The following is a 230,686-nucleotide window of genomic DNA, read 5'->3' on the forward strand; positions in this document are numbered from 1 at the left end:
AATAATTTAATGATTGAAAAAAACAAGTAATAGAAATAACACCAAAAAAAGCTCTTAAGAATAACAATTTTTTATTATTTCCTAAAAATGATGTTTTCTGTTTTAAAATTAAAGGTATTGTAAAACACAATGTACCTATTGATCTAAAAAAACTACCTGATATACATTAAATATTGTAAGATATTTTATAATAGCATTCATTATTGCAAATGCAATAACACTAAATATCATATAAGAAATTGCTGAGTTATTTTTCATAAAAAAAGAACCCTTCAATTTTAAATATTGAAGGGTTTATATTTAAAAGATTAAAAATACTATTATTTTCTTAGTTCTTTAATAATATCTAAGGCTCCTTTTGTTTTACTTTCTATTTTTTCATAATCAAAATTCCCATCTGCATCTTTTGCCATTAATTTAGAACCCATACCAACACAAGTTACACCTGCATTAAACCATCCTTCTAAATTTTCTTTTGTTGGAGACACTCCACCTGTTGGCATAACGCTCGTCCAAGGTTGTGGCCCTTTAATACCTTTAACAAATTGAGGTCCGTAGATATCACCTGGAAACAATTTTACTATTTCGCAACCTAATTCTTCTGCTTTAGCAATTTCTGATAATGTACCACAACCAGGAGACCATAATACTTTCTTTCTATTACAAGCAATTGCAATGTCTTCTCTTAAAACCGGTGTTACAATAAAGTTTGCACCCAAAGACATGTATAAAGAAGCTGCTGCACCATCGGTAACAGAACCTACTCCCATAATCATTCCTGGTAATTCTTTTATTGCATATTTTGTAAGTTCACCAAAAACTTCATGTGCAAAATCTCCTCTAGCAGTAAACTCCATTAATCGAGCACCACCATTATAACAAGCTTTTAAAACTTTTTTACTTACTTCTATGTCATTATGAAAAAATAAAGGAACCATACCTGTATCTTTCATTACTTGTGCCACTTCCAATCTTGTATATTGTGCCATTTTATTTCTTTTTTTAATTAAAATTGAGTTCCTAAAACTACTATCTCAAGAACTCAATTAAATTCAAATAATAATACTAATTTTTATCTAGCTACTCTACCAGATGCATCACCACCCATTAATTTTTCTACTTCGGCAACTGTTGCTAAGTTAGCATCTCCTTTAATTGTATGCTTTAAACAAGAAGCTGCAACGGCAAAATCTAATGCATTTTGATCATCTTCTGGATATTTTAATAATCCGTAGATTAACCCCCCATAAATGAATCTCCACCACCAACTCTATCTACTATATCTGTAATTTGGTATTGACGTGTTTGGTATAATGTTTTACCATCATATAAAACTCCTGCCCATGTATTATGAGATGCAGAAATTGAACCTCTTAAAGTTGTAATTACTTTTTTAGCTCTTGGAAACTTTTCCATCATTTGCTCACATACAGATAAAAAAGCTTCTGCTTTTACGTTATGTCCTTCTGTTTGTACAGAGATTCCTTCGGCTTAATACCAAAATGCATTTCTGCATCTTCTTCATTTCCTAAAACTATATCACAGTAAGAAGTTAACTCTGTCATAATTTTTTCTCTATGTGCATCATCACAAAATTTCCAAAGTTTTGCTCTGTAATTTAAATCTGTAGAAATCGTAATTCCTTTAGCGCTTGCAGCTTTTACAGCTTCTAAACAAACATCTGCAGAACCTTGCGAAATTGCTGGTGTAATACCTGTCCAATGAAACCACTCTACACCATCAAAAACAGCATCCCAATCGATCATACCAGATTCTATTTCTGCAATAGCAGAATGTGCTCTATCATAAACTACTTTAGATCCTCTTGATACTGCACCTGTTTCTAAAAAGTAAATTCCTAAACGGTCTCCACCCCAAACTATTTTATCAACATTTACACCACGTTTTCTCATCTCCATCATTGCACACTCACCAATATCATTTTTTGGTAAACGAGTTACAAAATCTACATCTACACCATAGTTTGCTAAAGAAACTGCTACGTTAGACTCACCACCTCCATAAACAACATCAAAATTATTTGCTTGTGAAAATCTTAAAAACCCTTGTGGAGCCAATCTTAACATAATTTCTCCGAAAGTTACTACCTTGCCCATTTTTACTGTAATTTTTTATTTAATTGTTAATTGCTTAAACGTTTAACCAATCTTTTAAAATAAAATCAAAATAGAGACTGCTAATAGTCTATTTTGATTATTAATATTATCGCTCTATATTTGCTTAAACGTTTAAGCAAATATAGATAAAATTTGAATAAAAAAAGAAAACTACTATAAAAGATATTGCTAACGTGCTTAATATCTCTGCAGCAGCAGTTTCTAAAGCACTACATAACGATTCTAGAATTAGCGAAAAAACTAAAAAGGCAGTAAGACAAGTTGCCGAAAATTTAAATTATCAACCAAATCATTTGGCAAGTGCATTAAGAAGCGGTAAATCAAATTTGGTTGGCGTTATTGTACCTAGAACAAATAGTAATTTTTTCTCTTCTGTTATTCAAAATATAGAACATGTTTTAAACAGTAAAGGCTATAATATAATAATAACCCAATCTAACGAATCTTATAAAAAAGAATGTGATAGTATAGATACACTTCTTTTTACACAAGTAGATGGTATTATTGCTTCTATGGCCAATGAAACTGTAGACTTACAGTATTATGAAAAGATTAAATCTAAAGGAATACCATTAATATTGTTTGATAGAGGTGAGAACGATTTAAATGTAGATTATATTGGTATTGATGATTATAATAGTAGCCATGTAATAGTAGAACACTTGTTAGCACAAGGATGCAAAAGAATTGCGCATATAGGTGGTTACAAAAGAACAAGAATTTATAACAACAGAATTAGAGGTTATATTGATGCATTAAAAAAACACAATTTACCTTTGGATGATGAGTTGTTGATTGAAACGAATCTCTCTATTGAAAATGGAAGAGAGAAAATGCAAGAACTCTTAAAATTAAAAAATAGACCAGATGCAGTTTATGTTGCTGGTGATTATGCCGCTTTGGGTGCATTACAAGTATTAAATGAACAAGGTATTAAAATGCCAGAAGAAATTGCATTGGTTGGTTTTGGAAATGAACCTTTTACAGACATGGTTACACCTAGCATAACAAGTGTTAACCAACACAGTGAACAAATAGGTAAATTAGCTGCAGAAACTTTTCTAAACTACACTCATAAAAAAACGATTAAACAAGAATTAAGAAAGCAAATTCTTGATGCAGAATTAATTATAAGAAAATCTTCTAATAAAGTATAAACCTCCCTAAAATAAATTTTAGAGAGGTTTAAACTCAAATTCAAAAAAATAATTTCTTAAATTCCTAAAGCTTGTCCACCACCAACTTGAATAGTTTCTGCTGTTAAGAAAGCTGAATCTTTACCTGCTAAGAAAGATACAACACCGGCAACATCTTCTGGTTGCCCTAATCTACCTAACATAATATTGTTTGCCCAAGAAGCAAAAACTTCGGTTTTGTTGATTTAATTTGTGCGTGAAAAGGAGTATCTATAGTTCCTGGAGAAACTGCATTTACTCTAATACCATATTCTGCTAAATCTTTTGCTAAAGCTCTTGTTATTGCGTGTACACCTGCTTTAGAAGTACCGTAAATACCTGCTCCTGGTCCACCGGCATTCCAACCTGCATTAGACGTATAGTTAATAATAGATGCATAATCACTTTTCTTTAAGAAAGGTATAGCTGCTCTAGAAGCATAAAAAGTAGAATCTAAGTTTAAAGCCATTACAAACTTATAAAACTCTGTAGTCATTTCTTCGAAACGAGATCTACCACCAAGACCACCTGCATTATTTACAAGTACATCAATTTTACCATACTTTTCTCCTATTGCAACAATATTAGAAGTTACTGCATTTTCATCAGTTACATCAAAACCATAATATTCTGCATTGATTCCTGCATCAGATAATTCTTTTAATCTTTGTGCACCAGCTTCATCATCAATTCCGTTTAAAATAACAGTAAAGCCATCTTGCCCTAATCTTTTTGCTACTTCGAAACCAATTCCTCCTGTAGCACCTGTGATTACCGCTACTTTTCCTTCTATTTTACTCATTTTATAATTGTTTAATTTTTGTTATTGTTTATTTAAATTTTAGAAACATTCCTCTCTACAGGTTCTATCTTTTTTATAAAGAAGAAAATTGATAATACACCTAGAACTACAGAAACACAAATTGCTATAAATGCTGGCGTGTATGAATTCGTTGTAATTTGACCAACAAACCAGTTCATGATCATTGGAGATACTGCTGCAACTGTACCTGCTAAACCAGCTAATGTACCTACAGATGACCCTCTTAATAAGTCACTAGAAATTGTTTGAATATTTCCTATTGCAAATTGAAACCCAAATAATGCTAAACCTGCAAAATATATGAACATCATAAAATCACCTTCTTTAACCAAAGTAATAATGCTTACAAATGCTATTAGAATTAATAATCCTCCTAAAGAGATTGTTATTTTTCTAGCTGTATCAACTGTATATTTTTTTATTAATTCTCCTGTAAAAAGTCCGCCAATAATACTACCTGCTGCTGCCATTAAGTAAGAAATCCACATAGTATTAGCGATTTGTTCTATACTTAAATCAAATTTATCATTTAGATAAATTGGCATCCAACCTGCAAAAAACCACCAAATTGGCTCTATAAAGAATCTACAAAGTAAAACACCCCAAGATTGTTTAAAACTTAAAATTTTACCTACGGATAAGCTTTTTTCTGTTTTTGTATTTGCGATTTCTACGTCATCAATTCTATCAGAAACAATTAAATCTCTTTCTTCTTGTGTAACCCAAGGATGCTTTTCTCGAGTCGATTTATTTAAAAATAACCACGGAATTACCCACAACATACCTACTGCTCCTAAAATTATATATGTTGTTTTCCAGCCGAATCTTGTATAAAGAAAAACAATTACAAAAGGTGCAATAACATTTCCTATAGACGCACCAGCATTAAAAATCCCTTGTGCTGTTGCTCTTTCTTTAATAGGAAACCATTCTCCGTTACTTTTAACGGCACCTGGCCAATTACCAGCCTCACCTAAACCTAAAAGACCTCTAAATATAGATAATGTAATTATACCTCTAGCAAAGGCATGAAAAGCAGAAGCCACAGACCAAACTATAATAGAAACTGTAAAACCAAGGCGAGTACCTATTTTATCGTATAATTTACCGAAGCAAATTTACCTACAGCATAACAGGCCATAAAAATATTTAACATTATGGCATAATCCTCTTTATCCATGCCAAGGTCTTCACCCATTTCTCGGCCATAAAAGAGCAAACGCAGTTCTATCTATATAATTAATAACAGTTGCTATAAAAATAAGTGTAATAATCCACCATCGTAAGCCTTTTATTTTCATTGTAATATTATTTAGTTATTCTATATTGTAACAATACACATAGAGTTCTTTAAAATGATCCTTCATTTTTTGTTTTGCTAATTGCGGATCTTCACTTTTAATAGCATCAAATATTGCTTGGTGATCTGCTATACCTCTTTGAGATAAATCTGAATCACAAACATGGTATTTTTCAAATTTTGTAATAATTTCTGGTGTAATAATTAACATAAAAGTATTCATGGTACTGTTACCACTTGCTTTTGCAATTGCTAAATGAAATAACAAATCTTCTTGTACAGCATCTTCACCATTTAAAACTTTTTCTTTGTATGCTTGTAAAGCTTGCTCCATTTTTTGAAGATCTTCTTCAGTTCTTCTTAATGCTGCTAACTTTACAGTTTTTAATTCTAACAAAATTCTAGTTTCTACTAAAGATTTGAAGTCTGGCTCATCTAAACGAGTTATGTCTTCTATCATACCGTTCATCGCTGTAACGCCAATGTTTGCTACAAACGTACCGCTTTGAGGTCTAGATTTTAATAACCCATAGAATTCTAATTTTTGAATTGCTTCTCTTACGTTACTTCTACTTACTTCAAACTTTTCTGAAAGCATTCTTTCTGAAGGCAACTTATCTCCAGGTTCTAAATTCTTATAATTTATAAGGTCTCTAATACCTTTTATTATAAAATTTTCGACCTTTTTGTTTTCGTTTTTAGTAAGTACTTCTAATTTCATATTCTATGATTTAAATTAAAAAACTGGTTAACCAATTAAGTGGTATAAATATATAAAAACTTACTACACTACCAAACATATTAAGTTACATCTATATGAAAGAATCAACTTCAATACTTTCAATACTATTACATCTTTTAAATTACTATTTATTGTTAACGAATTCACCTTAAAAAAGGTGAATTCGTTTTACTTTTTTAATCTTTAATTTTTCTTAATTTCTACTAAATCAAATCTAGTTTCTACATCACCTGCTGCCATAAAAAATCTAAGATTTTCTGTAGTTGCACCTGTTGTAAAAGTATAAGAAATTGGCTCGTAAGTAGAAGAGTTAGCACTTAAAGGAACATTCTCGTTTATAAATGCTGTATTATCATCTTTGTCTTCAATTAATAATTTACCAGCGTGTGTACCGGAAGATTTACTAACGTACCAAAATGAAACTACGTAACTAGTATTTGCAGAAACTAAAATTGTTTGATCTAAAAACTTAGATGTAGAATTTGCACTAATTTTAGCACCAGTTGTACCATCCGCAGGAGTTGGAGAACCAGAACCTGAATATGGACTAGATGCATTACCACCTCCCCAAACAGATCTATCATCACACTCGAAACTTGGACACTCAAAAACAGGAACTAAAACATCAACTACATCTACATCTAATATAATTTCGTCTGTTAAATCGTTTCCATCTTTAGAAATTAACTTAACTGAATAAGTTCCTTCTCCGGCAGCATAAGTATATTCTGGGTTTGCTTCTGTTGATGTTCCTCCATCACCAAAACTCCATGTAAAATCTGAAGAACTTTCAGATAAATTTGTAAATAAAATTGTTTTAAAATCTCCTGTAGAAGCTACATAAGAAAAGTTAGCAGAAGGAGGTGTTAAATCTGGAATAGAACCTGTTTCTGGTAATTCATTTTCTTCACAAGATATAAAAGCTATTGATGATACTAACATAATGAGTAAACTCATTACGTTAGTAAATTTGTATTTTTTATTGTTTAATCTAATCATGATTATTTCTTTTTAAATTTTAAAATTAATATCCAGGATTCTGAGATAAAAGACCGTTGCTTAAACCAATTTCTACTTGAGGAATTGGTAATAATAAATCTGTACCTGTAAAACCTAATCCATAAGCATTAGAGAAAGAACTTAACACATTTTGTGCTTCTCCCATTCTTACTAAATCAAAAAATCTGTGATTTTCAAAAGCTAACTCTACTCTTCTTTCGTCTAATAAATCTTGTTTAGTAATCGGAGTAGATGCATCAATTGTTGGCATATTAGCTCTTGCTCTAACTGCATTAAAAGAATCTTTTGCTTCTTGAGAAGATGTTTCTGAAGATCCAGCCATTATAGCTTCAACATGCATTAATAAAACATCTGCATATCTTAACACAATCCAATCGTTTCCTGCTGATGTAGGATCTTCTGAAGTTACAGGAATTCCTAAACTATCATCTCCGTTTGGTAAATATTTTACTACTTGGTATTGTCCTGCCTGACCAGAATCTTCTCTATAAGATAACGCTGTTCTATCACCACCCAATGCGTCTAAAGCTGCCTTTGCATCTAAAGTAACATAGTTTACACCACTTGTTCTACCTACGGCATTTAACCATTCTGCAGAAAAATTCTGACTGTCATCATTAGAACCTGGTAAGAAACCTATAGAAAAAATAGTTTCTTTATTTCCTTCGTTATAAAATACATCTTTAAAGTCTGATTCTAAACCAAATCCTCTAGATGGATTCATGATAGATTCTAATAAGCTTTGTGCTTCACCATATCTACCTAAAGTTAAGTATACTTTAGCTAACAAACCTTCTGCACCTGCTTTAGATGCTCTATCTTTAAAAGTATCATCTAAATTTGCTACTGCAGATTCTAAATCACTTACAATTAAATCGTAGATATTGCTTTGTGCTACTCTTGTAAAAGAAGTTTCTAAATCTAAAGGTGCAATTACTTTATCGATTAATGGAATGTCTCCAAATAAACGTACTAAGTTAAAGTAAGCATAACCTCTTACAAATTTAGCTTCTGCTTCGAACTGTGCGCTAGAGGCACCAGCAGCTTCTAAGTTTTCTAATACTAAGTTAGCTCTATAAATTACGTTATAGTAACTTCTATAATAATCTGCTACAATACCGTTTGTAGATTCTATTGTATAGAATTCAAATTGAGCCGCATCTCCTTCTTGACTCTTAGTTCTTGTATTATCACTTCTCATTTCTGTTACATAGAACTCTACTTGAACTCCATGGTTTAAACCGAACCTGTGTCTTTTAAGGCGTTAAAACCTTGTATACCATCGTACATATTTATTACAGCTGCTTCTACTTCTGCTTCTGTAGTAAAGTATGCTTCTGCACTAATACCTGTTTTTAAGTCTGGTGTTAAAAATGTGTCTTCACATGAAGAAACAAATACAGCTACTACAAGTACAATTAAAAATTTAATTTGTTTCATAATATTATCTTTTTTAAAATTCATTGTTTCTTAAAACTCTACATTTAAACCTAAAGTAACAGTACTAAACACTGGCGAACCTGCTCTTTGGTAACCATAAGTTGTTGCACTTGTAGTGTTTATAGACTCTGGATTGAAACCTGTATAATCGCTTGCAGTTAAGTACATAAGGTTTTGACCAGATAGGTAAACTCTCATCTTAGACATTTTAATTTTATCTAAAATACTTCTGTTAAAAGTATAACCAATGTTTACATTTCTTAAAGCGATATAAGAAGCATCTTGAATAATATCATTTGTAAATATTTTTTGCTTAATAAACCCTTGGTTTGGTGTAGTAGAGATAAAGTCTTGACCACTGTTAAAGTGATTTAAGATATATTGATCTCCCATGTTTCTAATTTCTGCACCATGACTTCCTTGAAACATAAAGCTAAAATCTACAGCTCCTACTTTAAACTCGTTAGATAAACTCCATACAAAATCTGGATAAGGATTACCTAAGATTGTCTTATCATCATCATCAATTAAACCATCTCCGTTTAAATCTTTTACGTAAACATCTTGCGCTTCTGCACCAATTGGATGAAAAGGATTGCTTAAGAATTCTCTAGGAATATCTCTTTCTACTACCCATCCATAAAAAGATGAAATTGGGTTTCCTTCTAAATTAATCCATTCTGCAGCTCTTTTACCATCTACATTTTGAATTTGCCCATTAGAATCTGCAAAATCATTTAAAGTATTTTTGTTTTTAGAACCTAAAAATGTAGAAGACCATTTAAAGTTTTCTTTAGAAATATTTCTAGTTCTTAACTCAACTTCGATACCACTATTTTCTACTTCACCTAAGTTAACTAATGCATTAGTAAAACCTGTAGTTGAAGATATTGGGTTGTATAATAATAACTGATCTGATGTTCTTGAATAATAATCTACAGAACCTGTAAGAAAATTATTAAATAAACTAAAATCTACACCTGGGTTAAATTCGATTTGTCTTTCCCACTTTAAATCCGGGTTTGCAATGTTTAAAGGATTTACAACTAAAGATGCATTTCCTTGAGAAACACCAGTTGTAGTATCATCTAAAATAGCTAAATAAGGATAGTTATCTACTAAACGGTTACCTGTTCTAAAATCGTTATTACCAGTTACACCGTAACTAACTCTTAATTTTAATCTATTTACAATTTTACTATCTTGTAAAAACTCTTCATTATGTACATTCCAACCACCAGATAATGCTACGAAGTTACCGTACTTATTGTTTGGTCCAAAAACAGAACTACCATCTCTTCTAAAACTTGCAGAAGCTAAATATCTATCATCAAAAACATAATTTACTCTTGTAAAGAAAGATAATAATGTGTTTTCATATTCATATTGATTTCTATCAGTTATACTTGCAGCAGCATTAATATAAGGTCTAGTATCATCTTCAAAAACAGAACCTTGTACACTTTCGAAATCTAACTTTGTTTTTTCTGCAGTAATACCAGCAACCGCACCTACTGTGTGTTTACCAATATCTTTATTGTAAGATAAAATATTATCTACAACAATATGATAAGACTTAATCATTGTGCTATCTAATCTAGATGCACTTGCACCGTTTCTATTAGATTCTACACCTTGATATCTAGATTGTCTTGTTCTTGAATAATCTCCAGAAACTGCTGTTCTAAAGTTTAAATCATCATTAATTTTATATTTAGCATATAAACTTCCGAATAATTTTAATTTAAAATCTCTTCTGTCTCTTTCTAAAATTTTTGCTGCTGGGTTTGTATTAGAAGTATTACTAATATCTGTACCACTACCAGTACTTGGAGCACCTGCAACTAAATCGTAATCATCAAACATACGTTGTATTGCATAATCACCAACTTGAGCATCTGCGTATTTACCATTATCTCTAAATCTGTTAACAAACTGAATGTTATCTTCATCTAAATATACTGGTAACCAAGATGGTTGTCTTAAAATATCGTGTGTAGAACCATCGAATCTTCTTCTTTCATTATAAGAAGGATTAAAACGAGCACCTACAGTTAATTTTTTAGTTACATCATATTCAATTTTACCATTAAAGTTATATTTCTTGTAATCATCTGTTAAAAGAACACCTTCATCATGCAAGTAATTTAAAGCAACACTAAATTTTAATCTGTCGTTTCCACCACGAACACTAAACGCATGGTTTGTAATAGAACCACCATCAAAAATAACATCTTGCCAATTAGTTTGGTTACCTAATAATAACTTGTATTTAGTTTTATCTGTTAAACCATAAGTATAGTTTAATTCTTCTTGAGCATTACCTGTTACAGAACTGTAGTAAGCATCACTTTGTCTAGCTGTTTTATAACCAGTAAAAGTACTGTAAGAGTATTTTGTTTTACCAGATTTACCACTTTTTGTAGTAATCATTATAACACCGTTACCACCTCTAGAACCATAAATTGCACCGAAGCTGCATCTTTTAACACCTCAAAAGATTCTACATCATTCATATCCATAGATCCTAAGAAATCTGAATCTACTACAATACCATCTACTACTACTAAAGGACCTGAATTACCAGTAATAGAACCCGTACCTCTAATTCTAATTGTTGGCGCAGAACCTGCTTCTCCTTCTGTAGCCTGAATATTTACACCGAAACTTGCCCAACTAAAGCATCATCTACCCTAGAAACTGCAATCTGATCTAATTTTTCATTTTTCACTTTAGAAATAGCACCTGTTAAATGACTTTTTCTTTGCGTACCATAACCTACAACTACAATTTCATCTAATGTACTTGCATCTTCTACTAATTGTACATTAATTGTTTTTTGATCTGTGAAAGTTACTTTCTTTGTAACAAACCCTAAATAAGAGAATTGAATTACATCTCCGCTTTTCACTTTAACTTGATAGTTTCCATCAAAATCGGTACTTGTTCCTGTTGTAGTCCCGAGAACAATAATGTTGGCACCAAGAATTGGCTCGCCATCTGTTTTGGACGTAACATTTCCTTTTACTGTAACACTCTGTTGCGCATAGTTAACCGCACTTAGTAAAAGCATTGCAATAAATACTAACTTAATTTTTAAGTTCATAGTTAATTGTATTTGAATTAATTTGTTTAATTAAATATTTCTTTTAGAGGTTTTGGTAATACATTTTAAGAATAAATACTGCTATATCTAATCATTAAAACTTGAAAATTATTACAGAATTTCCAAAAGAAATATTCTTGGTTTACCAAATTGGTTTACCAAATTGGTTTACCAAATATACCCTATTTTTTGAATTAAACAAAATTTTGTTAAAAATTTCACAAAAACCTCAATATTTAGGGCTGTTTTTTATCTATTTAGGATTCTTTATCACTAAAGTATGAAGGACCATCACCTGTTAAGAAGTCTTCTCTAACAGGACTAAACGTATCAATTAACTGTCCTTCTTCTAAACAAACTGCACTATGTAATAAATTTGGCTCAATGTAAACACCATCTCCAGCTTCAACTATTTGCTTTACACCATCAATTTCAAATTCGAACTTTCCCGACACACAATATGTAGCTTGTGTATGAAAATGTTGGTGTGGCGCACCTAAAGCTCCTTTTTCAAACTTCACACTTACCATCATAATTTGATTATCGTAACCTAAAAATTTTCTAGAAACTCCACCACCAAGTTTTTCCCACTCCATGTCTTTTGCTACGATGTACTTTTCGCTAAATCTTTTCATTTTTATTTGTATTTATTTTATTTAAAATAATAAGAACCTGTCCATTCATAGTTCTTACCGTTAATTGTTATACTATGTTTTGTGTTTTCTGAAGCATTTATATTTACCGTAACAAATACCTTTACATTACCTTTTGTATTAGTAATTTCGATAGCTGTATAATCTTCCGAATCTAAAAGTGTTTTTATTGATTTTATGCTACTTTTAGAATTTACTGCAGATTCTGACACCGCACTGTAGCTTCCGTGAGATTCTATTACAGAAACAAATGTTCTATTTTTAGCATTTTTAGTTCTTAACATTAAAGCCGGATCACTACGTAAATTAAATTCGGATCGTTAGCACCTATTCTAGTCAATAGTAATTCGTCTTTTGTATTCGTAATTGTAGTTAACGAATAAAATTTATTATTGTTAAACCATGAAAACCTAGTGTTTTCTTCTGATGCTTTTCCTGAGCCTTCTAAATATAAATGCTGATATCCATTTTTAGCACCTAATGGCTTCAATGTTTCAGGTGAATTATATTCAAAATTTGTTTGTAATACTTGCCCAAAATAATAAAAAGGAAAATCGTATTGATTCGCTGTAGCGGAAGTAACTTTCATGATATCAAGCACGTATGGCTTTTCAAAATCTTCGTCTTTAATAATAGCCATCGTGCGCAACATTGCAGTTCCTGGATACGCATTTTTTTCAATTGCACTTACTACTTGTACCGTTTCATTTTCTGAAGAAAAATAATTTAAATCGGAATGATGTAAACTTCCTATATCGTATTTGCCTTTAAAATGAGACGTTTCATTTTGAGTAACTGTATTATGTGCAATGGTTTGTTTTGCCCAAGTTTTATTTTCTTTTAGGTAATTACCACCTCCTTTTTGTTCGATATTTACAAAACGAGATAATCCATAATCTTGGATAACTTCTTCCCCATTTTCATATAATGAATACGATAATTTATCATAATGTCCGTGACTAGAACCTTGTGCTGCATATTTAAAAACCAATTCTAAATTTTCATTTCTCAAAATACCAACACCGCCTTGTTTTCCTTCAGGACCATCAGATAAATTAATAGATTTTTTAGAGAACGGTTTTTCTTTTCCATTTTTAATTCCAAGCGCAACTGCCAAACCAGAATCGTCTAACAAGACTTTATCTTGTTCTTTTGCAATTGATAACAAACCAGGATTTTGATTGCCAAAATGATAAGACACATCTACAGCTGTTACCAAAGCATTTGTGTAATAAGACATTCCTTTTTGACCATCGTTTAATGGAAAAAACTCACCATCTGCATCAGATAAATTTAAAAGTGCATTTATAGATTTTAGAAGTACACCTTCTTTATACTCAAAAATTTTAAGTTCTGGCTTTACATTATGTAATGCTTCTGCAAAAACCAAAAACGGATACATTGCATAACGTTGATAATAAGGCCCTTCGTTATAATAACCATCCGGCGAAAAAGGCTCTTCTATATTTGCTAAAAAACCTGCTTTTCCGTCTTTGTTTAAAAAACCACCATCGTCATCTTTTTTATTAGCATCTAATTTTAAATCTTTAATTCCGTATAAAGCTCGATTGATTAATTCTTCGTCATCCATAACCAAACCTATCATTCCAACAGCAGCATTTCCCCAAGTACTATGGTTGTGTACGCGTTGGTAAAACTGCGGACTATCCACAGAAATGTGATCTGCAAATGGTCTAAATAAATTTGTTTCTAATTTGTTTCGTTCTTCTTCCGTTAGGTAATTATAGATACAATCGTAAGCCTGACTTACATACACTAACCAATTAGAATCATTTAAACATTGCCAAAATAATTTTCCTCTTGCATAAGACCTAGTTTTTGGATGTAATGGCAAAGTTTTATACAACGCTTCATATTCCATTAGCATGTCTTTTACATACTTGGCATATTTTTCGTCATCTAAAATTTGATATAATAAACCTGCTTTTTGAAGTATAAACCAGTTTTTTTATGTCTTACATGCGTGTAACCTCCAGAATAATCTTTAGGAATTGGTACATCAATTCCTGCTTTAATTTGGGCATCAACTTCTATTTTTACCGCTTCTAAAGATTTATCGAAAATAGGAATAGTTCCTAACTGAGCTCTTATATCTTTAACACCTTGAGCAGTTAAAATAAGTTTAGGATGTTCTTGAGAGGATTCAGTTTTTGAAGAATTTTCGCCAACTGCATTCTTTTTATTGTTACAAGAAGTAAATCCGAAGATTAAAAGCGCTATAATTAAATGAAAATTAAAATATTTTTTCATGACAATATACTGGTTTACCAAATTGGTTTACCAATATATGAATAATATTTTAGTTACAAAAATAGCGCTCTCTAATTCTAATTTTACACCTTGTTGCTTTACATGTTATAAACACCACCGTTTATATCTAAAGTTGCGCCTGTAATAAAACCATCGTACTCAGAAGCCAAAAATAAAACGGCTCTTGCAACATCATCTGCATTACCAGCTCTTTCAATAGGAATACCAGCTATTGTAGCTGCTGCAGATTCTTTTGTAGTATGTGTATTATGAAATGAAGTTCCTAAAATTAAACCCGGAGCAACAGCATTTACTTTTGTTCCTTGAGCTCCAAACTCTGTTGCCAAAGCTCTTGTAAATGTTAATATTGCACCTTTACTTGTAGCGTATGCCAAAGACCCTGGATGACCACCTTTACGACCTGCAAGCGATGCTAAATTAACTATACTACTATTTGTGTTTTTAGCTAAATAGGGACCTGCTGCTCTTGTAACTAACATCATAGATGTCATGTTAATATCCATTACTTTATACCAAAAATCAGTTTTTAAATCTTCTAATAAATTACGTGCAACTAAAGACCCAGCATTGTTAATTAAAATATCCAAACCACCTAGAGCTTCTACAGTTTTACCAACTACCTTGTTAGCTTCTTGTTCTTTTGTTAAATCACCACTAACGGCTACAGCTTTTACGTTATTTTTTACAGCATAAGCTACCAATTTATTTGCAGTTTCTGAACTTGAAAAATAATGAATAGCAACGTTTGCACCGCTATCTATAAAATGTTTTGTAATCGCTTCTCCAATACCTTGTGCACCAGCAGTAACTAATACATTTTTTCCTTTTAATTTATTATTCATATTACTTTTTTTAATCGTTTTTAGTAAAATAACCTTCGTTAGAAACAGCAGTCTCACTTACTGAAATACTTGCTGATTTAAACCAAACCTCTGCATAATTTCCGTCTGCATATTGTTTTGCGACATCTCCGTTATGAGTTTCTGCACCGAACACCAATTTTTATTAACCTCTGGAGATTTACCGTTTGTTTGATTATATGCTCCTAATTTAAAAAAACAACCTTCACCTGTATAAGCATCTTTACGCTCAACACCATCTTGACCAATTGGTACAAAAAGTTTTTGAGTTTGTTCTGGAATATCTTTTTTTGTGGTGTACTCAGATTCAATCAAATTTTTTGTGAACGTTTTTGTTTCATGGCCTTTGCTTGTAAATGTCAATTTCATTATTCCGTCTTTTACCTCAACTTCATAACTAAACTCTTCACCCAATGCGATACCTTCTTTTGGTTCTTCCGGGTATGTATTTGCAGTTTCGCCAACTACAGAAAAATCATTTCCCCAAACTGCTGTAGAAAAATCCCATCTCCCAGCATTGTCTTCTCCGGCTGTATTAATTTCATAATGCCAAAAAACAGAACCTTTTGTATGACCAGGAAATTTTTTGTAAAAAATCTTAAGTGGTTCATTTTCGTGCTTGTCAGCACTATGAATTTGACCAACAACAACTGCATGCGAAGCCGCAACTCTAGCATCGCCAGTAGCAGAAACATTCATCACTTTTAAAGTTGCTGTTAATTTATCGTTTGCAGTTTTTGGATACCACTTTTTTGCTTGTGCCAACTCTGTTCTTGTGTTGTTTGATGTACCGTGAGTATCACCAGCATTTGGAGCTTTAAAAACTACCCAATCTGTACCATTTTCCTTTGTCGTATAAAAGAAGTCATTATTTTCAAAGTTATTTGCAAAACCAACATTAGAACCATCTCCTAAAATTAATTTCCAATGATCAAAAAACGGAATAACCTCACTTGCATATACCTTTTTTTGCACATCATTTACACTTTGTTTTTTAGTTTCTTTTTTACAACTATTTAATGTAAGTAGAAGTATACATGCAATTAAAGATCTTGTTATATTTTTTCTATTAAACATATTTTAAATTTTTTAAATTAAAAGTTACTTAGTTCCTATTAAAAATATTCTGTTAACGCTATAATTCCGTTATAAGAAATGATGCATGCGAAAAGTAGCGATGCAAACAAACCAATGTTAACAAACAAACTGGTTTTATAGTTTTTCATTATTTTTTTGTTATTCACCATAATGATGATTCCTAGAATTACAAGTGGTAATACGAAGACATTAAATACTTGCGATAAAATTTGAATTTCTATTGGATTTGCACCAAAAGCAGGACCAATTAAAGCAACCAAACAAGCAATAAAAGTTATAATTCTAAATTGTTTAGAATTGGTATCTAACTCACCTGATTGATAATCTGCAATTAATAATGGAGCAATTAATAAACAAGGAAATATTGAAGATAATCCAGCACTTAAGGCTCCAAAAAAGAAAATTGTAACAGCCCATTTACCTGCTACTGGTTCTAAAGTATTTGCCATATCTAAGACATGTGTTACTTCTTTACCTTCGTAAAATAAAGCACCTGCAGAAACAGCCATAATAACACCACTTATTATAAATATTAAAATAGCTGCTGTAATAGAATCCTTTTTTTGTTGATCTAAGTTATTAATCGTCCAACCTTTTCCTTTTACAAATAAGGGTCTTGATAAAAAAGTTGCCGAAGCCATAGTTGTACCAACAAAAGCTGCTACTAACATTTTTCCTCCTGGAACATCTGGTATTTTAGGGATTAAACCTTTAACAACATCTAATGGCAATGGTTGTACAAAACATAATGATAACACAAATGATAAACCCATTAAGGTTACAAAAATGACTAGTATTTTTTCGAAAAAAGTATACTTACCAACCAACATTAATAAGTAAAAAGTAATAATTATTACAATTGCTGTTATTAAAACGGTTTCATATTTATAACCACTTAATCCATCAAAATTGACTGCTAAAATCTCGTAGATAATATTAGATGAGATTCCTAAAATTCCCATTAAAGAATTCCATTGACCAAAGGTGATACCAACAATAATTAATATCGCTAATGCTTTACCAAATTTTAAATGTTTTTTGAATCCGTAAAGTGCAGTTTCACATGTTATTAATCCATAATTTCCGTAGGCAAACATCAAAATTCCGAGAAAACAAACAACTTAAAAATAATACCCAAAGTAAATCCATATTAAACTTACTTCCAGCAACAATCATAGACGTTACGCTACCTGTACCAATAGTATAACCAATAGCAAAAATACCAGGTCCAAAACCTAAAATAATAGCAATAATCTTTTTAAGAAATGATTTTTTTTGTGTGCTTTCGTCCATAATAGTAATGCGTTGGTTAGTTAATTTTGTTAGTTCCAGTTGGTATGATGTGGTGTTCCCGAATCATCATCCAATCTCAAATAAGTATGCGCACCAAAATAATCGCGTTGTGCCTGTATTACATTTGCCGAAGCGTAAGCTTTAGTAATTCCGTTAAAAAACTGAATAGCTTCACTTAAAGCTGGTGTTGTTAAATCATTTAATAAACATTCTGAAACTACTTTTTTAGCCGAAGGTTTCAATTGTTTCAATGAATTGATTAATTCTTCATTGGTTAAAATATTGTTTGTTTCTTTAAAAACAGTAACCAATTCTTCCATTAAAGTTGATCTAATAATGCAACCATTTGTCCAAATTCTTGCAATTTCACTTAAATTAAGATTCCATTGAAATTTGTTTGAAGCTTCTGCAATCAATTTAAAACCTTGATAATGGTTTATAATTCTTGCAAATTGATAGGCTTCTAAAAGCTGGTTAGTTGAAATATTTAATTCTGAAGTCCTTTCTGTTTTAAAAAATGAATTCAACTGAAGTCTTTCTTCTTTATAAAACGAAATATATCTTGAAAACAAGGCTGAACTAATTAATGTACTTGGCACACCAAGTTCTGCGGAAGCGATAGTAGTCCAATTACCTGTACCTTTATTTCCTGCTTTATCTAAAATCTTTTTCACCAACCAATCGTCACCTTCTTTCTTTTTGAAAATAGTAGTTGTAATTTCTAATAAGTAACTATTCGCATCGTTTTTAAAGGATTCTAAAGTATTAGAAATTTCATCAGGATTTTGACCTAAATTTCCTAAAATAGTGGTTACTTCTGCCAATAATTGCATCTCAACATACTCAACGCCATTATGCACCATTTTTATAAATTGTCCACTTCCTTCGGACCAACATAAGTGCAACATGGCAATCCGTTTTTATCTTTTGCAGCAATAGTTTCTAAAAAAGGAGCGACTTTATTGTAAGCTTCTTTGTCTCCACTTGGCATAATTGAAGGTCCTTTTAAAGCGCCTTCTTCTCCACCAGAAACACCAGTTCCTATAAAATGAATGCCTTTAGATTTTAAATAATCGTAACGTTCTTTCGTTTTTTTATAGTTAGAATTTCCGCCATCAATAATAATATCATTTTTAGATAAATGAGGCAGTAAATCTCCAATCACATAATCAATAGTTTTACCAGCGTTTACCATTAACATAATGCGTCTTGGTTGCTGTAAAGAATTTACAAATGCAGAAATATCATCAAAAGCTTGCGCTTGCGATAATTCCGAATATTGTGCTTTAAAATTTTTCGCGACACCAACCTCAACATTATCAACATGTCTGTTAAACATCGAGATTTTAAATCCGTTATTGGCTAAATTTCTGCACAGGCTTTTTCCCATAACACCTAAACCAAACAATCCAAATTCTGATGTTTTCATTATATGCTGTTTTATCTTTTTAATAATTTGTTCGGTGTGAAACTAATATCAATAGAAATTGCATTTTCAGGATTTTCTAAAGTTTCAAATTGTGTTTTTAATAATACTGAAGGCATAAAATGATTTACCCTATTTTGCATTCTTTTATAAATCTGATCAAAGGTTCCTGTTAAATGAATCCATTTTGTTTGATTTTGAATCCCAAAACCTAATGTATCGCGATACTTTTGTTTTAACGCAGAACAGACAATTACACAACTATTGTTTTCGATTTGTTTTTTCGCCAAATCGTTTAAAGTCTCTAACCAACCTTGTCTATCCTCATCATTTAAAGCTTCTCCATTAGACATTTTTCTAATATTACTTTCCGGATGAAAATCGTCTCCATCAAAAAAAGGAATCTCTAATTCTTTAGCCAATAAGTTTCCAATAGTGCTTTTACCGCAACCAGAAACTCCCATTATAAATACAACTGTATTCAAAATGCTATTTATTTGGTGCTGTTGCTTCTCCTACAGTTGCAGTTTTAAACCAAACTTCGGCATAACTTCCGTTTTCGTATTGTTTAGCAATATCACCTCCATAAATTTCTGATTTTGTAGATTTATAGTTTGCTTGGTTATAAGCACCTTGTTTAAAGTAATTAATCTCGCCAGCATAAGCGATAGCTCTTTCAACACCTCCACCTTTTTCTCTATTTGCATAAACGCGTTTTACTTGTTCCGGCACAGCTTCTCTTGTTGCAAATTCCGATTTTATCAAACTTTTAGTAAATGTTACCGTTTCATGACCTTCACTTTTAAAAGTTAAATACATGATACCTTTATAGACGTTTACCTCGTAACTAAACTCTTCATTTAAAGCGATACCATTTTCTGGTTCTTCAGGATAACTAGTTGCATCTTTACCAACTACGGAGAAATCGTGTCCCCAAACTGCTGTAGAATAATCGAATCTTCCAATATTATCTCCTTCTGTATTGATTTCATAATTCCAAAACACAGAACCTTTTGTATGACCTGGAAATTTCTTGTAATAGATTTTTAAAGGTTCGTTTTCATGACCTTCGTCACTATGAATTTGCCCAACAACAACCGAATATGACGAAGCTGCTGTAGCATCTCCTGTAGTTGATACGTGTTTTACTTTTAAAGTTCCTGTTAGCTTTCCGCCTTCTTCTGGAATCCAATGTTTTTTTCACCTAACTCTGTTCTTGTATTGCTAGAAGTTCTAGAAGTTATACCGAATTTGGCGTTTTATAAACTACCCAATCCGTTTCATTTTCAGTTTCTACATAGAAAAAATCATCTTTTTGAAAACCTACTAAATCTTCAGATTTTGTTCCGTCACCTAAAAGGATTTTCCATTTATCCATAAACGGAATGACATCGCTTGGTGCTTTTTTAATAGTATTTGTAGTTGAAACAGCACTAGATTCTTGTTTCTTTTTTGATTCGTTTTTACATGCAACAATTGTTAAAATTGCTACAATTATAAGAGGTAGTTTTTTCATGAAAAATTATATAAAGTTGTGGTTAACGTATTTCTTAGCTTTCGCTACAATATCTTAATACATTAAGGTTTGTTTTAAGTTTTCTTCGGTTTTAATTTTCCCGAATTAATTAAAGTGTTGTTTGATTGTACATTGTTTTTTGCTCCCCAAAGAATTGAAACAAATTGTACTTTATTGTTTTTAAACGTGTTGTTATTGATGTTTACATTTACAATTCCTCTGTGATTTAACAGCATTCCGTTTTTTTCTTTAGCACCGGAATTAGTAAACGTACTGTTGGTAACTAACAGGTTTCCGCCAATTGTAGACTCATCATAACCACCACGATAATAATCGATAACGTTTTGTTTTACGTTTGCGAATTTGCAATTATCAACAGTTAAATATTCTGTGTTATAATCACCTCTGTCATTTGTTTCTTCGGATAATTCTAAACCGTTTTCACAGTCTGAAATTGAAGTATTTTTAAAGATGATTTCCTCAGAAAAAGATTGTTTGTATACTTTTAAAGCATAATTAAAATTACTGATTTCCGAATCTAATATTTCCAATCCAAAATGATTAGACATGTTCTTTTTTAAACTCGCGAATGCTTGCTGAGAACCTGTGCCTTTTAACTTGATGTTTTTTACAGTTAATTTCCCATAAGGATGTAATTCGACAGCTGGCGTATTTGCTGCACCTGCATAAACAATTTCAGCATTTCCTTTAGATTGAATTGTGATTGATTTATTTATAATTAAAGATTCTGAAATATTATAAATACCATCATTTAAACTTAAAATATCTCCACTTTCTGCTGCTTCAAGTTTGCTAACCAATTCCGAAGCATTTGCAACAGTATGTGTTGTTGCTTCTTTTGCTTCTACTTCGTTTGAAAACCAATCTGCACCATATTTAGATTTATCTAACAAATCTAAATTTATGTCTTCAGCTTTTGAAATTGCTCCGATTGTATTCGTTTTTCCTCTAGAATTTCCTAATAAATCATTCGTAATCGTTTCAAAATCGTAGCCTTTATAAACTTCTACATCATCGAATCCTGAAGTTGGTACAGATAAGTTTGAACCAATATCTGTTAAGGTTAAATCTTTAGTAATTAAACCATGATTGTTTTTAACTTCTACTTCGTTATTATCGATAATATTACTTGCAAATGTTACGCCATCGGCTTTATCGTGTTCAATAATTGGATTTGCATCACCTTCAGAATTATAAATAATATTATTTACAACTTCGGTTCTTAAAGGTCTTGCAGATCTAATTTCCGACTTTGGTAAAACATCTGCTTGCGCAATATTTGTTCCTACACCAAATTGCCATGGTGAGCTAGAATCTACAAATGTATTGTAGGCAACTACAACATCTGTAACTTGATTATAACGGTTTAATGGTGACTTCGGAATTCCGTTCATTATAGCAATCGGACTTCTAAAATTCTTACCTTTTATTTTGTAAAATAAGTTGTTGATTACCCAATGACCGGTATTTATTATTCTAATTCCGCCATATTGATCGTTTATGCCATCTCCAATAAAATAATTTCCGTCTATCGTAACGTAGTTTCCGTGACGTGTAACAACAGAACCTTCACTTTTATAAAACACGTTATTTTTAATAATATTGAAATTGGTTTTACTTGAAATGATTTCTACTTCACCATTACACTCTTCAAATAAATTATTTGCAATTAACGTGTTACTAGGACTCATTGATGTAAAACTACTTCCTAACTGAATCGTTTCACCTCTTGCACCACCTTTTCTTGGTCTTGGACCAAAGTGATTATTTATAATTTTATGATAATTTCTAATGCTTTGATTTCCTTTTAAATCTACTCTTAAAGTTGGACCACCATTTGTTTTACCGGCAAGATAAGAGTTGCTAAATTCGTTATGTTTACCATATAACTGCACCCAAAGATTATCTTGATCGCGCTCTAAATTATTAAAATCTAAAATTACACAGTTGGTAACTTTAGAGTGATTGGCAACTTCTTTAGGACTAGTTCTAAAAGCGATAACATTTATTTTTGGCGAATATCCGTTTCTAAAAACAAACCGCTTACTTCTATATAATTTCCACTAATTTCTAAGCTAGAAGCACCTTCTATAAAAACTTCTCCTGGCGTTTCTGCTTTTAGTTTAATTGGCTTATTTTCGGTTCCTTCTCCAATCAGCTTAATTTCTACATCTTTGTAAGTTCCTTTTTTTAATACTATTTCATCACCTGCTTTTAATTCTTTTACAGCATCTAATAATTCTGATGAATTGTTTACTAAAATACTATTGACTGATGTTTCATTGCAAGAAATGAATAAAAATAAAGTAGTGATTACTAAAATTAAATTCTTCATAAAATTTTTAAAATGTAGTTAATGTTTTGTTGCTAAAATGTACAATTTAGTAAGTAATTTCTGCTAAAATCACAATTGGTTTACCAAATTGGTAAACCAAATATAGGTTTTATATTTCAATTTTTGAAATATTTTGTGTTAATAAGAAATTAAGGTTAAAAAAGCATTGCTGAATTTACGATAATTTTTAACCGTTTTTAAAATGTATTTCACCTAAAAATTGTTAAAAAATTACAAGTATCTAATTCTTTTTAAATTAAATGTTTTTTCAATATTGATATTAACATTACTACACCCTTAAACCTGTAATAAGTTTTGAATACAATTTGTTAAAAACACTTTCTTCAAATCGTTTACTTTAATATGCGCATCAATATTTTAAAAATCGTGAGTAATAACAGCTATAATCCGAAGAAAAAAACAAATAGATACTTTTTTTCATTTTAGAAACTAGCTCTTATTTTAGTAAGCCAATGCGTTCTCTTTTATTATTTTTCTTTAATAATTCTGATTTCTCACTAGGAACAAATAATGCTTGATCTTCCCATTTAGGGTTCTTATAAATTAAATTTATCTTCTTCGCGTTTTTGCTAACTTTTACAAATCCGCTAGAAAAAATCAAACAATTAGACACAATATTATTACTCCCTTTTAAATCCAAAGGAACTTTAATGTTATAACTTTTCTCAAAAACAGAATTAGATATTGTTACTTTATGTATTCCGTTGGTCTTTAAAAATTGACCTTTCTCTTTATTGTTCACCTTGCTAAAAACACAGTTTTTAACAACCAAATTTCCACCAGGAATTTCCGGTGATGGTATTTTTCTGATATAATTTAACGCTTCACCTTCAATATTTTTAAAAACAGAATTTTGTAAAATGATATTATTCGCATTAATTTTCCCGAAGATATCTTTATCGTAAGATAAATTTAAACCTCTATAGTTATCTTCGAATTTAGAATTCTTAAAACTTAAAGTATCTGCTAACGTACCGTTGTAAGCTTTAAAAACACTACCGCCGTTTTTGTTTTTAAAATTTTTAAAAATCACATTGTTTACAAATACTTTGTACAAACCGCCTTCTTGTTTGTTGGGTGATACAATGGCGTATTTAGGTGATTTTGTTTCTCCGTTTAAAGTAACATTAGACAATTTAAACGTTGCACCTTCATTAACTCTAAAGATATAATCTAATTGATTTTCTACATCCTCGCTTACAGAGATTATAGAAGCTGCATTTTTAGCACCAATAATTGTTACATTTTTTGTAATCTTAATTTTTTCTTCAATAAAAATGCTCCTGCTTCTAATTTTAAAACAGTTCCTTTAACAGCATTTTTTACAGCTTTTTCTAAAGTTGCAACACCAGGTTTTACTAATATTTCTTGCGGTTTTACCTTTGATGCAACTATTTTTGGTTTCCAACCTGGACCAGCTCTTAAGCTTAAAGCAATCGGCAATCTGTTTGAACCTAAATTAAAAGCACCTGCATTTAATACTGATCTTAATTTTCTTGTAATATCTTTTACAGGACTAAAATTATTCTTAGTTACTTTAAGTAAATCTTGATTTTCTTTCGTCGGAATTGGATAATTTTTTAATTCTTTCCAATTGATTTTAGTTTTTAAAAATCCAACAACATCACCATCCATTGCATCGATATAATTTGTATTGAAACTAATACCGAAACTGCATCTACAAACTGTATATTATTAGCAGCTTTATTGTTAAAAATTAGGTTGTTAGAAAAATTAACGTTTTCTGGAGCTAAGGTTTTCTCATCATCTTTACCTGCACCAAAAACTAACGGACCGGAATTTATAATTGTATTATTTTGAATGTCTACATTTTTAACTTGATGATATCGATTTAAGGGCGAGTTTAAAACCCCATTCATTAACACAATAGAACCTCTGTAACCTTCTCCTTGTAATCCGATTAGTAAATTATTTTTGATTATATGACCACAATTAATTACTCTAATTCCGCCAGTTTTACTAACCCCGTTTCCTAAAAAAACATTTCTCTCTACTAAAGCATTGTTACCGTGTCTTAATGTTAAAGTTCCTTTGCTTCCAACAAACAAATTATCTCTAAAAATATTATCGCCTGATTTATTAGAAATAATTTCTATTTCTCCGTTACAACTTGCAAAAACATTTCTTTCTACGAGGGTTTTAGAAGATTTCATCGAATTTGTGCTGGTTCCTATTCTAATTGTTTCCCCGCCATTTTCACCAAGTTCTTCTCTAAAACCAAATAAATTATTATCAATTCTATGATTATTTTCTATATGCTCGTTTCCTTTTAACCAAACAACTAATGTTGTACCAGCACTTGTTTTTCCAGTAAAATTATTATGATCTACTCTATTATTTTTACCCCAAATATCTACCCAATGATCTTTTATACCTGGCGTAACTTTAAAATAAGAAATTGTAGAATTTGTTAAACGGCAATTATTGGCAAACAACTTGGTATTCTTTTTAAACTGAACAACAGATTTGTAAGTAGAATTTCCGTTTTTAAACCATAAACCACTAACAATAATAAATTCTCCATAGATATTTAAGGTAGAATTTCCTGTAATTATAACTTTACCGGCAGTTTCAGCTTTTATTACAATTGGCAACTCTTTAGTACCTTTACCATAAGCATTAATTTCGACATCTTTCCAAACACCATTTTTAAGAATAAGTACATCACCAGCTTTTGCTTTTTTAATTGCCTCGTTATATTCAGAAATACTAGCTACAAATTTTTCTTGAGCTTCAAAATCATGAGTATTAAAGAAAAGAATTACAATATAAATTAGAAGATATTTTTTCATCAAAGATTATTTTAAAAATAAAAAAAGTAATGCTAGCTTAAAAACAATGTTTTTATAGATTAGTTATATGATCTACAAACAACTAACCAATTAAAAACAAGCCAACAACACAAATATAACCATATTATTATTGGTAAACCAAACTGGTTTACCAATAATAATAGTTTCTAAAATAATTTAGAGTTGTTTTAAGTTTTTAATATCTTTGATTTTCCTCTAAATTCAACAAAAATGGACGATTTTATTTTATATTTTAAAATGGGTCTTAACCACGTGTTAGACTTTAATGCTTACGATCATATTTTATTTTTAATTGTTTTAGCTGTAGTATTCAGTTTTAACCAACTAAAAAAGTTTTATGGTTGGTTACACTTTTTACCATTGGTCATTCTATAACCTTAGCTTTATCTGCTTACGGCATTTTAAATATAGATATGAAACTGATAGAGTTTTTAATACCAGTTACTATTTTTATTACGGGTGTAATTAATGTTTTTACAGCTAAAAAATCATCTTATGGTAAAGAAAACACCAACTTAGTATTTGCTTTATTCTTTGGTTTAATTCACGGTTTAGGTTTTTCTAATTATTTTAAAATGATGATTGGTAAAGAAGATGATAAATTAATGCCATTATTAGAATTTGCTGTTGGTATAGAAGCTGCACAAATAATAATTGTTTTAGGAATTTTAATAATTGGTACTCTTTTACAAAACTTTTTTAAGGTAACAAGAAGAGATTGGATTTTAGTTTGTTCTTCTATCGTAATCGGTTTTTCTATACAAATGATGTTAGACAGAGTTTTTTGGTAACTATAAATTTTGACTAATAATTAACGTCTTAATTCTATTAATCTTTATACTTTCGTAAACTATGACAGAAAAGAAGCAATTAAAATACGACAAAGCTTACTTAAGAATGGCTTTAGAATGGGGCAAACTTTCTCATTGTAAACGCAAACAAGTAGGTGCTTTAATTGTAAAAGATAGAATGATTATTTCAGACGGATTTAACGGAACCCCAACGGGTTTTGACAACTGTTGTGAAGATGACAACGGAGACACAAAGTGGGAAGTTTTACACGCAGAAGCAAACGCAATTTTAAAAGTTGCAAGTTCTACTCAATCTGCAAAAGGCGCAACACTTTACATTACTTTATCTCCTTGCACGCAATGCAGTAAATTAATTCATCAAGCAGGTATTAAAAGAGTTGTTTATGCTAATGCATACAAAGATCTTTCTCGGTTTAAAATTTTTAGAAAAGGCTGGCGTAGAATTAATGAATTTACCTTATGAATAAAAAAACCTTCCATTATTTCTTGCAGTTGCTGTTGTTTTTGGAATTTTAATAGGATTATCTTTTGGCGGAAACTCTAGCAGTTTAATGTCTTTTTCGAAAAGCTCTTCTCAAGAACAAAAAATAAAAAAACTTATAAATTTTATAGAAAACGATTATGTAGACAAAGTCTCTACAGATAGTTTATTAGATGGTGCAATTACACAAATGTTGGGTAAACTAGACCCACATTCTGTTTATATTCCTAAAGAAAACTTACAAGCTGTTAAAGAAAACATGCAAGGTAATTTTGTTGGTATTGGTGTTCAATTTAGAATGATTTCAGACTCAATTACAGTAATTCAGCCTATAAAAGGAGGTCCAAGTATTAAAGCAGGTATTAAAGCCGGCGACAGAATCTTAATGGCAAACCAAGACACTTTATTTGGGCAAAATATGTTTAACAAGTTTGGTGTAAATGTTTTTGCTAACAAAGTGCGAGAATACTTAAAAGGAGAACCTGGTACCAAAGTAGAGCTTCAAATTTATAGAAAAAGTACAGATTCTATTTTTACAGTAGATGTTACTCGCGGTAAAGTAAACATCAAAAGTGTAGATTTATCTTACATGATTAACGACTCTATTGGCTATATAAAGCTAGATCGTTTTGCAAGAAACACGTATTCAGAATTTAAATCATCATTAAATAGTTTAATAGACGATGGTATGACAGATTTAGTTTTAGATCTTCGTGGCAATGGCGGTGGTTTTATAGACATTGCGAACAGTATTGTTGATGAGTTTTTAGAAGACGATAAATTAATTGTTTTTACAAAAGACAATAAAGGCGATATCGACGAATCTTTTGCAACATCTAAAGGAGATTTTGAAAAAGGTGGTTTATATGTTTTAATCGACGAAAACTCAGCATCAGCATCAGAAATTGTTGCCGGTGCTTTGCAAGACAACGACAAAGGAACCATAATTGGTAGACGTTCTTTTGGTAAAGGTTTGGTGCAAATAGAAATGGATTTAGGCGATGGTTCTGCAGTAAGATTAACTACTGCTCGTTATTACACACCAACCGGTAGATCTATTCAAAAACCATATTACGGTAACGGAAATAGCAACTATTATAAAGACTATCAAGAAAGAATAAATAGAGGAGAATTACTAAATAAAGACAGTATAAAAGTAGTAGATTCTTTAAGTTTTAAAACACCTAAAGGAAAAATAGTATATGGCGGTGGTGGTATTATTCCTGATGTTTTTGTTGCTGTAGACACAACTTCTTACATGAATAGATATTATTTTAACACAATTAACGATTTTGCTTTTGATTATGTAGATAATAATAGAAAAGAATTATCTACTTGGAATATCGAATCTTTTATAAATGATTTTGATACAGACGACAAAATATACAATACTTATTTATCAGAAATTAAAGACAAAATAAAACCTTCTTTTAGAACAAAACAAAGCATTAAGAGATACTTAAAAGCATCTATTGCAAACGTACTTTTTGGCGATGTTGGTTTTTATAGAATTATTCATAAAGACGACAAAATGCTTCAAAAAGTTTTAGAGTTGGAAACTAACAACGAATAGCTTTACTTTGTAGCAATGATTTCTATTACTACAGCCAATAACAAAAAAGTATATTTTGCTTCTGATCAACATCTAGGAGCACCAACTACAGAAGCTAGTTTTCCTAGAGAACAACGGTTTGTAAATTGGTTAAATACTATTAAAAAAGATGCTGAAGCTATTTTTTTATTAGGCGATTTATTCGACTTTTGGTTCGAATACAAAACAGTTGTACCTAAAGGATTTGTTAGAGTCTTAGGCAAACTTGCAGAAATTAAAGATGCTGGAACTCCTATTTATTTTTTCGTTGGAAACCATGATTTATGGATGAACGATTATTTTGAAAAGGAATTAAATATTCCGGTATTTCACAGTCCGCAAGAGTTTAAAATAAATAATAAAGTTTTTTTAATAGGACATGGTGATGGTTTAGGCCCAGGTGATAAAGGCTATAAACGCATGAAAAAAGTATTTACTTTTCCTTTATTTAAATGGATGTTTAGATGGCTTCATCCAGATTTAGGTATTAAATTAGGACAACATATGTCTGTAAAAAACAAAATGATTTATCGTGATGAAGACGCTAAGTTTTTAGGAGAAGATAACGAATGGCTAGTACAATATTGTAAAAGAAGCTAACACAAAAACACTACGATTATTTTGTTTTTGGGCACAGACACCTTCCTTTAGAAATAAAACTAAAAGAAAATTCTACTTACATAAACTTAGGAGATTGGATTCAGTATTTTACATTTGGTGAATTCGAAAACGAAACACTTTCTCTTAAAAAGGACTAATATTTCTTCAATATAAATATAAAAAAACGCTACTTTTTCAAGTAGCGTTTTTCAATTAATCAAATATAATTATTCTTTAGAACTGGTAGTTTAAAGATAAATTAAACATTGTACCTAACTGGCTAAAGTGGTAACCATCATACGTCATTTGAGAATAACGTTGGTTAAAAGTTATCAAGTTAGATTGATTTTTAATTGCTGCCGGATCATTAATAATTGCTGTTCCTGCTGCGTTTTCTGCTTTAAAGCTCCATTCTGGTAAAACATTAAATAAATTATTAACGTTTAAAGCTAAAGTTAACTTTTCTGTAGCGTTAAAGTTGATTCCTAAATCTGTAACAACTTTTGGTGTAAACTCTGTTCTTAAATTAGCATCTAAACCTTGTTGTTTAAATGTTGTTTTACCAAAATACGTGTTGTTTAAAGAGAATCCCCACTTATTAATATCATAAGTAGAACCTAAAATCCATTTTGTTTGTGGCCTTGAAGTAAAAAACAATGCTTCTTGAGTTGCATTAACAACAGACTGACCTGTAGCAGCTACAGAAGCAGGGTTTTTAACTTCGCCATCTCTCTCATTTTTGATCGTATAGTTACCCGATAAATTAAATCCTAATTTACCATCTCCTAATTCTATTTTATTATAACCAATTACAACATCTAAACCGAAGTTTTAGTGTCTAAAGCATTTACGAAAAAGCTTAAATCTGATAAACCATCAAATGCTGGTAAAGCTGGTGGTGTGATTTCTGTACTTAAAACAATTCTATCTTCTACATTAATACTATAATAATCTACTGTAAAACTTAGGTTTCTGTTTACTTTTCCTCCTAAACCTAAAGTAAAGTTTGTAGAAGTTTCTTCTTTTAATTTAGGTATTCCTAACAATCCTGCCTGAGAAGATACATTGTTAACCAAACCACCTACTTGAATACCTTGACCTGGCACAAAACTATATTGAGCTTTTTGTGTATAAATTTGATGTAATGTTGGCGCTCTAAATCCTGTAGATAAAGAACCTCTTAATGTATACTTATCATTTATTGTGTAAGCACCACTAGCTTTCCAAACAAAAGCATTTCCAAAATCTGAATAATTTTCACTTCTAATTGTACCATCTAAAGTTAAATTCTCTGTAGGATTCCAGTTTAAAGAAGCATAACCACCAAAGTTATAACGTGTAAATTGACCTGAATTTTCGGGCTATTTCCTGCGAAAGAATCTGCTCCTCCACCATCATAAGAACCTAATTCACCTTCTATAATTTCAAAAGTTTCATATCTAAATTCTGTACCAAAAGCAACACTTAAATTATCAGAAAGAATCTTAGAAACATCAATATTACCTACATTATGAGAAAAAGAAGTTCCTCCTGGATCAAAAGATTTTTTACTGTTTTCTCTATATAATTGAGAACCTTCTGTAACTTCACCATCATCAATTGTTCCGTTGTTATTAGCATCTACCCAAGTAGAAGGAGAATACACAAAGTTTCTATTATGAGAGTTGTTTACTTTATAAGTTTGCGAGTTTCCACCGGTTGTAAAACTTGCATCAACATTCCAATCGTTAATTACAGATTTAAAACCAACTGTAGCATTGTAATCATTTAAATCTCCTTCAAAAGTTGGTACATAACCATCATAACCTCCTGCTGTATTTGGGTTGTCTCCTGGAAAGAAATCTGCTAAATAAGGGAAATCTGTAACGGTTCTCCAATACGGAGTTCTATAGTTTGCAAAAGAATTTACTTTCTTGTTTACAAATGCAGCATTAAAATATAAGTTAGACTGCTCACTTAATTTATAAGAACCATTAATTAAAAATTTAGCAGCAGCAGTTTCTGGCGCTCCGTTAATGTTTCCTGCATCCGGTCTTCTAGATAAAAACTCTTGAACATCTGCAATATTTGCTCCAAAATCTGCAGCTTCTCCAGCAGCATCTACTGTTCCTGGTCTATTTGATAAACTTGTTTTAGAAAAATCTACTGTATAATTAATAAAACCTTTGTCATCACCAATTGTAGATCCATTATTTACACTTACACCAAACATTTCTCCATCTCCTTCAGAAGTAATTCCTGTTCTTAAAGTTGCAGAACCTGCATTTGGACTATCTTTTAATATAATATTTATTACACCTGCAATTGCATCAGAACCATATTGCGCAGAAGCACCATCTCTTAAAACCTCTACAGATTTAATTGCATCTGTTGGTATACCGGAAATATCTGAACCTGTTTCTCCTCTACCTGGAGAAGTTTGTGTATACAATAATGCACTTAAATTTTTACGTTTACCGTTTATAAGAATTAACGTTCTACTTGGTCCCATATTTCTAATTTCATAAGGATCTAATAAAGATGTTGCATCGTTAACAGGAGTTTGTACCGTATTAAAAGAAGGTATTTTGTACTGTAATGCTTTATCAAAAGTTGTTTGTCCTGTAGAAACTAAATCTTTAGACGAAACGATATCTATTGGTAACGGACTTTTTGTATTACTACGAGCAGGTGCTCTAGAACCCGTAATTACAATTTCATTTAAAGACTCATCTCCTTCTTCTATTGTAATGTTTAGAAAAGAAGTATCTGTAACATTAATTTGTTTTGTTTTGTAGCCTATAGAAGACACTACTAATGTAGCTGGTAAACTTTTAACGTTAAGGCTAAACTCTCCAGAATCACTTGTAGTTGTTCCTATAGAAGTTCCTTTAACCAAAACATTCATAAAAGGTAATGCACTACCAGATTTGTCTGTAATTTTCCCTTTTATAGTTTGTGCCATAAACCCAAGCGGCAGCATAAACATAAAAGCAACTGTAAATAGTTTTAATAAATACTTTTGTCTCATAAATAAATTATTAGTTAGTAAATGTGTTTAAATTGAACTATCCATTTTAACAAAATGAAATGCTCGATTTATTACATAAGACAAAAAAATAAAAGTATACTCTTTTTAAATTGACTTTTTTCAATAAAAATCAAAAAACTTAAATGAATCGTCAGTATTTATAATTTTATATTCAATTTTGTGTAGTAAAAAGAACCATTTGTTCCCATTTGCGTAGCATCCCACAAACCTCCGCTATCAGTAAAGCTTTCTTGTTTTGTAGGGTAAATATTAAAAAGATTATTTGCACCAATTTGCAAATTTATTAGTTTATTAAATTGATAACTAAAATGTAAATCTGTTGTTAATTTTGGCTGATAAATATCTATAGAAGCATCTAACCTTTCTGCTTCTGAATTATTAAAATTAGCTAAATCTTGACTAATTTGCCAATCGATTAGTTTAACGCTACTAAATCTTGTAAAATTTAAAGCCGTTTTAAGTTTCTTATACTGATAATTTACACCCAAACTAAATTTGTTATTTGGTGCAGAAGCTAGTAAATATTGTTGTTCTCTTTTGCCAAAAAAAGTTTCTTCATCTAACTCTTTATTATTAATATCTGTAATTATCATGTGATTGATATTTCCAGAAAAGTCTAATGAAAGCTTGCTGTTTTCAAAATTCTTATACCAATTTAAAACAACATCTATACCAGTTGTTTTTGTACTAACTCCGTTTGCAAAAAACTGTACATTTTCGATGCCTAAACCCAAATCTGACGCATCAAAATTACCGCTTAAAATTATTCTGTCTTTAACTGCAACGTAATAAGCATCAAAGGTTGCATTAAAAGACTTATTAAATTTTGTAGCAAAACCTAAACTAAAGTTTTTGGCTTTTTCTTCTTTTAATTTTTCGATATTAAACCTTCTAGCTATAGGACTATTATTGGGCACTAAAAAAGACTCCGACGGCTTGCTGCCAATAAAATTAGTAAACGTTAAGTTGAAATATATTTGTGCTAAAGAAGGCGCTCTAAAACCGGTGCTATAAGAACCTCTTAAATTAAATTTATCTGAAATTTTGTATCGAGAAGCAAACTTAAAATTTAATGTGCTACCAAAATCACTGTAATACTCGTATCTAACAGCAGAACCAATCATAAATTTTTTAGAAAAATCTACTTCTGTATCTAAATAAAAACTAAAATTAGAGCGACTTTTATCTAACTCATTTTCTGGAGAATACCCAGGAAAACCTTGTGATCCTCCAGGTCTTATTTTACCATTAAACGTTTTATAATCTTCTAAAGAAGTATCAGAATTTACTAAATTATCATTTACATCGTAAGCAGCATAAGAGGCTTCTTCACCGAAAAAATTTTATATTTATCTAAACGATGCTCTAAACCAAGTGCCACATTAAATCCGTAAGTTTTTTCATTAAAATATTTTGAAAAATCGACACTTGTTGTATTCTGAATCAATTGATGCCCGCCTGCATCAAACTCTGTTGGCGAATTTTCTACCAAAGTTGCATTTAAGGTGTTTTTAATAAAGTAATGAAAGTTATTTCTTCCGAAAGTATTATTTAAATCAACACTCCAATCTTTATAAGTTGTTAGCAAACCAACCGAAAAAGAATTGTCAATTATTTTTGAGGTGATTAAAGGATTGAATCCTGTTGGATAAATTTCTAGAACATTTCGTTCGCTTTGCGGTTTTCTTGTAAACGCAAAAGCTTCTGTATTTTTATAATTTACGCCTCCGTTAAAGTAAAGTTTTGTCGATTTATAAATAGGAATTTCTGAATTTAAAAAAAACTTACTCCCTTTATCTCTGCTTGCCCGTATTTTTCTCTCGCTTCTGTTGCTGGTCTTGTGGTGTTTTCTAAAGAAATTGCTTCTGCAGAAAAATTAAAAAATCCATTTTTACTTATTTTTGTTCCGTAGTTTAAACCCAATTTAGTAGTAAAACCATCTGTTCTTTTCGGAAAAAAACGATTAGGGTCTGCATTGTAAAAACCAAAAGTAGACTTAACATCTAGTGAATTATCATTGTCTTTTAGAACAATGTTTAACACACCCGCAATTGCATCTGAACCATATTGAGCAGAAGCGCCATCTCTTAAAAGTTCTATTCTTTTAATGGCTGAAATAGGAATTGCATTTAAATCTGTACCGAATTACCTCTACCGCGGGTACCATAAAGGTTAATTAAAGAAGCTTGATGCCTTCTTTTACCGTTAATTAAAACTAGAGTTTGATCTCGCCCCAAGCCTCTAATAGTTGCGGGATCTATATGATCTGCGCCATCTGCACCAGATTGTTTGGTAGCATTAAATGAAGGAATTGCATATTGCAAAAACTGATTTACTTCTACTTGACTACTTTTTGTAGCTGTTTTTTCGATATCTATAAAATCTATTGCAACAGGCGTATCGCTTGCAACTCTGTTTTTATTTCTAGAACCAACCACTTGTACTTCATCTAAATCTTGTCCTGATGCTAATATTATGGTATGAAATTTATTTGGATACAATTGTAATATTCTAGAATTATGACCAATAAAACTAACAATAATACTGTTGTTAGATAAAACCTCGAATTCAAATGTACCATCTGCATTTGTGGTTGTGCCTACTAAAGTTTTTTCTTCTTGCAATGTTGCACCGCTTAAAGGAATATTTTCTGAACTTAAAACAATACCTTTAACTGTAATTTTTTTATTCAAAAATGCGCTATCAACAACAATATCCTTCTTAAAAACGGTATTTCCTCTAGCGTGAATTTTTCGTTTATTAGACTCTTTCTTTTGTAAATAACGTAATAACTATTTCCTAAATCGTCAAATAAAAAGGGTGTAATTTTTTCTAATAAAGAAATAGATTCTTTTAAAGATAAGTTTACAAAACTTTCTTCTTGCACAAACTTATTCGCTAGTAAATTAGCGTTATATGTAAAGAAAATCTTGTGTTCGTTACTAATTTTATCTAGTAAAACAGCTAAAGGAACTTTTTCTTTTTTATAATTTTGAGAAAGTGTAGGTAAGGTGATAAATGCAACAAAAACAAGTAATAAAAATTTTAAAAATACTATTTTCGAAAACATCTATAAATTTAAAATTACACTTATTTTTTGCTAATTACTAAAGAGTTGTCTTCTTTAACAATTGCTACATTTACAGATTTTTCTATAGCTTGTAAACAAATATCTATGTTGGTAATTGGTACAGCACCTGTAATTGATAATTTTTTGCTCTCTTCATCTTTAAAAATTATAGAAAACCCGTAAGATTCTTTTATTTTTTCCATTGCATCTTCTAAAGATAAGTTATCGAACAATAAAGAACCGTTTTTCCATGAAGTTTTTATTCTAGCATTAAAAATGTTTTTATCTTCTAATACTTTATTTTTTTCTGATGAATACGAAATATAGTTCCCCGGAATCATCTTTTTATCTTGACCGTTTTTAAGTTTTAGCCAAATATTTCCTTCTTCTAAAAACACATCTGTTTTCTTTCTTTTTGTACTTACATTAAAAGATGTTCCGTAGACTTCTACAGACAAATCATCTGTTAACACCCAAAACTTAGCATTGGTTGCTATTTTTTTATCAACCTGAAAAAAGGCTTCACCTTTTAACCAAACTTTTCTACTTTCATTTTTATAATACGATAAACTAGAATTAGAGTTTAGTGTAACATCACTACCATCTTTAAGTTTAATCGTTAAAATTTCTCCGTAATTTGTTTTGTGCGTAATTCTAGTATTTCTATTGATAAAATACACACTTAAAACCACCAATAGAAGAATTGATGCAACTGCACCATATTTATGTAAATGTCTTAATTTTCTTTTTGGTTGTTTTTGTTTTGCTTTAATTTTAGCTTCTAATTTTTGCCATTCGAAAGCAACTTTTTCTTTACCAACTTGTTTTTTATTAAAAGAAACACCAATAACAAGATCTTTAGCTTCATTAACTAAATCTTGTTTATCAGGATTATTAGCTATCCAAAAATCCCAAAAACCCACATCGGTTCCGTTGTTTTGAAAAACCCAATTTTTAAATGAATTATCATCTAAAAAATCGTTTATGCTATCGTAATTTTTCTTACTCATTATCTATTAAATGTATAGAATCTATTTGTATAAGGTATTTATTGCTTTTTTATACCCTTATTTTTTACTAAAACTTAAATAATTTAATAATCGAAATTTCTTCCTTTAAGTTTTTAATTGCTTTATGTAAAGTATTTACGACACTTTGGTAGTTAATACCCATTATTTCAGAAATTTCTTTCGCTTTTAAACCGCTGTAATATTTTAAGTAAACTGCCTCTTTTTGTCTTTTTGGTAATTTATTTAAAAGCTGTGTTAAGTTTTTATTTTTAAAGCTTTCAACTTCTTGGTTTGTTATCAACTCCTCTGCCGTAAATTGAATGTCTACAAAATTTTCATTTGAAAAATCTGTTGGTTTTACTTTTTCATTTTTCTTAATTACTTTTAATAAAAATCGTTTGTAAGATGTAAAAAGGTAAGGTGCAATTGTATCTAAATCGCTTAAATTTTCTCTATGTTCATAAACGTACATAAAAAAGTCTTGCAAAGTATCTTCTGTTAGCGCTTCATCTTTACATATTTTTAAACCGTAACTATGTAAATTAGAATAATAAGTTTCAAAAAGAACAGAAAACGCTTTTAAATCACCTTCTTTTAAAGATTTCCATAAATATTTGTCTGTTAATTTTTCCATTTATATTTTTAAGGGCTAATAATTTTTAAAAATAACAAAAATATATCAATCATCTTTAACCTACTTTTAACAAAAACAAATATGTTAAAATTGTAGTTTTGTTACTATAAGATTATTACGAGATATATAACGCCTAATATAAAATACAATGGATATAGATGTAAGAGCTATTAATGAAAAAATTGAGAGAGAAAGTGCTTTTATAGACATTCTTACTTTAGAGATGAACAAAGTTATTGTAGGTCAAAAGCAAATGATAGAAAGTTTGCTAATTGGTTTACTTGGTAATGGTCATATTTTACTAGAAGGTGTGCCTGGTTTGGCAAAAACCCTAGCAATTAACACGCTATCTAAAGCGGTACAAGGTAGTTTTAGTAGAGTACAATTTACACCAGATTTACTACCTGCAGATGTTGTTGGAACCATGATTTACAACATGAAAGAAAACGACTTTGCAATTAAAAAAGGACCAATTTTTGCAAACTTTGTTTTAGCAGATGAGATTAACAGAGCACCAGCAAAAGTACAATCTGCGCTACTAGAAGCAATGCAAGAACGTCAAATCACCATTGGCGACACAACTTTTAAATTAGACGAACCTTTCTTAGTAATGGCAACTCAAAACCCTGTAGAACAAGAAGGTACTTACCCATTACCAGAAGCACAGGTAGATAGATTTATGCTAAAAGTTGTAATAGATTATCCTAAGTTACAAGACGAGCAAGTAATTATGCGTCAAAATTTAACTGGCGGATTCGCAAAAGTAAATCCGGTAATTTCTGTAGACCAAATTATTAAAGCAAGAGAAGTTGCTAATGAAGTTTATATGGATGAAAAAATAGAAAAATACATTCTAGACATCATTTTTGCGACACGTTATCCAGAAAAATACAACTTACCACAATTAAAAGATTTAATAAATTTTGGTGCATCACCTCGTGGAAGCATCAATTTAGCCAAAGCAGCTAAATGTTATGCTTTTATAAAACGAAGAGGTTATGTAATACCAGAAGACGTTAGAGCTGTTGTAAAAGATGTTTTACGTCACAGAATTGGTATTACTTATGAAGCAGAAGCAGAAAATGTAACATCTGTAAACATTATCAATTCTATTATTAACGAAGTAGAAGTGCCATAGAAGCTATTAGCAATTTGCCTTTAGCCTTTCGCTAAAAGCTAACTCACTAAAAGCCAAAAGCAAAAAATGGATACAAAAGAAATACTTAAAAAAGTTCGTAAAATAGAAATTAAGACAAAGCGTTTGTCTAATGATATTTTTGGCGGAGAATACCATTCTTCTTTCAAAGGGCGTGGTATGACTTTTTCTGAAGTTCGCCAATATCAATTTGGTGATGATGTTAGAGCAATTGATTGGAATGTAACTGCAAGATACAACGAACCGTATATTAAAGTTTTTGAAGAAGAAAGAGAACTAACCATGATGCTTTTAGTAGACGTATCCGGGTCAGAACTTTTTGGTACTTCAACACAATTTAAAAAAGACACAGTTACAGAAATTGCAGCAACACTTGCATTTTCTGCAACTCAAAACAACGATAAAGTTGGTTTAATTTTATTTTCTGATGATATAGAACTCTTCATTCCACCTAAAAAAGGAAAAAGTCATGTTTTACGAATTATTAGAGAATTAATCGAGTATCAACCTAAAAGTAAAAAAACTAATATTGCAGCGGCATTAAAGTTTTTATCTAGTGTGCTTAAAAAAAGAGCTATTGTTTTTATGTTATCAGATTTTATGGATGATGATTATGAAAAAACACTAAAAATAGCTGCAAAAAAGCACGATTTAACTGGTATTCGAGTTTTTGACAAACACGATGAAGAAATTCCTAATCTAGGAATGGTGCCAATGTTAGATGCAGAAACAGGTAACGTTTTAACTATAAATACCGCATCAAAATCTGTAAGAACCAATTATAAAGCAAATGCTTTAAGACTAACAGATTATTACTTAAACATGTTTAAAAGAAGTGGTGCAGGTGCCGTAAATACTAGAGTAGACGAAAATTATGTAAAAAAATTATTAGGATATTTTAAGCATAAAGGAAAGTAAATTAACAAAATATCAGTTCGGGTGAATTTTGAGAAGAATGAACAAATTAGTATCGAGAGCTAAAATGATGAAAAAACAGATATTCTATATATTATTTCTTATTTCGACCATAAGTTTTGCACAAAACCCAATGGTAAAAGCAGAAATTGATACAACCAACATTAGAATTGGAGAACAGTTTCAATTAAAAATTTCTGTAGATGAAACAAAGAATGTAATTATTCCGAAGATAAAATTAAAAGGTTTAGAAATTGTAGATTCTACAAAAGTAGATACTCTTAAAAATAGTTTGATTAGAAAGTACATTTTAACAGGTTTTGATAGCGGTGCATTTTACATTCCGCAACAACAAATCTTTGTAAAAAACCAAGCTTATTTAACAGATTCTTTATTGGTAAATGTTGCTACAATTACTGTAGATACTACAAAAGTCAAGAAATTTCCAATTAAAGCTATAAAAGCAGAACCATATACTTTCGACGATTTTAAAATCTACATTTATATTGCTTTGGCTATTTTGGCAATTATTGGTTTTTGGATTTATTGGTTCGTAATCAGAAAAAGAAAAGAGGAAGAAGAAGTGCCAACTTACAGAACTTTGCCTCCTTACGAAGAAGCTATTTTTAAATTAAATGAATTAGACGAAAAACTATTGTGGCAAAACAATAAAGTAAAAGAATATTATTCTGAACTAACAGAAATTGTTAGAGGTTACATCGAAAGAGAATTAAATGTACCTGCTTTAGAAAACACCACAGATGAAGTTTTAGAAATGATTAACGATTTTAAAAAGTCTGATACAATAGAAACTTCTAAAGAAACAATTGCCAAGTTAAAAGATTTACTACGTGAGGCAGATTTAGTAAAATTTGCGAAATCGAAACCATTAGCAATAGAGATAGAAGACGATAGAAAAGACGCAGAATTTATTATAGGAAATTTAAAACCTAAACAAATAACAGCACAAGAAGATGAACTGGAGTAATTTCGAATTTTTAAATATTGAGTTTCTCTCGGCTATTAATATTAATTCCGTTATTAGCTGTTTGGCATTTTTTTATGCGAAAAAAGATACAGCAGTTTTAACAATGCCAAGTATAAAAGGTTTTAAAGCAGAAACATCTATTCTAGCAAAGTTAAAACCTATACTTTACGTTTTAAGATTACTAGCTTTAGCCGCAATTATTGTAGCATTGGCAAGACCAAGAAATGTTTCTGTTAGCAAAAAAACAAAAACAAATAAAGGAATCGATATTGTAATGGCAATCGATATTTCTGCCAGTATGCTTGCAAGAGATTTAAAACCAAACAGACTAGAAGCACTTAAAAAAGTTGCTGTAAATTTTATAGATAGAAGGCCAAACGATAGAATTGGTATTGTTGTTTACGCAGGTGAAAGTTTTACGAAAACACCTATAACTAGTGATAAAGGCATTGTAAAAAGGTCCATTTCTGAATTAAAATGGGGGCAATTAGAAAACGGAACTGCTATAGGAATGGGTTTAGGTTCGGAGTTAACAGGCTTAAAGAAAGTAAAGCTAAAAGTAAAGTAATTATTTTACTAACAGATGGTGTAAATAACTCTGGTAATATCGACCCGAGAACAGCAACAGAGTTAGCAAAAGAATTAAAGATTAAAGTGTATACTATTGGTATAGGTACAAATGGTATGGCAGATTTTCCTTGGAGTAGAGACCCTAGAACAGGTAAATTAAATTTTAGAAAACAACAAGTAACAATAGACGAAAAACTTTTAGAAGAAATTGCTGCAGAAACAGAAGGGAAATATTTTAGAGCTACAGATAATGAATCTTTAAAAGAGATTTATGATGAAATTGACAAGCTAGAAAAAACTAAAATAGAAGAGTTTAAGTATTACAATTATCAAGAAAAATTTAGAATTTTTGTCTTTTTAGGTCTAGGCCTATTAGTTTTAGAATTTATTTTAAGAAACACATTATTTAAGAGTTTTATATAAATGTACAGAATAGAAGAACCAATTTATTTTTATTTACTTACAATCATTCCGGTAATGGTTGTTATTTTCTTGTTGGTTTTTTGGTGGAAAAAAAGAACACAACGCAAGTTTTCTAATGTTCTTTTGTTAAAAAAATTAGCACCAAATTCATCAGCTTTTAAAACTACTTTAAAATTAGTTTTTCTACTGTTAGGAATTAGCTTTTTAATTATTTCTCTAACAAACCCTAAAATGGGTACAAAGCTAAAAACTGTAAAAAGAGAAGGTGTAGATATTGTTTTTGCTTTAGATGTTTCTAAAAGTATGCTTGCAGAAGATATTGCACCAAATAGACTAGAAAAAGCAAAACAAATTATCTCTAAAACAATAGATAAATTAGGTTCTGATAGAGTTGGTATTATTGTTTATGCAGGTAATTCTTATCCGTTATTACCCATAACTACAGATCATGGTGCCGCAAATATGTTTTTACAAAACGCCAATCCAGATATGGTTTCTAGCCAAGGTACAGATATTAATGGCGCTTTAGAACTAGCAAAAACGTATTATAATAACGACGATCAAACAAATCGTTTTTTAATTATTCTTTCTGATGGTGAAGATCATCAAGAAGAAACAAAACAAGTTGCACAAAACTTAGCCAACGAAGGTGTAAAAATTTATACTGTTGGTGTTGGAACAGAAAAAGGAGGACCAATACCAATGCGTTTAAATGGCTCTATGATTGGTTATAAAAAAGACAATAAAGGCGAAACTGTAATTACAAAACGTAAACCAGAAGTTTTAAAAGGAATTGCAGATGTAGCTGATGGCGCTTATATTGATGGTAATATCACAGAGAAGCCTGTAAATGCTATGGCAGAGATAATTGCCAATGCAGAAAAAAACGAATTCGAAACCAAGCAATTTTCTGATTATAAAGATCAGTTTCAATGGTTTTTGGCATTAGGTTTGCTATTTCTAGTGATAGATGTATTCTTATTTGATAAGAAAACAAAATGGCTAAGAAAAGTAGATTTATTTAATGAAGAAAAGAATCTAAAAAAATAGTAGAACACAGCTTCTATTAATACTTATTATAACCAAGTATTTTGAAGTAAAAAACAAAACAGATAATGAAATTTACATACATAGTAGTTGTCTTTTTAATGCTATTTTCAACAAAAGAAATAGTAGCGCAAAAAGATACTGTAGCACAACAAAGAGTTGCACGTAAAATGTTACGTCAAGGTAACGAGCTTTATAACAAACAACAATTTACAGATGCTTCTGTGGCTTATCAAAAAGCATTAGGCAACAATTCTAATTACGATAAAGCTACTTATAATTTAGGCAATGCTTTTTATCAGAATAAAAATTTTAAAGAAGCAATTCCTCAATACGAATTAACAGCAAAAACTGCAACAAACAAGTTTACAAGAGCAGAAGCTTACCATAATATTGGTAATGCCATGATGGAGTCTAAAAACTACCAAGGTGCTGTAGATGCTTTTAAAAATTCTTTAAGAAATAATCCAAAAGATGATGAAACTCGTTACAATTTAGCCGTTGCTCAAAAGCTTTTAGAAAAAGAAAAGCAAGACAATAAAGACGACAAAAACAAAGACAAGGATAAAGATAAAAAAGACCAAAAGGACAAAGATAAAGACGACAAGAATAAAGATAAGAACGAGGACAATAAAGACCAAAAAGACAAAGATAAAAAAGACGAGAATAAAGACGGTGATGGTGACAAGGATAAAGACAAAAAGCAAGATCCTAAAAAAGACAATAAAAAAGATCAGCAAAAACCAAAACCACAACAGGGTAAAATGACTCCGCAGCAAGTTAAACAATTGCTAGAAAGTTTAAATAACGAAGAGAAAAAACCCAAAAGAAAATGAATGCCAAAAAAGCAAAGGGTAAAAAAGTAAAACAAGAAAAAGATTGGTAAATTAGCCGTTTACAGAAAAAGAAGATGAAGTCGAAAGTTTACATATCCATAATTATTTGCTTATTAAGTTTTTCTTTTGTTGCACAAGAGGCAACATTAAAAACGAAAGTCAGCAAAAACAAACTAGGTGTTAATCAGCGTTTAAGAGTTGTTTTTTCTATTGACAAACAAGGCGGAGATAATTTTACTCCTCCTAATTTTACTAATTTTAAAATTGTTGGTGGGCCAAGTCAATCTGTTAGCCAAAGTATCAGTTCTACACCAAGTGGTAGAAAAGTTACATTTTCGCAATCTTATACATACATCATTCAGCCAAAAAGAAAAGGAGAACTTTCTATAGGAAGCGCATCTGTTACTTTTAATGGAAAAACAATAAAATCAGATCCTGTAAAAATTATTGTTTTAGATGCTGTAGAAATTCCAAAAGACCCTAACGACCCAAATTATATTGCACAACAAAACATACACCTAGTTGCAGAAATTTCTAAATCTAGACCTTATGTTGGCGAAGGTGTTTATGTAGAATACAGATTATATGTAAGTGAAAATGTAAGCGTTTACGATACAAACGTTACCGAAGCACCAAAATATAATGGTTTACGGAATCAGAACATTAAAATTAACGGTTTTCCTGTAAAAATGGGAAAATACAATGGTGAAAATTATAGATATATTGTACTTCAGAAAGCCTTATTAATTCCTACAAAAACAGGTAAACTTTCGATAGATCCCATGAAAATGGATATCGTAATTGGTGTACCTTACGGCAGAACAGATTTCTTTGGAAACGCAATTACAAAAAATGTTAGAAGAGAATTTGCTTCTGCTAAAAAAATCATCAACCCAAGAGCATTACCTTTAGAAGGAAAACCTGCTAACTTTAACGGCGCCGTTGGTCAGTTTAAATTTGATGTTGCGCTTAGTAAAGAGGTATTAAAAGCAAACGAAAGTAGCCAAGTAAAAGTAAAAGTTTCGGTAATGGTAATTTAAACTTATTTGAGTTGCCCGAAGTAGAAACTCCGGCAGAATTAGAAATGTATCAGCCAGAACGCAAAGAAAGCAAACGTGTTGGCGCTAACGGAATTTCTCGGTTACATTGCAGATAATTACACTTTAGTTCCTCAATACAAAGGAAAATATAAAATACCAAGTATTTCGTTTTCTTTCTTTAATCCGAAAGAGAAAAAATACAAAACTATTGCTACAGAAGATTTATTTGTAGATGTTTTAGAAGGCAAAGAATTGGTAACTGTAGACACAACTCTTGTAAGAAAACAAAATGTTGTTACAACAGGTAATAATTTTAGATACATTGCAATAAAAACAGATTTTATTACAACTCTACAAAAAGACTTTTTTAAGTCTACCTTGTTCTATATTCTTTTAATTTTACCATTTATAGCAATACCAATTATTTTATTTTTAGCTAGAAAAGCAGAAGAAAGAAATAACGACGTTATTGGTAATAAAACTAGAAAAGCAAACAAACTAGTTAAAAAATATTTATCTGAAGCTAAAAAACAGTTAGGTAAAAAAGAAGCTTTTACGAAGCCTTAGAAAGGGCTTTGCACAATTACTTAAAAGCTAAATTAGGAATAGAAACTTCTGATATTAGTAAAGAAAAGATAACAGAAATATTAGAAAACAAAGGTGTAGATAAAGATGCTATTTTAAAATTTATTGATGTTTTAAAAAGTTCTGATTTTGCTAGATACACTCCATTTACAGCTACTGAAATGAAAGAAGAGTTTGAAAGAGCAAAAGAAGTTATTGTTCAATTAGATAAACAGTTATAAGATGAAGAAATTTTTATTTTTATTGTTGCTAATTGCAAACAGTTTAGCAGCACAGAATATTGATAGCTTATTTAATTCTGCAAACGAATTATATAGAAACGGCAACTACGATAAAGCAATAGAAAGTTATAAACAAATATTAGAACAAGATGCTATTTCTGATGAGTTATTTTATAATTTAGGAAATTCTTATTATAAACTTAATAAAGTTGGGCCTTCAATATTTTACTATGAAAAGGCCTTACAATTAAACCCTTTAAACCAAGATGTAAAAAACAATCTGGTTTTTGCAAAACGTTTAGCTTTAGATAATATCGAAGAAGTACCAAAAACTTTTTACAAAAATTTAATGCAAATTACCTTCAAAAGTTGTCTTATAATGAATGGGCTGTTGTAACAATTGTATTTGTGTTGTTAAGCGCAGTCTTGTTTTTATTGTTCTATTTTGCTTATACTCCAACTAAAAAAAGATTCTTTTTTACATTAGCTATTATTAGTTTTATATTATTTGTTGCAGCAATTAGCATTACCTATAATCAATATAATTTTTCTAAAAACACAAAAAAAGCCATTGTATTTGCAGCCAAAACAGAAGTTAGAAATGCACCTACTTTAAACTCAGAAGAAGTTTTTACTTTACACGAGGGTACAAAAGTAATTGTTTTAGATGCGGTAGATAATTGGAAAAAGATTAAATTAGCAGACGGGAAGATAGGTTGGATAATTTCTGATGAAATAAAAATGTTAGATAATAACTAAACCAACTTATACCTTTACAACAAAATTTAAGATAATTTGAAAATTAAGATTGCCATTTTTTTACCTTTCTATTTGTGGGGCTAATATCTGCACCAACAATAATTACACTGGTAGACAAAAATCAAGATATTTCAATTTACTTAAACTTGAGTGAAGAAGAGGAAGAAAATAGCTGGAAAAATCCGGTAAAAGAATTAAAAGTGAATGTAAATTCAAACTCAAGTATTTCTTTTACTAAAATTCAGAAAAAAGAATCGTACAATTTACTTCTAAAAGTTACGTTTCTCCTTATCCAAAAATTATTACCCAACCACCGAATTTGTACTTTAATTTCTCGAAGTACAAGTAAAAATCTATTATTAAATTTAATTAAAAACTTTATTCTAAAAAGAGTAAAGAATAAAATATTTATATATGTTTAAATATATTAAAAACGATATTCCTGCTAGTATAGTTGTGTTTTTCGTAGCATTACCATTATGTTTAGGTATTGCATTGGCAAGTGGTGCTCCTTTATTTTCTGGTTTAATTGCTGGTATTATTGGTGGTATTATTGTAGGTGGTTTAAGTGGTTCTAAAATCGGGGTAAGTGGTCCGGCTGCAGGTTTAGCTGCAATTGTTTTAACTGCCATAGGAACTTTAGGAGGTTATGAAAACTTTTTAGTTGCTGTAGTTTTAGGTGGTGTAATTCAGTTAATTTTTGGTTTTTTAAAGGCAGGAATTATTGGTTATTATTTTCCTTCATCAGTAATTAAAGGTATGTTAACTGGTATTGGTATTATCATTATACTAAAACAAATACCACACTTTTTTGGCTATGATGCAGATCCAGAAGGTGACTTTGCATTCTTTCAAGTAGATGGTCAAAATACATTTTCAGAAATTATAAATTCTATAAATAACATTAGTTTAGGTTCTACAATTATTGGTATTATTGGATTGGCTATTTTAATACTTTGGAGCAATGTTTTATCTAAAAAAGGTAAGTTTTTTCAAATTATTCAAGGCCCATTAGTAGCAGTAGTTGCTGGTATTGTTTATTATTTTGTAACTAGTGAAAACTCTAAATACGGAATCAATTCAGAACATTTAGTAAGTGTACCTGTACCGGATAGTATCGATTCTTTCTTAGGACAGTTTAGTTTTCCTAATTTTAGTGCACTTTCTAATCCGCAGGTTTGGGTTACAGGTTTTACTATTGCTTTAGTGGCAAGTTTAGAAACCTTATTATGTGTAGAAGCTACAGATAAATTAGATCCTCATAAAAATGTAACACCAACAAACAGAGAGTTATTAGCGCAAGGTACTGGTAATATTGTATCTGGTCTAATTGGTGGTTTACCAATTACACAAGTAATTGTTAGAAGTTCTGCAAACATACAATCTGGTGGTAGAACAAAGTTATCTGCAATTATTCATGGTTTTTTATTATTAATCTCGGTACTTTTAATTCCTACTTTATTAAATAAAATTCCGTTATCTGTATTAGCTGCTGTATTATTAATTGTTGGTTACAAGCTAGCAAAACCATCGGTTTTTAAAGAAATGGTTAAGTTAGGATGGAAACAATGGTTACCATTTACAGTAACTGTAGTAGGTATTGTATTTACAGATTTACTTGTAGGTATTGCTTTAGGTTTAGCTGTAGGTATTGTTGTAATTTTAATCAAAAGTTTTCAAAATTCTCACTTTTTACACATTGAAGATAAAAGCAATGGTAAAAACAGAATTAAAATGACACTAGCAGAAGAAGTTACGTTTTTTAACAAAGGAGCAATTTTAAAAGAGTTAGATAGCTTACCAGAAAATACGTACTTAGAAATTGATGTTCGTAAAACAAGGTATTTAGATAATGATATTATCGAAATTTTAGAAGATTTTGCTTTTAAAGCTAAAGAAAGAAATATCGATATACAATTAATTTCTGAAAGAGGAATTGTAGAAAACCCACCAAGTTATATTGAGTTTTTTAATTTAAGACCTAAAAAAACAGCCTAAAACATTAGATCCATGTCAGAAAAACATAAAATTCTTGTACTATCAGATTTAAATTCTGCTACAGAAGCAATTGTTACCAATGCAACTAATTTAGCAAGAATTATAAATGCTGATGTATCTCTTTTTGTGTAAAAAAAGCAACAGAAGTTGTTTCAAAAGAGAGTCAGTTATCTGCAATGCGATCTATAAATCAAACATTTATAGCTACAGACAATAGCCTAAAAACTATTATTAATAAAGTAGCTATAGATGATGATGATGTTCATATTAAACATAACGTTGCATTTGGTAATTTAAAAGAAAATGTTAGCAAACAAATAGCTGCAGTTAAGCCAAGTGTAATTGTACTTGGTAAAAGTAAATCCAAAACAATGTCTTTTCTTGGAGATAAATTAACAGCGTTTATCTTAAAAGAATTTGATGGCACTATTATGATTTCTTCGGAAGACAAAACCCTTGCAGCAAATGACAAACTAGATATTGGTTTTATTGATACTATTGATTTAGAAAACAATCGTATTAAAGAACAATTGGTTGCATTTTCTAAAAAACCGATAAAACTTTTGCAAACAAGCGCTACTTCAGATTCTTTAAACAGTAAAATTAGCAACATCGAAAAAGTTGTGTTAACCCAAAAATCAAATATAATTGCAAGTGTAAATAACTACGTAAGTAATTCATCTTTGCAATTGTTGTTTTTAAATAGAAACAAAAATAAAACGCTAGAAATTAATTCTAAAATAAGTTCAATTGCTAAAAACTTAAACTGTTCTCTGCTAATTACTAATAAAATATAACCGCGAGAAAGTAAAGTTTAAACGAATTGATAAATATAGAATTTAAAAGAATAAACCAATGAAAAACATATTTTCTAACATAAAAGGAGATCTTTTTGGCGGAATTACAGCTGGTATTGTTGCACTACCTTTAGCTTTAGCTTTTGGAGTTTCATCTGGTTTAGGACCAAGTGCAGGATTGTATGGTGCAATTTTTATTAGTTTTTTTGCTGCTTTATTTGGTGGTACAAATACACAAATATCTCGGTCCAACAGCTCCAATGACAGCCGTAAGTATGGTAGTTATTGCTGGTATTATTGCGGCAAACGATGGTGATATTACAAAGGCAATGCCCGCTATTTTAACGGTGTTTATTTTAGCTGGTTTGTTTCAAATTATTTTAGGTGTTGTAGGTTTGGGTAAATACATTAGGTACATACCCTATCCTGTTGTATCTCGGTTTTATGACAGCAATTGGGGTTATTATTTTACTTACTCAAATACTTCCTTCTGTTGGTTATTATCCAAAGGAAGATGTAGAGTTTGTAAATACCTTTAAACCCGAAGCTCAAGAAATAATTTTAGAAAACATTTTAAAAGAACAAGTTGGTGAAGGCACATTAGTTTTAGATAATTTTAAAGAAACTATTAATAATGCGCAAAATATCAGTTTAGAAGATGTTACTAGAGAGTCTAAAACATTGGCAGCAAAAGAAGCTTCGGTGCATTAGGTGCTTTAAAAGTTTTACCAAGAGCACTAAAAAACATCAATTTGTTAGAGTTGTTGTTGGCTTTAGGAACCATTGTAATTATATATGGTTTTAAGAGAATTACATTAAAAATACCAAGTACACTTGTTGCTTTAATTGTAATGTCTGGTATAGCGGTTGGTTTTAATTTAGATTATAGAACTATTCAAGAAATACCAAGCGGAATTCCAATTCCGAAATGGGAAATCTTTACAGATTTTAGTTTAACCAACGTAACACCTTACATATTTACAGCGCTTACCTTATCATTATTAGGTGCTATAGATTCTTTGTTAACAAGTGTTGTAGCAGATAACATGACAAAAACCAAACACAAACCCAATAAAGAACTTGTTGGGCAAGGTATTGGTAACACTATTGCTGCTATTTTTGGTGGAATTCCGGGTGCTGGTGCAACAATTAGAACTGTAGTAAATATTAATGCCGGTGGAAAAACGAAAATTTACGGTATGATTGCAGGTATTATGTTACTTGTAATTATGCTAGGTTTAGGACCTATAGCTTCTAAAATACCTGCAGGAGTATTAGCCGGAATTTTAATTACTGTAGGAATTGGTGTGATGGACTATAAAGGTTTAAAGGCAATACCACACTTACCAAAGGACATAAAAATAGGTCCGATAAAATTGAGTTCTGAAGTATTAATTATGATGGTGGTTTTACTACTATCTACTTTCCGGAACTTGGTTTATGCCGTAGGAATTGGTTTGGTAATCGCCTCTTTAATGTTCATGAAAAAAATTGGAGATTTAACTGCAAAAAGATCCGACGTAAAATCTTTAAAAGAAGAAGTTTGGTCTGATGAGATTAATTTTCCGAGAAAATTTAAAAGAAGAAGTATTTATCAAACACCTAAAAGGACCTTTGTTTTTTGGTTCTACTAGCGAGTTTCAAGCATTGTCGCAACAAATACCAGAAACTGCCAAAACCGTTATTATGCGTTTAGGCAAAATGCAATATTTAGACCAATCTGGTTTATATGCGATGGAAGATATGCTGTTAGATTTAAAGAAAAGAAATATAGAAGTCTTGTTTGTAGATTTATTAGAGCAACCAAGATATATGATGGAAAGAATAGACATCATACCCGATTTTATTCCTTTAGAACACATTTTTAAAAACTTTGATACTTGTGTTTTATGGGTTAAAGAAAATATTAAAGACGAATTTTAAAAAATTAAAAAAATGAGAAAATTAGCAATAAATAAAGTAGCACAAGATGCATTAACACCAGATGATGTTTTAAACAATCTTTTAGACGGAAACAAAAGGTTTATGAACAACTCTTTAGAAGCTGTAGATTACAAATCTTTGGTAAAAGAAACTGTGGGTGGTCAATATCCAAAAGCTGTTGTATTATCTTGTATAGATTCTAGAGTACCTGTAGAACAAGTTTTTGATCAAACAATTGGAGACATTTTTGTTTCAAGAGTGGCAGGAAACTTCGAAAATACAGACATTTTAGGAAGTTTAGAATATTCTTGTGCAGTCGCTGGAAGTAAAGTTGTATTAGTTTTAGGACACCAAAGTTGTGGTGCTGTAAAAGCAGCTTGTGATGGTGTAGAGCTTGGTAACATAACTGCAATGTTAAACAATATTATGCCAGCTGTAAAAAAATCATCAGAAGAAGTTGAAGGTGAAGCAAACTCAAGCAACCCGGAGTTTGTAGCTAAAACGGTAGAGAACAATGTACTTTTAACGGTAGAAAGAATTAGAGAAAAAAGTCCTATTTTAAAAGATATGGAAGAAAATGGTGAAATTAAAATATTAGGAGGTATTTACTCTTTAGAAACAGGTAAAGTTACTATGTTATAAATTACATTAGATTTCAAAAAAAATCCAGCTTTTAAAAAAGCTGGATTTTTTTTATTTTTTATTTACTTTAGTCATTCGCCACTCCCAACTTCTACCACCTAGTTTTGCCGTATAATATACTTTCTTTCCTTTTACTCTATCTATTTTAATACGCATCGTGGTACCTGTTTTAAAAGGGAAATTAGGTAAAGTAGATTCTTGAATAATTAATTTATATTCACATTCTGTTAACCATTCGATATCAGATTTTATAAAATATTTTTTGTTTTCGTGATATTCGATATATTCATCTTCACCAAACTGAACTAAAACATCTTTACTACCAACTTTATACTTGAATGCGTTATTTTTTAAAATATTGCAATCAGCTAATTTTGAAGAACTTAAAACTACAGCTCCTGCAAACGCGATTAAAAAGTATAATTTTTTCATGGCTAATTATTATAAATATAAAACTACAAAAAAATAGTTTAATTAAATGTTTATAACAGGGGTTTTTTCCTCTTTTTCATCTTTAATGATGGAAGGAAATATTGTAGGGGCAATTTTCTTTACAGGAGTGTATAAAATTGAATTTTCTAAAGTTTCTTTTTCAATAAATGGAATAGTATCATTCATTTTTCCGAAGAAAATAAAAACTACACTTAAGATTAAACCTATTTTTAATGCGCCAAAAACGCCTCCTAAAATTTTATTTATAATACCTAAAGATGCAAAATCTGCCAATTTAGTTAGCAATTTACCAATTAAGGCTATAGTTACTATAATTATAATAAAAGTTGCAGCAAAAGCTGCTAAAGAAATGTATTCTTTGCTCCAAGATACGGATTTTTTTAAGAAATCACCTACAAAAAACGAAAAATGTATTGCGCCATAAACACCACCAATTAAAGCAACTAAAGACGCTATTTCTACAAAAAGCCCTTTCATTACACCTCTTACAAAACCAAACAGTAGCAATGCTGCAATAACTATATCAAAAACATTCATTAAATTAATTTCTTCAAACCTACACCTTTTTTTAAAAATTAAAAATGGGCATTGTATCTTTGTAGTCTTAAATTTTAAGCATGGAAAAAGTAGTAAACCTTAAAGAAAAATGGAATTTGTTAGTAGATAAACTTACTAAACAATTTGCTGATGGTGATGAGTTAAATATGGATGGAATTATCTATTTAATTGGCGTACAAGAATTGGGTACTGGGCAAACTAGCTTTAAAAAAGGTGAAAAAGTAAACTTAATGCATATTGCTATTTGTAAACTTTTAGAACCTTATGGTTATTATGAATTTGATTATTTTGATGATGATAGCTGGCCTCATTATAAAATAATTACAGAATTACCAAACTTAAAACCAGGTGAACAAACAGTTTTAATGAAAGAGGCAATTGTAAATTATTTTGATAATTTAAAATATTTAGAAGATTAAGTTACACTCATTTTTCTAACTAAAACAGAAAATAATCTTGGTATAAATCTTTTTACATAAACGCCTAATTTTTCTTTAAAACCAGCAATATAAACTTCTTCTTTATTTTTATTTATAGCCTTTAGCATTCGTTTTGCACAAAGTTCTGCAGACATGCCGTTACCAGTAGCTGCATCCATAATTCCCTGTGGTTTACCGCTACCGGTTAAAGCGTTTTTAGAAACATTTGTATTTATAAATCCAGGACAAATTAGAGTTACTTTTAAATTTTTCTGATGAACTTCTGCTCGAAAACTATCAAAAAAACCATGTAAAGCATGTTTACTTGCAGCGTAACTAGATCTTAATGGTGTTCCTATTTTACCAACAATACTTGTAGTTACCGCAAAATGACCATTCTTATTTTCTAAAAAATGAGGTAAAATAGCTTTTGTTAAGGCAACTGTGCCCAAGTAATTGATATCCATAATTCTTTTATCAACAGTAATTTCTGTTTCTTCTACTAAAGAGCGTTGACTAATTCCGCCATTATTTATTAGTACATCTACACGTCCAAAAGCAGCTATAGCTTCAGTAGCTTTTTCTTCTAAACTTATATAATCTTCTAAATCTAATGCTAAGATTTTAATATTATTAGCATTTTCACATACTTGCTTAACCAAATTTAATGCCTCTAAATTTCTAGAAGATATAATAAGTTTTGCATTTTGCTTAGAGAGTTCTATTGCTAAAGCTTTACCAATACCAGAAGATGCACCAGTTACCCAAACTACTTTATTAGAAAAAGACATATTGTTAAATTTTGGTTTACAATATACCTAATTTGTTAGAGAAATAGTATTTTTGGTACACTTCTTGAAAATAGTATTTCGAGAAATAAAATCCGAAGAAAAAAATGAAAAAAGTACTTGTTTTAATATTTTTAATATCATCATTTGCACAAGCACAATTTAGTATTAATGGTACTTTAACTAATGATATAAAAACAGATTGGGCAATTTTATATAGAATAGAAGGCGCAAAACAAAAATTTGTTACCAATACAACAATAAAAAAAGACACTATTGCTATTGAAGGTAAGAAGCAAACTATCGGTACTTTTCAGTTTGATTTACCAGCAGATGCCAAAATTGGATCTTATAGAATTACCTATAGAACAGAAGCACCAGGTTTTGTAGATTTTATCTTCAACAAAGAAACTGTAAGCTTTACTTTTCACCCAGATTATCCTGAGCAAACTACTTTATTTTCTAATTCTGATGAAAATATTATTTACAAAAACTACTTAAGCGAAGTTTCTGTTGCACAACAAAAACTAGATTCTTTACAAATTACAGCTTTAAGAAACCCGGAAGTAGATTTAAAAACGAATTACAAAACTACTTTAGCAACAATTAATGCGATACAACAAAAATATTTAGAGAGTTCAAACGGAATGTACGTTCAGCCTTTTATTAAGGCAACTTCTAGATCAAATCCATCAGAAATAAAAACCAATGCAAAAGAGTATATGCAAAATATAAATGCTACTTTTTTTGATAATATGGATTTTTCTAGCAAAACATTAATAAATTCTTCTTTTTTAATTGACAGAATATCCGACTACATCTTTTACATTAATTACTCAGAAGATTTAGAACAACAACAAATACTTTACAAAAATGCTGTAAGTAAGGTTTTTACAAAGGTAAAAGAAGTGGTGTTTAGAAAAAACGTTATAGAGCTTTTGATCAATCAATTTGAGCAAAGTAAAAATTTAGAAATGGTAGATTATCTTTTTGACAATTACTACAACAAATTGCCTAAATCTTTACAAAATGAAAAATATAAAAACGAAAAACTATCTTTATTAGCGTCTGAAGTTGGTAGAATTGCACCCGATTTTTCTTGGAAAGAAAACGGCAAAAACTATAAATTATCTACTTTAAATGATGCTAAAAATTATGTTTTAATATTCGGAGTACTAGTTGTTCTCATTGTTTAAGAGAAATACCACAATTGCATAAATTTTTGGCAAATAAAAACGAATTAAAAGCAGTCGCTTTTTCTCTAGAAAATGATGAATTTGGTTGGAATAACATGAAAACCACACTACCAAATTGGCATCATGTTTTAGGTCTAAACAAATGGGAAAACAAGATTGCTAGAACATACAACATTAATTCTACACCAACTTATTTTGTGTTAGATAGTAATAAGAAAATTATAGCAAAACCCCAAGATTTAGAAAAATTAAAAGCTTATTTAAACAATTTAGAAATGTAGAAAAGCATCTTCTAAGTGCTTAATTTTTGTTGATTTATGTTGCTGTACAATTGCAATAATATCAAATCTTACATCTACATCTAAGTCGTTTTCTGTAACGTAATAATCTATTGCAGAAAGAAGTAATTTAATCTTTTTAGGGTTTACAAACTCTTCTGGATTACCAAAATAATCTGTAGAGCGCGTTTTAACTTCTATTACAGCCAATGTGTTTTCTATTTTGGCTATGATGTCTACTTCTGCTTTTAAATAGCGGTAATTTTTCTCTAAAATAGTATACCCTTTTTCTAATAAAAAATCTATTGCTATTTTTTCTCCTTTTTCGCCAAGTTCATTGTGTGCAGCCATTTTTAATTTTTAGAAAAATCTAACAAACAATTCTCCATATCTACTTCTAAAGTTACATTTCTACCAAAAATTAATGCTCGATTGTCGGCTTCGTGACCCGCAGGAAAATCAAATACAACAGGTATATCTTGTGGTATCACATCTAAAATTAGCTGTTCTATAGAACTTCCCCATTTTGTAGAATTCTTTTTTATTAAAGACATATCTCCTACTATTACAGCTTTTACTTTTCTAAAATAACCTGCTCTTTTTAAGCTTTGCAACATTCTATCAATAGAATATTTATACTCGCCAATTTCTTCAATAAAAAGTATTATTCCTTCTGTATTTAATTGACTTTTAGAACCTAACATAGATGCTAATATTGCTAAGTTTCCACCAATTAATTGTCCTTTTAATTCAGAAATATTTAATCTATTTTTTCTATTCAACTCATTATCAGCAAACACATACTTTACATCTTCACCAAAAAGTGCTTTTTTAAAACTAGCAATTGTTTCTATAATTTCTTCCGGCTTTTCTTCTAGACTTGTTGCCATCATTCCGTGTATCGTTTCTACGCCTAAATTATGAATATGATTATGAAACGCAGTAATATCAGAATAACCAATTATCCACTTCGGATTTTTTTGAATTTATTAAAATCTAATTTATCTAAAATTCTAACAGAACCATAACCACCTCTAGCAGCCCAAATTGCTTTAATATTTGGATTATCTAATGCATCTTGAAAATCTTGACAACGCTCATTATCAGTTCCTGCAAAATGGTTGTTTTGGTTGAACATATTTTTACCCAAAACCACTTTTAAACCCCAACTTTCTGCTAATTTTTTAGCTTTATCTACTGTTGCTTTTCTTCCTCTTAAAATTCCTGCAGGCGCAACAATTGCAATCGTATCTCCTTGTTTTAAATATGGTGGTGTAACTAAATTATTGCTTTTTTCTTGTGCATTTATAGTTGAAAAAACAACTAATAAAATTGTAATAAGTACTTGTGTTTTCTTCAAAATGAATCTTTTTTTAGCATTTAATAGCATAAATAACTAGCGAATGTAAATGTATCTATTTTCGTTGACTTTTAAAACCGTGTTTTTTGTACTTTTGCACTTCTAAAATTAACACAAAGAACACATGAGTGCTCCAAAAAGATATACAATTACAGCAGCTTTACCTTATACTAATGGTCCTATTCATATTGGGCATTTAGCAGGTGTTTACGTGCCAGCAGATATTTACGCACGTTATTTACGTTTAACTGGTAAAGATGTTGCATACATCTGTGGTTCTGATGAACATGGTGTTGCAATACCAATGAGAGCAAAAAAAGAAGGTGTTTCTCCGCAAGATATTATCGATAAATACCACGGTATTATTAAAAAATCTTTTGCAGATTTTGGTATTTCTTTTGATAATTATTCTAGAACTTCATCAGAAACTCATCATAAAACTGCATCAGAATTTTTTACAAAATTGTATGAAAACGGAGATTTTGTAGAAGAAGTTTCTGAACAATTATATGACGCAGAAGCAAACCAATTTTTAGCAGATAGGTTTGTAATTGGTACTTGCCCAAAATGTGGTTTCGAAGAAAGTTATGGTGATCAATGTGAAAATTGTGGTACATCTCATAACGCAACAGATTTAATCAATCCTAAATCTGCAATAACTGGTAATATGCCTTCTTTAAAAGAAACAAAACACTGGTTTTTACCTTTAGATAAGCACGAAGAATTTTTACGTGAATGGATCTTAAAAGGACATAAAAAAGATTGGAAACCTAATGTTTATGGTCAAGTAAAAAGTTGGGTAGACGATGGTTTAAGACCAAGAGCAGTAACTAGAGATTTAGATTGGGGAATTCCGGTACCTGTAGAAGGTGCAGATGGTAAAGTCTTATACGTTTGGTTCGACGCACCCATTGGTTATATTTCTTCTACCAAAGAATGGGCCGCAAGAGAAGGCAAAAACTGGGAAGATTATTGGAAAAAAGACGACACCAAGTTGGTGCACTTTATTGGTAAAGATAATATTGTTTTTCACTGTATTATTTTTCCGAGTATGTTAAAAGCACACGGAGATTTCATTTTACCGGACAACGTACCAGCAAATGAATTTTTAAATTTAGAAGGAAATAAATTATCGACGTCTAAAAATTGGGCAGTTTGGTTACACGAATATTTAGAAGAATTTCCAGATCAACAAGATGTTTTACGTTATACATTAACGGCAAACGCGCCAGAAAGTAAAGACAATGATTTTACTTGGAAAGATTTTCAGGCTAAAAATAATAGCGAATTAGTTGCCATATTTGGTAACTTTATAAACAGAGTTGTTGTTTTAACTAATAAATATTACCAAGGGCAAGTGCCACTTGCAGGGAATTATACAGAAGTTGACGAAGATGTTTTAGCTGCTGTAAAAGAGTTTCCTAATATTATTGGCAAATCTATAGAAAGATATAGGTTTAGAGAAGCTAGTCAAGAATTAATGAACTTAGCAAGACTTGGAAACAAGTATTTAGCCGATGAAGAGCCATGGAAAGTTATAAAGGTTGATGCAGAACGCGTGCAAACAATTATGTATGTGGCATTGCAAATTTCTGCAGCTTTAGCAGTTGTTTCAGAACCATTTTTACCTTTTACATCAACAAAATTAAAAGGTATTTTAAATCTTGATTTAAACCTTTCTTGGGAAGATATTACAGCAAAAGATGTTTTATTACCTGCCGAACATCAAATAAACAAAGCAGAGTTATTGTTTTCTAAAATTGAAGACAAAACAATTGAAGCTCAAGTAGCAAAGCTAGAAGCAACAAAAATTGCCAACGAACAAGAAAATAAAGTTGTAGAACCGCAAAAGGAAACCATAGAGTTTGATGATTTTACAAAATTAGATATTCGAATTGGTACCATTTTAGAAGCAGAAAAAGTTGCAAAAACTAAAAAACTTTTAAAACTTAAAGTTGATGTTGGTATAGACACAAGAACTATCGTTTCGGTATTGCAGAAAGTTTTTCTCCGGAAGATATTATTGGTCAACAAGTTTCTGTATTAGTAAACTTAGCTCCTAGAAAAATTAGAGGAGTAGAAAGCCAAGGAATGATTTTAATGACAGACACACCAGAAGGAAAACTAGCTTTTGTTGAACCTGAAAAGGCCGTGAAAAACGGACAACAAGTGAGTTAAATAAATACAATAAATTAACTAAAAAGTCGCTTTTTAGCGGCTTTTTTTATTTAAAGCATTAGAAACATTCTAAATATTCGGCATAATTTTTGATATATTTATAAAAAAATATGCTATGAAAAAACACTACCTTATTAAAATTTGCTGCCTATTGTTTACAGTAGCAAGCATCAACCTTAACCTGCAAGCCCAAAAAAACAATCGATAGACTCTCTTTTTTTAAACAATAGTTCACACTTTAAAGAAGTAGTCTATGCACACTTAAACAAATCTATATACATCAAAGGAGAAAATATTGGCTTTACGGCTTATAGTTTTGATAAATACAAAAATAATCTCTCTGAAAGTACTTCTAATTTGTACTGCCTAATTTATGATAGCAATAAAAAACTTGTTAAAAAACAATTGCTAAAAGTAGAAAATGGTATTGCCAACGGTGTCTTTGATGTAGATAAAGACTTTAAAACTGGAACCTACACTTTTAAGGCATACACAAATTGGATGCTTAACTTCTCTAAGGAAAGCTTTTTTACAGATTCCTTTGACGTTATTGATCCTCAAGAAACAAAAGTTGTTGCTAAAACTAAAAAAAGCGATAAAATAGATCTTCAAATTTTACCAGTAAAGTGGCCATCTACTTACTGGTGTTATTAATACGCTAGGCGTTGTTGCCAAAGATAGTTTAGGTTACGGTATTTCTAATTTAAAAGGGAGTGTGCTTGATCAACAAAACAACTTTATCACTTCTTTTAAATTAAACGAACTAGGCATTGGGCGTTTTTCTATGAAACCAATTAAAAATAAAACGTATAAAGTTCAATTAGAAAATGCCAAAAATTTTATTACCAATTTTGGTACTAACTCAAAAAATAACGGAATTATAATACAGCTTAATAGCAATGAAAACGAAGTTATAATTTCTTGTGTTACAAACAAAGGTACTTTGCCATTCTTAAAAGGAAAAACCTATACACTTGCTTATCAAAACAGAGCGAAATTAACCAAAATTGAAATACAGTTTGACAAAGAAAATGTTATCAGTAAAAAAATTGCGCTAAAAAACTTAAAATCAGGTGTTACTATTTTTACACTATTTGATGAGCAAAACAACCCCATTGCAGAAAGATTATTTTTTAATTACAAAAATATTAATATTAATACAATCGAAAATGCTTCTGTAAACAATTCTAAAGACACCCTACACAACTTTAGTTTCAACTTTAAAAATGGCTTTAAAGATTTTAACAACGTTAGTATTTCGATATTGCCGTAAAACACAAAATCGTACAATAAAAATTCTAATATTATCTCTAATATTTTAATTAAACCTTACATAAAAGGATACCTACAAAACGGTGGATATTATTTTACAGATATCAACAATCAAAAAAATATGATTTAGACAATTTGCTTATCACCCAAGGCTGGAGTAGCTTTAATTGGAGAAAATTATTCTCTCAAAAAAACAACTTTGCACATTCTTTTGAGAAAGGAATTACAGTAAGGTTTAATATTCAAGATGATAAAAATAGTCAAAAACAATTTTTAATTCATGCCTTGTCTAATAACCCACCACAATTTATCTCTTTAAATGATGATTCTAAGAGTGCTTTTGTGTTGAATAATTATTACCCAACTAATAACGAGAAAGCATATATTTCTTCAATTAGAAAAAAAGACGGAAAGTTATTTAAAACACCAATGTATCCACAATTTTCTCCAAATAGTATACCTCAGACAAACAAAAGCGCAATGCATTTAACGACAAACAATAATTTTTATGCAGTAGAAAACACTTTTGAGCTAACCACTTTTAATAGTTTAAATACAGGTGATTTTTTAGATGAAGTTATAATTAAAACAAACTTAGAAGAAAAGCGTATTTTAGAAATTAAAAAAGAAAGTTTTGCAAAAGTAAAATTTACAACATTACAAGATAGTTACCTAACCTTAGAAGAATTTATAAACATTTACGGTCTAAGTTTTAATGCTCGTAAAAACTATATAACTGGAACTTTAGACATAGGCTTAAGTAGTAGTATTCGCTATCAAAGTCCATATAGTGAGGGTAACCTAGGAGGTACTATTATCTATTTAGACGGGCAAAGGCTGTTAGACAACAGTATATTGTTTAATTTGTCAATGAGTATAGTGGATTATGTTGAATTTAATCGAAGTTCATTTGGAGAAGGTTTTACAAATAATGATGGGGTAATACGTATTGTAACCAACCCTATGAAATTTTACCAACCAATAAAAAGACAAACAACCACAGAAATAAAATTTCCTATTACATTTTCTAAAGCAAAAAAATTCTATATACCTAAATACAATTCATATACAGACAATTTTTATAAAAAATACGGAGTAGTAGATTGGCTTCCTATGAATAAAATTGATGAAAATGGAAACTTAAATTTAGATGTTAAAAATATTAAAACTGATAAAATCACCTTGTTCTTTGAAGGTGTATCTGCTGATGGTGAGTTTATTTTTGATAAAAAGACAATTAGTCTTAAGGACTATAAATTCTATTAAAATAAATTTAAAAACTCGACAAAAGGTAAATTATAAGTATAATTTAAAACCACTCTTAGAAGTGGTTTTTTTTATTTAATAGATTAGCTTGTAAATTCAGTTCATCGACACTTAAGCGTATTCTAGCATACCTTTATATCGAATAATAGATTTAATTTAAAAAGAAACAAACAACTATGTATTTTTGTTTACCCCTCAATATAACATTGAGATTATACATTTTAAACCGTTAGAAGATTCCCTAGCCTTATAGCTAATTTAAATTATAATCACTTCGAATCGTTAATTCCTTTATTGGTTTTAGCGATTTTTTTACACAATTAATTTTTAGTTTTTAAAGTTAATCTATAATAAATGGTTATTCATCTAACCTTTACAATTAATTAATAGAAAATATAAAAACTCAAATTTAAAACAGTTGTAAATTTGTAATGCGTTAGCATCCCCCTAATTATGCAAACGCTGTGAAAAAAATCACTTTGTTAATATCCCTATAAATTAACAATGAAAATTAATCGTTAATACCTTGACTGGTTTTAACGATTTTTTTTGCTGAAAAAATTAAAACCCAAATTATCATCTAATCTACAGTAATTTACCTTTTATCTATACACAATCTTCAATTAATAGAATAAGTACATAAAAATGTGTATTGAGGTTGTAATTTTACAATCAGTTAGCGCCCCCTAAAATTGCTAACTAGAAAAACTAGTTGTTAAAATCCCTAAAATTAACAATCAAAATTAATCGCTAATACCTTGACTGGTTTTAGCGATTTTTTTGCTAGAAACATTAAAACCCTAATTATCATCTAATCTACAGTAATTTACTTTTTATCTATACACAATCTTCAATTAGTAGAATAAGTACATAAAAATGTGTATTGAGGTTGTAAATTTGCAATCAGTTAGCGCCCCCTAAAATTGCTAATCAAAGAAAAATCCCCCAATCTAATTTAATCATGTATATGATTAATTTAATAGTCTTTAAAATCATACTTTCTTGATTTTAACGACTTTTTGCTTTTAAATGAATTCATATTATTTTCTTTTGAGTTAAGCCATCAACCATCATGTTTGTTAATTTGTATCAGAATAAATAAAATATCTCATGAAAAAATTATTAATACTATTATTTATAACCTCTTTGGTTTCTTGCGGAGCATCTAAAACTGTTAGAAGTAAAGAAAAAACCATAAAAGGAAACTGGACTTTAAATAATATTACATACAGCAAAACAGGCGATTATAATGTTACTCTTTTTAACGATGCTACAAAAGAATGTTTAGAAGGAAGTTCTTGGAAATTTGTACCAAATAACAATTCGGTATTTATACAATAAACAATTCGAGTTGTGAATCAGGTGATAGAGAATTCATTTTTATAATTCAAGAAATTGATGAAACATCAGGTTATTATGACTTTTTATTAAAACCAAAAAATAACGAAAACAATATTGGTTTTAGGTTAGAATTATCTAATCTTTCTGAAACAAACATGACCTGGAAACAAAACTTAATGGTAAACGGAACTCCGTTTATTATAAACATGAACTTTACAAAACAATAACAATTATGAAAAATATATTGAACAAAATTTCTGCATTTGCAGTAGCAATAGCATTAACAGCAAGTTTAACAAGTTGCGAAGCAACTAAAAATACAAACAACAAACAAAAAGGTGCTGTAATAGGAACCACAACAGGTGCTTTAATTGGTGCCATTATTGGTAATAACGTTGGTAGCGGAAAAAATAGTAAACTAGGAGCTGTAATTGGTGGAGTTGTTGGTGGTGGTGCCGGAATACTAATTGGTAAAAAAATGGATAATCAAGCAAAACAAATTGAAACAGAGATTCCTGGAGCGGAAGTAGAAAGAGTAGATAATGGTATTGTTGTTACTTTTGATGAAAACAGTGGTGTTTATTTTGATACTAACAAAGATGATATCAATGCAAAATCGCAAGAAACTTTAAACAAATTATCTAGTGTTTTTGCAGAGTTTCCGGATACAAACATCTTAGTTGTTGGGCACACAGATAGCTGCAGTAGAGACAGCTACAATATGACATTATCTGAAAAAAGAGCAAAATCTGTAACTAATTATTTAATAGCAAAAGGATTACAAAGAGGTAGATTTACAACACAATGGTTCGGTGAAACGCAACCAAAGTATGATAACACAACTGCAGAAGGTAGAGCCAAAAACAGAAGAGTAAATGTTGCTATTTTACCTAACGAAAAGATGGTAGAAGAAGCTAAAGAAGAAGTAGGACAATAACTTCTGATATTTTATATATTCATAAAAAAAGCCGCAAAAAAGCGGCTTTTTTTTATGAATAAACTTTATAACTATTTATTTTTTTCTTTAACTCTTTAGATGCGGTTGTATAACCGCCTTCTGTACCATCTACAAAGTGAATATGTTTTTCATCTCTATCTTCTATATAACAAGACATTATAGAGGCGTATGTAGCATGAATTCCGTAAATTATTTTTTGCTGAGATTCTAATGAATCCAACAAAAGCCTCAACTTACTAATTTGTTTTTCTGTACCGGAAAAACAGTGTTTATAGAACCATCTAACATAATCGTATCAGATAATTGAGAAACCTTATATAAATACGCTTTGCCATCCTTAAAAAACCTAAAATAATATTTACCAAAGTTTGTAATTAACCAGTTTTTTATAAGATAACTTAAATCAAACTTACCCAAACGAGCATACATTTCCGTTTTAATTTTATCAAAAGATGTATTTAAAGCTAGTTTTAAAGTTGTTATTGGTGTTCTTTCAGATAGACTTCCAAAAATATAATCTATCTCATCCATAATCGTTGTGTAAACTTCTGCTTGTTTTTCTTCGTTATTACACATAACAAGTAAGCAGATTACCTTTTTCTTCGCTATTGGGCTTAATTTCATTCCAACGACACTCCATACCTTCTAAATCAATAGAAATATCATCAATTTTATTATCAATATTTTCTACAAACTGCTCTTTAATTAGGTTTTCTGCAAGTTTTAAACCGTTACCAATAATTACCGGAGTTACTAAAAAAGAGTTTAATTTTAATTTAGCGATTCTTAAAGTAGCGCCAGTTTCATAAATGTCTTCTACACGCATTTGCCCTACTCTTAGTTTTAAATTAAAGTTTTTTTCTACGTGATCACTATAATTTTCTAAAGCTGTATAAACAGGTTCTAGAATTTCTTTTGCAACAATAAAAGTTGCGCCGTCACCTCCAAAAAATATGGAATCGTAATTTTTTTATTGATCTTCTTAATTTTATTTAAAACAGTAATTATACTACCTGTAGCAACTAAATTAACATCGTTATGACCTCCGTTTTTTATCGCTTTTGTAGAATTTACAATATCTGTTACTATAACTACCCAATTGCTTGGTACAGCATTAAATAAATTTTCATTTTTAAGAAGTTCTCTAATAGGAATGTTATTGTAACTTAATTTTTTGTAAAACCCTGTGTTGTTAATCATTATCTATAAATTATATCAATACAATTTCTTTTTTAAATGTCTAAATAAAATAATTGTAATATATCTATTATATTAGCAAAATAACACGCTATACATGAAAATATTTATAAAATTTGATTTTACTGCAGTTTGTAATAAACTTATTGAAGAAAAGTTAAATGAATTAGATGTTAAACATAAAGTTCTAGGTTTTGGTGAAATAGAGTTTTTAGAAAAAATTACAGAAGACCAACTATCGCAATTAAACGATAGTTTACAAGAATATGGTAGTGAAGTTATTGAAAACCAAAAAAGTATTTTAGTTCAAAAAATAAAAGATACTATTACAGATATGGTTTTTAATGATGATGAAAATATAAATGTTAAAAGTTCTGTGTATTTATCAGAAAAACTAGATCATAGTTACGGGTATTTGTCTAATTTATTTTCTGAAGTTACCTATACATCCATAGAAAACTTTATCATACTACAAAAAATTGAATACACAAAGCAATTAATTATCAATACAGATTTAAAAATTACCGATATTGCATATAAATTAAATTACTCTAGTGTAGCACATTTAAGTACGCAATTTAAAAATACAACAGGTATAACACCTTCTGCTTTTCAAAGAATAATAACAAAGAGAAGAGAGCTAAATAACCCTAAAAAACAAGAATAAATGCAACATAAAGATGTTTTTATAATTTTAGCAGATGATGATGAAGACGACAGACTTTTCTTTGAAGATGCTTTTGACGAGTTAAAAATTAACACAAAAGTAAGCACTTTTAAAGACGGTTTAGAGTTAATGAACTACTTGAACCAAGAAGATAGTATTCTGCCAAAAATACTTTTTTAGATTTAAACATGCCAAAAAAATCGGGTATAGAGTGTTTAACAGAAATTAAAAAAGTAGATAGACTTAAAGATATTGCTATTGTAATTTATTCTACTTCTGCATCAGAAGAAGACATAGAAAACACCTTTGTTTTAGGTGCTAACGTTTACATTAAAAAACCAAACGACTTTAAAAAATTAAAGAAAGTGCTTTCTAATGTAGTTACTATGAATTGGCAATATCAAACAAGTGGCCTTAACAAAGACAACTTTTTATTAAGATTATAAAGTGAATATAAAATCGATATTTAAATCTACACGTTTCTTAAAGATTACCTTTGGTATAAGTCTTTTTGTAATACTATGCATGGGTGGTTTGGCATACAAACACCTGCAAACATTAATTAAATCTTTTGATTTAGTAGAGCATACGTATGAAGTAAATATCGAATTAGAACAAATACTTTCTTACCTAAAAGATAGCGAAACTGGCCAAAGAGGTTATTTAATTTCTGAAGATACTCGGTTTTTAGAATCATTTTTTTCTGGTAGAGAAAAAACAAATAACAGTTTTGCGCGTTTAAAAGAATTAACAAAAAAAGACGAAAGACAACAACAAAAGCTTAGAGATTTAACAATATTAATTGATAAAAACTTAAATTATTTTGATGAGACTTTTAAGTTTTCTAAAAACGATAATTTAGATTCTAAAGAGTTTGATGCACTACTTCTTGCAGGTAAAAAAACCATGGACAACATTCGATTAGAAATTAATCAAATGATTACTCATAACAACAATCTTTTAAGAATTAGAAAATTAGATAACGAAAGAAGTATAACAAACACACCTATTATTATTTATTCGGTTTTAATAATTGCCCTTCTTTTACTACTTTTTACTTATTCGAAAATTAATAATGATATTAAAAATTTACAAACCAAAAACCTTCAATTAGAAATTTTTAAAGAATCTACAAATCAATCAGAAATTGTTAGTAAACATGGTACTTGGAACTGGTTTATAGAAGAAAATAAATTTAGTTATTCTGATAATTTATACAGATTATTAGGTGAGCAACCTCAGTCTTTTGAACCTACCTTAGAAAATTTTATGCAATTTGTACATCCGAGAGGATGTAGATAAATTGAAAAAACAAGTCGAAAAAATGATACAAACAGAAGATTTGCCATTCATTTACTATAGAATTGTTCAAAAAAATGGCAGCATAAGACACTTTAAAGCTTATGGTAAAGTGCTTACAGATAACGAAGAGAATAGAAGACTTATTGGTACAACTGCAGATATTACCGATGAGATAGAAAATTATAGATTACTCGAAGAAAGAAATTTCGAGTTAGAAAGAAACAATAAAGAATTATCTTCTTTTAATCATGTTGCAAGTCATGATTTACAAGAACCTCTTCGAAAAATACAGACTTTTATTTCTAGATTAGAAGAAAAAGAAGCTTCTAATTTATCTGAAAGAGGAAATTTATATTTAGAAAGAATAAAAACCTCTTCTACAAGAATGCGTTTATTAATAGACGATTTATTACAATTTTCTAGAACTAATAAATCTGAAGAAGTTTTTGAAGAAACTAACATGAATATCATTCTTGAGAATGCAAAACAAGAATTGGCAGAAACTATTTTAGAAAAAGATGCCATTATTACATCAGAAACAATACCTACATTAACAGTTATACCTTTTCAATTACAACAATTATTCATCAATTTAATTGGTAACTCATTAAAATACAGCAAAAAGGAAGTTTCACCAAATATTAAAATTTCCTATAATAAAGTTGATGCTAGCGATGTAAAAAATAAAGAACACCAAGTTTAATTTTTATCATAAAATTACTTTTGAAGACAATGGTATAGGTTTTGATGAAGAATACGCAGAAAAAATATTTGTGCTTTTTAGTAGGCTTCATAATAAAAACGAATATTCCGGTACAGGAATTGGTTTATCTATTTGTAAAAAAATTGTAGAAAATCATCAAGGATATATTTTTGCTACTGGTAAGCCAAATATTGGTTCAATTTTCGAAGTTTATCTTCCTTTTAACTAAAAAACACCCTCATTTTTTCTAGCTATACCTACAATTTATGGAAATTGTATAAATTCTCTTATTAATTCTGTAACAAAAAATCCTATCCTTTTTTCGACCTTTGTATTCCAATAACAAAAGTGAGAATAAATGAAACGTACTAAAAAAATACTAGCTAGTCTTCTTTTTACTGCATTTCTATTTTTGATGTTTTCTTGTGATAAAAAAACCACTACAAAAGAAAAAGAAGACAAAATATTAAGCAGTCAAACAGACGCTAAATTATTAGTAGAAGCTACAAAAAACTACATTTATATAATTAATTATAACAATTACATAAAAGAAAAAGACTCTGTTACCCTGAAACAAAACAGATTTTAAACTCTATAAATAAAGGAGTTAAAGAACGTTTAGGCTCTATTAAAGACATTTCTAGAAAAGAAATGATTTTAATACCTAATGTAAATGATGTATTGTTTTTAGAAAAAAAACCATTTGTTGTAAATAAAAAAGAATCTAACGAGAAAGCTTATTTATTAACCTTAAATAAAATTATAGATAAGCAAGTTGCGGTAATGAGTGATTTTGCAAAAATAACTAACAACGAATCTATGAATGTACTCGCAAATGAATCTGAGTATTTCTTAGAAGAGAAAAAAGAAAATATAGAGAATCTTTTAAATGAAGAGTAAATGAAAAACTTTCTATACATCACATTTATTTTAATAATTATAGCATGGGCTGTAAGCTATTTTGTATTTGCAATAGAAAGTCCGGTAATTCATTTATTACTCTTAGCATCTTTTATTCTAGGTATAATTTGGTACAAAATTAAAGACACATAAAACTTATATTAAAAGCTTTAAAGTAAAATTACTTTAAAGCTTTTTTTTGTTTTTAATCTAAAAATTTCATCTTCAAAATTTAACCTAATTTATTTGGAAAAAAATTTCATCTCAGTAATTTATTCACTTCTTCTACTTTAGTATTTTTTATAAAAATTAAATTATCATTATAAATTTTAATTTATAATTTTAAGTTGATATAAACTATTAAATAGTAAATTTTACTACAAATTTCTTCTTGTAAAAAATTATCAGAAATAATTATATAATTACAGTTTGTTGTTACATAATTTCAGTAAAAAATTATTTAATTATTTGAAAATCAATTTATTAACACCAAAAAATAGAAATCATATAACAAAAAAAATCGTGTAACGAAAAAACTTGAGTTCGGTTGTTACTTTGCAGTATAATTTTAAATAAAGAATTTATACTTCCTTATTTAATTTTAAGATCAAATAAAATTAGTAACAATCAAAAAAACTCAACCAATTATGATTACTGTAAATTCAAAATTAAGAGGCTTAAATTTATTCTTTAACAAATTACAAAAGAAGATTGGGGAACGTTAAAAGTGACTTCTAATGAGCAATTTCTTAAAATTAATAACAACATAGGTAAAGGTACTATTAGATCTATTAATTTAGACGGTGGTATTAGTTTATTAGAATTTAATATTACACCTAAAGAAGACCTTAAAATAGCTGTAGATGCTAAAGCAGGTACGCATATTAACTTTGTATACTGTTCTAAAGGTAAGATTTCTCATTCTTTCGAAAATAACGCAACTAAAAACACCGTAGAAACTTTTCAAACAAGTATAGTTTCTAATATTGTATCAGAAGAAAACACAATTACACTTTATAAAGGTATAGAAACTAGTTCTACCATTATATCTGTAAATACTGCGGATGATAATAGCCAACAAACAGACATTAATAATCTTTTAAAAGACGCTTTTATTGCAGGTAAAACGAAAGATTATATATACTTAGGTTCTTATAATCTTAAAATTGCAGAACATATTAAGCAATTAAAATCTATTGAAAACAAAGGAGTTGTTAGAGCTTTATTAACTAAAGGTATTGTAAACTTAATTTTAGGTTTAGAAATCGAACAACACAAAAAAGACATAAATAGTAATGCTAATTCTAACGGTTCTTTAACTCAGAACGAAATGGAACTGATTAAGGAATTAACAGATTACGTAAACAACTATCCAGATTTAGATCATAAAATAAATGTTTTAACAAGAAAAATTGGTTTAACTGCAGCTAAAATTCAAGAAGGATTCAAGTTAATGCACGGTTTAACTGTATGTGAATACATTAGATCTGTACGTTTAAAAAAATCTGAAGAATTAATTATAAATACTGATTTAAGTATTTCTGAAATTGTGTACAGTTTAGGTTTTTCTAGTAGAAGTTATTTTTCTAAAAGATTCAGAGAAAAATATAACTGTTCTCCTAGAGATTATAAAAAGAAAAACAAGTTAGCTATGACAGCATAATATATTTGAATTTGAATTAATGATAAAAACCTCAAGAATAAAATCTTGAGGTTTTTTTTATTTTAATTAACTAAGAATTTTACTCTTTTCAAATTCATTAATAAATGGTTGTGAATATAATCTTTTACTTAAAGCAGCATTAATTGCATTTGCAACAGCACCACCTGCAGGCGGTAAACCTGGTTCTCCTAAACCTGTAGGAGATTTATTACTATCAACAAAAAAGACATCTACCTTTGGGGTTTCATTCATTCTTATCAATCTGTAAGAATCGAAGTTTTTAGATTGAGGAACTCCTTCTTTAAATGAAAAACCAGCATACATTGCATGTCCAATTCCGTCTAAAACACCACCTTCAACCTGGTTTCTAGCACCAGTAGGGTTTACAACTATACCGCAATCTGCAGCAACCGTAACCTTTTTTACTACCGGATAACCCTCAACTAATTCTATATCTGCCACCTCTGCAACATGTGTATTATGACTATAATACGCAGAAAAACCTTGGTAAACACCATTTTTAGCATTTCCCCAATTCGATTTTGTTCTTACAAGTTTAATGGTTTCTTCCATTCTTTCACCGGAATATTCGATACGTTTATCCGTAGTATTTTTTACATTTTGTAATAAATCTAAACGCAACTGAATTGGATCTATATTTAATTCTGATGCCAATTCATCAAAAAACTTTGCTCTGCAAAAGCTAAGAAATTTGTATAAGGCGCTCTCCAAGCACCGGTTGTGATATTACTTTTATAATTACCACTTTCTACTTTATAGTTTGGAATGCAACCTGCAGGAAAAAAGTTAGGAATTAAACCATACATATTTCCATTTACTGCCGCTTCTTTTAAATGATAACCAGTTACTTTACCGTCTTTTAAAGCTGCTTTAATTCTATATTTAATTGCTGGCCTATAAGTACCCGCAGTCATATCATCTTCTCTAGAAAAAACAACTTTTACAGGTTTTTTAACTAAACTAGAAATTTCTGCTGCTTCTAAAGCAAAATCTCCGTACAAACGTCTACCAAAACCACCACCCATACGAGTCATTTCGCATAAAATATCTTCTTCTTTTCTATTTAAAAGTTTAGAAACTCTATTAACCGTCCATTGTGGTGTTTGTATAGGACCAACCAAATGCACTTTTTCTCGGAGTAACATTTGCATAAAAATTCATCGGTTCTAAACAATTATGTGGTAAAAAAGGTGAATGATAAGTTTTCTCTACAACTTTATCTGCAGCACTAAAAGCCTTTTTTACATTGCCATCTTCTCTTCTAACATCTAAACCTTTACCATCTAAAATTTTGGTTAATAATTTATCATGTTCTTCTGTAGATTCTGCTTTAGAATCTGTTTTCCAATTAGCATTTATTGCTTTTTTACCTTTCATTGCAGCCCAAGTAGAACTTGCTAAAACTGCAATTTTATCTCCGAATTTTATAATCTCTTTTACACCGAAACATTTTTAGCCTTAGAATCATCAAAAGAAACTAATTTTTGCCCAAATGCTGGTGGTCTTAAAACAGCAGCAATCATCATGTTTTCTGCTTTGTAATCCAATCCAAATAAAGGTTTACCTGTTATAATTTTATCAATATCTACATTAACAATTTCTTGCCCGATAATTGTAAAATCTTTAGGGTCTTTTAACACAACATTTTCTCGGCACTTCTAATAGAGCTGCTTCTTTTACAACATCACCATAGGTTAGTTTTTCTCCTGAAGTATTTGTAATAATTCCCTTAGATGCTTTTAAAGAACTTGCATCTACTTGCCATTTTGCAGCAGCAGCATTTACCAACATTTGTTTTGCTGTTGCACCAGTTTGTCTTAACGCATCCCAACCCTGTCTAATAGATTGGCTTCCGCCGGCTACTTGCCTTGTATAATTTTTTGTATCTAAAATACCTTGTGCAACATTTACTTTATCCCAATCTACATCTAACTCTTCTGCTATAATCATTGGCATAGAAGTTTTTACCCCTTGACCGATTTCTCGGATTCGGAGAAAAAATAGTTACATAACCTTCATCAGAAATTTTTATAAATGCGTTAAAATCGTTAAAATTTAAACTTGCTATATCTACTGGCATTTTAGCTTCGGCTTACATGCTGTAAGTAAATTAAAACCAATTAACATACCGCCACTTGCCAATGCAGAGGTTTTTAAAAGTTTCTTCTACTAAAATTATCTTTTTTGTGTAGTTTCATTTTTATAAATTTTAGTGATTATTGCATTTTTTCTGAAGCAACTTTTACTGCTTTTTCTATTCTATTATAAGATGCACATCTACAAATATTACCATGCATTGCTTCTCTTATTTCTTTTTCTGATGGATTTTTATTTTCTGATAAAAAAGCAGAAGCTGTCATTATTTGTCCTGCTTGACAGTAACCACATTGTGGCACATCAATCTCTTTCCAAGCCTCTTGTACAGGATGTTTACCGTCTTTAGATAAACCTTCTATTGTAGTAATCTTTGTATCATCTAAAATAGAAACTTGCATTTGGCAACTTCTTGTTGCAACACCATCTATGTGAACTGTACAAGCACCGCATTGAGCAATACCACAGCCAAATTTTGTGCCTACTAAATTTAACTCATCTCGTAAAACCCAAAGTAAAGGCGTATCATCATCTGCAGTAACAGTAACATTTTTTCCGTTAACATTTAAATTGTAGTTTGGCATAGAAAGTAGATTTAAAATTATGGAGTGAAGTTACAAAAAATTGAGAATATAGAATTTTCTATTCTTAGGCGTATTTTATCCTAATTACGTTTTTCAAACTAAATTTATACCGTATTTTTTTGAATACTCTAAAGAATTAATATCGCAAAAAAAATCCCTTTTTAAAGGGATTTTTTAAGTTTATAAATAACATTTACTAGTTAAGTATTATTTACCTGTTATAAATTTTGGTTTTATGACTAACATTAACCACGCCCAATTTTGAGTGTTTGAAGCATTACTTTCTGTAATACCTTTTAACTCATACATACCATCAGATGCAAACATTTGAGAGTACCCTGCAACTAATGAAAACCCGTTAAATTTTTTCTTGTAGACTAAATCTATTTCAGTTCCTAAAGATTTCTCTCCGCTTGCCAAAGCCTGTTCTCCACTAAAATTTAAAACTTTCGCCATTAAACTTGAAGATTTATTCAATTTAATGTTTGCACTTGCATGAATGTCTATTAAACCAATAGTATTTATATGATTGGCAACATAAAAATAATCCATAAAACCATTAAACTTATGATTTGTACCAAAAGTTGGTAAAAAGGCTTCCGTTTTATCTGATGTAGTAGCATCATCACCACTAATTAATTCTATACCTGCACCAAAACTAACTTTATCTGTAGCCTTGTAATTTGCATCTAAACCTAAAAGATAAGCGCCTCCAACATCTGTACTTCCATTAAAAAATGTACCCGTTTGCAGAAAAGCATTACCTGCTAAACCAAATTTACCTTTCTTATAATTTAAATGAGTACCCGCTGTAATTAAGCTATTTACACCATCTGCATTTCCATTTAAATCATAATTTTGATGCCCATAATTTACTAGTAAAAGACTTGCATTAAATCCTTCCCAAGTTTTCTTTGCATACAAATGTTGCATAGATTTGTATTGAAATGGGTTGTTTGCAGGGTATGCTGTACCTACGTTTTGAAAACCAAATAATGGCCCTCCGGCGCCATCTAAATCTTGATTGAAAGCCAAACCTAAATCTAACATAAAGTTTTCTGTTCTATATTGAAACATCGCTAAATCGTGATTTCTACCTTGTTGTGCCCAATCTAGACCACCAAAAAAACGCTGATCGTCATAAGATAGTACCTGTCGTCCTAATTTAATGCCTGAATTATCTGTAAGTTTTAAACTTGCCCAAGCTTCAAAAACAGCAAAAGAATTGTTAGAATCTACAGGTATTATTTGCGGATTCTCTCCCCAAACTAAAAGGTCTTGGATGCTCAAATAAACTTTAAAAGCTTCTGTTTGATAACCAGCATTTAACCTTACTCTTGTATTGGTTGCAAAACCTGCATTTGCAGCATCTGGTATTAAAGACTGGTAACCGTTTCTGTATTCTGTTCTTGGTCTAAATTGCCCATCTAGAGTAAATTGTGCTGTTGCGAATTGAAAACACGCTAACATCAGTACTAAAATTAAGTAATGTTTTTTCATGTTGTTTAGTTTTTATTTTCTGTGATTTGTTGAATTATTATGTTTAATTTTTACCTGTTTACGTCTAAGGAATATGAAATTGCAACGTTTCATAATCCTAAGTTTTAAGTTCTAAAGATTTTTTATTTTGTTTATTTAGTGTTCTAAAAAGTCGATTAAATGTTTTCGATATGTATAGTAATTATCATGTTCTAGTACCGATTTTCTTGTTCGGGTCTTTTAAAATCAATATCTAAAACATCGCCAATCTTTGCTCTTGGCCCGCTAGTCATCATTACTACTCTATCGGCTAAAAATATTGCTTCATCAACATCATGAGTAATCATTACCGCTGTAATTTTTTCTTTGTTCCAGATTTCAATCAAGATATCTTGTAATTCTCCTCTTGTTAAAGAGTCTAACATTCCAAAAGGTTCATCTAGCAATAATACTTTTGGTTTTATGGCAAAAGCTCTTGCAATTCCCACACGTTGTTGCATCCCTTGAGATAATTCTGATGCTTTTTTATGAAACGCATCTTCTAAACCTACTTTTTGCAGATAATATTTGGCAATATCTGTTCTTTGTGCTTTGGTTCCGTGCGGAAAAACCTGCTTTACACCTAATAATACATTTTGTAAAGAAGTCATCCAAGGCATTAAACTTGGCGCTTGAAAAATAACACCTCTATCTGGACCAGGACCTTTAATTGGTTTTCCTAAAACAGCTATATCTCCACCGTAAATAGGGTTTAAACCAGCAATCATAGATAACATTGTTGTTTTTCCACAACCGTAATGCCCAATAATAGTAACAAATTCTTCTTTCATTATTTGAAGGTTTAGGTGTTCTAAAACCACATAATCTCCTTTTGGAGTTGGATATACTTTTTTTAAATCTTTTAAATCTAACATTACATTAGATGTATTTGTGATGTTTTTTTTATCCTCTTTTAAAATTATTTGTGCGCTCATCTTTTATTATTTTAAGAATAAGAAACAAAACTTTTTGGCTCTAATTCTGGTAATATAATTTGTTGCTTTGCTTCTGCTTTTCGAGCATCACCAATATCCATTAGATATTCAATAATTGCATTTCTAGTTTTTTTAAAACTTTCACTATCATTCATTGCAGTTTTATCTCTCGGACGATCTAAATCAATCTTAAACTCTGGTCCTAAAGTTGCATTTGGTCCAGGATGTAAAGGAATAATTCTATCTGCCATATAAATTCCCTCATCAACATCATTAGTAATTAGTAAAGCTGTACGTTTGTCTTTTTCCCAAATGTTTAAGATTTGATCTTGTAAATTACCTCTAGTTAAAGCATCTAAAGCCCCAAGAGGTTCATCCATAATAATCATATCTGGTTTCATAGCTAAAGCTCTAGCAACTGCTACTCTTTGACGCATTCCGCCTGATAATTCTTTTGGTAATTTATTAATAGCTGGCGTTAAACTTACCATCTCTATATAATATGCAGCTTTACGTTTCCGGACTGATTTATCTCGTTTTGGGAACGCCGCTTTTACAGCCATTATTACGTTTTGCTCTACTGTTAACCAAGGCAATAACGAGTAATTTTGAAAGATTACACCTCTTTCGTGACTTGTACCTTTTACCGGTTCTCCTTTAAATAAAAGAGATCCACTTGTTGGTTCTAGCAAACCATTTATTAAGTTTACCAACGTTGTTTTTCCGCTTCCGGTAAAACCAACAATAGCAACAAATTCTCCTTCTTCTATCTTTAGATTTATGTTAGACAATACCTGTGTTTCATTGTCTCCTTTACCGTAAGATTTATAAATATTTTTAAGCTCTAAATATGCCATTTCTTTAAATTTTATTTGGGCGTTACCTATAAGGTCGGGCTTTACGCTATATCTTTTTTATTTGTTCTCGAAACTTTTTGTTCATACTTCACAAAAAACTCGAACTAGCATAAAAAAGGATGCCGCTTCAATCCCTAACGCAATGGTTAAATCGATTTATATGGCATCTTGTTTATCAAAAGACACCCAATTTTGTATGGTTAACATTAATCTATCTAACAGAAAACCAATAATACCAATTGCAAACATGGCAACAATAATTTTGGCATTAGAGTCGTTTGCTCCGTTTTGAAATTCTTCCCAAACAAACAAACCTAAACCAGGACTTTGAGCCAATAATTCAATCGCAATTAAAACCATCCAAGCAACTGATAATGTTATCTTTAAACCTGTAAATATTAGTGGTAAAGAAGAGGGTAACACCACTTTAAATATTTTTTGAAACGTACCTAATTTTAAAACTTTTGCAACATTTATATAATCTTTATCAACTGTAGAAACACCCATTGCCGTATTTACTAAAGTTGCCCACATAGAACACAAACCAACACTAATAAATGAAATGGTAAATGAACTATCTTCTGTAGAACCTATTAATACAGTTTTTACAATCATAAAAACTAATAAATACCAAACTACCGGAGATACTGGTTTAAAAATTTGAATAAACCAATTAAATGCACTTTTTAATGTCGAACTTAAACCTATTAAAATACCCAAAGGAACAGCAATTAATAATGCTAAAAAGAAACCTGCAAAAACTGTTTGTAAACTTCTAAATATTTGATCTACAAAAGAAGGTCTACCCGTATACACAATGGCATCTTTACCCGCAGCAATTCTTGCTTTATTTAGAGCTGCAGTTTTTTCTATAAAGGCTGCTTTATCTGCACTAATAATATTATGATCTCTTAACAAAGATTGAAAAGATTCCCAAACCTGTGCAGGAGATGGTAATGTATTGGGTTGGCAACTAGATTCACCGAAGCAATACAAGCTGTTAATGCGTCTGCAGCTACTTTACCTTGATCTTCTAATGCTTTTTCGATTTTAAATTCGGCCTCGATACTAAATAATGTTTTGGCACCAATATGCCAAATCAAAATAAATAAAAATATAGAAGCAAGTGGCACTATTACTTTACGCAGAAACTTCTTTAGGTCTTCTTTTTCTAAATTTCCTGTAAATAAATTTCTTAAAGTCGTAAAAAAACCAAAACCTAAAAAGTGAGATACTTTTCCTAATGTTAAACTACTTGCTTTCATAATTTCTTATTTAATAATTTATGAGAATTACTTTTTGTCTTTATTTCCTATTTTAAAACTGTTGATGTATCCAATAGGATCCTTAGCATCATATGTTGTACCATCTATAAAGTCTGCTGTTGCTGGCTTGTAACCATCTGTTGCTGGAATATCTGTTGCTGGAATATTACCTTCTTCTACTAAAAGTGTTGCTGCTTTTTTCCGTGATATCCGGTCTGTAAATATCTTTTATAGTTGATGTGTACCAGTCTGCAGATTTAGCATCAGGAATTTGTCCCCATCTTCTCATTTGCGTTAAAAACCAAATTCCATCAGAATAAAAAGGATAGGTTGCATTGTATTTATAGAATACATTAAAGTCTTCCATTTCTCTTTTATCACCTTTTTCAAACTCGAAAGTACCTGTCATAGAATTTGCTAAAACAGCTTCGGTGCACCAACATATTGAGACATTGATAAAATTTTTACAGCTTCCTTTCTGTTTTCTGGTTTATCTAACCATTTACCTGCTCTAATTAATGCTTTAGTTACTGCAATAGCTGTATTTGGATTTTCTTTTACAAATTTCTCTGTCATAACAAATACTTTCTCTCGGGTTATTTTTCCGAGATATCATAGTTTGTTACCACAGGAACACCAATTCCTTTAAATACAGCTTGCTGATTCCATGGTTCACCTACACAATATCCATAAATTGTACCTGCTTCTAATGTTGCTGGCATTTGTGGTGGTGGCGTTACAGATAGTAAAACCTCTGCATCAATTTGTCCTTGTACATTTTCTTTGGTGTACATTCCTGGGTGAATTCCAGCTGCAGCTAACCAATATCTAATTTCGTAATTGTGTGTAGATACAGGAAATACCATTCCCATTTTAAATGCTTTTCCGTAGTTTTTGTATTCTGTAATAACTGGTTTTAAAGCATCTGCTTTAATTGGATGAATTGGTTTTCCAGCACCATCTTTTGGTACATTTGGTTTCATTTTAGACCAAACATCATTAGAAACTGTAATTCCATTTCCGTTTAAATCCATAGAAAAAGGAGTTACTAATTTTGCTTGACGCCCAAAACCTGCACCTGCAGCAATTGGTTGACCTGCTAACATATGAGAACCATCTAATTGACCATCAATAACTCTATCTAAAACGTTTTTCCAGTTAGATTGTGCTTCTACAGAAACAAACAAACCTTCATCTTCAAAAAACCCTTTTTCTTTTGCAATCGCCGGAGGTGCCATATCTGTTAACTTGATAAACCCAAATGTTAATTGTGGTTTTTCAATATTTAATTGTTTTGTTTTTGATGTTGTTTGAACAGCTGTTGTTGCTTTTTTAGTTTCTTTACCACCACAAGCAACTAATAAAAGTGCTGTAGATAAAACTAAAGTTGATTTTTTAATTAGCGATTTCATTTTGTTAGATTTTAATAAATTAAGTATTAATACTTATTTTTTTAACAAATATATAAGTAGTATTCTTATAGAATTATGAAATAAAACATGTTAAAACATTTTTTTACCACATATTTAATCCTGTTATTTCGCAGTTTAAAATCACAAATAGTTAATAAACAATAACTTAAAAACAAAACACAAGTACTTATCTATACGTAATTTTAGATTTTTAATAGAAAAAGCCTTTTAAGATTTTAAACTTAAAAGGCTTTTATTAAAAATAATTAATTCTTATTTACAAATCTAAATAGTAGTTATGTTCACTAATTTCATTTTTAAGCGATTGTAGGTTATTTATGGCTATTTTTTTACCTTTTGTAATAATTAATCTCTCTTTTTTTAGAGCTGAAAATACACGTATTACTTGCTCTTCTGTTGTACCAGCATAATCTGCATATTCTTTTCTACTAAGAGGTAGATTTAGAAAACCTCTTAAATCACCAAATTTTCTATATATGTATAAAAGAGAATCTATAACTCGTTCTCTAACTGTCATTTGTGATATCGACTTAACTTTGTTTTCGCTTCTATTTAGTTCATTGGCATAAAACAACATCATCTCGTAAGAAAACTTGGGGTTTTCTAGTAAAATTTTCTGTAAATATTCTTTAGAAAAATAATAGAGTTCTGTGTCTTGAATAGCAATAGCTCCAATAGAATAATATTCTTGTGTGCCAAAACCACGATGACCAATAATTTCGCAAGATTTAGCAAATCGCACTATTTGTTCTCGGCCATTTATACCTGTTCTAAATACTTTTACAGTACCTTTTTTTATAAAAAACAAGCCATTTACAGGTGCTCCTTCAATAATAAATTGTTGACTTCTTTTGCATTTTATAATGGTGCTTTGAGAAGTATTATTGTCTAAAAATGTTTCGTTTATTTTATGAATTAAGCAATTTTTACTATTACATAAATTGCAAACCCTTGCATTTGTATTATTTTGTGGTGCATTGATATGTGAATTAAAGGCAATCATTTAGTTTTTTTCTAATACTCTTTTTCAAAACTAGTTTTTGGAGCTTCACAAAGTGAACAAAGGTAACTTTCGGTAAATTTTGAAATGGGGTATTTTTAGGAATATTCTGAGTAACGTCTCCATAAACTTTATTATAAACTGTAAAACAATCTTTGCATTGATGTACTTCTTCAACTAAAACTTCTTTCTTTACAATAGCTCTTTTTTCTTCTTCTTTTTCTGATCCTAATTGATCAAAATACAATTGACTCAACTCCATCAATAACCCCGGTAACTCTACCTTATCTACATCTTGTACATGGGTAATATATGCTCTAGTATTTGGGTCGAAGTTTTTTGCATACAATAAATTATAAGTATCTCTTGTTTGAAAATTACCTATTAATTCCGGTTGTTTATTTTTTTCGATTACGATAGAGGTAAAATAGTAAGATGATTTGTTGTAATCTGTAATTCCAAATGTTAATCCGTAGGTACTAATATCATTTTGATCAAAATTAGCAACCAAGTATTTTTTTAGGTTTAATGCTTCTTTGTTAGCTACTGGTAAATGCCAGTTTAACTCTAACATAGAGTGACGTACATTAATACCTCTTTTGCCAAGAAATTTTTCCCAAACTAATTTAGATTCTCTTGGTATACCTTTAACAATAAAAGATTTCCAGGGTGTGATAGATATTTTACCAATTTTATTATCAAGACACAACTCGCACATTTCCTTTAAAAAAGAAACATCATATTTATTATTTCTCCAATATAAACCCAACCAATATTTATCCAATCCTATTTTATTCATTCCCTCGAAATAAGGAAAAGGATAAAATGGAACTTCTAAAGGTTTATCTACCGTTCTATTATTAGTATCTACAGCATCTGTAACTAATTCAAAAATGGTATCAATATCTTCTGGTTCTTCTTTTAGCAAACTTTCTATTGCAGCTTCAATCTTAAACAAATCCCAACTATAAACTAAAGCAGGATACATTTTTGTAACACTCCATTCGGCAATCTAATATACAAATACCAATAATCTTCATGCTCTGAAGCTATAAAGTTAATATGACCAGTAAATAACGGAACCAGTCTTTGTTTTGGATCTGTAATGTTAATTTTTAATGTTGATTTCTCTTTAAATTGTTCTAATATATAAAGATAACGATCTCCTGTTAACCAAGATGTAGAAGGAAAAATATCTGCACAAACGTAAGAAGAGACCATATTTTCGACTCCTATCTCATCAAACTCTACAATTTGTAACTTATCAAACTTAAGTAAATCTTCTGGTTGTACTTTTTTAGGCAATAAAATATCTTGTCTAGAACCAAATGAAATCGTTTTACACCCTAAACTTTCTACAGATTCACATATATATTTTAGTTCTCCAGGAGTTAGTACTCCTCCTTTAACAATAACTCTGTTTAATTGTTTCATATGCTTACTTTTGAGTTATTTAAGATTTCTCTTATTTCTGTCTTACAGCTTCCACAACCTAAGCCTGCACCTGTTTTATTACACAATTCTGTAAAGTTTACACAACCTTTTGTTATAGCAGTTTCTAGGTTTCCGAACCCACTTGGCTACAAGAACATACAAGTTTACCTAAAACGGGTTCTGCATTAGAAGAACCTCTTAATAATGCATCTCGTTTGTCTGACAGTTCGATTTTACTTTCTATCATTGTTTTAAACTCTGCAAACTCATTCTTATCACCCATTAAAACTGCACCAATTAGTAAATCATCTTTTACAATACATTTTTTATAATAACGTTTAGAAATATCAGTAAAAATAATTTCTTCGTAACTGTTATCATTTTCTCGGAACGGTAATATTACCAATGCTACATAGGTTTAAGTCGTTAAATTTTAAAATATTCATTAACACAGATCCTTTATAAGATTCGCTAATATCCCCAGCAATAAAATTTGCTAAAATTCCGGCTTGTTCTTCAGCTGCCGATGTAATTCCAAATAACTGGTTTTTAAATTCTGCAATTTCTCCGATAGCAAAAATATCCGGATGAGAAGATTGTAGATGTTGATTTACCTTAACACCTCTACCACAAAGAATGCCACCGCTTTTTGCTATTTCTATATTTGGTCTTGTACCAATAGCATACACAATTGCGTTTGCTGTAATGTATTTTCCGCTTTTAAGGTTGATATTTAATTCACCTGTTTCTTCCTCATCAAAAACAGTACTTACCTCGTTATCAAAATAAATTTGGATTCCTCTTTCTTGCACATCTAGTGATAATAGTTTACTAGAAATTTTATCTAATTGGCGCTCCATTAATCTAGAAGCTCTTTGAACAATGGTAATTTTTACATTTTTGTGTTTCATAGCTGCTGCTAATTCTAAGCCTAACAAACCACCACCAACAATAACTACATGTTGTTCTTCCGGCGGTAGACCTGTGTCTTCTAAGTATTTCTTAAAATTATCTGCATCTATCTTGTTACGCATTGTAAAACGTCCGGGTAATTCTATTTGAACATCTTTTGGTATAAAAGCACTACTTCCTGTAGCTAAAATTAATTTATCGAACGTATGTTTTTTACCTTCAGAATCTGTAACAATTTTGTTATTCTTATCGATATTATTTATTAGTGTTTTTGGATGTAAATGAACGTTTAACTCAGATAATTCTGCATTTTTTATTTTTAATAATTGTTCCCAAGATAATTCTTCTGTTACATATTCCGGCAATAAAACACGGTTGTAAAACAAGTTAGATTCCATAGAAAAAACATGAATTTCGTCTACGTCATTATAATCTCGATAATTTTGTAAAAAGCGAAATGCAGCGGCACCTGCACCCGCAATTATAATTTTTTCTTTAGGTTTTTTATATTTAGATACAGCAACTGTTGTGAATTTAAAATCGGGCTCTTTAGATATTGGATCTAAATGCGTGTTGGTTAAATTGTTTGCTCTATTTAAATTACTTTGCAAAACTTTACCCCAATGCATTGGTAAAAAAACAACACCTTCTTTAATTACATCTGTAACTTTTGCACGAACCCTTACAACACCGTTTGCACTTTTAATTTCAGTAATATCACCATCTTTTATGTTATTTAAATAAGCATCTACAGGATTTATTTCTAAAACTGGTTTTGGATAATGTGTTTTTAAACGAGATACTTTTCCTGTTTTTGTCATGGTATGCCACTGATCTCTAATACGACCAGTGGTTAAGATTAAAGGAAATTCATCTGAAGTTTCTATTGCTGTATTTTGTATTGATGAAGGCACATTAAAAATGGCTTTTTGAGAAGGTGTATAAAATTTCTTATCTTCAAAAAGGCGAGGAGTTCCTTTACTTCTGTATTTATTTACTGGCCATTGAAAAGTTCCTTCTAACTTTAATCTCTCGTAATTTAAAAATGAAACATCAATTTTAGTACCTTTAGTCATAGCAGTATATTCATCATAAATTTCTTCTGTGCTATTATAATTAAAACCCCTAAACCCCATTCTTTGTGCAAAATCACAAAAAATTTCTACATCTGGTCTTGCTTCTCCTGGCGCATCTATTTCTTTTGGCAAATAAGATATTCTACGTTCAGAATTGGTCATAGTTCCTTCTTTTTCTAACCAACCAGCTGCAGGTAAAACTAAATCTGCATAAGCTACAGTATCAGATTTATGTGATATTTCTTGCACGACTACAAACTTAGATTTTGCCATCGCTTTCTCAATTCTATGAGAATTTGGTAAACTTACTAACGGATTTGTACAAGCTATCCAAATTGCTTTTAATTTACCACTTTCTAAAGCATCAAACATTTCTGTGGCTGTTAGCCCTGGTTTAGCAGATATTTTATCAACACCCCAAAACTGAGCAACTTCTGCTCTATGTTCTTCATTATTTAAATCTTTGTGAACAGCCAATAAATTTGCCATTCCACCAACTTCACGACCACCCATTGCGTTAGGTTGCCCTGTTAATGAAAAAGGCCCTGAACCTGGTTTACCAACATGCCCTGTAATTAAAGATAAATTTAGCAGAGAAGTATTTTTATCTGTACCTATTACACTTTGATTTAAACCCATTGCCCACATACTTATAAAACCCTTTGAAAGCCCTATAATTTCTGCTGCTTTTTCGATATCGTCTTCTAGAACCCCACATATTTTAGAAGCTTTTTTAAGACTCGTTTCTAAAATAACTTTCTTATAATCTTGAAAACCTTGAGTGTAATTTTTAATAAAATCCTCATCAATTAAACCCCTTTTATATAGACGCCTTCCAATGGCATTATATAAAACGATATCGGTTCCTGGTTTTAATTGTAAATGTAAATCTGCAAAGTTTGCTGTATCTGTTTTCCTTGGATCTATTACAATAATTTTTACATTCGGATTTTTCTCTTTATGCTGCTCTATCCTTCTAAATAAAATTGGGTGACACCAAGCAGGATTTGCTCCTGTAATTAAAAAACAATCTGCCAACTCGATATCTGCATAAGAAATAGGCACACTATCTTCGCCAAATGTTTTCTTATAGCCAACAACAGCAGAACTCATACATAAACGTGAGTTTGTATCTATATTATTTGTACCTAAAAATCCTTTTGTAAGCTTATTTGCAATGTAATATTCTTCTGTTAAACTCGGCCGAAACATAGAATGCAACAGAGTCTGGACCGTGCTTTTTTATGACAGATTTAAAAACGCTTGCAGCCCTATCTAATGCATCATTCCATGAAACACGTTCTTTTGGATGAGATCGAGACCAACGCATTTCGGATATAAAATTCTATCTGAAGTATCATTGGCTACATAATGCAAGTTCATTCCTTTAGAACATAACATTCCTTTATTAACCGGATGTTCTTTATCTCCTTCAACAAAAATCTTGTTATTAATATCCTTTTTTACAACAATTCCACATCCTACTCCGCAGTATGAACAAGTTGTTTTTATTTCTTTTTTCATCATTTTAGACCAAGATTTTATACTAAATACGACATTAAAACTCTAGAAACCTAAGATTGATTTTATTATTCTGATTTTCTTAAAAAAGAATATCTTGAATTTATAAATCAATAAAAAAGAGTATAAATTTTAACTTTTTACATTTATAGGAATTAACTGAGGTATTATTTCTTCTGTATATTTTTTACTTTCTAGCTGTTCTTCTTCTTTAGAAAATTTAATAGATAATGCAACCAAACCTGTTAAAACAACAATAACACCAATTATTAAATAACCACTTGAAACTGCACTAGATGAAGCGATTGATTGCGCGTTCTTTATAACCTCTGCACCCAAACCTTCGTTAGCCGTAATTGCAGCTTTTTCTGCAAATGAAGATTTGGTTTTTAATAATATTGCAGCTAAAAATGCGCCTACATTTCCACCAGCACCCACAATACCAGACACAGCACCAATAGCTTTTTTGTTTATAAACGGCACTACAGAAAAGGTTGCTCCTTCTGCCATTTGAACACTTAAACTAAACATTATTAAAAAAACAACACCTACTATTAAGCTTGTTGCTCCGGAAAAAGAAATTAGCACAATTCCTTGAAGTGTTAAAATAAACGACAAAAACAAAACACGACCTCTTAAACCTCTTAGTTTCCCGAATTTATCTCCAAAAAAACCTCCTAATGTTACGGCAAAAATATTCATCAAAGCAAATGAAAGCACTAAATTACCAGCAGTTACTCTTTCTAATTGAAAAGTATTTTGCAAATAATCGTCCATAGTACCATAAACCGTTAATTCTATACCAAAACTAGCAGCATAAACTATAAATAAAATCCAAACTCTGTAATCTTTTAAAACTTCTAAAAAACCTATTTGATCTTTTTTAGTTATCACCATTTCTCCAGCAGCTTTTAAATCGCTATAATTTCCTTTAGGAGTATCTTTTGTGAAAAAGAAATAAATAATACCCATACAAAAACAAATAACACCAGCAATTATCATAGAATACCTCCAAGCTTCTGCTTCTGCAACACCAAGGCTTACAACCGCTGCTGCTATTAAAGGCATTCCTAGTCTGTTTGCTCCTCCTCCTAAATTACCCCAACCTGCAGAAGTAGCATTTGCTGTACCAACAATATTTGGCGCAAACATTAAAGATGTATGCACTTGTGTAATTACAAAAGATGCACCAATAAAACCTATAAATAACCTACAAATTAAAAACTGTGTTGGTGTTTGTACTAATCCGCAAAGAACTACAGGAATAGCACCCAACATTAATAAGTATGTATAGCAATATCTAGGACCGTATTTATCACATAACTTACCAATTAGTAAACGTGCAAAAACAGTTCCTGAAACTGCCAAAATAATTGAATTCCATTTTTGATCTGGAGTTAAGCCTAAGTCTTTAACAACATCTGGCATAAAAGGCACAATGCCAAACCATGCAAAAAAGCACATAAAAAATGATATGGAAGTAATCCAAAATGTTCTAGTAGAAACATTTTTAAAATCTAATAAACTTAATTTTGTTGATTTTTCTTGTGCTAAAATTGGCATGATACATATATTTACCCCACAAAACTAAGTATAAATACTTAATTTTAATGATAATTATACGTATATTTTAATTATTAGTAATTTAATAATTACACAAGAATGATTTTAAGAAAAATGTAAAATTTATATTAAAAAAACGATTGTAATATAAAAAGATGTCTAAAGAATTTATATTAATTGATATTCTTTAGCCTTAGCTGTAAGCTCCATTAAATTTTTAACCTCTAATTTTTTCATTAGATTAAAACGATGCACCTCTGCTGTTCTTTTGCTAATTTTAAGTTCTTCTGCAATATCTTTATTATTTTTTAACTCTAAAACCAAACTAAGTATTTGCTTTTCTCTTTTGGTTAACTTAAAAGGAAGTTCTTTTTGCATTTTTGTTTCTACTGCAGCACTCGTGTTTCCATTAACAAAATTATTCATAATAATAGAAGATACATCACCAGTAAAATATTTACCACCAGCTGCAATTTTTGTTAGCGCTTTTAAAAACTCCTCTTTACTTGCTCCTTTTAACAAATAACCATCGGCGCCAGCTTGTATAGATTTTACCACATACTCTTCAGAATCATGCATAGATAAAACTAATGTTTTAATTTCTTTATGGTTTTTGCTTATTTCTGCAACCACCTCTATACCATTCATTTCCGGCATTCGAATATCTACGATTAAAATATCTGGTTTATTAGTAGAAATTATACGTATTACTTCTTTACCATCAGAAGCCTCGTCAATAACAGTAATACCCGTTTCATCTTCTAATAATGCTTTAATACCATTTCTTACTAAAACATGGTCATCTGCCAAAACTACATTTATCATACCTAACTTTTTAGACCAACAAAAATACTATTTTTACGTAAAAATACGTACATCTAAATAGGTATATTTAACGTAATTCTTGTACCTTCATTTGGCTGAGAAGAAATAAAAAGTCTACCATCTATATACTTTATACGCTCTTTCATAAAGGTCATTCCCATTCCGCCATCTCCATCTTTAACTTTCTTAATCTTATTAGGCTCAAAACCTTTACCATCATCATCAATAACAATACTAAGTATTTTATTGCTATGCGACATTGTTACTAAAATATAAGATGATGCTGCATATTTTATCGCATTATTTACAGCTTCTTGTACAATTCTATAAAGATTTATTTCTGTTAAAGAATCTAACCTTAAATTAAAATCTGTCTTATTAAGAAATAAAATTTCTTTACCGGTTAACTTACTTAACTCTCTTGTTAGCTTGGTTATTGCTGGCACAATACCGTGGTCTGAAAGTTCTGGAGGTGTTAAATTAAAAGTGGCTGTTCTTACTCCTTTTATAATACTTGTAGTTAACAACTTAAGGTTTTCAATTTTCTCTCTAGACTTTTCAATATTATCTAAATTGATACTTTCTAAATTATATTTAAGACCAGTTAGCATTTGCCCAATGCCATCATGCACATCTTTTGCAATTCTATTTTGTTCTTTTTCTTGGTTCTCTATAATTTTACTTGAAATTATTTTTTGTTGATTCATTTTCTCATCAAAACTATCTTGCCAAAGTCTATCAATTTCTAATTGCGCTGCTTTTCGTTTTGTAATTTCTGAACCTATTATCAATAATTCTGATTTATCATCACTAACTCTATAAGGTATTATCGACATTTCTAACCAAACATCTTGATTGTCTTTTGTTGTTGCTTTAACCTCTCCTTGCCAACCCGTTTTGTTATGCTTATTAATTAAATCTTCTATATTTTGTTGTTCATTTTCATTGGTACTTAAAAATTTCCAAAACAAGATATCTTTCTTAAATCTTGATAGTTTAAACAATCTAGAAAACTTATTTCCAACATGAATAATATTGCCAAATTGAGATATTCGAGCAAACAAAAGAGTCTCATCCATCGCATGACTTAAAGCTCTTAATTCTTTTATTGACTTTTCTTTAGCAATACTTAATTGATCTGCTTCAAAAGCCATTCTTTTCGCTTTTTTTCTGCTGATAAAAGTTCTGACAAAATAGATTTAACGGATTTTGCAGTCGGCCAAAAAATAAATAAAAACTCGACTAAAAGAATTAACAAAGTTAATATCATCAAAAAAACTCGAACTTTCTTAACCAAGTAACTTTTATATCTGCTTCTTTATCATATTGATTTACAATATCATCCATAATCAATAAAAAATCACTTTCTTTCTTTGTAACTTTACTTATATCTACAGTTAATTCTTCAATAGAAATTATTGGTGATTTTTCTAATTTGGTTATAATCGATTTAGCTACTTTTTGAATAGTATCAAAAATAGGATTAAGCACTAAAAACTTTTCTTTTATGACGGTGCTATTTTTGGCAGGAAGTCCTAAAGAATCACTTCCTTTCTGTAAAGCATTATGCGATAAACTCCATAAAGCTAGTGTTTTTTTTATTTTGCTCTTAAGTTCTTTTCGTTTTTTTCTTCTAAAGAAACAGACAAAGAAACAATTTCTTTTGTTAGCTTTTGACTTAACATTCTTTGCCTACCAGCAACGTTTATAACTGTAGAATCACTTTCTTGATTATTTAAATGATCTCTTACAAAAAACTGACTTATAATTACAGAAAGAGCAATAGTACTTAATGCAATAATATATAAACGGCTTAGTTTAGAAAACGTACGCTGATCTAAAGAGTTTCCGCTATTTTTCATTGCAAAAATATCTATGAAATAGCTTTTTTAACCAAATTAAGACCTTTATCAGAAAAAGATAATTGCAACGCAGCTTCTCTACCTTTATCAGACATTTTTATCCAAGTTTTTTGTAAAATGTCAATTACTTTTTCATCGGAATGTTTTACGGCAAATTCATCAAAATAATAATCTAAAAAAACCAAACATATCACGTCTTCAATAGTTTGAGATTCATCATTCTTTTTAATCATTTTTTTAAGAATAATCTTTTCTACACGATTTATAAACTGCTCATCAAAACCTACTTTTTGTAAAATATCTACTGTAGTTTTTGCATGCATTTTTTTTAATGTTTCTCGCCATTTTAAATAACCAATCCTATCCATTGGAAATTCATTTCGTGGAATTATCCATCTACATATATGTTGTGCTCTAGCTGCTATTTGCAATGCTTTTGATGCATTAGAGTCGAATTGAAGAAGCTTTCTAGACATTCTTTGAGAATACAATAATTCTTTTGGGTAATCTAAACCAGAAACAGTATAAATATTAGGATCTTCTGCATTTTTTTTATCTATTAAGGCGATCGCAGTCTCAAATTTTGTTGGCTTCATTTTTTTCTTTTATTCTTGAAAGCCAATATACACATTTTCTGCCTCAATTTTTACAGGATACGTGGCAATAGCCTCTAAGTCTCCGTTTAAATTTTCTCCATTTTCTAAAGAAAATGTTTTTTTATGCAGTGGGCAAGCTACTTTTGGCAAGCCTTTATCATCACCAATCATACCTCTACTTAATACCATTTCCATTTTATGCGGACAAACATTTTGGCAAGCATACCATTTGTTTATTCTAGCAAAATTAAAAACTGCAATTTGTTTATCTTTATACTTAACGCAAGCCCCACCATCTGTTGGAAAATCTTTTACAGAGGCTGCTTTAAACCAAATTTTAACATCTTTATCTAATACTGATTTATAATTGTCTACTATTTCTTGCATAATTGTTATTTATTTTGGCGTTACCTAAAGGTCGGGCTTTACACTATATCTTTTATGTTTGTTCTAGATACTTTTTGTTCATTTCTTCACAAAAAACTCGAACTGACACAAAAAAGGATGTCGTTTCAATCCCTAACGCAACTATTTACCAACCTTTAGCTAAACTGATGCTTTGTTTCTTTTAATACACTTACAATGTTTTTGTAACATTTTGCAAATTTTTAAACCCAAGGCTGTGGCATTTTTTGATCTCTTAAAGATACAAATGCTATGTTATCATCCTCTTCATCGCTATTTACAAAGTGGTTAAAACGTTTCATTACTTCGGGTCGTTTACAGCTTGTGTCCACTCACATTCAAACTTATTTACTAAGGTTTGCATTTCTGTTTCTAAATCTTGTGCAATACCCAATTTATCGTCTATAATTACTTCTTTTAAATAGTCTAAACCGCCTTCTAAACGTTCTTGCCAAGCAGCAGTTCTTTGCAAAGGTTTTGCAGTACGCATGTAAAACATTAAATATCTATCTAAATATTTTACAACAGTTTCATTATCTATTTGTTCTGCAAATAATTCTGCATGACGTGGGTTTGCACCACCATTTCCTCCTAAATACAAATTCCAACCACCTTCTACAGCAATTAACCCAAAATCTTTACCTCTTGCCTCTGCACACTCTCTAATGCAACCTGAAACACCACCTTTAATTTTATGAGGCGCTCTAATTCCTCTATATCTGTTTTCTAATTCTATACCAAAACTTACACTTTCTGCCATACCATATCTACACCAAGTAGAACCTACACAGGTTTTTACAGTTCTTAAAGATTTACCATAGGCATGCCCACTTTCAAATCCATGTGCTATTAATTCTTTCCAAATTAATGGCAACTGATTTAAGGTTGCCCCAAATAAATCTATTCTTACACCACCAGTTACTTTGGTATATAAATCGTACTTTTTGGCAATTTGCCCTAAAGCAATTAATTTATCTGGTGTAATTTCTCCTCCAGGAACTCTAGGTACTACAGAATAGGTTCCATTTCTTTGAATGTTTGCCAAAAAACGATCGTTAGAATCTTGTATGGCATATTCTTTATTGGCAGTATCTGCATGAATTGTTGCCATTAAAGAAGCTATTAAAGGTTTACACAATTCACAACCATGACCTCCATTACCATGATTATCTAAAACTTCATTAAAAGTAGTATAGCCTTTTACTTCTATAATTTTATATAAATCTTGTCTGTTAAAATCAAAATGTTCGCAAACTGTATCTTTTACCGTGATTCCTAAAGATTTAAGAGTGGCTGTGGTTAAATCTGCCACCATAGGCTTACAGCCTCCACAACCTGTACCTGCTTTTGTACAAGAAACTACGTCTGCTAAATCTTTAGCTTCTCCATTTTCTATAACCCCACAAATTTGACCTTTAGTTACACTTTCGCAAGAACAAACTTGAGCATCGTCTGGTAAATCCATGACATCTCCTAAAGTTGCACCACCATCTGTAGCCGGTAAAATTAATTGTGCTGGGTTTTCCGGAATTTTCATTCCGTTTAAGAAAATTTGATGCAACATGCTATAATCTGAAGCATCTCCAACCATTATTCCTCCTAACAAAGAAGTACCTTCTTTATTTACAATAATACTTTTATAAACACCTTCAAATGCATTTTCGTACACAATTTCCAATCCATCATTATCATTTAAAGCATCTCCAAAACTAGCTACATCTATACCACTTAATTTTAATTTTGTAGACATGTCTATTGCAGTTGGCATTGTTGCTTCTTTATCTCCTAAAATTTGAACTACAGCAATTTCTGCCATATCGTAACCAGGAGCCACCAAACCATAAATCATGCTATTTAATAAGGCACATTCTCCAATTGCAAAAATGGCTTCATCTGAGGTTCTCATATCATTAGATACTAGAATACCTCCTCTTTTACCTACTTCTAAATTGCAGGTTTTAGCCAATTCATCTCTTGGTCTAATTCCTGCTGAAACCAATAACATATCAAAAGGAACAGTTTCCTCTTCAGAAAATTGCATTCCTGTTATAAATTTGCCTCCTGTTAATTGTTGTGTAGCTTTGCTTAGTAAAATTTCAATACCTAATGCTTCTAGTTTTTTTGAAGTGATTTACTGGCATCATTATTTAATTGTCTTGGCATTAATCTAGGCGCAAATTCTACAACAGCAGTTTCCAAACCCATATCTACTAAAGCCTTTGCAGCTTCTAAACCCAATAAACCACCTCCTAAAATAGCTGCTTTTTTCTGTGTTCCTGTAGATTTTAATTTGGCTACATAATTCATAGTGGCCTCTAAATCTTCGATTGTTCTATACACAAAAACACCCTCTTTTTCTATGCCTTTTATGGGTGGCACAAATGCAGAAGATCCTGTTGCCAATACTAAATAATCGTAAGTATATTTAGTATCATCAGTAGTAGTTATTGTTTTAGAATTCCTGCTGATATCTGTAACTCTAGTATTTGTAATTAAATCGATATTATTTTCTTCATACCAAGCAAGTGGAGCCATTTCTAAGGCTTTAGCATCTTTGTTTTCAAAATATTCGCTTAAATGAACCCTGTCGTATGCAGGTCTTGGTTCTTCACCAAAAACAATAATTTTAAATTCTTTGTTTTGAGATTGGTTTACAAATTTTTCACAAAACTTATAACCAACCATACCATTTCCTACAACAATTATTGTTTTCATAATTACGTATTTTAAAAACAAAACTAAGTATTTATACTTAATTTATAAATGTAGAATATTAATTATTTCACATAAGTGATTAATTTTTATGATTATAGAGAAAAAAAGAAGTATAAATGAATATTTAACAAAATTGCATTACAATAAATATGAAAGCCATATTACCATAACGGTAATTGATAGTTTTATACAAGTTACTATGCGTATTTTAATTTTCTAATAACACGCAAAGTTTCTTTATATTTTATATAAGTAGATTTATTTTCTAAACTTTTAATATAGCTTTTAGCTTTTTTTAAATTTTCTTCAGCATCTAGAAAACCATGTAAATAACAAATTAAATAATTAGTTGGCAATCTTAAAACATCTTCGTGTTCTGTAACAGATAACCGTCTATTTTCTGATAATTTTCTAACAATTAAATTGCAATTATTATAAATATGTATCATAACTTTATTATTAAAAACAGGTGGTTCAAACAAAAAGTCATTTACAATATCGTGTCTGCCATTTTCTTTAAAATGAATTATTGTTTTTTCTAACGGATAATATTTTTCTTGCTTTTCTAATCCTAGAAAAATAAATTCTGTTATAATAAATGAATTATTATTATACGTAATTTTAACATCATCTAAAGCAGAGAAAAACAACTGAACTTGCTCGTTAATTAATTCTATATCTACTCTAGAATAGTAAATTTCGTTATTAATTACTTTTTTCTCCTGCCCAACAAAGCACAAATTGTTCATTAAAAACTTTGTATTGAGGATTGTATTTAGATTTGTGATTGTTTATAAAATCGAAAACTCCATTTAAAGTTAACTCAATATTATTACTTGCATTTTTTTCTATAGCTGCAACAACATCTTTGTTTCTATTCCTTAATTCGAAATTTTCGCCAAGAAAAGGCATCGAAATACTTCCACTTCGATAAAAAATGGTTCCTTTATTATATTTCCATGTTTTTTTTGATAGAGAAGCTATTAAGTTATTTGGATAAATTGTAACCAAACCAATAACTTTATGTCGTGGTAAACTAGGAAAACGAACATTTTCATATGCAATTTTTGGTGGATTTGTTACATAAGCATTTACAAGATTTTGTATTTTACTGTCATCAAAAAAATCTACACCTAAAATCTTATTTTCTTCATCTTCTACCCCAATAACAATGTAAGAATTATTAAAAGGATTCGAATTAGAAAGTGCACATATATGTTTTAAAAATTTCGCTTTCCCGTCTTTTCTATTTAAAGATAATCTTTGCTTTTTATCATAAAAACTATTCTCATCATTATGAGAAAGTAAGTTTTTAATTAAAAGGCGTTTGTTTATCATTTTATGCCACTTCTTCTCCTTTACTAGCTTCTAATAATAAGAACCAATCTTGTAATTCTAACTCTATGCTTAAAGCTTTGTTTGCATTTAAAATTCGGTCTCTATTTGTTGTACCAATTACTGGCGAAATATTTGCAGGATGCTTTAAAATCCAAGCTAATAATAGAACATCTTCTGTTACATTATATTTTTCTGCTAACTGAGTTAAAACTTTTTTAATACGAGTTGTCTGTTCTGTGTGCTCTTTAAAAACAGTTCCCAAAGGACTCCAACACATTGGTTGAATGTCTTTTTGTAGCATTTGATCTAAACTACCATTATGCATTGCTGCATGTTGTGTTAAAGAAAATTCTACTTGATTTACAGAAACAGGAATTTTATCAGAAATTAAATTAATCTGAGAAGGTGTAAAATTTGATACTCCAAAATTGATAATTTTTCCGCTTTCTTTTAATTCAGTAATTGCTTCTGCAATTTCATTAGGATGCATTAACGGACTTGGTCTGTGCAATAAAAAAGTATCTAAATAATCTGTTTGTAAATTTTTTAAAGACTGTTCTGCACTCCAAACAATATATTCTTTGCTGTAATTATAATGTTTTAGTTTGTTATTTCTAGATTCTGTTACTAACTGAATTCCGCACTTAGAAATTAACTTTATATCTTTTCTATGAATTCCGCTTTCTTTAAAACCTTTACCAAACGCAGCTTCCGTAGTAAAATGACCGTAAATATCTGCATGGTCAAATGTAGAATTTCCGTTTTCTACACAAAATTGAATCATTTCTGATTGCTCTTTTGTCGAAAACTGTTTACCCCAAACTCCCCAAGACATGCAACCTATTATTATTTCTGATTTTGACATTTTTTATTCTTTATTTAAAATTGTAGCACTTGCTTGTGCTGTTGGGTATACTACTAAATCTTCTATATTAACATGATATGGTCTTGTTACAACAAAATGAATAATATCTGCAATATCTTCTGCTTGTAAAGCTTTGTAACCGCTATAAACTGCTGCTGCTTTTTTAGAATCTCCTTTAAAGCGAACTTCTGAAAATTCTGTCTCTACGGCTCCTGGATGAATTGCAGAAACACGAATATTGTGTTTATTCAAATCTATTCTCATAGATTTATTTAAAGCATTTACAGCATGTTTAGAGGCGCAATACACATTTCCGTTCGGATATACTTCTTTACCTGCAATTGAACCGATATTTACTATAAAACCATTGTTTCTTTCTATCATTTGCGGAAATATAGCTTTAGAAACATACAATAATCCTTTTACATTAATATCTAACATTGCATCCCAATCATCTAAACTACCTTCTTGTATTGTAGATAAACCATGTGCATTACCCGCATTATTAATTAAAATATCTATCTGCTTAAAATTTTTTGGAAGTGATGCAACTGCTTTTTCTACGGCAGCTCTATTAGAAACATCAAATTGTAAAATAGTAACATCTGTAATAATGCTTAATTCTTTTTGTAAAGATTCTAATCTATCTAATCTTCTACCACAAAGAATTAATCTAATATTATTTTTTGCAAAGATTTTTGCAGTTGCTTCGCCAATACCAGATGTTGCGCCAGTAATAAATGCTGTTAATTTCATGTTTTTTTATTTTAAGCTAAAACTTTGTATAAAATTATGAAATCTTTTTGGCTTAAAATTAAACGATAAAGATACTTTTTAGCAATTATTAACAAAGAAAAAACCGTCCTCCTCAGGACGGTTTCTCTTTCAATTGGTTATTAAGCAATAACCAACCAAAAATCAACTAACCAAACTTTATTTTAAATTTCTTCTAATTTTTGTTTTTCTTACTATTTTAGTACGTTTTCTATTCGAATTCCTTACAATAGATTTTGCACTTTTTTCTGATGCGTCTGTTTTTAAATATTGTACAAAACCTCTACCATTAAAAACATATGTTGTTTCAGATTCTATGTTGTAAAGACTAATCTTTCCATCATTTATAACGCTTAATTCAAACTCTTCTATATCTCCGCCATCATAATTAAGTGTTAATATTTTAAGATCTTCGAAACCGGTTACATCAAACACTTCATAATCTCCAACGTAACTCCAATTTATATTTGCAATTTGTGTGCCAAAGTTGTCTTGAGAACTATAAAAAGTAGTTGTGTTTTTCGGAGTAAATTGCAAGTAATTTTCTAAATCAAATGCATTAGGCACTCCGCCTGTTGTACTTGTTTTCTCCCAAGCTTGATACTCTTGTAAAAAATACTCTATGTTTTCATAGAACAACTTGTCATAATCAAAAGTATTTGTCTCGGTAACCAATTAGAAAATAAGTAACATTTTGTCTGTAATTATACAATCTAATTTCGTTGTTAGAAGTTATAGTTACTTCAAAATCATTTCTTCCGTCTAAATCGTGTCTTGTTTCTAAAAGACCTGTATACGTGTTATATGTACCAACATCTATACCTAAACCATTTCCTGTAAAACCAATATCTGCTATATTATTATTTGCATATAAAACGCCATCTAAAAATGATAAAGTAAAAGCTTTAGCCACAAACGGAATGTCTCCGTTACCAATAGTTCTGTGATAATCTACGTACCACAAATCGTAATTAGATACAACTTCTTCTAAAGAGATTTCATTCTCTATAAAATTGTCTTCGAAAACTGTGGTACATGAGCCTAAAAATGCTCCTGTTAAAATAAATGTAAAAAGTAGTTTTAAAGATTTCATAAGCTGTAGTTTTAAAGTTACAGTTAGAAATATTCAAATTGCGTGCCAAAAATTAATTTAAACACCAAACAACTAAAAACCAGTGTTTTAATTATTTTTTTGAGGCGTAGGAAAAGCGCGAGATTGAACTTCTTTTATATTCTTTACTTTGTAAAAAACAGATTTACCATCTTTATTAAAACTGATTATTGCCTCGTTTTTTTCTAATTGAAAAGGAAACTTTTTAGCAGTTGGCAAAGTATTTTCTAATTCTTTAGTAGGGTTTGAATCTAAAATAACATCCCTTTTTATATTTACATTTGAAGAAAAATGACCAATCAATTGTACTTTATTACCATTTACAACAACCTCTGCTTTCGCTATTTTATTTTGAAAATAAATCGAATCAAACTCTATTTCTAAAGCATTTTCTAATTGAATTTCGAGTTTTGTACCAGCAACACCTTTTTGACCGCCAACCCAGTTATTATAAAATGCTTTTTCTACTTTAAAAGCAGGATTTTTAATTATTGAACTACTACCACATTGAGAAAAACCAAATAATATGGTTAAGATTGTTAAGATTTTCATGACTTTCATTTTTTCTAGTTTAGTCTTAGTATGTCAAATGATATGCCAAGATAAAATAAAATCTACTCAAATTAAGTAGATTTTATTTTTTTCAATATTTTAATATCCTTTAAGAATTACTTCCTAACATCAATAATTCGCTTACTAAAATCTCTGTTACGTATCGTTTTTCTCCTGATTCTGTATTATAAGTTCTGTTGGTTAACTTACCTTCTACCGCAATTTCTTGCCCTTTGTTTATATAGTTTTCTACAACTTTTACAAGTCCGCCTTTAATAATAATGTTATGCCAATAAGCACGCTCTACTTTGTTACCTTCTTTGTCTTTATAACTATCATCTGTTGCCATAGAAAATTTTGCCATTTTGTTGCCATCTTTAAAAGTTACTATTTCCGGCTCTTGACCTAATCTACCAATTAACTGTACTTTGTTTCTTAACGTATTCATAAGATAAGTTTTGTGCATTTATTATGTAATGCAAGTTTATAATTTATTTTGTCTACTCGTTTAGACATTGCAAAATTGCGACAGTACCGCTTGCTTATTCGGTTTTAAAACAATTACTTTCGGTTGTAATTACTTGTAGTCGTTTGTAAACGGATAATTTTTAGTATATTTACTAAATGAAAATCTTATAGACATGAAATCGTACAGAAGTGAACAATGGAAGCTATTTGAAAAAGAAAATTATGATGTTGCTAGAGAAAAACTTTACGTTTCTAATTACGGAAGAGTAAAAAGAGAAATTGAAGAAGGTGTCTTCGAACTTCTTAGAATTGGTCAAATTAACAATTTTGAAACCTTTACATACCCCAAAATAGGTAGTAAGAGAAAAGCAAATGCTTATGTGCACAGAGTTGTTGGTTTATTATTTCTAAAAAAGAAGAAGATCAAAAATTTGTAATTCATTTAAACCACGATTTAAAAGATAATTACTATCAAAATTTAAAGTGGGTAAATCAAAAAGAATTAACAAAACACCAAATAACGAATCCTAAAAGAATTGCAAAATTTGGTATTAAACCTGGCGCAAAATTAACAGAAGGTAAAGTTAGAATTATTAAGAAAAAGTTGTTAGACCCTAACAGAAGAACTAGATTAAGAATTATTGCAAGTCAATTTGGTATTACAACAATGCAGTTAAGAAGAATTAAATCCGGCGAAAATTGGGGTGAAGTAAAAGTGTAATAAGATTGCTATTAATGGAAAAAAAGAGTGTTTAGAGTGTAACGAGCTACTAAAGGGCAGAATCGATAAAAAATTCTGTTCTGATTATTGTAGAAACTCCTACAATAACCGAATTAATAAAGACAGTAAAAATTTAATCAGAAATATTAATAATAGACTTCGAAAAAATTATAAAATACTTTCTGATTTAAATTCTACTGGTAAAACTAAAGTTAGTCGAACTAAATTGTATGATAAGGGTTTCGATTTTCAGTTTTTTACATCAATTTATAAAACAAAAACGGGCAACTTATACCATTACATTTACAATGAAGGTTATTTAGCTTTAGAAAATGAAACTTTTTTATTAATTAGAAAAGATAAATAACTTGAATGAACTTACATAAATTATTCTGTAAGTTTATTCATTCTAATACGTAAAAGATGTCTATTTTCATCTGTAAACATACTTCTACCATGAAGAGTTGTCTTATTATTTATAAATATTAAATCGCCTTCTTCTAAATAAAATGTTATCGTTTTAGTATTATTTAATACTACATTTTTTAGTGCTTTATAAGCATCAATTTGCTGCATGGTACAAAGAGAACTATCGCAGTTTATAGCTTTTTCGAAAGTATCTACTCGAAACCTAATTTCATTGTCTCTTAATATTGGTCCGAAATTAAATTCGTGGTTTTCAGATTTATTTTTTTTAAAAACATTTGGAACAATAAAGGGGAAATTTGTTTCTCTTAGTATTTTTTCTAATTCTTTACCATTATCTAAAGCTCTTAAATCGGTTAAAATATCTTCTAACTTTAATATATATGAAATTCCGCCACCACAATTTGCTTTTTTTAAAGTTAACAAACTAAAAAAATCTTCAGGATAATTACTATACTGACTATCTGTATGTAATTCTGCTTCATGGGAATGCTCTGAATACGTTTTTATAAAGCTTTTAGAAGTAGAATTAGACTTAATATCCCAAATTATTTTGTTATCTAAATCATGACCAACAGGATCTCCTATAAGTTTTGAAAGTTCTAAAAATTGTGATTTAGTTTCTTCTAAGTCTTTTAATATTTCATAACCCCTAACAACAACATAACCTACTAACTTTAAATCTAATAGAATTTTATCTACTAGTTTATTCCTTTTATTTGAATAATCCTTAAAAGGTATTATGTTTATTAATTTACTTAATTTAACTTCCATTTTCGATATTTTTAAAAATTACAGGGAAAAAATTTGAATCTCTATAATTAGGTTTACCAAAAGTATCTTTATTACAAATCTTATCGTAACCGATAACAACTAAATCTCCTTTATCATTGTAAACTTCTTGGTATTTATTATTGAAATCTTGTAAATGAACAGCCAGAGCTAGTCTATTTTTATTGCTAGTATTAGGAAAACTACTGTGTATTGTGTTACAATTATGAAAACTTACTTGACCTTTTTTTAAAGTCATCATTTTCTTAGAGTAATCTGGTTTTTCAGTCTTTAGATAGTTTTCAAATTTTGACAAATCTTGATTTTTAAAAGAAAAAAAGACTTTAACTTTTCTTCATCTTTCCATTTATGGCTATTATTTATATGAGTTAAAGGCCCCATATTTTCAGTACAATCTTGTAAAGGTATCCAAGCAGTAAGAAGGTTATTAGAGGTACATGTAGGCCAATATGCCTTGTCAGAATGCCATCCAACAACACCCTTATTTGTTGGTTTTTCCGAAGCTTATTTATTAAAGAGTCTGCAAACAACCTTACTTCTGATGTTCTTGCTAATAAAGATGAAATTGCTCCAATTAGAGGGTAAAATCCTAATTTTTGTAACTCTTTTTTTGTAACGTTACAAATTCATTGTTTCTAATTGCAGAAGATAAATCTAAATTATCATTTGCAATACCTAAATTATTTTTTAAGGTAAAATCTGTTATTCCTTTGTAAAATTCTTCAGCTCCTTTAATAGCATCGTCTAATACATCATCTCGGTATTATTTTTTTACTTATATACCATCCATTTTTTTCATAAAGCAAAATTTCTTCTTCAGTTGGTAACATTGCTTTTTGTTCTTCTGATAAATCTTCTAAATTAAATTTAAAACTCATAATTAATCAATAAAGTTATTTATAGCAACTGTATCTAACAATGTATTACTTGCTAAAATTAAGGAAGATGCTTTTCTGTGATCTACTTTATTTGTAACAGGATGAGATGATGTTCTAAAATCTCCCATACCAAAATAATTATCATCAAAAAACAATAATGTTCCCGTCACAAAATCTTCAAAATTTTCCTCGGAAATATTACCTGTAATAGTTTTTTGAGGAATCCATTTTTGTAAAATCATTTCTTTTCGTTCTGTTTCTGAAAACAGTTTTTCCCAAACATCGTTTTCTGTAACAATACCTGCATATATTTTTTGACTTTTCCCTAAAGCTCTATGTTTTAGAATCCATTTATCTTTTTGACTTTTCGCTTTTTCCCAAATTTCTCTTTCTTCGATAGATGTATATGTAGGTATGTAAAAATCTTTAAAAAATAAAATTTCATCTTTAGTTAAAACATTTTCTAGTAATTCTTTTTTTCCTAAAACAGAAAAAAACCTTTTATCATGAATTAAAAAAATAGTTCTAAAATCATTAATAATATTTAGCGGCATTAATTGTTCTATAGTTTGTAATGAAAATGAAGTAATTTCATCAAAAGCTAATTCGCTTATTACCAAACTACTTTTCATTGATCCAATAAACTTTTCTATTTCTTTGTAATTAACTTCAATAACTTTGTAACCCATTCTTATAAAGATGTCTATATAAATTTTGGATTCATTTCTTACATCATCTCCTTTTAAAATAAAAATTGATTCAATATCTTTTAAATATGATTCAAAATGGATGTAAATTGGTTCATATAAATTTACTATTTCAACATCCGCTAATTCTTTCTTTTGATAGTCTGATGCAACATCATTTATTAATTCTGCTAAAAACATTCCATTTAAAGAAAACCTACAAGTAATTTCGATGATTTTTACTTGATTATTTTTATCATAAACAAAGTCTGTTCTATAAGTTCCAGTTTTATATTCTTTTTTATTAAAAATTCTAATAATTTCTTCAACTTCAGAATTTACAGGCATTAAATGTTTGTACTTATTATAAGATGTAACAAACTCGCAAATTAGCTTATACATTACTTTCTGTAGCTTTATTAATTGATCATTATGATTTTTATTAATAATAATAGGTTGTTCAAACATCCATTGCTTATAATAATCCTTTTTATCTATAACAAATCTCTTCACCGATTCTTTTAAATTCATTCATTTAAGTTTAGATTAAGTTATATTCTTTTACGGTTTGTTTTGTTTGCTCTATGCCTGTATGCATTAACATATCTATAATAGATAAATGTTCGTTAAAAGAGTGATTAAATTGTTCGTATGAATAATCTTTAGTATTAACGAATAAAAGTTCTAATCCATTTTTTTTAAAATACTCTTTATCATAAAGTTCTGTCCCTCCGATTGGATTTATGTATGTTTTACTATTAAATTTTTTACAAAATTTAATAATCCTTTGAGACTTAATATCTTCTTTATTAATATTATTTTGATTTACTAACTCTTCTTCTACATCTTGATTTTTACTATTATCATATAATATATTAGTTCTTATATCTAACAACTTACATATTTTTATAATACAATTAGAGTTAAACAAATGTAAATTAATCTCAGGAGAATTAATTATATCTTCTAGAGGAGGGTAAATATCACTAAAGTAATTAGCTTTCTTATAATTAAAAAAATTAGATTTAATAGTTTCTCTTTCCAATTATTATCTCCATTTATTTCAATTTCTTTTATTAATTTTTTAGAACTTTTACCATTTACTGGTACATTAATAAAAAAAGGAGACCCTTTGCCTTTATCTAAAATTCTATTTCGGGTTATCCATGATTTTTTATTAAAAGAAACATTTTCATATAAGATAAACGTATCAACGCTTTCTATTAATTGAAAATATCCAATGTAAGGGAAAAAATAGGGTTGCATTATACCTAAATTCATTATTATATATAATTTATTAAAAGTATAGGTTTATATCTCTTTTGTAGATGCCTCTAGAAGCAAAACTTAAAATAAAATTGTAGCTTAGATTAATTAAATTTGTAAAATTTTGAAACTCTAAAATGTTAAAATTATAGCCCTAATTAATTGCAAGATCAAAATATTTTTTTAAAAAAATAAAGTTTTAATTTTGGGCAAAAAAGAAAATAAGTAAATAACCTGTACATGGGGTCTATATTTTAGTAAGTTATAATTGCGAAAATATAAAGTTCTTTATTAATTACAAATAAAAAATCAGTTTTTGAGCAAGAACATCAAAAATACGTTATAAAATAGGTATTTACACTACCATGTATTACCCTCTACACTAATGGCAGCTTGTAATACATCTTTTTGACTTAATTGCCCTATAAGTTTACCGTTTTCAATTACAGGAAATCTTCTTCTTCTAGATGAAATAAATTTAAATGCTGCATCAAAAATATTCATGTTTTTATCAATAGTATCTACATCTGTAACCATATATTTACCAACAGTATTATTTGTATCTGCAGGCATATTGTAGTACTTACTTTCAGAAATATGTTTTATACAATCCGTTTCAGAAATAATACCAACAAGCTCATTCTTTTCATTTACAACAGGTCCACCAGAAATTTTATTAGTAATCAACTGTTCTATCACATAATCTAAAGAATCTTCTGCTTTAAAGGTTACCAAATTTGTAGTCATATAATCCGACACTAAAATTTGTGTTTCTTCTTTAATTTGATTGGTTTCTCTTTTACCTTGAAAGCTCTTAATTCCCATAATATTAGATTTTTAGTTGTACTAAAGTTAGCAAAATTTTTAATCGGTTTTACTTTTGATGATAATTTTTTTAATTCACTACTTTTATAGAAATAAAATTTTAGCATGAATAAATTTTCTACGATTGTTTCTACCCTACTAATTTTAGGTGTAATTTTTTGGAGTTTTAGTAGTTTAAAACCCTCTATAAATACTTCTAAAAATACAAACGAAACATCTTTTTCTTTAGACAATGCCTTACATCATTTAAAAAACATTAGTACAAAAGCCCATTATGTTGGTTCTGATGAACATAAAAATGTACAGAATTACATTGTAACAGAATTGCAAAAAATGGGATTAGAACCACAAATTCAGACCCAAACTGCTATCAACAAAAAATGGTTTGCCGCTACTACTGCAGAAAATATTATCGCTAAAATTAAGGGCACAAATTCTGATAAAGCTTTACTTCTACTTACTCATTACGACGCAAACCCACACTCTTCTTTAGCTGCAAGTGATGCTGGCTCGGCGTAGTTACTATTTTAGAAGGAATTAGAGCTTTTTTAGCAAAAGGAACTACCCCAAAAAATGATATTATTATTTTAATTTCTGATGCAGAAGAATTAGGTTTATTAGGTGCGCAAGCATTCGTAGACCAACATTCTTGGGCTAAAAACGTTGGTTTAGTTTTAAATTTTGAAGCTAGAGGAAGTGGCGGACCAAGCTATATGCTAATGGAAACAAATGGTAAAAACAGCAAATTACTATCAGAGTTTTTGGCTACAAAACCCAATTTTCCGGCAGCAAATTCTTTAATGTATTCTATTTATAAAAAATTACCAAACGATACAGATTTAACTGTTTTTAGAGAAAGTGGAAATATTAACGGATTTAACTTTGCTTTTATTGGCGATCATTTTGATTACCATACAGCACAAGATTCTTATGAAAGATTAGACCGAGAAACCCTATTACATCAAGCAGATTATTTTACAACCTCTTTAAATTATTTTGCAAACGCAAGTCTATCAAATTTAAATTCTGAAGAAGATTTTGTGTATGTAAATTTTCCGTTTATTAAAATGCTAACATTTCCGTTTTCTTGGGTAAAACCATTAACAATAGGTTGTTTAATTGTTTTTATTGTTTTGCTTTTCTTCGGAATTTCACTTAATAAAATAGATGCAAAAGGAATTTTTAAAGGTTTTGTACCGTTTTTAGTTTCATTGGTTTTATGCGGATTAATTTCTTTCGGATTATGGCAATTATTACAAATTATACATCCGCAGTACAAAGATATTTTACACGGTTTTACTTACAATGGTTATCAATATATTACGGCCTTTGTATTTTTAAATCTTTGGCTATTATTTACAATCTATAAACGTAGCGCAAAAGAATTAAAACCTACAAACTTACTAGTAGCACCCTTATTTTTCTGGTTAATTATTAATTTAATTATTGCTTACACACTAAAAGGTGCTGGCTTTTTTATTATTCCGGTTATTAGTGCCTTACTAATTTTAGCAATTGCAATTTTCTTAGACTTAAAAGAAGGTTCTAAAAGAATATTATTTACCATTTTATCGATACCAACTCTTTATATTTTTGCTCCTTTGGTTAAAATGTTTCCTGTTGGTTTAGGTTTAAAAATAGTCTTTGTTAGCGCAATTTTTATTGTGTTGGTTTTTGGTTTGATGATTCTTAGTTTTCATCAAAAGAAAGCTTTTTTTAATCAGAAATTAAGTGGCATATTAGCTATTGTGTTTTTTGGTTTGGCAACGTATAATAGCGGATTTTCAACAGAAAACAAGAAACCTAACAGCATCGTTTACATTCAGAATTCTGATGATAAAACTGCTTATTACGGAACCTATAATACTGTTTTAGACACTTATACTAAACAAATTTTTAATACTGATTACTCTGAGGGCGGACTTGAAAATGCCGACACAAAAAGTAAATACAACACACGTTTTAAATTTGCTAAAAAAACTAGTTTTAAAAATATAGAAAGTGCAAATTTAATTACAGATTTAGATACAATTATTGGCTCAAAACGATTTTTAGAGTTAACCCTTTTACCTACAAGAAAAGTTAATAAGTTCGAATTTATAACCAAAAACAACATTAGTTTACATCAATTTAAAGTAAATGATGTGTTGGTTAATGATGGTAAAAAATACAAAGCAAAACCTGGTACATTTTTAATTTATCACTTTGGAAATAGTGACAAAGAATTAACAATTTCTTTTACTGTTGATGTGAACGAGAAATTAGATATTATTTTGAATGAAATTTCTTATGATTTGTTAACCAACAAAAACTTTAACATAAAATCAAGAACCCAAGAAATGATGCCAATGCCTTTTGTTACTAATGATGCTATTATTATCTCTAAAAAGCTTGTTTTTTAAAGTGATTTAGACTTCAGAAAATATAAATATTTTCAAAATAGCTTAGCCCAAATTAAGGCTGCTTTAATATTTTTTTATTGAATCGTTTAATACTTTCATCTAAAAAAGATTTTTGCGCTATTTTTAAAATAAGAAAAAACAGTAATAAAATTCTATAATAATTTTTAAAAACAAAAAAGCATTTCGATTTCTCAAAATGCTTTTCGTTTTCTTTAAAAGAATAGCTTTTTAGTCTATTTCTGATACTCTTAATGTATTTACCATACCTTTTGCTTCTACTGGCATAGAAGTAAGATTAATCATTAAATCGCCTTCTTTTACGTATCCTTTATCTTTAGATAGCTTGTTAATATCTACAACAGTGTCATCTGTACTTAAATTTTTATCGTAATAGAATGCTTTAACACCCCAAAGTAAGTTTAGTTTTCCTAAAATTCTTCTTTCTGATGAAAAGGCTAAAATTGACGATTGTGGTCTCCAAGCAGATATTTGAAACGCTGTATAACCACTATTTGTTAATGTAGAAATTGCGGCTGCATCGATATCATTTGCCATTAATGCTGCATGATGACAAACTGCTTTTGTAATAAATCTATTCGTTCTAATATGTGGTGCTTCGTGTGGCACTTTTATCATTCTAGAGTTTTCTACAGATTTAATAATTTCTGCCATTTTTTGAATAACTCTAATTGGATGTTTACCAACAGAAGTTTCTCCAGAAAGCATTACTGCATCTGCACCATCCATAATAGAATTTGCAACATCATTTACCTCTGCTCTTGTTGGTACAGAGTTATCGATCATTGTTTCCATCATTTGCGTTGCAATAATTACAGGTATTCTTGCTCTTTTAGCTCTTCTAACTAATTTCTTTTGAATTAACGGTACATCTTGCATAGGAATTTCTACTCCTAAATCTCCACGAGCTACCATTAAACCATCACAATAAGGTATTAATGCATCTATATTTGCAACAGCTTCGGCTTTTCTATTTTTGCAATTACAGGAACTCTATATTCTGAATGTTGATCGATTAAATCTCTTAACATCCTTAAATCTTCCGGCGTTCTAACAAAAGATAATGCCATCCAATCTACATTTAAACTTAATGCAAAAACTGCATCTTCTTTATCTTTTTCTGTTAAAGCTGGTAAAGAAATTGCTGTATTTGGTAAGTTTACTCCTTTTTTAGATTTTAAAGGACCACCAACTATCGTTTTAACAACTACTTCTTTATCTTTATCTGTAGATACTACTTCGAATAATAATTTACCATCGTCTACTAAAATTTGTTCTCCTACTTTTACATCTTTAGGAAAACGTTGATAGGTCATAAAAGCTTTTTCTTTAGTACCTGTACATTTTTCTGTAGTAAATGTAAATAGATCTCCGTCTTCTAAAACTACACCATCTTCCATAACACCTACTCGAAGTTTTGGTCCTTGTAAATCTGCAAGAATAGCTACGTTGAAATCATTTTCTTCGTTAATTTCTCTTATAGTCTTAACAGTCTTCTTTACATTTTCATATTCTGCATGAGAAAAATTAATTCTGAAGACGTTTACACCTTCTTTTGCTAAATTTGTTAAAATTTCTTTAGTACCTGTAGCGGGTCCTAACGTTGCAACGATTTTAGTTTTTTTATAATCTGTCATATTAAAATATTAAAAAGTCTTTAGACTTTAGTGTGTTTTTATCTATTGAATAAGATGTTATTACTTGCTCAATTTCTTTTATTTTTTTTACTGTATTTATAACATAAGCATCGCCTACTTCACCGAAATTTTAATAAAAAAATCTACTTTCTTCTTTTCCGGAATTAAGTAAGTTCTAGTTTCTGTAGTTAAAAGTAACTCGTTAGACTGTGTTTGGTTCTCATTTTTAAAGCTATTTGCAATTAAAAACCAATCGTAATCGTATTTTTTACTTGAAAAATTATAGATAGAAAATGATGCTAAATTATTATCTTTTTCGAACTCTAAATTTTTGGTCGATTTAGAAAATTTTATGCTTAAATTTTTATTTAGTAAATATGCAAGCCTGTAGTCTTCTAATGCTGTATGAATACCTATTAAAGAGTATTCTTCTTCACAAAAATCTTCTAAACCTAAAGCATGAATTTGCATATATCGTAAATTTACTTTTAGTATTTAATCTTGCTAAATTACTAATAGTTTACGAGTATTCTAAGTTATTTTAACGAAAACGTTATCGCTTTAATCTAGAGAAATTTGCTTTTGAAAAGCAAAATAGACTCTTTTAGATGCTTGCTCTTCTGCTTTTTTCTTTGATGTAGCCCTACCTTTGGCAACTTGCTCGCCATCTATACTTACTTTAACACTAAAATGTTTTACGGGGTCATTACGTGAATCTTCGTAAGTATCGAAGCTGTAAATTTTCTTTTGCTTTTGGCACCACTCTATTATCAAACCTTTGTAACTAGTAATTTTACCTTCTAGTTTTTCGATATCTACGTAAGGTACAATTACATTATGGTATATAAATTTCTGACAAAAATTATATCCTTTGTCTAAGTAAATAGCACCAATTAATGCTTCAAAAATATTACCATGAATATTATCGCCAACATTAGATTGATCGATATTACTTTTTACAAATCTTATTAAATTTAAGTCTTTACCCAACTCATTTAAATGCTCTCTACTAACAATTTTAGAGCGCATTTGTGTTAAATAACCTTCTGTACCTGTAGGAACTTTTTTATATAAATAAGCAGCAATTACAGATCCTAAGATAGAATCTCCTAAAAACTCTAATCTTTCGTAGTTTATAGGATTCCCTTTTCTGTCTAACATTTGAACAGATCTATGGGTAAATGCTTTTTTGTATTGATTTATTTTTCTTGGAGAAAAATTTAGTAGTTTTCTTAATTCGTTATGAAATTCTGCATCTTCTTTAGAATGCGGTTGAACTATTTTACGAATAAAACTATTCATAAACTACTCATCTAATTTCTTAAACGCTACACAAGCATTGTGACCACCAAAACCAAAAGTATTACTCATTGCAACTTTAATTTCTCTTTCTTGAGGTTTATTTATAGTTAAATTAAGTTCTTGGTTTATATTTTCATCTGCATTAGAATGATTAATTGTTGGCGGCACCAAACTATGTTTCATTGCTAAAATAGAAGCAATCGATTCTATAGCACCTGCTGCACCTAATAAGTGCCCAGTCATAGATTTTGTAGAATTGATATTGATATTCTTAGCGTGGTCTCCAAAAACTTCTGATATTGCTTTTAACTCTGCAACATCACCAAGTGGTGTAGATGTACCGTGTGTATTGATATGATCTACATCTTCTGGTTTAATACCGAATTTTCTAAACAATTTTTCATTACTGCAATTACACCCAAACCTTCCGGATGTGGCGCTGTCATATGATAAGCATCCGAAGACATACCGCCTCCAATTACTTCTGCATATATTTTTGCGCCTCTTGCTTTTGCATGCTCGTATTCTTCTAAAATAATTGCTCCTGCTCCTTCTCCTAAAACAAAACCATCTCTTTCTGCGTCAAAAGGTCTCGATGCAGATTCTCGAGATTCATTTCTAGTTGACAAAGCGTGCATTGCGTTAAAACCACCAACACCTGCATATGTTACAGCAGCTTCAGAACCACCTGTAACAATAACGTCGCAGTGGCCTAATCTAATGTAATTTAAAGCATCTATCATTGCGTTTGCAGAAGATGCACAGGCAGAAACTGTAGTATAATTTGGCCCCATAAATCCGTTTTTAATAGAAATATGTCCTGGCGCAATGTCTGCAATCATTTTTGGTATAAAGAAAGGGTTAAATCTTGGTGTACCGTCTCCAGCACCAAAATTTATAGCTTCATTTTGAAAAGTTTCTAAACCTCCAATACCAGCTCCCCAAATTACACCAACTCGTAATTTGTTAATGTTTTCTAGATCTAAATCTGCATCTGCAATTGCTTCATCCGAAGCTACCATTGCATATTGCGTAAATCGATCCATTCTACGGGCTTCTTTTCTGTCAATAAAATCATTAACCTTAAAGCCCTTAAGTTCACATGCGAAACGAGTTTTGAACTTGGCAGCATCAAAGTAAGTGATAGGTGCTGCTCCGCTAACTCCGTTAACTAAGGCGTTCCAATATTCTTCAATATTATTACCAATTGGCGTTAATGCGCCAAGTCCAGTGACTACAACTCGTTTTAATTGCATATAATTCTTACTTTTTGCTTCTTCTATATAACTAACCGCTTGACCTACAGTACCAATGTTTTCTGCTTGATCATCTGGAATTTGGATATCAAATTCTTTTTCGAATTCCATAATTAACTCAACAGTATCTAAAGAATCTGCTCCTAAATCATTTGTGAAGCTAGCTTCTGTTGTTACTTCGTTATCGTCAACGCCTAATTTGTCTACGATAATCGCTTTTACTCTTGATGCAATGTCTGACATAATTTTTTAATTTTAAATTTTAAATCGGGGCAAAAATACAAATCTTATTAATTATAACTAATTTTTGTCCCAAAAATGATTATTAAAAGTAAATAAAATAATTTAATCTTTACTCAAAACAATCAGTTTGTTAATAATTATTCTTTTTTTGTAGCTTAGATATATAGATATGAAGCGTATTGTTGTTTTTGCTTCGGTTCGGGTTCGAACGCAGAAAACATTATTAAGTTTTTTAATCATACTAAAACCGCTAAGGTTACTAAAGTGTTGTGTAACAATGAGCATGCCAAAGTTTTTGAACGATGTAAAAACTTAAATATTAATTGTTTACACTTTAATAGAAACGATTTTTCTAAAACAGATACGGTCTTAAATATTTTAAAAAACCAAGCAGATTATATAATTCTAGCTGGTTTTTTATGGAGAATTCCACAAAAAATAGTCGATGCTTTTCCTAAGAAAATCATCAATATTCACCCAGCATTATTACCAAAATATGGCGGAAAAGGAATGTACGGAATGCATGTTCATAAAGCCGTAAAAGATAATAACGAAACCGAAACAGGTATTACAATTCACTATGTAAATGAAAATTACGACGAAGGTGCCATCATTTTTCAATCAAAAACAGCTTTAAACGAGCAAGATACACCAGAAACGATTGCAGAAAAGATTCATTTATTAGAACAACGCTACTTTCCGAAGGTTATAGAAGAAGTTATTTTAGCTACAAATGAGTAAAAAAAGTTTTATGTGGTTTGGAACGGACGTAAAAAAGGAATTTATACGTCTTGGAATGTTTGTAAAAAACAAATAGACGGCTTTGAAGGTGCACAATACAAATCTTTTGCAAGCTTAGATGATGCTGAAGTTGCGTTTTCTAAAAATTTTACTGATTATATTGGTAAAAACACCAAAAAACCGACACTTTCTACTGCTGATAAAACAAAATACGGTAAACCAAATTTAGAGAGTATTTCTGTAGACGCTGCTTGTGCAGGAAACCCCGGTAAAATGGAATACAGAGGTGTTTTAACGCATAATAAACAAGAAATTTTTAGAAAAGGACCTTACGCTAAAGGAACCAATAATATTGGCGAGTTTTTAGCTTTGGTACATGGTATTGCACTTTTAAAAAGCAAAAACAAAGAAGATATTCCTATTTATTCTGATTCTAAAATTGCCATGAGTTGGATTAAACAAAAAAGGTGTAAAACCAACATGCATTTTGATGCTTCTAACAAAGATATTTTAGAACTGATTAAAAGAGCAGAAAAATGGTTGAAAGAAAATACTTTTAAAAACCCAATTTTAAAATGGGAAACCAAAGCATGGGGAGAAATTCCTGCAGATTTTGGAAGGAAGTAAATGGTATTCAATAGCAATACACAGTTAACAATAATTTTATTGATAACTGAAATTACAAATTATACCCAATACTAAACATTATAATTCTTGGTAAAATAAAAGTTTTAGAATCTGAAACTACATAATCTGAAAAGCGATTCCTTTGTTTAAACTGAGCGTTAAACATATTTTGTGCACTAATTTTATAAGACCAAGCACTGTCTTCTTTTTTATAAGATAAGGTTGCATTTGCTATTTCATAGGTGTTTTTCTGACCCAAATCTTTATTTTCATAAATGCTTTTTCTATAATCAAAATTGAAAATAAAGCCGTCTAAAAAGTCGTAATCTACGGTTACAAAAGGTTCTGTGGTGATAAATTTAGAAGTGTTGTTACTAGAAAGAATAATTTAAACCAACAGTAAACTGTCTTGGCCGCAATGAAAATTTAGATTCAAAAACAAAATTTGAGCTATTTTGAACCGTCGAAAAGAACTTCTCATTAAGAATATTATTAAAAGATACTCTAAGAAATAACTTCTTAGATGGTTTGTAATAAAAAGATGCATTAAAAAGTGTGTTTCTATTATTTACTAAGCTTGATGAAAAACTTGTAAAAACTGATTCTGACTCGAAATTAATTCTTGTTTTTAATGATGTATAAAAGTCCAGTTCTAAATTATGTTTAAGAAATGTATTTGAGGTGTTAAAACCGTTAGACTTACTTTTCCCAAATCTTACTAAACCATTATACCTTAAACCATACCAAGTGTCATTATCTAAATTAACGCCAAAGTTTATAGAGTGGTTTATTAACTTTGTTTCTTGCTCTATATTATTAAAAATTTGATTAGACTTAATTTGATTAAATGTATATTTTAAATCTGTTTTTAAAATTCTAAAAAAACTTTTTGTGAAATTTGTTTTGTTCGTAAAACTAATCCTTCTGTTTGGCAACTTAATTGCTTCTGTTTGAATAAGTCCATTTAAATCTAAACTACTTGAAAGTATAAAATCAGAGTTTGATTCGACAATACTAGAACTATTACTAAAAAAAGCCTTTTAAAATATTAGTATACCCAATATTTAAAATTCCAAAAATATTTCGTGTTACGTTAATCTCTTCTGGATTTCTATAAAGATTACTATAATCTTTTAAAATAATACTATTAAATAATTCAGAAAAACGAGATACTGATGATACATAACTACCCACTGTAGAAATATTCCATTGATGATCAATTTTATATCTAATTGTTGCCCTTGGTTGAAAGAACAGATAATTTTTTCTCCTATTTAATACTGGAGAAAAACGTTCAACTTTATTTAAATGAATATATTTAAAAGAGGGTTTCAAAGTAATCATAAGATCCTTAAATTTTACAGTGCTTTTTAAATTAGATATAGATTCAAAAATATTTAATCTAAAATCTGAACGGAAAGGAAATATCAATTGTTCTTCCATAGTACCATCAAATTGAGCTAAATTACTAATTAAGGACTCTCTGCTCCAATTAACTCTTTGCTTTAATTGAGATTTTAACTTACCCATTTGAAAATTATAAGCACTATAGACTCCTAGAGAGAACTGCTTAACATTTATATTCTGATTGGTTTGTTCGGGTTTGTTATTACTCAAAATAACATCATTAAAAACACTAGGAGTTACATTTACACCTTCTTTACTTCTTATGTATTTTAATAACAGCCCACTATTTATAATTCGATTATTTATTTTTGTTTTAAATTCTGTTAAGTTTTTAATTGATTTTACATCATCTTTGTATAGGTAATTTAATAAGTTTCCATTTTGCAAAATTTTGGACCCCCTTTAGAGTTCTGTCCGTTAATCGTAATCCTATTCTTTAGGTATAATTTATCCTTATTAATTTCTTGTACTAAACCTAAATAATAATTCTTTTTTGTAATTTCATTTCTATTAACTTTATCTACTAACGTAGTATCTGTGTCAAAAAAACCTTTGTGTAGAGCTGCGGTTTAACCTATTATCATTGTAGCTATAATTTGCACCCGCTTTTAATATCAAGTCTCCACCACTTTTTATCAGAGCATCATTGGTAACCGAAAAAGAGTTGTTATCTAACCAATATTTATTAGATATAAATGTTCCGCTCGTATTTGGTGGGCTTAAAATATTAGGAGGGTTAATTTCCATTTCAATAAAATCACTATTTGTTAATGTTAGGCTCATACCATTATTTTCAAGAGAATTACCTATATTATTAGTTTTTCCACTTGCTATATCTTGAAAATTTTCTTTTAAATATATTGGTGTGACTTCTAAATTTCTTGCAAAGAAAGGGGTACCTATGTCTGCTTTAGCACTACCAAAAACTAAGCTATGGTCTTTTTTAATTTTTAAATTGAAAGCAACATCTTCAGAATCTGTAATACCTTTATCTATACGAGAATGATTATGATTTTTCATAATATCTATCTCTTTAACAGAGCTTGCTGGTATTCCTCTTGTTGCTATATTATACCTACCTTCTAATAAATCTACTCCATTAATATAAAAATGACTTATAATTCTATTGTTGTAACTTATTTGTCCATTCTCATTTATTTTGACACCTGGTATTCTATTAATAACCTCTTCTATTGTATAATCTTTTTCTTTTTGAATTCCTGTTACTTTATAGGTAATAGTGTCTCCTTTAATTTGAAGAACTTTCTTTGCTTTTAAAACCACCTCTTCAAGAAGATTAGTTTTTGATTTTAAAGCAACTTTCAAATCTTGTGAAATGTTTTTGTATTTACTTGTTTTGGCGCCATAAGAAAGATGCCTAAATGATATCCAAAACTCTTTATATGCAGAATCTTCTTTGAAATTCAACACAAAACTTCCGTCCTTTTTAGAGGTTGAATACGCTATAATATTTGTTTCATTCTTACTGTAGGATGCAACTATTGACGCTCTTGGTATAGGCTTAAAAATAGAGTCTGTTATTTTACCCTTGATAGTAATTTGTTGCCCAAAAACATTTACAACAAAAAGGAACAGATAAATGTAAAATAATTTTGAGAATATATTCAAAAACTAATTTTTATTAACGTTTATTATTTTTTATGATCAATTTCTATAAAATTGTTCTTTTTTGAACGATCTACGTTTCTTTCACTTTTAAAAGGATTATTATTATCTGAACCTGTAAACTCTAATACATTTGTAACACCTTGATTTTTGTTAAGCAAATTCATTCTATCTTGAAAACTTAAACTTTTATATTTAAAACGGATTTCATTATATTTAGATCTATCAACAACTATACGTTCACTTTCTTCTTTAAGGTGATAAAGTTTTTTTAAATGTAGATGTTTTTTAGTTTTTAAGCTATGTATAGAAAAAGTATATGAATTAGTTATGTCTGTCATTTTTATAATAAGACCTGGTAAACCTCTAAATTTATAAGGACCTACATTTAAAGGCAAGTCAATAGCATACCATGCTATCCAATCTCTTCCCCCATAAGATAATGTAGCTTTTTTACATTTATACCCTTTTATAGTTTTTGTTTCAGGTTTTAATACCCAATTAAAAGAAATTTTTTCTTCATATTGGTATTCATTATCCCCAAAATTGTCATAATATTTTAAAACATCTTTTTCGAATTCTATAGCATATTTTTCTCTAGAAAAATATCTGCTGAGATCTTCATTAGTTATTTTTCGTTTTGCTCTAACTGAATCTAATTGACTTTCATTATCCCATTGATAAATAGATTTGTCCTTATAAACATATAAACTGGCATAAGCTTCTTTGGGCTGTTTATAAGTTTTAAGTAACATTGATTTAGTTTGGTAAACAATTTTGTAGTAATCACTATTCTGTGACTGAATGTTAACTGAATTATAAAAAATAATAAAAACTAGCAGATATTTCATAAAAAATTTAAAAAAGGTTTTAACTGTTACAATAATCATCAAGAAATTCCTGAGCTATTTGAAATTCTGCAATTGTTGGTTTTCTTGGTCCTGCATTAGCGATATTTACATCTACTTCTAAAACACCTGTTAATCTTGGAACAACAGATACACATCCACTAAAACAGCTTGAAGAAATAGCTGATGCATTTGGTCCACAATTAAATACAACCTCATCAACACTTACTTCCTTCTCATAAGTAGTATTACTCTCTTCTAGCGAAGTAAAAGAAGACATTCCAAATACAATAGCTAAACCTAATATTATTTTTTTCATTTTAAAAAATTTGAAACCCTATTTTATGGGTTTGTTAATTATCTTTTTTGAAGATTTAAATGAATAAACAAGTTAAAAATTCTTCAAAAACTTGTAGAAAAAGCATTACTTTTGTAAGACTTCCTCTGATTGTTATTGTTTATTTACATAAGCATTTGTTTTAAGTGATACATTTATTTAGTAATTTTTATATTTCTTAAATCTGCAAGCAGAGGTTTTCTTTTTAATTCTATTTTCTTCAATAAAATAAACAGCATACTAAAGTCTGTTATCATCTCTTTTGTAATGAAATGATCTTTTTATTTTATGAATTTAAACGATAAAAGTTTATTTATTTAGGGTTTATAAATTGCCTAAAAAGGCTACCTAAAACTATATTGTAGAGAAACTTTTCTTTTTCACAGCATTTTTCTCTCATCCAAAGATGAAACTTATTTTTTAATAATCCTAAAAAACTACCCACCCGATTTGGACTAGCTGAATTCAGGGATACTAAAAACATACTGTTTTCAGCTAGTCCAATTTGGAAAGTTAAATACATTTTTTTCTTACTTTTGAAAAAAGAAAAAGACTAAAAAACAACTGTTTAGCCAAAAAACTAAATTAGAAAAACTAAAAAATGCTATAAAAATGAATGAAAACAGCTCACTGCAAAGTGTAGATCATCAGATTAATAATATTTTAAATATGATAATCTACAGAAGAAAAAAATTAGGTCTTACCCAAACCGATTTAGCAAATAAACTTGAAATAACTTTAAGTGGTTATTACAAAATAGAAAAAGGAAAAACAGATTTAAATTTTAGACGAATGCTAGAAATAGCTGAAATTTTAGATGTAGATCTTAACTACTTTTTTAAGTAATTGTAGTTTACACATATTATTGATTCATTTCTATTGCATATTATAAAAAAATGATTGAAAAAGATATAATTAATGCTACACACAGTAAAATTCTACGTAAAATAGTGACTTTAAGAAGTAATGCTGGCGTTTCTCAAGTAGAGTTAGCAGATGCTATCGGAATTTCTGAAAGTGGCTATTTTAAAGTCGAAAAAGGAAAAACAAAGCTAGATTTAGAACGGTTGCTAATTATCTTGCTAAAACTTAAAATTTCTCCAAAAGATTTTTTTAAAGATATAGAATTAAATTTCTAAAATAAAAACCCCAAAACTATTTAAATAGTTTTGGGGTTTTTAATTACAAAAAGCTTAATTTTTAAATATTTGCTTTCATCAATTCTCTATTCATTCTTGCAATGTTGTCTAAAGAAATTCCTTTAGGACACTCAACCTCACAAGCACCTGTATTTGTACAGTTTCCAAAACCTTCTAAATCCATTTGTGCAACCATGTTTTGCACACGATCTGCAGCTTCTACTTGCCCTTGTGGTAATAAAGCATATTGAGATACTTTAGCACCTACAAATAACATTGCAGAAGAGTTTTTACACGTTGCAACGCAAGCACCACAACCAATACAAGTTGCAGCATCCATAGCCTCATCTGCTGCATGCTTAGAGATAGGAATAGAGTTTGCATCTTGTGTATTACCGAGATGTATTTACAGAAATGTAACCACCTGCATGTTGTATTCTATCAAAAGAAGATCTGTCTACAACTAAATCTTTAACCACCGGAAAAGCAGCTGCTCTAAATGGCTCTATTGTTATAGTATCGCCGTCTTTAAACATACGCATGTGTAATTGACACGTGGTAACGCCTCTATCTGGCCCATGAGCTTCTCCGTTAATATACATAGAACACATACCACAGATACCTTCTCTACAATCATGATCAAAAGCAACTGGTTCTTCACCAGCATTTACTAATTGTTCATTTAAAACATCCATCATTTCTAAGAAAGACATATGTTCTGATATTTCAGTAACCTTATAATCTACCATTTGACCCTTTGTAGATGAGTCTTTCTGTCTCCAAATCTTAAGTGTTAAATTCATAATGTCTATCTTATTTATAACTTCTTTCTTTAACTTCTATGTTCTCGTAAACCAATTCTTCTTTATGCAATACTGCATCTTTTGGTTCTCCTTTATATTCCCAAGCAGAAACAAATTGAAATTCTTTTAATCTCTTTGCTTCTCCTTCTTCTGTTTGATGCTCTTCTCTAAAGTGACCACCAGCAGATTCTTCTCTTACTAAAGCATCTTTTGCAAATAATTCTCCTAATTCTAAGAAATCTGCAACTCTACCTGCTTTTGCTAATTGTTCGTTGTATTCTGTATCTGTTCCTGGTACAATTACGTTTTTCCGTAAATCTTTTCTTAATTCAGATATTTCTACAATAGCTTCTTCTAAACCAGCTTTATTTCTAGACATTCCACATTTTTCCCACATAATTTTACCTAATTTTTTGTGGTAATAATCTACAGAATGTGTTCCTTTATTGTTGATAAAGAATTTTATTCTATCTGCAACTTCTTTTTCTGCTGCTTCAAACTCTGGCGTATCTGTAGATATTTTTCCTGTTCTAATATCATCAGCTAAATAATCTCCAATAGTATAAGGTAACACAAAGTAACCATCTGCTAAACCTTGCATTAGTGCAGAAGCACCTAATCTATTTGCACCATGATCAGAGAAGTTTGCTTCTCCAATTGCGTAACAACCAGGTATCGTAGTCATTAAATTATAATCTACCCAAACACCACCCATTGTGTAGTGTACCGCTGGATATATCATCATTGGTGTTTCATATGGATTTTCATCAACGATTTTCTCGTACATCTGAAATAAGTTACCATATTTAGCCTCAACAATCTTTTGTCCTAATTCGTAAATCTTAGCATCAGAAGGATTGTTTATATTTTGAATTTTTGCTTGTTCTTTACCATAACGCGTTATTGCAGATGCAAAATCTAAATATACAGCTTCACCTGTTGCATTTACACCGTAACCAGCATCACAACGCTCTTTTGCTGCTCTAGAAGCAACATCACGTGGTACTAAGTTACCAAATGCAGGGTAACGTCTTTCTAAATAATAATCTCTTTCGTCTTCAGACAAATCGGTAGGTTTTTTACGACCTTCTCTAATTGCTAAAACATCTTCCATGTTTTTAGGAACCCAAATTCGTCCATCATTTCTTAAAGATTCAGACATCAATGTTAATTTAGACTGATAATCTCCTGATCTAGGAATACATGTTGGGTGAATTTGTGTATAACATGGGTTTGCAAAATATGCTCCTTTTTTATGTACTTTCCATCCGGCAGTAACATTAGAACCCATTGCATTAGTAGATAAGAAATATACATTACCATAACCACCGAAGCAATAACTACTGCGTGTGCAGAATGACGTTCTATTTCTCCTGTAACCAAGTTACGTGCAATAATTCCTCTTGCTTTACCATCTACAATAACAACATCTAACATTTCATGACGATTGAACATTTCAATCTTACCACGAGCAATTTGACGGTTCATTGCAGAATATGCACCTAATAGTAATTGTTGTCCTGTTTGTCCTTTTGCATAAAAAGTTCTAGAAACTAAAACTCCACCAAAAGAACGGTTGTCTAAAAGACCACCATAATCACGTGCAAAAGGAACTCCTTGTGCTACACATTGATCTATAATATTTGCAGAAACCTCTGCAAGTCTGTAAACGTTAGCTTCTCTAGAACGGTAATCTCCTCCTTTTACAGTATCGTAAAATAATCTGTAAGTAGAATCACCATCTCCTTGATAGTTTTTTGCTGCATTAATACCTCCTTGAGCCGCAATAGAGTGTGCTCTTCTTGGAGAATCTTGATATGCAAAAGATTTTACATTGTAGCCTAATTCTGCTAAAGTTGCAGAGGCAGAACCACCTGCTAAACCTGTACCAACAACAATAACATCGATGTGTCTTTTGTTTGCTGGGTTTACTAAGTTAATTTTGTTTTTATAATCTGTCCATTTATCTTTTAATGGACCTTGAGGTACTTTTGAATCTAAAGCCATAATTGTATTCGATTAATGGTTTAAGTGATGATAAAGTGCTACAAAAATAAAACCTGCTGGTATTAAAATTGAGTATACTTTACCGATAGTTTGTAATGTTTTCTTTCTTCCTGCTGTTCCTCCCATAGATTGAAATGCAGATGTAAAACCGTGTGCTAAATGTAATCCTAAGAAAACAAAAGCAACAACATAAGCAGCTACTCTAATTGGGTTTGCAAATTTGTGCACTAGTTCTTCGTAATAACGAAAACCTTCTACACCTTCCATCATACCGGACCAATCTCCTTGTATGTATTTTGTGTTGATTTCTGAAACCAAAAATCGATAAAGTGTAAAACAATAAATGCTAAAATTGTAATTCCACTCCAAATCATGTTTCTACTCATCCAAGATGAATTTGCAGCACCATTATTCTTTGCATAAGACACACCTTGCGCTTTTCTGTTTCTTAGTTCTAAGATAAAACCCATTACAAAGTGAAAAACAACTGCAAAAATTAATACTGGTTGTAATGCAAATTGTACCACTGGGTTTGTACCCATAAAGTGAGAAACTTCGTTAAAAGTATCTGGACTAAAAACTGATAAAACATTAATTGCTAAATGCTGAAGTAAGAAGAACATTAAGAAAAACGCCGATAGCGCCATTGCTACTTTTCTTCCAATTGAAGATTTAAAAAATCCGCTCATTGTATATGTTAGTTTAATTTATAATACAAAAATACGGCTTAACAAAACGTAGTACAAGAAAATTACAACGTTTTCGTTTGTATTTAGAATAATTATAAATAAAACTGTTTTGCTTTTAACAGAAAACAATGATTTTGTTATTTTCTGCTCTTTTTAGAATTAGAAGGCACCAAGCATTTGTTATTTTTCCATTTGCCTTTTAAAGATTCTTTAGAAATTATTTTTTGGTTGCACGTTAAAAAATTACCATTTGCATCTTTCTTAATAATTTTCATTTTGCCATTGTAAATTGCATTTACAATTCTATAAATTAAACTTCTTTTAGAAACAGTACTTCCTTTTGTTATCAACTTTAAACCTTCTTCGTTGTTGTGTAAATCCATATCTGTAGAAATTTCATCTGGCACAACACCATCTTCTAATTTAAGTTTTTTATAAGTAATATAGTTTTCTTTTTCATGCGCTTTACCTAACGACCTTGCTGCTCTTTCACCTATTTCTTGGCGTAATCTTGCCATCCAATACGCGTGCCTAAAAGCATCTACTTGCCCACCTGCAGCATCTTTATCTAACAAATTGGTTTTTCTAATAGAATCTGCAACTTTATTTGTTTCTTTTGAAATCTTTAGAGAAGTTTTTGCCTTAAAAGGATGAAATAAAACCCATCTTTTTATTGGACCAGATAGTTTTAAAAAACTTTTAAAATCTGATTGAGCAGTAGTAGAAAGTGTTAACGAAAAGAAGATTAAAAAGGTTATTTTTTTCATGCTTGAAATATACTAAAAAAACGATTTAAAAATCTCTTATAGACTTCTAAACCGTTTTTTTAAATTGAAAGAAATTAATTGATTATTTTATTTCAAATTCGCTTTTAGAAGTAGCGCTTTTTACAGTATATTTTCCTTTAGGCAAATATACAACTCCGTTTTTAGCTGCTTTTAAACTCGATTTTTTATTAACCTTTTCATAAGCTTTCTTTCCTTTTTTAGAAAAAGAAACATCAAAAATTGCTTCATTATAACCTTTTGTAGCATCAACAGTTATGGTGTTTACTTTAATATCATTTGTGTAAATATCTAAAGTAACTTTTTTATCTGAATTCGAATAAAAAGGAATTGTAATTTCTGGAGTAAAAGCGTCTCTCCACATACTCCAAGAACGCCCCCAAGAACCACTTTTTCTTACACTTTTAACATCGAAAATATGTGTAGCAGCAGACATTACACTTTTATCTATATTTTGCAATGCACTAACATCTGCTTTATATAAACTTCTACCATGCGTACCTACAATTAAGTGTTTAGCTGTTGGCTGAATCACTAAATCGTGCACTGCTACGTTTGGTAAATTATTTGCAAATGCTTCCCAAGAATTTCCTCTATCAAAAGAAATATACAAACCATTATCTGTACCAACGTATAAAATGTTTTCATTAGCCGGATCTTCTTTAATTACGTTTACAGAAGATGTTGGGATAGCGTTACCAATGTTTGTCCATGTTTGACCATAATTTTCTGAAACGAAAACATAAGGTGTAAAATCATCAGATCTATAGCCGTTTAAAGTTGCATAAACGCGTTCTTTTTTAAATTTTGATGCAATTACTCTTGTAACCCATAAATTTTGCGGCAAATTATTAGAAATTCTTGCCCAAGAACATCCACCATTTTTAGTTACATTAATATAACCATCATCAGAACCAACATATAAAAGTCCGAATTGAAAAGGACTTTCTGAAATAGACGTTAATGTACCGTAAGCAACATTTCCTTTTTTACCACCCGTAGTTAAATCTCCGTAAATTGTTTCCCAATTGTTACCTTGATCCAAAGATCTGTGTAATTTATTACCTCCTAAATATAAAATATCTTGGTTATGTTTTGATAAATGAATTGGTGTTTGCCAGTTAAATCTATACGGATTTTCACCTAAAGTATGTTTTGGCTGAATATATTTGCTTCTTCCAGTTTCTGTATCTATTCTAGAATAATTACCAAATTGATAACCTGTATAAACAATATTAGGATTTCTATCATCTACTTGCACTTGCATACCATCGCCACCCATAATAGACTTGTAAGGATTTTGACCAGATTGTTGCCAACCTTTATTAATTCTTGCATTATTACTAGCAACCCAAACACCATTATCTTGTAAACCACCGTAAACTTTGTAGTTTTTCTGATTATCTGCATATACAGAATAGAATTGACCAACTGCTGGATCGTTTAATTTAATCCAGTTTTCACCGTCATCATAAGACAAATTTAAACCACCATCATTTCCGTTTAAAATGTGTCCTGATTTTTTTGGATTTACCCACAAGGCTTGATGATCTGAATGCACATTTTCTTTACTGATAGAAGTAAAAGTTTTACCACCATCTTTAGATTTTATAATTGGAACACCTAATACGTAAATTCCGTTTTCATCTTGTAAGTCTACTCTAATTTCTCCGAAATAATATCCGTAAGAACTATAAACACCATCTAAGAAATTATTGTGAGTCTTTTTCCAAGACTTGCCACCATTTGTAGTTTTAAAAACCTCTGCACCTATTACCTGAGTATCAAATAACATAGAATTTGCGTCTTCTAAGTATTTTGCTAAATCTATTGGTTTTACAGAACCAACACGCACCATTTGTTTTACATTTTGTGCTCTGTATTTTTCTTGAAAACCATTATTTTTTAAATAAGTATTTAATTTTTTATCAGACAATTCTAAAAATGCTGCAGAAGACATTGTTTTAAAATCTTCTTTAGTTAACTCGTCTGATGGTTTTTTAGAAGTATCTTTTTTCTTCGGAATTGACTATCATGTAAAGCATATACTGTGTTTTCGTTAAAAACAGCCAAACCAATTCTACCAACTCCGTTTCCTGTAGGAAAACCAGATTTGTCTGAAATTTTGGTCCAAGAACTACCAGCATCTGTACTTTTATAGATTGCAGAATTACTTCCATCTCCGTCAAAATTCCATGCTTTACGTTCTCTTTCCCAAGAAGCAGCATACATTACATTAAAATTTTCTCGCGCCACAGCTACATCAATAACACCTGTATCGTTATTTATAAATAAAGATTTTGTCCATGTTTTACCGCCATCAACAGTTTTAAAAATCCCTCTTTCTTCATTAGGCGAATATAAATGCCCAATAACTCCAACAATTACCTCATTAGAATTCTCTCGGATTTATTAAAATTCTACTAATATGATGCGAATCTAACAACCCTACATTTTGCCAAGTTTTACCTTTATCCGTAGATTTTAACATTCCAATACCTGCATAACTAGATCGAGAAGAGTTTTTCTCTCCGGTTCCTACCCAAATAGTCCCGTTGTTCCAATCTACAGCAATATCACCAATATTTTGCGTAGGTGAATTGTCTAAAACTGGTGTAAAAGTTGTACCGTTATTGTTTGTGTACCAAAGTCCGCCGAAGCATAACCAACATAAAATTCTGTAGGATTTTTAGGATTAACAGAAACATCAGAAACACGACCACTCATAACTGTTGGCCCTATATTAGTAAATTTTACATTTTTAACTAGTGATGTTTTCATCATCTCTAATTTTTTGTCTAGGGATTTCTGAACAACATTTGCTTCTGTAGTATTCTGAGCAACAATACTTGCAGAAAAGCAAAGTAATAAAAGCTTAAAAATAGATTTCATAAGTAATAAGTTTGATTTGAATTGAGTTTGAAACGTTGAAATTACTATTTGTATAATCAATATCAAAAAAATTAACATAAAAACGATTTGTGCCAAACAAATTGCTTCCAGTTAAAACAACGTATCTTTGCGCCGGCAACAATTAAATAAAATTGTTGCTGTAAATTATTTTTATGACATTTTCAGATTTAGGTTTATCTCCAGCGTTGGTAAAGGCAGTTGAAGAAAAAGGATATACCAAACCATCTCCAATACAAGAAAAAGCGATTCCGCATATATTAGAAGGCAAAGATATTTTAGCTTCCGCACAAACAGGAACCGGTAAAACAGCTGGTTTTACATTGCCTGTTTTACAATATTTATCAGACACAAAACACCCAAAATACAGACCATTAAGAGCTTTAGTGCTAACGCCAACAAGAGAATTGGCTGCACAAGTTCACGACAATGTAAAAGAGTACAGCAAGTATGTTAATATAAAATCTGCAGTAGTTTTTGGTGGTGTAAATGCAAAACCTCAAATAGCAACTTTAAGAAGAGGTGTAGATATTTTAGTAGCAACACCAGGTAGATTGTTAGATTTACACGATCAAAAAGCAGTGTCGTTTAAAAGAATTGATGTTCTAATTTTAGATGAAGCAGATAGAATGTTAGACATGGGTTTTGTTAGAGACATTAACAAACTTATTAGTTTTATGCCTGCTAAGAGACAAAACTTATTGTTTTCTGCTACATTTTCTAAAGAGATTAAAAAATTGGCATCGGGTATTTTAGAAAATCCTGTTTCTGTAGAAACAGCACCACAAAATTCTACCGCCAAAAAAGTAACTCACAAGGTTTTTAAAGTTGATAAAAAAGAAAAACAGAGTTTACAATTAAGTTGATAAAAGACAATAATTGGAACCAAGTTTTAATTTTTACAAGAACAAAGCATGGTGCAAATAAGTTAACGCAAAAGTTAATTCAATCTAAAATTACTGCAGCAGCAATACATGGTAATAAAAGTCAAGGCGCAAGAACAAAAGCTTTAAAAAACTTTAAAGAAAACACCATAAAAGTTTTAGTTGCAACAGATATTGCTGCAAGAGGATTAGACATTCCGCTACTACCACACGTTATAAATTTCGAACTACCAAATGTACCCGAAGATTATGTACACAGAATCGGTAGAACTGGTAGAGCTGGTGCTGCCGGAGAAGCAATTTCTTTGGTTTGTAGCGAAGAAACAGAATATCAAAATGAAATTGAAAAACTTTTAAAAGAGAAGTTAAAATCTACTGTTGTAGAAGGTTTTGAACCAACAGATACTGCGCCACCTAAAAGAGCTGCTACACAAAGTAAAAGTTCTTTTGGTAAAAAGAAAAAACAAAGGCCTTCTAATGTAAATCCTGGAGGTTCTTCTGATCAAAAAAAACCAAAAAGAAAACCTCATTTTAAAAGCAACAAACCTGCAGGCGCAACTTCGGAAGAGGTAGAACTGGTGCACCGAAAAAAAACGATTTTAAATTAAGTTTGATTTAAAAATTACAATCCCATTTTCTTAATATAGAATTTGGGATTTTTTTATTCTAATTGGTCATTTTTTAAGTTCCTCTTTATTATTGCTACCTTTGTGTATCATTAAAAATCAATAGTATGAAATACGATAAAATAGACGCTAATTTATTTATTAAAAACCGTAAAAATTTTGCGGCTAATATGAAACCAAATAGTTTAGCTATTTTTAACTCTAACGATATTTACCCAATTGGTGCAGATAGCACAATGCCTTTCGAGCAACACAGAGATATTTTCTATTTAAGTGGTGTAGACCAAGAAGAAAGTGTTTTAATGTTGTTTCCAGATTGCCCTAATGAAAACCTAAGAGAAGTTTTATTTTTAACAGAAACAAATGATCATATTGCAGTTTGGGAAGGTGAAAAACTAACTAAAGAAGCAGCCTTATCAACCTCTGGTATTAAAACCGTTTATTGGTTACAAGACTTAGAAAAAGTTTTATTCGAAATGGCTTCTTATGCAGATACTTTTTACATTAACACAAACGAACATTATAGAGCAAATGTAGCAACAGAAACAAGAGAAGACCGTTTTACAAAATGGTTGTTAGCAAAATATCCTGCGCATTCTGTAGCAAAAAGCAATCCTATTTTACAAAGATTACGTTCTGTAAAAGATTCTATTGAACTAGATTTGATGCAGAAAGCTTGTAATATTACAGAAAAAGGATTTCGTAGAATTTTAGACTTTATAAAACCCGGAGTTTGGGAATATGAAATTGAAGCAGAATTGTTGCATGAATTTGTAAGAAATAGGTCTAAAGGTTTTGCTTACACACCAATTATTGCATCTGGTAACAACGCAAATGTTTTACATTATATAGAAAACAATCAGCAATGTAAAAGTGGCGATTTAATTTTGTTTGATATTGCCGCAGAATATGCAAATTATAAAAGTGATTTATCTAGAACTGTACCAGTTTCCGGTCGTTTTACCGATAGACAAAAAGCTGTTTACAATGCTGTAAATTATGTTAAAAAAGAGGCTACAAAACTTTTAGTACCGGGAACAATTTGGAAAGACTATCATGTTGAAGTAGGAGAAATTATGACTTCTGAATTACTTAAACTTGGTTTATTAGACAAGGCAGATGTACAGAATGAAGATAAAAATTGGCCTGCTTATAAAAAGTATTTTATGCATGGTACAAGTCATCATATTGGTTTAGACACGCATGATTATGGTTTATTACACGAGCCTATGCAAGCAAATAATGTGTTTACTGTAGAACCTGGTATTTATATTCCAGAAGAAGGTTTCGGAATTCGATTAGAAGATGATGTTGTAATTCAAGAAAAAGGAGAACCTTTTAATTTAATGGGTAATATACCTATTGAAGCAGATGAAATAGAAGATTTAATGAACTAAAGAAACACAAAAAAGGCGAGTTTTAACAACTCGCCTTTTTCTTTTATTATCAATTACCTTATCTATTTAATCTACCCGAAGTATTTCCTTCTAAAATAGAGATTACATCGCTTTCATTTGCATAATTTACATCACCCAAATAAGTGTGTTTTATCGCACAAGCTGCGGCACCAAATTCCATTGCTTTATAATCATCAAACTTTTGCAAGCCATGTATTAAACCTGCAGCAAAAGCATCACCGGTTCCTATTCTATCTACAACGTGTGTAATGTCTAAATCTTGTGTTTCTTTAAACTCAAAACCGTTCCACATTCTTGCTCTAATTTTGTGCCAAGAAGAATTTATAGAAGTTCTAATTTTATCAAACACCTTTTCTATATTCGGAAATTTTTCGATTAATAACTTACTCGCTTCTGTAAATTCGTCGTTAGAATACCCAAAACTAGTTCCTAAAACTTCATTTATTTCATTTACGCCGCCAATAAATATGGTAGAATATTGTAACAAATCTGTTAAGACATCTTTGGCCTCTTCGCCGTATTTCCACAAAGCACTTCTATATGTTGGGTCAGCAGAAATAATCATTCCTTTTTCTTTCGCTAAAATCAAACCTTCTTTTAAAGTTTCTTTAGCTCCTTTGCATAAAGCCGGCGTAATACCTGTCCAATGAAACCATTTACCTTGTTCTAAAGATTTTTCCCAGTTTACCATTTCTGGTAAAATTTCAGAAAAAGAAGAATGCGATCTGTTATAAGATATTTTACTTGGTCTCATAACTGCACCAACTTCTAAAAAGTAAACCCCTAAAGGTCTGCCGAGATCTAACAATTGCAGAGGTGTCTAAATCGAATTTATTTAAGTAAGAAATAGCTGTATCGCCAATAAAATCATTAGAAATACAACTTATGTGTTTTACATCTCCGCCAAAATTTGCTATCGAAATACCAACATTTACTTCTGTACCTCCAAAATAAAATTCTACATTGTTAGCTTGAATAAATTTTTTATTTCCTAAAGGAGAAATTCTCATTAAAACCTCACCAAACGTAATTATCTTATTCATAATAAATTCTTTTACAAAGCAAATATACTTCATAAAAAACAACTATAAATGTATTTTTTATTTAAAGATTATCTAATTTTTATAAAGATGTAATAAAATTAATTGTTTTTGTATTGAAAGTTTCTGGTTGGTCTACATTTACCACATGTCCGCAATTTTCTATCACATAAAGCGAAGAGCTTACATGTTTAGAAACAATGTTTTTTATGGAAGGTAAAAACAAATGATCTTCTGACCCCATTACATAAAGTGTAGGAATTTTAATTTCTTTAGCTCTAAAAAAGCGTAACAAAGGGTTAATTTCTGATGTTAATTTAAACCAACGTAAAAACTCTTTTTGATACAATTTTTTAGCTTCATTAACAAAAAGCAATCTCGATTTCTTATGATTCTTTTTTGGCATTATAATAAATGCAAATAACTTATAAAGAAGCATGTAAGGCACTACCGATTTAAAAATATTACCAACTTTCATTAGCACTTGCGAGCGAAAATTCATTTTAATAATAGCACCACCCATTATCATACTTTTTACCAAAGATGGTCTTTTTTCTGCAAGGTTTCTTATTAAAATTGTACCTAAAGAAATTCCTACAAAGTGCGACTTTTTTATCTTAAGAAAATCGATTACCTCTTCGATGTCTGCAGTTATAGAATCGAAAGTATATTTTGCTTTAAACGTATCTTTTAATTTTGGTTTGCTATTGCCATGACCACGTAAGTCTAAAATTAAAACATTAAAATGCTTTTTAAAATCTCTAATTTGTTTGTACCAAATAGAGCTACTTCCTCCTGCGCCATGCACAAAAGTTACCCATTCTTTAGAATTTTTATGAGGATATAAATAGTAGTTTAACAATCTAAAATCGATTTGAAATGCTAAATTAAAGCATTTTATAAAATTAAATAGCAAGTTTGGTACTTTTTAACGCTTAAAATTGGTAAAATAAAAAAGTCCAAATTATCTTTGTAGTAAATAATTTTCTTCTGAAAAAGACATTTTGCATATTATTATTTATCGCTTTTGCTTTTAGGCCAGCGTATCATCTTGCATATATTGGTTATTTTGAGCTGAATATAGATTATATAATAGAAAAATATTGTGTTAATAAAGATGCACCGAATTACAATGTAATGGTAAATGTCATTTAGCAAAAAAGATAGCACCACAAGTTAATTTAGAGAAAGATAATGTTGCTGGCTTACAAATTGTATCAGAGGCATTTTTTCCTGTTTATCATCAAGAAACAGAAAATTTTACAGCCAAATATTTAGATTTATATCAAAAAAAACTTCCTTCGAAAAAAATTCTTTACATACGTTTTTACTTATTAAAAACTTAGAGCAACCGCCAGATTTATATTTATAAATACTTGTTTTTGTGTCAATAACTTTTGATACATCTTTTTTAACGTTTACTTAAAAAGCACAAACCTGTGTTTTCTAAGTAAAATATTCACATAAATTATTTTAAAAATATCTTCCTTAAAATTCTAAGGAAGAAGAAACATCTATTATAAATGAAAATTTCAAAATATATTGCTGCATTCTTATTTGTAGCAACTTTAGCTGCATGCTCGTCTTCAGAAGAAGTTTTAACTGGCGAAGGAAACGTAACATTAGAGTTTGATAATGCATACAACAGTTCTGATTTACTTTTAGAAACCACTCCTTATTCTGCAAATGATACCGAAAAAATTAAGATTAACAAGGTTAAATATATTGTTAGCAACATTCGCTTAGAAACTGCAACCGGAACCATTTTTACTTATCCAAAAAATGAGTCTTATTTTATTGTTGATGAAAACACAAATTCATCTCAATTTATCACATTAAAAAATGTACCGAGAAGATGATTATACAAAAGTAACTTTTGGTATTGGTGTCGATCAAGAAAAGTATTTAGAAGGTGCAACAGGACAAGGAGATTTCTTAGCAAAAGCACAAGAAGCTGGCATGATGTGGAGCTGGCAAGCGGGCTATAAATTTATGGTTTTCGAAGGAACTTACACATCAGAAAACACAACTACAGAAACTGCATTTGCTTTTCATATGGGAAGCCATGGAACTGCGGTAGATAACTACAAGGAAGTTTCTTTAGATTTAACAAACTCTGCAAGAGTAAGAACAGACTTAACACCAGTAATACATGTTGTTTCTGATGTTTCTAATATTTTAGACGGTACCACAAAATTTTTGCTAGATGATGCTGCACAAATACACGTAGACGGTGTTAAATCGCCTCAAATAGCAATAAATGTAAATACTATGTTTGTTATAGATCATGTTCATAATTAAATCAATAAAACCGTTGTTAAGTAAAAATCTTAACAACGGTTTTCTATCAATTATGAAAAAATTTATACTATTATGTTTAGGTTTTATTACACTTTTTTCTTGTGCAAAAAACGAAGAAGAATATGTGCTAATTCCTAAAAAAGTTGAATTAAAAATTCCAAGTAATTTTCCTGGATTATTGTACGATTTAAGTCAAAACCCACTAACCGAAGAAGGTATCGCTCTTGGTAAAAAATTGTTTTATGAAGGACGATTGGCTTCCGACGGAGTAATTTCTTGCGGATTTTGTCACGAACAAGCTTCTGCTTTTACACATCATGGCCACACAGTTAGTCATGGCGTAGATGGTAAAGTTGGCTTTAGAAATGCACAACCCATTCAAAATTTAGCTTTTTTTAGCGAGTTTACTTGGGATGGCGCCGCAATTCATTTAGATCTACAACCAATTATACCAATTACTAGTGATGTAGAAATGAATGAAACCATACCATCTGTGCTTTCTAAATTGAACTCTTATCAAGAATATGAGGTTCTTTTTACAAATGCTTTTGGTGATAGAGAAGCTACATCAGAACGTATGTTAAAAGCTTTATCGCAATTTATGGTAACCATGATTTACGGAGATTCTAAATACGATAAAGTGATTAGAAACGAAGAAAACGCCACATTTACCGAACTAGAAAATAAAGGTTTAGAAATTTTTAATAACAAATGTGCAGCTTGCCATTACGGAGCTCTTTTTACAGACCAAAGTTATAGAAATAACGGATTACCAACTAACTATAAATTCCCTGAGGAAGAAGGAAGAAAAAGAGTTTACGGCCTAAAAGACGATTTTTACAAATTTAGAGTACCAAGCTTAAGAAATGTAACAAAATCTTTTCCGTACATGCACGATGGACGATTTGGAAATTTAGAAGCCGTATTAGATTTTTATTCTGATGGAATGACACAAAATGGTGGTGTTGTAGACACTTTACTAATAAAATCTAATGGCAATCTAGGTATCGATATATCATCCGAAGAAAAAACAGCTTTACTTGCTTTTTTAAACACATTAACAGATAACACCTTTTTAAATGATAAACGTTTTGCAGAATTTTAAGATAAAAAAACAATAATACTGTTAACATTTGTATTAATTACGATTGCTAGTTTTGCTAATTCAGGCAAAGAAATATGCAGCAAACACAACAACCATTCTTTCGAATATTATTTCTGTGATTTATGCGGTTGCTCTACAAGTAGCGGTAGTTTTGGTTTGGGTACTTTAAATAATGCGAGCTTTGTAGGTGTAAGATATATTTATCAAAAATTTCAATCGAAAGATGGTATTTTTGATAACTCTCCAACAAGTACAGAGAACTTTCATACGTATCAATTATGGGGAAGGTTGCCCATAAATGAAAATTTATATGTGAGTGCAATTTTACCATATCAAGATTTAAATAGAGAATATACAGATAGAAACGAAAGTATAAACGGCTTTGGAGACGCAACAATAATGAGTTGGTACAAGTTTAAATTTTATAAAAAAGTAGATGAAGAAAAGTCTAAGTTATACACAAATGTTACCCGAGAACCTTCGGACATTCTTTAGAAATTGGTTTAGGAGCCAAATTACCAACAGGTAAATTTGAACAAGTTTTAACCGATAGAGTAAATCCTGGTTTTCAATTAGGAACTGGTAGTTTAGACGGTATTTTAGGACTTGCACACAGTTATGGTGCAAATAAATTTGGTGTAAACACTAGTTTAACTTACTATTTTAAAAACGAGAACAAAAACGAATACAAGTTCGGAAACCAGTTTAGTTACGCTTCTAACTTTTTTTATGCTATTTCTAAAGAAAAATATATGTTATTGCCTTTTGTAGGCTTTTCCGGTAATATTTATAATAAAATTAAACAGTATAAAGAAGAAGTACCAAATACAGATGGTAATGTTTTTAACGGAACTTTGGGTGCAGAAATAACTACTAAAGATTTTATTTTTGGTGCCAATTATACGCTTCCAATTTCACATAATTTATTTGGTGGTAACGTTACCCCAAAACAAGCAGTTTCTATCTATTTAAACTTTAATTTAAATAACTAAAAAACAAAAAAAGGCGAACATTTCTGTTCGCCTTTTTAACTAATTGAATTAAAAAACTACTCTACTATTAATGTGTATTGTGGCGTTGGGTTTAAAGGACAGAAATAAACGTATTCTCCTTTTTTAAGTGTCACTTTTTTAGAAGTTTCTTTGCTGTTATCTTTTACTTGTGCTGTTACATAAGCGTTTTTAATGTGTGCTTTTACATCTGCTTTTGGCGCTAAAACAAAACCTACATTGTGCCCTACGTTGTTGTTAGCTATTTCAAAAATATAAGTACCTTCAGATAACGTAATTTGTTTTTGTGTAAACTCTCCTTTTGTTTGTTCTAAAGAAACTGTTTTTACTTCTTGTGCATTTGTGTTAAATGCAAAACCTATTACTAATACTAAAATTGCGATTACTTTTTTCATGATTGTTGTTTATTAAAATTATTAAATTATTGTTTTACTATTTATAAAGCTTCTGCTAACGGAAAATCTACAGCTACATCTGTTGTTTTATGAAAATAATTTGTAATTGTAATTTCTCCAATTAAGATTATTGCATCTGCTAAATTTCCTTTTGTATACCCTTGTGCATATAAGTTTTCTACTGTTTCTGGTGTTGCAGCACCTCTGTTTTCTGCTGCACTTTTAGCAAAGTTTGCCAATGCATTTAATTTTGCATCAAAAGAGGCTTTACCTGCTCTTAATTCTAAAATTTGTGCTTCTGTAAAACCATTCATTTTACCGATGGCTGTGTGGGCAGACAAACAATAAAGACATTCGTTTACTTGACTTACGGCTAAGTTTATTACTTCTTTTTCTTTAGCAGAAAAGCTTGTTTTACCATTTCCTATTGCTAAAAAATTACCCAAAGCAGTTTCGCTATGTGCAAATGCTGCGTATAAGTTTGGTACAAAACCTAAACCTTTTTCTAATTGATTAAATATTGCTTGGTTGTTTTCTGATACTTCGTTTTTTGTTGGAACATTATATGTACTCATAATTTCTATTTTTAGATGATTTGTAATTTTTTTAAATAACTTATTTGCATTCGCAAAGTTGCTGGTTTTGATTTTGCTCGTCGTAAGTTTGGTAACCCCAACAGTTTGGACATTGTGTGTTTTCTATTGATTTCATATGTTTAATTTTTAGTTCTTATTGATTGACACTGCAAAGGTATCACCAACATTAAGCTCTAAAATTGGACAAAAGTTCTTACTGTTTGGACTTTGAAATAAAGCCAACAAAAATGCACGCGTGAAGGATTGAGAAATTTGTTTGAGCTCTTTTAAAGTTTGATAAAACTTTAAAAAGCGAGTTTCGAAAGCCTGACCTGAAAGGGCACTCCCAAAAAAATAATCTTAGTAGTCTTTTTTAAACTGAAGTGGAGATTTTGAAATTGCCTTTGTAAAGAATCGGGTAAAATATGCTGGATCGTTAAAACCTAACTCGAATGCAATTTCTTTTACGGTTTTATCGGTGTAAATTAACAAGCGTTTTGCTTCTAACAAAATTCTGTTTTTTATAAATTCTGATGGAGAAGTTGTACCTGCTTTTTGAAAATGCTTTGTGATTGATTTTGGCGAAAGACCTAGTCTTTTAGCATAATCTGTTACAGAATGAAGTGTTTTGTAATTTTGCTCTACCAACAAACTAAAGTCTTTAAAAAGGCGTGTTTCGACATCTTCTTTAACCACATGGTTTTCTTTTTTTACACGAACAGCAGAAATAATAAATTGCTTTAAATAGGCTTGTAACATATCGTACTGTGCTGTTTCGTTTTGCTGAAACTCTTCTAGTAAGCTTGTTAATATAAAGTCTAATTTATCGGTGTCTTTTTTACATGGTTTTACAAACGGAGTTTCATAAATATTGTTAAATAAAATTCCGTTACAAGCAACCTCTGCATCGTGCGTTTGTATGCAGTAAAAATCTTTTACAAAAGTAAGCTTGTAAGCGGTTTTTATTTGTTCTGAATCTACCGTAAAAACTTGTCCTGGAGATAAGAAAAAAAGTACATTATCATCAAATTGATATTGTTTAAAATCGATATTATACGTTCCGCTACCTTCTTGAATCCAATAAATTGCATAAGCATTTTGTTGTACCGAATGATCGATTGTACAAGCTTTGTCAAACCGAACTGTGCTTACAGAAAATATATCTTTAAAAGTATGCTTTACAATATCTTGAACTGCCATAATGTGTTGGTCGTATAAGTTTTAACAAACTTTCTATTTTAATTTAAACCGAACATTTTGAGGTAAAGGCTTACAAAGTTCTTTACTGACAATTTTTCTTCTCATTGAAGGCTTATCTTTAAAATGTCGAGAAATATTTTTTACCACATCCATATAATTATCTTTACCATCATCTCTTTGGTGATAATATATCTTTATTGATCTACAGTTTTCATGTTCGAAAATAGTATTTAACATTACTCTATCTGATAAACCACAAGAATGACCTAAAATGATAACTTGAAATTTTTCACTATCAATTGTACTTAAAAGTTGGTCATAATTGTTATTTTGAAAATACTGAAATGATTTAAAAAACCTTAAATACTCATTATCATCTATATTTTCTATCAGTTGATAATCTTCATCCATTTCATCTCCGAAGCCGAAAACCGGTTTAAAATCTTCTGAATCTATTTCTCCATGAATACTATTTATATTACTGTTTTCCATTGACATTTCATCTGTCTCATAAAAATAAGGAAAAGAACTATCTGTGTAGTTAAAATTTGCAATATATGAGTAACAAATTATTCTCTTATTTAAATTTTCTTTTTCATATATTTTTGAAATATGTTCAGAGTCTGACAAGGAAGAAAACTCTCTAGTGTTCCATTCATTTTCATTTAAAGATGAATTTGGTTTAAAAATTTTATACATTTCTAAAAACTCCTCTTTTGTTGTAATTTTTTCAACATCAAATTTATCAAGAACTTTTTCTTTTAAGTATTTCATTAAAAGATTTTTCACTTCTTCAAATTCTTTATTAAGTTTAATAAGCTCTTTTTTTCTTGCATTGATTAATTCATCACCTTTATAATTTCCGAAATTTAATTTAGTTATTCTCTTTAACTGCAAGTAATATTCATTTTCAATATCAACCCAATTTTCAATTGAATTTTTCAAGTTTATTATCTTAAAGAAATCGTTTTTAAACTTAAAAATATTCTTCAATTTATCCCTAGCTTGAAAAAAATCATCATCAAAAATAAAACCATAATCGTTACAATAATTTTTAAGGTTAGATGATAAATCATCAAAACTTTCAATCCTGTTATTAGCATAATTAAAGTAACCATTATATGAGTAATCTATTTGAATTATTTCTTTAACTAAATAACTGTAAAGATTATTTTCAAAATCACTCCAAAAATCATTCAAAAAATCTCTATAAGAAGTAGGTAACCCATGGGCTAAATCAAAGCCATTTCCAACAAGTATCAGTTTATTCATTTGTAGTTTTCTTTTTCACTACTAAGTTAATGAAAATAAAAACCAAAATAGCGGGCAAAACCCAACCCAAACTGTGTTCTGCTAAAGGAATGATACTTTTAATACCCGTTAAGTTTTCTCGAGGAATTATAAAGCCTAAAAAATGCGGAATACTAAATATAAATGTTACCAAGATAACCGCTCTAAAAACTATTTTAGATGCATATTTTTCCAGCACAACATTTAATAAAATTAACATAATAGTTATAGGGTATAAAAACATTAATGCTGGCACAGCAACATCTATAATAAAACCTACATTATAGCTACCAACTATAATACCAATTACAGAACATATTGCTGCTGTTGCTACATATGCTGCTTTAGAATTATTACAAATTCCTTTTATATAATCTGCGGTACCGGTAACTATACCAACAGCCGTTGTAAAACATGCTAGAGCAACCAAAATACTTAAAAAAGTGGTACCAAAGCTACCTAAAGTTTGTGTACTTAAACCCGATAAAACATCTATTCTAGAGGCATTTTCTGCAAAAGAACTTGCAAATAATGCACCGCTTAAAATTAAACCTCCGTAGATTAATAACAATCCAATACCTGCTATTAACCCTGCTTTTCTTATCAACCTTTTTCTTTCACCAAAACTGTTATGATTACTGTAATCTAAAGAGATAATAATAACTGCACCAACAACTACACCTGCAATAGCATCAAAAGTTTGATATCCTTCTAAAACGCCATCAATAAAAGGGTTTTTAAATGAGGTAACTTCTAAAGTTCCTGAAGACACAAAAAAAGAAATGCCAATAATTACCAATAAAATTATAACAATTATTGGTGTTAAAAATTTACCTATTAAACCAATTATTCTAGATCTATTTACAGAAAATAAAAACACTAAAACAAAGTAAATAATACTTGTTAGTATTGCTGGCGAATCGAAAAATGGCTGAATTGCCATTTCATGCGTTACGGCAGCTGTTCTTGGCGATGGTATTGCAATGGCAATAATGTATATTAAAAAACAAAAAAGTGTACTAAAAACTGGCGATACTTTTTTACCAAAATCATACAACGTTCCTTGTAATTTTGCATGTGAAAAAATTGCCAAAATAGGAATTATAATAGCTGTAGCTATAAAACCCAAAACAACAATCCACCAATCTTCACCAGCCTTTACACCTAAATTTGGCGGTAAAATTAAGTTTCCGGCTCCGAAAAAAGCGAAAAAAGTGCAAACCCTGCAATCCAAATTTCTTTTGTTTTGTTCATGGTAATTATTGTCTTAGCGAGCGAAATATACATATTTTTGCGAGATGCAAGATTCTATTCAATTTAAAAAGGCAAACATTTCTTTTTCTGATACCGGTACAGGAACTGCAATTGTTTTATTACACGGCTTTTTAGAAAATGCTAAAATGTGGAAAACCATTACTGATGAGTTATCTAAAAAAACAGAATTATTACTATTGATTTACCAGGTCATGGTAATTCTGATTGCTTAGGTTATGTGCATTCTATGGATTTGTTTGCAGAAACAATTCATGCTGTTTTAAAACATTTAAGAATTAGAAAATACTTTATTATTGGTCATTCTTTAGGTGGTTATGTTGCTTTGGCAATGGCAAAAGAGAAAACAATAAATGTAAAGGGTATTTGTTTGATGAACTCTACAACTGCTGATGATTCTGAAGAACGAAAAAAATTAAGAATAAGAGCCAATAAAATGGTGCAACAAAATTTTGAAAACATGATAAAAATGTCTGTTTCTAATTTATTTCATCAAGAAAACACATTAAAATTTAAAGAGGAAATTAACCAAGTTAAAACCGAAGCGTTACAAACTTCTTTGCAAGGATATATTGCTGCAAACGAAGGAATGAAAAACAGACCAAATTCTTTAGAATTCTTAAAAGAAAGTACTTTTAAAAAGTTGATGATTATTGGTGAAAATGATCGGATTTTAAATGTTGATACATTAATTGAAGAGGCTAAAAAAACGAATTCAGAATATGTGGTTTTACCTTCGGACATATGAGTTATATAGAAAACACAACCGAATTAATTGCTGCTTTAAAAGACTTTGTAAGAATCTAATAACCTAATTTTTGATTATATTTGAAATTATGAATTATGATTCCATAATTAGTTTTTTAGCAGTTATAATAGTTATTTTATTTTTACTTTTTTCTGTTTTTTTACTTTCTGTAAAATCAGAAAAAAATTAAGCAACCAACTTTTAGCAGCATTTTTAATTGTTACGGCAATAGATATTAGTGCGTTTTTTTATCATCAATTTATCGAAATACCTTACACGTTAGAAATATTAAGAAACAAAATTTCATTATTTAAAAATCCGCTTTTATTCTTATACATTTTATCGGTAATTTACTCAAACTTTAGGCTAAAGTGGAAACATTTAATCCATTTACTACCTTGGTTTCTTACTATTTTAGTGCTTTTACCTAATTTTTTTAGCTAATGAAATAGAAAAAGCTGCCTTTATAAATAATTATTCTAATAATACAGAAGTACAATTTCTTAGTTATTTTGGCGATGTATTATCAATTGCATATTTATCTGCAGAGATCTATTATATTTTACGTTATAGAAAACTGTTGCTAGAAAATTACACTGATAAGAATGCTTTTAAAAACTTTAATTGGTTAAAACAATTATCTATTTTACTATTTATAGGGCAAGTTTTAACGTTTATTAAAAGTTATATTCGAGCAAATTGTAATGACAATTCTATAGACATCATAAGAACTATTGTTTTACTTTTCGGCGTCTTTTTTATCTGTTGGTTATTTTTAAAAGCGGTTAATTCTCCTAGATTATTTAAAGGAATAAATGTAGATTTAAAAACATCTAAAGAAATTAAAAACACAAGAGAAGAAGTTTCTATCAATCCTAAAATTGCTCTTTTAAAAGATTTTATGTTGACAGAAAAACCTTATTTAAATCCGTCTTTAACAATTAGAGATTTGGCTGAATTGATAAAAATGAATTCGAGAGAATTGTCGGTTTTAATCAATCAACATTTAAATCAGCATTTTTTCGATTTTGTAAACGAATATAGAATTGAGGAAGCGAAAGAGATTTTAAAAAATCCGAAGGAAAAAGAACTTACAGTCCTAGAAATTTTATATCAAGTTGGTTTTAATTCAAAATCTTCTTTTAATACTGCTTTTAAAAAACATACAAGTTTAACGCCTACACAATTTAGAAAAAATACTTAAAATCAAACACTTAACGTAAAGTCGAACGTTTTTAAAATAAAGTCGAACCAATTTCTTATCTAGAAATTAGTTCGACTTTGTGTTTTCGGTCGCACAAAATTGTTTTCAATCGCACATTTGTATCATCAAAAATAAATACCATGAAAACAAAAACGTTACAAATTTTAATTGCATTATTTTTTACAGGAATCTTAACTGCACAAACTATTACAGGTAAAGTAGCAGACAATTTAGATGTTATTCCGTTTGCTAACGTAATTTTAAAAGATAATCAGCAAAAAATAATAACTGGTGCAACCACAAAAAACGATGGAACTTTCGAGTTAAAAACAAACCAAGGAAATTATATTTTAGAAATTAGCATTCTAGGATATAAAACGTTTTCAAAAACAATAAATATTAAAGGCAATCTTAACTTAGGAACAATAATATTAAGAGAAAACGCACAAGCACTAAATGAAATTGTGGTAAAAACAGAAAAAAGGATTTTAGAAAGAAAAATAGATAGGCTTGTTTTTAATGTTGAAAAAAGTATTGCTGCAACTGGTGGAAATGGTGTTGATGTTTTAAGGATAACTCCCGGTGTACAATTACAAAACAACACCTTATCTATTTTAGGTAAAGGTGCTACTCAGATACTAATTAACGGAAGGTTGTCTCCCTTGGCAGGCGATGAATTGGTGGCCTTTTTAAGCGGATTATCTGCTAGTGATATTGTAAAAATTGAAGTAATTACAAATCCGCCAGCAAAATACGATGCCTCTGGTAATGGTGGTTTAATCAATATTATTTTAAAAAAGGGCACTCAAAATTCTTGGAAAAATGCAACAACCATTTCCTACATTCAAAACAAATATAATTTTACAACAGTTACTAATAATTTTTTCTACAACAAAAACAAGGTTTCATTATCAGCAAGTATCAATGCAAACAAAGGTTATTTTGAAAATTTAGAAGGGATAGTTATAGAATACCCAACCAATCTTTGGGATATTGATATTGCTGGAAAACAACAAACAGACCAACTTTCGGACGCTTTTTATTGGATTATGCCTTGTCTGAGAAGACAACTTTAGGCGTACAATATTTAAGAAATACAACGGAACCAAATATAGATGCTGTAACTAGTTCTAATATTTTTGATACCGATAATAATTTAGAAAAAAGTTTAAAAAACGTAGCGCAAAATGAGGTGGATAACAATAATCATTCTGTTAATTTTCATTTGATTTCAAAACTAGACACTTTAGGCAAGCAACTTTCTTTTGATGCAGATTATTTTACATTTACTTCGGATAGAAATCTAGATTTTACCACAGAACAGTTTGATGTTAGAGGTAATTCTAATGGCATAAGTTCATCTGCCTTAAATATTTCTAATCAAAAAATAGAAAACTTTAGTTCTCAATTAGATATAGATTTACCACTTAAAAAAGTAAATCTTTCTTACGGATTTAAAGCAAGTTTTACCAATACAAATAGTGGTATTTTATTTTTCGACACACTTTCTGGGTCGCCGGTTTTAGACTCTAACCAATCTACCAGTTTTAAATATAAAGAAAATGTTTTAGCTGCTTATTTTTCTGGAAACACAAAACTAAATGATAAACTTACTCTACAATTTGGGCTGCGTTTTGAAGACACAAAAACAACTGGAATAAGTGATGATTTAAATCAAGAAAACAAAAACAATTACAGTAAGTTTTTTCCAACCTTATTTTTATCGTATGCTAAAAACGACAATAATAATTTCAATTTTTCTTACGGAAAAAGAATCAACAGACCCAATTTTAGAGATTTAAATCCTTTTCGTTTTTACATTAATGACAATAGTTACAGTGTTGGTAATCCGTTTTTACAACCTTCTTTTTCAGATAATTTTGAAATTTCTCACCTATACAAAAACAAATGGAATACAGGTTTTTCTGTGAATATTACTACAGATGGTTTTGGCGTGTTTTTTAACACAGACATTTCCAATCAAGATCAAATTGTAACAAGAGAAAATTATTTTAAAAAGTACACGTATCAGTTACAAGAAAGTTTTTCTTTAAGCCCTATTTCTTGGTGGAAAACCCAAAATGATGTTAGACTTTTGGCACACATTACAGAATTAACCAAAAATATTGATGCTGATGTAAATGATGGAATTCAATTTTACGCTGCGTCTAACCATACTTTTTCATTGAGTAAAAACACAAAATTACAAGCCAATGCTTGGTATAGTTCTTTTCATAATGATGGTTTGTTTAGTCTTGGGCAGCAGTTTCATTTATCACTTGGGTTGCAACACAGCTTTAAAAACAACATCAAATTATCAATGTTATTTAGCGATGTTTTAAACACAGGTAGTTTAAGAGATTACAATTCTACTGTAAATAATATCGATCAAAGTTACCGTCAAAATGCGAGTTCTAGAAATTTTAGAATCTCTCTTTCGTATAACTTCGGAAACAAGAAAATAAACGTAAAAAACAGAATTTTTAGTAATAATGATGAGCAAAGAAGAAGTAATTAAAACAAAAAAGGCGCAAATTTAAAATTTGCGCCTTTTTTGTTTATAAAATATTTTTATTCTCCTTTTAAAGGATTCCAGCCTTGGGCTTTTAATTCAATTTCTTGATTTGCTCTTGTTACAAGATTTAAACCTTGATTTTCTGCAATGATATGACCAACAATAGAAAAATTAGGATTTCCTTTTATCTTATCAAAATCTGCAATTGGTACTGTAAAAAGCAGCTCATAATCTTCACCTCCACTTAAAGCAACCATTGTAGAATCTAGTTCAAATTCTTCGCAAGCAGAAATAACTTGTGGATCTAAAGGTAATTTGTCTTCATAAATCTTACATCCAACTTTAGACTGTGAACAAATGTGCATAATTTCAGATGAAAGTCCATCAGAAATATCGATCATAGCAGTAGGTTTTACCTCTAATTCTTTTAAGATACTAGCAACATCTTTACGTGCTTCGGTTTTAATTGTCTTTCAATTAAATAGGTATAATTATCTAAATCTGGTTGATTATTTGGATCTACTTTAAAAACCTGTTTTTCTCTTTCTAAAACTTGCAAACCTAAATATGCAGCACCTAAATCGCCGGAAACTACTATTAAATCGGTTTCTTTTGCGCCATTTCTATACACAACTTCTTCTTTTGTTGCTTTACCAATTGCTGTTACAGAAATTAAAATTCCTTTGGTAGAAGATGTAGTGTCGCCACCAATTAAATCTACTTTATAAGTATCACATGCAAGCTGAATACCTGCATACAACTCTTCTATTGCCTCTAAAGGAAAACGGTTAGAAACTGCGATAGAAACTGTTACTTGCTCTGCAACACCATTCATTGCATACACATCAGATAAATTAACCATAATTGCCTTATAACCTAAGTGTTTAAGAGGCATATAACTTAAATCGAAATGCACACCTTCTATCAACAAATCTGTAGTAACTAAAGTTTGTTTTTCTGATGCATCTAAAACAGCAGCATCGTCTCCGATTGCTTTTACTGTTGTGGCGTTTTCTACTTTAAAATATTTTGTAATATGGTTTATTAAACCAAACTCACCAAGTTCGGCTAATGATGTTTTTTGGGTATTTTTATCTTCTAACATGCTGCAAAGATACTTACATTCTTAAAAATTACAGAGTTCCTTTAACAGAGAAGTAAAAATAAAAGCACTATTTTTGATTTTATACTTTTTATGTACTAAAAAATAATAATTACGTTATACTAATTAAAGCAGGTTTTTACTTGATAAATATTTAAAAATGATAAAAAAACTTTTTTCATATTCGTTTTAATTATAGTTAGTTGTTCTAAAAAAGAGGTTGTAAATCAAGTTAAACAAACTATTATAAATCCTATTGCAAAATGTGAAGACGGTTTTGCGGGCGAGTTTCCTTGCAACGATTACGATTTACTTACACACATTACTTTAGATGAAATTGCAGGCGAAAACACACAAGGTAACGACTCTTGGGGTTGGGTAGATCCTGTAACAAACAACGAATATGCTATTGTTTGTACAAATAAAGGAACTTCGTTTATAGATATTACCAATCCGGCAGATGCAAAAATTATTGGTTTTTTAAAAACTAGAACAGAAAACAGTCTTTGGCGAGATGTAAAAGTTTATAACGATTTTGCATTTATTGTTAGTGAAGCAGACAATCACGGAATGCAAATCTTTAACCTAAATAACCTAAGAGGTTTGGTTAACATTCCGGTAGAATTTACAGCAGACAGAGATTTTACCTCTTTTGGTAGCGCACATAATATTGTTATTAATGAAGATACGGGTTATGCATATCCTGTTGGTACTTCTAGAAGTGCAACATATAAAGGTGGCCCTTTGTTTATCAATATTAACAATCCTTTTAAGCCAGTAAACGAAGGTGGTTTCGAAGATTATGCTCACGATGCTCAAGCCGTAACCTATAACGGCCCGGATTCTGATTATTCCGGAAGAGAAATATTAATAGGAAGTAACGAAACTGAAGTTGTAATTGCAGATGTTACAGACAAACAGAAACCTGTTAAAATATCTTCTATTAGTTATTCTAATATTGGGTACACACACCAAGGTTGGTTTACAGAAGACTTTAGATATTTTATTTTAGGAGACGAGCTAGATGAAAGAGATAAAGGCTTAAATACAAGAACTATTGTTTTCGATTTTACAGATTTAGACAACCCAAAGCATCATTTCGATTATTCTCGTCCAACAGCTGCTATAGATCACAACGGTTATGTAAAAGACAATTTATTTTTTCAAGCAAGTTATACCGCAGGTGTTAGAATGATAGATATTTCTAATATCGATGCAAAAAGCTTTACAGAAGTCGGTTTTTTTGATACCTATCCAGAAAACGACAATACTGCATTTAATGGAGCCTGGAACGTGTATCCGTATTTACCATCCGGCAACATCATTATTAGCGATATTAACAGAGGTTTATTTGTTATCAGAAAAAGTAAAACTTAAATGAAAAAAATCTGTCTATTATATTGCTTTTTACTTCTTTTAAATTGCTCTGAAAAAGACGGACTATTTATAAACGATAATATTGTTGTAAACAACACAAGCATTACCACAATTGGCGGTACAAATAACGACGCTTTTACTACTGTAGAAAAAACAGCTGATGGTGGTTTTATTGCCGCAGGTTATACGCAAAGTAATAATCTAGATATTACAGATAAATCTAACACTTCATTCGATTTTTTTATCTCTAAATTTTCTTCGGATAATAAACTAGAATGGCAAAAAACATTTGGTGGTTCTGATGATGATAGAGCTGCCGATATTATAGAAACAAAAAACGGAGAATTTGCTATTCTAGGTTATTCTAAAAGTAACGATTTTGATGTTTCTACAAACGCTGGTTCTCAAGATTTTTGGTTTATAAAACTATCAAGTTCGGCATTTTAATATCAGAAAAAAGCTTTGGATATTTAGGTTTAGATTATGGCACAACTCTGTTAGAAACAAAAGATAACGGATTCTTAATTACTGGTGTTTTAGACGTAACAGCGTCTAACGGACAAGGAAATGCAAAAACCACCGCTGTAAAGCATGCTGGCGGAGATTATTGGGCAATTAAAACAGATAATTCGGTAATTTACTTTGGAGCAGATATTTTGGTGGTAGCTTTACAGATACTCCGTTAGGAGTTGTCGAAACCGATGCTAATAATTTTATAATTGTTGGGTCTAGCGATAGCAATGATTTTAATATTTCTGATAACAAAGGAACTTATGATTTTTGGGTTGTTAAAATATCTAATTACGGCAATCTTATTTGGGAAAAAAGTTTTGGAGGCTCAGAAATAGATGAAGCAAGAGCAATCACTACAACCAATGATGGCAATTTTATAATTGTTGGAGACACTAGAAGTAACGACAAAAATGTTTCTACAAATAACGGTGCAGCAGATATTTGGGTTCTTAAAATTTCTACAGATGGTAATCTTATTTGGGAAAAAACAATTGGCGCAACAAATTTTGATGTAGCAAGAGCAATTACCAAAACCAAAGACAACGGTTTTTTAATTGCAGGAAGCTCTAGAAGTTTAGACAACGGTTTTGAAAACAAAGGGCAAAATGATGCGCTAATTATAAAAATAAATAATACCGGCGAATTACTTTGGCAACAAACCTTTGGCGGTTCTAAAATCGATTTTTTATACGATATTACAGTATTAAATAATACTAGTATTATTGCTGTTGGCGAGTCGAATAGCTTTGATAAAGATATACCGAGAAAACAAAGGTTTTACAGACGCACTTATAATTAAATTATGATAAAAAGAATTACTTATTTAGTACTAGTTTTTGTACTATTTTTAACAAGTTGTAAAGACGAAAAAGATTGTTGTGTTTTTCCTGAAGAGATAATAACAACCCTAAACTTTACACATAACTGGAACGGTAAAGAAATTACAAATCAGGAATTAAACGAACTTAAATTTACTACAGAAAACGGAGAAAAAATAAGTATCGAAAGGCTGCGTTATTTAATTTCAAATCTAAGTTTAGTTGGTGGCGATAATCAGTTTTTAATAGACTTTGGCGAAAATTCGGCACAAATATTTCTTTAACAGATATTTCACCTGGTACTTACAATCTTAAATTTACATTTGGCTTAAAAGACATAGACAATAAAGATGGTGAACATCAACTATTAAATTCTGTAAACTTTAATGTTCCGGCAATGCTTGGTGGTGGTTATCATTACATGCAATTTGATGGTAAATTTTTAAATAATAATGATGAAGAAACTGGTTTTAATTTTCATGCAATAAGAGCTGTTGACAGAACAAACCCAAACGATTTAAAATTTGAAGACACTTCTTTTGAAGTAGATTTGGGCACTGTAGAAATTGTAAAAAACACTATTATAGAAATTAAAATGGATGTTTCAGAATGGTTTAAAACCCCAAATACATGGAATTTAAATGAACTACACACCGTTTTAATGCCAAATTTTGAAGCTCAAAAAATGATAAGCGAAAATGGTAAATCTGTGTTTACTTTAGGCAAAATAAATTAACAAAATGAAAACCTATTTCGTGTACTTTTTTCTTTTTACTTTTGATGAATTGCGCATCCAAAGAAGAAGATTTATATACACCAATTGCGTATAATTTAGAAATACCAGAGCTTTTTTCTGATAAATTAATTGCTCCTATAATTCCTGTAGACAATCCCTTAACAATAGAAGGTATAGCTTTAGGTAAAAGACTTTTTTTGATAAGATACTTTCAAGAGATAATTCACAATCTTGTGCTACTTGCCATAACGCAGCAAAAGCTTTTACAGATAACAAACAATTTAGTAAAGGTGTAAGCGGTAATTTTGGCAAAAGAAACACAATGCCGTTATTTAATTTGGCATGGAATTTTGATGAACTTTTTGCCTGGGATGGTAAAGAATTTGGCTTAGAAACTCAAGCTTTAGAACCAGTTACAAACCCTATAGAAATGCACGCTAACTGGGTTAATATTGCAGAAAAATTGAATCAAAACGAAACCTATAGAAATTTGTTTTTGCAAGCTTTTGGTTCAGAAAAAATAGATTCTACTCTTGTTACCAAAGCAATTGCTCAATTTGAAAGAACATTGATTTCGGCAATTCTAAATTTGATAAATACTTAAAAAGTGAAGCCACATTAACAGAAAGCGAAACAAATGGTTTTAATGTTTTTATGGATGAAGAAAGAGGTGATTGTTTTCATTGCCACGGTAGTAACAACAACCCGCTATGGACAGATAATAAATTCCATAACAATGGTTTAGATACAAATTTTACTGATTTAGGCTTAGGTAAAATCTCCGGAGATCCTAATGATAACGGTAAATTTAAATCTCCGTCTATCAGAAACTTAGCATTTACCGCACCTTATATGCACGATGGTAGATTTACAACTTTAGACGAAGTTATCAATCACTATTCAGAAGGGTTAAAAAGATCTTCTACAATAGATCCATTAATGAAAAAAATTAACCAAGGTGGCGTTAATTTAACAGCAAAAGACAAAGCAGACTTAAAGGCTTTTTTACTTACATTAACAGACTACGAATTTGTTAACAATCCTGCCTTTCAAAAATAATCAATAAAACCAATTGGTTTATTAGGTTTCATAATACAACTTCTTCGTTTTTCTTCTAGTTATATTGTATATTTGCAGACAGTTTAGATTTAATCTATTTAAAATTATGATAAAAGTTTCAGACTCAGCAAAAAAGAAAGTCGTAGAACTAATGGCAGACGACGGCTTTAATGCAGCAACAGACTATATAAGAGTTGGTGTAAAAAGTGGTGGTTGTTCGGGTTTATCTTACGATTTAACTTTTGATAATAAAAAAGAAGAAAACGATAAAGTTTTTGAAGAGAATGACGTTAAAATTATTGTCGACAAAAAAAGCTTTTTATATTTAGTAGGAACTACTCTAGAATATTCTGGTGGTTTAAACGGAAAAGGGTTTGTTTTTAACAATCCTAACGCAAATAGAACTTGCGGTTGTGGAGAAAGTTTTTCACTTTAAAATTTAGAAAAAGATGTCAAAGTATACCGAAGAAGATTTAGAACAAGAATTAAAAACCCAAGAATATAAGTATGGGTTTTATACAGATATAGAAAGCGATACATTTCCGGTTGGTTTAAATGAAGATGTTGTTCGTGCAATCTCAAAAAAGAAAAATGAGCCGTAATGGATGACCGAATGGCGATTAGAAGCTTTTAGAGTTTGGGAACAAATGGAAGAACCAGAATGGGCCAATGTAAATTACGAAAAACCAAATTTTCAAGACATTGCATACTATTCTGCACCAAAAAAGAAACCAAAATTAAATTCTTTAGACGAGGTTGACCCGGAGTTGTTAGACACTTTTAAGCGTTTAGGAATCTCTTTAGATGAACAAAAGAAACTAGCAAACGTTGCAGTAGATATTGTAATGGATTCTGTTTCTGTTGCTACAACCTTTAAAGAAACTCTTGCAGAAAAAGGAATTATTTTTATGCCAATTTCTGAAGCAATACAAGAGCATCCAGAATTAGTTAAAAAATATTTAGGTACTGTTGTACCAACTAAAGATAATTTTTACGCAGCATTAAATTCGGCTGTTTTTTCTGATGGATCTTTCTGCTACATTCCTAAAGGTGTAAAATGCCCTATGGAATTGTCTACGTATTTTAGAATTAACGAAGGCGGAACAGGACAATTTGAAAGAACCTTAGTTGTTGCAGATGCTGGTAGTTATGTTTCTTACTTGGAAGGATGTACAGCACCAAGTAGAGATGAAAACCAATTACATGCAGCTGTTGTAGAATTAATTGCAATGGACGATGCAGAAATTAAATACTCTACAGTGCAAAACTGGTATCCTGGTAATAAAGAAGGTAAAGGTGGTGTTTACAATTTTGTAACCAAAAGAGGTTTGTGTGAAACAAATGCAAAAATCTCTTGGACACAAGTAGAAACTGGTTCTGCAGTTACTTGGAAATATCCTTCTTGTGTATTAAAAGGAAACAATTCTGTAGGCGAATTTTATTCGATTGCAGTAACAAACAACCATCAACAAGCAGATACTGGTACAAAAATGATTCACTTAGGTAAAAACACTAAGTCTACAATTATTTCTAAAGGTATTTCTGCAGGAAAATCTCAAAACTCTTATAGAGGTTTAGTACAGATAAATTCTAGAGCAGAAAACGCTCGTAACTTCTCTCAGTGCGATTCTTTATTAATGGGTAACGAATGTGGTGCACACACTTTTCCTTATATAGAAACTAAAAACAAATCTGCACAAATAGAACACGAGGCTACAACTAGTAAAATTGGTGAAGATCAACTATTTTACTGTAACCAACGTGGTATCGATACAGAAAAAGCAATTGCTTTAATTGTAAACGGATTTAGTAAAGAGGTTTTAAATAAGTTACCAATGGAGTTTGCTGTTGAAGCTCAAAAATTACTAGAAATTTCTTTAGAAGGAAGTGTTGGTTAATCAATAATAACCAATCACAAAATATATAATTATAAAAATAATGCCGATAGCATAAAGCTAAAAGCCAATAGCATAAATAAGATGTTAAAAATAGAAAATTTACAAGCAAGTATAGACGATAAATCAATTTTAAAAGGATTGAATTTAGAAGTAAAAGCAGGAGAAGTTCATGCAATTATGGGACCAAACGGTGCAGGAAAAAGTACTTTGGCTAATATTATTGCAGGTAAAGAAGACTATGAAGTTACTAATGGTTCTATCGAATTAGATGGTGAAGATATTAGTGAACTTGCACCAGAAGAAAGAGCACATAATGGTGTGTTTTTATCTTTTCAATATCCAGTAGAAATTCCTGGTGTTTCTGTTACAAACTTTATAAAAACAGCTATTAACGAAACAAGAAAAGCAAAAGGTTTAGAAGACATGCCCGCAAAAGACATGTTAAAAATGATTCGTGAGAAATCTGAATTATTAGAAATAGATCGTAAATTTTTATCTCGTTCTTTAAACGAAGGTTTTTCCGGTGGAGAAAAGAAACGTAACGAAATCTTTCAAATGGCAATGTTAGAGCCAAAATTAGCCATCTTAGATGAAACAGATTCTGGTTTAGATATTGATGCTTTGCGTATTGTTGCTAACGGTGTAAATAAATTAAAATCTAAAGATAACGCGGTAATTGTTATTACACACTACCAACGTTTATTAGATTATATCGTACCAGATTTTGTACACGTTTTACACGACGGTAAAATTGTAAAAAGTGGCGATGCTTCTTTAGCGTTAGAGCTAGAAGCAAAAGGTTACGATTGGATTAAACAAGAATTGGTGTAAATAAGTTTACAGTAGCAGTATACAGTTTAAAAATTGCATACTGAAACTAAAAACTGAAAACTGAAAAAATGGAATTAAAAGATAAATTATTATCATCGTATGTAGCTTTTGAAAATAAAGTTGATACAGATTCAGATATTCATGATATTAGGTCTAAAGCGCTTCAAACATTCGAAGAGTTAGGTTTTCCTACAAAAAAACTAGAAGCTTGGAAATATACTTCTTTAAACTCTGTTTTAAAGCAAGATTACAGCTTGTTTCCTAATAAAGATAATGCAATTCAATTAGCTGATGTTAAGAAGTATTTTATTCACGATATAGATGCTTACAAACTTGTTTTTATCGACGGTAAATACAGTTCTTTTTTATCTGAAACTACACACGATACTTTTGATGTTTGTTTAATGTCTGCGGCTTTAAATAAACCAAAATACAAAACTGTAATAGATAATTATTTTAACAAAATTGCAAAAGAAGACAATTTAACTTCTTTAAATACTGCTTTTGCTAACGAAGGTGCTTACATCTATATTCCTAAAAATGTAGAAGTAGAAAAACCTATTCAAATTATAAATTTTACAACAGGTACAGAAGCTGCTACCATGCTACAACCAAGAAATTTAATTGTAGCAGAGCAAAATGCACATGTTCAAATTATAGAGCGTCATCAAAGTTTAACTTCTAACCCAGTTTTAACAAATTCTGTTACAGAAGTTTACGCAGCAAAAGATGCAACTGTAGATATTTATAAAATTCAGAATGATGATTTAAACGCATCTTTAGTAGACAATTCTTACATAGAACAAAAATCTAATTCTGTTGTTTCTGTTCATACATTTTCTTTTGGTGGAAATATTACTAGAAATAACTTAAACTTTTTCCAAAGAGGAGAACATATAGATTCTATCTTAAAAGGAATTACTATTTTAGAAGGTAAACAACACGTAGATCATCATACTTTAGTACATCATATAGAACCTAATTGCGAGTCTCATCAAGATTACAAAGGTATTTACGATGAAAGATCTACAGGAGTTTTCAACGGAAAAGTAATTGTTAATAAAGAAGCTCAAAAAACAAATGCTTACCAACAAAATAATAATGTTTTAGTAAGTGATAAAGCAACAATTAACGCCAAGCCTCAGCTAGAAATTTTTGCAGATGATGTTAAGTGTTCTCATGGTTGTACAATTGGTCAATTAGATGACGAGGCTTTATTTTACATGCAACAACGTGGTATTCCTAAAAAAGAAGGAAAAGCATTATTGATGTTTGCATTTGCAAATACGGTTTTAGAAAGTGTTAAAATACCGAAGTTAAACAACGTATTGCAAAATTAATTGCAAATAAATTAAACGTAAAAATAGGTTTCGATTTATAGTATATAAGTCAAACACTGTATCGTTTGCATTCATAATAACTTAAGTTAGTTTGTAATTTTGTTACAGACTAATCACTAAAAATTATTATTATGAATAAAAGTATTAAAACAGTATTGCTAATTGTTGGGCTTATTTTAACTATTTACGGAATTTACACAATGATTCAGCCAGAAACACAAGTTTCTATTGGAGATTTAGATTTAGTAGAAGCACAAGACAACACAAGTTCTTATATTACTATTGCTATTGGTATTGTTGCCTTGGCGGTAGGATTAATTTCAGGAAAAAAGTAAAATTTTTTTACAAAACAGATATAAAACCACTTAGAAATAAGTGGTTTTTTTATTTTACTGCGGATATAATTTCGCTTAAAAATTTATTTTCTTGAAATCCTGATAACCCAAAACGAACAACTACCAATTCTTCATCCGGTAAAATATAAACTCTTTGCCCTTGATAACCATCTGCATAATACATGTTTTTTGGTACATCTTTGTAACCACCATTTGTGTTTAACCAAAATTGAGCACCATAAATTCCGTTTGATGTTGGCGTTGGTGTAGTAGCATAATCTACCCAATCTTTAGTAAACAATTCTTCTCCGTTCCAATTTCCATTTTTAAGGTATAAAAGCCCGAATTTTGCCCAATCTCTTGCTGTTGCCCAGGCGTATGAAGAAGCTACGTAATTTCCGGCTAAATCTGTTTCCACAATCATAGAATTCATACCAATTTTATCTATAAAATTTGTATACCAAAAATCTAAATATTCTTGATGTGTATTAAATTGCTTTCTTAAAATATTAGATAATAAATTAGACGTTCCGGAAGAATAATTCCAAGTTGCATTTGGTTTCCCTGCAAAAGGTTTTTCTTCTTGCATTTTTGTCATGTCTCTTTCTAAAAATAACATTTTTGTTGCATCAGAAATTTCATCATAATTCTCGTCCCATTCTAAACCGGAATTCATTTGTAATAAATTATGAATCGTAATGTCTTTTCTAGCGTCTTTTTGCCAAGAATCTATTGGTGCTTTGTCTTGTATATCTATTTTATTTTGATGCTGTAAAATACCGTAAACAGTGCTCATAATACTCTTTGTCATAGACCAACCTAAAATTCTTGAATCTTTTGTAAAACCATTAGCGTATTTTTCTGCTATTATTTGATCTTTATAAACAACAACCACGGCTCTAGAATTATCGTTTTTTCCGAAGATATTATTTACAGCATTTGTTACTTTATCATAATTTACATTTTCAAAAACAGTATCTTTTTGCTCTGCATTACCATAAGGAAATGCAGTTGTATTATCAGGTTTTAAACGAACCGGTTTTAAATAAGTAGCAGTTTCATCCTCTCTATTTAATGTTAAAACGGCACCTAAACCTTCTCTATAAATTGCTTTTCTAGTTAATAAACCAAAAGCAGATGACGAAGCAGATTTTAAAGATGGATCTACTTTATCTGTAGCCAAATTTACAGGAGAAAAATTATTATCTGTTTTATCTGTAAACTCTAAAGTTCTATCACCAAGATATACAGAAGATGCAGTATTTTTTGCAGAATAACCTGCCAAAATATTCAACTTCGGATAATTATAAATTACCGCTATAATTAGTATTACTGATAATAAAAGTAGAGTTCGTTTAAGAAATTTCATAAAAAAATAAGTTTGATAACGTAAAAATAAGCATTAAAAACACATCATTTTTAGTTCGAGTATAAATACCTGAAAATAAAAAAAGGGTTTACTACTAAAATATAACTAATTGATTTTATTAGTTTTAACTCAAATTTATGAACACATAAAATGACCACAACAGCCAACATCAGTAAGACAAAAATTACAGAAATAACATCAGAAAAAGCAGAAACCCCAATAAAAAAATTAAATCCAGGGATTTCTGAAACGGTTATTAGCGAGTTAAGTAGCGAGATAAATAATATGTTGTCTTTTGCTATTTATAACGGAATTACTGTAAACACAGAAGTAAATGCATTGATACAAAATAGCAATGTAGACGATTTAATAAATGCACACAATTTACTTTGTAAAAACGTAGCTCCGGCAACACCAAAATCTATTGGATATACAAGAAAATTAAATAAAAGCGGAAATGGAAATTCTATATTTAGAGAGTTTCCTCTACTAAGAAATTTAGTTGTATTAGCAATAGTTTTTTTAGTTACTTATATAGCTACTGGTATGTCTGCAGAAGTAAACAACGATTCTTTAGACAAAGGAATGATGAACAATAGTGGCATTCCGCTACTATTAAATATTGCTTATTTAAGTTCTATAGCAGGTTTGGGCGTTTTGTTTTTTTATTAAAAGAAGTAAGTATTTCTTTAAAAAAAGGAACCTTAATCCCAGAAAATGCAATTGGGTATTTATCACAAATAATATTAGGAATAATCTCCGGTCTAATCATGTCAGAAATTATAGCATTTTATACTACAGATCCTAAACAAATCAATTTATTTAATAAAAGTATTCTTGCCTTAATTGGTGGGTTTTCTTCGGATACAATCTTTAGCATTTTACAAGGAATTATAAATAAAATCAAAAACATTTTTACTACTTAAAACACCAAAATCTAATGTTTAAAAAAATACTATTATTACTAATTACAAGCATTCTAATATCGTGTGCTAGTTTACCAGATGCAACTGCAACATTAACAAAAGATGTTATTAATGAAGGCGATGCAATGCATCAATTAAATATTTCTTTGGTAAATGAGTTGTTCAACGAAAAAAAGCGCGATTAAATACATTTATCACAAATAAATATACGCCGAAATTATAAAAAAATTTCAAAAACTACTACCACAAGATGTAGATTACAAAAAAGAATTACCAAATATAATAGAAGCAATTATACCTGTAATTAATAGAAAAAGAGATTCTTTACAAGATTTATTATCTAACCAACAACAACAAATTGTTACTGGCTTAAATGCAAATTTCATTTCTTATTCTAAAGCAACTTCATCTTTACAAAATTTAATTAATTCTGCAGTGAAAGAAAACAAAGCAGAACAAAGTGCTTTGTCAGAAATTAACCAACTTACCGGAAACAAACTTAACTTTAAGCAAGTAGAGAATAAATTAGATAGCTTATTAAATAAAACAGGTTTAGGTATGGAAAAGTTATTAAAACTAGAAAAACTAATAAAATAAAAATTATGAGCGATATAGATTGGAGTAGTTTAGCAGAAAAAGCGGTTTCACAAACAGACACAGAGTTTCACAACCAATTAGCTAGTTTAACTAGTTTAAAAACATCAGAAATTGATACATTTATTTCTGAGAGTAAAATAACAAACAACAATGCTTTGTCTGTTTTAAAAGAAATTAATAATGCTTCTTTATCAAATAACGAAAAAGCAAATGCTATTTCAAATATTGAAAACGGAGTAGGTTTTTTGGTGAAATTGGTTTCTAAAGTAGTATAATAAGAAAATCTTATTCGCTTTATTACAAGTTTAAAAAATCATGCTTTATCTTTGTAGTAAATATATTTTCTATGATAAATGTTGATAAAATTCGAGAAGACTTTCCAATTCTTAAAAGAACAGTACACGGAAAACCCTTAGTATATTTTGATAATGCAGCTACTTCACAAACACCAAAAGTTGTTATAGATACTATTGTAGATTATTATAGTAATTACAACGCAAATATTCATAGAGGAGTACATACTTTAAGTCAAGAAGCTACCGACAAATATGAAGAAGCTAGAATTAAAGTTCAGCAACATTTTAATGCAAAAAACACTTACGAGATAATATTAACTTCGGAACAACACACAGTATTAATATGATTGCTTCGGATTTTCTGCATTGTTAGAAAAAGATGATGAAATTATCGTTTCTGCTTTAGAACATCATTCTAATATTGTGCCATGGCAAATGTTATGCGAAAAAACTGGTGCTATTTTAAAGGTGATTCCAATGTTAGAAGACGGTTCTTTAGATATGGAAGTTTACCATTCTTTAGTGAATCAGAAAACAAAATTGGTGTTTTGCAACCATGTTTCGAATGCTTTAGGTACTGTAAATCCTATTGAAGAAATTATTGCAAAAGCACATCAATTTAATGCTGCCGTTTTAATTGATGGTGCACAAGCTACACCGCATATAAAACCAGATGTTCAAGCATTAGATGTAGATTTTTATGTAGCTTCTGCTCATAAACTTTGTGGTCCAACAGGTGTTGGTATGTTGTATGGTAAAGAAGAATGGTTACATAAATTACCACCGTATCAAGGTGGCGGAGAAATGATTGCGACTGTTTCTTTTGAAAAAACTACATATGCCGGTTTACCTCATAAATTTGAAGCCGGAACACCAAATATCTGTGGCGGAATTGCTTTTGGAGCTGCCATAGATTATATGAATTCTGTAGGTTTTAACAATATAGCAAATTATGAAGATGAATTGTTAAAATACGGAACAGATGAATTGTTAAAGATAGAAGGTTTAAAAATTTATGGAAACACTTCAAAAAAGACCGCTGTAATCTCTTTTAACGTAAAAGAAATACATCCTTATGATATTGGTGCAATTTTAGATAAACTTGGCATAGCGGTAAGAACAGGGCATCATTGTGCACAACCGATCATGGATTTCTATAAAATTCCAGGTACAGTTAGAGCTTCGTTTTCTTTTTACAATACAAAAGAAGAAATAGATGTTTTTGTTAATGGAGTAAAAAGAGCTGTAAGAATGCTTTCTTAAAAAATTATATTAATTAAAAATTAAAAAAGGCTGAGAATTAAAATTCTCAGCCTTTTTTTATATTATCTATTCTGCTATTTATTTTAAAGCAGGAGAATAGTTTGTTGGAAAATCATCTGCTTTTGCTAAACCATCTGTAGCAACAGTAAAGTTACTACCGTAAGCAACATCAATTGCAGCTAAGATTTTATTTGCCATTAAAGCATAACCTCTACCAGTTAAATGAATACCATCTAAACTAACTAAACCACCTGTAACTAAATCTGGTGTTAATGTGTATCTATCAAACTTAATACCGCCAGCAGCTTCACTTAAAATAGCGTTTAAGTCTACTAAACCTAAACCTTTAGCACTTGCAACACTTGTAATTGTAGCATTGTAACCATCTGTAGCTGTTTTTATTTCTAATTGTTCTTGCGGAGTTAACACCCATTGATCACCTAAAGGAAGTGTAACACCTTCTGCAGAAAATTGACCTGCTAAAGTAGCTGGTAATAATCCACCACTTTGAACAATTAAAGCTCCAGCTGCAGTCATGTTTACAGTACCGATTACAGCACTACTTGGTAAAACAAATAAATCTGCAGAAGTTGCAGCTCTTGCTTGTCCGTATTGCTGTCCTAATAAAGAAGCAACTAAAGGCGCTGCTTGCTCTGGTAAACCTAAAGATTGTACAAAAGGCACAAAAGTTGGGCTAGCAGCTAAAGTAGCTGTAATTGCAGCAGATAAATCTGTTGCATCTTCATCAAAAATTACAACTGCGTTTGTTTCTGTTTCAGAAAACACAATTGCACGTTCTGGTTCTCCTGCACCAACATAAATTTGGTTAACTGCACCATAAACAGAGTTTAATAAAGGAATTTGAGCCTTTAAGGTAGCATCCGAAGGATCTAAAGGATTGTAAGGAACTGTTGTAAAGTGGGGTAATAAAGTAATATCTGGTACCGTTGCTAAAACACCTTTAGCTCCGTTTGCTGTTAAAGCATTTACCATTCCGTTAAAAGAAGCATCAAAAGTAGCCGCTGGTGTAATCATATCCGATCCATCACCACCGGAAGTTGCATAACCTAAAACATCATTTCCTCCAACTTCAGATAGTGTAAAAAATGTTGGATTTGCAGCAACTGCATCACTTAAAACAGAAGCTGAAGCGCTAGAAGCCATTCTTCCAAAATATGGATTTGCAGCACCATAACCAGGAAAAGTTAAATGAAAACTTTTTGCACCAGGAATTCCGAAATTATGAAATGAAGTTCCGTTTGCTCTAACACCTAAACTAGTTGTTGGTGTATCTGTTAATCTTGTTGGTCCTACACCGTTAAAATATAATCTTGGTGGTTGTACCGCAGTTCCTCCTAAAACAAAACCTCCAATATTATCTTCCATTAATGGTTGGTTAAAATCACCACCACCAACTACACTAAATTTTGAGGCTAATGTATTCGGAAATGAATTTTCTTGTGCTTTTATAAAAAGTGCACCGTCTGTAAAACCTGCAGTAAAAGAAGCTCCTACTGCTACATAGTTAGAAAAATCTACACCATTAGCATCAATTTGCACAACTGGTCCTGTTTCTTCTACAATTGGATCTAAATCGTTATTTACATCACAAGATGTAATACCAATTGATAAAAGTAATAATCCTATATATTTATAATTCTTCATATAATATCGTATTTTTTATTAGTTATTAATTGTCCAAGAAATGTAGTATTGAGAACCGATGGCTCCAACTCCTGGCGCACTAAAATATTCTTTACCACCTAAGTTAGCACCACCTAACTTAAATACAGATTTAATACTTGGTACAGAATAGTTAATTTGAGCATCTATTAAAGTTCTAGACTCGATAGTAGCATCTAAAAAAGTAGATTCCCATAAGTAATCTCCTTGCCATCTTGCATTAATATTAAAACCAAAGTTTTCAAATAAATTTGGATTTCCAAACTGTAATTTTACTTTATGCTCTGGTGTATTAAAACCTGCCTCGAAATCTGGATCTGAAGATTGATCAAAATCGAACTTAGCATAAGTATAATTTACACCTAAATCGAAACCATTTAAAATTTTTGTATTTAACCCTAAAGAAGCACCATAAGAACTAATATCTGCTGTTGTATTTGTATATACTTGAAAAGCTTTAAAATCTCCGTTTTGAAGCGCTAATAAAGACAAACTGTTATCTCCTACTGTACCGTAAAAAGGAACTAAAACATTTTTACCGAGAGATAAAATTATTATAACTGTTGTAGTATGCACTTAAATCTACAGTAATTCTAGATTCGCCAGTATTTACTAAACCTCTATATCCTAATTCGAAAGCAGTAACTTCTTCTGGCTTTACTAATGGCGCTGCAGAAGCTGCAGGTGCCCCATTTTGAACTGAACTAGCAGAAAAAGAATTTTCGTATGCTAATCTACCGGAAAGTGTAGTTGTAGAACCACCAACTAATGGTTGTCCTGCAGTACTTACATTTAAAGGAGAACTTGTATATCTATCTAAATTATCTGGTGCAGAACCTACTAAAATTGCAGCACCTGCATCTAAACCAATATATTGATCTTGAGTTGTTGGATTTCTAAATCCTTTTTGAAAAGAAGCTCTAAAGTTATCATTCTTATTCTCTCCGGCAGCATATGCTAAAGATATTCTTGGAGAAAAGTTTCCGTCGAAGTTTTGTGCTTTATCATAACGAATAGAAGCTGTAAACTTTAAACGATCTTCTTCTAAAAACTTTTTCTGCATTTGAGTGTAAACACCAAATTCATCATAATCTATAGCACCATCATAATCTGTAAAAATACTACCATTAGAATTTAAAGAATATCTTCTGTAAGAACCACCAACTTGAAATTCTGCCCAATCGATTAGATCTTGAAAATTGTAGTTTAAATCACTGTGGTATAATTTAGTTTGATCTTGAAATCTAGCACCTGTAACTAAGTTAGGATCTGCAGTAACTTGGTCGAATGCAGATTGAAACTCGCTAGTACCAGGAATTAAACGCCCAGTATCTGCCGCTGCTCTTGCTGCTGCATGAGAACCTGTTACTAAATAAGTACCTGCATATTGTGTAAACCAATCTTGATCTGATTTCCATTTTCTGTTAACGTTAATTGCAGCAAAACGAGAATCGTAAGAGTTACCTGCGTCTTCTGTTGTTACATAACCTCTCACAAAAAAGTTCTTCCCTTTTAACTCTAATTTTTGTTGCGCTAAATAAAAGTCTCTAATATTATATCTGTTTGCTCCTTGATAAATTGTGTTACCTACACCAAACTTAGAGTTAAAAATTAATTCTAATCTATCATCTCCAAAAGGACGGTAATGTAAAGCTGTATTTAATTTAACACTTTTTGCTTCATAATCTTTCATTAAATCTACTTCTTGGTAACCCGTTCTACTAACTCTACCAACAGCACCACCTAAATCAATAGCAACCTCGTCACCATAAATATTTAAACCATCATAATCGTTAATAGATCTATCTCCTACAGCGTATTTACCGTTTGCTGTATTTCTATAATCTGTTGCATACCATTCTGTTCCTTTTAAATAAGAAAGAGACGCTTTTGCTGCCAATTTATCAGAAAAAGCATACGCCATTCTAATACTTACATCATGAAAACTATTGTCTCCTGCTGCTTTTTGGCTTGTTAAACCGTATTTATAAGAAAAACTGATTCCTTGGTCGTTAAAAGGGCTTCTACTTGTCATGAACATAATACCGTTAAATGCATTTGCACCATATAATGCAGAAGAAGCTCCAGGTAATAATTCAACTGTATTTACGTCTAACTCAGACATTCCTAAAAGGTTACCAATTGCAAAGTTTAATGCTGGCGAAGAATTATCCATACCATCTACTAATTGCATAAAACGTGTATTTGCAAATGTTGCAAAACCTCTAGTGTTTACAGATTTAAATGTTAAACTGTTTGTATTAACATCTACACCTTTTAAGTTTTCTAACCCATCGTAAAAAGATGGTGCAGAAGTATTTTTAATAGCTCTTGCGTCTAGTCTTTCTACAGTAACAGGAGACTCCATAATACGTTCTGGAGTTCTAGAAGCAGACACTACAATTTCATCTAAAGATGTTTCATTTTCTGTTAAAGAAACATTAACCTTTTGATTGTTTTTTGTTACCTCTATCTTTTCCATTTTGTAACCTAATACAGAAACTTCTAAAGTAAACGGCGGATTATCTGAAACTTTTAGTACAAAATTTCCATCAAAATCTGTATTAGTACCTACAGCTTTATTTTCAATTTTAATATTTGCACCTGGAAGTGTCTCTCCTGTTTTTGCATCTTTAACTGTACCAGTTACTGTGGTTTGTGCAACCATAGTAATACTGCTAAAAGCTATAAATGCAATTAGTAAAATCTTTTTTATCATAATTTGAATTAATTTGTTAACTAATATGCAAAATACAATTTTTTTGAATTATTTATTATTTGGGTGTCAATTTTATCTAATCAATAAAAAATAGGCATAAAAATAAGGTATCTAACATTCGAAAAAATTATTTTTCTATGAATTTAAACATTCAGAAATTGTACATTTGTTACTATTAAAATTAGATCCGCTTGAAGGTAGTTAATGATATTGCAAATTTCTCTACAAACGAAAAAACTTTTGTAACAATTGGTACTTTTGATGGTGTTCATTTTGGGCATCAGAAAATATTAGAAAAACTAGTATCTGAAGCAAAAAATGCTGGAAAAAAATCTGTTTTACTTACTTTTTTCCGCATCCAAGAATGGTTTTACAAAAAGATGCAACCATAGAGTTGATAAATACTATTGACGAACGCGCAAAATTATTAGAAAAAACAGGTTTAGACTACTTAATTATTCATCCTTTTAGTAAAAAATTTTCTAGAACTACTGCTTTAGAGTTTGTAAGAGATATTTTAGTGAACAGTTTTAATATTTCTAAATTAATTATTGGCTACGATCATCATTTTGGTAAAAATAGAGAAGGTAATATAGAACAATTAACAGAATATAGCCATTTATATGATTTTACGGTAGAAGAAATTCCGGCTCAAGATATAGATGATGTTTCTGTAAGTTCTACAAAAATTAGACGCGCTTTACATGCTGGTAATTTAAAAACAGCCAATAACTATTTAGGTTATAATTTTTTATTGAATGGTAAAGTTGTAAATGGCAAAAAACTGGGTGGTAAAATTGGTTTTCCTACGGCAAATTTAGACGTTAAAGAGACGTATAAATTAATACCAAAAACAGGTGTTTACGTTGTAAAGTCAATTATAAACTCTAAAACAATTTTTGGTATGATGAATATCGGTAACAGGCCAACTGTTAACGGAAATCATCAAACAATCGAAGTACATTTTTTTGATTTTAACGAAGATTTGTATGATAAGAATTTAACAGTAGCCTTGATTTATTTTCTAAGAGATGAACACAAATTCGATTCGATAGAAAACTTAATTCTTCAACTAAAAAAAGACGAAGAAACTGCCCGAGATTACATCAAAAATAATTGTGAATTGTAGTAATTATCAATTTATTTATTCTAAAATAATTCTCCTTTTTAAGCTTACTTATTTATTTACGAATTCGTGGTAAAACTACAGCACAAATTATATATTTGCATTTCATAATTCATAGAAAATATGTTACAAGTACAATTTATTAGAGACAACAAAGAAACTGTTTTAAAGGGTTTAGCAAAACGTAATTTTGCAAACGCAGAAACAATTGTAGAACAAGTTTTATCGGCAGATGAAAACAGAAGAGCAGCGCAAGTTTCTCTTGATAACACTTTGGCCGAATCTAATAAATTATCCAAAGAAATCGGTGGTCTTTTTAAGTCTCGGTGAAGTTGATAAAGCAAATGTTTTAAAAGAAAAAACTAGTCAGTTAAAAGAACAATCTAAAGAATTAACAGAAAAATTAGCTACTTTTTCTGATGAATTACAAGGTTTGTTATATCAAATACCAAACGTACCTCACGCTTCTGTAAAAGCAGGAAATTCTGAAGAAGACAATGAAAATATTTTTAGCGAAGGCACAATACCAAATTTAGGCGAAAATGCTTTACCACATTGGGAGTTAGCTAAAAAATATGATATTATAGATTTTGAATTAGGAACTAAAATTGCTGGTGCTGGTTTTCCTGTTTACAAAGGTAAAGGGGCAAGATTACAGCGTGCTTTAATTAACTATTTTTTAGACAAAAATGTTAAAGCGGGTTATAAAGAAGTACAAGTACCACATTTGGTAAATACAGATTCTGCAACTGCAACTGGGCAATTACCAGATAAAGACGGACAAATGTATCATTCTACAGTTGATGATTTATATTTAATACCAACTGCAGAAGTGCCAATTACCAATATGTTTCGTGGTAATTTATTACAAGAAACAGATTTTCCTATAACTGTAACAGGGTATACACCTTGTTTTAGAAGAGAAGCTGGTAGTTATGGCGCACATGTACGTGGTTTAAACAGATTGCACCAATTTGATAAAGTAGAAATTGTACGCATAGAACATCCAGAGAATTCTTACAATGCTTTAAACGGAATGGTAGAGCATATTAAAGATATTTTAAGAGAACTAAAATTACCTTACAGAATCTTACGCTTGTGTGGTGGCGATACAGGTTTTACATCTGCATTAACTTTTGATTTTGAATTGTTTTCTACAGCACAAGACCGTTGGTTAGAAATTAGTTCTGCTTCTAATTTCGAAACTTTTCAAGCAAATAGATTAAAGCTACGTTTTAAAAATAAAGAAGGTAAAAGCGAATTAGCACACACTCTTAACGGTAGTTCTTTAGCTTTACCTAGAGTTTTAGCAGGTATTTTAGAAAATTACCAAACTGCAGACGGAATTAAAATACCAGATGTTTTAGTACCTTATTGTGGTTTTGATATGATAAATTAATTTTAATACAACGTATTCAGTTTCGGTTTGCAGTTCTTAATCATCTTTAGATAAAATTTAACTGTAAACTGATACTGAAAACGAACCTAGTTAGCAATAACAGCTACCATTAGTCTTTTATATTTATTCATTTCTACTAAGGCATTTAAGTAAGCACTTATTTGTCCTTTTTGCATAAACTCTATAGAGTTTCTTTTTGCAGCTTCGTATTGGGTAGAAAAAGTTTTCATAATTTTAAGTTTTAATTAGTTATTATATCCTATAGACAAGTTTTGTGCCAAAATGTTACAAAGAAGATGTAAAATACGTTTGGTTTAATAAAAAATTAACATAAATCTTAAGTATCTTTGATTTTGATGAAGAGAATATTTCTACTTATTTTTCTAGCAATTAATACCTTAGCAGTGTCACAAAACAAAGTGCAAACAAATGCTAAAAATAATTACCTCTTAGCAGAAAATTATTATCGAGAAGGTGCTTATGAAAAAGCTACACAAATTTATAAGAAACTTTATACTTCTAGCCCTTTTAATACAACGTATTTAAGTAGATTAATTTCTTGTTACCAAGAAACAGATCAATTTATTTTAGCTGAAAACTTATTAAAAAGCAGAATTAAAGCGAACAAAAGTCAAGCATATTTATATGTTTATTTAGGCTACAATTATCAAAGACAACAACAAGTAGAAAAAGCTTCAGAAAATTATAAACTAGCGTTAAATTCTTTGGATAAAATGCCTTCTTATGGCGGAATAATAGGACGCTTGTTTAAAGATTATAATCTACTTGATAATGCAATTTTGGCATATGAGAAAGCCATGGAAGCTAACAAAAACGCAAATTATAATTTTCAAATAGCTCAAATTTATGGTGAAAAAGGCGATTTTAAAAAAATGTTTGAATCGTACATAGATTTGGTTGATAAAAATGAACAATATTTCGACCTTGTACAAAGATATACTAGTAAATACATTACAGATGATGCAGAAAATGAGGCAAACATTTTATTTAGAAAAACACTTTTAAGAAAATCTGCTAGTAACCCAAAAGATGTTTGGAATGTTTTGTTAAGTTGGCTTTTTACACAACAAAAAGATTATAACAAAGCCTTTATACAAGAAAATGCGCTTTACCAAAGAAATACGCAAGATCTTGGGGCAATTTTTACCTTAGGTAAAATTGCTTTCGAAAATAACTCTTTTGAAGCTGCTAAACAGTGTTTCGATTTTATTGTAGAAAAATCATCTACCAAAAGCGAAACTATTAATGCACATTTATTTTTGATGAAAATTGCCATTGAAACTAAGAATCCAGAAACAGAAAACCTTTTCAAAAAGTTGTTTTTAGTTTTTGGCAAAAACAGTTCAACTATAAAATTACAAGTTGCTTATGCAGATTATTTAACGTTTTCAAAAAACGAACCTCAGCAAGCAAATACAGTTTTAGAAGAAGCTTTAAGTTATGCAAACTCAAAATTTGATAAAGCAAGAATTAAACTAAAACTTGGCGACGTTCTTGTGTTTACTAACAAATTTAATAAAGCACTAATTTATTTTTCTCAGATTCAAACACAACTAAAAAATCACGAATTAGCACAAGAAGCAAGGTTTAAAGTAGCACAAACTAGCTATTTTAAAGGCGATTTCGAATGGGCAAAAGCACAATTAAAAGTTTTAAAAGGTTCTACAACACAATTAATTGCCAATGATGCCGTAAACCTATTTTTAAAAATATCAGACAATGAACCTGTAGATTCTATTCCGTCCGGATTAAAGCAATTGGCAAAAGCAGAATTACTTGCTTTTCAAAATAAAGACAAAGCCGCATTATCAGAATTAAACTCGTTATTTACAAGAAAAGATATTTTTATAAATGGATTTATTCCTAGCGAAGTAATCTATGATGATGTACTGTTTTTTAAGGCAAAACTTCTTATCAAACAAAAAAATATGAAGAAGCAATAACAGCTTTAAATAAAATTATAGCAGCAGATAATCAAGGTTTTTTAACAGATGATGTTTATTTTATGATGGCAGAAACCTATAACAATCATCTTAAAAACTCAGAAAAAGCACAAGAATATTATCAAAAAATAATTTTCGATCACACCTCTAGTATCTATTTAGTAGATTCCGAGAAGAAGTTTAGAAAATTAAGAGGCGATAATGTTTCGCAATAAAAAATCAATAACAATAAAAAGTTTAAAATGTATATATATAACGTAACAGTAAACATAGATAACACTGTACATAAAGAGTGGTTAACTTGGATAGAATCTCATGTCGTAAAAGTTTTAGACACGGGTAAATTTACATCAGCAAAACTTACAGAAGTTTTAATAGAAGAAGAAATGGGCGGTAAAACATATTCTATACAATATACTGCAGCGTCTAGAGAAGATTTAGAATCTTATTATAAAGAAGATGCCGATAGTTTACGTTTAGAAGCTTTAAGAAAGTTTGCAGATAAAATGTTAGCTTTTAGAACAGAATTAAAGATTGTAAAAGAGTTTTTTCCAACAAGTGTAAGCAATTAGATGAATTTATTTTTTTATAATAACAGAAAAAAGATACGAGCTTTTAGTATTTTATTATTGCTATTAGGCGCAATTCTTGCTTTTCTAAATTGGGGTATAGAACCAGAAGAGACTATTGCTGGTTTTCTAGTTGGTTTAGGTTTTGGTATACTTCTACTTTCTTTCAATCTTAAAAAAGAATAAAACAAGTATTATTTAAAGCGAAAAGAGCGTTTGTATAATTTTATAACTATATAAAAATTACGCCTTTTAAACTGTACCTTTGCCTTAGAAAGATAAAAACAAAGATTGTGTCTGTAAAAGCAAAAAAACATTTAGGTCAACATTTTTTAACGGATGAAAGTATCGCAAAAGATATTGCTGATGCTTTAACAGAAAACGGTTATGACGATGTCTTAGAAATAGGACCAGGAATGGGTGTTTTAACCAAGTATTTATTAGAAAAGAAAGCAAAAGTTACTGTAATGGAATTAGACAGAGAATCTGTTGCATATTTACACGACACTTTTCCTTTAGAGCATATAAACTTAGACACATCTAAAGAGCATTTTTCTATAATCGAAGGCGATTTTTTAAAGAAAAATATTCAAGAAATATTTCAAAAAAAGCAAGTAGCAATTATTGGAAACTTCCCGTACAATATTTCTACCCAAATTGTTTTTAAAGCAATAGAAAATAAAGAATTCGTACCGGAATTTGCAGGTATGTTTCAAAAAGAAGTTGCTATGAGGGTGGCAGAAAAAGAAGGAAGTAAAATTTACGGAATCCTATCTGTTTTAACGCAAGCTTTTTTTGATGTAGAATACTTATTTACGGTACCGCCAACAGTATTTAATCCGCCACCAAAAGTAGATTCTGGCGTTATAAGGTTAATCAGAAAAAAGATTATTCTTTACCTGTAGACGAAAAAATATTTTTTAGAGTTGTAAAAACAGCTTTTAATCAACGTAGAAAAATGTTGCGCTCTAGTTTAAAGTCTTTTCAACTTTCGGATTCTTTAAAAGAAGACTCTATATTTGCGAAACGACCAGAACAATTATCTGTTAAAGACTTTATTTCTCTAACACAAAAATTAATAGAAAATGGCATTTGAAATTACTGATGAATTTCTAGAGAATTTAATTGGCTTAATCTATAAAAATGATGATACTGCAATTAAAGTACTTTTTGAAGAGGTGCATTTTGCAGATATTGCAGAGGTTTTAGATGAAGTAAATTTTGATGAAGCTATTTATATTATAAAACTTTTAGATAGCGAAAAAACATCAGAAATTCTTACTGAGTTAGATGAAGATACCGAGAGAAAAGATTTTAGAAAACTTATCTGCTAAAGAAATTGCAGATGAAGTTGGAGAAATGGATTCTGATGACGCCGCAGATATTATTGGTGAACTATCAGAAGAACGCCAAGAACGCGTAATAGATGCTTTAGAAGACGATGAATTAGCTGCAGATATTAAAGAACTTTTATCTTACGAAGACAATACTGCAGGTGCTTTAATGGCTAAAGAATTGGTAAAGGTTTATGAAACTTGGACGGTTGCTGGTTGTATGCGTAGAATTAGAGGACAAGCAAAAGAAGTAACCGGAGTACACTCTATTTACGTTGTAGACAAACAAGATAAACTAGTTGGTAGATTGTCTTTAAAAGACTTAATAATTGCCAAAGCAGAACAAAAAATTGCCGAAATTTCTAAAACAAAAGTAGACGCTGTAAACGTTAACGAAAATGATGAGGAAGTTGCTAAAATTATGGCAAAATACGATTTAGAAGCCATACCTGTTGTAGACGACAATAATGTATTATTAGGTAGAATTACAATTGATGATATTGTAGATGTTTTAAAAGAAGAAGCAGATAAAGATTATCAAATGGCTGCTGGTTTAACGCAAGATGTAGATTCTGATGACAGTATTTTCGAACTAACCAAAGCTCGTTTACCTTGGTTATTTTTGGGTTTAGTGGGTGGAGTTGGAGCATTTATTATTATGGAAGGTTTTCATGATATATTTTCTAAATACGGTACACTTTTCTTTTTTACACCATTAATTGCCGCCATGGCTGGTAATGTTGGTGTACAATCATCAGCAATTATTGTACAAGGTTTAGCTAACGATGATGTAAAAGGAAGTATTTATGGCAGATTACTTAAAGAAATGCTTTTAGCGGCTTTAAATGGTGTTATTTTGGCCTTATTTCTATTTATTTTTGTTTGGATTTATAAAGGAGAAGTGAATCTTTCTCTTGCAATTTCTGTATCTCTAGTAGTTGTAATTATTATTGCTGGACTTATAGGAACATTTGTACCATTATTTCTACATAAAAGAGGTATCGATCCGGCAATTGCAACAGGTCCGTTTATTACTACGAGTAACGATATATTTGGAATCTTAATTTATTTTATGATTGCAAAAATGATTTTAGGTATTTAAAAAGCCTTCCTGAATTAACAGAAAGGCTTTCTCCTTTTTCTTCATAATTGTTTAAAAATAAGCCCCTAATCTTATTCTTCGCAATTAATCCCATTCTTTATAGATGATTGAGTTATAATTATCTACAAGACAAATATAATATTAGTAAAAAAACTAACATTGTGGAAATCCGTAATTTGAAATGTTATTTTCCGCAAAAGCAATATTTAGTCGATTACACCTAACTCTTTCGCTTTTAAAATTAAGTCTGTATTGTTATTTGCGTTTAAATCTGTTCTAAGATTTGCCAATTTTGTTTCTATAGATCTCAATTTTACAATAGAACCATCGTTCTTTTTAATAACACCTTCTAAATTGCTTATTTTAGGCTGATTTGGCAACTCTTTTAAGACTTGTATAGCAATATCATCCATTTGTATTTGAACGATGTTTCTACGCATTATTTTCTGATGAATTTCATGCGTATAATAGTAATCATTGGCTAACATTTTAGTTAGCGCAAAACTAATTTCTGATGCATCACATTTACTTTTTAATAAATATGCGTTCGGGTTTAAATTACTAATAACATTATACACTCTATTTGTTTCTGTATGCCCAGTTATTACTGCAATTTTTATGTTAAAATCGTTATTTCTTATGGCTTTAATTAATTCTTCTCCGCCATCTAAATTAGTATCTTCGGTTGTGTTATCGAAACTTAAATCGGTAAATAAAAGCTGAAAAGGTTGGGTGTCTTGATTTTGTTTTATCAGCAAAAGCTTCATCACAACTATTAGTTGTTACCACTTCAAAATCTCCTATTTCTTTTAACGAACATAGAATTCCTTGAATAACCAATTGATGATCATCAACAACTAAAATTTTTATTTTATTTTCCATTTTTGAAACATCAATTTTAATGGTTGTTCCTTTTTCTAGCTCGCTATCAATACTAAAAACACCGTTTAAATCTTCTACTCTTTCTCTAATATTTTTTAAACCTATTCCGGTTTTCTTAACTTCAGCATCAAAACCTATTCCATTATCAGAAATTTCTAAAGTTATTGTTTTTTTATTTTCAGAAAACCTAACAATTAATTTTGTTGCTTCTGCGTATTTCTTGGCATTCTGTATACTTTCTCTAACAGCTAAAAACAAAGTTCTTTTGATAGAATTGTTAATTTCTGTCCAAGAAATAGTATTAATATTTTCTACTTTAATTTTAAAATCAGGTTCAAAGTAATCTGATACTAAGTTTATAATTTGGTCTTTAAATGATACTTTATTAAAGCTCTCGCTACTTAATTGGTGCGATAAATTACGAACGTTCTCTTTAATAATATGTAAGCTTTTTGCTTCTTCTAATTGGTTAGACTTTTCTAGTTTTAAATGCAACATTCTAATATCGCCAGCAACCTCATCATGAAGAGATTTAGCAATTTGTTGCCTTTCTTTTTCTCTAGCTTCTACTTGAGCTAATTTAGCTTCAAAAAGTATTTTTTTCTTCTACTAGCAACTATGTTTGCACCAAAACCAATAAAAAGAATACCAGCACCTGCAATTAAAAAACCAATCGTTTTTTGTTGTTTTTCACTTTTTATGAGTAATTCTTTACGTTGATTTTCTAATTTTAAACTGGTGTTTTCTTTTTCTTTTTTTCTGTTTCGTAAATAACCTTTGCAAATTGATTTTTTCGAGTTCTTTCTCTAGTAAATAAACTGTCTTTTAACTGAACATATTCTTTAAAATGCTTTTTGGCTGTTTCTCCAAAAGTTAGCTCAGTTAAAAATTGCAAACAATCTAAAACTTGCTCGTTATTTCTTGTTTTTTTACCCAACTCTAAACCAATATAAGCATGTTTTTTTGCCAAATTATATTGTTTATTTTTCATGTAAGCTTCTGCTAATAAACTATGAGAAACACTTTCAGCATAAACAAATTTAGATTTTTTTCTACCTTCTAAAACTGTTTTGTAACCAGAAATTGCTTTATCTATTTTACCTTGTCTAAAATATGCAGAAGATAAGCTACCTAATAAGTTTTGGTATTGTCTTGGGTATTTTATCGCAATACTATCAAAACGTAAACCTTCTTTAAATAAAGTAATTGCTTTATCAAAATTACCTTCATCTACATAAGTTGCACCAATATTATTGTATAAGTTTAGGTAATTTACTTCTCGTCTAGAAGTTACCGTATTAAATTTTGCCAGCTCTCTTGCCTTAAGATAATAAGCTCTAGATTCTTTAGGTCTATTTAAATGTCCTAAAGCATTTCCTAAGGTTTGATATAAAGAAATTAGAGTTCTATATTCTTTATCTTGAGCAGGTTCTATATATTTTAAACCTTCTACAGCAGTTGTTTCGCAACCTAAATAATCGAGTTCTTTAACTTGTAGGATTGCCATAGAAAGCAATCTTCGTCCGGTTTCTACAGAATCTTTTAAGCCAATAAAAATTTTTTTAGATTCTTGATAATAATAAAAACTACTGTCTAAATTATTTTTTATTTTATGATTTAAAGCGGCAAAATGGTATGCCTTAGCTAAAGAAAAAGAATCTTTACTGCGTTTAAAATGATTTTGTAATTTATTCTTAGAAAAAGTTAAGCCTAAAGTATCTTTTGCAAAATAACTTTCTTTGGCATATTCTATGCTTGTTTGTTGTATTAAAGAATCTATTTTTAAATCTTCTAATAACGTAATTGCTTTTTTAAGATATTTAACTTTATTAGATCCTTTAGCATTGTCTAAATAAAAATTTAGTGAGTCTTTTGGTGTTTGTGTAAATGCATTAAAAACTGCAAATACCGTAAATAAAAGTATTAGAGAATTCTCTTTTTTCATAGTTCAAAAAGAAGTGTTTACTTCTTAAATTTATAGCACCATAAAATTAGTCCTTTCATTTATAATAAAAAAGTTTCTATTGTAATTTCTGAAACAAATCCCAAATAACAACACCTGTAGTAACCGAAATATTTAGCGAATGTTTGGTGCCTAATTGCGGAATTTCGATACACATATCGGAAGCATTTACAACTTCTTGTTGTACACCTTTTACCTCGTTACCCATTACAATTGCGTACTTTTCTGTTTTCTTCGGATGAAAAGCATCTAGTTTTGTTGAGTTTTCTGCTTGTTCTATCGCTAAAACTTTTACATTTTCTGTTTTTAGTTTTTCAACTAAAGTTAACGTATCTTCTACATATTCCCAATCAACAGATTCTGTTGCACCTAAAGCCGTTTTATGAATTTCTTTATTTGGTGGTGTAGCACAAATACCACACAAATATATTTTTTCAACTAAAAAAGCATCGCTAGTTCTAAACACAGAACCAATATTATTTAAGCTTCTAATATTATCTAAAATTACAATAATTGGCGTTTTTTTTACTGTTTTAAACTCATCAACAGTTATTCTACCTAATTCGTTATTTTTTAATTTCCTCATGTTTTAAACTTTTAGCTTTTAGCTTTCTACTTTTAGCTAGTTTGGTATGAAAACTAATGGCTAAGAGCTAAAGGCTAAAGACTTTTTTCTATCTTCGCAAAACTAACAGAAAATTTCTAAAACTTGGCAAAATCAAAAGCTAAAAAGGTTACCCCTTTAATGAAACAATACAATGCAATCAAGAATAAATATCCTGATGCGATGTTGCTTTTTAGAGTTGGCGATTTTTACGAAACTTTTGGTGAAGATGCTAAAAAGGCTGCAGAAGTTTTAGGAATTACGTTGACTAAACGTGGTGCTGGTTCAGATTCTGAAACGGCTTTGGCTGGTTTTCCGCATCATTCTTTAAATACCTATTTACCAAAATTGGTAAAAGCGGGTATGCGTGTTGCTATTTGCGATCAATTAGAAGATCCTAAAATGACCAAAACCATTGTAAAACGTGGTGTTACAGAGTTGGTTACACCTGGAGTTTCTTTAAATGATGTAGTTTTACAAACCAAAACAAATAACTTTTTAGCTGCGGTTCATTTTGATAAAAAACAACTCGGAATTTCATTTTTAGATGTTTCTACAGGTGAATATTTGGTGGCCCAAGGAACTGCAGAATACATTGATAAATTGTTGCAAAACTTTAATCCGAGTGAAGTTTTAGTTCAAAAACAAAACAAACAACAATTTTTAGAACTTTTTGAAAACCGATATTATACTTTTTATTTAGATGATTGGGTTTTTCAAAAGGAATATGCCAACGAAACTTTACAAAATCATTTTGAGGTAAAAAGCTTAAAAGGTTTTGGTGTACAAGATGTTAAAAACGGAATTATTGCTGCTGGTGCAGTGTTGTATTATCTATCGGAAACACAACACAATCAGTTAAAACATATTCAACATATCAGCAGAATTGCAGAGGATAATTATGTTTGGATGGACCGATTTACTGTTCGAAATTTAGAATTGTACAATCCTAACTCTATAAATGCAGTAACACTTTTAGATGTAATAGATAAAACTATTTCGCCAATGGGCGGACGTTTGTTAAAACGTTGGTTGGCACTTCCTTTAAAAAATATCGACGAGATTAAAAATCGTCATGAATTGGTAAAGTTTTTTATAGATTCTGATGATTTTTCTCAGACTGTAACGTATCAATTAAAACAAGTTTCTGATATAGAACGTTTAATTTCTAAAGTTGCAACTGGCAAAGCATCGCCAAGAGAAATTGTACTTTTAAAAGATTCTTTAAAAGCAATTTTACCGATAAAATCATCCGCAGAAAGCAGCAAAAACAACGCTGTAAAATCTTTAGGAAATCAGTTACATACTTGCCAAGATTTAATTGATAAAATTTCTGAAACCTTGTTTGATGAAGCTCCGGTAAACATCAATAAAGGAAATGCGATTGCTAACGGAGTACATCAAGAATTAGATGATTTACGTGCAATTTCGAACTCGGTAAAGAGTATTTAGATAATATGTTGGCGCGTGAAACCGAGCGTACCGGAATTACAAGTTTAAAAATTGCGTTTAACAACGTGTTTGGGTATTATATTGAAGTTAGAAATACGCATAAAGATAAAGTGCCGGAAGAATGGATTCGAAAACAAACCTTAGTTTCGGCAGAAAGATATATTACTGAAGAGTTAAAAGAATACGAAACTAAAATTTTAGGTGCTGAAGAAAAAATAGCAAAATTAGAACAAGATATTTTTTCTAAATTACTGCAATACATCATTCAATATGTACAAATTGTGCAAGAAAATGCACAAATTATTGCAAAAATAGATTGTTTATTGTCATTCTCTGTTTTAGCAATTGATAATAATTATGTGCGCCCAATTATGGATGAAAGCACAGATTTAGAGATAAAAAATGGTCGTCATCCGGTTATTGAGAAACAATTGCCAATAGACCAAACCTATATTGCAAACGATGTTGTTTTAAACAGAAATCAGCAACAAATTATTATGATTACCGGACCAAACATGTCTGGTAAGTCGGCTATTTTAAGACAAACAGCACTCATTGTTTTATTAGCACAAATGGGAAGTTATGTTCCTGCTCAAAACGCAAAAATAGGTATTGTAGATAAAATTTTTACAAGAGTTGGCGCAAGTGATAATATTTCTATGGGCGAATCTACGTTTATGGTTGAAATGAACGAAACTGCATCGATCTTAAATAACGTTTCTGAGCGTAGTTTAATTTTATTAGATGAAATTGGTAGAGGAACTTCTACTTATGACGGAATTTCGATTGCTTGGGCCATTTCTGAGTTCTTACACGAACACCCAACCAAAGCAAAAACACTTTTTGCTACGCATTACCACGAACTGAATGAAATGACCACAACATTCGAGCGTATAAAAAACTTTAATGTGTCTGTAAAAGAGTTGGAAGACAACATTATTTTCTTACGTAAATTGGTTTCTGGTGGCTCTAATCATAGTTTTGGTATTCATGTTGCTAAACTTGCTGGAATGCCAAATATGGTGATTCATAGAGCCAATAAAATTCTAGAAAAATTAGAAAAAAACAACAAGAATTCTGAAGTAAAAGACGTTTTAAAACAAACCCAAGAAGAAGAAATGCAATTGAGTTTCTTTCAACTAGATGATCCTTTATTAGAAAATATTAAAGAAGAAATTTTAGCTACTAATATAGATGCTCTAACGCCTATTGAAGCTTTAATGAAGTTGAATGAGATTAAGCGAATGTTGGTTAAGAAATAATCAATTTCTTTAGTTTCTAAAATTAAAATAGCAATTAAGTACAAAATTTAAAATTTTGTACTTAATTGCTATTTTTTATATATCTGGTTGTGGTTTGTATTATTTTTCAACCTTTATTGTATCTTTTGAAAGATAAATATTCAATTTTTTAAAAGTTAAAATTCCTTTTGAATAATAGCCAAAAGTTTGATTTTTTTTATATTATTGATGTAATAACTTATTTTGAAAATTCCATCGCTTTTTATATTTTTTGAGTTTGTAATAAATTTGAAATTAACCGAAGAGTCAATGGGTATATTATTTCTATAATATTCTCCAAAATCACTAGAAATTATAAAATTACTAATTAAATGTTTAGACTTGTTATGAATGACAATAACAGATTCATCGCTACAATTAACGAATAACAAAATAATGAAAATTAAAAAAAATGATTTCATAACTATTTATTTGTAGGAGTTAATGTGGTACTATTAGTAATGCCATGAGTAAATCTAAAATTAGGGTCATTGAGGTTAATTGGCTTGAGGTATCTTAGACTTCCATCATTAATTTTTTTTGAACTTCTGATGATAAATCTGAATTAGAAATGCTCCTATTATGAGAAAAAACAAAGTTCAGACCAATTTTATTGTTGTGAATATCCATTTCTTTTTCTTTAACCCATCTAGTTGGAGTCTCACTTTCATGAGCATCTGAAAATTTTTCAGCCATAAAACGACCCACTTTAAATGCGTTTTTTGCATTAAAAAAACAATGACGGAAAGCATCAGATTTGTCATTTAGCCCATTTCTTCCATATCTTTTTCTTGTTTCTTGTTCAGCAATTGGCCTATTTTTAAATATTTGGTAAGCTTCGGTTGGAAAAGATTTAATTAAGCTTTTTTCTTCTTCACTTAATCTTTTCCAAACATTATATGGGTCTTGTATAAATATATTTAATTTGAATAAGTTTTCATAATTACTACTGACTTTAGCATTGATGACTTCGATAACAAAATTTTCAGCTTCAATAGAATTATTTTCTAACAAAAAAGTTTCTAAATCTAAAATGAAATTTTCATCTTGTTCAATTAACCATAATCTTTCGTTTTCAGTTAAGTTAAGCTTGCTTGCTATTTTATTAGCAGTTCTAGTACATCCATGGATTGGGTCTCCACAAGGATAATTCAGCGCAGAAGTTATAATATCTATCTCTTCATCCGGGTCTGTAGGCCCACTACCTGAACCTCCTCCTCCAGTAGAACCACCTCCACTGTAACCATCATTATCCCAGTCACTTACATCAATTGTAATACAATTTGATTGTGTAAGAGAAAACCTATTTGATTCTCCATACTCAAGGCAATCAGGGGTTGCTACATGTGTACCATAATGATAATAACCTGAATAATTGTCATATCCTGTTAAAGTACAATATACTACTTCAGTACTATAACAAACCATTTTAGCAGAAAGATTTAATCTATCATAATCTATTCTATTAACTTCTATGTTGCCTTGAAAATTAAAAGAATTATGTTCCTTAAAGAATTTTATTTTTTTATTGGTTTATATTTAATTATAAATGCTTTTGGTTCTTCATTTTTATTAAACTCTACAACTAGATTTTCAAAAAATTTAGAATCTACTTTATCTCTTTTAACAAAAAAAGTATAGCTAGTTATACTATCTTTTTCAATTTTTCTAATTTTTGAGGAATCTATAGTAAAATTGTAAATATCAATCCCTTTTTTAGATTGAAACTTTATGTTTTTTTTGGTTTTAGAATCATTAATAATTCTTATAGCTTTATTAAATTTAATCTCATTATTTAACTCAAAGTAATTTCTGTCTATAATTTCAATTTTTTCATTTTTTTTATCTTCTAGTGGAAGAAAATCATCTTTTTCACAATTCCATAGTAATAACGAAATTCCAAAGAATAGAATTCCAGTTTTTAAAAGTTTAATTAATTTGTTTTTTTCTTTTTCATAGTATTTAATTTTAGCACTTTTTTCATCAAACATAAAAGATAAAAACCTACTTGTCAATCCCTGAAAATGGTATAAATTTCATATCCCTGAATTCAGGGATAAAAAATATAACACCTTAATTTAAAGGTTTTTATATTTTAAAAGTAAATGAATATTTATTTTCATTTAAATTTAAAAAAACTTAAAAAAATAAATTTTAACTAAATTAATTTACTTTTATGCCCAATAAATAAAACAAATCCTCTTAAAAAATAATGGTAAACAATTTAGAACAAGGTTTTTTCGGTATCGGAATTCAGAATGGAAAAACACCAGAAAACTTAGGTGTTCTTTGGCGTTCTGCACAAAATATGGGCGCAAGTTTTATTTTTACAATTGGCAATAGATATGCAAAACAAGCTTGCGATACACATAAAGCTGTGGGTGCCATGCCTTATTTTCATTATGAAACTTTTGATGATTTTTTTAAAAACCTACCAAAAGGAGCAATGTTAGTTGGTGTAGAATTAGATAAAAAAGCAGTGCAATTAGAAACCTTTAAACACCCTAAACGTTGTGTCTATTTATTGGGCGCAGAAGATCACGGAATGTCTAAAATTGCGATAGAGAAATCGCATCATTTGGTAAAATTTAAATCGGAATTGAGTTTGAATGTTTCTGTTGCCGGAAGTATTATTATGTACGATAGACAAGCAAAATTAAACTTCAAATAATCTTTAAGCAGATTTTACCTTATTTTTAGTAGCGTAGTAATTAATTATACATGCAATTGCGCCTAAAAACGGAACAAACAAAATAATTGCACCCCAAATTAAAAAACGTAAATTACTTTCACTTTTTGCAGCAAGTACAAGTGCTGTAATAACCAAAATTAATAAAAGACCAACAATAACTGTTACACCAAAAGAAGTAATAAAAAGCATCTTTTTTTAGTAAAAATACAGAATTATGTGGTTATTTGATATAGAAAACCGAGAAAATTGCGTTAAACAATTATAGTTTATTCTTTTTATAAAAATAACTGATTATCTTTGTACTATGAATACAGTATTCTTATTTATTAGTGGTCCGGAAATTATGGTGATTATGTTAATCGTTGTAATGGTTTTTGGTGCAGATAAAATACCCGAAATTGCTAGAGGTTTGGGTAAAGGTATTAGGCAAGTAAAAGATGCCACCAATGATATTAAAAGAGAAATTAAAGACAGTTCAGAAAAAACTGGTTTAGATACAAATATCGCTAAAGACATTAATAAAGAAATTAATGCAGTTAAGGATGATATAGACGATTTTACGGGCCCTATCAAAAGGCAATTTTAACTTTTATTTTACTCTACTTATTGTTAAACCATCTCGTATTGGCAACAATACAGTTTCTATTCTTTCATCTTCATTTAACAACCTATTATATTCTAAAAGCACTTTAGTGTCTTTGTCTTTTGGATCTAATTCTTCGACAACTTTACCACTCCAAAGTACATTATCAGACAAAATTATTCCGCCGAATTCATTTTATCGATAATTAAATGAAAGTAATTTATGTAGTTAGATTTGTCTGCATCTATAAACACCAAATCGAATTTTTTATCTAAAGTTGGTATAATTTCTATTGCGTTACCAACATGTTGCGTAATTTTATTTCGAAATCCAGATTTTTCGAAATATTTATTTTGAAGTGTTTCTAATTCTTCATTTTTGTCTAAAGTGATTATCTCACCATCTTTATGCAAACCTTCTGCCAAACACAAAGCAGAATAACCTGTGTAAGTTCCAATTTCTAAGATAGATTTTGGCTGAATCAATTTTGTAATCATCGATAATATTCTACCCTGAAAAGCACCACTTAACATTCTAGGATTTAAAACTTTTTGCCAAGTTTCTTTAGTAAGTTCTTGTAAAATTTTAGGTTCTATTTGCGAATGTGCAACAACGTAATTGTCTAATTTTTCTGGTAAAAAGTGCATTTTATAACGATTAAGAAAGTTCAAAAATACAAAAAAACGGAACTCATAAATTATAAGTTCCGTTTTTTAATATTGTTATTTGTTTTATTGTTTGCTTTCTTCTAAAGCATTTTTTAAAGCGTCTTTTTCTTCGGATGACAAACAATGTTTTATACTCTTACAATTTTTAGAATAGCCTTTGTAAAGTTTACTTAAAGCCATGTTTTGTTTGGTATATTTTGCACAAATTCTACATTTAATAAAGTGAATATTTAACTTTATTAGCTCTTTAATAGAAGCTTCGCCATATTGGTTTTTATCACAAATTGCTGTGGCTTCGTCGCAGGTAATTTTTAAACTCTTAAACATTTCTTAATTATTAAACCAGTTATCTTCCATACATTTTCTAAGCTGAGTTCTAGCTCTGTGTATAATAACCCATAAGTTTGACGCTGTAATATCTAACTCCTTACAAATTTCTTCCGTTTCAAATTCTTGCACAGTTTTCATTCTAAAAACCATTGCATATTTTTCTGCAAATTGTCTATACAAGCTTCTAATTGGTCTTTTAATTCTTCATTTTCTATAGAAGTTTCAGAAGTATTATCCCACTTTTGTGGTACTCTTTCTTCTAACCAATCTCCTTCATTTTCGCCATCATTATAAAAATTCATTCGAACTTCTGCCTGTCCTTTTTTAGAATTTATTTTTCTATAATGATCTATAATTTTTCTTTTTAAAATAGAAACCAACCAAGTTCTTTCAGAAGCTTTTCCTTTAAAATTCTTTGCAGATTTTAATCCTGCAAAAAAAGTTTCTTGCACAAGATCTTTGGCCAAATCACTGTTATTAACACGAGAAATAGCGTAATTATACAAATAATCGGCATAATTATCTATCCATTTATTTGTATTTATTGTGTGTATTTTTTCTGCCATTGATAATTTAAAGCCTCAAAGATAACGTTAATTTTTTCTTTTAAATAGTTACAATCTTCTCTTCGTCTCATATCAACTAAATAAATAATTTTCCAGGTTCCGTTATCATTAAACAACTGAAAAGAGTTTGCACCACAATGACTAAACTTCTCATTAAAATAAAACTCATAAGGTGTCCAAACAGAAGCTAAGTTTCCATCAATCTTAATTGTGTAAGACAGTAATTTTTCTAAATAAACATGCTCCGAATTTTTATTAGCAATACTTGTTAATAATTGATTTCTAGTTTCTGTTTTTAGAATAGGTAAACCTTTTTTATTTGTACTTGTGGTTTGTATTTTAATATTTTTATGCAAAGTCTTTTTCATAATTGTACTATCACCTTTGTGTAATCCTTCAAAAAAAGTATGAATAACATTTTTAATTGCTATTTCTTCTGATTTATTTTGAGCAAATAACACATTAGATCCTAAAACTAAAATAATAAAAACGAACTTTTGTAACATACTGTTTTGATTTTAAAAAACATAAAACTACTAATTTTAAAATAATAATTTTTTATCACTAGAATTTTAAATACCAAAATATCTATTGATATTCCTTACTTTTACAACCTAATAAAATGATAAAAATATGTCTGTAGCTAAGAAGCAATATAAACGTGTTACCGTAAAATCTTTGGTAGAAATGAAAGCAAATGGAGAAAAAATATCCATGTTAACTGCTTACGATTTTACAATGGCAAAAATTTTAGATGGTTCTGGAATCGATGTTTTACTTGTAGGAGATTCTGCATCTAACGTTATGGCGGGTCACGAAACAACATTGCCAATTACTTTAGATCAAATGATTTATCATGCAAGTTCTGTAGTTAGAGCAATAGAACGTTGTTTGGTTGTGGTAGATTTACCTTTTGGTAGTTATCAATCTGACCCAAAAGAAGCACTACGTTCTGCTATTAGAATTATGAAAGAATCTGGCGGACATTCTATAAAATTAGAAGGTGGTAAAGAGGTTAAAGAATCTATAAAAAGAATATTAAATGCTGGTATTCCGGTAATGGGGCACTTGGGTTTAACACCACAATCTATCTATAAATTTGGTACGTATACCGTAAGAGCAAAAGAAGAAGAAGAAGCAGAAAAATTAATGGAAGATGCATTAATGTTAGAGAGAATTGGTTGTTTTGCATTGGTTCTAGAAAAAGTACCGGCTTCTTTAGCTAAAAAAGTAGCAGATGCATTAACAATTCCGGTAATTGGTATTGGTGCTGGTAATGGCGTAGACGGTCAAGTTTTGGTTACGCATGATATGATTGGAATGACACATGAATTTAACCCTCGTTTTTTACGTAGATATTTAGATTTATACAAAGACATGACAGGTGCTTTCGAGAATTATATTTCTGATGTTAAAAGCGGAGATTTCCCAAGCGAAAAAGAACAATACTAATAAAAATTATAACTTATAATTTAATATTAAGGCAGAAATCTAGAGACATTTTTTAGATTTCTGCCTTTATTTTTATCCAATAAATTAAAGTAAAAAACATGAAAATTTTACATTTAGATTCTAACCATCCATTGTTAATAAATCAATTAAATGCTTTAGGTTTTTCTAATGATGAAGATTATACTTCTTCAAAAAAACTGTCGAAGAAAAAATTCATTTGTATGATGGTTTTATCATTAGAAGTCGTTTTTCTATTGATAAAGCATTCTTAGATAAAGCCAAAAATTTAAAATTTATTGGTAGAGTTGGCGCTGGTTTAGAAAATATAGATTGTGATTATGCCGAAAGCAAAGGAATAACTCTAATTGCTGCACCAGAAGGCAATAGAAATGCTGTAGGCGAACATTCTTTAGCAATGCTACTTTCGTTGTTTAACAAGCTAAATAAAGCCGATAAAGAGGTTAGAAACGGCAAATGGCTTCGAGAAGATAATAGAGGCATAGAATTAGACGGTAGAACAGTAGGTTTAATTGGTTATGGTAACATGGGAAAATCTTTTGCTAAAAAATTACGCGGTTTTGATGTAGAAGTACTTTGTTATGATTTAAAACCAAATGTTGGCGACAAAAACTGCAAGCAAGTTTCTTTAAAAGAATTGCAAGAAAAAGCAGATGTTTTAAGTTTACATACACCACAAACACCTTTAACTAAAAATATGATTAATGCAGCGTTTATAAATAATTTTAAAAAGAATTTTTGGTTGATAAATACCGCACGTGGAACATCTGTAGTTACTAAAGATTTGGTTGAAGCTCTAAAATTTGGTAAAATTTTAGGCGCAGGTTTGGATGTTTTAGAATACGAAAAATCATCTTTCGAAAACCTATTTTCAGATAATAAAATGCCAGAAGCTTTCGAATATTTAATAAATTCTGATAGAGTTATCTTATCACCTCATGTTGCCGGATGGACAATTGAAAGCAAAGAAAGATTAGCTCAAACTATTGTAAATAAAATTAAATCTAAATTTTGTTAACTTGTTAGCACTAAATTTATACAAATGCAATACAAGGCAAATTCACCGAAGATTATATAAATCAGGTTCCGAAAGAGCGACAAGAAACGCTTAAAAAACTGCGTAAAACTATCAAAGAAAATCTACCAAAAGGATTTGAAGAAGGTATTCAATACAATTTTATTAGCTTTTATGTACCACATTCAATTTATCCAAACGGTTATCATTGCAATCCAAAAGAACCATTGCCTTTTATGAGTTTTGCATCACAAAAAAACTCTATAAATTTATATCATAGCGGTATTTATGCAGATGAAAAATTGAAGAATTGGTTTGTAAATGAATATCCAAAACATTGCAAAAGAAAATTAGATATGGGTAAAAGTTGTATCCGATTCAAAAAAATAGAAGAAATTCCGTTTGAGTTAATTGCAGCATTGTGTAAAAAAGTAACTGTAGAAGATTGGATTTCTTTGTATGAATCTTCAATTAATAACAAATAGATGAAAAAAGGAAAAGTAATAGGAATTGGTGGTGTATTTTTTAAATCTGATAATCCACAAAATGCAAAAGATTGGTATCAAAAACATTTAGGTTTTAATACAGACGATTGGGGTGCTACTTTTTGGTGGAAAGATAAAGACGGTAAAGACGCTACCACACAATGGAGTCCTTTTAGCAGCGATACAGATTATTTTGAACCTTCTAAAAAAGACTTTATGTTTAATTATAGGGTAGAAAATTTAGTTGAATTATTAGCACAACTAAAAGAAGAAGGTGTAACTGTTGTTGGTGAAATTCAGGAATTTGAATATGGTAAATTTGGATGGATTTTAGACAACGAAAATAATAAAATAGAACTTTGGGAGCCAGTAGATGAAGCTTTTAAATAGATAAAACACTGATAAACAAATAATTAATAAAATATGAATAAAGATTTGACACCAAATAAAAGTGTAAAAAACACTGATAAAAATGCTTTAGAAAATATAAAACAACAAACAAAAGAGCTTAAAAATGAGGTAAAAGATAAAGCAACAGAGTTAAAAGAAGAATCTAAAGAAGCTTTTGAAACAGTAAAAGAAAAAATGAATGAAACTTTTTCTGAAGAAAATATTGACAAAGTAAAAGATAAGTTAGATGAATATACAGATGATGCTAAAGAAGCTTTAGAAGATGTCTCTGAAAAAGCCTCTGAAATAGCAAGTGATGCAGTAGAAAATTTAGCAGATTTAGCAGAAGATGCTAAAGAAGGAATAGAAGAAGCTACAACTAAAACAAAAGGATTTTTTAAACGATTATTCGGAAAATAAAAACATGAAATTATTATCTAATTATCCTGCAGAAATTTTAATTCTTTTCTTTTTAATAATTACTTATGTACAATCTAGCATAGATAAAATAACAGACTGGAAAGGAAATATTGCATTTATAAAAGATCATTTTAAAAACTCTCCATTAAAAAATTACGTTCCGGTTTTACTTGCTGTAGTTTTAGTTGTAGAAATTTTCGCATCAATATTAATGATTATTGGAGTTTATGAAATTTACACATCAGAAGCCAAAGAAATTGCTTTGTTAGGAATTGAGCTCTCTGCGATTACTTTACTTTTTTATTAGTTGGTCAACGTCTTGCAAAAGATTATGCAGGAGCGATGTCTTTAACCGTCTATTTTATCTTAACAGTAATTGGTGTTTATCTTCTAAATAATTAAAAACTATTAAATGTAAATTTAAAATAATTAAAAACTATTAAAAAAGGTCTTAAAACTTGCGTTTTAAGACCTTTTTTAATTATTAGATAGTATTTATACATTTAAGCAATTAAAATACAATTAAAACCTTTAAAAATCTGTTTTTAGTAGTTTTTAAGAACATAAATCAGTGAGGAATACTCAGAAGTTGATCTTGCTTTAAAATTTGATACAAAACCAACGTAACTTGCTTTTAAAGGGTTCGATTTACCTGATTTGTATTTTTCGCTTAATAACGAAACATAATAACTATCAAATTTCATAGGTAAAGTATTTTCTACTATCATTTCTACTTCAGAAAATAATTTATGAATAGAACATTGACTAAAATGCCAAAGATGTCTTGGTACATCATAAGCAGCCCAATATTCTTTATAATACTTTGCATCGTAACTTTTATAATTAGGTACAGCAACCACTACCCTACCATTTGGCTTTAATAATTTTTTTAAAGTTTTAATAGTTTTCTTTAAACTCTCTACATGTTCTAAAACATGCCAAAGAGTAATAACATCAAATTTCTTATTTGAAATTTCAAACAAATCACTTTCTAAAAAGATACCTTTAGTTTCAGCAATTTTTTTAGCATCTAAACTTGGTTCTATTCCAAAAGTTTCCCAACTATTATTTTTACAAACTTTTAAAAAATCTCCTGTTCCTGCACCAACATCTAAAACAGATTTAGTTTCTGTTTTAAAAGAATTAAGTAAACTTAACTTTTGTTTTAAAGTATGGTTTTTTACTTTTTGATAAACTTTATCGAACAGTGATTTTTTACTATCTGTATGTGAAATGTAGTTTTCACTTTTATAGTAGTTTTCTAAATCTGCTGGCACAGGAGACGTAACCAGCATTTCATAATCTTGGTTCTGCATTACTTCAAAAGTATCACCAGAAACAGTATAATCTTTACAATTTAAAAGAGGGATTAAATTTGTATAGAGTTCTTTTTCATTCTCCATATTACTCAATTTTTAAATTTGTTCCACGAGGAACATTTGCAATTTTTCTTTTTTTATCTTCCCATATAAACCAAAAGCACAGAAATATCACTAGGTGATACACCGCTAATTCTACTTGCTTGCGAAATAGATACTGGTTTAATTTTATTTAATTTTTCTCTAGCTTCAAAAGAAAGAGATTTTACTTTTTCATATTTAAAATTAGAAGGTATTACAACATTTTCTAACCTATTTAATTTATCTGCATTGTTCTTTTCTTTATCAATATATCCCGAATATTTTAAATGAATTTCAGCTTGCTCTATCACATCTTGTTGAATGTTATTTACAATTATAAAATCATTTAATTTTTTTATAGATTTAAAATCATCAAAAGACAATTGAGGTCTTGCAGCAATTTTAAACAATTTCATAGATTGATTCACTAATGCTAAATTTTTAGCCTCTAAAATAGGATTTACCTCTTCTTGTTTTACACTAGTTTTATGCAAAAACTGAATCAACATTTCTGTCTTTTCTTGCTTTTCTAAAACACGATCCATACGTTCTTTAGATGCTAAACCAATTTCAAAACCTCTTGGTGTTAATCTTAGATCTGCATTATCTTGTCTTAACAAAGTTCTATATTCTGCACGAGAAGTAAACATTCTATATGGTTCTTCTGTACCCTTAGTGATTAAATCATCAATTAAAACACCAATATAAGCTTCATTCCTTTTTAAAATAAAAGGTTCTTTATCTTGTACTTTTAAAGCAGCATTTACACCAGCCATTAGACCTTGCGAAGCAGCTTCTTCATAACCAGTTGTTCCGTTAATTTGACCAGCAAAATATAAGTTCTCTATTAACTTTGTTTCTAAAGTATGTGTTAATTGTGTAGGCGGAAAATAATCATACTCTATCGCATAACCATATCTTAAAAACTTTACGTTTTCAAAACCATCTATAGAACGTATTGCTTTATCTTGAATATCTTCTCGGCAAAGAAGTAGAAAAACCATTAACATACATTTCTACCGTAGACCAACCTTCTGGTTCAACAAAAATTTGATGTCTATCTTTTGTTGCAAAACGATCTATTTTATCTTCTATCGAAGGACAATATCTCGGACCCGTAGATTGTATTCTACCATTAAACATTGGCGAACGATCAAAACCTTCACGAAGTAAATCATGAACATCAAGATTTGTATAAGTTAACCAACAAGAACGTTGTTTTTGTAATGCATTTGTGGTTGGCAAATAAGAAAACTTTTCTGTAATTTCATCACCAGGTTGTTCTAACATTTTAGAATAATCTAAAGACCTTCCATCAACTCTTGGCGGAGTTCCAGTTTTCATTCTTCCAGCTTCAAAACCTTTCGCAACCAAATCTTCTGTAATTCCTTTTGACGCTCCTTCACCTGCTCTACCACCACCAAAACTTTTATCACCAATATGAATCAATCCGTTTAAAAAAGTACCAGCCGTAACAATAACAGTTTTAGATTTTATCTCTAAACCTAAAGCGGTTTTTACACCAACAATTTTATCACCATAAAACAATAAACCATTTACAGAATCTTGATAAAAATCTAAATTATCTGTTTGCTCTAGCATCGTTCTCCAACATTCTGCAAATTGCATTCTATCAGATTGTGCTCTTGGACTCCACATTGCAGGTCCTTTAGATTTATTAAGCATTTTAAATTGTATTGCTGTTTTATCAGTCACAATTCCGCTATAACCACCTAACGCATCAATCTCTCTTACTATCTGTCCTTTTGCAATACCACCCATTGCAGGATTACAACTCATTTGCGCAATATTTTGCAAATTCATTGTAATTAACAATGTGTGTGCACCCATATTTGCGCTCGCAGCTGCTGCTTCACTTCCTGCGTGACCACCACCAACTACTATAACATCAAATGTTGTTGAAAATAAACTCATTTTTTATAGTTCCACGTGAAACGTGTAAATTAACTTATTGATTTTTAATATTTTAACTCTTTTAAAGCAAGGTTTTCTTGTAAAGTCATCTCATTTTGATCAGCTTCAGTTTTATCTTTATAACCAATGTAATGTAAAACGCCGTGAATAATTACTCTATGCAATTCTTCAGTAAATGAAACTTTAAAATCTTTGGCGTTATCCTCTACCCTTTCAATAGAAATATATATATCACCATTTATAAGTTTACCAAGTGAATTATCGAAACTAATAATATCTGTAAGTGTATCGTGTTGTAAAAATTGAACATTTAATTTATGAAGATAATTATCATCACAAAAAATATAATTAATTTCACCTAACTCACAGTTATGTTTATCAATAATAGTTTGAATCCAATTTTCTGTTGAACTCTCATTATCTAATTTAAAATTGGTTTCGTAATTAAACGTAATCATTTTGCTTTATTCTTAGGTAGAGAAAAATATTCTCTAACCTTTAATTTATAATTTAGTTGCAAAGGTAATGATTGTCTGTTTAATATTTCTATTTGATTGTAAAACTGCTTTTTAAATTCTAAAGCTTTAATAGTATTACGTTTATTAAGTAAATTATTAGTATTAGATTTACGCTTACTATCTTTTCCTTGTTCTAAAGCTGCTTTATCTAATTTTAATAATTCGTAATTAAGGCGCTGCATTTTCTGAACTGTACCAGCTTTAAAACCTTTTTCTAATATTTCGTTTTCTAACTGCTCCATAGTTTTTAAAACCTTTTTTGCATTAGAATTGTTTCCGAACCTGATTCACCAGATTCTTTTATAGCATCTTGAAGCTGTTGTCTAAGTTGGGTTTGTTCTTTATAAATTTCATAAAGTTCTCCATCTAAATCATAGTTATCAGAATTACCTTGTCCATTATTTTTTCCATTTCCACCCTCACTATTTCCTTCACCATTACCTTTTTTATTTCCTTTTCCGTCTTTACCGTCTTTTCCATCTTTTCCAGATTGACCTTTTTCTCCTTTTTGATTTCCTGGTTTCTTACCTTCTTTACCACCCATTTTACTTTCTCCGGGTTTCGATCCTTTTTTCATTCCTTGCTGCATCTTCTCTGAAAGTTCACCCTGTTTTTTAATGATATCAGGTAAACTGAATCCATTACCTTTACCCTTTCCTTTTCCTTTACCCATTTTCATTGAAGCATTTTTCATACTATTTAACATATTACTTAAGTAATCTGCTAAATTATTTGTAGCTGTCATGACATAACGTTGATTAGAAACACCGTTATTAAACCTATTTTCTGAAAAATTTTCTAAAGACTGTTCTAAATTATAATGTGCAGATGATAAGTCGTCTTGTATTTTAGCCGAAATTTTAGGAAGACGCATAGAAAGTACATATAAACTATCATCTATATGTTCAAAATAAGTTCTTATGTCATTTTGCTTTTTTAAATCTTTACCAAAATCTGGATGTGTAGTAGAAATCTCACTAAACTTATTCATTAAATTTTCTTGTTTGAAAGAAAAAGTGACTAAATTTTCTAAAATTTTACGAAGATCATCCATATTTTCTTCTATGGATTCTCCTTCCATCTCCATCATCGCTTGCTGCATTTTAGAACTCATTTCTTTCATCTTAGCAGCACTTTTTTCTGAGAATCTTTAGCAGATTTTTGATCTTTTTTTGGATATCTTCTTCAGACTTTTTTAAAGTTGAATCTATAGCCTCTTTTTCATCCTCAACATCCGGCAATTCCATTGGCTCTTTTAATTTTTCATTGTCCTTAGCCAATTCATCTAATTCTTCTTTTAATTCGTTAAACTCTTTGTTAATTTGTTTTTGGGAATTTAAATCTAATGAATCTTGCTTTACTAAATCTTCCTGTTTTTTTGATAATTGATCTAACTTATTAGCAATTTGCATGGTTTTTTGCTCAACGTAAAAACGCTTTGTTAATTCTAACATACGTTCTAAACTTCTTTGTTGTTGTTTATTTTGTTGTGCTAATTGTTTAGCCTTTTTAACCAAGTCTTCTTTGTTTAACTTTTCTGCAAGTTTTGCAATTTCATCTAAGAGTTTTTGTTGCTTATCGGTTTTCTTTAATTCTTCGATGCGCTTTTTTAATTCTTCTTTTTTATTCTGTAAATCTTCAGATTGTTCTTTCTTTTCATCTAAATTTTCTTGCAACATATCAGTTTGACGTTGCATCATATTTTTATATTGTTCTTGTCTTTTTATAAAACTCTCAACCTTCTTTTTATCATTCCAACCTAACTTTTTCTTATTCTGAAGTTGTTCTTTTATTTGATCTAAGTCTTTCTGTTGCTTTTGTTGTTTCTGAATAGAGTTTTCTAAACTATTAATTGTATTACGTTGTTCTTGCAAAAGCTCCTCTTCTACTTCATCATTTGTTTTTTGACGATATTTAAAAACTTTAGTACGCGCTTTCTTACTTCCGTTTACAGCATCATTATCAAAAACTTCAAAAAATAATTCATAATTGATACCTTTTTGTAAGTTTAAATTATTTGGAAATTCATAAAAAAAAGTTTGAACATTTGTACTAGAAATTTTTAGTTGATCTGTTTTAATCGCTTCAGGATTATTTTCATCATAATAAATTAATTGCAATTTCTTTAAACCATAATCGTCAGAAATCTGACCAGCAAAAAAAGCAGTACCTCTAGAAATGGAATCGATATTTGTTTTCACTTCAATTTCTGGTAATTCATCTTTTATAACATTTACAGAAAACTGTAAATTTTCATAATCTTGTAAATTAGCATTAGAAGAAGAAATTTCATAATTAACAGTATTTCTTATTCTTTTAGAAAATGTAAAATTATCTTGTCCTTCGTTTTTAAATTTTTCCCTTTTGTTATTATTGATAAAAAAACTTGGTTAGTATTTACTGCAGTAACTAACCAATTAATCTTTGTGCCTTCTGGTACAATTAAATTACCGTAATTATTTATAACTTCATTTTTTTGCCTGTGTAAAAAGGATATTTTAATTCTAAACTTATATTGTTAATAACTGGAGTTTTTACAATGTCTATTTTATAATTATTCGATAAAACTCCGTTGGATTCTAAATAGAAATCAACAGGATTTAAAACATCAGAAAAAGTGTAAGAAAAAGTACCATTATTGTTATTGTTAAGAAAATATTGCTCGTTATTAAAATGAATTTTTACTTCGGATGGATAAACTTCACCAATCGTTTTTACATCTATTGTAATAGAATTTCCTTGAATTACTTTTAAAGAAGTATTGGTAATATCAAAATAAAATGGTGCTGGCGGCGTATATGCAGTTCTATGGTTTACAACTCTATCTAAACTTTCAGAAAAAATTTGTTTATTATCTGTAAATAAGATAGTTACAAAAATTAAAATAGGGAAAATAGCATATTTTAAATACTTTTTATTCTGAGTAAAATCAATTGCTTTAACAAAAGGAATCGGTTGTAAATCATTAGATTTTTGATTGATACTTGCCAATAATAATTCTGATTGTAAAGACGATTCTTGTAACTGAATTACATTTAACAGTTTGTCTTTTACATCCGGAAAATGATTGCCAATTATTGCTGATGATTCTTTTAAAGAAATCCCTTTTCGTAGACCAAATAATTTAAAAATTGGAATAGCAATAAACTTAATTAATAGAAATAATTCTACTAAAATAAAAAGCCAAAACAAAAATGTTCTTGCCGTTGGTTTTAACCATAAAAAATACTCTAAAAAAAGAGTAAAAAAGAAATATAAACATCCTAAAGAAAGAAATAAAATTACTCCTTTAATTAATTCGTTTACGTAATATTTTCTTGTAAACTGATGTAGCTTTTGCTCAATTATTTTAAATGCGCTCATAATCAACTAATAAAAATAGTATTTTTGATAGGATTTACAATGAAATTAAATGTTAAAAGCTTTTTGTAAGTTTTTAAAAAAGTTTGCAACTAAATTTAAATAAAAAAAAGATCATGAAAAATAGCCTTAAAATAGTATTTTTTATAGCAAGTTTATCAGCATTTTCTCAAAGTCCGTGGACAAAAGAAAAGAAAAATTTGTTTCTAAATCTATCTTACACTTCTATAGCAAATTACAACGAATTATTTGGCGATCCAGATTATAAAACCGAGAAAAATATTACAGATAAAACGTATCAAATTTACGGTGAATATGGGTTAACAAATAAAACAGTATTTGTTTTTAATATCCCTTTAAAATCTATAAAAACAGAAGATACTAACAATTTAATATCTAGCTTAGATTCCGGTTCTAAAACTGCTTTTGGTAATATATCTTTGGGTTTAAAACATCAATTTTATAATAAAAATTGGGTTATTTACGGGCAATTGGTTACAGAATTAAATACAAGTTCTTTTGATGAAAATACAAAAATTAGAACTGGCTACGATGCTTTTACCTTTACACCTCAATTGCTAATTGGTAAAAGTTTTGGTAAAACATTTTTACAAACACAAATTGGTGCAGATATAAGAACAAACGATTACAGTAACAATTTTAAAATTGGTGGAGAATTTGGTGGTAAAATATCAAAAAATATTTGGTTAATTGGCTTTGTAGATATTGTAAAGAATTTAGATAATGGTGTATACAAACCAGGTGAAATTAATCCGCAAACATTAACACCAAGAAATGGTTTGTATGTAACAGATCAAGAATATGGTGCTTACGGATTAAAAGGAATTTTACAGTTGTGCGATTTAGGTATTACAACAAGTTTTGGTAATGCTTTTTTGGTAATAATGTTCCTAAAAAAACAGCTTTTTCAATCGGAATTTTTAATACATTTTAAGCCAAATTATTATTAAATAATACAGACTTTAGAAAATAATATTCTAAAGTCTTTTTTTGTCTCTAATTTCTATTTTCTCTTTTAAAAACTATCTTTGCAGCATTAAAAAACAGAAAAAAATGGAATCTAATGTTCGTGTGCGTTTTGCACCAAGTCCTACAGGACCTTTACATATTGGTGGTGTAAGAACAGCTTTATATAATTATTTATTTGCAAAAAAATACAACGGTACTTTTGTATTACGTATAGAAGATACAGACCAAACTCGTTACGTTGCAAATGCCGAACAATATATTATAGACGCTTTAGAATGGTGTAATATTCCTTTTGATGAAGGACCAAATAAAAATGAAAAATTTGGACCATACAGACAATCTGAACGTAAAAATCTTTATAAAGAATACGCAGATATTTTAATAAAAACTGGTTGGGCTTATTATGCTTTTGATACATCAGAACAATTAGATGCACATAGAAAAGGACACGAAGCAGAAGGAAAAACGTTTATTTACAATTGGCATAATAGAGAAAAAGGCAAATTGGTAAATTCTTTGGTATTAACTGATGATGAAGTGCAAGCAAAAATAAATGCTGGCGAAAATTATGTAATCCGTTTTAAAACTCCGCAAGACGAACTTTTAAGAATGGAAGACGAAATTCGTGGAAATATTAAAATTGATACCAATACTTTAGATGATAAAATTTTATTTAAAGGAGATGGTATGCCAACTTATCATTTAGCAAATATTGTTGATGATCATTTAATGGAAATTACGCATGTAATTCGTGGTGAAGAGTGGTTACCGTCTATGCCATTGCACGTTTTATTATATAAAGCATTTGGTTGGGAAGCACCAAAATTTGCTCATTTACCATTAATTTTAAAACCAGTTGGTAAAGGTAAATTAAGTAAAAGAGACGGTGATAAATTAGGATTTCCTGTATTTCCGTTAGAATATACCAACGAAAAAACTGGTGATGTTTCACGTGGTTATAAAGAAGATGGATATTTTAATGATGCTTTTATAAACATGTTAGCTTTCTTAGGATGGAATCCTGGTACAGAACAAGAAATCTTCTCTTTAGAAGAATTAATTGCAGCTTTCGATTTAAAAAGAGTTAGTAAATCTGGTGCTAAATTTAGTCCGAGATAAAACAAAGTGGTTCAATCAGCAATACATGCAAACAAAGTCTGATACTGAATTAACAGAACTATTTTTACCAATTTTAGCAGATAAGGGAATCACAAAAGACAAAGAATACGTTTTAAAAGTTGTTTCTGCTATTAAAGAAAGAGCTGTTTTTGTAAATGATTTTTGGGATTTATCTAATTTCTTTTTTGAAACACCAACAGAATACGATGCCAAAGCTTCTAAGAAAAACTGGAAAGAAGGAACTGCTGATTTAATGAATGAATTAATTACCGTAATTTCATCAATCGAAGATTTTTCATCAGAAAATACAGAAAAAGAAATAAAAGAATGGATAACTGCGAAAGAAGTTGGTTTTGGTAAAGTTATGCAACCATTAAGATTAAGTTTGGTTGGTAAATTAGCTGGCCCACATTTGTTTGATATTATTGCTATGATTGGTAAAGAAGAAACTTTATTAAGACTTAAAAACGCCATAGAAAAATTATAATTATTACAACTAAATAAAAAGCCTCTCGTTAATTTCGAGAGGTTTTTTTATTTTAAAATGTAACATTATAAACAAATCTGCGTCAAATAATTAAATGCTTAAAAGAAGTATATTTACAATTCAACTATTTATTAACTATTAAAAACCTTGTTATGATATCACCACCATTTATTATTTTTATTGTTATAATCGGATTAATAATTTTTGCATCATTTTTTATTGTAAAACAGCAAAGCGCAGCTATTATAGAACGTTTCGGAAAATTTCAAAGCATAAGACAATCTGGTCTTCAATTTAAAATACCTTTAATAGATAAAGTTTACGGTAAGTTAAGTTTAAAAATTCAGCAGTTAGATGTAATTATAGAAACAAAAACTTTAGATGATGTATTTGTAAAATTAAAAGTTTCTGTACAATACAAAGTTATAAGAGATAAAGTTTATGATGCGTTTTATAAATTAGATTATCCTCACGATCAAATTACTTCTTTTGTTTTTGATGTTGTAAGAGCAGAAGTACCAAAAATGAAATTAGATGACGTTTTTGTTAAAAAAGATGATATTGCAATTGCAGTAAAAAGAGAATTACAAGAATACATGACAGATTATGGTTATGATATTATTAAAACTTTAGTAACAGATATAGATCCAGATGCCCAAGTAAAAGCTGCCATGAATAGAATTAACGCTGCAGATAGAGAAAAAACAGCAGCACAATTTGAAGGAGATGCACAACGTATTTTAATTGTAGAAAGAGCTAAAGCAGAAGCAGAAAGCAAGCGTTTACAAGGACAAGGTATTGCAGACCAAAGAAGAGAAATTGCACGTGGTTTAGAAGAATCTGTAGAAGTTTTAAACAAAGTTGGTATCAACTCGCAAGAAGCATCTGCTTTAATTGTTGTAACACAACATTATGATACTTTACAATCTATAGGACAAGAAACAAATAGTAATTTAATTTTATTACCAAACTCGCCACAAGCAGGTAGCCAAATGCTAAACGATATGGTTGCAAGTTTTACAGCAAGTAACCAAATTGGCGAAGCAATGAAAAATGCTAAAACTAAAAAATTAGAAGAATAATTAATTGTTCTCGATAACAAAACTAAAAAGACAGTAATATAAATTACTGTCTTTTTTTATTAATTTTTTTATTTTTACTAAAAAATATTAATGAAAGCTATTTTTTCATGGTTAAATAAACCGTATTATTTTAATCCTAAACCTCTGTATAAGTTAAAGATAAGTATTTATCATGGTTTATTTATTTTTCTTTTTTTATATATTTTTAGACCTTTTTATCTACACGAATTTGACGAAATTATATTACCATATACCATAGGTATTGGTATTACAGCTTTTGTTGCCACTTTTTTAATTTTATACTTACCAGCACTTATTTTTAAAGATTATTTTAGTGAAGATAATTGGACTATAGGCAGAAATTTATTATTAATGTTTGTTGGTGTAACCTTTATAGGAGTTGCTTTATGGTATTTTGGTGAAATTTATAAAGAACCCTATAACCTAAGAAAAATAAATCTTTTACAATTCTTATCATATACTTTTTTGGTAAGCCTTATACCCTTAATATTTTTTGTATTTCTAAATGAAAAAAATATAAGATTACGAAGAGAAAAAAGGTTAAAGAAATTAGAGAATTAAAAAAAGTACAAGAACTAAATAACACAGAAAAATTAATTAAAGAAGTTAGTATAACATCAGAAAATGGTAAAGAGAAAATTAGTTTTTGTATCGACAATTTAGTGTATGTAACTTCGCAAGGAAATTATGCAAGTTTTTTTATTAAAAAAGATGACAAAATTAATGAGAAAATATTACGAGTTACACTTGCAAAAATTATTGCAAAATTAGAAAAATATCCTACTATTATTAGATGTCATAAAAGTTATATTGTAAACACCAATTATATTACAGATATTTTCGAAATGCAAGAGGTTATTTATTAAAATCTAAGGTTATTGAAATAGATATACCTGTATCTAGAAGTTTTTCTAAGCAATCATTATTAAGATTAATTAGTTAAACGTTCCCATTTATCCCAAAAACCCAATAAATCTTCCTTTTTACAACAAATAAGTTAAAGATATTATAATGAAAACTATATTTGTCTCGAAGAAATTTAGATTAAATATTTGGGGGAATATTTTAATTTGATAACTAAAAAGCTCAACTTGTATTTATACAAATTGAGCTTTATTATTTTGTTAAAAAAGTAATTAATATCTACTTTTTTCTTCTAGTTTTTCTTCTGGATTTTCTTCTTTAGAAGCGTTTTTAAATTCCTTAATTCCGCTACCTAAACCTTTCATTAATTCCGGTATTTTTTTCCACCAAATAATAATAAAACAACTACAAGTATAATTGCAATTTGAGGTCCGCTAACAAATCCAAAAAATAGATAAATTATTCATCATTATATAATTTTATAAGTTACAAAGATACAAAAAAGGTTGTTAAAGCAATCTAATCTGTTTCTGTATTAATTTCTTTTCTCGATAATACCACCAATAACCTTTTTGTCTTTTACAACTTCTGGGTTTCCTTTATAAAATATTGTACCACCAAAACTTACTTTAGCATTTAAAGTTTCGCCAGCATTTATTTCTGCTTTTGCACCTGTACCTGCTTTAACATTAGAGTTACCTGTAGATTTTAAATTAAAACCATGGTAAATACCATACAAATCTAAATCTACTTCTTGGTTTTTAGATGCACCGTAAACTTTAATAATACCGCCGAAGTTGCTCTAATACTTAAATACTTTGTTTTTGTAGTTAAGTTAATAAAACCTCTTTCTTGTGCATTTAAAGATACTTTATCTTGGTTAAAATCTTTACTAGTAATAGTTGCACCTTCATTTACATCAATTAAATCTATATTTTTATTGTAATATAATTTAATAAGTATTTTACCTTCTGCAGAATTATCTGATGGTTTTAAAGAAAAAGGTAAAGAAAGTTTTAATGTATTATTTACATTTTTGATTTTTACAAGATTTGCCTTCTCACCTGTAATTTCTATTTTTTGATTAGAAGCTTTAATCAATTCTAATTCTATACCATTATATACTTTAAGCGTGTTAAAGTCTCCTAGATCTTGTTTAATTGTATTTTGTGCGTATGTTGATAAACCAACAATAAAAGCACATACTAAGATTAAATTTTTCATTTTTATAAGTTTGATATTTAATATAAAACAACAATTATACCATTATAATAAAGGAAAATTATTAAAAATATTATAAATCTATACGTGTTTATTTTACTTTAACAGCTGTACCAGTGATAGAAACCAATAATGTAGACGAGTTTGCAAGCGGTTCTACATCTAATTGTATACCAACAACTGCATTTGCACCTAACTTTGTCGCATTGTCTTTTAAATTCTGAAATGCTTTTTCTTTAATACCTTCTAATGCTAAACTATATTTTTCGTAATATTTAGACATACTAAACATATCTTTAAAAGATAGTTTAGATCCGTTAGCAGAATAACTAGAATCGTAAGCTGTACCGGTTACAATACCTAAATAATCTACTATTTTAAAATTTTCTATGTTGTTTGTAGTTGTTAAAATCATTATAAGTAATCTTCAATTAAATTAAAATCTAAATGTTTACGCTCTAAATCTGTTTTTTTAACTTGTACTTTTACATCATCACCTAATTGATACATGTTTTTTGTAGATTGCCCAACAATAGCATATTGTTTTTCATCAAAAATATAATAATCGCTTTTTATATCTCTAATTCTTACCATTCCTTCGCATTTATTAGTAGAAATTTCTACATAAATACCCCATTCTGTTACACCTGTAATTACACCATCAAAAACTTCATCTTTGTGATCTTGCATGTATTTTACCTGCATGTATTTTATAGAATCTCTTTCTGCTTTTGATGCTAATTCTTCTCTTTTAGAAGAATGTTTACATTTTTCTTCGTACAATTCTGCTTTTGGCGATTTTCCGCCATCTAAATAATGTTGCAGTAATCTATGTGTCATTACATCAGGATAACGTCTTATAGGCGATGTAAAGTGACTGTAATAATCGAAAGCTAAACCATAATGACCAATATTTTGTGTAGTATAAACTGCTTTAGACATCGATCTGATTGCCAAAGTTTCTATCATATTAGATTCTGCTTTACCATTTACATCATTTAATAACTGATTTAAAGTTGCAGATGTACTTTCTTTAGTTTCTGTATTTATCTTGTAACCAAATTTACTAATGATGTTTTGTAAAGAGGCTAATTTTTCTAAATCGGCTCATCATGAACTCTGTAAATAAAGGTATCGTTAGAAGGTTTTCCTTTTTTACGACCAATAAATTCTGCTACTTTTCTGTTTGCTAATAACATAAATTCTTCAATTAATTTATTAGCATCTTTAGATTTTTTAAAGAAAACACCAACTGGGTTTGCTTCTTCATCTAAATTAAACTTCACTTCTACTCTATCAAAAGAAATTGCACCTTGTTTCATTCTCTTTTTACGCAATACTTTTGCTAATTTGTCTAGCTGTAAAGTTGCTTCTACAATTTCTGGTGTAACTTCGTATTCTTTGTCTATGATAGAAGTTTCTAATGGCATTGTATAAGGTTGTACATCATCAGATAATTCGCAATTTTCTATAATAGATTGTGCTTCTTCATAAGCAAAACGTTGGTCTGAATATGTTACAGTTCTACCAAACCACTCACCTACTACTTGTGCTTTTTGATTAATTTCGAAAACTGCAGAAAACGTTAATTTTTCTTCGTGTGGTCTTAAAGAACAAACACCATTACTTAACATTTCGGTAACATTGGCACTACTCTATCTACCAAATAAACAGATGTTGCTCTGTCATAAGCCTCATCATCTAAAATAGTTTTTGGTTGTAAATAATGCGAAACATCTGCAATATGAATTCCTACTTCGTAATTCCCATTTTCTAATTTTACAAAAGACAAAGCATCATCAAAATCTTTAGCATCTTTAGGATCTATGGTAAACGTTAAATCTTTACGCATATCTCTACGTTTAGAAATTTCTTCTTCAGTAATTTCTAACGGTAAACTTTCTGCATCTTCTTCTACTTCTTTTGGAAACTCGTATGGTAAATCATATTCTAGTAAAATAGAATGCATTTCTGTATTATGATCTCCTGGTTTACCTAGTACTTTGGTTATTTTACCAAACGGGTTTTTAGAGTTTTGTGGCCAATCAGAAATTTTAGCTTGTACTTTATCTCCGTGTTCGGCACCATTCATTTTGTTTTCAGAAATAAAAATATCAGCATACATTTTATTACTGTCTGGTAAGACAAAACCAAAGTTTTTACTTTTTTGTAAAACACCAACAAATTCTGTTTTAGCACGTTCTAAAATTTCTACAACATCTGCTTCTAACTTTTTACCGCTTCGTTTTTTGTACACATAAGCTTTTACAATATCGTTGTGTAAACCTTTACCTAAATTTACATTTGGTATAAAAATATCATCTTCATAATCTTCTGTAACAAAGTAACCATTACCGTTAGATGTAATATCTAAAGTACCTACAGAGTATTTTCTATCTGCATTTATTTTAAATTTACCTCTATCTACTTCTACAATTTTTTTTGTTGATGCTAATTCTGCCAACTTTTTAATTACTTGGTTTTTACCATCGGTATCTACAATACTTAATTTTGCAGCAATTTGTTTGTAATTGTAAAACTTATCGCTGTCTTCATTTAAAATTCTGAATATATTTTTAGTTAAATTTTTTACGACTTTACCTTTCTTTTTATATATTTTTTTCTTTTTTTTGTCATTTATACTTCTGTTTTAGCGTTAATTCTTTCTGTTTTTTTGATAAAAATTAACGTACTCTGCAAATTACAATTATAAGTTTAATAAAGCATTAAAAAACTGTTATGAATCTATTTTGTAATTTGGCTTGTTTATAATAATTTATTTATGTCTACTATTGATAAAATCAATACTAATTCTTGGTTTATAATTGCAAACCCAGCTTCGGAAATAAAAATTTTTCTAAAATTTGGAAAAAAATTGAGCAATTACTTAAAAACAAGAATTTAGACTATTCTTTTACTTTTACTCAGTTTTCTAAACACGAAATAGATTTGGTACAAAACGCTATTAAAAAGGGTTATAGAAACATTATATCTGTGGGCGGAGACGGAACATTACATAATGTTGTAAACGGAGTAATGCTGCAAAGGTATGTAAAAACTTCTAATATAACTATTGGCGTATTACCTTTAGGAACTGGCAACGATTGGATTAAAACCTACAAACAAACTAATTCTATAGAAAAAGCTTTAGAAATTATATCAAAAAAAACTACAATTTTACAAGATATTGGTGTTATTACTACTGATAAAAATACTATTTATTATAATAATGTAACCGGTATTGGTTATGACGGATATATTGTTAATAAACTAAAATATCTTAAAAAATTTGGTGCTTTATCTTATTTATTAGCAGGTATTTATGGTTTAATTTTTTATAAAAAAAGTGCATATAAGATACTTATAAACAATAAAGAATTAAAAGAAAAATGTTTAATGGTTGTATGCGGAATTTGTAAATACTCTGGTGGCGGAATGCAGTTTACAAAAGATGTTAATACTACAGATGGCTTATTAGACATAACAATTGCTAAAAACTTAAATTTTTTAGATTTAATAATTAATCTACCTAAACTTTACTCTGGTGCAATTGTAAATCATAAAAAAGTAAATACTTACAAAACATCAAAAATTACGGTAACGCCTATAAATGCTAAACCTTTTATACAAGCAGATGGCGAGTTATTAACTTCGGTAAACTTCAAATTAGCATTATACCTAAAGCAATTAATTTTGTAATTAATTAGTTATCAAGTATAAAAGTTAAAAAAATCTTAATTTTTTTGTAACGAATCTTAAAAAGAAGCGTCTTTATAGAAAGAGACTTTTAAATTAAGATGAAAAATCTACGTAAAATTATCGGCTTATTTCTAATTATTTTTGTTGCAGGCATCTTTGTAACCATTATAACGGTAAACAAATCTCTTAACAAAATAGATCCGCAAGAAAAAAGCGTAGAAATTCAAAAAGACACCACTTACCTACTAAAAGCAGAAAAGAAAACAGTTTAATATTTTTTTCAAAAATTTTCTCTTTCTAATTTCAATTTTTTTTTCGAGTTTTTCACAGTTATAAACATTCTATATTATAATTATTTTTCTTTTATAAAATTTTAAAAAAACTATGATGGTTATAATAGTGTGTGAATAGCTACTATAAATTTTATAATATTTATTTTAATATTTGAGTTATTAAAAAACGTTTACATGTTATTAGTAGTTTAAAAGCTTTAAAATCAATTAAAAAGTAGAGTTATTAACAATAGTTATAAACAGGTTTTAACTAAATATTCTGAATAACTATATTGTATTTCTATGTAAACAAATTGTAAATTTTATGTTGATAAACTTTTATCAAAAACTCATAAAAAAAGTTGCATATGTTAAACTACTCGCTGTATTGTAATAAATATTGAATTCACCAAAAATACTTTTCAGTTTTTCATTGCAACTTCTTAACATTCTATTAAAATGCTAAAAACTTAAAAACTAAAGAGTTATTAAAAAAGCTATTTTTTTGATTGTTTATAACTGTTGATAACCGTTAGTTTCTGTATTTTTGTAGTACACAACTTAATTAAAATCAATTTATTATGACAATTGCAATTGGTAACGATCACGCTGGTACAGAATACAAGTTCGAAATTATAAAACATTTAGAAGAGAAAGGATATAATGTTATTAATTTTGGAACAGATTCTAATGCGTCTATGGATTACCCAGATGCTATTCATCCAACGGCAGAAGCAGTAGAAACTGGTAAAGCTACATTAGGAGTTATTTTATGCGGTTCTCGGTAACGGCGCACAAATGACAGCAAATAAACACCAAGGTATAAGAGCTGCTTTGTGTTGGAACAATGAGTTAGTTGCATTAACAAGACAACATAACGATGCAAATATTCTTACAATTCCGGCACGTTTTGTTTCTTTACAACAAGCTATAGGTTTTGTAGATATTTTTCTTTCTACAGAATTTGAAGGCGGTAGACATGCTAATAGAGTAAGTAAAATTTCTTGTGCAGGATAATCTTTAAAATAAATCACTCAAACTGTTTTAAAATTTAGTTTGAGTGATTTTTTTAATATCTAGTAGTTTATATTAATTATGAATATCAAAGTAAAATCTTTTAACGAATTAACGGTAAACGAATTGTATGCAATTTTACAATTACGATCGGAAGTTTTTGTAGTAGAACAAAATTGTGTGTATCAAGATATAGACTTTAAAGATCAAAAATCTTTACACGTAATTGGTTTTAAAGATGATAAAATTATTGCTTACACACGTGTTTTTAAACCTGGTGATTATTTTAAAAATGCTAGCATTGGTAGAGTAGTAGTAGCAGCTTTAGAAAGAAAACATAGTTACGGGCACGATTTAATGAAAGCTTCTATAAACGTAATTAAAGAAAACTTTAATAGCGATACAATTACCATTTCTGCTCAAAAATATTTACAAAAATTTTATGAATCTCATAATTTTACAAAAGTAGGAGAGGAGTACTTAGAAGATGGTATTCCGCATATAAGAATGGATAGAAATTAGAACTAAAAACGTACTCTAAAACTTAAATTAGGTGTAAAAGGCAACGAGTAATTATCTATTCTTCTCACATTACTTTCTTGCGATTCATCTACAATATAGTAAGAGTCTATGGTGTTTTTTCTATCTGTAATGTTAGTAAAACCAAGTCTAATTGTGGCTTTTATAGCTTCAGAAAATGTAAAATTATAACTTCCAGAAACATCAATTCTAAAAAAATTGTCTAAATTTTCTGTATTAGGGTTATCATAATTTACAATTGTTTTATCACCATTTTGTAAGGTTTCGTTACCATCTACAGGTTTTGTATAAGGCCTACCGGAACGTAAAATTCCGCCAATAGATGCTTTTAAATTTTTGGTGAAATTATAATTAAAAGCAGTACTTAAAGAGTGTGTAATATCTAAGCTATTTGCAAATTTCTTTGGATTAAAAACACCAAATGTGTAGTTATTTTCTGCCAACGTATAACTTAACCAAGTACTAATTGTATTAGTTTGTTTGTTAATTAAAAATTCAATTCCTTTAGTTTTATAATTACCAATAGAACTAAAATTCTGAGTGTTGTTGTAAAAACCTTGATTTGCAGTAGAAATACCGTTAACTACTTTATAAAAACCTGTAATATCTGCGTATAATTTATTTTTGGTATAAGAAATACCAAAAGAAGCTTGTTTGCTTGTTATTATTGGCGTTCTATCATTATCAGATAAAATCCATCTACGTTTTTCGATACCTAAAAAATTATCTTCAAAATCTATTTTTTGAGCTGTTGTTTGATTTTTAAACTCTCCTTCTAACTTTAAAGAATACGTTTCATTTAGTTTTTGTCTTATGTTTATTCTAGGTTCGAAAATAAATTTTTGAAACTTATCAAAATAATTAGCTCTAAAACCAACTCTAGCGTACGTATTGTTTTTCTTATATTCAATTTCTGAATAAAAAGCACTTTTTAACAACACTTCTTTTATTGTTTTAGAAAAAGTTGGTGCGTTAATACTTGTGGTATTTTTTACGCCTATTTCGTTAAAAACAAAACCGTTTGTTAAATAAAAAAATCAGAAAATTCATACACAGTATTTAGTTTTACCGCTGTTTCTAAAACATTGTTAAATTGTGTTTGAAACTGATCTGTATCTTTATTATAATCTGAAGAATTTATCCTATAATCAGAAATAAATGCCGAAAGATTGGTTGTAAATTTAGAGTTCCAGTTGGCTTCCCAATTAATTTTGGCACCTAAATTTTCTTGTTTTAAATTACTGTTTTCTTCAATAGAATTGTTATTGTTTGTGTATTGTTCTAGATAATCTAAATTATTTTTTATGTGAATAAAGTTGGCTCTAATTGCATGATTGTAATTAAGATCGTATAAAACTTTAAACGAATAATCGTAGAAGAAAAACTTAGATTCTGCGTTGTTAACACTGTTAGAAGCAATAGAATTATCTTGAAAACTTCTATTAAAATAATTGGTATAAGTTGGTGTGTTTAAAAAATCTGTAAAAGATCTTCTACCGAAACATGCAATTCTAAATTATCTTTAATTGGTATTTGTACAAAAGCATCTGCACTTATCAAATTAAAACCTGCGCCGCCGTGAAAATTTATTCGTTATTCTATTCGAGGTTTCCATATTAATTGTTGATGAAACTCCATCGGAAAAAACACTACTTGTACCATTTTTAGTAACCGTAACTTTTTTTGTTAAATACGGATTGTAAGCAGAAATTAAACCAAAAAATGACCTGCATGGTACATTTTAATTCCGTCCCAAAGCATTAAATTCGGTCGTTTGTACCACCTCTAACATTTATATTAGAAATACTTTCGTTTACACTTTCTACGCCTGGTAAAATTTTAATAGTTTTTAAAATATCGGGTTCTATTAATCCTGGTAAAATTCCGAATTTTTCTGTGTTTAAAATTGTGCTTCCATCGGCACTTTTTTGCAAGCCAGAAGTTAAAAACTTTTGCATTGTAATTTCTGATAAAATTTCTGAAGATTCTTCTAAATACAATTGTTTACAATTAGCATTTAGAAATAATTCTTTAGCAGAAATTTCTAAGTTTTTAAAACCGATATATGATATATTTATTACAGATTTTACCGGCACATTTTGCAAATAAAAAGATCCGTTTGTATTTGATGTTGTTCCTAAATTATAACCATTTACTTTTATAGATGCTAAAGCTAAAGGCATAAGATTTTGACTTTCTAATACGTTTCCGCAGATATTTATAGTTTTATTTAAAAACGAAACTGTTACATATCTGTTGTCTAATGTTTTAAATTGTAAATAAGTTTTATCGTTTAGATAACTTAAAAGAGATTCTAAAGAAATACCTGTTTGTGGTGCTATAATTTTTATGTTTTCGATGTCATCATCAGAATAAGAAAACTTAATATCGTATGTTTTTTCTAAGGAAATTAGCAAAGAAGAAAGCCCAACTTTAGAAGACGATTTCTGAGCATAATTTATACTTGTAGTAAGTAAAAAACCTAATAAAATTATAGCTATTTTATTGATCATATGTAAAGATCGTAATTGTTTTACCATCAATCTTATAAGACAACTGCAACGGTATTGTTACCGATTGTAATGCAACATTAATATCTAAATGTGTAAAGCCACCAGAATATAAAGTTTCTAAATTAATGTTGTTAGTTGTAATTGTATAACCAAATTGATTTTCTATTTCTTTAAGTACAAATTTTAACTGTGTACTTTTAAAATTAGATTCTTTTTGTAACCAAGATTTTTCTGTTGTATCAAAAGTAGTATTAGTATCTATAATACCGTTTACAACTTTAAAAATTGTTCCTTTAGGTAATTTTACAAGTGTGTCTTTATAAGCTACGCTTACCAAACCTTCGTATGTTTTTACTTCGAAATAATTGGCTCTTTCTTTAACATTAAATTGCGTACCAAGAACGGTAACATTACCTATTTCTGTATTTACAGTAAATTTCTCACCTTTTTGTACTTTAAAAAATGCTTCTCCGTCTAGGGTTAAATTTCTATTATTTTCCCACTCTTTTTTAACATAAGAAACGTTAGAATTTGCATTTAAAATAACTTCTGAATTATCGGGTAAATTAAAGGTTTTAGTTTCTGCGAATTCTGTAGTATAATTGGTATCGTTACTATAAAGTAAAAAGTAACTAGTTGTTAACAATACTGCAATAACTGCCGCGTATTTAAAGACTTTATTAAAACTAAAAGCAATAACTTTTTGTTTTTTGGTTTTGTTTTGAGTTTTTAATTTTAAGTCTGCCAATGCATTTTCTACATTAACTTTAGGTGTTTCTATTTGCGATGTGTAATGCGCAATTTTTTCTAAAGTATCAAAACCTTCATTTTCTTTTAAACGCAGTAATTCTTCATCAGAAATATCTCTGTTTAGCCATTTTAATATGTCTTTGTTATTTTCCATTTTTTAGACTTCTATATATATAACAACTAAATGTTTATTTACCCTACTTTTAAATTCCATCTATTTTACTTCTTAATTTTTTAAGGGCAGAAGACATTCTTTTTTCAACTGCTTTTTGTGATATTTCTAGCATTTCTGCTATTTCTCTGTATTTTTTGCCGTCTATTCTATTCATCAGAAAAACTTCTCTTTCACCTTCGGTTAAGTTTTCTATGGCATTTTTAAGTTTATTTTTAAATTCTTCTTCTTCTAATAAATACTCCGGACTTTGATTGTTAACATCTAAATACGGACTATTTTTTGCATACTCGAAAACAACCTTTTCGTGCTTAACTTTATTTAAAAAAAGATTGTTAACAACTGTAAATAAGTAAGATTTAGCTTTAGAAAAATCTATTTTTGCACAATTTTCCCATATTTTTATAAAAGCTTCTTGCGCTAAATCTAAAGACGTATTTTTATTGCCGGATTTGTAGTAAGCAAAGTTACTAGCAGACTGTATATGAGATGTGTAAAACTCATTAAAATAAATTTCGTCGCAAAGAGATTTATTAGTCATTGTAGGGTTTTAGATTATAAAAATAAAAAAATAGAATACAAAGGTAGGGTAAATAAATGTTTAGTTGTTTAACTAACAGAAGGGCAAAAAAATAGTCTTTCAAAAAAAGTAGGGTAAAATAAAATTGAGTTGTCTTACTAACAGAAACAATAAACATTTATTATTAAAACGTATTAAAATGAAAACATTAAAATTAATTACAGTATTTGCATTAACAGCAGTTTTAGGATTTACATCTTGTCAATCAGAAGAAAATACAGAAGTTGGTTCTAATCCAAACGCAAACTCTTCTACATCGCCAACCGCTTCTAATTTTGAAAGAGCTTCTATGAACGATGGTTCTGATGATGATTTTTTAGATGGTAATGCGTGTACAGAGTTGTTATTTCCTTTAACAGCAACAGTAAACGGACAAAATATTTCAATAATATCTGAATTAGATTTTTCTGCAGTTTTAGAAATTTTTGCAGAATTTAATGATGATGCAGATAATGTTACATTTAACTTTCCTATAAAAGTAAGAACTAGTAATTACACAGAAGTAACAGTTAATAATCAAGAAGAATTAGACGCTTTAAATGCAGAATGTGAAAGTGCAGAAGCAGAAGGTAGAGACGCTATTTCTTGTATAGATTTTAATTTTCCTATTACAATGTTAACGTACGATATTGCTTTAGAGCAAACAGGTACAGTTGTTTTACAATCTGAAAAGCAATTATATACTTTTATGACTGGTTTACAAGCAGATGAATTTTTTACAGTTAATTATCCTGTAAGTGCAACATTAAGCAATGGTACAACTGTTCAATTAAATTCTGATGCAGAGTTTAGAGATTCAATTTCAGATTGTGTTCAATTTGAAGAAGAAGAAGATGAGGCTGCAACAATGGCTGCAGAAGTAGAAGCAACTTTAACAAACACACAATTTAAAGTACAAAGTTTTGTAAACGCAGGTGTTAATACTGCAGCAGATTTTGCAGATTGGTCGATAGAGTTCACAAACGATCTTAAATTAGTTGCTAAAAATAATGTAAACGCTACATTATCAGAAATAGAAGGTACCTATGCTGTAAGTTCAGATACATCAGTATTTTTAAACGTTGCATTTGGTAGCAATAATACTGTTAGTGCTTTAAATAACGATTGGGTTATTGCTTCTTACAGCGATACAATGGTTGCTTTACAAAGTAAAACAGATGCTAGCATTACATTAACTTTTCAGAAACTTTAATAGTAAAAAAATAATAGAATTACTTTACAATTGTTATGTAATTAATAGCAATTGTAAAGTTTTAAAGAACAATCAATAATGATAAAATTTTTATTAAAAGTATTTTTAGTTTGTTTAATAATTACATCTTGTTCATCAGAAACAGATATAATTACAGAATCAGAAACACCTATAAATGTTAATTTAAATAGACAACAAACAGGTTCTTCTGCTAACGATTTACTTTCTGCTTCTGCTTTTAAAAAAATGATTGTTGAAGTTGCTTATATAGAAGGTTTTAAACCAACAGAAACAGCTTTAAATAACTTTAAAAATTTTATAAACGATAGAACTTTTAAACCGAAGGTGTAACTTTTGTAGAAAAATCAATAGAAAATACAGGTAAAACAACTTATACTTTAGATGAGGTTGTAGAAATTGAAAAAGTAAACAGAACACAATACAACACAAATAATACAATTGCAGTTTGGGTGTTATTTATTGATGGTAAATCATCTAAAGACACCAACCAAGGTGCAATTTTAGGAACCGCTTATTGGAACACTTCTTTTGTTATTTACGAAGAAACAATACAAGGTTTAAGCGATAGCACATTCGAGCCAAATAGAAGCCTTTTAGAAAGCTCTGTTATTCATCACGAATTTGGTCATATTTTAGGTTTAACAAATCTAGGAACCGATCTACAAAGTGATCATGAAGATGAAGAACATCCAAAACATTGCATCGAACAAGATTGTTTAATGTATTGGGCCGCAGAATCTAGCCAAGGAATTGGCAATATGGTTTCTGGCGGAAGTTTACCAACTTTAGATGCACAATGTTTAGCAGATTTAAGGGCAAATGGCGGTAAATAATTTAAAATTTTAAAAAATGAAAACATTATATTTTACAATAGCTTTAATGTTTATTACAAGTATAACATTATACGCACAAGACAGAAAAAACTCAGCTTCGGCTGGTATTAAAGGTGGTTACAATTTATCTTCTGTAAGTTTCGACGGAACATCTGAAACTTCTAATTTACACGGATTTCATATTGGTATTTATGGTGAATCTTACATTGGTAAACACATTGCAATTCAGCCAGAGATTTTATACTCACAACAAGGTTATAAAATAATTGATGATAACCGTACTTACACACAAAAATTAGAATACATAAACGTGCCTTTAATGTTAAAAATGTATCCAGTTAAAAGCTTTTTTATAGAAGCTGGTCCGCAAATAGGATTTTCGATTTCACACAAAGAAACTTTTGATGCTGGTTTTGTTTTATATGATACAGAACAAGAGTTTGAACCAAGTAATTTTGATTGGGGTGTAAATGTTGGTGCTGGTTTTAAAAGTGATGCAGGTGTTAGTTTAGGTGCCGGATATCATATTGGTCAAAGTGATATTTATGACCAAGACAAACCAAAAAATAGAGTAGTACAAATCTATTTAGGATTTGAATTTTAGTTAGAGCTAAAAATAAAAAAGAGAAGTAATTTTACTTCTCTTTTTCTATTAAATTAGTTATTTCTTTAACGCCGCCCACTTCTAAATCTCCTAAAAGTATATCGCCAATTCTTACTCTAATTAAGCGCAAAGTTGGTAACCCAACAGCAGCAGTCATTTTTCTAACTTGCCTAAATTTACCTTCTCTAATTATTATAGAAACCCAACTTGTTGGGCCATGTCTTTCATCTCTTATTTTCTGACTTCTTAACGGAAATTTAGGATCATCAATTATAAAAGCTTTTCCGGGTTTTGTGGTATATTTCTTACCATTAAAACCTATTTCTACACCATTTCTTAATTGCTCAACTTCCTTTTCAGTTATAACACCATCTACTTGTACATAATATTCTTTTTCGTATTTTCTAGATCTAATTTCTGCGGATACTTTACCATCTGTAGTTAAAAGTAATAAACCTTCAGAAGGCACATCTAGACGACCAATAGCCATTGTTCCTTCAGGAAAATCGTACAAATCTCCTAATAATTTTTTCCGCTTCGCGGGATTTATAAACTGAGAAATCATTCCCCAAGGTTTATGAATCATAAAATGATGATGATTTTCCGGCAAACTATAATACATTTAAAATTACAGAAAATTCATTTTTACCCTTAGACAAACTCATGTTTTCTTCCGAAAATTTTTGATTTGTATAAGAAGTATATTGCGTTATTGGTTCTATACAAAGCATGTTGTCAACTTCTGTCCTCAGCATAAAGTTATTAAAACCAATTGTGGTAATTTCTAAGTCGTTTTTATTGATGTTTTTTAACGTAATTTTTTCTGTACCTAATACCGGAAAAGCGTTTGAGCCAGCTTTATAAACATCTTTTAATGTAATTTTTTCTTTACCTGCTTCTAAAATTTCTTTACCAGTATTAGACAATAAAAAAGCAGGATGATAGCCTAACATAAACGGCATTCCTTCTTCAGAATGTATAATAAAATCTATTTTTAAAATATCATTTTCTAAAGTAAAATGTTTTTCAAACGTAAAATTAAAAGGCCAATTAAGGTGTTCTTCTTTTGATTTAACAGGAAACTTACTATTTGTAACTAAAGTATTTTTAATGTATTCTTTTTTAAATTTTGCAGAAGTTTCATCCGAAGAAATTAAATTATAATCTAATTCTCGTAACAAACCATGCTGATCTAAAATAGCGTCGCCATTTTTTGTATGTACTCTAAAATTATTTTTAACCGTAGGACCAATTACCGGAAACATTTCATCATCAGAATTTCGCCAACCTTTATTTCCTTTTTGATGTATAAATTCTTGGTTGTTTTTTATAAAACTGATTAACTCTCCTTTTTCTATTATAACAGTAGAAAAATTGTTTTGTAAGATTACCTTGGTTTTCATTTGCATAAATAATTTGTGTAAAAATAGTATAAATTTGACTCTTTTTTTTAGTGAATTCATCTTAGTTTTTTGTAACTTGTGGCACTTATTTAAAAATAAAACAAGCAAGATTTATGGCGGCAGATAAAGAAAAAGCAGCAAAACTTAAAGCACTTCAACTTACTCTAGATAAGCTAGATAAGACATATGGTAAAGGTTCTGTAATGAAATTAGGTGATGTAGTTACAGAAGATATAGATGCAATTTCATCTCGGTTCTTTAGGTTTAGATTTGGCTTTAGGCGTAGGTGGTTATCCAAGAGGTAGAGTTATAGAAATTTACGGACCGAATCTTACGGTAAAACAACTTTAACGTTACACGCAATTGCAGAAGCACAAAAAGCTGGTGGTATTGCAGCTTTTATTGATGCAGAACATGCATTCGATAAATTTTATGCAGAAAACTTAGGTGTAGATATAGATAATTTAATAATTTCTCAACCAGACCATGGTGAGCAAGCATTAGAAATTGCAGAAAACTTAATTCGTTACGGTGCAATTGATATTGTTGTTATTGATTCTGTAGCAGCATTAACACCAAAATCTGAAATAGAAGGAGAAATGGGAGATTCTAAAATGGGTCTTCATGCACGTTTAATGTCGCAAGCATTACGTAAATTAACAGGTACTATTTCTAAAACAAAATGTACAGTTATATTTATTAACCAATTAAGAGAAAAAATTGGTGTAATGTTTGGTAACCCGAAACAACAACGGGTGGTAATGCATTAAAGTTTTATGCTTCTGTTAGATTAGATATTAGAAGAAGAACACAAATTAAAGACGGAGACCGAGTTATTGGTAACAGTACAAAGGTTAAAATTGTTAAAAATAAAGTTGCACCACCTTTTCAAATTACAGAGTTTGATATTATGTATGGGCAAGGAATATCTAAAGTTGGTGAAATTTTAGATATTGGTGTAGATTTAGGTATTGTTAAGAAAAGTGGATCTTGGTTTAGTTACGGAGAGACAAAATTAGGTCAAGGTAGAGATGCCGTTAAAGGTTTAATTAAAGACAACCCTGAATTGGCAGAAGAACTTGAAGGTAAAATAAAAGCTGCTATCGAAAATCAAGAATAAGTTTATTTAAAAGTTCTAACTATTATAAACTGCCATAGAATTAATCAATCTATGGCAGTTTTTTATTATATTTAATTAGTTATGATTAAAATTACAGAAGATCTTACATTAAGAAATATTTTACTTTCTGATGCAGAGGTTTTATATACCTTAATGAAAACAGTATATCTGTCTGCATACAGTCATTTTTGGAAAGATAAAGGAGATTGGTATTTTAACTATCAATATTCTAAAGAAAACCTAGAACAAGAGCTTTTACAAGAGAATTCTTCTTATTACTTTATCTGTTGTAAGAATGAAGTAGTTGGTAATATCAGAATTATTTGGGATGAAAACTTAGAAGGTTTATCCGAAGAAAAACAATTAAAATTACATAGATTATATCTTCATAAAAAAACTCAAGGCAAAGGTTTTGGTAAAAAAATAGTAAATTGGTTAGAAAATTTAGCAAAACAAAAAGATTATAGTGTTTTATGGCTAGACGCTATGAATATGCAAGAACAAGCATTTCAGTTTTATAAAAAATTAGATTATAAATACCATTCACATACTTTTTTACCTTTCGAATTATTACACGACGAGGTAAGAAAAATGAGCCAAGTTTATAAGCTTTTATAATCTTAATTTATTCTTTAGAAAGAATTTTTACCAACCATAAAATAAAGTAAGCACCAATACCTAAACCTGCAAATAAAACAAGAAGTACAAATAGAATTCTAATGTTTTTTGCTGAAAATTGCGTTTTTGTACTTAACCATTCGCATACACCTAAAATCATAATTTAAATTTATTTAGTTTATTTATTATCCTTTAAAAGGAGGGATTTCTCGAACTAATCGTTCTATTTCTTTAACAATTTCAATTCTACTTTTAGATTTTAATTCGAAATGTAAATTTTCCCAATCTGCATCAAAAGAAACTTCTTTAGATTTAGAGTTGATGATTTCTTTTAAATTAAGAACTCTTAAATAAAAGTATCCGTTTACATCATTTTCCGGCCTATAATCTAAATTTATAGCACGCTTTAAACTGTAATTATTTAGATGTAATAAAGAGCTAGAATCTAGGTAATGCATGGTTTCTATAGAAGGATCAATTTCATAAAATAAATTCCACTCTACATGCCAACTATTTGTAATTCTTAAAGGCTGTAAATCTATTTCATCCATTTTAAACGCCTGTGCTTCCAAAACCTCCAGAACCTCTTTCTGTTTCGCTAAGTATATCTACTTCTTGCCAAACAACTCTTTCATGTTTTGCAATTAATAATTGAGCAATTCTTTCACCATCATTTACAATAAAATCTTCATTAGAAAGATTTACTAAAATTACACCGATTTCTCCCCTGTAATCTGCATCTACAGTACCAGGAGAATTTAATACGGTAATTCCTTTTTTTGCAGCCAAACCACTTCTAGGTCTAACTTGTGCTTCAAAACCGATTGGTAAGGCTATAAATAAGCCCGTTTTAATAATGGCTCTTTCTAAAGGTTTTAGTGTTATTGCTTCTTCTATATTAGCTTTTAAATCCATACCAGCAGCACCATTTGTTTCGTAATTTGGTGTAGCGTGTTTAGATTTGTTTATAATTTGTACGTTCATTTTTATTTATAAATTGAATAAGTAAGTTATTGTTTCTAAAAATTCTGATTTCCAAAAGGATTCTGTATGCGCACCGTTTGCAGCAACCTTAGTTTTTATATTATTTTGATTAAAACCATTATCTATTAATCTTTCGGCCATATTTTCTGTATCTGGCACCATAGAACCACCTTCTTTATCGCCAACTAATAAATACAATTTTGTGTTTTTTAGGTTTGCGTGTTGTTCTGCAAAAGAATTTACTTTGTTAGAAAACCAAAAGAAGTAGAAAGTGCACCAATTTTACCAAATACTTTTGGATGTTTTAAACCGGCATAAAAAGAAATTAAACCGCCTAAAGAACTACCAATAATAGCAGTGTTTTCTGCAGTGGTTTTAGTTTTATAATTTTTATCTATGTATGGTTTTAAGGTGTTTACCAAGAAATCTGAATAAACGTGTCCTTTACCGCCACCATATTTTGTGTTAGACCAAGGTGTGTATTCTTCAATTCTTTTTTCTCCGCCATTTTCTACACCCACAACAATAAAACCCTTTTTAGTTTTATTATATAAATTATCTAAAGTTTCATCAACTTCCCACTCGCCAGCAAAAGAGGTTTTTGCATCAAATAGATTTTGAGCATCGTGCATGTAAATTACTGGATATTTATTTTTTGAAGTTGTATAATTTGGGGGTAAATACACCCAAACTTTATGTGAAATTGTATTTAGATTTTTAATAACAAATTCTTTCTCTAAAATAGAAACAGTACCTTTTGTTTCTGTTTGTTTTATAATTTTAACGTTAGATTTTTCTTTGGATTGTGATGCAACTTTACAAGATGTTATCAATAAAAAAACACTAAAAAGAATAGAGATTTGTATTTTCATAATAAAGTTTGAAGTCTTACAAATATAATAATTCATACTAGCATTCATCATTAGATAGTAAATTTCTTACTTTTGGGGCATAAAATTTATAAATAAATGAATAATCAGAAAAAAATAGCGGTTATAGGTGGAGGAAGTTGGGCAACTGCAATTGTGAAGATGCTTTCAGAAAATTTAGAAACTGTTGGTTGGTATATGCGAAGCAAATCTGCCATAGATCATATAAAAAAGAACAATCATAATCCTAATTATTTAAGATCTGCAGATGTATATGCAAGTCAGTTAGATTTATCTAGCGATATTAATAAAATGGTAGAAAACTACGATGTTTTAATTTTCGCTATTCCGTCTGCATTTTTAGTTGGTGAGTTAGAAAAATTGAAGAAATCGTTAAAAGGAAAAATAATTTTTTCTGCAATAAAAGGTATCGTTCCAGAGACTGGTTTAATTGTTGGCGAGCATTTTCATAATGTTTATGATATTCCTTATGAAAAAATTGGAGTTATTACAGGGCCTTGTCACGCAGAAGAAGTTGCTATGGAACGCTTGTCTTACTTAACAATTGCATGTCAAAACCAAGAAAATGCGAAGTTAATGAGCAAATCTCTTAAAAGTTGGTATATAAAAACTAAAATTTCTGATGACATTATTGGTACAGAATATGCCGCAATGTTAAAGAATATTTATGCAGTTGCTGCTGGTATTGCACATGGTTTGGGTTACGGAGACAACTTTCAATCTGTGTTAATGAGTAATGCGATTAGAGAAATGAAACGCTTTATTAAAAAAGTTCATAAAATGAAGCGAAACATTAATAACTCTGCTTATTTAGGTGATTTATTAGTTACAGGTTATTCTGTTTTTAGTAGAAACAGACAATTTGGTAATATGGTTGGTAAAGGTTACACTGTAAAATCTGCACAAATGGAAATGAGTATGGTTGCAGAGGGTTTTTATGCTACAAAAAGTGCTTTTAAAATGACAGCGCAAAACGGAGCAAACACACCAATTATTAATGCGGTTTACAACGTTTTATACAATAATAAAGACGCTAAAAAAGAATTTAAAAAGTTAACCAATAAATTAGATTAAATGTTTAATTTTGAACATTAGTATGTTATATTAAACAATAAGTATGAAAACAATACAAGAAGTTGTAGAAAGTACCATTAGAAAAACACCATTTATTGAAGAGGCGTTGCATGAAAAATTAATAAATGTTTCTTCTTTGGCTAGAATTATTTTACCGAAGTATCTACTTTACTAAAAAAAGATGTTAAGGTTGGTGCAGTAATGATGGCAATTAACAGGCTTTCTCCTGCTAGCGAACTTCGTATTAGAAAGAATATAAAAAAGTTAGCTTTAGATTTGGGTGATGTAATTGTAAGATCAGATTTATGTGATTTTACTTTTAAAAACACACCATCTCTTTTAAAAGAAATTGCAAAAATTCTAACGAAATCATCAGAAAATTCTGATTACTTCTTAACCGTTTCTCAAGGAATTTTCGAGACAAATATTGTTACAAGTAAAAATTTACAACCATTTGTAAACGAAATATTCGAAAAAGAAACGTTAATATCTAACGTATTAGATTTGGCTTCTATTACAATAAAGTTGCCAAAAGAAAACTTAGAACAATCGGGTATTTATTACTTTATTTTAAAACAATTAGCTTGGGCAGATATTCCGTTACAAGAAATTATTTCTACTACTAATGAAATGACAATTGTTGTAAAAGAGCAAGATATTAATCAAACTTTTGCCATTTTAATGGACATGAAATTGAACTAAAAAAAGGCTTAAAGTGTAAACTTTAAGCCTTTTTTTATATTTTTTCTTTCTTTCTATTGTTCGTTAGAAGTAACCAAAACATCCGGTCTTTGGTAAGAATTATTTGCTGGCATAATGTTATAAATTCTTTTCACCTTCATAGTCTCACCAGTAGGCACTCCGTTATCAAATAACATTACATCTACCCACTTGTAAAAAATTGTAAATCTATCTCCAATTAATCCTTCGTCAAATAAACTAATTTTACTTGGTGATGATTTCGCTTCATCGTGAAATACAATTGCTTCTCCGTTATTAAATTCAAATTTAAAGTTATCACTAACGTTTAAACCTTTAAAAGTAGCAGTTAAAGTTTTCTCGTTACTTGTTTTTGTAGTTTCTTGTGCATTTGTACTTTGTGCATTAAAAGATAAAATGGCAACAAATAAAAAGGCAACTGTTTGAGTAAATAATTTTTTCATAATTTCTAATATTTTAAAGTTTTTATTGATTGATGACAATTTTAATTATTGTCTTTCTTTATAGATTAAGGTTTTAAAATGTATCCTTTACTTCTGATACAAAGTAACGGCCTAATTATATTTTAGATTAACCCATATGTAAAAAACGTTAACCCAAAAAGAAAATTCATTCAACAATTTTAACAGATTATACAACTGTATATCAGTATTTAAAAATGTTATCTTTTAAATGAGCACAAAAAAACCAGCATAAAGCCGGCTTTTCATAATTAATTGAAAATAGTTCTAATTCTTATAATTATAGTAAACTATAATTAAAAATTCTCTTAACTTTCATGGTTTTTCCTGTAGCTATACCTTGTTCATTAAATAAATGTACATCTACCCATTTATAAGAAACTTTAATTCTTTTGCCTATTAAACCTTCATCCCAAAGGGTAATAGAACTTTTAAAAGATTGATCTTCATCATGAAAAACAATAGGATTTCCCTTGCTGTCTTCAAACTTAAAATTATCTGAAACCGTCATTCCTTTATAAATTGCAGTTATCGATTTTTCGTTTGATTGTGCATTAGAGCTCATACTAAATAAGCTTGTAATAATAAATACTATTAATAATGTAATTTTTTTCATCTGTATATTTTTTAAGGTTGATGTCATTCTTGTTCATTAATAAGACAACTCTATTTAGAATTACCCTACTTTTGTTTTTAAATAATTTTTAGTTGAAAACAAAAAGAACTCGAAAGACTTACGATTTTAATTAAGAAAAGGTTTTTTAAAAGTTCAATATTTAAATTTTTTTAAAATGAAAAAGCTCGATCCATACGCAGCATTAAGAATTAGAGAATTTAATATTTTCTTATTTGTACGTTTTTTATTGGTTTTTGGTTGGTCTATGCAGTTTATTGTAATCGAATGGCAAGTATATTCGATTACAAAAGATCCGTTATCTTTGGGTATTATTGGTTTAATGGAAATTATACCGGCATTTACAATGGCATTATTTGCGGGTCATATTGTAGATCAAAAAGAAAAAAGAAATCTATTAGCCTTATGTACAGCAGCATTTTCTTTAATTAGTTTAGGGTTATTTTTACTAACTACAGACAGTGTAATAAATAGTTGGTCTACCAATGCAATACTATATTCTATATATGGTTTGGTTTTTTTGGTGGATTTTTAAGATCTTTTTTCGGACCAACAATATTTTCTTTAGTAGCCTTACTTGTTCCTAAAAATATTTACCATAATGCAGCAACCTGGAGCACAAGTACCTGGAAAACTGCTTCCGTTTCCGGTGCTTTAGCCGCAGGATTTTTAATAAGTTGGATTGGTGTAGACAAAACTCTTTGCTTAGTTTTTATTTTAGTAATTTTATCTTTAATTTTTACCTTTTTAATTAAAAAGAAACCGATTTTAAATAAAAAAATAGGTGAACCAATGAAAGAAAGTTTAAAGGCAGGAATTAGTTTTGTCTTTAAAAACAAAGCAATTTTAGGCGTTTTAACTCTAGACATGATTGCTGTTTTATTTGGAGGTACAGTTGCTATTTTATCTGTATTTGCACAAGATGTTTTAAAAGTTGGTCCAGAAGGTTTTGGTATTTTAAATGCTTCTATTTCTATGGGAAGTATCGTAACAATGTTTTTAACAACATATATTCCCATTAATAAAAATACAGGTAAAAAAATGTTAGTATCTGTCTTTATTTTTGGACTTAGTATAATTGCCTTCGGATTATCTTCTATATTTTGGGTAAGTATTACGGCGTTGTTTATAAGTGGTGCTGCAGACGGAATATCGATGGTTATTAGACAAACCATTTTACAGTTAAAAACACCAGACGATATGCGAGGTAGAGTTTCTTCTGTAAACTCTATGTTTGTTGGTTCATCGAACGAATTAGGTGCTTTTGAGAGTGGTTTAGCTGCAAAACTTATTGGCCCAGTGGCGGCCGTAGTTTTTGGTGGAACAATGACTTTATTAACTGTTGGTGTAACCGCTTTAAAAAACCCAGTTTTAAGAGATTTAGATTTATCAGAAGAAATAGAAAACAATCAAAAAGAAGTTTAAAAAAAGCCTTCTATTTACTAAAATAGAAGGCTTTTTTCTAAAAATAAATATTGGTAAACTAGTTAGGAATTTTTCTGAAATTACCTAAACTTAATGTCCAATCGTAATTATTAAATTCTAATTTTTTAGGTTTTTCTGATGTAATCTTGTAATCGGCTAAAATTTGTCTTGCGCCACACAAACCACCAAAATCTGCTCTAAACCAAGAGAACAAAGAAACTGATTTGGCTGTTCTTGTATCTTTATTATAGGTAGTTTGTTCTTTTAAGTATTCCGTTGTCATAAAATCGAACTCTTTATCTAAACCTTCTGCTGTAAACTTTGCTACTGGCGGACAACTTTTAGCACCACAATTTAGAGCAAAATGAATTCTCCAATCAATATTTTTTACACGTAATTTACGTTCCCATTTTGGTCTAAAATACTTTCTTAAATAACCCCAACTTAGTTTTATTCTAGATCTTCTTAAAATATCGTGTTCTATATCATCAAAAGATAAAATTTCACCAGCAATTTTTACACGTTCTTTTTTAAAATATGCGCCTCTATCTTCGTATTCTTTAGGGTTTTCTGTTAAAGATATTTGAATAAAAGAATTGTAAACATTAACCCAAAAAGCAATTTTATGCTTGTCGGTTTTTAATTGTGTCACCAAATTTTCTAAAGTACTTTCTTCTAAGATTTTAACTTCTTTTGCATACGATTTTCCATCCATAATATTTTGTAATAAATCTTGAGAAACCTCATTATAATTTATGTTATCTTGTGCAACAAGGTTAAAACTAAAAGCAAAAGCAAGTATTAAAAAAACTGTTTCATATAAATTTACGTACGTTTAAATATGTTATTAAGTATTATTATTCCGGTATATAATGAGAAAGAAAACCTTCTAAAGAGGTTGTCGTTTTTATGTGAACAAGCTAACAAATTTCCTTTAGAAATTATTGTTTCTAACTCTCGAGAAACTACAGATGAAAGTCCGGAAGTTTGTAAAACTTTTTCTAAAGTTACATATTTTACAAGCGATAAAAAAGGAAGAGCAGCACAAATGAATTTTGGCGCAAAAAAGGCAAACGGTGATATTTTACTTTTTTTACATGCAGATGTTGCATTACCAACTAATTTTTATTCAGAAATAATTACAGCAGTAAACCAAGGAAATAAAGCAGGTTTTTTTGCTTATAAATTTGATAAAGATTCTGCATTTTTAAACTTTAACAGCAAGTTTACAACCAAAGATGGCTTATTTGCGGGTGGCGGAGATCAATGCCAATTTTTTACCAAAGAAACATTTCATAATCTAAATGGTTTTAACGAACAGTTTTGTATTATGGAAGATTTTGAAATGATTGGTAGAGTTCGAAAACAAAAAATAAAATTTAAAATTATACAATCTAAGGCTACGGTTAGCGCTAGAAAATACGAACATAACTCTTGGTTAAAAGTAAATTTAATAAACGGTTATGTGTTTTTACAATATAAGTTAGGTGTATCACCTGTAAAGCTTCGAAAAACGTATAAAAGCCTTTTAAGAGAAAATGTATAAAAAAACCGCTTATTTGTAAAGCGGTTTCTATTTTAAATTAGTTTACTAAAGTAAGTGAAGTTATCGATTTTACTTTCTTTTTTTCTCCGGTTAAATCTCCTTCTTCGTCCATTAATTCGATTTCTTTTTCTACCCAAGTAATTGTAAATTTCTTGTTTAGATTTTCATCATCATATAAACTTATTTCTACTTCTTCGATTACATCATAAAAAAGGATTTCTTTTTTATCAGCATCTATAAATTTAAAAAAATCATCGTTTGTAATTTCAATAAATGTAGCAGTTATTGTATTTTGAATATCAGAAAATTTAGTTGTAAAAGATAAAGCCGTAGCTATAAATAGCACGAATGCTACACTGTGTATTTTTTTCATTTTTATAAAATTTAAGGTTGTTCTTATTATTAATATAGTAGCTGTTCTTTTTTCTTAAAAGAACCTGCTTTTGCTGAGGTATAACTAACTATATGTTCATAAGCCTTAAAAATTAAATTTTTCTATAACAAATATATCTTTTTTATTAATTGAAATTTAAAATTGATGTTAATTTTTCATCTAATTCTTTGCTACTTTTTTCTTTCTGATTTTCTGTCCAATTAAATTGATTTTCAAATAGTTGAATTACTAAATCTTTGTGTGTATAAACACTATTAGCATCAAAAAATAAACGACCCGTTCTACGCATAAAAAAGTCTGTTGGTGTGCAAGCCATTTCGTAATTTATAGCAAACCAAACTTCTGCTTTTATCATTTTTTCTTGCATATTATCGTGCATTAAATCGTCAAATTTTTGCAAGATAATATCTGTTTGTTTTCCGTAATTATGCACTAAATATTCAGCATCTTTTTGGTTAAAATCTACTTCTGCGATTCTGTTATAAATTGCATCTGTATAACTTTGTACTTCGCTAGAATCTTTAAAATCGCCACCATTAAGAACAATCTCTTTGGTTTTAATTTCATCAAACTCTTTATCATATCTTCTTTTGTATTTTTTGGCAACTAAATCTACAATACGTTCTGCCATTTTTCTGTAACCAGTTAATTTACCACCAGCAATAGAAATTAGTTCTGTATCAGAAACAAAAATTTCATCTTTTCTAGACAATTCTGATGCAGATTTTCCTTCTTCATGAATTAAAGGTCTTAAACCAGCCCAAGAAGATTGTATATCTTCTAAAGAAATATCTATATCTGGAAACATATTATTTACCGCAGAGATTAAATAAGTTGCATCTACTAAACTTGTTTCTACGTTGTCTTTATCTTCTTGATAATTAGTATCTGTGGTGCCAAAATAAGTTACTTTACCTCTTGGAATAGCAAACATCATTCTGCCATCTGGCACATCAAAATAAACAGATTGTTTTACTGGTAATTTATCATGAGCAACAACTAAATGTACGCCCTTTGTTAAGTGCAAGCGTTTGCCTGTTTTAGAATGGTTGGTTTGTCTTAAAGTATCTACCCAAGGTCCTGTTGCATTTACTACATATTTTGCTTTAATTTCGTAATCTTCATTGGTGAAAATATCTTTTACTTTTGCGCCAACAACTTTATCGTCTTTATATATAAACTCTGTCGCTTCTGTATAATTAACAATTTTTGCATTGTAATTTAGAGCTGTTTTTAAGACTTCTAAAGTTAAACGAGCGTCGTCGGTTCTGTATTCTGCATAATAACCAGCACCATTTAATATACTTTCTGGTAAAAGAGGTTCTTTTTCTAAAGCTTCTTCTTTATCGAGCATTTTACGTTTGTCTTCACCTTCTACAGAAGCTAAAATATCGTAAACTTTTAATCCGATAGAAGTTAACCAAGAACCATAAGTGCCGCCATCTATTAAAGGTAAAATCATTTTTTCTGGTACAACTAAATGTGGTGCTAGTTTGTGCACAATTGCACGTTCTGTACCCACTTCTTTTACCAACCAAAAATCAAATTGCTTTAAGTAACGTAAGCCACCATGAATAAGTTTGGTAGATTTACTACTTGTACCAGAGGCAAAGTCGTTTTTTTCTATTAAAGCAACTTTCATTCCTCTAGAAGCTGCATCTAAAGCAATTCCTGCACCTGTAATTCCGCCGCCAATTATCAAAATATCAAATTCAGTTTCTTTTAATTCTTTGATATTATTATTTCTGTTTAAGTAAGAAAAATTGGTCATAACTAAAGTTAAGTTTTAGATTAAAATTTAATAACGATATGATACAGCAAAATACGAAAAAGCGATTCATTAGATTTATGTTTTAGCTTTTTTTAATAGTCTTTTTACTTGTTTTTATTTATTTTTATAGAAAAAATTAAATGGCAATATCAGATTTATATTCTAGCGGACAACACAAACAAGAAATTGGTCATTTTGCTAATATTGTAAAAATTGCAAGAGCAGATGGTAAAATTACAGACGGAGAAAAAGAGTTGTTAATAAGAGCAGGAAAAAACTTAAATATAACTTTAGAAGAGTTTTCTTTAATTTTAAACAACCTGAGAAAAATATCCGATAAATCCGCCAATTAATTACGATGAAAGAATAGAGCGTTTGTATCGTTTAACAAAAATGATTTTGATTGATGGTGAAGCTAAATTGATAGAAGTTGCATTAATGCGAAAAATAGCTGTTGGTCTACATTTTTCAATAAAAAGAGCAGAAAAAATTTGTGATGAAGCAATACATTTAGTTGCCAATAACAATAACCTAAACGATTTTATTAACGCTATTAAAAAAGTAGATAAAGATTAAAAATTAATCTAGTAGATGTGTTGGTAAGCCGTCTATACTTGTTTGATTTTTTCTTTCCAGTATTTAGAAATTCCTTCTTTACCTTGTTCAGCTGCCCAATCATTTAACTCATTTCTTTCGCTTTTATATTCAAAAAACGGAATTGACATACCGCAAGAAGTTTGAGCAGATTCTACAGTAATATCAAATATCTGACGCGTTCCTGGAGTTTCGGAAATAGATTAATTAAATCATTCCAAGAAGTATCTCCTTCTTTAATTTCTTTTCCTTTTCCGTATAAACGTAAAATATTTGGTGCGCCTTCAAAAGCACAAAACATAATAGTAATTCTATTGTTTTCTAATAAATGTGCAGCAGTTTCGTTACCGCTTCCGGTAACATTTAACCATAATACTCTATTTTCAGATACAACTCTAAAAGAATCCATACCTTTTGGAGATAAGTTAATTCTGCCGAAGTTGGCGCAGTTGCTACAAAGAATATTTTTTGAGCTTCAATAAATTTTTGAAGTCTAGAGGTGATTTTTGTATAGAATTTTGACATAATTATGAGTTAAAAAATTCGAGAAAAGCTTTCTTATATTTCACCCCTAAAGGTATTTTATTTGAATTAATAATTACTAAATTTCCCTCAATATAATTGATTTTCTTTTTATTGATGATAAACGATTTATGCACTTGTATAAAGCTAGATTTTGGCAATTCGCTATACATTTTAGTCAACGTTTTGTAAGTAACTAAAGTTGTATTTTCTAAATGAACTTTTATATAATCTCCTAAACTTTCTACAAAATAAATATCATCAATTTTTATTTGATGCAACTTTTTATCTGCTTTTACAATAATGTTTTCTGTTGGATGATCGTTTAATTTTTTTAATTTAGAAACTGCTTTTACAAAACGTTCAAAAGAAAAAGGTTTTAATAAATAGTCTGTAGCATCTAAGTTAAAACCATCTAAAGCGTATTCTGAATAAGCGGTTGTAAAGATAACTTTTGGTGGATTTTGTAACGATTTATAAAACGAAACTCCAGAAAGTTGTGGCATATTTATATCTAAAAAAAGCAAATCTACAGTGTTATTTTTTAAATACGCTAAAGCTTCAATGGCATTGTTACAAACGTGCAGTAAATCTAAATAATCAATCTTATTTATAAATGATTTTAATACGTTTTGAGACGAAGGTTCATCATCAATAATTAAACAACTTATATTCATTTTTCTAAATCTACAGTTAGGTGTATTGTAAAGATATTTTCTTTATTTTTTATTGTAAAGTGGTGTTTTTCTGGATAAATAATTGCTAAATTTTCTTTGATGTTTTGTAAACCAATTCCTTTCTTTTCTTTAAAAACATTGTTTGTAATTTCTTTAAAATTATTAGCAATTATAAACTCTAATTTTTTGTTTTTGGTTGATAAATGAACATCAATATACGGATTTTTTACGTCACTTTTTAATCCATGTTTAAAACTGTTTTCTAACAAAGGAAGTAGCAACATCGGGTAAATTTTTAAGCCATTATCAACTTTGTGTTGAAAAGAAATTTTAGCATTTTTAATATGTCTATTTTTTTCGAAATTGATGTAATTTTTAATCAAATTAATTTCTTTCTCGAGAGAAATTGTATCTGTTTTTTCATTGTAAATTACATATCTTAAAATATCTGATAATTGTAGAATGGCATTGGTTATTTCTTTTTTCATCAATAGCAAGTGCATATAAAACGTTTAAAGAATTGAATAAAAAATGTGGATTTATTTGTGCTTTTAAGGTTGATAATTGGTTTTCTATTTGTTGCTTTTCTGCTTTTAAGGTTTCTTTTTCTAGTTGATTTAAATAGCTCCATTCTTCGGCTAATTTTATTAAGATGGTTAGTAAGAAGAAGACAAAAAAGATAAAATAAATTTCTAATGAATTGTGATAAGAAATAAAGAAATAATCATTAAAAAATATATTGATAAGATTATCAAAAAACCACATATTTATTTGAGCAAACAAAATAAGATTTACAATTATAAATACATAAAAAAGTAGGTGCTTTCCTTTTTTTAGAAAAGTAGGAAGCAACCAATAAATATTGATACAAACCGGAATTATCAATGTAAAAATAAAACTAGATGTATAAATATAATCAATTTTTGATGGTGATGAATTTCCAGAAAACAGAAACAAAAGTATAATAAAAGAACAACCCCATAATAATGTGTTAAACACCCAAATATTATGCGGTTTTTTTCTTTTGATAAGAGATTTATTCTTTTGCATCTGTTTTACTTAATGTAAATTTTGTTGAGGCTTCCCATTTTTCGGTATCGTTAGAAGCCATGTACTTTTTAATAAATTTTTGTAGTTCTTTAGAGCTTGCAGTTAACAAATATTTATCGTTTAAAACGCCAAATGTTTCGTGTTTAATTTTTATTTTTTTCTGTTTAAAAAGGTCTTCAATTTTGCCTTCATCTAACCATCTTATTTCAATTTCGCCATTTTTTAAAACATCATATTTAACCAAACTGTGCGTATAAATGGAATGACTTTCTAATAAATTATCGATGTTTTCTTGACGACCAAAAGGAAAAAATCTAAATACCTTTGGTTATTTATTACAAACGGAGTTGCAATAAACAAAACCTCTTTGTCTTTGTAATCTCTTTTAATGTAATAACTGTTTTTAAACTCTTTATACAATTGTAAATCCTCACTTTTCATTTTTTCTATAGGATTTTCTTTTAGTATTTCTTCTTTAAAAGAAACAATGGTCCAAGTTCCTTTTTTAGAATCTTGCCAATTTCCAATAAAACCTTTATCAAAAGAAATTGTTTCCTTTGTATAAAAAGGATGCAAGGATTTTACCACACAAGAGCTTAAAAATAGTAAACAAGTTGCTAAAAATAGGTTTCTAATTTTCATGTTTTTAAATTTAAAGATTATGAAACAAATGAAGAAGTAAGTTGAATAAAATAAAATTATTTTAGATAAACACGTCAATTTTCTCGTTAAACACGTCAATTTTTGTTTTAATTATTACCTTTAGCAATCTTAAACACTTTTATATGGAATATGGATTTTTATCAGTAATACCGCCAATTGTAGCCATTATTTTGGCTTTAAGAACCAAGCAAGTTTACATTGCTTTGTTATTTGGTATTTGGTTTTCTTGGTTGATAATAGAAGGTTTTAATCCATTAAAAGGAACGCTATCAATGATAGAAGGCATGGTAAACGTTTTTCAATCTAAAGGAAATACAAGAACCATAATATTTAGTGCTTTGGTTGGCGCATTGCTAATATTTATTCAATATTCTAGAGGAGTAGAAGGGTTTATAAATATTATCAACAGAAAACTTACCAAATTAGAAACTAAAAAAACAGGATACAGTAGAGTAATGGTGCAACTTTTAGCAACATTTACAGGTTTGTTGTTATTTGTAGAAACTAGTATTAGCTCTTTAACGGTTGGTACTTTGTACAGACCAATTTTTGATAAATTAAAAATCCCTGGAGAAAAATTAGCTTACATCGCAGACTCTAGTTCTGCGCCGTCATCAATATTAATTCCTTTTAATGCTTGGGGAGCTTTTATAATGGGTTTGTTATTAACACAAGGAATCGATAAACCCTTTTCTGTAATGATTGCTGCAATTAAGTATAACTTCTATCCGTTATTAGCAATCGTTATTTTGATTTTTACCATTTTATCAAAAAAAGATATTGGTTTGATGAAAAAAGCAGAACAAAGAACCAAAGAAACAGGTAAATTAATGAACGAAGGTTCTAAACCAATGGTTTCTGATGAGGTAACTTCTTTTCCGCCAAAAGAAGGAATTCAAGCAAAGGCATATAATATGATTGTGCCACTTTTGGTAATGGTTTTTATGATGCCAATTAACCTAATTTACACTGGTTGGGATGCAGTAAAAGAATCTACATCATTTTTAAATCATGCTTCACAAGCAATCGGAGAAGGTTCTCGGTTCTTCTTCTGTTTTATATGCAGTAATTACGGCTCTTTTAGTAGCAATTGTAATGTATATGATTCAAGGATTTTTAAAACCAAAAGAAGCAGTAAACTTAACTTTAAAAGGAATAAGTGAGCTAATGCCTTTGGCTTTATTAATGCTATTAGCATTTGCAATTGGTGATGCTTGTAAAGAATTAGAAACCGGAGTTTACGTAGCAAATGCCACTAAAGATTGGTTGTCTCGAATTATTACCTGCAGTAGTTTTTATTATAAGTTCTTTTATTGCATTTTCTACAGGAACCTCTTGGGGAACGTTTGCAATTATGTTGGCTATTTCTATACCAATGGCAAATATTCATGGTGCAGATATTACAATTGTTGTTGCTGCAACTTTAGGAGGAGGAATTTTTGGAGACCATTGTTCGCCAATTTCCGATACATCTATCATTTCTTCGATGTCGTCTGCAAGTGATCATATAGACCATGTAAAAACACAATTACCTTATGCGTTAATTGGTGGTGTAATAACCGTTTTATTGTATTTAGCAATTGGGTTTTTAGGATAGATTTACTGTCCTTACAAGGAAGAATGACGAAGTAATCAGTTTTTAGAAGAGATTACTTCGTAAACTCGCAATAACAAAATTCTTTCTAAAAATAGAAACTAATTCGCTAAAATACCACGTTTTTTAATTTCGTCTATCATACGCAAAGCACCTTCTTTAATAGTGTTTTCTTTAAAGATAAACGTTTTTTCGTACAAAGTGTTTCCTTCAAAAAAGTAACCTGAAAACGGTTGTTTAACTTAAATAATTCCGGTTGAATAAACTCGATCTTAGCAAAAGAATTTGCAGGAAGTTTTTCTAATTTTTTACGTAATAAAGAAGTTGTTTTTGTATCAGAAAAACCTTGAGACACAATCACCATCATTTCTAAATCTACATTTTTATTATTGATAATATAAATGTTCCAATCATTGGTGTTGTAAATATCATTAAATTCATAAACTACAGCCATTTCTACACCTGTAACTTCCGGTATTTGAATGTCTTTTTTCATGAAATCTAAAAGTTTATTGTGCCAATTAAGACCAAACTTTGTAAAAGTCTTCTTTTGTAATTTCTTCTCCGTCGCAATCATCAATAGTTAATGCGCCTTCGCACAAACCACCAAATTTATCTTCTATATTATCTTCACTATATTTTACAAGTTTACCATTGTCATAAATAGTAACTTGTTTTATTACTTGGTCTGCATCATTCGTTTCAAAATACCAAACAGAGTTACCCCAATCTGCATATTCATCATCTCTGTTTTCATCCCAAACCTGTGTAAAATAATTCATTAAATAATAGATTTAAATTGTTCTAAGAAACGTTTATCATTTTCGTAAAACATTCTAATATCTCGGTATTTGATATAATAACATTGCAATACGCTCTATACCCATACCAAATGCGTAACTGCGAATATTTAGTTGGATCGATATTTGCGTTTTTAAGAACATTAGGATCTACCATACCACAACCCATAATTTCTAACCAACCAGTACCTTTTGTTATTCTGTAATCAGTTTCAGTTTCTAATCCCCAATAAATATCTACTTCTGCACTTGGCTCTGTAAACGGAAAATAAGAAGGTCTTAATCTAATTTTAGATTTACCAAACATCTCTTTTGTAAAGTATAAAAGGGTTTGTTTTAAATCTGCAAACGAAACATCAGTATCAATATACAAACCTTCTACTTGATGAAAAATACAGTGCGCTCTTGCAGAAATATCTTCGTTTCTAAAAACTCTACCAGGAGAAATTGTTCTAATTGGCGGTTCGTTTTCTTCCATATAACGCACTTGTACAGAAGAAGTGTGTGTTCTTAATAAAATATCTGGATCTTGTTCAATAAAAAACGTGTCTTGCATATCTCTTGCCGGATGATATTCTGGCAAGTTTAAGGCAGTAAAATTATGCCAATCGTCTTCTATTTCTGGTCCTTCAGAAACAGTAAAACCAATTCTATTAAAAACTTCTATAATTTGATTTCTGACTAAAGAAATAGGATGTCTAGAACCTAATTCTATTGGTTCTGACGGTCTTGTTAAATCTCCATAAAAAGATTTTTCTGTTGTATTGCTTTCTAAGGCATCTGTTAATTCTGCAACTTTACCTTCTGCAGATTTTTTTAAATTATTTAGAGCTTGCCCAAAATCTTTACGTAATTCTGCATCTACATTTTTAAATTCGGCAAAAAGGTCTTTTAGTAAACCTTTGCTTCCTAAATATTTAATTCTAAAAGTTTCTACTTCATCTTTGGTTGTAGCTTTAAACGCTTGTACCTCGCCAATAAGTTCTTTTACTTTGTCTAACATTTCTTGCGTAAAATTATGCGACAAATTTAGTGTTTTTTATAGAGTTTTATCAATCTAAAGTTAAGAAAACAACAAGAGCTTTCGAAATCGATTGAAATAAGGATATCTTAGAAATAAATAAAAATACTTTTTTTATTTGCGAATTCAGAAATTAACTATCTTTGTCCCATTAAATTTTTATTAAATTCATAAAAAATTATGGCTGAAAGTATAGAGTTAAAAATAAATGAGTTTATGGAAATGGTTAAAACAAGAAATAACCATGAGCCGAATTCTTACAAGCTGTACAAGAAGTTGCAGAAACTGTAATACCGTATATTATTAATCATGATATTTACCATGGTAAAAACATTCTATTAAGAATGGTAGAGCCAGAAAGATTGATCTCTTTTAGAGTTTCTTGGGTAGATGATAATGGAGAAATTCAAGTAAACAGAGGTTATAGAGTTCAAATGAATTCTGCAATTGGGCCTTATAAAGGTGGTTTACGTTTTCACCCAACTGTAAATGCAAGCATTTTAAAGTTTTTAGCTTTTGAGCAAGTATTTAAAAACTCTTTAACAACTTTACCAATGGGTGGAGGTAAAGGAGGTTCTGATTTTGATCCTAAAGGAAAATCAGACAATGAAATTATGCGTTTCTGTCATGCATTTATGAGCGAATTATTTAGACACATTGGTTCTAATACAGATGTACCTGCAGGAGATATTGGTGTTGGTGCTAGAGAGATTGGTTTTATGTTTGGTATGTATAAAAAACTAAACAACGAATTTACAGGTGTTTTAACCGGTAAAGGACAATCTTGGGGTGGTTCTTTAATTAGACCGAAGCTACAGGTTACGGTAACGTATACTTTGCAGACAATATGTTAAAACGTAAAGGAGATTCTTTTGAAGGTAAAAAAGTAGTTATTTCTGGTTCACGGTAACGTTGCACAATATGCAGCAGAAAAAGCATTAGAATTAGGTGCTACAATTTTAACTTTATCAGATTCTGGAGGATATATTTTAGACGAAGAAGGTATAGATACAGAAAAGTTACAACACGTTATGTACATTAAAAACGAAAAACGTGGTAGAATTAGCGAATACTTAGAGAAATATCCGAATGCAAAATATGTTGCAGGAGAAAGACCTTGGTCTGTTAAATGTGATGTAGCTTTACCATGTGCAACTCAAAATGAGTTAAACGGAGAAGAAGCAAAAACATTAATAGCAAACGGTTGTATGTGTGTTTCTGAAGGAGCAAATATGCCTTCTACACCGAAGCAATTCACGAGTTTCAAAAAGGGAAAATCTTATTTGCGCCAGGTAAAGCATCTAACGCAGGTGGTGTAGCAACTTCTGGACTAGAAATGAGCCAAAACTCGTTACGTTTAAGCTGGTCTCGTAAAGAAGTAGACGAAAGATTGAAAGATATTATGGAAGATATTCATGATTCTTGTGTAGAATATGGTAAAAACGACGATGGATCTATAGACTATATAAAAGGAGCAAATATTGCTGGTTTTGTAAAAGTTGCAGATGCAATGTTAGCACAAGGGGTTGTGTAATAGAACTCTTTTAAGTTATTATAAAATTGAAACGCGTTAATTATTTAACGCGTTTTTTTGTTTTTTTGCAGATATAAAATATAAATATGAACTTCTTTATCTGTGTAATCTTAGGTTTTGTAATTGCTGCATCCGGTAGTATTACGCCAAGTTTTTTAAATTTAACTGTTGTAAAGTTTAGCCTTAGAAACGGAAAAAAAGCAGCTTTTTATCTTATTGGTGGTTATGCAACCGTATTATTTTTTCAAGCAAATATTGGTGCATATTTGTCTAGTATTTTAATGAAAAACTCAGAATATATAACCTTACTTCAAAAAATAGGAACAGGTCTTTTATTCTTATTATCGATTAATTTTTTCCGATTACACTTTTCATCAAAAGAGAAAAAAGTAAAAGAAGAAATACCAAAATCGAAAGCTTATTTACACGGAATAATAATGTCTTCTTTAAACACAATTGCAATTCCGTTTTACTTTACTACAATTTCACTTTTAATTGGTTTAAATTATTTTGAATATTCTTATTTAACCGGATTTTATTTTTCAATTGGTTCTACAATTGGTTCTTTTACCTTGTATTCTTTATATGCAATAGTTGCAAAAAATATAGAACACAAGTTAACATATATAGCTACAAAAATGGATTTTATTTTAGGTGCATTAACAGGCGTTGTTGCACTAGGAAATCTATTATATTTGTTATATAAATAAAATATGTGAAACTTTTATTTCTATTTTTCTTTGGGTTTTTATTCTCTTTTGCTGGTTCTATTACACCTAGCTTATTAAATATGACAGCCTTAAAAGTTAGTTTAACTAACGGAAAGAAAGCAGCGTACAAATATGCTTTTGCAGTAGCGGTTATAGTTATACCTCAAATAATTATTGCAGTTACTTTAACCAAGTTTTTAGCAGATAACCCTTCTATTTTAGCAACTCTAGAAAAAATTGCAACAGTTATTTTTATATTTTTAAGTTACTATTACTATAAAGAATCTCAAAAAAGTAAAATTAAAATAGCTAAAATGAAAACCAAAAAAGAAAACCCGTTTTTAACAGGTATAATTCTTTCTATTTTAAACATGTTTTCTATACCATTTTACTGTGGCGTAATCATTTTATTAAATGCTTACGATATGTATAATTATTCAACTTTAGATACGTTTATTTTTATAATAAGTTCTGTTTTAGGAACCTTTTATATTCTCTTTGTCTACGGAAAATTTGCACAATTTATTCAACAAAAAACAGGAAAGCTTACAAAAGATATAAACTTAATTTTATCAATTTTAACTGGTTTTGTAGCGTTATTTTCGATAGTAAAATTGTTTTTTTAATTTAAAAAAGTAATTAATAAGTTTGTAAACCGACTGATTTCTTATACAAGATAGTGTTTATGTTTTCTTTATTTCTTTATGGTTTTTTAGGTTCTTTTTTAGGTTTTACGCTA

213 protein-coding genes and 61 pseudogenes (2 of these 274 only partly in view) are annotated in these 230,686 nt (G+C 29.6%); 121 read left to right on the forward strand and 153 right to left on the reverse strand.

The features are described from left to right. The 3 genes and pseudogenes from ACZ1HD_RS16780 to ACZ1HD_RS16790 all read right to left on the reverse strand — a co-directional run. A protein-coding gene (locus ACZ1HD_RS16780; RefSeq protein ID WP_472688107.1) for an EamA family transporter crosses the window boundary here: on the reverse strand, nt 1-130 show its 5' portion. 125 nt of this gene lie to the left of the window's left edge; 130 of the gene's 255 nt are visible here — the first part of the coding sequence; its start codon is at nt 128-130; its stop codon lies beyond the left edge, outside the window. 190 nt (nt 131-320) lie between these two features. After that, nucleotides 321-989, reverse strand: a complete 669-nt coding sequence (locus tag ACZ1HD_RS16785; RefSeq protein WP_472688108.1) for a bifunctional 4-hydroxy-2-oxoglutarate aldolase/2-dehydro-3-deoxy-phosphogluconate aldolase — start codon at nt 987-989, stop codon at nt 321-323. A gap of 83 nt (nt 990-1,072) precedes the next feature. After that, nucleotides 1,073-2,117 (reverse strand): annotated as a pseudogene (locus tag ACZ1HD_RS16790) (PfkB family carbohydrate kinase). Nucleotides 2,118-2,293: 176 nt separating this feature from the next. On the opposite strand from ACZ1HD_RS16790, the gene ACZ1HD_RS16795 reads away from it, so the two are divergent. Beyond that, nucleotides 2,294-3,295, forward strand: a complete 1,002-nt coding sequence (locus ACZ1HD_RS16795) for a LacI family DNA-binding transcriptional regulator (protein WP_472689397.1) — start codon at nt 2,294-2,296, stop codon at nt 3,293-3,295. A 56-nt stretch (nt 3,296-3,351) separates the two neighbouring features. Here the strand turns inward: ACZ1HD_RS16795 and ACZ1HD_RS16800 are convergent. The 23 genes and pseudogenes from ACZ1HD_RS16800 to ACZ1HD_RS16910 all read right to left on the reverse strand — a co-directional run bounded on the left by ACZ1HD_RS16800 (nt 3,352) and on the right by ACZ1HD_RS16910 (nt 26,072). Continuing rightward, nucleotides 3,352-4,115, reverse strand: a pseudogene (locus tag ACZ1HD_RS16800) (SDR family NAD(P)-dependent oxidoreductase). Nucleotides 4,116-4,147: 32 nt separating this feature from the next. Then, nucleotides 4,148-5,254 carry an MFS transporter gene (locus ACZ1HD_RS16805; RefSeq protein ID WP_472689398.1) on the reverse strand — a complete coding sequence of 369 codons (1,107 nt, stop codon included), beginning with the start codon at nt 5,252-5,254 and terminating at the stop codon, nt 4,148-4,150. Nucleotides 5,255-5,452: 198 nt separating this feature from the next. Continuing rightward, nucleotides 5,453-6,157, reverse strand: coding sequence for a FadR/GntR family transcriptional regulator (locus ACZ1HD_RS16810; RefSeq protein WP_472688109.1), 705 nt, complete (start codon nt 6,155-6,157; stop codon nt 5,453-5,455). A gap of 204 nt (nt 6,158-6,361) precedes the next feature. Next, nucleotides 6,362-7,135: a PKD domain-containing protein gene (locus ACZ1HD_RS16815; RefSeq protein WP_472688110.1), complete on the reverse strand. Its 774-nt coding sequence runs from the start codon at nt 7,133-7,135 to the stop codon at nt 6,362-6,364. A gap of 67 nt (nt 7,136-7,202) precedes the next feature. Then, nucleotides 7,203-8,399 (reverse strand): RagB/SusD family nutrient uptake outer membrane protein, encoded by a 1,197-nt coding sequence (locus ACZ1HD_RS16820; protein WP_472688111.1) that lies wholly within the window; start codon nt 8,397-8,399, stop codon nt 7,203-7,205. Between the two features lie 35 nt (nt 8,400-8,434). Beyond that, entirely contained in the window at nt 8,435-8,662 is a 228-nt protein-coding gene (locus ACZ1HD_RS16825; protein ID WP_472688112.1) for a hypothetical protein, read from the reverse strand. Nucleotides 8,663-8,668: 6 nt separating this feature from the next. Further along, nucleotides 8,669-11,071 carry a SusC/RagA family TonB-linked outer membrane protein gene (locus tag ACZ1HD_RS16830; protein ID WP_472688113.1) on the reverse strand — a complete coding sequence of 801 codons (2,403 nt, stop codon included), beginning with the start codon at nt 11,069-11,071 and terminating at the stop codon, nt 8,669-8,671. An 89-nt stretch (nt 11,072-11,160) separates the two neighbouring features. Beyond that, a pseudogene (locus ACZ1HD_RS16835) lies at nt 11,161-11,292 on the reverse strand (hypothetical protein); the annotation flags it as partial. Between the two features lie 2 nt (nt 11,293-11,294). Next, nucleotides 11,295-11,744, reverse strand: a complete 450-nt coding sequence (locus ACZ1HD_RS16840) for a carboxypeptidase-like regulatory domain-containing protein (protein ID WP_472688114.1) — start codon at nt 11,742-11,744, stop codon at nt 11,295-11,297. A 257-nt stretch (nt 11,745-12,001) separates the two neighbouring features. Continuing rightward, a complete protein-coding gene (locus ACZ1HD_RS16845) occupies nt 12,002-12,379 on the reverse strand; it encodes a cupin domain-containing protein (RefSeq protein WP_077810519.1) in 378 nt (125 codons plus the stop codon). Nucleotides 12,380-12,396: 17 nt separating this feature from the next. Next, a pseudogene (locus tag ACZ1HD_RS16850) lies at nt 12,397-14,668 on the reverse strand (alginate lyase family protein). Between the two features lie 98 nt (nt 14,669-14,766). Beyond that, nucleotides 14,767-15,531 carry an SDR family NAD(P)-dependent oxidoreductase gene (locus ACZ1HD_RS16855; RefSeq protein WP_472688115.1) on the reverse strand — a complete coding sequence of 255 codons (765 nt, stop codon included), beginning with the start codon at nt 15,529-15,531 and terminating at the stop codon, nt 14,767-14,769. Nucleotides 15,532-15,541: 10 nt separating this feature from the next. Beyond that, nucleotides 15,542-16,626 (reverse strand): annotated as a pseudogene (locus tag ACZ1HD_RS16860) (polysaccharide lyase family 7 protein). Nucleotides 16,627-16,664: 38 nt separating this feature from the next. After that, nucleotides 16,665-17,744: an NRAMP family divalent metal transporter gene (locus ACZ1HD_RS16865; RefSeq protein ID WP_472688116.1), complete on the reverse strand. Its 1,080-nt coding sequence runs from the start codon at nt 17,742-17,744 to the stop codon at nt 16,665-16,667. Continuing rightward, entirely contained in the window at nt 17,707-17,940 is a 234-nt protein-coding gene (locus tag ACZ1HD_RS16870; protein ID WP_472688117.1) for a hypothetical protein, read from the reverse strand. Before ACZ1HD_RS16870 ends, ACZ1HD_RS16865 begins: the two co-directional genes overlap by 38 nt. A gap of 29 nt (nt 17,941-17,969) precedes the next feature. Continuing rightward, on the reverse strand, nt 17,970-18,848 hold the full coding sequence (locus ACZ1HD_RS16875) for an NADP(+)-dependent, decarboxylating phosphogluconate dehydrogenase (RefSeq protein ID WP_472688118.1): 879 nt from the start codon (nt 18,846-18,848) through the stop codon (nt 17,970-17,972). Continuing rightward, nucleotides 18,806-19,369 (reverse strand): NAD(P)-binding domain-containing protein, encoded by a 564-nt coding sequence (locus ACZ1HD_RS16880; protein WP_472688119.1) that lies wholly within the window; start codon nt 19,367-19,369, stop codon nt 18,806-18,808. Before ACZ1HD_RS16880 ends, ACZ1HD_RS16875 begins: the two co-directional genes overlap by 43 nt. 11 nt (nt 19,370-19,380) lie before the next feature. Continuing rightward, nucleotides 19,381-19,851: a gluconokinase gene (locus tag ACZ1HD_RS16885; RefSeq protein WP_472688120.1), complete on the reverse strand. Its 471-nt coding sequence runs from the start codon at nt 19,849-19,851 to the stop codon at nt 19,381-19,383. A 4-nt stretch (nt 19,852-19,855) separates the two neighbouring features. After that, a pseudogene (locus ACZ1HD_RS16890) lies at nt 19,856-20,882 on the reverse strand (polysaccharide lyase family 7 protein). A gap of 74 nt (nt 20,883-20,956) precedes the next feature. After that, a pseudogene (locus tag ACZ1HD_RS16895) lies at nt 20,957-23,238 on the reverse strand (chondroitinase-B domain-containing protein). 457 nt (nt 23,239-23,695) lie between these two features. Then, nucleotides 23,696-24,394, reverse strand: a complete 699-nt coding sequence (locus tag ACZ1HD_RS16900; RefSeq protein WP_472688121.1) for a hypothetical protein — start codon at nt 24,392-24,394, stop codon at nt 23,696-23,698. Between the two features lie 104 nt (nt 24,395-24,498). Further along, complete coding sequence (locus ACZ1HD_RS16905; RefSeq protein WP_472688122.1) at nt 24,499-24,894, reverse strand: hypothetical protein; 396 nt, start codon at nt 24,892-24,894, stop codon at nt 24,499-24,501. Continuing rightward, nucleotides 24,867-26,072 carry a polysaccharide lyase 6 family protein gene (locus tag ACZ1HD_RS16910; protein WP_472688123.1) on the reverse strand — a complete coding sequence of 402 codons (1,206 nt, stop codon included), beginning with the start codon at nt 26,070-26,072 and terminating at the stop codon, nt 24,867-24,869. The genes ACZ1HD_RS16905 and ACZ1HD_RS16910 overlap by 28 nt, the downstream gene beginning before the upstream one ends. Nucleotides 26,073-26,303: 231 nt before the next feature. On the opposite strand from ACZ1HD_RS16910, the pseudogene ACZ1HD_RS16915 reads away from it, so the two are divergent. From ACZ1HD_RS16915 to ACZ1HD_RS16930, 4 genes and pseudogenes are all read left to right on the forward strand, one after another. Then, nucleotides 26,304-26,884 (forward strand): annotated as a pseudogene (locus ACZ1HD_RS16915) (HupE/UreJ family protein). Between the two features lie 61 nt (nt 26,885-26,945). Next, nucleotides 26,946-27,372 (forward strand): annotated as a pseudogene (locus ACZ1HD_RS16920) (deoxycytidylate deaminase). An 84-nt stretch (nt 27,373-27,456) separates the two neighbouring features. Next, nucleotides 27,457-28,959, forward strand: coding sequence for a S41 family peptidase (locus ACZ1HD_RS16925; RefSeq protein ID WP_472688124.1), 1,503 nt, complete (start codon nt 27,457-27,459; stop codon nt 28,957-28,959). Between the two features lie 15 nt (nt 28,960-28,974). Further along, nucleotides 28,975-29,735: pseudogene (locus tag ACZ1HD_RS16930) on the forward strand (UDP-2,3-diacylglucosamine diphosphatase). A gap of 76 nt (nt 29,736-29,811) precedes the next feature. Here ACZ1HD_RS16930 and ACZ1HD_RS16935 read toward each other — a convergent pair. From ACZ1HD_RS16935 to ACZ1HD_RS16970, 8 genes and pseudogenes are all read right to left on the reverse strand, one after another. Further along, nucleotides 29,812-32,587, reverse strand: a pseudogene (locus tag ACZ1HD_RS16935) (TonB-dependent receptor). Nucleotides 32,588-32,745: 158 nt separating this feature from the next. Continuing rightward, nucleotides 32,746-33,849: a TonB-dependent receptor plug domain-containing protein gene (locus ACZ1HD_RS16940; protein WP_472689399.1), complete on the reverse strand. Its 1,104-nt coding sequence runs from the start codon at nt 33,847-33,849 to the stop codon at nt 32,746-32,748. Between the two features lie 59 nt (nt 33,850-33,908). Beyond that, the gene (locus tag ACZ1HD_RS16945; RefSeq protein ID WP_472688125.1) at nt 33,909-34,196 is read right to left on the reverse strand and encodes a hypothetical protein; all 288 of its coding nucleotides are present in this window, start codon (nt 34,194-34,196) and stop codon (nt 33,909-33,911) included. Nucleotides 34,197-34,381: 185 nt separating this feature from the next. Further along, nucleotides 34,382-34,651, reverse strand: coding sequence for a hypothetical protein (locus ACZ1HD_RS16950; RefSeq protein ID WP_472688126.1), 270 nt, complete (start codon nt 34,649-34,651; stop codon nt 34,382-34,384). 86 nt (nt 34,652-34,737) lie between these two features. Next, nucleotides 34,738-35,301 carry a carboxypeptidase-like regulatory domain-containing protein gene (locus ACZ1HD_RS16955; RefSeq protein WP_472688127.1) on the reverse strand — a complete coding sequence of 188 codons (564 nt, stop codon included), beginning with the start codon at nt 35,299-35,301 and terminating at the stop codon, nt 34,738-34,740. Continuing rightward, entirely contained in the window at nt 35,298-35,678 is a 381-nt protein-coding gene (locus ACZ1HD_RS16960; RefSeq protein WP_472688128.1) for a hypothetical protein, read from the reverse strand. The genes ACZ1HD_RS16955 and ACZ1HD_RS16960 overlap by 4 nt, the downstream gene beginning before the upstream one ends. 20 nt (nt 35,679-35,698) lie before the next feature. After that, the gene (locus ACZ1HD_RS16965; protein WP_340932036.1) at nt 35,699-36,688 is read right to left on the reverse strand and encodes a FecR family protein; all 990 of its coding nucleotides are present in this window, start codon (nt 36,686-36,688) and stop codon (nt 35,699-35,701) included. 67 nt (nt 36,689-36,755) lie between these two features. Further along, entirely contained in the window at nt 36,756-37,322 is a 567-nt protein-coding gene (locus tag ACZ1HD_RS16970) for an RNA polymerase sigma factor (RefSeq protein WP_079737660.1), read from the reverse strand. Between the two features lie 148 nt (nt 37,323-37,470). Between ACZ1HD_RS16970 and ACZ1HD_RS16975 the strand changes: the two genes are divergently transcribed. The 15 genes and pseudogenes from ACZ1HD_RS16975 to ACZ1HD_RS17045 all read left to right on the forward strand — a co-directional run bounded on the left by ACZ1HD_RS16975 (nt 37,471) and on the right by ACZ1HD_RS17045 (nt 51,222). Next, nucleotides 37,471-38,460, forward strand: a complete 990-nt coding sequence (locus tag ACZ1HD_RS16975) for an AAA family ATPase (RefSeq protein WP_340932034.1) — start codon at nt 37,471-37,473, stop codon at nt 38,458-38,460. A gap of 66 nt (nt 38,461-38,526) precedes the next feature. Continuing rightward, the gene (locus tag ACZ1HD_RS16980; RefSeq protein WP_472688129.1) at nt 38,527-39,396 is read left to right on the forward strand and encodes a DUF58 domain-containing protein; all 870 of its coding nucleotides are present in this window, start codon (nt 38,527-38,529) and stop codon (nt 39,394-39,396) included. 67 nt (nt 39,397-39,463) lie between these two features. Next, on the forward strand, nt 39,464-40,381 hold the full coding sequence (locus ACZ1HD_RS16985; protein ID WP_472689400.1) for a BatD family protein: 918 nt from the start codon (nt 39,464-39,466) through the stop codon (nt 40,379-40,381). After that, nucleotides 40,368-41,374 (forward strand): annotated as a pseudogene (locus ACZ1HD_RS16990) (vWA domain-containing protein). Before ACZ1HD_RS16985 ends, ACZ1HD_RS16990 begins: the two are co-directional and overlap by 14 nt. Beyond that, the gene (locus tag ACZ1HD_RS16995; protein ID WP_154066944.1) at nt 41,375-42,424 is read left to right on the forward strand and encodes a vWA domain-containing protein; all 1,050 of its coding nucleotides are present in this window, start codon (nt 41,375-41,377) and stop codon (nt 42,422-42,424) included. Nucleotides 42,425-42,489: 65 nt separating this feature from the next. After that, a complete protein-coding gene (locus ACZ1HD_RS17000) occupies nt 42,490-43,257 on the forward strand; it encodes a tetratricopeptide repeat protein (protein WP_472688130.1) in 768 nt (255 codons plus the stop codon). 74 nt (nt 43,258-43,331) lie between these two features. Beyond that, nucleotides 43,332-44,297 (forward strand): BatD family protein, encoded by a 966-nt coding sequence (locus tag ACZ1HD_RS17005; RefSeq protein ID WP_472688131.1) that lies wholly within the window; start codon nt 43,332-43,334, stop codon nt 44,295-44,297. A 75-nt stretch (nt 44,298-44,372) separates the two neighbouring features. Further along, a complete protein-coding gene (locus tag ACZ1HD_RS17010) occupies nt 44,373-44,864 on the forward strand; it encodes a BatD family protein (protein WP_472688132.1) in 492 nt (163 codons plus the stop codon). A gap of 8 nt (nt 44,865-44,872) precedes the next feature. Beyond that, entirely contained in the window at nt 44,873-45,103 is a 231-nt protein-coding gene (locus ACZ1HD_RS17015; protein WP_472688133.1) for a hypothetical protein, read from the forward strand. A gap of 1 nt (nt 45,104) precedes the next feature. Continuing rightward, nucleotides 45,105-45,500, forward strand: a complete 396-nt coding sequence (locus tag ACZ1HD_RS17020) for a tetratricopeptide repeat protein (protein WP_472688134.1) — start codon at nt 45,105-45,107, stop codon at nt 45,498-45,500. After that, the gene (locus ACZ1HD_RS17025; protein WP_472688135.1) at nt 45,473-45,862 is read left to right on the forward strand and encodes an SH3 domain-containing protein; all 390 of its coding nucleotides are present in this window, start codon (nt 45,473-45,475) and stop codon (nt 45,860-45,862) included. Before ACZ1HD_RS17020 ends, ACZ1HD_RS17025 begins: the two co-directional genes overlap by 28 nt. A 414-nt stretch (nt 45,863-46,276) precedes the next feature. Beyond that, nucleotides 46,277-47,860: a SulP family inorganic anion transporter gene (locus ACZ1HD_RS17030; RefSeq protein ID WP_079737666.1), complete on the forward strand. Its 1,584-nt coding sequence runs from the start codon at nt 46,277-46,279 to the stop codon at nt 47,858-47,860. 176 nt (nt 47,861-48,036) lie between these two features. Next, nucleotides 48,037-48,657 (forward strand): hypothetical protein, encoded by a 621-nt coding sequence (locus tag ACZ1HD_RS17035; protein WP_472688136.1) that lies wholly within the window; start codon nt 48,037-48,039, stop codon nt 48,655-48,657. A gap of 58 nt (nt 48,658-48,715) precedes the next feature. Continuing rightward, nucleotides 48,716-50,580, forward strand: a pseudogene (locus tag ACZ1HD_RS17040) (SulP family inorganic anion transporter). A 12-nt stretch (nt 50,581-50,592) separates the two neighbouring features. After that, nucleotides 50,593-51,222: a carbonic anhydrase family protein gene (locus ACZ1HD_RS17045; protein ID WP_079737669.1), complete on the forward strand. Its 630-nt coding sequence runs from the start codon at nt 50,593-50,595 to the stop codon at nt 51,220-51,222. Nucleotides 51,223-51,273: 51 nt separating this feature from the next. Here the strand turns inward: ACZ1HD_RS17045 and ACZ1HD_RS17050 are convergent, their stop codons facing one another. Beyond that, on the reverse strand, nt 51,274-51,654 hold the full coding sequence (locus ACZ1HD_RS17050) for a hypothetical protein (protein ID WP_472688137.1): 381 nt from the start codon (nt 51,652-51,654) through the stop codon (nt 51,274-51,276). 42 nt (nt 51,655-51,696) lie between these two features. Continuing rightward, nucleotides 51,697-52,212 (reverse strand): CvpA family protein, encoded by a 516-nt coding sequence (locus ACZ1HD_RS17055; protein WP_077810544.1) that lies wholly within the window; start codon nt 52,210-52,212, stop codon nt 51,697-51,699. An 80-nt stretch (nt 52,213-52,292) separates the two neighbouring features. Here ACZ1HD_RS17055 and ACZ1HD_RS17060 point away from each other — a divergent pair, with 80 nt between their 5' ends. Next, a complete protein-coding gene (locus ACZ1HD_RS17060) occupies nt 52,293-52,652 on the forward strand; it encodes a hypothetical protein (protein WP_472688138.1) in 360 nt (119 codons plus the stop codon). On the opposite strand, the gene ACZ1HD_RS17065 is transcribed toward ACZ1HD_RS17060, so the two are convergent. Next, nucleotides 52,649-53,443 (reverse strand): SDR family oxidoreductase, encoded by a 795-nt coding sequence (locus tag ACZ1HD_RS17065; protein ID WP_472688139.1) that lies wholly within the window; start codon nt 53,441-53,443, stop codon nt 52,649-52,651. The genes ACZ1HD_RS17060 and ACZ1HD_RS17065 overlap by 4 nt on opposite strands. Before the next feature lie 104 nt (nt 53,444-53,547). Between ACZ1HD_RS17065 and ACZ1HD_RS17070 the strand changes: the two genes are divergently transcribed. Both ACZ1HD_RS17070 and ACZ1HD_RS17075 read left to right on the forward strand, forming a co-directional pair. Continuing rightward, on the forward strand, nt 53,548-54,636 hold the full coding sequence (locus ACZ1HD_RS17070; protein ID WP_472688140.1) for a hypothetical protein: 1,089 nt from the start codon (nt 53,548-53,550) through the stop codon (nt 54,634-54,636). A 14-nt stretch (nt 54,637-54,650) separates the two neighbouring features. Then, nucleotides 54,651-54,917 (forward strand): thioredoxin-like domain-containing protein, encoded by a 267-nt coding sequence (locus ACZ1HD_RS17075; protein ID WP_472688141.1) that lies wholly within the window; start codon nt 54,651-54,653, stop codon nt 54,915-54,917. Here the strand turns inward: ACZ1HD_RS17075 and ACZ1HD_RS17080 are convergent. Both ACZ1HD_RS17080 and ACZ1HD_RS17085 read right to left on the reverse strand, forming a co-directional pair. Further along, the gene (locus tag ACZ1HD_RS17080) at nt 54,906-55,265 is read right to left on the reverse strand and encodes a YraN family protein (protein WP_472688142.1); all 360 of its coding nucleotides are present in this window, start codon (nt 55,263-55,265) and stop codon (nt 54,906-54,908) included. The two genes, ACZ1HD_RS17075 and ACZ1HD_RS17080, sit on opposite strands and share 12 nt — an antisense overlap. A gap of 2 nt (nt 55,266-55,267) precedes the next feature. Continuing rightward, nucleotides 55,268-56,304, reverse strand: a pseudogene (locus ACZ1HD_RS17085) (S66 peptidase family protein). A 94-nt stretch (nt 56,305-56,398) separates the two neighbouring features. Here ACZ1HD_RS17085 and metG point away from each other — a divergent pair. The 6 genes and pseudogenes from metG (at nt 56,399) to ACZ1HD_RS17115 (ending at nt 63,268) form a co-directional block, all read left to right on the forward strand. After that, nucleotides 56,399-58,452 (forward strand): annotated as a pseudogene (gene metG, locus ACZ1HD_RS17090) (methionine--tRNA ligase). A 405-nt stretch (nt 58,453-58,857) separates the two neighbouring features. Next, entirely contained in the window at nt 58,858-59,106 is a 249-nt protein-coding gene (locus ACZ1HD_RS17095; protein ID WP_472688143.1) for a hypothetical protein, read from the forward strand. Nucleotides 59,107-59,167: 61 nt separating this feature from the next. Continuing rightward, nucleotides 59,168-59,725, forward strand: a complete 558-nt coding sequence (locus tag ACZ1HD_RS17100; protein ID WP_472688144.1) for a hypothetical protein — start codon at nt 59,168-59,170, stop codon at nt 59,723-59,725. Between the two features lie 134 nt (nt 59,726-59,859). Beyond that, nucleotides 59,860-60,990 carry a hypothetical protein gene (locus tag ACZ1HD_RS17105; RefSeq protein WP_472688145.1) on the forward strand — a complete coding sequence of 377 codons (1,131 nt, stop codon included), beginning with the start codon at nt 59,860-59,862 and terminating at the stop codon, nt 60,988-60,990. A 1,110-nt stretch (nt 60,991-62,100) separates the two neighbouring features. Continuing rightward, nucleotides 62,101-62,558 (forward strand): annotated as a pseudogene (locus ACZ1HD_RS17110) (lipocalin family protein). Nucleotides 62,559-62,563: 5 nt separating this feature from the next. Then, nucleotides 62,564-63,268: a YiaD family glycine zipper/OmpA-like lipoprotein gene (locus ACZ1HD_RS17115; RefSeq protein WP_472688146.1), complete on the forward strand. Its 705-nt coding sequence runs from the start codon at nt 62,564-62,566 to the stop codon at nt 63,266-63,268. A gap of 52 nt (nt 63,269-63,320) precedes the next feature. On the opposite strand, the pseudogene ACZ1HD_RS17120 reads toward ACZ1HD_RS17115, so the two are convergent. Together ACZ1HD_RS17120 and ACZ1HD_RS17125 are read right to left on the reverse strand one after the other, a co-directional pair. Next, nucleotides 63,321-63,913: pseudogene (locus tag ACZ1HD_RS17120) on the reverse strand (DUF3095 family protein). Beyond that, a pseudogene (locus ACZ1HD_RS17125) lies at nt 63,858-64,489 on the reverse strand (DUF3095 family protein). Before ACZ1HD_RS17125 ends, ACZ1HD_RS17120 begins: the two co-directional pseudogenes overlap by 56 nt. Nucleotides 64,490-64,583: 94 nt before the next feature. On the opposite strand from ACZ1HD_RS17125, the gene ACZ1HD_RS17130 reads away from it, so the two are divergent. From ACZ1HD_RS17130 to ACZ1HD_RS17170, 9 genes and pseudogenes are all read left to right on the forward strand, one after another. Further along, nucleotides 64,584-65,153, forward strand: a complete 570-nt coding sequence (locus tag ACZ1HD_RS17130; protein WP_340931998.1) for a helix-turn-helix domain-containing protein — start codon at nt 64,584-64,586, stop codon at nt 65,151-65,153. Further along, nucleotides 65,154-65,599 (forward strand): annotated as a pseudogene (locus tag ACZ1HD_RS17135) (response regulator). A gap of 79 nt (nt 65,600-65,678) precedes the next feature. Further along, complete coding sequence (locus ACZ1HD_RS17140; protein WP_472688147.1) at nt 65,679-66,455, forward strand: CHASE3 domain-containing protein; 777 nt, start codon at nt 65,679-65,681, stop codon at nt 66,453-66,455. A gap of 22 nt (nt 66,456-66,477) precedes the next feature. Further along, nucleotides 66,478-67,158, forward strand: coding sequence for a sensor histidine kinase (locus tag ACZ1HD_RS17145; RefSeq protein WP_472688148.1), 681 nt, complete (start codon nt 66,478-66,480; stop codon nt 67,156-67,158). 64 nt (nt 67,159-67,222) lie between these two features. Then, nucleotides 67,223-67,387, forward strand: coding sequence for an ATP-binding protein (locus tag ACZ1HD_RS17150; RefSeq protein WP_472689401.1), 165 nt, complete (start codon nt 67,223-67,225; stop codon nt 67,385-67,387). Between the two features lie 129 nt (nt 67,388-67,516). After that, the gene (locus ACZ1HD_RS17155; RefSeq protein ID WP_472688149.1) at nt 67,517-67,747 is read left to right on the forward strand and encodes a hypothetical protein; all 231 of its coding nucleotides are present in this window, start codon (nt 67,517-67,519) and stop codon (nt 67,745-67,747) included. A gap of 62 nt (nt 67,748-67,809) precedes the next feature. Continuing rightward, a complete protein-coding gene (locus ACZ1HD_RS17160) occupies nt 67,810-68,058 on the forward strand; it encodes a hypothetical protein (RefSeq protein ID WP_472688150.1) in 249 nt (82 codons plus the stop codon). After that, on the forward strand, nt 68,059-68,211 hold the full coding sequence (locus ACZ1HD_RS17165; protein WP_472688151.1) for a lmo0937 family membrane protein: 153 nt from the start codon (nt 68,059-68,061) through the stop codon (nt 68,209-68,211). A gap of 574 nt (nt 68,212-68,785) precedes the next feature. Then, nucleotides 68,786-69,721, forward strand: a complete 936-nt coding sequence (locus ACZ1HD_RS17170; RefSeq protein WP_472688152.1) for a helix-turn-helix domain-containing protein — start codon at nt 68,786-68,788, stop codon at nt 69,719-69,721. Between the two features lie 66 nt (nt 69,722-69,787). Here ACZ1HD_RS17170 and ACZ1HD_RS17175 read toward each other — a convergent pair. From ACZ1HD_RS17175 to ACZ1HD_RS17305, 27 genes and pseudogenes are all read right to left on the reverse strand, one after another. Next, nucleotides 69,788-71,940: pseudogene (locus tag ACZ1HD_RS17175) on the reverse strand (xanthine dehydrogenase family protein molybdopterin-binding subunit). A gap of 18 nt (nt 71,941-71,958) precedes the next feature. Next, a complete protein-coding gene (locus tag ACZ1HD_RS17180) occupies nt 71,959-72,420 on the reverse strand; it encodes a (2Fe-2S)-binding protein (RefSeq protein WP_340931987.1) in 462 nt (153 codons plus the stop codon). A gap of 207 nt (nt 72,421-72,627) precedes the next feature. Next, on the reverse strand, nt 72,628-73,920 hold the full coding sequence (locus ACZ1HD_RS17185; protein ID WP_472688153.1) for an alginate export family protein: 1,293 nt from the start codon (nt 73,918-73,920) through the stop codon (nt 72,628-72,630). 135 nt (nt 73,921-74,055) lie between these two features. Continuing rightward, nucleotides 74,056-74,873: pseudogene (locus tag ACZ1HD_RS17190) on the reverse strand (ABC transporter ATP-binding protein). A gap of 11 nt (nt 74,874-74,884) precedes the next feature. After that, on the reverse strand, nt 74,885-75,730 hold the full coding sequence (locus tag ACZ1HD_RS17195) for an ABC transporter ATP-binding protein (RefSeq protein WP_472688154.1): 846 nt from the start codon (nt 75,728-75,730) through the stop codon (nt 74,885-74,887). Between the two features lie 156 nt (nt 75,731-75,886). Continuing rightward, on the reverse strand, nt 75,887-76,726 hold the full coding sequence (locus ACZ1HD_RS17200) for an ABC transporter permease (protein WP_472688155.1): 840 nt from the start codon (nt 76,724-76,726) through the stop codon (nt 75,887-75,889). Beyond that, the gene (locus ACZ1HD_RS17205; RefSeq protein ID WP_472688156.1) at nt 76,642-76,995 is read right to left on the reverse strand and encodes a hypothetical protein; all 354 of its coding nucleotides are present in this window, start codon (nt 76,993-76,995) and stop codon (nt 76,642-76,644) included. Before ACZ1HD_RS17205 ends, ACZ1HD_RS17200 begins: the two co-directional genes overlap by 85 nt. A 27-nt stretch (nt 76,996-77,022) precedes the next feature. Then, nucleotides 77,023-78,407: pseudogene (locus ACZ1HD_RS17210) on the reverse strand (CmpA/NrtA family ABC transporter substrate-binding protein). A gap of 277 nt (nt 78,408-78,684) precedes the next feature. After that, nucleotides 78,685-79,431 (reverse strand): Crp/Fnr family transcriptional regulator, encoded by a 747-nt coding sequence (locus ACZ1HD_RS17215; protein WP_340931979.1) that lies wholly within the window; start codon nt 79,429-79,431, stop codon nt 78,685-78,687. Then, nucleotides 79,418-80,416: a rubredoxin gene (locus ACZ1HD_RS17220; protein WP_472688157.1), complete on the reverse strand. Its 999-nt coding sequence runs from the start codon at nt 80,414-80,416 to the stop codon at nt 79,418-79,420. Before ACZ1HD_RS17220 ends, ACZ1HD_RS17215 begins: the two co-directional genes overlap by 14 nt. After that, nucleotides 80,401-80,862, reverse strand: a complete 462-nt coding sequence (locus ACZ1HD_RS17225; protein ID WP_472688158.1) for a hypothetical protein — start codon at nt 80,860-80,862, stop codon at nt 80,401-80,403. Before ACZ1HD_RS17225 ends, ACZ1HD_RS17220 begins: the two co-directional genes overlap by 16 nt. Continuing rightward, nucleotides 80,859-84,377 (reverse strand): annotated as a pseudogene (locus ACZ1HD_RS17230) (molybdopterin-dependent oxidoreductase). The gene ACZ1HD_RS17225 and the pseudogene ACZ1HD_RS17230 overlap by 4 nt, the downstream one beginning before the upstream one ends. A 126-nt stretch (nt 84,378-84,503) precedes the next feature. Beyond that, entirely contained in the window at nt 84,504-85,934 is a 1,431-nt protein-coding gene (locus ACZ1HD_RS17235) for an MFS transporter (RefSeq protein ID WP_472688159.1), read from the reverse strand. A gap of 168 nt (nt 85,935-86,102) precedes the next feature. Beyond that, nucleotides 86,103-86,759: a response regulator gene (locus ACZ1HD_RS17240; protein WP_472688160.1), complete on the reverse strand. Its 657-nt coding sequence runs from the start codon at nt 86,757-86,759 to the stop codon at nt 86,103-86,105. Between the two features lie 53 nt (nt 86,760-86,812). Next, nucleotides 86,813-87,913 (reverse strand): sensor histidine kinase, encoded by a 1,101-nt coding sequence (locus ACZ1HD_RS17245; RefSeq protein WP_472688161.1) that lies wholly within the window; start codon nt 87,911-87,913, stop codon nt 86,813-86,815. Nucleotides 87,914-88,028: 115 nt separating this feature from the next. Continuing rightward, on the reverse strand, nt 88,029-88,250 hold the full coding sequence (locus ACZ1HD_RS17250) for a hypothetical protein (protein WP_472688162.1): 222 nt from the start codon (nt 88,248-88,250) through the stop codon (nt 88,029-88,031). 107 nt (nt 88,251-88,357) lie between these two features. Further along, nucleotides 88,358-88,621, reverse strand: a complete 264-nt coding sequence (locus ACZ1HD_RS17255) for a type IV pili methyl-accepting chemotaxis transducer N-terminal domain-containing protein (RefSeq protein ID WP_472688163.1) — start codon at nt 88,619-88,621, stop codon at nt 88,358-88,360. 11 nt (nt 88,622-88,632) lie between these two features. Continuing rightward, the gene (locus ACZ1HD_RS17260) at nt 88,633-89,217 is read right to left on the reverse strand and encodes a DUF4202 domain-containing protein (protein ID WP_472688164.1); all 585 of its coding nucleotides are present in this window, start codon (nt 89,215-89,217) and stop codon (nt 88,633-88,635) included. Between the two features lie 9 nt (nt 89,218-89,226). Then, on the reverse strand, nt 89,227-89,604 hold the full coding sequence (nirD, locus tag ACZ1HD_RS17265; protein ID WP_340931968.1) for a nitrite reductase small subunit NirD: 378 nt from the start codon (nt 89,602-89,604) through the stop codon (nt 89,227-89,229). A 221-nt stretch (nt 89,605-89,825) separates the two neighbouring features. Beyond that, nucleotides 89,826-92,337: pseudogene (gene nirB / locus ACZ1HD_RS17270) on the reverse strand (nitrite reductase large subunit NirB). A 197-nt stretch (nt 92,338-92,534) separates the two neighbouring features. After that, nucleotides 92,535-93,675: pseudogene (locus tag ACZ1HD_RS17275) on the reverse strand (DUF5929 domain-containing protein). 1 nt (nt 93,676) lies between these two features. Continuing rightward, nucleotides 93,677-94,540, reverse strand: coding sequence for an aldo/keto reductase (locus ACZ1HD_RS17280; protein ID WP_472688165.1), 864 nt, complete (start codon nt 94,538-94,540; stop codon nt 93,677-93,679). 3 nt (nt 94,541-94,543) lie between these two features. Further along, a complete protein-coding gene (locus tag ACZ1HD_RS17285; protein ID WP_472688166.1) occupies nt 94,544-95,296 on the reverse strand; it encodes an SDR family NAD(P)-dependent oxidoreductase in 753 nt (250 codons plus the stop codon). A 177-nt stretch (nt 95,297-95,473) separates the two neighbouring features. Beyond that, nucleotides 95,474-95,989 (reverse strand): hypothetical protein, encoded by a 516-nt coding sequence (locus tag ACZ1HD_RS17290; RefSeq protein WP_472688167.1) that lies wholly within the window; start codon nt 95,987-95,989, stop codon nt 95,474-95,476. Next, the gene (locus tag ACZ1HD_RS17295) at nt 95,964-96,407 is read right to left on the reverse strand and encodes a hypothetical protein (protein ID WP_472688168.1); all 444 of its coding nucleotides are present in this window, start codon (nt 96,405-96,407) and stop codon (nt 95,964-95,966) included. The genes ACZ1HD_RS17290 and ACZ1HD_RS17295 overlap by 26 nt, the downstream gene beginning before the upstream one ends. Before the next feature lie 87 nt (nt 96,408-96,494). After that, nucleotides 96,495-96,977: a hypothetical protein gene (locus ACZ1HD_RS17300; RefSeq protein ID WP_472688169.1), complete on the reverse strand. Its 483-nt coding sequence runs from the start codon at nt 96,975-96,977 to the stop codon at nt 96,495-96,497. Nucleotides 96,978-97,086: 109 nt separating this feature from the next. Next, entirely contained in the window at nt 97,087-97,425 is a 339-nt protein-coding gene (locus ACZ1HD_RS17305; protein ID WP_340931959.1) for a single-stranded DNA-binding protein, read from the reverse strand. A gap of 193 nt (nt 97,426-97,618) precedes the next feature. Here ACZ1HD_RS17305 and ACZ1HD_RS17310 point away from each other — a divergent pair, with 193 nt between their 5' ends. Together ACZ1HD_RS17310 and ACZ1HD_RS17315 are read left to right on the forward strand one after the other, a co-directional pair. After that, on the forward strand, nt 97,619-97,882 hold the full coding sequence (locus tag ACZ1HD_RS17310) for a hypothetical protein (protein WP_472688170.1): 264 nt from the start codon (nt 97,619-97,621) through the stop codon (nt 97,880-97,882). Nucleotides 97,883-98,176: 294 nt separating this feature from the next. Next, nucleotides 98,177-98,533, forward strand: a complete 357-nt coding sequence (locus ACZ1HD_RS17315; protein ID WP_472689402.1) for a hypothetical protein — start codon at nt 98,177-98,179, stop codon at nt 98,531-98,533. A 20-nt stretch (nt 98,534-98,553) separates the two neighbouring features. Here the strand turns inward: ACZ1HD_RS17315 and ACZ1HD_RS17320 are convergent, their stop codons facing one another. The 8 genes and pseudogenes from ACZ1HD_RS17320 to ACZ1HD_RS17355 all read right to left on the reverse strand — a co-directional run bounded on the left by ACZ1HD_RS17320 (nt 98,554) and on the right by ACZ1HD_RS17355 (nt 103,039). Then, entirely contained in the window at nt 98,554-99,366 is an 813-nt protein-coding gene (locus ACZ1HD_RS17320; protein ID WP_299064597.1) for a TauD/TfdA family dioxygenase, read from the reverse strand. Then, on the reverse strand, nt 99,356-99,679 hold the full coding sequence (locus ACZ1HD_RS17325) for a phytanoyl-CoA dioxygenase family protein (RefSeq protein WP_472688171.1): 324 nt from the start codon (nt 99,677-99,679) through the stop codon (nt 99,356-99,358). Before ACZ1HD_RS17325 ends, ACZ1HD_RS17320 begins: the two co-directional genes overlap by 11 nt. Beyond that, a pseudogene (locus ACZ1HD_RS17330) lies at nt 99,655-99,816 on the reverse strand (phytanoyl-CoA dioxygenase family protein); the annotation flags it as partial. The pseudogene ACZ1HD_RS17330 and the gene ACZ1HD_RS17325, both read right to left, overlap by 25 nt. A gap of 320 nt (nt 99,817-100,136) precedes the next feature. After that, complete coding sequence (locus tag ACZ1HD_RS17335) at nt 100,137-100,262, reverse strand: hypothetical protein (RefSeq protein WP_472688172.1); 126 nt, start codon at nt 100,260-100,262, stop codon at nt 100,137-100,139. Between the two features lie 2 nt (nt 100,263-100,264). Beyond that, nucleotides 100,265-101,479 (reverse strand): hypothetical protein, encoded by a 1,215-nt coding sequence (locus tag ACZ1HD_RS17340; protein ID WP_299064593.1) that lies wholly within the window; start codon nt 101,477-101,479, stop codon nt 100,265-100,267. A gap of 10 nt (nt 101,480-101,489) precedes the next feature. Further along, nucleotides 101,490-101,993, reverse strand: a complete 504-nt coding sequence (locus ACZ1HD_RS17345; protein ID WP_472688173.1) for a WbqC family protein — start codon at nt 101,991-101,993, stop codon at nt 101,490-101,492. Then, nucleotides 101,915-102,229, reverse strand: coding sequence for a WbqC family protein (locus tag ACZ1HD_RS17350; RefSeq protein WP_472688174.1), 315 nt, complete (start codon nt 102,227-102,229; stop codon nt 101,915-101,917). The genes ACZ1HD_RS17345 and ACZ1HD_RS17350 overlap by 79 nt, the downstream gene beginning before the upstream one ends. Nucleotides 102,230-102,574: 345 nt before the next feature. Further along, entirely contained in the window at nt 102,575-103,039 is a 465-nt protein-coding gene (locus ACZ1HD_RS17355; RefSeq protein ID WP_472688175.1) for a CBS domain-containing protein, read from the reverse strand. 105 nt (nt 103,040-103,144) lie between these two features. Here ACZ1HD_RS17355 and ACZ1HD_RS17360 point away from each other — a divergent pair, with 105 nt between their 5' ends. Then, nucleotides 103,145-103,558: a hypothetical protein gene (locus tag ACZ1HD_RS17360; protein ID WP_472688176.1), complete on the forward strand. Its 414-nt coding sequence runs from the start codon at nt 103,145-103,147 to the stop codon at nt 103,556-103,558. 17 nt (nt 103,559-103,575) lie between these two features. After that, nucleotides 103,576-105,441: a M28 family peptidase gene (locus tag ACZ1HD_RS17365; protein WP_472689403.1), complete on the forward strand. Its 1,866-nt coding sequence runs from the start codon at nt 103,576-103,578 to the stop codon at nt 105,439-105,441. A 228-nt stretch (nt 105,442-105,669) separates the two neighbouring features. Here ACZ1HD_RS17365 and pyk read toward each other — a convergent pair. The 5 genes and pseudogenes from pyk to ACZ1HD_RS17390 form a co-directional block, all read right to left on the reverse strand. Beyond that, nucleotides 105,670-107,096 (reverse strand): annotated as a pseudogene (gene pyk, locus ACZ1HD_RS17370) (pyruvate kinase). A 114-nt stretch (nt 107,097-107,210) separates the two neighbouring features. Beyond that, nucleotides 107,211-107,567 carry an IPExxxVDY family protein gene (locus ACZ1HD_RS17375; protein WP_472688177.1) on the reverse strand — a complete coding sequence of 119 codons (357 nt, stop codon included), beginning with the start codon at nt 107,565-107,567 and terminating at the stop codon, nt 107,211-107,213. A 90-nt stretch (nt 107,568-107,657) separates the two neighbouring features. Further along, nucleotides 107,658-108,398, reverse strand: a complete 741-nt coding sequence (gene rnc, locus ACZ1HD_RS17380; protein WP_472688178.1) for a ribonuclease III — start codon at nt 108,396-108,398, stop codon at nt 107,658-107,660. A 3-nt stretch (nt 108,399-108,401) separates the two neighbouring features. Next, nucleotides 108,402-109,654 (reverse strand): annotated as a pseudogene (gene fabF / locus ACZ1HD_RS17385) (beta-ketoacyl-ACP synthase II). Nucleotides 109,655-109,726: 72 nt separating this feature from the next. Further along, nucleotides 109,727-109,897, reverse strand: a pseudogene (locus ACZ1HD_RS17390) (acyl carrier protein); the annotation flags it as partial. A gap of 169 nt (nt 109,898-110,066) precedes the next feature. Here ACZ1HD_RS17390 and purN point away from each other — a divergent pair. Together purN and ACZ1HD_RS17400 are read left to right on the forward strand one after the other, a co-directional pair. After that, a pseudogene (gene purN / locus ACZ1HD_RS17395) lies at nt 110,067-110,638 on the forward strand (phosphoribosylglycinamide formyltransferase). A gap of 12 nt (nt 110,639-110,650) precedes the next feature. Next, a complete protein-coding gene (locus ACZ1HD_RS17400; RefSeq protein WP_472688179.1) occupies nt 110,651-111,265 on the forward strand; it encodes a ribonuclease H1 domain-containing protein in 615 nt (204 codons plus the stop codon). Between the two features lie 52 nt (nt 111,266-111,317). Here ACZ1HD_RS17400 and ACZ1HD_RS17405 read toward each other — a convergent pair whose 3' ends face one another. The 6 genes from ACZ1HD_RS17405 to ACZ1HD_RS17430 all read right to left on the reverse strand — a co-directional run bounded on the left by ACZ1HD_RS17405 (nt 111,318) and on the right by ACZ1HD_RS17430 (nt 115,465). Continuing rightward, nucleotides 111,318-111,524, reverse strand: a complete 207-nt coding sequence (locus ACZ1HD_RS17405; RefSeq protein ID WP_472688180.1) for a hypothetical protein — start codon at nt 111,522-111,524, stop codon at nt 111,318-111,320. A gap of 115 nt (nt 111,525-111,639) precedes the next feature. Further along, on the reverse strand, nt 111,640-112,200 hold the full coding sequence (locus ACZ1HD_RS17410) for a hypothetical protein (RefSeq protein WP_472688181.1): 561 nt from the start codon (nt 112,198-112,200) through the stop codon (nt 111,640-111,642). Between the two features lie 91 nt (nt 112,201-112,291). Continuing rightward, nucleotides 112,292-113,059: a hypothetical protein gene (locus tag ACZ1HD_RS17415; RefSeq protein ID WP_472688182.1), complete on the reverse strand. Its 768-nt coding sequence runs from the start codon at nt 113,057-113,059 to the stop codon at nt 112,292-112,294. Nucleotides 113,060-113,212: 153 nt separating this feature from the next. Next, nucleotides 113,213-114,301 (reverse strand): peptidase associated/transthyretin-like domain-containing protein, encoded by a 1,089-nt coding sequence (locus tag ACZ1HD_RS17420; RefSeq protein ID WP_472688183.1) that lies wholly within the window; start codon nt 114,299-114,301, stop codon nt 113,213-113,215. Between the two features lie 23 nt (nt 114,302-114,324). Further along, entirely contained in the window at nt 114,325-115,188 is an 864-nt protein-coding gene (locus ACZ1HD_RS17425) for a GLPGLI family protein (RefSeq protein ID WP_079737722.1), read from the reverse strand. Further along, nucleotides 115,169-115,465 (reverse strand): hypothetical protein, encoded by a 297-nt coding sequence (locus tag ACZ1HD_RS17430; RefSeq protein WP_079737723.1) that lies wholly within the window; start codon nt 115,463-115,465, stop codon nt 115,169-115,171. The genes ACZ1HD_RS17425 and ACZ1HD_RS17430 overlap by 20 nt, the downstream gene beginning before the upstream one ends. Before the next feature lie 630 nt (nt 115,466-116,095). Between ACZ1HD_RS17430 and ACZ1HD_RS17435 the strand changes: the two genes are divergently transcribed. Together ACZ1HD_RS17435 and ACZ1HD_RS17440 are read left to right on the forward strand one after the other, a co-directional pair. Next, nucleotides 116,096-116,329: a helix-turn-helix domain-containing protein gene (locus tag ACZ1HD_RS17435; RefSeq protein WP_079737724.1), complete on the forward strand. Its 234-nt coding sequence runs from the start codon at nt 116,096-116,098 to the stop codon at nt 116,327-116,329. 50 nt (nt 116,330-116,379) lie between these two features. Then, on the forward strand, nt 116,380-116,622 hold the full coding sequence (locus tag ACZ1HD_RS17440; protein WP_472688184.1) for a helix-turn-helix domain-containing protein: 243 nt from the start codon (nt 116,380-116,382) through the stop codon (nt 116,620-116,622). A gap of 61 nt (nt 116,623-116,683) precedes the next feature. Here ACZ1HD_RS17440 and ACZ1HD_RS17445 read toward each other — a convergent pair. The 5 genes and pseudogenes from ACZ1HD_RS17445 to ACZ1HD_RS17465 all read right to left on the reverse strand — a co-directional run bounded on the left by ACZ1HD_RS17445 (nt 116,684) and on the right by ACZ1HD_RS17465 (nt 123,798). Then, a pseudogene (locus ACZ1HD_RS17445) lies at nt 116,684-117,425 on the reverse strand (succinate dehydrogenase/fumarate reductase iron-sulfur subunit). A gap of 10 nt (nt 117,426-117,435) precedes the next feature. Continuing rightward, nucleotides 117,436-119,432: pseudogene (locus tag ACZ1HD_RS17450) on the reverse strand (fumarate reductase/succinate dehydrogenase flavoprotein subunit). A 12-nt stretch (nt 119,433-119,444) separates the two neighbouring features. Continuing rightward, nucleotides 119,445-120,121, reverse strand: a pseudogene (locus tag ACZ1HD_RS17455) (succinate dehydrogenase cytochrome b subunit). A gap of 137 nt (nt 120,122-120,258) precedes the next feature. Continuing rightward, nucleotides 120,259-120,888, reverse strand: coding sequence for a DUF6973 domain-containing protein (locus tag ACZ1HD_RS17460; RefSeq protein WP_472688185.1), 630 nt, complete (start codon nt 120,886-120,888; stop codon nt 120,259-120,261). Nucleotides 120,889-120,970: 82 nt separating this feature from the next. Beyond that, nucleotides 120,971-123,798 (reverse strand): annotated as a pseudogene (locus ACZ1HD_RS17465) (glycosyl hydrolase). Between the two features lie 173 nt (nt 123,799-123,971). On the opposite strand from ACZ1HD_RS17465, the pseudogene ACZ1HD_RS17470 reads away from it, so the two are divergent. Together ACZ1HD_RS17470 and ACZ1HD_RS17475 are read left to right on the forward strand one after the other, a co-directional pair. Further along, nucleotides 123,972-125,319, forward strand: a pseudogene (locus tag ACZ1HD_RS17470) (DEAD/DEAH box helicase). 114 nt (nt 125,320-125,433) lie between these two features. Beyond that, nucleotides 125,434-126,723 carry an aminopeptidase P family protein gene (locus tag ACZ1HD_RS17475; RefSeq protein WP_079737729.1) on the forward strand — a complete coding sequence of 430 codons (1,290 nt, stop codon included), beginning with the start codon at nt 125,434-125,436 and terminating at the stop codon, nt 126,721-126,723. 58 nt (nt 126,724-126,781) lie between these two features. On the opposite strand, the gene ACZ1HD_RS17480 is transcribed toward ACZ1HD_RS17475, so the two are convergent. The 3 genes from ACZ1HD_RS17480 to ACZ1HD_RS17490 form a co-directional block, all read right to left on the reverse strand. Beyond that, nucleotides 126,782-127,552: a carbohydrate kinase family protein gene (locus ACZ1HD_RS17480; protein ID WP_472688186.1), complete on the reverse strand. Its 771-nt coding sequence runs from the start codon at nt 127,550-127,552 to the stop codon at nt 126,782-126,784. Beyond that, nucleotides 127,485-127,787 (reverse strand): PfkB family carbohydrate kinase, encoded by a 303-nt coding sequence (locus tag ACZ1HD_RS17485; RefSeq protein WP_472688187.1) that lies wholly within the window; start codon nt 127,785-127,787, stop codon nt 127,485-127,487. Before ACZ1HD_RS17485 ends, ACZ1HD_RS17480 begins: the two co-directional genes overlap by 68 nt. A 79-nt stretch (nt 127,788-127,866) precedes the next feature. After that, nucleotides 127,867-128,646, reverse strand: coding sequence for an alpha/beta fold hydrolase (locus tag ACZ1HD_RS17490; protein WP_079737731.1), 780 nt, complete (start codon nt 128,644-128,646; stop codon nt 127,867-127,869). 661 nt (nt 128,647-129,307) lie between these two features. On the opposite strand from ACZ1HD_RS17490, the gene ACZ1HD_RS17495 reads away from it, so the two are divergent. From ACZ1HD_RS17495 to ACZ1HD_RS17515, 5 genes are all read left to right on the forward strand, one after another. Then, nucleotides 129,308-129,643: an MbnP family protein gene (locus ACZ1HD_RS17495; protein ID WP_472688188.1), complete on the forward strand. Its 336-nt coding sequence runs from the start codon at nt 129,308-129,310 to the stop codon at nt 129,641-129,643. After that, a complete protein-coding gene (locus ACZ1HD_RS17500; protein ID WP_472688189.1) occupies nt 129,627-130,085 on the forward strand; it encodes an MbnP family protein in 459 nt (152 codons plus the stop codon). The genes ACZ1HD_RS17495 and ACZ1HD_RS17500 overlap by 17 nt, the downstream gene beginning before the upstream one ends. Nucleotides 130,086-130,137: 52 nt before the next feature. Further along, nucleotides 130,138-131,190 (forward strand): cytochrome-c peroxidase, encoded by a 1,053-nt coding sequence (locus ACZ1HD_RS17505; RefSeq protein WP_472688190.1) that lies wholly within the window; start codon nt 130,138-130,140, stop codon nt 131,188-131,190. Between the two features lie 156 nt (nt 131,191-131,346). Further along, on the forward strand, nt 131,347-131,685 hold the full coding sequence (locus tag ACZ1HD_RS17510; RefSeq protein ID WP_472688191.1) for a hypothetical protein: 339 nt from the start codon (nt 131,347-131,349) through the stop codon (nt 131,683-131,685). A 257-nt stretch (nt 131,686-131,942) separates the two neighbouring features. Further along, nucleotides 131,943-132,182 (forward strand): hypothetical protein, encoded by a 240-nt coding sequence (locus ACZ1HD_RS17515; RefSeq protein WP_472688192.1) that lies wholly within the window; start codon nt 131,943-131,945, stop codon nt 132,180-132,182. Between the two features lie 56 nt (nt 132,183-132,238). On the opposite strand, the gene ACZ1HD_RS17520 is transcribed toward ACZ1HD_RS17515, so the two are convergent. From ACZ1HD_RS17520 to brnQ, 5 genes and pseudogenes are all read right to left on the reverse strand, one after another. Continuing rightward, on the reverse strand, nt 132,239-132,595 hold the full coding sequence (locus tag ACZ1HD_RS17520) for a cupredoxin domain-containing protein (RefSeq protein WP_079737734.1): 357 nt from the start codon (nt 132,593-132,595) through the stop codon (nt 132,239-132,241). A gap of 41 nt (nt 132,596-132,636) precedes the next feature. Further along, complete coding sequence (locus ACZ1HD_RS17525) at nt 132,637-133,170, reverse strand: carboxymuconolactone decarboxylase family protein (protein WP_472688193.1); 534 nt, start codon at nt 133,168-133,170, stop codon at nt 132,637-132,639. A gap of 360 nt (nt 133,171-133,530) precedes the next feature. Continuing rightward, a complete protein-coding gene (locus tag ACZ1HD_RS17530) occupies nt 133,531-134,370 on the reverse strand; it encodes a helix-turn-helix domain-containing protein (protein ID WP_079737736.1) in 840 nt (279 codons plus the stop codon). 33 nt (nt 134,371-134,403) lie between these two features. Continuing rightward, nucleotides 134,404-135,642, reverse strand: coding sequence for an AbiH family protein (locus tag ACZ1HD_RS17535; RefSeq protein WP_472688194.1), 1,239 nt, complete (start codon nt 135,640-135,642; stop codon nt 134,404-134,406). Further along, nucleotides 135,635-136,914, reverse strand: a pseudogene (brnQ, locus tag ACZ1HD_RS17540) (branched-chain amino acid transport system II carrier protein). Before brnQ ends, ACZ1HD_RS17535 begins: the two are co-directional and overlap by 8 nt. A 44-nt stretch (nt 136,915-136,958) precedes the next feature. Here brnQ and ACZ1HD_RS17545 point away from each other — a divergent pair. From ACZ1HD_RS17545 to ACZ1HD_RS17565, 5 genes are all read left to right on the forward strand, one after another. Continuing rightward, entirely contained in the window at nt 136,959-137,147 is a 189-nt protein-coding gene (locus ACZ1HD_RS17545; protein WP_472688195.1) for an alpha/beta fold hydrolase, read from the forward strand. Between the two features lie 5 nt (nt 137,148-137,152). Further along, nucleotides 137,153-137,680 (forward strand): alpha/beta fold hydrolase, encoded by a 528-nt coding sequence (locus ACZ1HD_RS17550; protein ID WP_472688196.1) that lies wholly within the window; start codon nt 137,153-137,155, stop codon nt 137,678-137,680. A gap of 580 nt (nt 137,681-138,260) precedes the next feature. Further along, nucleotides 138,261-138,884, forward strand: a complete 624-nt coding sequence (locus ACZ1HD_RS17555; RefSeq protein ID WP_472688197.1) for a helix-turn-helix domain-containing protein — start codon at nt 138,261-138,263, stop codon at nt 138,882-138,884. Between the two features lie 140 nt (nt 138,885-139,024). Then, nucleotides 139,025-139,960, forward strand: coding sequence for a carboxypeptidase-like regulatory domain-containing protein (locus ACZ1HD_RS17560; protein WP_472688198.1), 936 nt, complete (start codon nt 139,025-139,027; stop codon nt 139,958-139,960). After that, nucleotides 139,939-141,402 carry an outer membrane beta-barrel family protein gene (locus ACZ1HD_RS17565; RefSeq protein WP_472688199.1) on the forward strand — a complete coding sequence of 488 codons (1,464 nt, stop codon included), beginning with the start codon at nt 139,939-139,941 and terminating at the stop codon, nt 141,400-141,402. The genes ACZ1HD_RS17560 and ACZ1HD_RS17565 overlap by 22 nt, the downstream gene beginning before the upstream one ends. 53 nt (nt 141,403-141,455) lie before the next feature. Here the strand turns inward: ACZ1HD_RS17565 and thiL are convergent. Continuing rightward, nucleotides 141,456-142,504 (reverse strand): annotated as a pseudogene (gene thiL / locus ACZ1HD_RS17570) (thiamine-phosphate kinase). 252 nt (nt 142,505-142,756) lie between these two features. Here thiL and ACZ1HD_RS17575 point away from each other — a divergent pair. From ACZ1HD_RS17575 to ACZ1HD_RS17585, 3 genes are read left to right on the forward strand one after another with little or no spacing between them, the layout of a single operon-like run. Further along, complete coding sequence (locus ACZ1HD_RS17575; RefSeq protein WP_472689404.1) at nt 142,757-143,878, forward strand: choice-of-anchor B family protein; 1,122 nt, start codon at nt 142,757-142,759, stop codon at nt 143,876-143,878. Further along, nucleotides 143,879-144,325: a hypothetical protein gene (locus tag ACZ1HD_RS17580; protein ID WP_472688200.1), complete on the forward strand. Its 447-nt coding sequence runs from the start codon at nt 143,879-143,881 to the stop codon at nt 144,323-144,325. Beyond that, nucleotides 144,292-144,564 carry a hypothetical protein gene (locus ACZ1HD_RS17585; protein ID WP_472688201.1) on the forward strand — a complete coding sequence of 91 codons (273 nt, stop codon included), beginning with the start codon at nt 144,292-144,294 and terminating at the stop codon, nt 144,562-144,564. The genes ACZ1HD_RS17580 and ACZ1HD_RS17585 overlap by 34 nt, the downstream gene beginning before the upstream one ends. 115 nt (nt 144,565-144,679) lie before the next feature. Here the strand turns inward: ACZ1HD_RS17585 and ACZ1HD_RS17590 are convergent, their stop codons facing one another. After that, nucleotides 144,680-144,973, reverse strand: a complete 294-nt coding sequence (locus tag ACZ1HD_RS17590; protein WP_472688202.1) for a hypothetical protein — start codon at nt 144,971-144,973, stop codon at nt 144,680-144,682. 220 nt (nt 144,974-145,193) lie between these two features. Here ACZ1HD_RS17590 and ACZ1HD_RS17595 point away from each other — a divergent pair, with 220 nt between their 5' ends. From ACZ1HD_RS17595 to ACZ1HD_RS17640, 10 genes and pseudogenes are all read left to right on the forward strand, one after another. Beyond that, on the forward strand, nt 145,194-145,493 hold the full coding sequence (locus ACZ1HD_RS17595; protein WP_472688203.1) for an MbnP family protein: 300 nt from the start codon (nt 145,194-145,196) through the stop codon (nt 145,491-145,493). Nucleotides 145,494-145,498: 5 nt separating this feature from the next. After that, a complete protein-coding gene (locus ACZ1HD_RS17600) occupies nt 145,499-145,945 on the forward strand; it encodes an MbnP family protein (protein ID WP_472689405.1) in 447 nt (148 codons plus the stop codon). 44 nt (nt 145,946-145,989) lie between these two features. Next, nucleotides 145,990-146,241, forward strand: coding sequence for a hypothetical protein (locus ACZ1HD_RS17605; RefSeq protein WP_472688204.1), 252 nt, complete (start codon nt 145,990-145,992; stop codon nt 146,239-146,241). Next, nucleotides 146,151-146,549, forward strand: a complete 399-nt coding sequence (locus tag ACZ1HD_RS17610; protein WP_472689406.1) for a cytochrome-c peroxidase — start codon at nt 146,151-146,153, stop codon at nt 146,547-146,549. Before ACZ1HD_RS17605 ends, ACZ1HD_RS17610 begins: the two co-directional genes overlap by 91 nt. Nucleotides 146,550-146,599: 50 nt before the next feature. Then, the gene (locus tag ACZ1HD_RS17615) at nt 146,600-147,004 is read left to right on the forward strand and encodes a cytochrome-c peroxidase (RefSeq protein WP_472688205.1); all 405 of its coding nucleotides are present in this window, start codon (nt 146,600-146,602) and stop codon (nt 147,002-147,004) included. Between the two features lie 106 nt (nt 147,005-147,110). Further along, nucleotides 147,111-147,440, forward strand: coding sequence for a HesB/IscA family protein (locus ACZ1HD_RS17620; RefSeq protein ID WP_472688206.1), 330 nt, complete (start codon nt 147,111-147,113; stop codon nt 147,438-147,440). Nucleotides 147,441-147,453: 13 nt separating this feature from the next. After that, a pseudogene (sufB, locus tag ACZ1HD_RS17625) lies at nt 147,454-148,902 on the forward strand (Fe-S cluster assembly protein SufB). Between the two features lie 81 nt (nt 148,903-148,983). Beyond that, nucleotides 148,984-149,733, forward strand: coding sequence for a Fe-S cluster assembly ATPase SufC (gene sufC / locus ACZ1HD_RS17630; RefSeq protein WP_077810620.1), 750 nt, complete (start codon nt 148,984-148,986; stop codon nt 149,731-149,733). 68 nt (nt 149,734-149,801) lie between these two features. Continuing rightward, nucleotides 149,802-151,114: pseudogene (gene sufD / locus ACZ1HD_RS17635) on the forward strand (Fe-S cluster assembly protein SufD). Nucleotides 151,115-151,204: 90 nt separating this feature from the next. Beyond that, nucleotides 151,205-151,408: a hypothetical protein gene (locus ACZ1HD_RS17640; RefSeq protein WP_079737747.1), complete on the forward strand. Its 204-nt coding sequence runs from the start codon at nt 151,205-151,207 to the stop codon at nt 151,406-151,408. 49 nt (nt 151,409-151,457) lie between these two features. Here ACZ1HD_RS17640 and ACZ1HD_RS17645 read toward each other — a convergent pair whose 3' ends face one another. Continuing rightward, on the reverse strand, nt 151,458-152,777 hold the full coding sequence (locus tag ACZ1HD_RS17645) for a serine hydrolase domain-containing protein (protein ID WP_472688207.1): 1,320 nt from the start codon (nt 152,775-152,777) through the stop codon (nt 151,458-151,460). A gap of 150 nt (nt 152,778-152,927) precedes the next feature. On the opposite strand from ACZ1HD_RS17645, the gene ACZ1HD_RS17650 reads away from it, so the two are divergent. The 6 genes and pseudogenes from ACZ1HD_RS17650 (at nt 152,928) to ACZ1HD_RS17675 (ending at nt 155,859) form a co-directional block, all read left to right on the forward strand. Next, the gene (locus ACZ1HD_RS17650; protein WP_472688208.1) at nt 152,928-153,449 is read left to right on the forward strand and encodes a hypothetical protein; all 522 of its coding nucleotides are present in this window, start codon (nt 152,928-152,930) and stop codon (nt 153,447-153,449) included. Between the two features lie 98 nt (nt 153,450-153,547). Further along, nucleotides 153,548-153,703 carry a hypothetical protein gene (locus ACZ1HD_RS17655; protein WP_472688209.1) on the forward strand — a complete coding sequence of 52 codons (156 nt, stop codon included), beginning with the start codon at nt 153,548-153,550 and terminating at the stop codon, nt 153,701-153,703. 14 nt (nt 153,704-153,717) lie between these two features. Continuing rightward, nucleotides 153,718-153,888, forward strand: coding sequence for a hypothetical protein (locus tag ACZ1HD_RS17660; protein WP_472688210.1), 171 nt, complete (start codon nt 153,718-153,720; stop codon nt 153,886-153,888). A gap of 250 nt (nt 153,889-154,138) precedes the next feature. Next, complete coding sequence (locus ACZ1HD_RS17665) at nt 154,139-154,300, forward strand: hypothetical protein (RefSeq protein ID WP_472688211.1); 162 nt, start codon at nt 154,139-154,141, stop codon at nt 154,298-154,300. A 5-nt stretch (nt 154,301-154,305) separates the two neighbouring features. After that, nucleotides 154,306-154,575, forward strand: coding sequence for a hypothetical protein (locus tag ACZ1HD_RS17670; RefSeq protein WP_472688212.1), 270 nt, complete (start codon nt 154,306-154,308; stop codon nt 154,573-154,575). 71 nt (nt 154,576-154,646) lie between these two features. Beyond that, nucleotides 154,647-155,859, forward strand: a pseudogene (locus ACZ1HD_RS17675) (aminotransferase class V-fold PLP-dependent enzyme). Between the two features lie 78 nt (nt 155,860-155,937). Here ACZ1HD_RS17675 and ACZ1HD_RS17680 read toward each other — a convergent pair. Together ACZ1HD_RS17680 and ACZ1HD_RS17685 are read right to left on the reverse strand one after the other, a co-directional pair. Then, on the reverse strand, nt 155,938-157,524 hold the full coding sequence (locus tag ACZ1HD_RS17680; protein WP_472688213.1) for a G-D-S-L family lipolytic protein: 1,587 nt from the start codon (nt 157,522-157,524) through the stop codon (nt 155,938-155,940). Nucleotides 157,525-157,542: 18 nt separating this feature from the next. Then, nucleotides 157,543-160,261 (reverse strand): annotated as a pseudogene (locus ACZ1HD_RS17685) (TonB-dependent receptor). 191 nt (nt 160,262-160,452) lie between these two features. Between ACZ1HD_RS17685 and ACZ1HD_RS17690 the strand changes: the two are divergent. Together ACZ1HD_RS17690 and serS are read left to right on the forward strand one after the other, a co-directional pair. Further along, nucleotides 160,453-161,390, forward strand: a pseudogene (locus ACZ1HD_RS17690) (bifunctional riboflavin kinase/FAD synthetase). Between the two features lie 120 nt (nt 161,391-161,510). After that, nucleotides 161,511-162,786 (forward strand): annotated as a pseudogene (gene serS, locus ACZ1HD_RS17695) (serine--tRNA ligase). Nucleotides 162,787-162,872: 86 nt separating this feature from the next. Here the strand turns inward: serS and ACZ1HD_RS17700 are convergent. After that, a complete protein-coding gene (locus tag ACZ1HD_RS17700) occupies nt 162,873-163,016 on the reverse strand; it encodes a hypothetical protein (RefSeq protein WP_172830867.1) in 144 nt (47 codons plus the stop codon). Between the two features lie 174 nt (nt 163,017-163,190). On the opposite strand from ACZ1HD_RS17700, the gene ACZ1HD_RS17705 reads away from it, so the two are divergent. The 6 genes and pseudogenes from ACZ1HD_RS17705 (at nt 163,191) to mgtE (ending at nt 167,755) form a co-directional block, all read left to right on the forward strand. Beyond that, nucleotides 163,191-164,750 carry a tetratricopeptide repeat protein gene (locus ACZ1HD_RS17705; protein ID WP_472688214.1) on the forward strand — a complete coding sequence of 520 codons (1,560 nt, stop codon included), beginning with the start codon at nt 163,191-163,193 and terminating at the stop codon, nt 164,748-164,750. A gap of 62 nt (nt 164,751-164,812) precedes the next feature. Beyond that, nucleotides 164,813-164,965, forward strand: coding sequence for a hypothetical protein (locus ACZ1HD_RS17710; RefSeq protein ID WP_472688215.1), 153 nt, complete (start codon nt 164,813-164,815; stop codon nt 164,963-164,965). Between the two features lie 27 nt (nt 164,966-164,992). After that, nucleotides 164,993-165,322, forward strand: coding sequence for a DUF4286 family protein (locus ACZ1HD_RS17715; protein ID WP_472688216.1), 330 nt, complete (start codon nt 164,993-164,995; stop codon nt 165,320-165,322). Beyond that, nucleotides 165,323-165,505, forward strand: coding sequence for a hypothetical protein (locus tag ACZ1HD_RS17720; protein WP_340931887.1), 183 nt, complete (start codon nt 165,323-165,325; stop codon nt 165,503-165,505). It begins immediately after the preceding gene. A gap of 107 nt (nt 165,506-165,612) precedes the next feature. After that, a pseudogene (gene rsmA, locus ACZ1HD_RS17725) lies at nt 165,613-166,415 on the forward strand (16S rRNA (adenine(1518)-N(6)/adenine(1519)-N(6))-dimethyltransferase RsmA). Continuing rightward, a pseudogene (mgtE, locus tag ACZ1HD_RS17730) lies at nt 166,405-167,755 on the forward strand (magnesium transporter). The pseudogenes rsmA and mgtE overlap by 11 nt, the downstream one beginning before the upstream one ends. Nucleotides 167,756-167,961: 206 nt before the next feature. On the opposite strand, the gene ACZ1HD_RS17735 reads toward mgtE, so the two are convergent. The 4 genes from ACZ1HD_RS17735 to ACZ1HD_RS17750 form a co-directional block, all read right to left on the reverse strand. Continuing rightward, on the reverse strand, nt 167,962-168,513 hold the full coding sequence (locus tag ACZ1HD_RS17735) for a response regulator transcription factor (protein WP_472688217.1): 552 nt from the start codon (nt 168,511-168,513) through the stop codon (nt 167,962-167,964). Continuing rightward, nucleotides 168,446-169,135 (reverse strand): sensor histidine kinase, encoded by a 690-nt coding sequence (locus ACZ1HD_RS17740; protein ID WP_472688218.1) that lies wholly within the window; start codon nt 169,133-169,135, stop codon nt 168,446-168,448. Before ACZ1HD_RS17740 ends, ACZ1HD_RS17735 begins: the two co-directional genes overlap by 68 nt. Nucleotides 169,136-169,367: 232 nt before the next feature. Beyond that, on the reverse strand, nt 169,368-170,582 hold the full coding sequence (locus tag ACZ1HD_RS17745) for a tetratricopeptide repeat protein (protein ID WP_472688219.1): 1,215 nt from the start codon (nt 170,580-170,582) through the stop codon (nt 169,368-169,370). A 76-nt stretch (nt 170,583-170,658) separates the two neighbouring features. Then, nucleotides 170,659-171,186, reverse strand: coding sequence for an RNA methyltransferase (locus ACZ1HD_RS17750; RefSeq protein ID WP_299064468.1), 528 nt, complete (start codon nt 171,184-171,186; stop codon nt 170,659-170,661). Nucleotides 171,187-171,345: 159 nt separating this feature from the next. Here ACZ1HD_RS17750 and mutS point away from each other — a divergent pair. Next, nucleotides 171,346-173,918: pseudogene (mutS, locus tag ACZ1HD_RS17755) on the forward strand (DNA mismatch repair protein MutS). Nucleotides 173,919-174,452: 534 nt separating this feature from the next. Here the strand turns inward: mutS and ACZ1HD_RS17760 are convergent. Beyond that, nucleotides 174,453-175,364, reverse strand: coding sequence for a DUF6973 domain-containing protein (locus tag ACZ1HD_RS17760; RefSeq protein ID WP_472688220.1), 912 nt, complete (start codon nt 175,362-175,364; stop codon nt 174,453-174,455). An 89-nt stretch (nt 175,365-175,453) separates the two neighbouring features. Beyond that, entirely contained in the window at nt 175,454-175,951 is a 498-nt protein-coding gene (locus ACZ1HD_RS17765) for a hypothetical protein (RefSeq protein WP_472688221.1), read from the reverse strand. A 197-nt stretch (nt 175,952-176,148) separates the two neighbouring features. Here ACZ1HD_RS17765 and ACZ1HD_RS17770 point away from each other — a divergent pair, with 197 nt between their 5' ends. Continuing rightward, entirely contained in the window at nt 176,149-176,607 is a 459-nt protein-coding gene (locus ACZ1HD_RS17770; RefSeq protein ID WP_472688222.1) for an RNA methyltransferase, read from the forward strand. Nucleotides 176,608-176,610: 3 nt separating this feature from the next. Here ACZ1HD_RS17770 and ACZ1HD_RS17775 read toward each other — a convergent pair whose 3' ends face one another. Next, the gene (locus tag ACZ1HD_RS17775) at nt 176,611-176,817 is read right to left on the reverse strand and encodes a hypothetical protein (protein ID WP_077810642.1); all 207 of its coding nucleotides are present in this window, start codon (nt 176,815-176,817) and stop codon (nt 176,611-176,613) included. A 115-nt stretch (nt 176,818-176,932) separates the two neighbouring features. On the opposite strand from ACZ1HD_RS17775, the gene ACZ1HD_RS17780 reads away from it, so the two are divergent. Further along, on the forward strand, nt 176,933-177,214 hold the full coding sequence (locus ACZ1HD_RS17780) for a Sec-independent protein translocase subunit TatA/TatB (protein WP_077810643.1): 282 nt from the start codon (nt 176,933-176,935) through the stop codon (nt 177,212-177,214). A 3-nt stretch (nt 177,215-177,217) separates the two neighbouring features. Here ACZ1HD_RS17780 and ACZ1HD_RS17785 read toward each other — a convergent pair. The 4 genes and pseudogenes from ACZ1HD_RS17785 to ACZ1HD_RS17800 form a co-directional block, all read right to left on the reverse strand. Then, nucleotides 177,218-177,858: pseudogene (locus ACZ1HD_RS17785) on the reverse strand (O-methyltransferase). Between the two features lie 84 nt (nt 177,859-177,942). Then, nucleotides 177,943-178,206: a hypothetical protein gene (locus ACZ1HD_RS17790; protein ID WP_077810645.1), complete on the reverse strand. Its 264-nt coding sequence runs from the start codon at nt 178,204-178,206 to the stop codon at nt 177,943-177,945. A gap of 3 nt (nt 178,207-178,209) precedes the next feature. After that, nucleotides 178,210-178,775 (reverse strand): annotated as a pseudogene (locus ACZ1HD_RS17795) (sigma-70 family RNA polymerase sigma factor). Beyond that, the gene (locus ACZ1HD_RS17800) at nt 178,751-179,281 is read right to left on the reverse strand and encodes a nuclear transport factor 2 family protein (protein ID WP_472688223.1); all 531 of its coding nucleotides are present in this window, start codon (nt 179,279-179,281) and stop codon (nt 178,751-178,753) included. Before ACZ1HD_RS17800 ends, ACZ1HD_RS17795 begins: the two are co-directional and overlap by 25 nt. Before the next feature lie 127 nt (nt 179,282-179,408). Here ACZ1HD_RS17800 and panB point away from each other — a divergent pair, with 127 nt between their 5' ends. The 6 genes and pseudogenes from panB to ACZ1HD_RS17830 all read left to right on the forward strand — a co-directional run bounded on the left by panB (nt 179,409) and on the right by ACZ1HD_RS17830 (nt 182,862). Continuing rightward, entirely contained in the window at nt 179,409-180,227 is an 819-nt protein-coding gene (gene panB / locus ACZ1HD_RS17805) for a 3-methyl-2-oxobutanoate hydroxymethyltransferase (RefSeq protein WP_079737769.1), read from the forward strand. Between the two features lie 98 nt (nt 180,228-180,325). Continuing rightward, nucleotides 180,326-181,263 (forward strand): annotated as a pseudogene (locus ACZ1HD_RS17810) (2-hydroxyacid dehydrogenase). 110 nt (nt 181,264-181,373) lie between these two features. Continuing rightward, nucleotides 181,374-181,745: a DUF1801 domain-containing protein gene (locus ACZ1HD_RS17815; protein ID WP_472689407.1), complete on the forward strand. Its 372-nt coding sequence runs from the start codon at nt 181,374-181,376 to the stop codon at nt 181,743-181,745. Next, nucleotides 181,746-182,135 carry a VOC family protein gene (locus tag ACZ1HD_RS17820; protein WP_340931864.1) on the forward strand — a complete coding sequence of 130 codons (390 nt, stop codon included), beginning with the start codon at nt 181,746-181,748 and terminating at the stop codon, nt 182,133-182,135. 33 nt (nt 182,136-182,168) lie between these two features. Beyond that, nucleotides 182,169-182,555 carry a hypothetical protein gene (locus ACZ1HD_RS17825; protein ID WP_472688224.1) on the forward strand — a complete coding sequence of 129 codons (387 nt, stop codon included), beginning with the start codon at nt 182,169-182,171 and terminating at the stop codon, nt 182,553-182,555. Between the two features lie 4 nt (nt 182,556-182,559). Further along, a complete protein-coding gene (locus ACZ1HD_RS17830) occupies nt 182,560-182,862 on the forward strand; it encodes a DoxX family protein (protein WP_472688225.1) in 303 nt (100 codons plus the stop codon). A 238-nt stretch (nt 182,863-183,100) separates the two neighbouring features. Here the strand turns inward: ACZ1HD_RS17830 and ACZ1HD_RS17835 are convergent, their stop codons facing one another. The 7 genes and pseudogenes from ACZ1HD_RS17835 to ACZ1HD_RS17865 form a co-directional block, all read right to left on the reverse strand. After that, entirely contained in the window at nt 183,101-183,958 is an 858-nt protein-coding gene (locus ACZ1HD_RS17835; protein ID WP_472688226.1) for a class I SAM-dependent methyltransferase, read from the reverse strand. 53 nt (nt 183,959-184,011) lie between these two features. Next, nucleotides 184,012-185,890 (reverse strand): annotated as a pseudogene (mnmG, locus tag ACZ1HD_RS17840) (tRNA uridine-5-carboxymethylaminomethyl(34) synthesis enzyme MnmG). A gap of 44 nt (nt 185,891-185,934) precedes the next feature. Then, entirely contained in the window at nt 185,935-186,348 is a 414-nt protein-coding gene (gene ybeY / locus ACZ1HD_RS17845; protein WP_375240299.1) for an rRNA maturation RNase YbeY, read from the reverse strand. Beyond that, entirely contained in the window at nt 186,345-186,650 is a 306-nt protein-coding gene (locus ACZ1HD_RS17850; RefSeq protein WP_472688227.1) for a hypothetical protein, read from the reverse strand. Before ACZ1HD_RS17850 ends, ybeY begins: the two co-directional genes overlap by 4 nt. Before the next feature lie 5 nt (nt 186,651-186,655). Next, the gene (locus ACZ1HD_RS17855; protein ID WP_472688228.1) at nt 186,656-187,531 is read right to left on the reverse strand and encodes a DUF4175 family protein; all 876 of its coding nucleotides are present in this window, start codon (nt 187,529-187,531) and stop codon (nt 186,656-186,658) included. 1 nt (nt 187,532) lies between these two features. Continuing rightward, nucleotides 187,533-188,609 (reverse strand): hypothetical protein, encoded by a 1,077-nt coding sequence (locus ACZ1HD_RS17860; RefSeq protein WP_472688229.1) that lies wholly within the window; start codon nt 188,607-188,609, stop codon nt 187,533-187,535. Nucleotides 188,610-188,868: 259 nt separating this feature from the next. Then, the gene (locus ACZ1HD_RS17865) at nt 188,869-189,771 is read right to left on the reverse strand and encodes a hypothetical protein (protein WP_472688230.1); all 903 of its coding nucleotides are present in this window, start codon (nt 189,769-189,771) and stop codon (nt 188,869-188,871) included. A 113-nt stretch (nt 189,772-189,884) separates the two neighbouring features. On the opposite strand from ACZ1HD_RS17865, the gene ACZ1HD_RS17870 reads away from it, so the two are divergent. From ACZ1HD_RS17870 to ACZ1HD_RS17890, 5 genes and pseudogenes are all read left to right on the forward strand, one after another. Then, nucleotides 189,885-190,739, forward strand: a complete 855-nt coding sequence (locus tag ACZ1HD_RS17870; RefSeq protein WP_472688231.1) for a hypothetical protein — start codon at nt 189,885-189,887, stop codon at nt 190,737-190,739. 103 nt (nt 190,740-190,842) lie between these two features. Continuing rightward, a pseudogene (gltX, locus tag ACZ1HD_RS17875) lies at nt 190,843-192,364 on the forward strand (glutamate--tRNA ligase). Between the two features lie 152 nt (nt 192,365-192,516). After that, nucleotides 192,517-193,446 (forward strand): SPFH domain-containing protein, encoded by a 930-nt coding sequence (locus ACZ1HD_RS17880; RefSeq protein ID WP_472688232.1) that lies wholly within the window; start codon nt 192,517-192,519, stop codon nt 193,444-193,446. Between the two features lie 90 nt (nt 193,447-193,536). Beyond that, nucleotides 193,537-194,028: a hypothetical protein gene (locus ACZ1HD_RS17885; RefSeq protein ID WP_472688233.1), complete on the forward strand. Its 492-nt coding sequence runs from the start codon at nt 193,537-193,539 to the stop codon at nt 194,026-194,028. Between the two features lie 101 nt (nt 194,029-194,129). Further along, nucleotides 194,130-194,333 (forward strand): LytTR family transcriptional regulator DNA-binding domain-containing protein, encoded by a 204-nt coding sequence (locus ACZ1HD_RS17890; protein ID WP_472688234.1) that lies wholly within the window; start codon nt 194,130-194,132, stop codon nt 194,331-194,333. Nucleotides 194,334-194,603: 270 nt separating this feature from the next. On the opposite strand, the pseudogene ACZ1HD_RS17895 reads toward ACZ1HD_RS17890, so the two are convergent. From ACZ1HD_RS17895 to rnr, 4 genes and pseudogenes are all read right to left on the reverse strand, one after another. Beyond that, nucleotides 194,604-194,791, reverse strand: a pseudogene (locus ACZ1HD_RS17895) (Sec-independent protein translocase subunit TatA/TatB). Between the two features lie 75 nt (nt 194,792-194,866). Further along, a pseudogene (locus tag ACZ1HD_RS17900) lies at nt 194,867-195,555 on the reverse strand (head GIN domain-containing protein). Between the two features lie 88 nt (nt 195,556-195,643). Further along, nucleotides 195,644-195,967: a YbjQ family protein gene (locus tag ACZ1HD_RS17905; protein ID WP_079737783.1), complete on the reverse strand. Its 324-nt coding sequence runs from the start codon at nt 195,965-195,967 to the stop codon at nt 195,644-195,646. After that, nucleotides 195,967-198,193 (reverse strand): annotated as a pseudogene (gene rnr / locus ACZ1HD_RS17910) (ribonuclease R). Before rnr ends, ACZ1HD_RS17905 begins: the two are co-directional and overlap by 1 nt. Before the next feature lie 173 nt (nt 198,194-198,366). Here rnr and ACZ1HD_RS17915 point away from each other — a divergent pair. From ACZ1HD_RS17915 to ACZ1HD_RS17925, 3 genes and pseudogenes are all read left to right on the forward strand, one after another. After that, a complete protein-coding gene (locus tag ACZ1HD_RS17915) occupies nt 198,367-199,251 on the forward strand; it encodes a diacylglycerol/lipid kinase family protein (RefSeq protein WP_472688235.1) in 885 nt (294 codons plus the stop codon). Nucleotides 199,252-200,104: 853 nt separating this feature from the next. Beyond that, a pseudogene (gene rpiB, locus ACZ1HD_RS17920) lies at nt 200,105-200,540 on the forward strand (ribose 5-phosphate isomerase B). A 78-nt stretch (nt 200,541-200,618) separates the two neighbouring features. Further along, on the forward strand, nt 200,619-201,059 hold the full coding sequence (locus ACZ1HD_RS17925) for a GNAT family N-acetyltransferase (protein WP_472688236.1): 441 nt from the start codon (nt 200,619-200,621) through the stop codon (nt 201,057-201,059). Nucleotides 201,060-201,061: 2 nt separating this feature from the next. On the opposite strand, the gene ACZ1HD_RS17930 is transcribed toward ACZ1HD_RS17925, so the two are convergent. The 4 genes from ACZ1HD_RS17930 to ACZ1HD_RS17945 all read right to left on the reverse strand — a co-directional run bounded on the left by ACZ1HD_RS17930 (nt 201,062) and on the right by ACZ1HD_RS17945 (nt 205,053). Beyond that, nucleotides 201,062-202,018 (reverse strand): TonB-dependent receptor, encoded by a 957-nt coding sequence (locus ACZ1HD_RS17930; protein WP_472688237.1) that lies wholly within the window; start codon nt 202,016-202,018, stop codon nt 201,062-201,064. Between the two features lie 819 nt (nt 202,019-202,837). Continuing rightward, a complete protein-coding gene (locus tag ACZ1HD_RS17935; protein WP_472688238.1) occupies nt 202,838-203,590 on the reverse strand; it encodes a carboxypeptidase-like regulatory domain-containing protein in 753 nt (250 codons plus the stop codon). Then, entirely contained in the window at nt 203,580-204,494 is a 915-nt protein-coding gene (locus ACZ1HD_RS17940; protein WP_340931839.1) for a FecR family protein, read from the reverse strand. Before ACZ1HD_RS17940 ends, ACZ1HD_RS17935 begins: the two co-directional genes overlap by 11 nt. Nucleotides 204,495-204,543: 49 nt before the next feature. After that, nucleotides 204,544-205,053, reverse strand: coding sequence for an RNA polymerase sigma factor (locus tag ACZ1HD_RS17945; RefSeq protein WP_077810671.1), 510 nt, complete (start codon nt 205,051-205,053; stop codon nt 204,544-204,546). Nucleotides 205,054-205,231: 178 nt separating this feature from the next. On the opposite strand from ACZ1HD_RS17945, the gene ACZ1HD_RS17950 reads away from it, so the two are divergent. The 4 genes from ACZ1HD_RS17950 to ACZ1HD_RS17965 all read left to right on the forward strand — a co-directional run bounded on the left by ACZ1HD_RS17950 (nt 205,232) and on the right by ACZ1HD_RS17965 (nt 207,742). Next, nucleotides 205,232-206,284: a hypothetical protein gene (locus tag ACZ1HD_RS17950; RefSeq protein WP_472688239.1), complete on the forward strand. Its 1,053-nt coding sequence runs from the start codon at nt 205,232-205,234 to the stop codon at nt 206,282-206,284. Between the two features lie 78 nt (nt 206,285-206,362). Then, a complete protein-coding gene (locus ACZ1HD_RS17955) occupies nt 206,363-206,635 on the forward strand; it encodes a hypothetical protein (protein ID WP_472688240.1) in 273 nt (90 codons plus the stop codon). Nucleotides 206,636-206,754: 119 nt separating this feature from the next. Next, entirely contained in the window at nt 206,755-207,138 is a 384-nt protein-coding gene (locus ACZ1HD_RS17960) for a hypothetical protein (RefSeq protein WP_472688241.1), read from the forward strand. 16 nt (nt 207,139-207,154) lie between these two features. Then, nucleotides 207,155-207,742 (forward strand): porin family protein, encoded by a 588-nt coding sequence (locus tag ACZ1HD_RS17965; RefSeq protein WP_472688242.1) that lies wholly within the window; start codon nt 207,155-207,157, stop codon nt 207,740-207,742. A 31-nt stretch (nt 207,743-207,773) separates the two neighbouring features. On the opposite strand, the gene ACZ1HD_RS17970 is transcribed toward ACZ1HD_RS17965, so the two are convergent. Both ACZ1HD_RS17970 and ACZ1HD_RS17975 read right to left on the reverse strand, forming a co-directional pair. Next, on the reverse strand, nt 207,774-208,364 hold the full coding sequence (locus ACZ1HD_RS17970; RefSeq protein ID WP_472688243.1) for a pseudouridine synthase: 591 nt from the start codon (nt 208,362-208,364) through the stop codon (nt 207,774-207,776). Then, the gene (locus ACZ1HD_RS17975; RefSeq protein WP_472688244.1) at nt 208,354-209,205 is read right to left on the reverse strand and encodes an aldose 1-epimerase; all 852 of its coding nucleotides are present in this window, start codon (nt 209,203-209,205) and stop codon (nt 208,354-208,356) included. The genes ACZ1HD_RS17970 and ACZ1HD_RS17975 overlap by 11 nt, the downstream gene beginning before the upstream one ends. A gap of 53 nt (nt 209,206-209,258) precedes the next feature. On the opposite strand from ACZ1HD_RS17975, the pseudogene recA reads away from it, so the two are divergent. Together recA and ACZ1HD_RS17985 are read left to right on the forward strand one after the other, a co-directional pair. Further along, a pseudogene (gene recA, locus ACZ1HD_RS17980) lies at nt 209,259-210,265 on the forward strand (recombinase RecA). A gap of 81 nt (nt 210,266-210,346) precedes the next feature. Continuing rightward, nucleotides 210,347-210,883, forward strand: coding sequence for a GNAT family N-acetyltransferase (locus ACZ1HD_RS17985; RefSeq protein WP_472688245.1), 537 nt, complete (start codon nt 210,347-210,349; stop codon nt 210,881-210,883). Nucleotides 210,884-210,890: 7 nt separating this feature from the next. On the opposite strand, the gene ACZ1HD_RS17990 is transcribed toward ACZ1HD_RS17985, so the two are convergent. From ACZ1HD_RS17990 to ACZ1HD_RS18010, 5 genes are read right to left on the reverse strand one after another with little or no spacing between them, the layout of a single operon-like run. Beyond that, nucleotides 210,891-211,043: a PspC domain-containing protein gene (locus tag ACZ1HD_RS17990; protein ID WP_077810678.1), complete on the reverse strand. Its 153-nt coding sequence runs from the start codon at nt 211,041-211,043 to the stop codon at nt 210,891-210,893. Between the two features lie 25 nt (nt 211,044-211,068). Next, the gene (locus ACZ1HD_RS17995) at nt 211,069-211,434 is read right to left on the reverse strand and encodes a hypothetical protein (protein ID WP_340931824.1); all 366 of its coding nucleotides are present in this window, start codon (nt 211,432-211,434) and stop codon (nt 211,069-211,071) included. A 1-nt stretch (nt 211,435) separates the two neighbouring features. Beyond that, nucleotides 211,436-211,867, reverse strand: a complete 432-nt coding sequence (dut, locus tag ACZ1HD_RS18000) for a dUTP diphosphatase (RefSeq protein WP_472688246.1) — start codon at nt 211,865-211,867, stop codon at nt 211,436-211,438. Nucleotides 211,868-211,873: 6 nt separating this feature from the next. Beyond that, the gene (locus ACZ1HD_RS18005; protein WP_472688247.1) at nt 211,874-212,065 is read right to left on the reverse strand and encodes a hypothetical protein; all 192 of its coding nucleotides are present in this window, start codon (nt 212,063-212,065) and stop codon (nt 211,874-211,876) included. 41 nt (nt 212,066-212,106) lie between these two features. After that, nucleotides 212,107-212,739, reverse strand: coding sequence for an alpha/beta hydrolase (locus ACZ1HD_RS18010; protein WP_472688248.1), 633 nt, complete (start codon nt 212,737-212,739; stop codon nt 212,107-212,109). Between the two features lie 96 nt (nt 212,740-212,835). Between ACZ1HD_RS18010 and ACZ1HD_RS18015 the strand changes: the two genes are divergently transcribed. The 3 genes from ACZ1HD_RS18015 to ACZ1HD_RS18025 are packed head-to-tail and all read left to right on the forward strand — an operon-like array spanning nt 212,836 to nt 214,533. Then, the gene (locus ACZ1HD_RS18015) at nt 212,836-213,831 is read left to right on the forward strand and encodes an NAD(P)H-dependent glycerol-3-phosphate dehydrogenase (RefSeq protein ID WP_077810682.1); all 996 of its coding nucleotides are present in this window, start codon (nt 212,836-212,838) and stop codon (nt 213,829-213,831) included. Nucleotides 213,832-213,874: 43 nt separating this feature from the next. Further along, nucleotides 213,875-214,006, forward strand: coding sequence for a hypothetical protein (locus tag ACZ1HD_RS18020; protein WP_472688249.1), 132 nt, complete (start codon nt 213,875-213,877; stop codon nt 214,004-214,006). A gap of 26 nt (nt 214,007-214,032) precedes the next feature. Next, nucleotides 214,033-214,533, forward strand: a complete 501-nt coding sequence (locus ACZ1HD_RS18025) for a hypothetical protein (protein WP_472688250.1) — start codon at nt 214,033-214,035, stop codon at nt 214,531-214,533. A 53-nt stretch (nt 214,534-214,586) separates the two neighbouring features. Here the strand turns inward: ACZ1HD_RS18025 and ACZ1HD_RS18030 are convergent, their stop codons facing one another. Next, nucleotides 214,587-214,994: a hypothetical protein gene (locus ACZ1HD_RS18030; protein ID WP_079737800.1), complete on the reverse strand. Its 408-nt coding sequence runs from the start codon at nt 214,992-214,994 to the stop codon at nt 214,587-214,589. A gap of 298 nt (nt 214,995-215,292) precedes the next feature. After that, nucleotides 215,293-215,628 carry a hypothetical protein gene (locus ACZ1HD_RS18035; RefSeq protein WP_472688251.1) on the reverse strand — a complete coding sequence of 112 codons (336 nt, stop codon included), beginning with the start codon at nt 215,626-215,628 and terminating at the stop codon, nt 215,293-215,295. Nucleotides 215,629-215,803: 175 nt separating this feature from the next. Here ACZ1HD_RS18035 and ACZ1HD_RS18040 point away from each other — a divergent pair. Further along, nucleotides 215,804-217,071 (forward strand): annotated as a pseudogene (locus ACZ1HD_RS18040) (MFS transporter). 58 nt (nt 217,072-217,129) lie between these two features. Here ACZ1HD_RS18040 and ACZ1HD_RS18045 read toward each other — a convergent pair. Next, complete coding sequence (locus ACZ1HD_RS18045; protein ID WP_472688252.1) at nt 217,130-217,786, reverse strand: DUF547 domain-containing protein; 657 nt, start codon at nt 217,784-217,786, stop codon at nt 217,130-217,132. Nucleotides 217,787-217,912: 126 nt separating this feature from the next. Here ACZ1HD_RS18045 and ACZ1HD_RS18050 point away from each other — a divergent pair, with 126 nt between their 5' ends. After that, entirely contained in the window at nt 217,913-218,617 is a 705-nt protein-coding gene (locus tag ACZ1HD_RS18050) for a TIGR04283 family arsenosugar biosynthesis glycosyltransferase (protein ID WP_472688253.1), read from the forward strand. Between the two features lie 37 nt (nt 218,618-218,654). Here ACZ1HD_RS18050 and ACZ1HD_RS18055 read toward each other — a convergent pair whose 3' ends face one another. Further along, a complete protein-coding gene (locus tag ACZ1HD_RS18055) occupies nt 218,655-218,990 on the reverse strand; it encodes a hypothetical protein (protein ID WP_079737805.1) in 336 nt (111 codons plus the stop codon). Nucleotides 218,991-219,135: 145 nt separating this feature from the next. Beyond that, nucleotides 219,136-220,782 carry a glycerol-3-phosphate dehydrogenase/oxidase gene (locus ACZ1HD_RS18060; RefSeq protein ID WP_340931805.1) on the reverse strand — a complete coding sequence of 549 codons (1,647 nt, stop codon included), beginning with the start codon at nt 220,780-220,782 and terminating at the stop codon, nt 219,136-219,138. 140 nt (nt 220,783-220,922) lie between these two features. Here ACZ1HD_RS18060 and ACZ1HD_RS18065 point away from each other — a divergent pair, with 140 nt between their 5' ends. Next, nucleotides 220,923-221,135 carry a hypothetical protein gene (locus ACZ1HD_RS18065; RefSeq protein ID WP_472688254.1) on the forward strand — a complete coding sequence of 71 codons (213 nt, stop codon included), beginning with the start codon at nt 220,923-220,925 and terminating at the stop codon, nt 221,133-221,135. Nucleotides 221,136-221,157: 22 nt separating this feature from the next. Continuing rightward, nucleotides 221,158-221,358, forward strand: coding sequence for a hypothetical protein (locus ACZ1HD_RS18070; protein WP_472688255.1), 201 nt, complete (start codon nt 221,158-221,160; stop codon nt 221,356-221,358). A gap of 172 nt (nt 221,359-221,530) precedes the next feature. Here ACZ1HD_RS18070 and ACZ1HD_RS18075 read toward each other — a convergent pair whose 3' ends face one another. The 6 genes from ACZ1HD_RS18075 to ACZ1HD_RS18100 all read right to left on the reverse strand — a co-directional run bounded on the left by ACZ1HD_RS18075 (nt 221,531) and on the right by ACZ1HD_RS18100 (nt 224,267). Further along, the gene (locus tag ACZ1HD_RS18075; protein WP_472688256.1) at nt 221,531-221,785 is read right to left on the reverse strand and encodes a pyridoxamine 5'-phosphate oxidase family protein; all 255 of its coding nucleotides are present in this window, start codon (nt 221,783-221,785) and stop codon (nt 221,531-221,533) included. Between the two features lie 118 nt (nt 221,786-221,903). Further along, nucleotides 221,904-222,575 carry a LytR/AlgR family response regulator transcription factor gene (locus ACZ1HD_RS18080; RefSeq protein WP_472688257.1) on the reverse strand — a complete coding sequence of 224 codons (672 nt, stop codon included), beginning with the start codon at nt 222,573-222,575 and terminating at the stop codon, nt 221,904-221,906. Beyond that, on the reverse strand, nt 222,572-223,063 hold the full coding sequence (locus ACZ1HD_RS18085; protein WP_472688258.1) for a sensor histidine kinase: 492 nt from the start codon (nt 223,061-223,063) through the stop codon (nt 222,572-222,574). Before ACZ1HD_RS18085 ends, ACZ1HD_RS18080 begins: the two co-directional genes overlap by 4 nt. After that, entirely contained in the window at nt 222,996-223,358 is a 363-nt protein-coding gene (locus ACZ1HD_RS18090) for a histidine kinase (RefSeq protein WP_472688259.1), read from the reverse strand. The genes ACZ1HD_RS18085 and ACZ1HD_RS18090 overlap by 68 nt, the downstream gene beginning before the upstream one ends. Before the next feature lie 253 nt (nt 223,359-223,611). After that, nucleotides 223,612-223,869, reverse strand: a complete 258-nt coding sequence (locus tag ACZ1HD_RS18095) for a hypothetical protein (RefSeq protein WP_472688260.1) — start codon at nt 223,867-223,869, stop codon at nt 223,612-223,614. Nucleotides 223,870-223,895: 26 nt separating this feature from the next. Beyond that, on the reverse strand, nt 223,896-224,267 hold the full coding sequence (locus tag ACZ1HD_RS18100) for a hypothetical protein (protein ID WP_472688261.1): 372 nt from the start codon (nt 224,265-224,267) through the stop codon (nt 223,896-223,898). Between the two features lie 1,122 nt (nt 224,268-225,389). Here ACZ1HD_RS18100 and ACZ1HD_RS18105 point away from each other — a divergent pair. Continuing rightward, nucleotides 225,390-225,494, forward strand: a pseudogene (locus ACZ1HD_RS18105) (hypothetical protein); the annotation flags it as partial. Between the two features lie 43 nt (nt 225,495-225,537). Beyond that, entirely contained in the window at nt 225,538-225,885 is a 348-nt protein-coding gene (locus tag ACZ1HD_RS18110) for a Na+/H+ antiporter NhaC family protein (RefSeq protein WP_472688262.1), read from the forward strand. Nucleotides 225,886-225,983: 98 nt separating this feature from the next. Here the strand turns inward: ACZ1HD_RS18110 and ACZ1HD_RS18115 are convergent. The 3 genes and pseudogenes from ACZ1HD_RS18115 to pheS form a co-directional block, all read right to left on the reverse strand. Beyond that, nucleotides 225,984-226,378 (reverse strand): annotated as a pseudogene (locus ACZ1HD_RS18115) (hypothetical protein). A gap of 25 nt (nt 226,379-226,403) precedes the next feature. Next, nucleotides 226,404-226,664 carry a hypothetical protein gene (locus ACZ1HD_RS18120; RefSeq protein ID WP_299064359.1) on the reverse strand — a complete coding sequence of 87 codons (261 nt, stop codon included), beginning with the start codon at nt 226,662-226,664 and terminating at the stop codon, nt 226,404-226,406. Then, nucleotides 226,664-227,685, reverse strand: a pseudogene (pheS, locus tag ACZ1HD_RS18125) (phenylalanine--tRNA ligase subunit alpha). The gene ACZ1HD_RS18120 and the pseudogene pheS overlap by 1 nt, the downstream one beginning before the upstream one ends. A gap of 198 nt (nt 227,686-227,883) precedes the next feature. Here pheS and gdhA point away from each other — a divergent pair. The 4 genes and pseudogenes from gdhA to ACZ1HD_RS18145 all read left to right on the forward strand — a co-directional run. After that, nucleotides 227,884-229,237, forward strand: a pseudogene (gene gdhA, locus ACZ1HD_RS18130) (NADP-specific glutamate dehydrogenase). An 86-nt stretch (nt 229,238-229,323) separates the two neighbouring features. Further along, nucleotides 229,324-229,947 carry a LysE family transporter gene (locus ACZ1HD_RS18135; protein ID WP_375240787.1) on the forward strand — a complete coding sequence of 208 codons (624 nt, stop codon included), beginning with the start codon at nt 229,324-229,326 and terminating at the stop codon, nt 229,945-229,947. Between the two features lie 5 nt (nt 229,948-229,952). Next, nucleotides 229,953-230,573, forward strand: coding sequence for a LysE family transporter (locus ACZ1HD_RS18140; protein WP_472688263.1), 621 nt, complete (start codon nt 229,953-229,955; stop codon nt 230,571-230,573). 59 nt (nt 230,574-230,632) lie between these two features. Continuing rightward, a protein-coding gene (locus ACZ1HD_RS18145) for a LysE family transporter (protein WP_472688264.1) crosses the window boundary here: on the forward strand, nt 230,633-230,686 show its beginning. 552 nt of this gene lie beyond the right edge of the window; 54 of the gene's 606 nt are visible here — the first part of the coding sequence; the start codon lies at nt 230,633-230,635; its stop codon lies off the right edge, out of view.

Source organism: Polaribacter sp. HA6-7, from assembly GCF_055693625.1.

What these genes read in the sequence shown, in the direction of transcription:
- ACZ1HD_RS16785 (WP_472688108.1), bottom strand. Translation starts at nt 989, where the DNA reads ATGGCACAATATACAAGATTGGAAGTGGCACAAGTAATGAAAGATACA.
- ACZ1HD_RS16810 (WP_472688109.1), bottom strand. Translation starts at nt 6,157, where the DNA reads ATGAAATTAGAAGTACTTACTAAAAACGAAAACAAAAAGGTCGAAAAT.
- ACZ1HD_RS16815 (WP_472688110.1), bottom strand. Translation starts at nt 7,135, where the DNA reads ATGAGTTTACTCATTATGTTAGTATCATCAATAGCTTTTATATCTTGT.
- ACZ1HD_RS16820 (WP_472688111.1), bottom strand. Translation starts at nt 8,399, where the DNA reads ATGAGAAGTGATAATACAAGAACTAAGAGTCAAGAAGGAGATGCGGCT.
- ACZ1HD_RS16825 (WP_472688112.1), bottom strand. Translation starts at nt 8,662, where the DNA reads ATGAATTTTAAAAAAGATAATATTATGAAACAAATTAAATTTTTAATT.
- ACZ1HD_RS16830 (WP_472688113.1), bottom strand. Translation starts at nt 11,071, where the DNA reads ATGATTACTACAAAAAGTGGTAAATCTGGTAAAACAAAATACTCTTAC.
- ACZ1HD_RS16840 (WP_472688114.1), bottom strand. Translation starts at nt 11,744, where the DNA reads ATGAACTTAAAAATTAAGTTAGTATTTATTGCAATGCTTTTACTAAGT.
- ACZ1HD_RS16845 (WP_077810519.1), bottom strand. Translation starts at nt 12,379, where the DNA reads ATGAAAAGATTTAGCGAAAAGTACATCGTAGCAAAAGACATGGAGTGG.
- ACZ1HD_RS16855 (WP_472688115.1), bottom strand. Translation starts at nt 15,531, where the DNA reads ATGAATAATAAATTAAAAGGAAAAAATGTATTAGTTACTGCTGGTGCA.
- ACZ1HD_RS16865 (WP_472688116.1), bottom strand. Translation starts at nt 17,744, where the DNA reads ATGTTTGCCTACGGAAATTATGGATTAATAACATGTGAAACTGCACTT.
- ACZ1HD_RS16870 (WP_472688117.1), bottom strand. Translation starts at nt 17,940, where the DNA reads ATGGACGAAAGCACACAAAAAAAATCATTTCTTAAAAAGATTATTGCT.
- ACZ1HD_RS16875 (WP_472688118.1), bottom strand. Translation starts at nt 18,848, where the DNA reads ATGTTGCACTTATGTTGGTCCGAAGGAAGTGGACAATTTATAAAAATG.
- ACZ1HD_RS16880 (WP_472688119.1), bottom strand. Translation starts at nt 19,369, where the DNA reads ATGAAAACATCAGAATTTGGATTGTTTGGTTTAGGTGTTATGGGAAAA.
- ACZ1HD_RS16905 (WP_472688122.1), bottom strand. Translation starts at nt 24,894, where the DNA reads ATGGATGGTGATGTTGTTGGATTTTTAAAAACTAAAATCAATTGGAAA.
- ACZ1HD_RS16910 (WP_472688123.1), bottom strand. Translation starts at nt 26,072, where the DNA reads ATGAAAAAATATCTTCTAATTTATATTGTAATTCTTTTCTTTAATACT.
- ACZ1HD_RS16925 (WP_472688124.1), top strand. Translation starts at nt 27,457, where the DNA reads ATGTCTTTTTCGAAAAGCTCTTCTCAAGAACAAAAAATAAAAAAACTT.
- ACZ1HD_RS16960 (WP_472688128.1), bottom strand. Translation starts at nt 35,678, where the DNA reads ATGTTTTCGAAAATAGTATTTTTAAAATTTTTATTACTTGTTTTTGTT.
- ACZ1HD_RS16965 (WP_340932036.1), bottom strand. Translation starts at nt 36,688, where the DNA reads ATGAGTAAGAAAAATTACGATAGCATAAACGATTTTTTAGATGATAAT.
- ACZ1HD_RS16970 (WP_079737660.1), bottom strand. Translation starts at nt 37,322, where the DNA reads ATGGAAAAATTAACAGACAAATATTTATGGAAATCTTTAAAAGAAGGT.
- ACZ1HD_RS16975 (WP_340932034.1), top strand. Translation starts at nt 37,471, where the DNA reads ATGGATATAGATGTAAGAGCTATTAATGAAAAAATTGAGAGAGAAAGT.
- ACZ1HD_RS16980 (WP_472688129.1), top strand. Translation starts at nt 38,527, where the DNA reads ATGGATACAAAAGAAATACTTAAAAAAGTTCGTAAAATAGAAATTAAG.
- ACZ1HD_RS16985 (WP_472689400.1), top strand. Translation starts at nt 39,464, where the DNA reads ATGAAAAAACAGATATTCTATATATTATTTCTTATTTCGACCATAAGT.
- ACZ1HD_RS16995 (WP_154066944.1), top strand. Translation starts at nt 41,375, where the DNA reads ATGTACAGAATAGAAGAACCAATTTATTTTTATTTACTTACAATCATT.
- ACZ1HD_RS17000 (WP_472688130.1), top strand. Translation starts at nt 42,490, where the DNA reads ATGAAATTTACATACATAGTAGTTGTCTTTTTAATGCTATTTTCAACA.
- ACZ1HD_RS17005 (WP_472688131.1), top strand. Translation starts at nt 43,332, where the DNA reads ATGAAGTCGAAAGTTTACATATCCATAATTATTTGCTTATTAAGTTTT.
- ACZ1HD_RS17020 (WP_472688134.1), top strand. Translation starts at nt 45,105, where the DNA reads ATGAAGAAATTTTTATTTTTATTGTTGCTAATTGCAAACAGTTTAGCA.
- ACZ1HD_RS17030 (WP_079737666.1), top strand. Translation starts at nt 46,277, where the DNA reads ATGTTTAAATATATTAAAAACGATATTCCTGCTAGTATAGTTGTGTTT.
- ACZ1HD_RS17035 (WP_472688136.1), top strand. Translation starts at nt 48,037, where the DNA reads ATGCGATCTATAAATCAAACATTTATAGCTACAGACAATAGCCTAAAA.
- ACZ1HD_RS17045 (WP_079737669.1), top strand. Translation starts at nt 50,593, where the DNA reads ATGAGAAAATTAGCAATAAATAAAGTAGCACAAGATGCATTAACACCA.
- ACZ1HD_RS17050 (WP_472688137.1), bottom strand. Translation starts at nt 51,654, where the DNA reads ATGAAAAAATTATACTTTTTAATCGCGTTTGCAGGAGCTGTAGTTTTA.
- ACZ1HD_RS17055 (WP_077810544.1), bottom strand. Translation starts at nt 52,212, where the DNA reads ATGAATGTTTTTGATATAGTTATTGCAGCATTGCTACTGTTTGGTTTT.
- ACZ1HD_RS17060 (WP_472688138.1), top strand. Translation starts at nt 52,293, where the DNA reads ATGGAAAAAGTAGTAAACCTTAAAGAAAAATGGAATTTGTTAGTAGAT.
- ACZ1HD_RS17065 (WP_472688139.1), bottom strand. Translation starts at nt 53,443, where the DNA reads ATGTCTTTTTCTAATAAAGTAGTTTGGGTAACTGGTGCATCTTCTGGT.
- ACZ1HD_RS17070 (WP_472688140.1), top strand. Translation starts at nt 53,548, where the DNA reads ATGAAAAAAGTACTTGTTTTAATATTTTTAATATCATCATTTGCACAA.
- ACZ1HD_RS17080 (WP_472688142.1), bottom strand. Translation starts at nt 55,265, where the DNA reads ATGGCTGCACACAATGAACTTGGCGAAAAAGGAGAAAAAATAGCAATA.
- ACZ1HD_RS17115 (WP_472688146.1), top strand. Translation starts at nt 62,564, where the DNA reads ATGAAAAATATATTGAACAAAATTTCTGCATTTGCAGTAGCAATAGCA.
- ACZ1HD_RS17130 (WP_340931998.1), top strand. Translation starts at nt 64,584, where the DNA reads ATGAAAATATTTATAAAATTTGATTTTACTGCAGTTTGTAATAAACTT.
- ACZ1HD_RS17140 (WP_472688147.1), top strand. Translation starts at nt 65,679, where the DNA reads ATGGGTGGTTTGGCATACAAACACCTGCAAACATTAATTAAATCTTTT.
- ACZ1HD_RS17145 (WP_472688148.1), top strand. Translation starts at nt 66,478, where the DNA reads ATGATACAAACAGAAGATTTGCCATTCATTTACTATAGAATTGTTCAA.
- ACZ1HD_RS17155 (WP_472688149.1), top strand. Translation starts at nt 67,517, where the DNA reads ATGAAACGTACTAAAAAAATACTAGCTAGTCTTCTTTTTACTGCATTT.
- ACZ1HD_RS17160 (WP_472688150.1), top strand. Translation starts at nt 67,810, where the DNA reads ATGATTTTAATACCTAATGTAAATGATGTATTGTTTTTAGAAAAAAAA.
- ACZ1HD_RS17165 (WP_472688151.1), top strand. Translation starts at nt 68,059, where the DNA reads ATGAAAAACTTTCTATACATCACATTTATTTTAATAATTATAGCATGG.
- ACZ1HD_RS17180 (WP_340931987.1), bottom strand. Translation starts at nt 72,420, where the DNA reads ATGCCAAACTACAATTTAAATGTTAACGGAAAAAATGTTACTGTTACT.
- ACZ1HD_RS17185 (WP_472688153.1), bottom strand. Translation starts at nt 73,920, where the DNA reads ATGAAAAAACATTACTTAATTTTAGTACTGATGTTAGCGTGTTTTCAA.
- ACZ1HD_RS17195 (WP_472688154.1), bottom strand. Translation starts at nt 75,730, where the DNA reads ATGGCATATTTAGAGCTTAAAAATATTTATAAATCTTACGGTAAAGGA.
- ACZ1HD_RS17205 (WP_472688156.1), bottom strand. Translation starts at nt 76,995, where the DNA reads ATGAAAGCAAGTAGTTTAACATTAGGAAAAGTATCTCACTTTTTAGGT.
- ACZ1HD_RS17215 (WP_340931979.1), bottom strand. Translation starts at nt 79,431, where the DNA reads ATGATTGCCTTTAATTCACATATCAATGCACCACAAAATAATACAAAT.
- ACZ1HD_RS17220 (WP_472688157.1), bottom strand. Translation starts at nt 80,416, where the DNA reads ATGTATCCTGCTTTAGTTTATAGTTGGGATTTGTTTAAGATTGAAGCT.
- ACZ1HD_RS17225 (WP_472688158.1), bottom strand. Translation starts at nt 80,862, where the DNA reads ATGAAACAATTAAACAGAGTTATTGTTAAAGGAGGAGTACTAACTCCT.
- ACZ1HD_RS17235 (WP_472688159.1), bottom strand. Translation starts at nt 85,934, where the DNA reads ATGCCAATTTTAGCACAAGAAAAATCAACAAAATTAAGTTTATTAGAT.
- ACZ1HD_RS17240 (WP_472688160.1), bottom strand. Translation starts at nt 86,759, where the DNA reads ATGATAAATGTAGTTTTGGCAGATGACCATGTTTTAGTAAGAAATGGT.
- ACZ1HD_RS17245 (WP_472688161.1), bottom strand. Translation starts at nt 87,913, where the DNA reads ATGGCTTTTGAAGCAGATCAATTAAGTATTGCTAAAGAAAAGTCAATA.
- ACZ1HD_RS17255 (WP_472688163.1), bottom strand. Translation starts at nt 88,621, where the DNA reads ATGAAAAATAGCGGAAACTCTTTAGATCAGCGTACGTTTTCTAAACTA.
- ACZ1HD_RS17260 (WP_472688164.1), bottom strand. Translation starts at nt 89,217, where the DNA reads ATGAAGCCAACAAAATTTGAGACTGCGATCGCCTTAATAGATAAAAAA.
- nirD (WP_340931968.1), bottom strand. Translation starts at nt 89,604, where the DNA reads ATGCAAGAAATAGTAGACAATTATAAATCAGTATTAGATAAAGATGTT.
- ACZ1HD_RS17280 (WP_472688165.1), bottom strand. Translation starts at nt 94,540, where the DNA reads ATGTCAAAATCAGAAATAATAATAGGTTGCATGTCTTGGGGAGTTTGG.
- ACZ1HD_RS17285 (WP_472688166.1), bottom strand. Translation starts at nt 95,296, where the DNA reads ATGAAATTAACAGCATTTATTACTGGCGCAACATCTGGTATTGGCGAA.
- ACZ1HD_RS17295 (WP_472688168.1), bottom strand. Translation starts at nt 96,407, where the DNA reads ATGAAATCTTTAAAACTACTTTTTACATTTATTTTAACAGGAGCATTT.
- ACZ1HD_RS17300 (WP_472688169.1), bottom strand. Translation starts at nt 96,977, where the DNA reads ATGAAAATCTTAACAATCTTAACCATATTATTTGGTTTTTCTCAATGT.
- ACZ1HD_RS17305 (WP_340931959.1), bottom strand. Translation starts at nt 97,425, where the DNA reads ATGAATACGTTAAGAAACAAAGTACAGTTAATTGGTAGATTAGGTCAA.
- ACZ1HD_RS17310 (WP_472688170.1), top strand. Translation starts at nt 97,619, where the DNA reads ATGAAATCGTACAGAAGTGAACAATGGAAGCTATTTGAAAAAGAAAAT.
- ACZ1HD_RS17320 (WP_299064597.1), bottom strand. Translation starts at nt 99,366, where the DNA reads ATGGAAGTTAAATTAAGTAAATTAATAAACATAATACCTTTTAAGGAT.
- ACZ1HD_RS17335 (WP_472688172.1), bottom strand. Translation starts at nt 100,262, where the DNA reads ATGAGTTTTAAATTTAATTTAGAAGATTTATCAGAAGAACAAAAAGCA.
- ACZ1HD_RS17340 (WP_299064593.1), bottom strand. Translation starts at nt 101,479, where the DNA reads ATGAATTTAAAAGAATCGGTGAAGAGATTTGTTATAGATAAAAAGGAT.
- ACZ1HD_RS17350 (WP_472688174.1), bottom strand. Translation starts at nt 102,229, where the DNA reads ATGAATTTAGGTATAATGCAACCCTATTTTTTCCCTTACATTGGATAT.
- ACZ1HD_RS17355 (WP_472688175.1), bottom strand. Translation starts at nt 103,039, where the DNA reads ATGGGAATTAAGAGCTTTCAAGGTAAAAGAGAAACCAATCAAATTAAA.
- ACZ1HD_RS17360 (WP_472688176.1), top strand. Translation starts at nt 103,145, where the DNA reads ATGAATAAATTTTCTACGATTGTTTCTACCCTACTAATTTTAGGTGTA.
- ACZ1HD_RS17375 (WP_472688177.1), bottom strand. Translation starts at nt 107,567, where the DNA reads ATGCAAATTCATGCTTTAGGTTTAGAAGATTTTTGTGAAGAAGAATAC.
- rnc (WP_472688178.1), bottom strand. Translation starts at nt 108,398, where the DNA reads ATGAATAGTTTTATTCGTAAAATAGTTCAACCGCATTCTAAAGAAGAT.
- ACZ1HD_RS17425 (WP_079737722.1), bottom strand. Translation starts at nt 115,188, where the DNA reads ATGATTATTGTAACAGTTAAAACCTTTTTTAAATTTTTTATGAAATAT.
- ACZ1HD_RS17430 (WP_079737723.1), bottom strand. Translation starts at nt 115,465, where the DNA reads ATGAAAAAAATAATATTAGGTTTAGCTATTGTATTTGGAATGTCTTCT.
- ACZ1HD_RS17435 (WP_079737724.1), top strand. Translation starts at nt 116,096, where the DNA reads ATGAATGAAAACAGCTCACTGCAAAGTGTAGATCATCAGATTAATAAT.
- ACZ1HD_RS17440 (WP_472688184.1), top strand. Translation starts at nt 116,380, where the DNA reads ATGATTGAAAAAGATATAATTAATGCTACACACAGTAAAATTCTACGT.
- ACZ1HD_RS17460 (WP_472688185.1), bottom strand. Translation starts at nt 120,888, where the DNA reads ATGAAAAAAATAACCTTTTTAATCTTCTTTTCGTTAACACTTTCTACT.
- ACZ1HD_RS17475 (WP_079737729.1), top strand. Translation starts at nt 125,434, where the DNA reads ATGAAATACGATAAAATAGACGCTAATTTATTTATTAAAAACCGTAAA.
- ACZ1HD_RS17485 (WP_472688187.1), bottom strand. Translation starts at nt 127,787, where the DNA reads ATGAATAAGATAATTACGTTTGGTGAGGTTTTAATGAGAATTTCTCCT.
- ACZ1HD_RS17495 (WP_472688188.1), top strand. Translation starts at nt 129,308, where the DNA reads ATGAAAATTTCAAAATATATTGCTGCATTCTTATTTGTAGCAACTTTA.
- ACZ1HD_RS17500 (WP_472688189.1), top strand. Translation starts at nt 129,627, where the DNA reads ATGTACCGAGAAGATGATTATACAAAAGTAACTTTTGGTATTGGTGTC.
- ACZ1HD_RS17505 (WP_472688190.1), top strand. Translation starts at nt 130,138, where the DNA reads ATGAAAAAATTTATACTATTATGTTTAGGTTTTATTACACTTTTTTCT.
- ACZ1HD_RS17515 (WP_472688192.1), top strand. Translation starts at nt 131,943, where the DNA reads ATGTTATTGCCTTTTGTAGGCTTTTCCGGTAATATTTATAATAAAATT.
- ACZ1HD_RS17520 (WP_079737734.1), bottom strand. Translation starts at nt 132,595, where the DNA reads ATGAAAAAAGTAATCGCAATTTTAGTATTAGTAATAGGTTTTGCATTT.
- ACZ1HD_RS17525 (WP_472688193.1), bottom strand. Translation starts at nt 133,170, where the DNA reads ATGAGTACATATAATGTTCCAACAAAAAACGAAGTATCAGAAAACAAC.
- ACZ1HD_RS17530 (WP_079737736.1), bottom strand. Translation starts at nt 134,370, where the DNA reads ATGGCAGTTCAAGATATTGTAAAGCATACTTTTAAAGATATATTTTCT.
- ACZ1HD_RS17535 (WP_472688194.1), bottom strand. Translation starts at nt 135,642, where the DNA reads ATGAATAAACTGATACTTGTTGGAAATGGCTTTGATTTAGCCCATGGG.
- ACZ1HD_RS17545 (WP_472688195.1), top strand. Translation starts at nt 136,959, where the DNA reads ATGCAAGATTCTATTCAATTTAAAAAGGCAAACATTTCTTTTTCTGAT.
- ACZ1HD_RS17560 (WP_472688198.1), top strand. Translation starts at nt 139,025, where the DNA reads ATGAAAACAAAAACGTTACAAATTTTAATTGCATTATTTTTTACAGGA.
- ACZ1HD_RS17580 (WP_472688200.1), top strand. Translation starts at nt 143,879, where the DNA reads ATGAAAAAAATCTGTCTATTATATTGCTTTTTACTTCTTTTAAATTGC.
- ACZ1HD_RS17595 (WP_472688203.1), top strand. Translation starts at nt 145,194, where the DNA reads ATGATAAAAAGAATTACTTATTTAGTACTAGTTTTTGTACTATTTTTA.
- ACZ1HD_RS17605 (WP_472688204.1), top strand. Translation starts at nt 145,990, where the DNA reads ATGAATTGCGCATCCAAAGAAGAAGATTTATATACACCAATTGCGTAT.
- ACZ1HD_RS17615 (WP_472688205.1), top strand. Translation starts at nt 146,600, where the DNA reads ATGGATGAAGAAAGAGGTGATTGTTTTCATTGCCACGGTAGTAACAAC.
- ACZ1HD_RS17620 (WP_472688206.1), top strand. Translation starts at nt 147,111, where the DNA reads ATGATAAAAGTTTCAGACTCAGCAAAAAAGAAAGTCGTAGAACTAATG.
- sufC (WP_077810620.1), top strand. Translation starts at nt 148,984, where the DNA reads ATGTTAAAAATAGAAAATTTACAAGCAAGTATAGACGATAAATCAATT.
- ACZ1HD_RS17640 (WP_079737747.1), top strand. Translation starts at nt 151,205, where the DNA reads ATGAATAAAAGTATTAAAACAGTATTGCTAATTGTTGGGCTTATTTTA.
- ACZ1HD_RS17645 (WP_472688207.1), bottom strand. Translation starts at nt 152,777, where the DNA reads ATGAAATTTCTTAAACGAACTCTACTTTTATTATCAGTAATACTAATT.
- ACZ1HD_RS17650 (WP_472688208.1), top strand. Translation starts at nt 152,928, where the DNA reads ATGACCACAACAGCCAACATCAGTAAGACAAAAATTACAGAAATAACA.
- ACZ1HD_RS17655 (WP_472688209.1), top strand. Translation starts at nt 153,548, where the DNA reads ATGTCAGAAATTATAGCATTTTATACTACAGATCCTAAACAAATCAAT.
- ACZ1HD_RS17660 (WP_472688210.1), top strand. Translation starts at nt 153,718, where the DNA reads ATGTTTAAAAAAATACTATTATTACTAATTACAAGCATTCTAATATCG.
- ACZ1HD_RS17670 (WP_472688212.1), top strand. Translation starts at nt 154,306, where the DNA reads ATGAGCGATATAGATTGGAGTAGTTTAGCAGAAAAAGCGGTTTCACAA.
- ACZ1HD_RS17680 (WP_472688213.1), bottom strand. Translation starts at nt 157,524, where the DNA reads ATGAAGAATTATAAATATATAGGATTATTACTTTTATCAATTGGTATT.
- ACZ1HD_RS17700 (WP_172830867.1), bottom strand. Translation starts at nt 163,016, where the DNA reads ATGAAAACTTTTTCTACCCAATACGAAGCTGCAAAAAGAAACTCTATA.
- ACZ1HD_RS17710 (WP_472688215.1), top strand. Translation starts at nt 164,813, where the DNA reads ATGATGGCAGAAACCTATAACAATCATCTTAAAAACTCAGAAAAAGCA.
- ACZ1HD_RS17715 (WP_472688216.1), top strand. Translation starts at nt 164,993, where the DNA reads ATGTATATATATAACGTAACAGTAAACATAGATAACACTGTACATAAA.
- ACZ1HD_RS17720 (WP_340931887.1), top strand. Translation starts at nt 165,323, where the DNA reads ATGAATTTATTTTTTTATAATAACAGAAAAAAGATACGAGCTTTTAGT.
- ACZ1HD_RS17740 (WP_472688218.1), bottom strand. Translation starts at nt 169,135, where the DNA reads ATGTTGCATTTAAAACTAGAAAAGTCTAACCAATTAGAAGAAGCAAAA.
- ACZ1HD_RS17745 (WP_472688219.1), bottom strand. Translation starts at nt 170,582, where the DNA reads ATGAAAAAAGAGAATTCTCTAATACTTTTATTTACGGTATTTGCAGTT.
- ACZ1HD_RS17750 (WP_299064468.1), bottom strand. Translation starts at nt 171,186, where the DNA reads ATGAGGAAATTAAAAAATAACGAATTAGGTAGAATAACTGTTGATGAG.
- ACZ1HD_RS17760 (WP_472688220.1), bottom strand. Translation starts at nt 175,364, where the DNA reads ATGGTTTGTTATAGTACTGAAGTAGTATATTGTACTTTAACAGGATAT.
- ACZ1HD_RS17770 (WP_472688222.1), top strand. Translation starts at nt 176,149, where the DNA reads ATGGTAAACAATTTAGAACAAGGTTTTTTCGGTATCGGAATTCAGAAT.
- ACZ1HD_RS17775 (WP_077810642.1), bottom strand. Translation starts at nt 176,817, where the DNA reads ATGCTTTTTATTACTTCTTTTGGTGTAACAGTTATTGTTGGTCTTTTA.
- ACZ1HD_RS17780 (WP_077810643.1), top strand. Translation starts at nt 176,933, where the DNA reads ATGAATACAGTATTCTTATTTATTAGTGGTCCGGAAATTATGGTGATT.
- ACZ1HD_RS17790 (WP_077810645.1), bottom strand. Translation starts at nt 178,206, where the DNA reads ATGTTTAAGAGTTTAAAAATTACCTGCGACGAAGCCACAGCAATTTGT.
- ACZ1HD_RS17800 (WP_472688223.1), bottom strand. Translation starts at nt 179,281, where the DNA reads ATGTTACAAAAGTTCGTTTTTATTATTTTAGTTTTAGGATCTAATGTG.
- panB (WP_079737769.1), top strand. Translation starts at nt 179,409, where the DNA reads ATGTCTGTAGCTAAGAAGCAATATAAACGTGTTACCGTAAAATCTTTG.
- ACZ1HD_RS17820 (WP_340931864.1), top strand. Translation starts at nt 181,746, where the DNA reads ATGAAAAAAGGAAAAGTAATAGGAATTGGTGGTGTATTTTTTAAATCT.
- ACZ1HD_RS17825 (WP_472688224.1), top strand. Translation starts at nt 182,169, where the DNA reads ATGAATAAAGATTTGACACCAAATAAAAGTGTAAAAAACACTGATAAA.
- ACZ1HD_RS17830 (WP_472688225.1), top strand. Translation starts at nt 182,560, where the DNA reads ATGAAATTATTATCTAATTATCCTGCAGAAATTTTAATTCTTTTCTTT.
- ACZ1HD_RS17835 (WP_472688226.1), bottom strand. Translation starts at nt 183,958, where the DNA reads ATGGAGAATGAAAAAGAACTCTATACAAATTTAATCCCTCTTTTAAAT.
- ybeY (WP_375240299.1), bottom strand. Translation starts at nt 186,348, where the DNA reads ATGATTACGTTTAATTACGAAACCAATTTTAAATTAGATAATGAGAGT.
- ACZ1HD_RS17850 (WP_472688227.1), bottom strand. Translation starts at nt 186,650, where the DNA reads ATGGAGCAGTTAGAAAACGAAATATTAGAAAAAGGTTTTAAAGCTGGT.
- ACZ1HD_RS17855 (WP_472688228.1), bottom strand. Translation starts at nt 187,531, where the DNA reads ATGAAAGAAATGAGTTCTAAAATGCAGCAAGCGATGATGGAGATGGAA.
- ACZ1HD_RS17865 (WP_472688230.1), bottom strand. Translation starts at nt 189,771, where the DNA reads ATGAGCGCATTTAAAATAATTGAGCAAAAGCTACATCAGTTTACAAGA.
- ACZ1HD_RS17870 (WP_472688231.1), top strand. Translation starts at nt 189,885, where the DNA reads ATGAAAAATAGCCTTAAAATAGTATTTTTTATAGCAAGTTTATCAGCA.
- ACZ1HD_RS17880 (WP_472688232.1), top strand. Translation starts at nt 192,517, where the DNA reads ATGATATCACCACCATTTATTATTTTTATTGTTATAATCGGATTAATA.
- ACZ1HD_RS17885 (WP_472688233.1), top strand. Translation starts at nt 193,537, where the DNA reads ATGAAAGCTATTTTTTCATGGTTAAATAAACCGTATTATTTTAATCCT.
- ACZ1HD_RS17905 (WP_079737783.1), bottom strand. Translation starts at nt 195,967, where the DNA reads ATGATTTTAACAACTACAAACAACATAGAAAATTTTAAAATAGTAGAT.
- ACZ1HD_RS17925 (WP_472688236.1), top strand. Translation starts at nt 200,619, where the DNA reads ATGAATATCAAAGTAAAATCTTTTAACGAATTAACGGTAAACGAATTG.
- ACZ1HD_RS17935 (WP_472688238.1), bottom strand. Translation starts at nt 203,590, where the DNA reads ATGATCAATAAAATAGCTATAATTTTATTAGGTTTTTTACTTACTACA.
- ACZ1HD_RS17940 (WP_340931839.1), bottom strand. Translation starts at nt 204,494, where the DNA reads ATGGAAAATAACAAAGACATATTAAAATGGCTAAACAGAGATATTTCT.
- ACZ1HD_RS17945 (WP_077810671.1), bottom strand. Translation starts at nt 205,053, where the DNA reads ATGACTAATAAATCTCTTTGCGACGAAATTTATTTTAATGAGTTTTAC.
- ACZ1HD_RS17950 (WP_472688239.1), top strand. Translation starts at nt 205,232, where the DNA reads ATGAAAACATTAAAATTAATTACAGTATTTGCATTAACAGCAGTTTTA.
- ACZ1HD_RS17955 (WP_472688240.1), top strand. Translation starts at nt 206,363, where the DNA reads ATGATAAAATTTTTATTAAAAGTATTTTTAGTTTGTTTAATAATTACA.
- ACZ1HD_RS17965 (WP_472688242.1), top strand. Translation starts at nt 207,155, where the DNA reads ATGAAAACATTATATTTTACAATAGCTTTAATGTTTATTACAAGTATA.
- ACZ1HD_RS17970 (WP_472688243.1), bottom strand. Translation starts at nt 208,364, where the DNA reads ATGTATTATAGTTTGCCGGAAAATCATCATCATTTTATGATTCATAAA.
- ACZ1HD_RS17975 (WP_472688244.1), bottom strand. Translation starts at nt 209,205, where the DNA reads ATGAATTCACTAAAAAAAAGAGTCAAATTTATACTATTTTTACACAAA.
- ACZ1HD_RS17985 (WP_472688245.1), top strand. Translation starts at nt 210,347, where the DNA reads ATGATTAAAATTACAGAAGATCTTACATTAAGAAATATTTTACTTTCT.
- ACZ1HD_RS17990 (WP_077810678.1), bottom strand. Translation starts at nt 211,043, where the DNA reads ATGATTTTAGGTGTATGCGAATGGTTAAGTACAAAAACGCAATTTTCA.
- ACZ1HD_RS17995 (WP_340931824.1), bottom strand. Translation starts at nt 211,434, where the DNA reads ATGGATGAAATAGATTTACAGCCTTTAAGAATTACAAATAGTTGGCAT.
- dut (WP_472688246.1), bottom strand. Translation starts at nt 211,867, where the DNA reads ATGAACGTACAAATTATAAACAAATCTAAACACGCTACACCAAATTAC.
- ACZ1HD_RS18010 (WP_472688248.1), bottom strand. Translation starts at nt 212,739, where the DNA reads ATGAAAATACAAATCTCTATTCTTTTTAGTGTTTTTTTATTGATAACA.
- ACZ1HD_RS18015 (WP_077810682.1), top strand. Translation starts at nt 212,836, where the DNA reads ATGAATAATCAGAAAAAAATAGCGGTTATAGGTGGAGGAAGTTGGGCA.
- ACZ1HD_RS18020 (WP_472688249.1), top strand. Translation starts at nt 213,875, where the DNA reads ATGAAAACAATACAAGAAGTTGTAGAAAGTACCATTAGAAAAACACCA.
- ACZ1HD_RS18025 (WP_472688250.1), top strand. Translation starts at nt 214,033, where the DNA reads ATGATGGCAATTAACAGGCTTTCTCCTGCTAGCGAACTTCGTATTAGA.
- ACZ1HD_RS18030 (WP_079737800.1), bottom strand. Translation starts at nt 214,994, where the DNA reads ATGAAAAAATTATTTACTCAAACAGTTGCCTTTTTATTTGTTGCCATT.
- ACZ1HD_RS18035 (WP_472688251.1), bottom strand. Translation starts at nt 215,628, where the DNA reads ATGAAAAAAATTACATTATTAATAGTATTTATTATTACAAGCTTATTT.
- ACZ1HD_RS18045 (WP_472688252.1), bottom strand. Translation starts at nt 217,786, where the DNA reads ATGGATGGAAAATCGTATGCAAAAGAAGTTAAAATCTTAGAAGAAAGT.
- ACZ1HD_RS18050 (WP_472688253.1), top strand. Translation starts at nt 217,913, where the DNA reads ATGTTATTAAGTATTATTATTCCGGTATATAATGAGAAAGAAAACCTT.
- ACZ1HD_RS18055 (WP_079737805.1), bottom strand. Translation starts at nt 218,990, where the DNA reads ATGAAAAAAATACACAGTGTAGCATTCGTGCTATTTATAGCTACGGCT.
- ACZ1HD_RS18060 (WP_340931805.1), bottom strand. Translation starts at nt 220,782, where the DNA reads ATGACCAATTTTTCTTACTTAAACAGAAATAATAATATCAAAGAATTA.
- ACZ1HD_RS18065 (WP_472688254.1), top strand. Translation starts at nt 220,923, where the DNA reads ATGGCAATATCAGATTTATATTCTAGCGGACAACACAAACAAGAAATT.
- ACZ1HD_RS18075 (WP_472688256.1), bottom strand. Translation starts at nt 221,785, where the DNA reads ATGGATTCTTTTAGAGTTGTATCTGAAAATAGAGTATTATGGTTAAAT.
- ACZ1HD_RS18080 (WP_472688257.1), bottom strand. Translation starts at nt 222,575, where the DNA reads ATGAATATAAGTTGTTTAATTATTGATGATGAACCTTCGTCTCAAAAC.
- ACZ1HD_RS18085 (WP_472688258.1), bottom strand. Translation starts at nt 223,063, where the DNA reads ATGAAAAAAGAAATAACCAATGCCATTCTACAATTATCAGATATTTTA.
- ACZ1HD_RS18100 (WP_472688261.1), bottom strand. Translation starts at nt 224,267, where the DNA reads ATGAAAATTAGAAACCTATTTTTAGCAACTTGTTTACTATTTTTAAGC.
- ACZ1HD_RS18110 (WP_472688262.1), top strand. Translation starts at nt 225,538, where the DNA reads ATGCCACTAAAGATTGGTTGTCTCGAATTATTACCTGCAGTAGTTTTT.
- ACZ1HD_RS18120 (WP_299064359.1), bottom strand. Translation starts at nt 226,664, where the DNA reads ATGAATTATTTTACACAGGTTTGGGATGAAAACAGAGATGATGAATAT.
- ACZ1HD_RS18135 (WP_375240787.1), top strand. Translation starts at nt 229,324, where the DNA reads ATGAACTTCTTTATCTGTGTAATCTTAGGTTTTGTAATTGCTGCATCC.